The sequence below is a fragment of the Sanguibacter suarezii NBRC 16159 genome (genome assembly GCF_001552735.1).
Lineage (GTDB): Bacteria > Actinomycetota > Actinomycetes > Actinomycetales > Cellulomonadaceae > Sanguibacter > Sanguibacter suarezii.
This window is the reverse complement of record NZ_BCRT01000008.1, coordinates 1-188,360: the sequence shown is the minus strand read 5'-3', so window position 1 is coordinate 188,360 and position 188,360 is coordinate 1. Positions and strand designations below refer to the sequence as shown.

At 71.0% G+C, this 188,360-nt stretch carries 147 protein-coding genes and 1 riboswitch; of the genes, 53 read left to right on the top strand and 94 right to left on the bottom strand.

Annotated features, from left to right (window positions below; genetic code table 11):
• Positions 1-64 precede the first annotated feature (64 nt).
• The 9 genes from SS2_RS04335 to SS2_RS04295 all read right to left on the bottom strand — a co-directional run bounded on the left by SS2_RS04335 (position 65) and on the right by SS2_RS04295 (position 8,408).
• On the bottom strand, positions 65-817 hold the full coding sequence (locus tag SS2_RS04335) for a glucose 1-dehydrogenase (RefSeq protein WP_066461390.1): 753 nt from the start codon (positions 815-817) through the stop codon (positions 65-67).
• Positions 814-1,896 carry a zinc-dependent alcohol dehydrogenase gene (locus SS2_RS04330; RefSeq protein ID WP_066461389.1) on the bottom strand — a complete coding sequence of 361 codons (1,083 nt, stop codon included), beginning with the start codon at positions 1,894-1,896 and terminating at the stop codon, positions 814-816. The genes SS2_RS04335 and SS2_RS04330 overlap by 4 nt, the downstream gene beginning before the upstream one ends.
• 1 nt (position 1,897) lies before the next feature.
• Positions 1,898-2,905 carry a C-terminal binding protein gene (locus tag SS2_RS04325; protein WP_066461388.1) on the bottom strand — a complete coding sequence of 336 codons (1,008 nt, stop codon included), beginning with the start codon at positions 2,903-2,905 and terminating at the stop codon, positions 1,898-1,900.
• 38 nt (positions 2,906-2,943) lie between these two features.
• Positions 2,944-3,732 carry an SDR family oxidoreductase gene (locus SS2_RS04320; RefSeq protein WP_066461387.1) on the bottom strand — a complete coding sequence of 263 codons (789 nt, stop codon included), beginning with the start codon at positions 3,730-3,732 and terminating at the stop codon, positions 2,944-2,946.
• Between the two features lie 49 nt (positions 3,733-3,781).
• Positions 3,782-4,570: an IclR family transcriptional regulator gene (locus SS2_RS04315; RefSeq protein ID WP_066461448.1), complete on the bottom strand. Its 789-nt coding sequence runs from the start codon at positions 4,568-4,570 to the stop codon at positions 3,782-3,784.
• Positions 4,571-4,604: 34 nt separating this feature from the next.
• Positions 4,605-5,444, bottom strand: a complete 840-nt coding sequence (gene kduI, locus SS2_RS04310; protein ID WP_066461384.1) for a 5-dehydro-4-deoxy-D-glucuronate isomerase — start codon at positions 5,442-5,444, stop codon at positions 4,605-4,607.
• A gap of 93 nt (positions 5,445-5,537) precedes the next feature.
• Complete coding sequence (locus SS2_RS04305) at positions 5,538-6,842, bottom strand: TRAP transporter large permease (protein ID WP_066461382.1); 1,305 nt, start codon at positions 6,840-6,842, stop codon at positions 5,538-5,540.
• A 14-nt stretch (positions 6,843-6,856) separates the two neighbouring features.
• Positions 6,857-7,360 (bottom strand): TRAP transporter small permease, encoded by a 504-nt coding sequence (locus SS2_RS04300; protein ID WP_066461380.1) that lies wholly within the window; start codon positions 7,358-7,360, stop codon positions 6,857-6,859.
• Between the two features lie 28 nt (positions 7,361-7,388).
• Positions 7,389-8,408: a TRAP transporter substrate-binding protein gene (locus SS2_RS04295; RefSeq protein WP_066461378.1), complete on the bottom strand. Its 1,020-nt coding sequence runs from the start codon at positions 8,406-8,408 to the stop codon at positions 7,389-7,391.
• A 299-nt stretch (positions 8,409-8,707) separates the two neighbouring features.
• On the opposite strand from SS2_RS04295, the gene SS2_RS04290 reads away from it, so the two are divergent.
• From SS2_RS04290 to SS2_RS04275, 4 genes are all read left to right on the top strand, one after another.
• On the top strand, positions 8,708-9,607 hold the full coding sequence (locus SS2_RS04290; RefSeq protein WP_245643350.1) for an NAD(P)-dependent oxidoreductase: 900 nt from the start codon (positions 8,708-8,710) through the stop codon (positions 9,605-9,607).
• Positions 9,608-9,751: 144 nt separating this feature from the next.
• On the top strand, positions 9,752-11,005 hold the full coding sequence (nhaA, locus tag SS2_RS04285; protein ID WP_245643349.1) for a Na+/H+ antiporter NhaA: 1,254 nt from the start codon (positions 9,752-9,754) through the stop codon (positions 11,003-11,005).
• Between the two features lie 113 nt (positions 11,006-11,118).
• Positions 11,119-12,165 (top strand): LacI family DNA-binding transcriptional regulator, encoded by a 1,047-nt coding sequence (locus SS2_RS04280; protein WP_245643348.1) that lies wholly within the window; start codon positions 11,119-11,121, stop codon positions 12,163-12,165.
• A 51-nt stretch (positions 12,166-12,216) separates the two neighbouring features.
• On the top strand, positions 12,217-14,292 hold the full coding sequence (locus tag SS2_RS04275) for a beta-galactosidase (RefSeq protein WP_083941737.1): 2,076 nt from the start codon (positions 12,217-12,219) through the stop codon (positions 14,290-14,292).
• A gap of 136 nt (positions 14,293-14,428) precedes the next feature.
• On the opposite strand, the gene SS2_RS04270 is transcribed toward SS2_RS04275, so the two are convergent.
• Entirely contained in the window at positions 14,429-15,688 is a 1,260-nt protein-coding gene (locus tag SS2_RS04270) for a multidrug effflux MFS transporter (RefSeq protein ID WP_083941735.1), read from the bottom strand.
• Between the two features lie 85 nt (positions 15,689-15,773).
• On the opposite strand from SS2_RS04270, the gene SS2_RS04265 reads away from it, so the two are divergent.
• Positions 15,774-16,241 carry a MarR family winged helix-turn-helix transcriptional regulator gene (locus tag SS2_RS04265; RefSeq protein ID WP_245643347.1) on the top strand — a complete coding sequence of 156 codons (468 nt, stop codon included), beginning with the start codon at positions 15,774-15,776 and terminating at the stop codon, positions 16,239-16,241.
• A 30-nt stretch (positions 16,242-16,271) separates the two neighbouring features.
• Here SS2_RS04265 and SS2_RS04260 read toward each other — a convergent pair whose 3' ends face one another.
• The 3 genes from SS2_RS04260 to SS2_RS04250 are packed head-to-tail and all read right to left on the bottom strand — an operon-like array spanning position 16,272 to position 19,587.
• Positions 16,272-17,063, bottom strand: coding sequence for a glycosyltransferase family 2 protein (locus SS2_RS04260; RefSeq protein WP_066461372.1), 792 nt, complete (start codon positions 17,061-17,063; stop codon positions 16,272-16,274).
• Positions 17,060-18,445, bottom strand: coding sequence for a PIG-L family deacetylase (locus SS2_RS04255; protein ID WP_066461371.1), 1,386 nt, complete (start codon positions 18,443-18,445; stop codon positions 17,060-17,062). Before SS2_RS04255 ends, SS2_RS04260 begins: the two co-directional genes overlap by 4 nt.
• Complete coding sequence (locus SS2_RS04250; RefSeq protein WP_066461369.1) at positions 18,439-19,587, bottom strand: acyl-CoA dehydrogenase family protein; 1,149 nt, start codon at positions 19,585-19,587, stop codon at positions 18,439-18,441. Before SS2_RS04250 ends, SS2_RS04255 begins: the two co-directional genes overlap by 7 nt.
• A gap of 282 nt (positions 19,588-19,869) precedes the next feature.
• Here SS2_RS04250 and SS2_RS04245 point away from each other — a divergent pair, with 282 nt between their 5' ends.
• Positions 19,870-20,169 carry a hypothetical protein gene (locus tag SS2_RS04245; protein WP_066461365.1) on the top strand — a complete coding sequence of 100 codons (300 nt, stop codon included), beginning with the start codon at positions 19,870-19,872 and terminating at the stop codon, positions 20,167-20,169.
• A gap of 240 nt (positions 20,170-20,409) precedes the next feature.
• Here SS2_RS04245 and SS2_RS04240 read toward each other — a convergent pair whose 3' ends face one another.
• The 3 genes from SS2_RS04240 to SS2_RS04230 all read right to left on the bottom strand — a co-directional run bounded on the left by SS2_RS04240 (position 20,410) and on the right by SS2_RS04230 (position 22,046).
• A complete protein-coding gene (locus SS2_RS04240) occupies positions 20,410-21,102 on the bottom strand; it encodes a DUF6766 family protein (RefSeq protein ID WP_066461364.1) in 693 nt (230 codons plus the stop codon).
• Positions 21,103-21,183: 81 nt separating this feature from the next.
• Positions 21,184-21,633 (bottom strand): hypothetical protein, encoded by a 450-nt coding sequence (locus tag SS2_RS04235; protein ID WP_157607185.1) that lies wholly within the window; start codon positions 21,631-21,633, stop codon positions 21,184-21,186.
• An 80-nt stretch (positions 21,634-21,713) separates the two neighbouring features.
• Entirely contained in the window at positions 21,714-22,046 is a 333-nt protein-coding gene (locus SS2_RS04230) for a cupin domain-containing protein (RefSeq protein ID WP_066461358.1), read from the bottom strand.
• A gap of 181 nt (positions 22,047-22,227) precedes the next feature.
• Between SS2_RS04230 and SS2_RS04225 the strand changes: the two genes are divergently transcribed.
• On the top strand, positions 22,228-23,391 hold the full coding sequence (locus SS2_RS04225; RefSeq protein WP_066461357.1) for a Gfo/Idh/MocA family protein: 1,164 nt from the start codon (positions 22,228-22,230) through the stop codon (positions 23,389-23,391).
• Positions 23,392-23,490: 99 nt separating this feature from the next.
• On the opposite strand, the gene SS2_RS04220 is transcribed toward SS2_RS04225, so the two are convergent.
• From SS2_RS04220 to SS2_RS04200, 5 genes are all read right to left on the bottom strand, one after another.
• A complete protein-coding gene (locus SS2_RS04220; RefSeq protein WP_066461355.1) occupies positions 23,491-23,874 on the bottom strand; it encodes a hypothetical protein in 384 nt (127 codons plus the stop codon).
• Positions 23,875-23,975: 101 nt separating this feature from the next.
• Positions 23,976-24,485 carry a GNAT family N-acetyltransferase gene (locus tag SS2_RS04215; protein ID WP_066461353.1) on the bottom strand — a complete coding sequence of 170 codons (510 nt, stop codon included), beginning with the start codon at positions 24,483-24,485 and terminating at the stop codon, positions 23,976-23,978.
• A gap of 67 nt (positions 24,486-24,552) precedes the next feature.
• Entirely contained in the window at positions 24,553-25,326 is a 774-nt protein-coding gene (locus SS2_RS04210; protein ID WP_066461351.1) for an SDR family oxidoreductase, read from the bottom strand.
• Between the two features lie 91 nt (positions 25,327-25,417).
• Entirely contained in the window at positions 25,418-26,308 is an 891-nt protein-coding gene (locus tag SS2_RS04205) for an aldo/keto reductase (RefSeq protein WP_066461350.1), read from the bottom strand.
• 41 nt (positions 26,309-26,349) lie between these two features.
• Positions 26,350-27,273 (bottom strand): helix-turn-helix transcriptional regulator, encoded by a 924-nt coding sequence (locus tag SS2_RS04200; RefSeq protein WP_083941731.1) that lies wholly within the window; start codon positions 27,271-27,273, stop codon positions 26,350-26,352.
• 118 nt (positions 27,274-27,391) lie between these two features.
• On the opposite strand from SS2_RS04200, the gene SS2_RS04195 reads away from it, so the two are divergent.
• Positions 27,392-28,273: an aldo/keto reductase gene (locus SS2_RS04195; RefSeq protein WP_066461349.1), complete on the top strand. Its 882-nt coding sequence runs from the start codon at positions 27,392-27,394 to the stop codon at positions 28,271-28,273.
• Between the two features lie 143 nt (positions 28,274-28,416).
• Complete coding sequence (locus tag SS2_RS04190) at positions 28,417-28,875, top strand: GNAT family N-acetyltransferase (protein ID WP_066461345.1); 459 nt, start codon at positions 28,417-28,419, stop codon at positions 28,873-28,875.
• Between the two features lie 55 nt (positions 28,876-28,930).
• Here the strand turns inward: SS2_RS04190 and SS2_RS04185 are convergent, their stop codons facing one another.
• From SS2_RS04185 to SS2_RS04160, 6 genes are all read right to left on the bottom strand, one after another.
• The gene (locus SS2_RS04185; protein ID WP_439646288.1) at positions 28,931-29,788 is read right to left on the bottom strand and encodes an ABC transporter ATP-binding protein; all 858 of its coding nucleotides are present in this window, start codon (positions 29,786-29,788) and stop codon (positions 28,931-28,933) included.
• Positions 29,785-30,891, bottom strand: coding sequence for a FecCD family ABC transporter permease (locus tag SS2_RS04180; RefSeq protein WP_157607184.1), 1,107 nt, complete (start codon positions 30,889-30,891; stop codon positions 29,785-29,787). Before SS2_RS04180 ends, SS2_RS04185 begins: the two co-directional genes overlap by 4 nt.
• Entirely contained in the window at positions 30,888-31,928 is a 1,041-nt protein-coding gene (locus SS2_RS04175) for a FecCD family ABC transporter permease (RefSeq protein WP_066461343.1), read from the bottom strand. Before SS2_RS04175 ends, SS2_RS04180 begins: the two co-directional genes overlap by 4 nt.
• Positions 31,928-32,995 (bottom strand): iron-siderophore ABC transporter substrate-binding protein, encoded by a 1,068-nt coding sequence (locus tag SS2_RS04170; protein ID WP_083941727.1) that lies wholly within the window; start codon positions 32,993-32,995, stop codon positions 31,928-31,930. Before SS2_RS04170 ends, SS2_RS04175 begins: the two co-directional genes overlap by 1 nt.
• 296 nt (positions 32,996-33,291) lie before the next feature.
• On the bottom strand, positions 33,292-35,511 hold the full coding sequence (locus tag SS2_RS04165; RefSeq protein WP_083941725.1) for an FAD-binding protein: 2,220 nt from the start codon (positions 35,509-35,511) through the stop codon (positions 33,292-33,294).
• A 93-nt stretch (positions 35,512-35,604) separates the two neighbouring features.
• On the bottom strand, positions 35,605-36,405 hold the full coding sequence (locus SS2_RS04160) for a 3-ketoacyl-ACP reductase (protein WP_066461432.1): 801 nt from the start codon (positions 36,403-36,405) through the stop codon (positions 35,605-35,607).
• Positions 36,406-36,622: 217 nt separating this feature from the next.
• Between SS2_RS04160 and SS2_RS04155 the strand changes: the two genes are divergently transcribed.
• Positions 36,623-37,528 (top strand): sugar phosphate isomerase/epimerase family protein, encoded by a 906-nt coding sequence (locus SS2_RS04155; RefSeq protein WP_066461342.1) that lies wholly within the window; start codon positions 36,623-36,625, stop codon positions 37,526-37,528.
• A 276-nt stretch (positions 37,529-37,804) separates the two neighbouring features.
• On the opposite strand, the gene SS2_RS04150 is transcribed toward SS2_RS04155, so the two are convergent.
• The 8 genes from SS2_RS04150 to SS2_RS04115 all read right to left on the bottom strand — a co-directional run bounded on the left by SS2_RS04150 (position 37,805) and on the right by SS2_RS04115 (position 50,109).
• A complete protein-coding gene (locus tag SS2_RS04150; protein WP_066461341.1) occupies positions 37,805-41,329 on the bottom strand; it encodes a hypothetical protein in 3,525 nt (1,174 codons plus the stop codon).
• Between the two features lie 124 nt (positions 41,330-41,453).
• Positions 41,454-42,623, bottom strand: a complete 1,170-nt coding sequence (locus SS2_RS04145) for a glycoside hydrolase family 1 protein (RefSeq protein ID WP_066461337.1) — start codon at positions 42,621-42,623, stop codon at positions 41,454-41,456.
• Between the two features lie 68 nt (positions 42,624-42,691).
• Entirely contained in the window at positions 42,692-44,410 is a 1,719-nt protein-coding gene (locus SS2_RS04140; protein WP_066461334.1) for an ABC transporter ATP-binding protein, read from the bottom strand.
• A complete protein-coding gene (locus tag SS2_RS04135) occupies positions 44,407-45,360 on the bottom strand; it encodes an ABC transporter permease (protein WP_157607183.1) in 954 nt (317 codons plus the stop codon). The genes SS2_RS04140 and SS2_RS04135 overlap by 4 nt, the downstream gene beginning before the upstream one ends.
• Positions 45,357-46,337 (bottom strand): ABC transporter permease, encoded by a 981-nt coding sequence (locus tag SS2_RS04130; protein ID WP_066461328.1) that lies wholly within the window; start codon positions 46,335-46,337, stop codon positions 45,357-45,359. The genes SS2_RS04135 and SS2_RS04130 overlap by 4 nt, the downstream gene beginning before the upstream one ends.
• Before the next feature lie 104 nt (positions 46,338-46,441).
• Positions 46,442-48,103 carry an ABC transporter substrate-binding protein gene (locus SS2_RS04125; RefSeq protein ID WP_066461326.1) on the bottom strand — a complete coding sequence of 554 codons (1,662 nt, stop codon included), beginning with the start codon at positions 48,101-48,103 and terminating at the stop codon, positions 46,442-46,444.
• Positions 48,104-48,267: 164 nt separating this feature from the next.
• Positions 48,268-49,359 carry a LacI family DNA-binding transcriptional regulator gene (locus SS2_RS04120; protein WP_066461324.1) on the bottom strand — a complete coding sequence of 364 codons (1,092 nt, stop codon included), beginning with the start codon at positions 49,357-49,359 and terminating at the stop codon, positions 48,268-48,270.
• 93 nt (positions 49,360-49,452) lie between these two features.
• The gene (locus tag SS2_RS04115; RefSeq protein WP_066461319.1) at positions 49,453-50,109 is read right to left on the bottom strand and encodes an SGNH/GDSL hydrolase family protein; all 657 of its coding nucleotides are present in this window, start codon (positions 50,107-50,109) and stop codon (positions 49,453-49,455) included.
• A gap of 142 nt (positions 50,110-50,251) precedes the next feature.
• Between SS2_RS04115 and SS2_RS04110 the strand changes: the two genes are divergently transcribed.
• From SS2_RS04110 to SS2_RS04085, 6 genes are all read left to right on the top strand, one after another.
• Positions 50,252-50,704: a MarR family winged helix-turn-helix transcriptional regulator gene (locus tag SS2_RS04110; RefSeq protein ID WP_066461318.1), complete on the top strand. Its 453-nt coding sequence runs from the start codon at positions 50,252-50,254 to the stop codon at positions 50,702-50,704.
• A gap of 25 nt (positions 50,705-50,729) precedes the next feature.
• Complete coding sequence (locus SS2_RS04105; RefSeq protein ID WP_066461317.1) at positions 50,730-51,152, top strand: organic hydroperoxide resistance protein; 423 nt, start codon at positions 50,730-50,732, stop codon at positions 51,150-51,152.
• 230 nt (positions 51,153-51,382) lie between these two features.
• Entirely contained in the window at positions 51,383-52,342 is a 960-nt protein-coding gene (locus tag SS2_RS04100) for an ABC transporter ATP-binding protein (protein ID WP_066461315.1), read from the top strand.
• A complete protein-coding gene (locus tag SS2_RS04095; protein WP_066461313.1) occupies positions 52,339-53,181 on the top strand; it encodes an ABC transporter permease in 843 nt (280 codons plus the stop codon). The genes SS2_RS04100 and SS2_RS04095 overlap by 4 nt, the downstream gene beginning before the upstream one ends.
• 14 nt (positions 53,182-53,195) lie before the next feature.
• Entirely contained in the window at positions 53,196-54,656 is a 1,461-nt protein-coding gene (locus tag SS2_RS04090) for a sensor histidine kinase (RefSeq protein ID WP_066461312.1), read from the top strand.
• Positions 54,653-55,330, top strand: a complete 678-nt coding sequence (locus SS2_RS04085) for a response regulator transcription factor (protein WP_066461310.1) — start codon at positions 54,653-54,655, stop codon at positions 55,328-55,330. The genes SS2_RS04090 and SS2_RS04085 overlap by 4 nt, the downstream gene beginning before the upstream one ends.
• 21 nt (positions 55,331-55,351) lie before the next feature.
• On the opposite strand, the gene SS2_RS04080 is transcribed toward SS2_RS04085, so the two are convergent.
• A complete protein-coding gene (locus SS2_RS04080) occupies positions 55,352-57,421 on the bottom strand; it encodes a DUF2264 domain-containing protein (protein WP_083941723.1) in 2,070 nt (689 codons plus the stop codon).
• On the bottom strand, positions 57,418-58,509 hold the full coding sequence (locus SS2_RS04075; protein ID WP_245643345.1) for a hydroxyacid dehydrogenase: 1,092 nt from the start codon (positions 58,507-58,509) through the stop codon (positions 57,418-57,420). The genes SS2_RS04080 and SS2_RS04075 overlap by 4 nt, the downstream gene beginning before the upstream one ends.
• A 203-nt stretch (positions 58,510-58,712) precedes the next feature.
• Here SS2_RS04075 and SS2_RS04070 point away from each other — a divergent pair, with 203 nt between their 5' ends.
• Complete coding sequence (locus SS2_RS04070; RefSeq protein WP_066461308.1) at positions 58,713-60,656, top strand: heparinase II/III domain-containing protein; 1,944 nt, start codon at positions 58,713-58,715, stop codon at positions 60,654-60,656.
• A gap of 41 nt (positions 60,657-60,697) precedes the next feature.
• On the top strand, positions 60,698-61,810 hold the full coding sequence (locus SS2_RS04065; protein WP_245643344.1) for a substrate-binding domain-containing protein: 1,113 nt from the start codon (positions 60,698-60,700) through the stop codon (positions 61,808-61,810).
• A gap of 70 nt (positions 61,811-61,880) precedes the next feature.
• Here the strand turns inward: SS2_RS04065 and SS2_RS04060 are convergent, their stop codons facing one another.
• The 4 genes from SS2_RS04060 to SS2_RS04050 are packed head-to-tail and all read right to left on the bottom strand — an operon-like array spanning position 61,881 to position 66,367.
• Complete coding sequence (locus SS2_RS04060) at positions 61,881-62,621, bottom strand: ThuA domain-containing protein (protein ID WP_245643343.1); 741 nt, start codon at positions 62,619-62,621, stop codon at positions 61,881-61,883.
• Positions 62,622-62,628: 7 nt separating this feature from the next.
• A complete protein-coding gene (locus SS2_RS17745) occupies positions 62,629-63,567 on the bottom strand; it encodes a family 43 glycosylhydrolase (RefSeq protein WP_217995565.1) in 939 nt (312 codons plus the stop codon).
• A gap of 2 nt (positions 63,568-63,569) precedes the next feature.
• Entirely contained in the window at positions 63,570-64,616 is a 1,047-nt protein-coding gene (locus SS2_RS17740; protein WP_217995564.1) for a glycoside hydrolase family 43 protein, read from the bottom strand.
• Positions 64,613-66,367, bottom strand: coding sequence for a glycoside hydrolase family 35 protein (locus SS2_RS04050; protein WP_066461302.1), 1,755 nt, complete (start codon positions 66,365-66,367; stop codon positions 64,613-64,615). Before SS2_RS04050 ends, SS2_RS17740 begins: the two co-directional genes overlap by 4 nt.
• 162 nt (positions 66,368-66,529) lie before the next feature.
• On the opposite strand from SS2_RS04050, the gene SS2_RS04045 reads away from it, so the two are divergent.
• Complete coding sequence (locus SS2_RS04045; protein WP_066461300.1) at positions 66,530-69,505, top strand: glycoside hydrolase family 2 TIM barrel-domain containing protein; 2,976 nt, start codon at positions 66,530-66,532, stop codon at positions 69,503-69,505.
• A 26-nt stretch (positions 69,506-69,531) separates the two neighbouring features.
• Here the strand turns inward: SS2_RS04045 and SS2_RS04040 are convergent, their stop codons facing one another.
• Genes SS2_RS04040 through SS2_RS04020 form a run of 5 tightly spaced genes read right to left on the bottom strand, consistent with a single transcriptional unit; the run spans position 69,532 to position 76,499 of the window.
• Entirely contained in the window at positions 69,532-70,770 is a 1,239-nt protein-coding gene (locus SS2_RS04040) for an ROK family transcriptional regulator (protein ID WP_066461299.1), read from the bottom strand.
• A gap of 2 nt (positions 70,771-70,772) precedes the next feature.
• Positions 70,773-73,355: a beta-galactosidase gene (locus tag SS2_RS04035; RefSeq protein ID WP_066461297.1), complete on the bottom strand. Its 2,583-nt coding sequence runs from the start codon at positions 73,353-73,355 to the stop codon at positions 70,773-70,775.
• Complete coding sequence (locus tag SS2_RS04030; protein WP_083941721.1) at positions 73,352-74,284, bottom strand: carbohydrate ABC transporter permease; 933 nt, start codon at positions 74,282-74,284, stop codon at positions 73,352-73,354. The genes SS2_RS04035 and SS2_RS04030 overlap by 4 nt, the downstream gene beginning before the upstream one ends.
• The gene (locus tag SS2_RS04025; protein WP_083941719.1) at positions 74,284-75,258 is read right to left on the bottom strand and encodes a carbohydrate ABC transporter permease; all 975 of its coding nucleotides are present in this window, start codon (positions 75,256-75,258) and stop codon (positions 74,284-74,286) included. Before SS2_RS04025 ends, SS2_RS04030 begins: the two co-directional genes overlap by 1 nt.
• Complete coding sequence (locus SS2_RS04020) at positions 75,255-76,499, bottom strand: ABC transporter substrate-binding protein (protein ID WP_245643339.1); 1,245 nt, start codon at positions 76,497-76,499, stop codon at positions 75,255-75,257. The genes SS2_RS04025 and SS2_RS04020 overlap by 4 nt, the downstream gene beginning before the upstream one ends.
• 325 nt (positions 76,500-76,824) lie before the next feature.
• Between SS2_RS04020 and SS2_RS04015 the strand changes: the two genes are divergently transcribed.
• Entirely contained in the window at positions 76,825-78,594 is a 1,770-nt protein-coding gene (locus tag SS2_RS04015) for an ABC transporter ATP-binding protein (protein ID WP_066461293.1), read from the top strand.
• Positions 78,595-78,683: 89 nt separating this feature from the next.
• Here SS2_RS04015 and SS2_RS04010 read toward each other — a convergent pair whose 3' ends face one another.
• Both SS2_RS04010 and xylA read right to left on the bottom strand, forming a co-directional pair.
• Positions 78,684-80,273, bottom strand: a complete 1,590-nt coding sequence (locus tag SS2_RS04010; protein ID WP_083941717.1) for a xylulokinase — start codon at positions 80,271-80,273, stop codon at positions 78,684-78,686.
• A complete protein-coding gene (gene xylA, locus SS2_RS04005) occupies positions 80,273-81,457 on the bottom strand; it encodes a xylose isomerase (protein ID WP_066461292.1) in 1,185 nt (394 codons plus the stop codon). The genes SS2_RS04010 and xylA overlap by 1 nt, the downstream gene beginning before the upstream one ends.
• A 104-nt stretch (positions 81,458-81,561) precedes the next feature.
• Here xylA and SS2_RS04000 point away from each other — a divergent pair, with 104 nt between their 5' ends.
• From SS2_RS04000 to SS2_RS03990, 3 genes are all read left to right on the top strand, one after another.
• Positions 81,562-82,773: an ROK family transcriptional regulator gene (locus SS2_RS04000; protein WP_066461289.1), complete on the top strand. Its 1,212-nt coding sequence runs from the start codon at positions 81,562-81,564 to the stop codon at positions 82,771-82,773.
• A 95-nt stretch (positions 82,774-82,868) separates the two neighbouring features.
• Positions 82,869-83,378: an RNA polymerase sigma factor gene (locus SS2_RS03995; protein ID WP_066461287.1), complete on the top strand. Its 510-nt coding sequence runs from the start codon at positions 82,869-82,871 to the stop codon at positions 83,376-83,378.
• Positions 83,375-84,478, top strand: coding sequence for a hypothetical protein (locus tag SS2_RS03990; RefSeq protein ID WP_066461285.1), 1,104 nt, complete (start codon positions 83,375-83,377; stop codon positions 84,476-84,478). The genes SS2_RS03995 and SS2_RS03990 overlap by 4 nt, the downstream gene beginning before the upstream one ends.
• A 95-nt stretch (positions 84,479-84,573) precedes the next feature.
• Here the strand turns inward: SS2_RS03990 and SS2_RS03985 are convergent, their stop codons facing one another.
• A complete protein-coding gene (locus SS2_RS03985; RefSeq protein WP_157607181.1) occupies positions 84,574-84,924 on the bottom strand; it encodes an STAS domain-containing protein in 351 nt (116 codons plus the stop codon).
• A gap of 208 nt (positions 84,925-85,132) precedes the next feature.
• Between SS2_RS03985 and SS2_RS03980 the strand changes: the two genes are divergently transcribed.
• On the top strand, positions 85,133-85,603 hold the full coding sequence (locus SS2_RS03980; RefSeq protein ID WP_066461281.1) for an ATP-binding protein: 471 nt from the start codon (positions 85,133-85,135) through the stop codon (positions 85,601-85,603).
• Positions 85,604-85,627: 24 nt separating this feature from the next.
• On the opposite strand, the gene SS2_RS03975 is transcribed toward SS2_RS03980, so the two are convergent.
• Both SS2_RS03975 and SS2_RS03970 read right to left on the bottom strand, forming a co-directional pair.
• Complete coding sequence (locus tag SS2_RS03975) at positions 85,628-86,641, bottom strand: aldo/keto reductase (RefSeq protein WP_066461279.1); 1,014 nt, start codon at positions 86,639-86,641, stop codon at positions 85,628-85,630.
• 226 nt (positions 86,642-86,867) lie between these two features.
• Positions 86,868-87,533 carry a class II aldolase/adducin family protein gene (locus SS2_RS03970; protein WP_066461415.1) on the bottom strand — a complete coding sequence of 222 codons (666 nt, stop codon included), beginning with the start codon at positions 87,531-87,533 and terminating at the stop codon, positions 86,868-86,870.
• Positions 87,534-87,844: 311 nt separating this feature from the next.
• On the opposite strand from SS2_RS03970, the gene SS2_RS03965 reads away from it, so the two are divergent.
• From SS2_RS03965 to SS2_RS03950, 4 genes are all read left to right on the top strand, one after another.
• Positions 87,845-89,446, top strand: coding sequence for a peptide chain release factor 3 (locus tag SS2_RS03965; protein WP_066461413.1), 1,602 nt, complete (start codon positions 87,845-87,847; stop codon positions 89,444-89,446).
• A gap of 96 nt (positions 89,447-89,542) precedes the next feature.
• Positions 89,543-91,219 carry a ribonuclease J gene (locus SS2_RS03960; protein ID WP_066461411.1) on the top strand — a complete coding sequence of 559 codons (1,677 nt, stop codon included), beginning with the start codon at positions 89,543-89,545 and terminating at the stop codon, positions 91,217-91,219.
• A 443-nt stretch (positions 91,220-91,662) separates the two neighbouring features.
• Entirely contained in the window at positions 91,663-92,412 is a 750-nt protein-coding gene (locus tag SS2_RS03955; RefSeq protein ID WP_083941715.1) for an AzlC family ABC transporter permease, read from the top strand.
• Positions 92,405-92,743, top strand: coding sequence for a branched-chain amino acid transporter permease (locus SS2_RS03950; RefSeq protein ID WP_066461278.1), 339 nt, complete (start codon positions 92,405-92,407; stop codon positions 92,741-92,743). Before SS2_RS03955 ends, SS2_RS03950 begins: the two co-directional genes overlap by 8 nt.
• A 69-nt stretch (positions 92,744-92,812) precedes the next feature.
• Here SS2_RS03950 and SS2_RS03945 read toward each other — a convergent pair whose 3' ends face one another.
• The 6 genes from SS2_RS03945 to SS2_RS03920 form a co-directional block, all read right to left on the bottom strand.
• A complete protein-coding gene (locus SS2_RS03945; RefSeq protein ID WP_066461275.1) occupies positions 92,813-93,313 on the bottom strand; it encodes a GNAT family N-acetyltransferase in 501 nt (166 codons plus the stop codon).
• A 194-nt stretch (positions 93,314-93,507) separates the two neighbouring features.
• Positions 93,508-95,061, bottom strand: a complete 1,554-nt coding sequence (locus tag SS2_RS18105) for a GAF domain-containing protein (protein ID WP_066461273.1) — start codon at positions 95,059-95,061, stop codon at positions 93,508-93,510.
• Between the two features lie 127 nt (positions 95,062-95,188).
• The gene (locus SS2_RS03935; RefSeq protein WP_066461271.1) at positions 95,189-96,745 is read right to left on the bottom strand and encodes a rhamnulokinase; all 1,557 of its coding nucleotides are present in this window, start codon (positions 96,743-96,745) and stop codon (positions 95,189-95,191) included.
• Between the two features lie 210 nt (positions 96,746-96,955).
• Complete coding sequence (locus tag SS2_RS03930) at positions 96,956-99,019, bottom strand: bifunctional rhamnulose-1-phosphate aldolase/short-chain dehydrogenase (protein ID WP_066461270.1); 2,064 nt, start codon at positions 99,017-99,019, stop codon at positions 96,956-96,958.
• Position 99,020: 1 nt separating this feature from the next.
• Entirely contained in the window at positions 99,021-100,196 is a 1,176-nt protein-coding gene (rhaI, locus tag SS2_RS03925; RefSeq protein ID WP_066461269.1) for an L-rhamnose isomerase, read from the bottom strand.
• 63 nt (positions 100,197-100,259) lie between these two features.
• Positions 100,260-100,616 carry an L-rhamnose mutarotase gene (locus SS2_RS03920; protein WP_066461265.1) on the bottom strand — a complete coding sequence of 119 codons (357 nt, stop codon included), beginning with the start codon at positions 100,614-100,616 and terminating at the stop codon, positions 100,260-100,262.
• A gap of 161 nt (positions 100,617-100,777) precedes the next feature.
• On the opposite strand from SS2_RS03920, the gene SS2_RS03915 reads away from it, so the two are divergent.
• The 3 genes from SS2_RS03915 (at position 100,778) to SS2_RS03905 (ending at position 104,255) form a co-directional block, all read left to right on the top strand.
• The gene (locus tag SS2_RS03915; protein ID WP_066461263.1) at positions 100,778-101,881 is read left to right on the top strand and encodes a LacI family DNA-binding transcriptional regulator; all 1,104 of its coding nucleotides are present in this window, start codon (positions 100,778-100,780) and stop codon (positions 101,879-101,881) included.
• A 134-nt stretch (positions 101,882-102,015) separates the two neighbouring features.
• Positions 102,016-103,236, top strand: coding sequence for a Gfo/Idh/MocA family protein (locus tag SS2_RS03910; RefSeq protein ID WP_066461260.1), 1,221 nt, complete (start codon positions 102,016-102,018; stop codon positions 103,234-103,236).
• The gene (locus tag SS2_RS03905; RefSeq protein WP_066461258.1) at positions 103,233-104,255 is read left to right on the top strand and encodes a glycoside hydrolase family protein; all 1,023 of its coding nucleotides are present in this window, start codon (positions 103,233-103,235) and stop codon (positions 104,253-104,255) included. Before SS2_RS03910 ends, SS2_RS03905 begins: the two co-directional genes overlap by 4 nt.
• On the opposite strand, the gene SS2_RS03900 is transcribed toward SS2_RS03905, so the two are convergent.
• The 9 genes from SS2_RS03900 to SS2_RS03860 form a co-directional block, all read right to left on the bottom strand.
• Complete coding sequence (locus SS2_RS03900) at positions 104,252-106,711, bottom strand: transglutaminase TgpA family protein (RefSeq protein WP_066461256.1); 2,460 nt, start codon at positions 106,709-106,711, stop codon at positions 104,252-104,254. The two genes, SS2_RS03905 and SS2_RS03900, sit on opposite strands and share 4 nt — an antisense overlap.
• Positions 106,708-107,940 carry a DUF58 domain-containing protein gene (locus SS2_RS03895; RefSeq protein WP_083941713.1) on the bottom strand — a complete coding sequence of 411 codons (1,233 nt, stop codon included), beginning with the start codon at positions 107,938-107,940 and terminating at the stop codon, positions 106,708-106,710. Before SS2_RS03895 ends, SS2_RS03900 begins: the two co-directional genes overlap by 4 nt.
• Position 107,941: 1 nt before the next feature.
• On the bottom strand, positions 107,942-108,937 hold the full coding sequence (locus SS2_RS03890) for an AAA family ATPase (RefSeq protein ID WP_066461255.1): 996 nt from the start codon (positions 108,935-108,937) through the stop codon (positions 107,942-107,944).
• A gap of 61 nt (positions 108,938-108,998) precedes the next feature.
• Positions 108,999-115,130 carry an Ig-like domain-containing protein gene (locus SS2_RS03885; protein ID WP_083941745.1) on the bottom strand — a complete coding sequence of 2,044 codons (6,132 nt, stop codon included), beginning with the start codon at positions 115,128-115,130 and terminating at the stop codon, positions 108,999-109,001.
• The gene (locus SS2_RS17735) at positions 115,127-117,136 is read right to left on the bottom strand and encodes a serine/threonine-protein kinase (protein ID WP_066461252.1); all 2,010 of its coding nucleotides are present in this window, start codon (positions 117,134-117,136) and stop codon (positions 115,127-115,129) included. The genes SS2_RS03885 and SS2_RS17735 overlap by 4 nt, the downstream gene beginning before the upstream one ends.
• Complete coding sequence (locus SS2_RS03875) at positions 117,133-118,395, bottom strand: FHA domain-containing protein (RefSeq protein WP_157607180.1); 1,263 nt, start codon at positions 118,393-118,395, stop codon at positions 117,133-117,135. The genes SS2_RS17735 and SS2_RS03875 overlap by 4 nt, the downstream gene beginning before the upstream one ends.
• Positions 118,392-119,276, bottom strand: coding sequence for a PP2C family protein-serine/threonine phosphatase (locus tag SS2_RS03870; protein ID WP_066461247.1), 885 nt, complete (start codon positions 119,274-119,276; stop codon positions 118,392-118,394). Before SS2_RS03870 ends, SS2_RS03875 begins: the two co-directional genes overlap by 4 nt.
• Positions 119,277-119,278: 2 nt before the next feature.
• Positions 119,279-119,668, bottom strand: a complete 390-nt coding sequence (locus tag SS2_RS03865) for an FHA domain-containing protein (protein WP_066461245.1) — start codon at positions 119,666-119,668, stop codon at positions 119,279-119,281.
• A 176-nt stretch (positions 119,669-119,844) separates the two neighbouring features.
• On the bottom strand, positions 119,845-120,855 hold the full coding sequence (locus SS2_RS03860; RefSeq protein WP_066461243.1) for an acetylxylan esterase: 1,011 nt from the start codon (positions 120,853-120,855) through the stop codon (positions 119,845-119,847).
• Positions 120,856-121,059: 204 nt separating this feature from the next.
• Between SS2_RS03860 and SS2_RS03855 the strand changes: the two genes are divergently transcribed.
• Positions 121,060-121,227: a hypothetical protein gene (locus SS2_RS03855; RefSeq protein WP_157607179.1), complete on the top strand. Its 168-nt coding sequence runs from the start codon at positions 121,060-121,062 to the stop codon at positions 121,225-121,227.
• 29 nt (positions 121,228-121,256) lie between these two features.
• Here the strand turns inward: SS2_RS03855 and SS2_RS03850 are convergent, their stop codons facing one another.
• From SS2_RS03850 to SS2_RS03835, 4 genes are read right to left on the bottom strand one after another with little or no spacing between them, the layout of a single operon-like run.
• Positions 121,257-122,054, bottom strand: coding sequence for a cupin domain-containing protein (locus SS2_RS03850; RefSeq protein ID WP_066461240.1), 798 nt, complete (start codon positions 122,052-122,054; stop codon positions 121,257-121,259).
• Entirely contained in the window at positions 122,051-123,106 is a 1,056-nt protein-coding gene (locus tag SS2_RS03845) for a DUF6807 domain-containing protein (RefSeq protein ID WP_083941711.1), read from the bottom strand. Before SS2_RS03845 ends, SS2_RS03850 begins: the two co-directional genes overlap by 4 nt.
• Entirely contained in the window at positions 123,103-124,425 is a 1,323-nt protein-coding gene (locus SS2_RS03840) for a Gfo/Idh/MocA family protein (RefSeq protein WP_083941709.1), read from the bottom strand. Before SS2_RS03840 ends, SS2_RS03845 begins: the two co-directional genes overlap by 4 nt.
• Positions 124,422-125,894, bottom strand: a complete 1,473-nt coding sequence (locus tag SS2_RS03835) for a Gfo/Idh/MocA family protein (protein ID WP_066461238.1) — start codon at positions 125,892-125,894, stop codon at positions 124,422-124,424. The genes SS2_RS03840 and SS2_RS03835 overlap by 4 nt, the downstream gene beginning before the upstream one ends.
• Positions 125,895-126,376: 482 nt before the next feature.
• Here SS2_RS03835 and arfA point away from each other — a divergent pair, with 482 nt between their 5' ends.
• Entirely contained in the window at positions 126,377-127,954 is a 1,578-nt protein-coding gene (arfA, locus tag SS2_RS03830) for an arabinosylfuranosidase ArfA (protein WP_066461236.1), read from the top strand.
• A 258-nt stretch (positions 127,955-128,212) separates the two neighbouring features.
• On the opposite strand, the gene SS2_RS03825 is transcribed toward arfA, so the two are convergent.
• The 5 genes from SS2_RS03825 to SS2_RS03805 form a co-directional block, all read right to left on the bottom strand.
• Positions 128,213-129,145 (bottom strand): putative endonuclease domain-containing protein, encoded by a 933-nt coding sequence (locus SS2_RS03825; RefSeq protein WP_066461233.1) that lies wholly within the window; start codon positions 129,143-129,145, stop codon positions 128,213-128,215.
• Positions 129,146-129,730: 585 nt separating this feature from the next.
• Positions 129,731-130,450: a hypothetical protein gene (locus SS2_RS03820; protein ID WP_169796255.1), complete on the bottom strand. Its 720-nt coding sequence runs from the start codon at positions 130,448-130,450 to the stop codon at positions 129,731-129,733.
• A gap of 24 nt (positions 130,451-130,474) precedes the next feature.
• Positions 130,475-131,413, bottom strand: a complete 939-nt coding sequence (locus tag SS2_RS03815) for a carbohydrate ABC transporter permease (protein ID WP_083941707.1) — start codon at positions 131,411-131,413, stop codon at positions 130,475-130,477.
• A complete protein-coding gene (locus SS2_RS03810; RefSeq protein WP_245643351.1) occupies positions 131,410-132,372 on the bottom strand; it encodes a carbohydrate ABC transporter permease in 963 nt (320 codons plus the stop codon). Before SS2_RS03810 ends, SS2_RS03815 begins: the two co-directional genes overlap by 4 nt.
• A gap of 154 nt (positions 132,373-132,526) precedes the next feature.
• Entirely contained in the window at positions 132,527-133,855 is a 1,329-nt protein-coding gene (locus tag SS2_RS03805; protein WP_066461230.1) for an ABC transporter substrate-binding protein, read from the bottom strand.
• Between the two features lie 263 nt (positions 133,856-134,118).
• Between SS2_RS03805 and SS2_RS03800 the strand changes: the two genes are divergently transcribed.
• Complete coding sequence (locus SS2_RS03800) at positions 134,119-135,381, top strand: MFS transporter (protein ID WP_083941703.1); 1,263 nt, start codon at positions 134,119-134,121, stop codon at positions 135,379-135,381.
• Between the two features lie 48 nt (positions 135,382-135,429).
• A complete protein-coding gene (locus SS2_RS03795; RefSeq protein WP_066461229.1) occupies positions 135,430-136,122 on the top strand; it encodes a FadR/GntR family transcriptional regulator in 693 nt (230 codons plus the stop codon).
• Positions 136,123-136,126: 4 nt separating this feature from the next.
• Here SS2_RS03795 and SS2_RS03790 read toward each other — a convergent pair whose 3' ends face one another.
• Positions 136,127-138,733 carry a glycoside hydrolase family 95 protein gene (locus SS2_RS03790; protein WP_066461228.1) on the bottom strand — a complete coding sequence of 869 codons (2,607 nt, stop codon included), beginning with the start codon at positions 138,731-138,733 and terminating at the stop codon, positions 136,127-136,129.
• A 326-nt stretch (positions 138,734-139,059) separates the two neighbouring features.
• Here SS2_RS03790 and SS2_RS03785 point away from each other — a divergent pair, with 326 nt between their 5' ends.
• Positions 139,060-141,819, top strand: coding sequence for a helix-turn-helix domain-containing protein (locus SS2_RS03785; protein WP_066461227.1), 2,760 nt, complete (start codon positions 139,060-139,062; stop codon positions 141,817-141,819).
• A 253-nt stretch (positions 141,820-142,072) separates the two neighbouring features.
• Positions 142,073-144,040, top strand: coding sequence for a glycosyl hydrolase family 18 protein (locus tag SS2_RS03780; RefSeq protein WP_169796254.1), 1,968 nt, complete (start codon positions 142,073-142,075; stop codon positions 144,038-144,040).
• 63 nt (positions 144,041-144,103) lie between these two features.
• Here SS2_RS03780 and SS2_RS03775 read toward each other — a convergent pair whose 3' ends face one another.
• The 6 genes from SS2_RS03775 to SS2_RS03750 form a co-directional block, all read right to left on the bottom strand.
• Positions 144,104-145,090 carry an aldo/keto reductase gene (locus tag SS2_RS03775; protein ID WP_083941701.1) on the bottom strand — a complete coding sequence of 329 codons (987 nt, stop codon included), beginning with the start codon at positions 145,088-145,090 and terminating at the stop codon, positions 144,104-144,106.
• Between the two features lie 129 nt (positions 145,091-145,219).
• Positions 145,220-151,123 carry a rhamnogalacturonan lyase family protein gene (locus SS2_RS03770; protein ID WP_245643338.1) on the bottom strand — a complete coding sequence of 1,968 codons (5,904 nt, stop codon included), beginning with the start codon at positions 151,121-151,123 and terminating at the stop codon, positions 145,220-145,222.
• Positions 151,124-151,526: 403 nt separating this feature from the next.
• The gene (locus tag SS2_RS03765; RefSeq protein WP_083941699.1) at positions 151,527-151,955 is read right to left on the bottom strand and encodes an ArsR/SmtB family transcription factor; all 429 of its coding nucleotides are present in this window, start codon (positions 151,953-151,955) and stop codon (positions 151,527-151,529) included.
• A complete protein-coding gene (locus SS2_RS03760) occupies positions 151,943-153,334 on the bottom strand; it encodes an MFS transporter (protein WP_066461223.1) in 1,392 nt (463 codons plus the stop codon). The genes SS2_RS03765 and SS2_RS03760 overlap by 13 nt, the downstream gene beginning before the upstream one ends.
• A 98-nt stretch (positions 153,335-153,432) precedes the next feature.
• Positions 153,433-155,166 (bottom strand): cation:proton antiporter, encoded by a 1,734-nt coding sequence (locus SS2_RS03755; RefSeq protein WP_066461221.1) that lies wholly within the window; start codon positions 155,164-155,166, stop codon positions 153,433-153,435.
• Between the two features lie 75 nt (positions 155,167-155,241).
• Positions 155,242-156,195: a 5'-3' exonuclease gene (locus tag SS2_RS03750; RefSeq protein ID WP_066461219.1), complete on the bottom strand. Its 954-nt coding sequence runs from the start codon at positions 156,193-156,195 to the stop codon at positions 155,242-155,244.
• Positions 156,196-156,311: 116 nt separating this feature from the next.
• Between SS2_RS03750 and SS2_RS03745 the strand changes: the two genes are divergently transcribed.
• Positions 156,312-156,878, top strand: a complete 567-nt coding sequence (locus SS2_RS03745) for a sugar O-acetyltransferase (protein ID WP_066461217.1) — start codon at positions 156,312-156,314, stop codon at positions 156,876-156,878.
• Between the two features lie 36 nt (positions 156,879-156,914).
• Here SS2_RS03745 and SS2_RS03740 read toward each other — a convergent pair whose 3' ends face one another.
• From SS2_RS03740 to SS2_RS03715, 6 genes are all read right to left on the bottom strand, one after another.
• A complete protein-coding gene (locus SS2_RS03740) occupies positions 156,915-158,516 on the bottom strand; it encodes a mannitol dehydrogenase family protein (RefSeq protein ID WP_083941697.1) in 1,602 nt (533 codons plus the stop codon).
• Position 158,517: 1 nt separating this feature from the next.
• On the bottom strand, positions 158,518-159,456 hold the full coding sequence (locus SS2_RS03735; RefSeq protein ID WP_083941695.1) for an ABC transporter permease: 939 nt from the start codon (positions 159,454-159,456) through the stop codon (positions 158,518-158,520).
• Positions 159,456-160,424, bottom strand: a complete 969-nt coding sequence (locus tag SS2_RS03730; protein ID WP_066461215.1) for an ABC transporter permease — start codon at positions 160,422-160,424, stop codon at positions 159,456-159,458. Before SS2_RS03730 ends, SS2_RS03735 begins: the two co-directional genes overlap by 1 nt.
• Complete coding sequence (locus SS2_RS03725) at positions 160,421-161,557, bottom strand: ABC transporter ATP-binding protein (protein ID WP_066461214.1); 1,137 nt, start codon at positions 161,555-161,557, stop codon at positions 160,421-160,423. Before SS2_RS03725 ends, SS2_RS03730 begins: the two co-directional genes overlap by 4 nt.
• 12 nt (positions 161,558-161,569) lie before the next feature.
• Entirely contained in the window at positions 161,570-162,802 is a 1,233-nt protein-coding gene (locus tag SS2_RS03720; RefSeq protein ID WP_066461213.1) for an extracellular solute-binding protein, read from the bottom strand.
• Between the two features lie 89 nt (positions 162,803-162,891).
• A complete protein-coding gene (locus SS2_RS03715; RefSeq protein ID WP_066461212.1) occupies positions 162,892-163,908 on the bottom strand; it encodes a LacI family DNA-binding transcriptional regulator in 1,017 nt (338 codons plus the stop codon).
• Positions 163,909-164,245: 337 nt separating this feature from the next.
• Here SS2_RS03715 and uxaC point away from each other — a divergent pair, with 337 nt between their 5' ends.
• The 3 genes from uxaC to SS2_RS03700 all read left to right on the top strand — a co-directional run bounded on the left by uxaC (position 164,246) and on the right by SS2_RS03700 (position 167,441).
• Complete coding sequence (uxaC, locus tag SS2_RS03710; RefSeq protein WP_066461392.1) at positions 164,246-165,712, top strand: glucuronate isomerase; 1,467 nt, start codon at positions 164,246-164,248, stop codon at positions 165,710-165,712.
• Positions 165,713-165,740: 28 nt separating this feature from the next.
• A complete protein-coding gene (manD, locus tag SS2_RS03705) occupies positions 165,741-166,982 on the top strand; it encodes a D-mannonate dehydratase ManD (RefSeq protein ID WP_066461211.1) in 1,242 nt (413 codons plus the stop codon).
• A 75-nt stretch (positions 166,983-167,057) separates the two neighbouring features.
• Positions 167,058-167,441 carry a TraR/DksA family transcriptional regulator gene (locus SS2_RS03700; RefSeq protein WP_066461208.1) on the top strand — a complete coding sequence of 128 codons (384 nt, stop codon included), beginning with the start codon at positions 167,058-167,060 and terminating at the stop codon, positions 167,439-167,441.
• A gap of 62 nt (positions 167,442-167,503) precedes the next feature.
• On the opposite strand, the gene SS2_RS03695 is transcribed toward SS2_RS03700, so the two are convergent.
• Positions 167,504-169,021, bottom strand: a complete 1,518-nt coding sequence (locus SS2_RS03695) for a UxaA family hydrolase (protein ID WP_066461206.1) — start codon at positions 169,019-169,021, stop codon at positions 167,504-167,506.
• Between the two features lie 170 nt (positions 169,022-169,191).
• On the opposite strand from SS2_RS03695, the gene SS2_RS03690 reads away from it, so the two are divergent.
• From SS2_RS03690 to SS2_RS03680, 3 genes are all read left to right on the top strand, one after another.
• On the top strand, positions 169,192-170,223 hold the full coding sequence (locus SS2_RS03690; protein WP_066461204.1) for a LacI family DNA-binding transcriptional regulator: 1,032 nt from the start codon (positions 169,192-169,194) through the stop codon (positions 170,221-170,223).
• A 9-nt stretch (positions 170,224-170,232) separates the two neighbouring features.
• The gene (locus SS2_RS03685) at positions 170,233-170,718 is read left to right on the top strand and encodes a cupredoxin domain-containing protein (RefSeq protein ID WP_066461202.1); all 486 of its coding nucleotides are present in this window, start codon (positions 170,233-170,235) and stop codon (positions 170,716-170,718) included.
• Positions 170,719-170,825: 107 nt separating this feature from the next.
• Positions 170,826-170,888: riboswitch (guanidine-III (ykkC-III) riboswitch) on the top strand.
• 10 nt (positions 170,889-170,898) lie between these two features.
• On the top strand, positions 170,899-171,213 hold the full coding sequence (locus SS2_RS03680; protein WP_066461200.1) for a DMT family transporter: 315 nt from the start codon (positions 170,899-170,901) through the stop codon (positions 171,211-171,213).
• A gap of 229 nt (positions 171,214-171,442) precedes the next feature.
• On the opposite strand, the gene SS2_RS03675 is transcribed toward SS2_RS03680, so the two are convergent.
• A complete protein-coding gene (locus tag SS2_RS03675) occupies positions 171,443-172,162 on the bottom strand; it encodes a FadR/GntR family transcriptional regulator (protein ID WP_066461198.1) in 720 nt (239 codons plus the stop codon).
• 184 nt (positions 172,163-172,346) lie between these two features.
• Here SS2_RS03675 and SS2_RS03670 point away from each other — a divergent pair, with 184 nt between their 5' ends.
• From SS2_RS03670 to SS2_RS03640, 7 genes are all read left to right on the top strand, one after another.
• Positions 172,347-173,123: an ATP-binding cassette domain-containing protein gene (locus SS2_RS03670; protein WP_066461197.1), complete on the top strand. Its 777-nt coding sequence runs from the start codon at positions 172,347-172,349 to the stop codon at positions 173,121-173,123.
• A gap of 256 nt (positions 173,124-173,379) precedes the next feature.
• Positions 173,380-174,201: a (Fe-S)-binding protein gene (locus tag SS2_RS03665; protein WP_066461194.1), complete on the top strand. Its 822-nt coding sequence runs from the start codon at positions 173,380-173,382 to the stop codon at positions 174,199-174,201.
• Positions 174,198-175,778: a LutB/LldF family L-lactate oxidation iron-sulfur protein gene (locus tag SS2_RS03660; RefSeq protein ID WP_083941691.1), complete on the top strand. Its 1,581-nt coding sequence runs from the start codon at positions 174,198-174,200 to the stop codon at positions 175,776-175,778. Before SS2_RS03665 ends, SS2_RS03660 begins: the two co-directional genes overlap by 4 nt.
• Positions 175,775-176,467, top strand: coding sequence for a LutC/YkgG family protein (locus SS2_RS03655; protein ID WP_066461192.1), 693 nt, complete (start codon positions 175,775-175,777; stop codon positions 176,465-176,467). The genes SS2_RS03660 and SS2_RS03655 overlap by 4 nt, the downstream gene beginning before the upstream one ends.
• 141 nt (positions 176,468-176,608) lie before the next feature.
• The gene (locus SS2_RS03650; protein ID WP_066461190.1) at positions 176,609-177,424 is read left to right on the top strand and encodes a TspO-related membrane protein; all 816 of its coding nucleotides are present in this window, start codon (positions 176,609-176,611) and stop codon (positions 177,422-177,424) included.
• 80 nt (positions 177,425-177,504) lie between these two features.
• The gene (locus SS2_RS03645) at positions 177,505-178,062 is read left to right on the top strand and encodes a GNAT family N-acetyltransferase (protein ID WP_083941739.1); all 558 of its coding nucleotides are present in this window, start codon (positions 177,505-177,507) and stop codon (positions 178,060-178,062) included.
• A gap of 109 nt (positions 178,063-178,171) precedes the next feature.
• Positions 178,172-178,903: a uridine kinase family protein gene (locus tag SS2_RS03640; protein WP_083941690.1), complete on the top strand. Its 732-nt coding sequence runs from the start codon at positions 178,172-178,174 to the stop codon at positions 178,901-178,903.
• Here SS2_RS03640 and SS2_RS03635 read toward each other — a convergent pair.
• The gene (locus SS2_RS03635; protein ID WP_245643336.1) at positions 178,819-180,120 is read right to left on the bottom strand and encodes an alpha/beta hydrolase; all 1,302 of its coding nucleotides are present in this window, start codon (positions 180,118-180,120) and stop codon (positions 178,819-178,821) included. The two genes, SS2_RS03640 and SS2_RS03635, sit on opposite strands and share 85 nt — an antisense overlap.
• 171 nt (positions 180,121-180,291) lie before the next feature.
• On the opposite strand from SS2_RS03635, the gene fucO reads away from it, so the two are divergent.
• Complete coding sequence (gene fucO, locus SS2_RS03630) at positions 180,292-181,443, top strand: lactaldehyde reductase (RefSeq protein ID WP_066461179.1); 1,152 nt, start codon at positions 180,292-180,294, stop codon at positions 181,441-181,443.
• 286 nt (positions 181,444-181,729) lie between these two features.
• On the opposite strand, the gene SS2_RS03625 is transcribed toward fucO, so the two are convergent.
• Positions 181,730-184,300 carry an ATP-dependent Clp protease ATP-binding subunit gene (locus tag SS2_RS03625; protein ID WP_066461177.1) on the bottom strand — a complete coding sequence of 857 codons (2,571 nt, stop codon included), beginning with the start codon at positions 184,298-184,300 and terminating at the stop codon, positions 181,730-181,732.
• A gap of 249 nt (positions 184,301-184,549) precedes the next feature.
• Between SS2_RS03625 and SS2_RS03620 the strand changes: the two genes are divergently transcribed.
• Entirely contained in the window at positions 184,550-184,792 is a 243-nt protein-coding gene (locus SS2_RS03620; RefSeq protein ID WP_066461175.1) for a hypothetical protein, read from the top strand.
• 28 nt (positions 184,793-184,820) lie between these two features.
• Here the strand turns inward: SS2_RS03620 and SS2_RS03615 are convergent, their stop codons facing one another.
• Positions 184,821-185,696, bottom strand: a complete 876-nt coding sequence (locus SS2_RS03615; protein ID WP_066461174.1) for a YwiC-like family protein — start codon at positions 185,694-185,696, stop codon at positions 184,821-184,823.
• Positions 185,697-185,810: 114 nt separating this feature from the next.
• The gene (locus tag SS2_RS03610; protein WP_245643335.1) at positions 185,811-188,204 is read right to left on the bottom strand and encodes a glycoside hydrolase family 3 N-terminal domain-containing protein; all 2,394 of its coding nucleotides are present in this window, start codon (positions 188,202-188,204) and stop codon (positions 185,811-185,813) included.
• Positions 188,205-188,360: the final 156 nt, after the last annotated feature.

Sequence of the window (188,360 nt, the reverse complement as noted above, 5' to 3'; positions counted from 1 at the left end):
GGCGGGGCGGGGCTGTCAGGTGGAGCCGCGAGGCGGGTCAATGGAACAGGTCAGCGCGGACAGGTCAGCGGGCCAGCCACCCACCGTCGACCGCGAGGACCTGCCCGTGGACGTAGGCCGCAGCGTCGGAGGCCAGGAAGACCACCACGTTGCCGATGTCCTCGGGGTTGCCCCAGCGCCCGGCGGGGATCCGCACGGAGAGCTGGGCGAGGCGGTCCGGGTCTGCCAGCAGCGCGGAGTTCATGTCCGTGGCCATGTACCCCGGTGCGACCGCGTTGACGTTGACGCCCTGCCCGGCCCACTCGTTGCACAGCGCCTTGGTGACCTGCGCGACGGCGCCCTTGCTCGCTGCGTAGGCGGGCACGGTGAAGCCGCCCTGGAAGCTCAGCAGCGAGGCGAGGTTGACGATCTTGCCCGCCCCGCGCTCGAGCATCGGCCGGCCGAAGAGCTGGCACAGCTGGAACACCGAGCGGAGGTTGACGTTGATCACCTCGTCCCAGGCCTCGAGCGGGAAGTCGACCGCGGGGTAGCGGTCCTGGGTCCCGGCGTTGTTGACGAGGATGTCGACGCGGTGGGCGGCGAGCACCTCCCCGGAGACGGCCTCCACCTGGGCCGGGTCGGACAGGTCCATCGCGAAGAAGTGCACCTGCCGCCCCAGGGCCGCGGCATGGTCGGTGAGCTCGGCTGGGACCCCGCTTCGCCCGAAGACGACGACGTCGGCGCCGGCGTCGAGCAGCGCCCGGGTGATCCCCGAGCCGAGCCCGCGCCCGCCGCCGGTGACGGCGGCGACCTGACCGGTGAGGTCGAAGGCGCTCACAGTGCCGCCTCCTCGATGACGGCGCCGGCAGCCGCAGCGGCGACGGCGTCGTCGGACGCACCGGGGAGCGGGGTCACGAGCACCTTGAGGCAGTCCTGCCCGGTGGTCGCGGCGTCGAAGGCGGCTGCGGAGTCGGCCAGGGCGAAGGCCCGGGTGGGGAAACCCTCGAGGCCGAGGGCGCCGGAGGCGATGAGCTCGATCGCCCGGGTCATGTCCGCGGTGGTGTACACGCGCACCCCCACCATCGACTGCTCCTTGAAGCAGATGGCCTGCAGGTCCAGCGCGGTGGGCTGCTTGTACACACCGACCACGACGATCCGCCCGAGCACCCGCGTCGCCGCGGTCACCTCGGCCGCCACGCAGGGGTGGGCGGCGGAGTCGAAGGTCGTGTCCGCCCCTTCCCCGCCGGTGAGCTCAGCCACGACCGACGTCATGGTCGCGTCCTCGGGCACCACGGTCAGGCCGAGGTCGTGGGCCACCGAGCGCCGCCACGGGCTGGGCTCGGTGATGACCACCTGACCGGCTCCCTCGTGCCGGGCGACGAGGGCGACGAGCACGCCGATGGGCCCCGCCCCGAAGACCGCGACCGTGTCGCCTGCCTCCATACCGGACCGGGCGACCGCGTGCACCGCGACGGCCAGCGGCTCGGCGAGGGCGGCGGTGCGCGGGTCGACCGAGTCCGGGACGGCGTGCAGCACGTGCGGGGGCAGTGCGACGAGGTCGGCCATCGCGCCCGGGGCGTCGATGCCGTAGAGCCCGAGCCTGCTGCACACGTGGGCGTTGCCGCCGCGGCAGGACAGGCACTCACCGCAGGAGATGAGCGGCTCGACGACGACGAGGGTGCCGACCGCGAGCCCACTGTCCCCCGGCTCCTCGATCCACCCGGACATCTCGTGACCGGGGATGAGCCCGTGCACCGCGCGCGGGTGCTTGCCGTGCACGATCGACAGGTCCGTCCCGCAGATCCCGTTGTAGGCGACCTTGACCAGGGCCCAGCCCTGCGGCACTGTCGGTCGAGGCACCTCGGTGACCTCGACCTCGTCGGTGGCCGTCCAACGGGCCGCGTGCATGGTGTTCATCTCAGGCTCCAGTGGTGAGAAGGGGAAACTGGGCGTTGCGTCCCGCGGTCCCCAGGACCTGCGGGTTGAGGATGTTGCGCGGCATCCGCCCGGCGCACACCTCGACGACGTTCTCGATGGTGCGTCGCTTGAGCTCGACGTAGGACTCCTCGGAGTACCAGGCCAGGTGCGGGGTGAGCACCACGTTGTCGAAGTCCATCAGCGGGTGACCGGCCGGCAGCGGCTCGGTCTCGTGGACGTCGATCCCTGCCCCGGCGATGCTCCCGGCGCGCAGCGCGTCCACGAGCGCGGCGGTGCTGATGACCCCGCCGCGGCTGGTGTTGACGATGATCGCGTCGGTGCGCATCCGGTCGAGCTCGGCCGCGCCGACGAGGTTGCGCGTCTCGTCGGTGAGGGGGGTGTGCATGGAGACCACCTGCGAGCGCTCGAGCAGCTCGTCGAGGCTCACCGCGGGGAAGCCGTGGAAGGTCGCGGCTCCCGGCTCGGCGCGCACGTCGTAGCCGATCACCTCGTAGCCCAGGCCGGCGGCCTTGCGCGCGGTGGCCGTGCCGATCAACCCCATCCCGATGATCCCGAAGACGCGGGCGGCGGTCTGGTACAGCGGGCGCACCACCGCGAGGTCGAAGCTGCCGGCCCGCATCCCGCGGTCCAGCCGCGGGATGCCCCGGCCCACCGCCAGCGCCAGGCCGATCGCGTGGTCGGAGACCGCCTCGGTGCCGTAGTCGGGCACGTTGCACACCGCGATCCCGCGCGCCGTGGCGGCCGCGACATCGACCGAGTCGACGCCGACGCCGTAGCGGCCGATGACCTTGAGCCCTGGCAGGGCGTCCATGATCTCGGCGGTGATGGAGGCGTACTGCACGAGGATCGCGTCGGCGTCGGCGCAGGCGTCCACGAGGGAGGCGGCGTCGGTGGACTGCGCGACGACGAGCTCAGCCCCCGCGGCGGCGGCGACCGTGTTCTCCGCGTCGAAGGAGTCGTGGTCGCACTCGGTGATGGTGATGCGCATCGTCTGGTCCTTTCAGGGCCGGCAGGGTGCAGTGCGGGTCAGCGGGCGAGCCAGCCGCCGTCGACGGGCAGCACCGCACCGTTGACGTAGTCGGCCGCACGTGAGGAGAGGAACAGGACGGCGCCGGCGATGTCCTCGGGCACGGCCCACCGCCCGGCCGGGATGCGGGCGAGGATGGACTCGCTGCGCTCGGCGTCCTCGCGGAGCTGGTGGGTGTTGGCGGTCGCCACGTATCCGGGGGCCACGGCGTTGACGTTGATCCCCTTGCTCGCCCACTCGTTGGCCAGCGCGCGGGTGAGCCCGGCGATCGCCGACTTCGAGGAGGTGTAGCCCGGGACGTTGATGCCGCCCTGGAAGCTGAGCATGGAGGCGGTGTTGACGATCTTGCCGTGACCGCGGGCGATCATCGTGGCGCCGACCTCGCGGGAGAGCACCCAGGCGCTGCGCAGGTTGACGTCGAGCACGGCGTCGAAGTCCTCGTCGGAGTGCTCCACAGCCGGTGCCCGGCGGATCGTGCCGCCGTTGTTGACGAGGATGTCGACCGGGCGGGCGGCCAGGTCCGCGGCGAGCGCGGCGACAGCGGCCCGGTCGGTGAAGTCGGCGCTCAGCGGGATGAAGGTGCGTCCGGCGGCCTCGACCGCGGTGCGGGCCGCGCTCTCGCCGTCGGGCATCGTGGTGGACACGCCGATGACGTCGGCGCCGGCTGCGGCGAGGGTGCTCGCGATGGCCAGGCCGATTCCCTGGCTGGCGCCGGTGACGACGGCCAGCTGGCCGTCCAGGCTGAACAGGCGCTCGGTGATCTGGGGGGACGTGCTGGAGTGGGACATGACGGTGCTCTTCTCTGATGGGGCCTGGCCGGCGCCCGTCAGGGCACCGTCAGTGCGGGGTGTAGCCCAACGCCTCCGAGATGGCGTTCGCGGTGGCGATCGCCTCGGGGGACATTGCTTCGATCTGGTCTTCGGTGTGCTGCAGGGTGATGGTGGAGATGGACACGCCGTACTTCACTGTTCCGGTGTGGTCGTAGACGGGGGCCGCCACGCAGATGACACCCGGGACGTTCTCCTCGCGGTCGAGGGCGTACCCCACCTGCCGCACCTGGGTGATCTCCCGCTCGAGGTCGGGGAGCGTGGTCAGGGTGCGGTGCGTGCGGCGTTCCAGGCCGGCCCGGGCGACGAATCGCTCGAGCGCGTCGTCGGAGTAGCTGGCGAGGATGACCTTGCCGATCCCCGAGGAGTGCATCGGGATGGAGTGCCCCACCCGGGACGGCATGCGGTACGGCGTGTCCGAGTCCGTGCGGACCAGGTACAGCACCTCGTCGCCGTTACCGGCTCCGAGGTGGACCGTGCAGTGCACCCGCTCCACGAGGGCGTCGATGTGCGGCTGCGCGATCGCCGAGATGTCGATCCGTTCCAGGGCCCGCCCGGCCAAGGACAAGATCTTCGGCCCGGGCAGGTAGCCGCCGTCCTTGTTCACGGTGACGAACTGACGGTCCAGCAGCGTGGCGAGGATGCGGTGGGTGGTGGCCTTGGGCAGACCCGTGGCCTCGACGATGTCGGTGAACCGTGAGTAGGAGAACGCTGCCTCGAGGACCAGCAGCGTCTTCTCGCTCGCATTGGTGGTCGTCAGTGCCGTTCCATGCGCTGCTGCGGAGGCTTCGGTGTCCATCTCGTCCATCCCTGTCGGGCAAAGGCGCCATTGGTCAGCGCATGTCCGCGATGGCGAATCCGTCCATGTCGTCGAAGGACTGGTTCTCCCCCGCCATGGCCCAGACGAAGCTGTAGCTCTCCGAGCCGACGCCGGAGTGGACCGACCAGCTCGGGGAGATGATGGCTTCCTTGTTCCCTACGACCAGGTGCCGGGTCTCGGTCGGCTCACCCATGATGTGGATGACCCGTGCCTGGACCGGCAGATCGAAGTAGAGGTAGGCCTCCATCCGGCGATCATGCGTGTGAGCAGGCATTGTATTCCACATGCTGCCTGGGTGAAGGGTTGTGACACCCATGACGATCTGGCAGCTCTGCACGCCGTTCTCGTGGATGTACTGGTTGAGGGTGCGGCGGTTGGAGGTGAGCGGGTCGCCGAGCTCACGCACCGTGCCCTGCCCAGGCTCCACGAGGGTGGTGGGGTAGGCGGTGTGCGCCGGGGCGGAGACGAGGTAGAAGGCCGCGGCGCCGTCTGCGGCGTCGGGCTCGGTGGAGGCGAAGACGATGTCCTGGGCCCCGCGACCGATGTACAGGCACGCGCCCTTGGCCAGGGTGTACGTGGTGCCGTCGACCGTGACTGTGCCGGCGCCGCCGACGTTGACGATGCCGCCCTCGCGGTGGGCGAAGAAGAAGTCCGAGCGGATCTCGGGGTAGGTGCCCAGCGTGAGCGGGCCGGTGACCGGGCTGATGCCCACGAGCACCACGCGGTCGTGGTGGGTGTAGACGGCGTTGATCTCGTCGGCAGCGAAGAGGTCCTGCACGAGGTAGCGACTGCGCAGCTCTGCCGTGTCCATCCCCGGCACGTGCTCGGGGCTTGTTGCGTACCGCTGTTCCATGACGATCCTCACCTATATATACAGAGACGGTTGATGCGGGGGGCGGACCGTCCCGCCCGGGTCGGTCGGGACGGTCCGCGGGGTGTCGCCGGGCTATGTCAGGTCGAGGACACTGGGGAGCCACAGCGAGAGCTGCGGGATGAACATCACCACGAGGAGCATGACCACCAGGGCGATGAAGAACGGCACGAGCCTGCGGATGACGTCTTCGATGCGCAGGTTGGCCACCTTGGCCCCGACGAACAGGACCGGTCCCACCGGCGGCGTGATCGTGCCGATGCAGAGGTTGAAGATCATCACGATGCCGAAGTGGATCGGGTCCACCCCGAAGCTCATGACGATCGGCAGGAAGATCGGCGCGAAGATCAGCACGGCCGGCGTCGGGTCCATGAAGCAGCCGACGACGAGCATGACCACCGCGATGAGGAGCAGCAGCACCGTGGGGTTGTCGCTGATCGAGAACATCGCGTCGGCGACCATCGCCGGGATCTTGGCGAAGGACATGACCCAGCCCATGATCGAGGAGACACCCACGAGGAACATGACGATGGCCGTGGTGCGGGTGGAGTCCAGGAGGATCGGCTTGAGGTCACGGACCTTGACCGACCGGTAGATGAAGGACAGCGCGAGGGAGTAGACCACCGCGATGCACGAGGCCTCGGTCGGGGTGAAGTACCCGAGCAGGATTCCGCCGATGACGACGACGATGAGCGCCAGCGACGGGAGGGCGTCGACGATCGTCTTGGCCCGCACGGACAGGCTGATCTTCTCGGTGACCTTGAGCTCAGGCCGCTTGCGGGCGTAGAGGTAGACGATGACCATGCAGGTCACAGCCCACAGGATGCCGGGGATGTAGCCAGCCACGAAGAGCGCCGCGATCGACGTGCTCGAGACGAGGGAGTACACGATCATGAGGTTGCTCGGCGGGATGAGCATGCCGGCGGGAGCCGAGGCGATGTTGGTCGCCGCCGCGAAGTTCTTGTCGTACCCCTCCTTGGCCTGCAGCGGTCCCATGGTGGAACCGACCGCGGCGACGGCCGCGACGGCCGAGCCGGACACCGCTCCGAAGAGCGCGTTGGCGGCGACGTTCGTCTGGGCCAGGGACCCGGGCATGCGGCCCACGAGGACCTTGGCGGCGTTGATCAGCCGTAAGGCTATGCCGCCGTTGTTCATGATCACGCCCGCGAGGACGAAGAACGGGATGGCCAGGAGCGAGAAGTTGTTGATCCCTCGGAACATCTGCTGAGCCGAGGTGAGCATGCCGTTCTCGAAGCCGAGGGCGGAGACCATGGCCAGCGCGGAGGACAGACCGACCGCGACGGAGATGGGAGCTCCCAGGAGCAGGAACCCGAAGACTCCGACGACCAGGATGAGTGCTGCTAGAGCTGCGACGTCCATGAGTGTGCCCCTCCCTAAAGGACGTCCGGCTCGGCGTCTTCGACCGCACTCTCGGTGCGGCGGAGGATCCCAACCAGGTGGTAGACGGTGTAGAAGACGATGAGCACGCCGGAGATGGGCAGCGCCAGGTAGAGCGGTCCGACGGCGATCGGGAGGCCCGCGAGCTTCTGGTCCCAGGCCAGCTCGGTGACCTGCCAGCCGCCGTAGATGAGGACGAGCGTGGCGAAGGCCAGGATCGCGACCTGCATGAGCAGCCCGACGACGTACTGGACCTTGGCGGGGAGCTTCTTGACGGCGAAGTCGACGTAGATGTGACCGCGCTCGCCGAACACCAGGGCTGACCCGAAGAGGCCGAGCCAGATGAAGACGTACTTGGCGAGCTCCTCGGACCACCCGCTCGGGGAGTTGAGGACCTGGCGGGTGAACACCTGCCAGGAGACGTCGACGACCAGGACGGCGAACAGCACGACGCAGAACCAGCTCAGCGCGCTGTCGAGCCCCTTCTTGACTGTTTTCATGAGGAGACCTCTTCGGGTAGCCGGGTGATTACTCGGCCGCCGCGCGGACATTGTCGTAGAGGTCCTTGCTGGTCTGCGTGGCCAGCTTCTCCTCGATGAGCGGGGCGAGAGCGGTGCGGAAGGCGTCGGCGTCGACCTCGTTGAACTTCGCTCCGGCTGCCTCGGCGGCGGCCTTGCTCGAGGAGACCTCCTCGGCCCACAGGCCGGCCTCGTCCTCGATGGCCACGGCGAGCTCCTCGGCGAAGACCTTCTGGTCCTCGGCGGACATCTTGTCCATCGTCTTGGGGTTGACGATGAGGTAGTCGGGGAACATCAGGTGACGGGTGTAGGAGTAGTACGGCGCGATCTCGGCGTGCTTGAGGTTGGAGAAGATCGACTCGTTGTTCTCGGCGCCGGTGAGCACGCCGGACTGGATCGCGGTGTAGACCTCGCCCTGGCCCATCGGGGTCCCGGACCCGCCCATGAGCTCCATCATGCGCAGGTTGGTGTCGGACTCGATGACGCGGATCTTCATGCCGGCGAGGTCGGCGGGGGTGTTGATCGGCTTCTCGGAGTTGTACACGTTGCGGATGCCGCCGTGGAAGCCGGCCTGGACCGAGATGCCCTTGTCCTCGATCGAGGCGAAGAGGTCGCCGGTGACCGCGGGGTCGTTGACGACCGCCCGCTGGTGGTCCTGGCTGTCGAAGACGTAGGGCAGGTTGAACACGACGAAGTCAGGGTTGAAGTTCTCCAGGAGGGACCCGGAGACCATGGAGAAGTCGATCGAGCCGGCCTGCACCAGCTCGATGGTGTCCTTCTGGCTGCCCAGCGTCTCGTTCGGGAAGACCTCGATGTCGTAGCGTCCGTCGGTGCGCTCGCTGAGCCGGTCACCGAGGGCCTCGAGCACCTTGAACTGGGGGTGGGACTCGGTCTGGTTGAAGGCAACCTTGAAGACCGTGGTGTCACCGCCACCGTCCGCGCTGCCGTCCGAGCTGCAGGCAGCCAACGAGAGGGCGAGCGCCGAGACGCCAGCCATGGCGACGATCGAAACAACCTTGTTCCGCATCATGTGTAACTCCTTAGTGGGCTCACCGGGGGATGAGCAGACCGAGTACTGTCCTGGACCACCGGCGCCGTCGCCGAGGTGAATCCGACAACCGCGTCGGCATCACGTCCATGGAACTAAGTTCCGGTGGGTGGAACCAGTAGACCGGGGAACTTCGGTTCCGTCAACCCGCTGGGCGTGTCTGGCCTGGGTCGAGACCAGACTGAGACCTTCGCTACGGTGACCCCATGACAGCCCGCACCGACCTCGCCACGCCCCCCATCCTCCCCGATTCGGATATCGGTTTCATAGGACTGGGGGTCATGGGCGCACCGATGGCAGCCCACCTCCTCGCTGCCCGTCCCGCCGGTGCGAAGCTGCACGTCACCGCCCGGCGCCCGGCCTCGGCCCAGGCGCTCGTGGAGGCGGGCGCGCGCTGGCACCCCACCGCGCGAGAGCTCGGCGCCGCCTGCCGCGGACCGCGGCCCACGCTGGTCCTCATGGTCCCGGACCTGCCCGACGTGACAGCCGTGCTCGACGGCGCGGACGGTCTGCTCGCCGGGCTCACCGGCCCCGCGCTCATCGTCGTCTGCTCGACGGTCTCCCCCGCCGGGCTGCGCGCGTTGGACGAAGACGTCCGCTCCCGCACCGACGGACGAGTTCGGGTGATCGACGCCCCGGTGAGCGGCGGCGAGGAGGGCGCGCGCGCCGGCACGCTGTCCGTCATGGTCGGCGGCCACGACGACGACGCCGCCCAGGCCTGCGCCGTGCTGCGCCCCACCGGCACCCCGGTCCACCTGGGCCCGCTGGGCGCGGGACAGATCGCCAAGGCCTGCAACCAGATGATCGTCGCCGCCACGGTGCTCGCCCTGGGCGAGGCCTCCGTCCTCGCCGAACGAGCCGGGCTCGACGTCGGCGCCCTCTTCGACCTGCTCGGCGGCGGCTACGCCGGATCACGGATGCTCGAGGTCAAGAAGCGCCGCTTCGCCGAGCACGACCACAGCCCCTCGGGCGCCGCGAAGTTCCTCATCAAGGACCTCGGCTTCGCAACCGACGAGGCCGTGCGGACCGGCACCGCGACCCCTCAGCTCGACGTGCTGCGCTCGGTGTTCACCGACCTCACCGCAGCCGGCCTCGGCGACCAGGACACGTCCGTGGTGCAGGCCTTCGTGGGCAGCCTGGCGCGGATCGCACCGGCCGAGGCGCTGGGCCGTCACAGCTGACAACCCGCGCGTGATACCACCTCCGGAGCCCTCGCAACCATGCCAGAAGGCCCGGATCCAGGCCCCGCGAGGTGGGCTATCGTGACGACCGGCGAGCCCCTCGACGACGAGCGGGCAGACGCCGATCACACCTCAAGGACGATGATGAGCACTCCTCCGAAGACCCTCCTGGGGACGATGACCCCCGGCGGGCGGCGCAACTTCGCCGACACCCTGCGCGCCGAGAACACCGGCGCGATCCTGCTGCTCTCAGGCGCGGTCATCGCGCTGATCTGGGCCAACTCGCCCTTCGGCGAGAGCTACCGCGCCCTGAGCAGCCTCACCTTCGGGCCCTCAGCCCTGCATCTGGACCTCACGGTCGCCCAGTGGGCCACGGACGGCCTGCTGGCGATCTTCTTCTTCGTCGTCGGGATCGAGCTCAAGCGCGAGATCGTCGACGGCGAGCTGCGCCGCCCGGCGACGGCGATCGTGCCGATCCTGGCCGCGGTCGGCGGCATGGCCGTCCCTGCGGTCGTCTACTCGGTGATCAACACCCTGAGCTCGGCCGGGGACCCCAACGGCTGGGCCGTGCCGGTCGCCACAGACATCGCCTTCGCGGTGGCCGTGCTCACCATCTTCGGCAAGGGCCTGCCGACGGCTCTGCGTGCCTTCCTGCTCACCCTCGCGGTGGTGGACGACCTGCTCGGGATCATCGTCATCGCCGTCTTCTACGCCAACGGTCTGAGCTTCGTGTGGATGCTCGCGGCCTTCGTGGCGATCGGCCTGTTCGCCGTGCTGGTGCGCCGCCGCGGTGGCGCCTCCCCGTGGCTGCTCATCCCGCTCGGGGTGCTGGCGTGGGCGTTCATGCACGCCTCCGGGGTCCACGCGACGATCGCCGGCGTCGCCCTCGGGCTCACGGTGCCTGCCCTCGCCCGCGGCGGGGAGGCCACGTCGCTGGCCGAGCGCTACGAGCACGCCTGGCGCCCGCTCTCGGCCGGCTTCGCGGTGCCGGTCTTCGCCCTCTTCGCGGCCGGCGTCGCGATGACCCCCTCCGCGCTGGCCGACGCCGCCTCCAACCCGGCCGCGCAGGGCGTGTTCTTTGGCCTGGTGCTCGGCAAGCCGGTCGGCATCGTGCTGGCCACCTGGCTGCTGGTGACCTTCACCGGCGCAGCCCTGGACGCCTCGCTGCGCTGGCTCGACGTCGTCGCGGTGGCCTGCGTGGGCGGTGTCGGGTTCACGGTCTCGCTGCTCATCGGCGAGCTGTCCTTCGACCCGGGCACCGTGACCAGCGAGGCGGTCAAGGCCGCGGTGCTCCTCGGGTCCCTCACCTCCGCGGCGGCGGGCGGTGCGCTGCTCAGCTGGCGCAGCGCCGTACGGGCCCGCGAGCAGCGCTCCGGGGAGGTGCCGACCACCGCGTGAACGCCGCGTGACCACCGCACGGCCGCGGTGCAGACCTCGCCCGCTCCGCCGCTCGGCGGGCTGCGCACCGGCGGCGGAGCGGGTCCCCAGGTGACGGCCCTAAGATGTCCCGTATGACCGTCACCCTGAGCGATGTCGCACGCGAGGCCGGCGTGTCCCTGGCGACTGCCAGCCGAGCGATCAACGGCAGCGCGAACCGCACCGTGCGTCCCGAGCTGCGCGAGAAGGTGCTCGCTGCCGCGCAGCGGCTCAAGTACTCCCCCGACGCCAACGCTCAGGCCATGGCGCGCGGACGGACGACGGCCCTCGGCCTCATCGTCCACGACATCGCCGACCCGTACTTCTCGACCATCGCGTCGGGGGTGACCGCCGCCGCCGAGCGTGCCGGGCTGGTGGTCACCCTGGCCAGCACCGATCGTGACCCCGAGCGCGAGCTCGCCTTCGTCGACCTCATGCAGCGTCAGCGCGCCCGCGCGATCATCGTCGCCGGTGGGCGCTCCGACGACGCCGAGGCCAACGCCGCACTCACCGAGGCCCTCGCCGAGTACCGCTCGCGCGGAGGTGGCGCCGCGGTGATCGGCCAGGCGCTGCTCGGGGTGGACACCGTGACCATCGAGAACGAGGCGAGCACGAGCGAGCTCGCGAGCCGCCTGCACGCGCTCGGCTACCGGCGCTTCGCGATCCTCGCCGGCCCCGAGGGGCACCTCACCGCCCGCGCGCGCCTGACCGGGTTCCGGGACGGGCTCGCCGCCCACGGCGTGAGCATCGCCGACGAGGACGTGGTGCACTGCGCCTTCACCCGCGACGGCGGCTTCGAGGGCATGCAAGAGCTCCTGTCGCGCGGCCGGGTGCGCCCCGGCGGAGCCCGTGACGGCCACGTCGACGCGGTGTTCGCGGTCAACGACGTCATGGCTGTCGGCGCCATGGCCGCCGCCAGGACCGCGGGCGTGACCGTGCCCGACGACGTCGGGATCGCGGGCTTCGACGACATCATCACCCTGCGAGACATCACCCCGTCGCTGACCACCATCCGGCTGCCGCTCGCGGACATCGGCTCCTTGGTCACCGAGCTGGCGCTGTCTCCGGCCAAGCCCGAGCCGCGCGTCGTGCCGGTGGACGGCGAGGTCATCGTCCGCGACTCCACGCCCCGGCGGGACTGAGCCACCAGCGGTCGCTTGGGTTTCCCACAGGGCTGGAATACGCTTGCCGGCATGGCTCTCACTGATGCGAACCCCTCTGCCACCCCTGTGTCCAGCACCCCCCTCGGCGGCGTCGCCGGGTGGCCCACCGGCCTGACCGGCCTGGGCTACGGCGGCGACTACAACCCCGAGCAGTGGCCCCAGGCCACCCGTCTCGAGGACGTCGAGATGATGATCGAGGCCGGGGTGAACATCGTCTCGGTGGCGATCTTCGCCTGGGCCACCCTCGAGCCCGACGAGGGCCAGTACGAGTTCGGCTGGCTCGACGAGATGATGGACCGGCTGCACGCCGCAGGCATCCGCGTGGCCCTGGCCACCGCGACCGCGAGCCCGCCGCCGTGGCTCACCGCGCGCCACCCCGAGATCCTGCCCCAGCTCGCCGACGGGACCGTGCTGGGCCAGGGCGGACGACAGTCCTACGCGGTGACCCACCCGGTGTTCCGCCAGTACGCGCTGACCATGGCCACCGTCATGGCCGAGCGCTACAAGGACCACCCGGCCCTCGCGCTGTGGCACGTGGACAACGAGATCGGCTGCCACGTCCCGCGCGACTACTCCGACGCCGCCGCCTCCGCCTTCCGCTCCTGGCTCGCCGAGCGCTACGGCTCGATCGACGCCCTCAACGAGGCCTGGGGCACGGCGTTCTGGTCCCAGCGGTACAGCGCCTTCGAGGACATCCTCCCCCCGCGCACCGCCCCCACCTACGCCAACCCCACCCAGCAGCTGGACTTCGACCGGTTCAGCTCGCGCGCTCTGCTCGGCTACTACCAGGACCTGCGTGACACGCTGCGCGCCATCACCCCGGACGTGCCGATCACGACGAACTTCATGGCGTCCACCGGCACCAAGGGCATGGACTACTTCGACTGGGCCGCCGAGCTCGACGTCATCTCCAACGACCACTACACCGGCGCGGACAACGACGACCGCCACATCGAGCTGGCCTTCTCGGCTGACCTCACCCGCGGCATCGGCGGCGGGCGACCGTGGATCCTCATGGAGCACTCCACGTCCGCGGTCAACTGGCAGCCGCGCAACCGCACCAAGGCACCCGGTGAGATGCTGCGCAACTCCCTCGCGCACGTGGCTCGCGGGGCGGACTCGGTGATGTTCTTCCAGTGGCGCCAGTCCGCGGCCGGTGCGGAGAAGTTCCACTCCGCGATGGTCCCGCACGCCGGGCGCGACTCGGACGTGTGGGCCAACACCGTCGCTCTAGGTCAGGCGCTGCGCGACCTCGCCCCGGTCCAGGGCTCCACGGTGCGCTCACGCGTGGCGATGGTCTTCGACTACGAGGCGTGGTGGGCGAGCGAGCTCGACTCCCACCCCACCCAGGAGCTGCGCTACCTCGACCAGGCCCAGGCGCTGTACAAGCAGCTGTGGCTGCGCGGGGTGAGCACCGACGTCGTGCACCCGGGGGCGGACCTCAGCGGCTACGACCTTGTCATCGTGCCCACGTTGTACCTGGTCAGCGATGCAGACGCGGCCAACGTCGCGGCTGTGGCCGAGCGCGGGGGGACGGTGCTCGTCACGTACTTCTCCGGGATCGTCACCCCCGAGGACCACGTGCGCCTGGGCGGCTACCCGGGGGCCTTCCGCGACCTGCTGGGCGTGCGCACCGAGGAGTTCTACACCCTGCAGGCGACCGAGACCGTGACGGTCTCGGGCGGCGGCCCGCTGGCCGGCACCTACAGCGCGGACCTGTGGACGGAGAAGACACACCTGACCGGCGCACAGGCCGTCGCGGTGCACGACGACGGCGCCCTCGCCGGGCTGCCGGCTGTCACCCGCAACGCCGTCGGCTCCGGTTCCGCCTGGTACTCCGCGACCCGCTTCGAGGAGGCCGGCACCGCCGCGCTCGTGGAGGCCGTGCTGGCCGACGCCGGGGTGACCGGTGAGATCGAGGCGCCCGCCGGCGTCGAGGTGGTGCGCCGCCACGGCGCCGACGGTGCGAGCTTCCTCTTCGTCCTCAACCACACCGACGCCGAGGCGAGCGTCAAGGCCTCCGGCCTCGACCTGCTCACCGGCTCCACCGCGACCGGCGACCTCACCATCGCCCCCGGCGCCGTAGCAGTCATCCAGGAAAGCTGACCCGCCGACCCGCCGACCCGCGACCCTGATCCGGCCCTCCGGCCCTCGGCGCCCGGCGCCCGGCCCCACCCCCGCCTAGCTACCGTCCGCCGAACTCGTGAGCCACGCCCGTCTCGTCACCTCAGACGGCTGTGGCTCACGAGTTCGGCGGGAGGGGTGGGGCTGGGTGGGGGCTGGTCTTGGGGGCGGCGTAGCGGAAGGCGCCTAGGGCCAGGACTGCGGCGACGCACATGATGACGGCCATCGGCAGCGCCGAGTCCTCGCCGTTGAGGCCGACGAGCGGCGCCAGCACGGCGGCGAGCACGAACTGGGTGGCGCCCAGGAAGGCCGAGCCGGTCCCGGCGTGGTGACCGGCGGCCTCAAGGGCGAGCCCCGTGGCGTTGCCGAAGACGAAGCCGAGGGCCGCCTGCAGCAGCGCGAAGAAGCCGAGGGTCGCGGCCAGCGGCACCCCGGACAGCGCGCACACCAGGAGCCCGACGGCGGAGACAAGGATGCCCAGCAGGCCCACCCGCACCATGCCGCGGGCAGACCAGCGGTTGGCGCAGGCAGCCGCGACGCCGCTGGTGATCATGATGACGGCGGCGTTGAGCGCGAAGATGATCGAGTAGGTCCCCGTGGAGAAGCCCAGGATGTTCTGCAGCACGAAGGGCGAGGCAGAGATGTAGGCGAACATCGCGCAGAAGGCGAGGCAGAAGGTCAGCATGTTGCCGGTGTAGGCCCGGCGGGCCAGGACCACCCGTGCCGCTGCGACGGTCGCGCTCAGGCCGCCGGAGGTGCGGTCAGACTCCGGGCGCGTCTCCCGCGCCCACACCAGAGCGCCCACGAACATGAGGGCAACCAGCCCAGCCACGAACCAGAAGACCGCACGCCAGCCGAAGCCGGTGATGATCGCGCCGCCCAGCAGCGGACCGACGATGGGCGCGACGGCGCCGATGATCATGAGCACCCCGAGGATGCGCGTGGCCGCGGCGCCGCGGGAGGTGTCGGTGACGATGGCCCGCGCCAGGACGATGCCGGCCGCACCGCCCACCCCCTGCAGGAACCGCGCCGCCGTGAGCACCTCGACGCTCGGGGCGAGAGCGCACACGACGCTCGCGAGGAAGCACAGGACCGTGCCCGCCAGCAGCGGACGACGGCGACCGACGCCGTCGGACAGCGGACCGATGACGAGCTGGCCGACTGCCAGGCCCACCAGGAGCGCGGTCATGGTCAGCTGCACCCCGCTCGCGCTCGTGCCGAGGTCGGCTGCGATCTGGGGGAAGGCCGGCAGGTACATGTCGATGGCCAGCGGGGCGACGGCGGTGAGCAGCCCGAGCAGGACGATGAGCACCACCGGCAGCCGTGGGTCGGCGGTGGCGGTGGGTGGCACGGGGCGAGCGGGCGTGGAGACAGACATGACGACCTCAGGTCGGGGGTGGGGAACGGGCCGACTTTACGTATGGCAACATACATATGTCAACATATGCAGTACGATGGTGAGCGTGCCCACCGCAGACGCGCCACGTCCCGACCGCGACGTCACCACCGTCCTGCGCGACCTCGCCTGGACGATCCATCGCCGCGTGCCCGAGGTCGCCGGCCTGGACCCTCTGCCGTCGACCGAGCTGGCCATCCTCAAGCACGTCATCGACTCCCCGGGCGCAACCGTCACCGCCCTCGCCCGCCACCTCGCCCTGCGCCAGAGCAACACCAGCGCCGCGCTGCGCACGCTGGTCGCACGCGGCCTGGTGCACCGCGAGGTGAGCACCACCGACCGCCGGGTCACCCTCGTCTTCCCCACCGAGCTCGCCCTCGCGGACAGCACCATGATCTCGGCAGCCTGGTCCGGTGAGATGCGCGAGGTCCTGGACCGCCTCGACGCCGCCGACGTCGCCGCCATCGAGGCCGCGGCCGGCGCGCTCGAACGGCTCGACGCCGCCCTGCACGAGCAGACCCCGCCGCGGGGCTAGACGGCCGACGTCAAGGCTGGGCCGGGGCGATCACGTCTGTCCGGGGGCGCCGCTGGAGACCAGGTCCTCCCGCAGGTAGCGGGCGTAGCCTCCGGGGGTGCGCCCGACCGGTCGGCCCGAGGTCAGCACCCAGCACACGTCGCTCGCCACCACCCGCGCCCCGGCCCGGCGAGCGCTCTCGACGAGCAGCACGTCCTCGTGCTCGGGGGCTGGGGCATACCCGCCGGCGGCACGGTAGACGCTCCCCCGGATGCCGAGGTTCGCCCCATGAACGTGACCGTTGGCGATGCCGGGGGTGTGCGTGGCCGTCCACGCGGCACGTTGGGCCGGGGTGAGGTCGCGGGGATCAGGACGGACCGTGCCGATCATGAGGTCGGCGCCCTGCCCCGCCAGGCGGACCTGCTCCACCAGCCAGTTCTCCGGGACTGCGGAGTCGGCGTCGGTGCTCGCGACCCACACCCGGTCCAGGCCAGCGACCACCGGGCGCACCAGCTCCAACGCTTCCTCGACCCCCGCCGCCCGGGCCGCGCCGACGCACGCGTGCTCGGTCCGCAGCAGCGTCACCGGATGGCCGCGGACCACCCGCTCGGAGGCATCGCTGCACGCGTCGAGCACGACGACGACGGCCACCGCCGGAGCAGGCTGCACGTCGCGGGCGAGCGCCCGGCGCGCCGCGTCGAGGGCCTCCAGACAGCGCGGGAGCAGCTCCTCCTCGTCATGCACCGGCACGACGACGACGACCGCATCGACCGCCCCGGCACCGGCGCTCGATCCGTGGCCAGCACCTGCACCCCTCTGCGCCTGCGCACCGCAGGTGGTCATCTCAGCCCCGTCTCGGTCGCGACCGACCGGCCCGGCGGGCGGGTGAACACCTCGAGCAGGAAGTCCTCCTCCTCGTGGCGCACGGTCCGGGCAAGCTCGGGACGGGCCGCGATGATGGCGTGGACCACGTCCCCGCCGAGCGGGTACTCCGCGACCGGGTGACGCCAGTGGCAGGCGAGCAGGACGCCGTCGGGGGTGAGGGAGCCGATGGCCTGGGTGATCATGAGATCCAGGTCCTGCGCCGAGCAGTAGTAGCCCACCTCGGAGAGCACGACGAGGTCGAAGCTCCCCGCGGGCCAGCGCGCGGGTGTGGCCATCTGCTCGAAGGTCACCGAGCGCGGAGCTCGGGCGCGGGCCGCCTCGAGCGGGGCGGCGGCGATGTCGATCCCGAGCAGCCGGTCGCACCGCTCGGCCAGCTCGGCGGTCAGGACGCCGGTCGAGCAGCCGACCTCGAGGCCCGCCGCGAACCGGGCACGGGGCAGCGCCGCCAGCGTGATCGCACGCTTGCGCTCCTCGTACCAGCGGGTTTGGAAGCCCCACGGGTCGGCGCGTCCGTCGTAGAAGTCGTCGAAGAACGCCTCCCCCAACGACGCGGCGCCCTCGCCCTCGCCCACGGGGGCCGGAGCTGGGGCGGGAGTGACGACGAAGGTCTCCCAGTCGCGCTGGAAGTGGGCGAGCATCTGCGGGCTGAGCATCGCCTCGTCCCCGTCAGCCGCGGAGAGCGGGGCGGTCTGGGTCGTGTGGGCAGCGAGGGCGCGTGCCTTCATCTGCTGCTCCTGGTCGGTCAGGCGGAGCTGTCGCGCCCGCCCCCAAGGAAGCTCGTCGCCGTCGAGGCGCCCCCAGTGCCAGAACCAGACGGGATACTCCACGAGGTCGAGCCCTAGTCGCTCGGCGACATCCCGGGCGCACTGGCCCGCGATGCGGTGATCACGGTGTCCGTCCCCGCTCCACGGCGCGGCGATCGTCGGGTGCAGAGAGGTGTCGATCATGCGCTCGATCTCTCGCCGCACGACGTCGGCCTGCTCACGCAGCCCACCGTCGGTCAGGCCGAGGAAGCGAACTCCCGCGCGTGGGGCCACCTCGCCGACCGCCGTCACCAGCTCGGCCCGGCGCACGGTCGCCAGGGCGGTCGAGCTCCAGGTCGGGGAGTCCGGGTGCGAGCCCTCACCATCGGTGAGGACGAGCACCGAGACGGGGATCCCGCGTGCCGCGCAGCGCGCGACCAGCCCCGCGGCCCCGAGCGACTCGTCGTCAGGGTGGGCTGCCACGACGAGCAGCGCGTCGATCGCCTGGTCGTCGAGCAGCGGCAGGTTGCCCGTGACGTCGGACTGGCGCCAGACGTCTTCGCTGGTGCCGGCGTCGAGGTGGTTGAAGGTCACCATGACGGACCACCGACCGGGAGCAGGTCCGCCGAGCGCAGCAATGCCGGCACGCCCAGGGTTCCCACGAAGGGAGAACGCGTCTCGACGTCGTCGATCCCCGCGTCCACCTCGCCGAGGCGCTCCGCGCGGGCCAGCAGGTCGCGGCCGAGGGAGGCGTCGTCCCGCTCGGCGTGGTGCTGACGGACGTAGAGAGCGAGGTCGGCTGTCCTGCGCGCGTGGGTCTCGTCGAGGGCGAGCGGCGCCGGTCCGCGGGCGTGCGCGGACCTCTCGAGCACCTCCTCGACGCAGCGCGCCGCGACCTGGCGGCAGCGCCGGGCGAGGATCGAGGGGGCGAGCCACGACGGCGGGTCGTCGACGAGCGCGGCCGCCTCGCGCAAGACCGCTCGAGCCGACCACAGGGCGGCGTCGACCGCACCGAGGTGCGCCAACCCGATCTGGTCGTTCTCCCGCTCGCGGGCGGCAGCGAGCATCTCCCGCCCCACCCCGAGCGCCCCGCCCCACCAGCACGCCGCCACGCCGATCCCGCCCCAGGCGAAGCCCGGGCGGGTGAGGTACCAGCCGGTCGGACCCACGGGCACGGCGGTCACGTCCTCGAACTGCACCGGAGCACTGATCACCTGACGCAGGCCCCGCGCAACCCACGGGCCGGGCTCCGGCTGAACTCCGTCCGCGCGCAGGTCGACGGCGAACAGACGACGGCCGTCCGGGGTCCAGGCCGTCACCAGGGCGTGGCTGAGCTGCTGGGCGAGGGAGCACCACGGTTTGGTGCCGTCGAGGCGCCACCGGCCGGCTTCCTCACGTGCGGACAGCCGCACGCCGGGGCCTTCGGCGGCGAAGACTCCCCATGTGCTGTCTGCGCCCGCGCCCACTGCGCCCAGGTCCACGCCGTCGGGCACCTGGGCGAGGATGGCGAGAGCATCCAGGTGAGGCTCTAGTACCCGCGCGGTCGTGACGTCCTGGGCGGCGGTGCCTGCCAGCAGGTCCCACAGCGCCTCGGTCTGGCCGCTGCCCGCCACCGGCGCCACCCGCCCCACCCCGACCATCCACTCGAGCACCCGGTCCAGGTTCTCCTCGCTCGCTGGCGGCGGGGGGAGCCGGTCGAGCAGGGTGCTGTGCTGGAACTCGTCGTACACGGATGTCACACGTCCTCCTTCAAGGCCCTGACCTGCATCGCCGCTGGGCGATCGCTGCTGATCGCCGACCCTAAGGGACGGCGTGAGCCATCGCCCGTCGACAACGGACCTGTCGGCGCAACCCGGGTCAGACGGGTTGGACCACGACACTTGACTCGATACACCCAGTCCCTGTGCGGGCTGCGGACGCACGTCCGGGCACGTACGCTCAAAGGCATCGGAGCGCCGGCCGCGCAGGCCTGACCTGCGCGGCAGCCCCCGACCTCCCGTGACCACGACCTAGGAGCGCACATGAAGTCGAAGGCAGCATTCGTCGTCGGAGCCGGCATCGGTTACGTCTTGGGCACTCGCGCCGGACGGCGCCAGTTCGAGTCGATCAAGTCCCACGCGGCTGGCGTGTGGAACAGCCCGTCCGTGCAGTCGACGGTCTCCACGGTCCAGGACAAGGCCGCTGAGGTCGCCAAGGAGCAGGGCAGTGCGATCAAGGAGAAGGTCACCGAGGCCGTGCGCTCGGCCACGTCGCGTGACTCCGGGGACTCCGGCGAGAGCTCCGCGCGACCTGCTCCCAACGCCGGGACGCACGAGATCTGATACCCCTGCCGCCCCTGCGATTGACCGAACTTGTCGTTTCAACGCGCGGGCTTGACCAGCAGGTGGTAGAACTGTTGCATGCCGCGGTGCTCCTAGGAGCACCGGCAGCCTGAGGTCCGATGCGTTCAGCTTGACGAGAGTCGAGCACCCTTCGGGGTCGGTGGGCACCACGCTTCGTGCGAGCGAGGCGCCCACCGGCGCTCGGCCCAGGCTCCGCCCCCGCCGCTCATCCCTCCCTGCTCACCCCTCGCTGGCCGTGGTCGTGTGCGGGTCCCCGACAGGCTTGGACTCGGGAGACCCCCGTTCGCGCAGGTAGATCGCGAGCACCACCATGCTGGCCACAGCGAGGAACTCCGACTGCCAGTTCTGCAGCGTCCGGTTCCAGAAGTCGGGCGAGACGGCGTAGTCCGCCCAACCGAGCGGGGCCTGGAGCTGTTGGAGCCGCTCGGTGTTGAGCGCAGCCCTGCCGGCGACCAGCTGAGCCGTCCATGACAGCAGGAAGATCAGCCCCATCGTCAGCCCGAGCGAGCGGGCGTAGACCGCCAGGCGCCAACCGCCCGCCCGCGCCCACGCGGGCGAGTCAGGCTGTGCGTACTCCCCGACCTTCTGCTGCTCGTCTGACTCTCGACCGGCACGCCCCAGCTCCTTGGACTCCGGGGAACCCACCTGGATGAGCCACACGGTGAGGACGATGAAGAGGAAGAACTGCAGGTACTCCGACTGCCAGTTCTCCGCGACGTCCACCGCGAACTGGGAAGACGTCACGTACTGGCCAAAGCTCAGGGACGGCATCTGCTCGGCGGCGGCCTCCTCGTTGTAGCGCAGCATGCCCGTGATCGCCTGGCCCAGCAGCGCTGCGCCGAAGAGCCCGAGGAAGACCAGCCCCAGCCCATTGCGGGCGAGGGCCCTCCTGACCGCACTGGCGGCGCTCATCGGTGCATCACCCCGATGAGGATGCAGAAGGTCAGCCCCGCAGCGATGACCACCAGCACGACGGCGAACATGAACCGCATGTCATCCTCCCTCGACGACGCAGTCGTAGGGCTGCTCCACCCGGGGCACGCAGCCCGCCGCGACCACCAACCACCCGTCCCCGTCGAAGCGCGCCAGGAACAGCGTGTCCTGGGCGGTCTCCACCATGGCATGCGTGCCGAAGACCTCCACGCTCTGGATCTGCCCCGGGGCGCCAGTCTCAAGATCAGCCAGCTCAGCGGGGCACGTCCCGCTCGTCTCCAGCTCCATGAGCGTGCCGGGGGCGAGCATCATGCAGGCCTCATGGGGTTGGGTCGCCAGCGCCCCCTCAAAGGCTTGCACCGCCTGCTCGACCGCGGCGGTCTCGGCCGACCCCTGCCCCGAGCAGCCCACCGAGACGCCGAGCACCACGACCGCGAGCAGCGGCCATCGGCCGGTCGCGCAGGACGCCGCGAGACCGGAAGATCCCGGACACCAGCGTCGGTTCTCCACACTCTGGACGATATCTCCGGTCGTGTCCGGGCGCTCCCGCACGGAGTGCCTGGAGAGCGGGGGCCCACGCGGGCCGGTCGTCAGGGCAGCTTGGCGACCGTGAGCAGGACGACGGAGTCCTCGAGGGCCTCCAGGGCATGGCGCATCTGCGGCACGATGAGAAGAGTCCCAGGCGCCCCTTCCCAGGAGTTCTCCTCCGTGGTGAGCAGGACGCGTCCGAGGGTGACCTGGATGGTCGCCTCACCCGGGTTCTCGTGGTCGGCGAGGCGCGCTCCCTCGGTCATGGCGATGACGGTCTGGCGCAGCACGTGCTCGTGCCCGCCGTAGACGGTCTGCGCGCTACGACCGCTCGGCGCGGCCCGGGCGGCCTCGAGTGCGTTCCGGCCAAGGGCAGTGAGTGAGAACTTCTCCATCGGACCACTGTGGCAGAGATCGGCGTCGGCGCCCGTCAGAGGTCTTTCGCCCGGTCATGCCCTGCGGCGCTCTTGACTCCGCCACACCGGTTCCCTATTCTGGAAAGCGCATTCCAAAGGTGTTGTGTCGCCGGAGTGCGCCCGCTCTCGCCGCACTGGAATCGACCCACGGAGACCTTCGATGACCACCCGCACCCTGCGCATCGCCATGAACGGCATCACCGGCCGCATGGGCTACCGCCAGCACCTCGTCCGCTCCATCCTGCCCATCCGCGACGCAGGCGGATTCACCCTCGACGACGGCACCACGGTCCAGGTCGAGCCGATCCTCATCGGCCGCAACGAAGCGAAGATCAAAGAGCTGGCCGAGCTGCACGGCGTCGAGCACTGGACGACCGACCTGGACGGCGCGATCAACGACCCGAGCGTGGACATCGTCTTCGACGCCTCGATGACCAGCCTGCGCGCCGCGACGCTGAAGAAGGCCATGGCAGCCGGCAAGCACATCTTCACCGAGAAGCCCACCGCCGAGACCCTCGCCGAGGCGATCGAGCTGGCGCAGATCGCCCAGGAGACCGGCGTGACCGCCGGCGTCGTGCACGACAAGCTCTACCTGCCGGGCCTGGTCAAGCTGCGCCGCCTCGTCGACGAGGGCTTCTTCGGGCGGATCCTGTCCATCCGCGGTGAGTTCGGCTACTGGGTCTTCGAGGGTGACGTCCAGGAGGCCCAGCGCCCCTCGTGGAACTACCGCGCGGAGGACGGCGGCGGCATGACCACCGACATGTTCTGCCACTGGAACTACGTCCTCGAAGGCATCATCGGCACAGTCAAGTCCGTCAACGCCACCACCGTCACCCACATCCCGGTCCGCTGGGACGAGAACGGCGACGAGTACAAGGCCACCGCCGACGACGCCGCCTACGGCATCTTCGAGCTGGAGACCCCCGGCGGCGACCAGGTGGTCGGCCAGATCAACTCCTCCTGGGCAGTGCGCGTCTACCGCGACGAGCTGGTCGAGTTCCAGATCGACGGCACCCACGGCTCCGCCGTCGCCGGTCTGCGCAAGTGCGTCGCCCAGCAGCGCGCCCACACCCCCAAGCCGGTGTGGAACCCGGACCTGCCGGTCACCGAGCCGTTCCGCGAGCAGTGGCTCGAGGTCCCCGCCAACGCCGACCTCGACAACGGCTTCAAGGCCCAGTGGGAAGAGTTCCTGCGCGACGTCGTCGCCGGGCGCGAGCACCGCTTCGGTCTGCTCTCGGCCGCCCGCGGGGTCCAGCTCGCCGAGCTCGGCCTGCAGTCCTCGGCCGAGCGTCGCACGATCGACATCCCGGCGATCACGCTCTGACCTGACGCTCAGCCCGCAGGTCAGCACGAGGTCCCCCGGCCGTACTCGGCCGGGGGACCTCGTGCGTCGCGGGCCGCAGGGCGCACCGGCGGCGCGGCGTCAGCCGGCCAGCAGCCGCTCGGAACCGGCGACGGGATCGACGAAGGCGACCGGCGCCTGGGCGCGCTCCAGGCAGGACCGCGTCGCCTGGTCGGCCCCCACGCAGAGCAGGCAGCCGTCGCGCGCGTCGAGCAGCGCCGCCGCCTGCCCGACGACGTTCGCCACCCGGGCGCTCTCGATCCGCGCGACCTGCAGGTCCAGCACCACGACCGACGACGCGCTGGCGAGCGCGTCGAGCAGTGCGGCGAGCCGGTCGGCGTCGCAGCGGCAGATCATGCCCACCGGGCGGATGGTCGCGGTCAGCCAGGCTCCACCGGCTTCGGCGCCTCCCGGAGTGCATCCGGTGGTCGCTGACAGGGTGCGTTCGGCGATGGCAGTGCTCATGATCGTTCCTCCTCCTCGACCCGGTCGGGGCGATGAGTCCAGGGAACGCGCCGCGCCTGTGACAGGTCTGAGGGAATCGTCCTGAGCGGCTGTGACTGTCCTCAGCCCTCGCCCGCCGCCCCGGTCGCCGCCGGCCCGGACCGGCGGTAGATCCGGCTGGGGCCGTCGTCGGCCTCGACCTGGTCGACGAGGACGAATCCGCAGCGCCCCTCGTAGAAGAGGTGGTTGCTCACCTCGGCTTCGGGGGTGTCCAAGGTCCAGGACAGCGCCTCCGGGAACCGGTCGTAGACCTGGTCCCAGATCCTGCCGCCGTAGCCGCGGCGCTGGGCGGCCGGGTCGACGAAGATCCTCCCGAGGTAGTGGTGACCGTCCTCGCCGGGGAAGGCGAACACGGCCCCCACGACCTGGTCGCCGTCGACCGCCTTCCAGGCGTAGGGCTTGCCGACCGCCCACTCGCGGAAGAACTCCTCGGTGTCGTATCCCGGCGGGCCGCCTCGCTCGCGGCCGGTGTTGCGGCGCGTGGAATCGTCGAAGGACGCGGTCATCATGGCCGTGAGGCCAGCCACGTCGGATGCGTCGATGCTGGTCAGGACAAGCGGGACGTCAGACATCCTGCGATGCTAGCGCGCACGTCTCCCGCGGGGACAGGCCTGCGCGGGCCGCCGGCGCGCCCCGCGGTCACCCCTCGGCGGACGCGGCCGCCTCGATCGTCACGAGGTCCCGCAGGACGCGCTCGGGTTCGTCGTCCAACGGCATGTTGTCCGTGTCGAGGACCCCGTCGAGCGTCCCAGGAGGGTCCGCCTGGAGCGCGGCGAAGAGCGGGTCCAGGTCCTGCGGGGCGGGCCCGCGCTCGGCCACCAGCTCGAAGGTCTTGCGGGTGGCGGCCGCGGAGGTGAGGCTGGCGACCAGCACCTGGGCCAGCTGGCGGCGGGAGATGACGCCGTCGCTCGGATCGCTCGCCCAGCGGCGGTCGCCCTGCAGCATGACCAGCGCCAGCTCGTCGGTCGCGTTGTAGTCGAACCATCCCGGACGCACGATCGTGTAGGGCAGGCCCGAGGCCCGGACGAGGCGTTCCCCGCGGCGCTTCCAGTCGTGCCCCGGGGTGTGCTTCGTGACGCCGATCGCCGTCATGAGCACGATCCGCGCAGGCCTGTCGCCGAGTGCCGCCAGCACGTTGCGGACAGCGCCGTAGTCGACGGCCTCCGCCTCCTGGGCGCCGCCGTGGGACCCGTGGGTGAAGACGACGGCGGTGATCCCGTCGACGGCGTCGGCGAGGGCGTCAGCCCTGGTCAGGTCGCCGATCGTCTGGTCGGCGCCGTCTGCGAGGTCGGGACTGGGTCTCCGCACGAGGGCGCGTGTGCGGTGTCCTTGTGCGAGGGCCTCCTCGACGACGAGGCGGCCGATGCTGCCGGTCGCTCCGACGACGAGGACGTGCTGGGGTGCGGTGGTCATGGGTGTTTCTCCACGGGGATCGGGGGCTGAGTCGGCGGGAGCCGGTGGCGGGGCGGACGCCGGCTGCGGCGGCGCCGGTCGGCGAAGGAGCTCAGGCCTCCGGGATCTTCATGCCGAAGTTCTCAAGCGTGATGTCCGCCGGATCCGGCCCGCGGCGCACGCGCTCGTCGAGGCCGTCGATCGCGGCCAGCTGGTCCTCGGAGAGGACGAAGTCGGCCACGTCGAAGTTCTCCGCGATCCGGGCAGGCTTGGTGGACTTGGGGATCGCGGACCTGCCCTCCTGCAGGTGCCAGCGCAGCATCACCTGGGCCGCGCTCTTCCCGAAGGACTCGGCGATCGCCAGGATCGTGGGGTCGTCGAAGGTCCGTGCCCCGTTCTCGCGGTAGGAGGTGATGCCACCGATCGGGGACCAGGCCTGGGTGTGGATGCCCTGCTCGGTGTGGAAGGTCTGGAGGTCGCGCTGCTGGAAGTACGGGTGGACCTCGATCTGGTTGACCGCGGGGATCACGGCGGTCGCGTCCAGGAGGCGGCGCAGGTGCTCGACCGTGAAGTTGCTGACGCCGATGGCGCGGACCTTCCCGTCTGCGAGCAGGGTCTCCAGCGCGCGGTAGGCATCGAGGGTGAGCTTGAACTCGCTCGGCAGCGGCTGGTGCAGGATGAGCAGGTCGATCTGGTCGACCCCCAGCTTCCGCGCCGACTTCAAGAAGGCGTGCAGCGTGGAGTCGTAGCCGTAGTCGCTGATCCAGATCTTGGTCTCGATGAACACGTCCGCGCGGTCGACCTGGGAGTCGGCGATCGCCAGACCCACTTCGCGCTCGTTGCCGTAGGCGGCCGCGGTGTCGATGAGCCGGTACCCGGCCTCCAGCGCGACGAGGACCGAGGCGACCGTCTCCTCGGGCGGGGTCTGGAAGACGCCGAACCCGAGAGACGGCATCGTGACGTCGTTGTTGAGGGTGACGGGGATGGGCGACGGGGTGCTCATGGTGGTCTCCTGGTGGTGTCGGCGGGACAGCGGCGCTGTCTTCAGTACACCTGAGGCAGTCCCGGCCCGCTCGGCGGGGGCCCGGTTCCCGAGGCCTGCGTCCCTGCGCCGGACGACGCCTGGGTCGCGACCCAGGTCCGCAGCAGGTCGAGGGCGTCGGCCGACGGTGTGCCGGGCTGGGGCAGGTACGTCACGAGCTGCACCTGGGGGGCCGAGGCGAAGCTCAGGCTGTCGTAGCCGACGGTCAGCTCGCCCACGACCGGGTGGCGCAGGGTCTTGTCCCCGGTGGCGTGGATGCGCACGGTGTGACCGGCCCACCAGGCGCGGAACTCCGGGCTGTGGGTGGCGAGCTCGCCGACGAGCGCGGTGAGGGCGCGGTCGGCAGGGTCGTGCCCGGCGAGCAGCCGCAGCCCGGAGACGACCTCCCGCGCGCTGCGCTCCCAGTCGACGTAGAACTCGCGCGAGCGGTCGTCGAGGAAGAGGTACCGGGTGTGGTTGAGCGGCGGCGCGCCCTCGGGGAAGAGGTCCGGGAACAGGGCCCGGCCGAGGGCGTTGGACCCGAGCGGGTCGCCCAGGCGCCCGAGGGCGATCGCGGGTACGTCGGACATGGTGTCGAGCAGCTGGGCGGCGCGGGCCGGGAGCAGGGGGCGCCCGCGGGTGCGCGACGTCGCCGTCCGCCCGGCCGAGGAGGCCCGGGCGAGGTCGAAGAGGTGCTGCGTCTCGGCGTCGTCCATGTGCAGCGCCCGGGCGAGAGCGCGCAGGACGCTCTCGGAGACTCCGCGCAGGTCGCCGCGTTCCATCCGTGTGTAGTACGCGGTGCTCACCCCGGCCAGCTGGGCGACCTCCTCGTGGCGCAGCCCGGGGACCCTGCGCTCGCCGCCGAACAGCGCGACGCCGGCCTGCTCGGGGGTGAGCCGTGCGCGCATACCGGTGAGGAACTGCTGGATGTCGTCACGAAGGTCCATAGCATCTGACGCTAGCCCCGACGGGTACGGCGTGGCAGTCACTGGTGGTATCTCCCTGGGTCTGGGTGATACCAGCAGGGACTCTCACCTGCACCGGTCCCGCTCATATCGTCGAGGCATGACCACGAACACCATCACCCTCAACAACACTGTCCACATGCCAGCACTGGGTCTCGGGGTCTTCCAGACCGCGCCGCAGGAGACCAGCGCTGCCGTCGCCGAGGCCCTGCGCGTGGGCTACCGCCACGTCGACACGGCCGCGGCCTACGGCAACGAGCGCCAGGTCGGTGACGGGATCGCCGCGTCGGGCGTCGCCCGCGAGGAGGTCTTCATCGAGAGCAAGGTGTGGATCAGCGACTACGGCTACGACTCCACGCTGCACGCCTTCGACAAGTCCGCGGCCAAGCTCGGCGTCGAGCAGATCGACCTGTTCATCCTGCACCAGCCGCTGCCGTCCCGCTTCGACCTGACCCTGGACGCCTACCGCGCGCTCGAGCAGCTGCTCGCCGACGGCAAGGTCCGCGCGATCGGCGTCAGCAACTTCATGGTCGACGACCTCACCCGACTGCTCGAGGAGACGACGGTGGTGCCCGCCGTCAACCAGATCGAGGTCCACCCGTACTTCCAGCAGCCCGAGCTGCAGCGTCTGCACGCCCAGCACGGCATCCTCACCCAGGCCTGGTCCCCGCTCGGCGGCATCACCTCCTACGGCGGCGCCGCACGCAGCACCTTCGACGACCCGACGCTGACCGAGATCGCCTCCGCCCACGGCAAGACCGTCGCCCAGGTCATGCTGGCCTGGCACCTGCAGCAGGGCCGCTCGGTCATCCCCAAGTCCGTCAAGGCCGCGCGCATCGCCGAGAACTTCGACGTCGTCGACATCGAGCTCACCCCGAGCCAGCTCGCGGCCATCGACGCCCTGGACACCGGGGTGCGCGGCGGTCCCGAGCCGTCAGGCATCACGCTGGAGAACTACGGCATGCCCATCCCCGAGGCCTGAGCCGCCGACTCCGTAGCACCGCGGCCACCCGCGTTCCCGCAGCCGGGTCGGTCGTCCACGGACGACTGGCCCGGCTGCGGCACGTTCTGGGCCGGCGTGGTCGGGCGACCATCACGATCGGCCGGCGACCGTACAGTGGTCCGGTGCCTCCCACGATCCATCACGCGCCGCTGTCCGACGTCTCCCCCGCCACGCTCTACGCCATCCTCAAGCTCCGGGTCGACGTCTTTGTCGTCGAGCAGAACTGCCCTTACCCCGATCTGGACGGTGCGGACACCGCCCCCGGCGCTCTGCTGGTGTGGGCCGCCGACGACGCCGGGCAGGTGCTGGCCACCTCCCGCATCCTGGACACCGCGGACGGCGGCCGCCGCATCGGCCGGGTCTGCGCCGCGACGGAGGCCCGCCGGGGCGGGACGGCGTCGGCCATGATGGCTGCGGCCGTCGAGCTGTGCGGTCCGGTGAGCATCGTGCTGGACGCGCAGTCGCACCTGGAGGGCTGGTACGAGCGCTTCGGCTTCGTCCGCGAGGGCGCGGACTTCCTCGAGGACGACATCCCCCACGTCCCCATGCGCCGCCTGCCCGACGCCGCAGCTCGCCCCTGACCTGCGGCTCACGGTGGCGCGCAGCGCCGCAGGCGCGCCCGTCAGCAGCGGCTGATCAGCGCCGCGCCACGCTCCCGGCCCGCGGGACCACCAGCGGGGTCCCGGTCTCCGGGTCGTTGATGATGCGGCAGCGCAGGCCGAAGATCTCCTCGACGTTCTCGGCCGTCATCACCTCGTGCGGGGTCCCGCTCTCCACGATCGCACCGTCGCGCATGGCGATCATGTGGGTCGCGTAGCGGGCGGCGAAGTTGAGGTCGTGCAGCACCGCGACGAGGGTCCGGCCGGCCTCGTGCAAGCGGGCGCACAGCTCGAGGACGTCGACCTGGTGGGCGATGTCGAGGAAGGTCGTCGGCTCGTCGAGCAGCAGTAGGTCGGTGTCCTGGGCCAGCACCATCGCGATCCACACCCGCTGCCGCTGCCCGCCGGAGAGCTCGGCGACGCGTCGGTCGGCCAGGTCCGTGGTCCCGGTCGCCTCCATCGCCTCGCGCACAGCCGCGCCGTCGCTGGCCGACCACTGGCGCAGCAGCGTCTGGTACGGGTAGCGCCCCCGGCCCACGAGGTCGCGCACGGTGATCGCCTCGGGGGCGATCGGCGACTGCGGCAGCAGCGCCAGCCGCCGGGCGACCTCCTTGTTGTGCATCGCCGTGATCGCCCGGCCGTAGAGCTCGACCGTGCCGGCCTTAGGGGTCAGCGTCCGACCCAGCGCACGCAGCAGGGTCGACTTGCCGCAGCCGTTGGGACCGACGATGACGGTGAACGACCCCGCCGGGATGTCCACGTCGAGGCCGTCGACGACGACCCGCTGGTCGTAGGCCAGCCGCAGGCCGCGGGCCCGGACCGGAGGTACCGGCCCGGGTGAGGCGTCCTGCCCGGCCGGTGGCACGGCGTCGGGCGGGGTGAGGGATGCGGTCACAGGTTTCCCCGTCTCCATTCATGGGTGAGCAGGGCGGCGAGGTAGATCCCGCCGATCCCGGCGGTCAGCACCCCGACCGGGAGGGTGGCCGACCACGGCTGGTACTGGGCCACGAGGTCGGCGACGATCATGACGAGGGCGCCGAGCACCGCGGCGGCGACCATCCCCGGCCCCGCGGAGCCGGTCATCCGGCGGGCGATCTGCGGGGCGACGAGTGCCACGAAGGCGATCGGTCCGCACACCACGACCGCCGCGGCGGCGAGCACGACGCCGACGGCCACCGCCGCCAGCCGCACCCGCTGCGCGCCGACCCCCAGGGCGAGGGCGGTCTCGTCGCCCATCTCCACGAGCTGCAGGCCCCGGGTCAGGGCCAGCGCGGCCGCGCCGAAGACAAGGACCGCCACGGTGATCGTCCACACGTCGTCCCAGCCCCGGGCGCTGAGCGAGCCGTTGAGCCACGCGGCCATCTGCTGGGCCTGCTCGCGCTGGGTGCGGGTCACCGCGAACTGCACGAAGGCCAGCGCCATCGCCCCGACGCCGATGCCGATCACCACCATCCGGTGCGGGGCATGGAAGCCGCTGCCCGCGCCGAGCAGCACGAGGGTCACCGCGATCGCGCCGCCGAGCAGCGCGCCGACCGGGGCCGGCAGCACCCCCGGCCACACCAGGGTGACCGCGGCCGCTCCGGCCGCCGCCCCGCCGTTGAGACCGATGATGTCCGGGCTGCCCAGCGGGTTGCGGGTGACGGACTGGAAGATGGCACCGGAGATACCCAGGGCCGCACCGGCGCCGACGGCGACCAGCGCCCGGGGCAGGCGGTTGCTGAACACGACCCAGTGCTGAGTCTTGGAGCCGTCACCGGACAGCACGGCCGGCAGGTCGCCCAGAGCGATGCCGAGCTTGCCCAGGGTCAGGGAGGCTACGACGCAGACGAGGACCACGAGGGACGCGGCGACGACCACGGTCACCGCGCGGGCATTCCAGGGCAGGACGAGGCCGAGGAACCAGCGGTGGTCACCGGCTCCCGGGTCTCCCGGGCGGGGGGCACACGCCGGTCCCGGCGACGGGGTGGGCAGCGTGGCTGCGGCGTCGGCGGCGGTCACATCCCGCTCCCGGACCGGCGGACGGCGACGTAGAGGAAGGGCGCTCCGACGAAGGCCGTGACCACGCCGACCATGAGCTCACCGGGCCGGGCCACGATGCGCCCGACGACGTCGGCTCCCAGGAGCAGCACCGGGCCGAGGGCGACGCTGTAGGCCATGAGCCAGCGGTAGTCCGAGCCGGTGAAGGTGCGCACGATGTGCGGGACGGCGAGGCCGACGAAGGCGATGGGCCCGACGGCCGCGGTGCACGCCCCGGCCAGCGCGGTCGCCACGAGGGCGCCGATCAACCGGGTGCGACCGGCGTTGCCGCCGAGGGCGCGGGCAGTCTCGTCGCCCAGAGCCAGGGTGTTGAGCGGGCGGCCCAGCGCCAGCGCGGCCACCAGACCGACCGCCACGACGGGCCAGATCATGTCGACCACCGAGCTGGGGCGGCCCGCGAGGGAGCCCACCACCCAGAAGCGGTAGGAGTCGAAGACGGTGGGGTTGGTCAGGGTGATCGCCTGGATGCCGGCCATGAGCGCGGCGGTGATCGCGGCTCCGGCCAGGACCAGGCGCACCGGCGTCGGCCCGCTGCGACCTGAGCCGATCGCATAGACGACGGCCGCGGCGAGGAAGGCGCCGGGGATGGCGAGCAGCACGGCGCGCTGGCCGAGGGAGCCGAGCACCACCGTGCCCAGGACTACGGCGGCCGAGGCGCCGGCGTTGACACCGAGCAGCCCTGGGTCGGCCAGAGGGTTGCGGGTGATGCCCTGCATGAGGGCGCCGGCCGCGGCCAGACCGGCCCCCACCAGGAGGCCGAGCACGGTGCGTGGGATCCGCGAGGACACGACGGTCGAGGCGAAGGAGTCGTCCGGGGAGACCAGCCCCTGCCACACGGTGCTCAGCGGCAGCTGGTTGGATCCCACGGCCAGGCTGAGCCCAGCGACCAGCGCGGCAGCCGCGAGCGCGAGGACCAGACCGACGCTCAACCCCCAACGCCGCGCAGGGCCGGACGTGAGCGTCCGGCCCTGCACAGGTACGTCGAGTGCTGCGGTCATCACCCGACCTTAGCGACAGCCTCAGCGATCATCGGCACGTAGCGGTCGATGGCCCACGGCACGCTCAGCGGGGTGCCGACCGTGACGGCCATGCCGAGCTGGCGGTCGACCATGGGCACGTACGCGCCCGAGGCGAAGGCCGGGATGGACGCGAAGAGCGGCTGCGCCTCGGTGGCGGCCTGCTCGTCGGTGTCGTTGAACCACGTGAACAGGACGTCGACGTCGCTCAGCTTGTCGGAGTTCTCCAGGCCGAAGGGCGCGGTGAACAGCCCCGTCGGGGCCTCGAGATCAGCGACCGACGGGGCGAGGGTGAAGCCGAGGCCGAGGATCGTGTCGATGCGCGGGTCACCCGGCACGTAGACCTCGAGGGTGCCCAGCTCCTGCGCGGCGACGTAGGCGACGGTCTTGCCTGCGAACTCCGGGTGCTCGGCGGCGGCCTCGGCCAGCGTCGTGTCGATCCCGTCGATGAGCTCCTGTGCCTGCTCCTCGCTCTTGCCCAGCGCGGTCGCGGCGATGGTGATCTGCTCGTCGAGCGGGGTGATCCACGGGCCCTCGGGGTAGGCGACGACGTCGGTGAACTCCGACAGCTGGTCGAAGGTCGCCTGGTCGATCCCGGACTGCGGGGCGAGGATGAGGTCCGGCTCGAGTGCCACGATCGCCTCGACGTCGAGCTCGGGGTACATGGTGATGGTCTCGGGGAGCTCAGCGCCCTCCGCTTCCACGGCCTCGCGGAACCACGGCTGGTAGCCCTCATCGTCACCAGCCCAGTCGTCGACCTCGACGCCGACCGGCACGACGCCGAGGGACAGGGCAATGTCGCTGGCTCCCCAGCCGAGGGTGACGACCCGCTCGGGCGCTTCCTCGATGACCGTCTCCCCGAGGGCGCCGGTGATGGTCACCGGGAAGGCGCCGGCGGTCTCGCTGGCACCGGCGGAGCCGCTCGGGCTGGCGTCGGTGTCGGTGTCGTCAGAGGAGCCGCAGGCGGCGAGCGTCAAGGCCAGCGCGGCGGTGGTCGCCGCAACGAGGGTGCGACGGGCGCGAGCGAAGGGCAGGGATGAGGCAGCCACGGGGAGAGCCTTCCGGTATGAGGTTCGGGGCACAGAGCCCACTAACGTGCTTTGGTAAGCCTAACCTCATGGCCCCACAGCCGAATAGGCCTTGAGTCCGCCCACCCGTGTGACGTGGCCAACACCACCCCCCCTCCCGGACCAGCGCCCCCACCCCATCTGGAGGTATGGGGCGTGCTCTTGACGACAGAACGTGCCTTCAACAGCACGTTCTGCCGTCACAAGCACGCCCCGTACGACCTCGACTGCGCAGCAGGCGGCTGGTGGTCAGGCGTGGCCCAGCAGGTGCTGGTGGCTCAGAAGATGTTCTGCGTCTCGCGGTAGGCTCGCCAGACGTTCTCGAAGAAGTCGTCGTCCTCGGGGATGGGGCGCACGGGGCGCCAGACGAAGGAGCACTCCCCCGCGCCGGCGCCGGCGCCGGCGTCGGCGGGGGCGTCAGGGGTGGCAGCGTCGTCGAGGCTGCCAGCAGCACCCTGCCCGCTGCCTTCGGCGCCCGACCACGCAGCCTCCTGCACGACGTCGTCCAGCGCGCCGCCGTCCAGGGCGAAGCGGAAGATCTCCGGCAGGTCGAGCTCGGTCTGCGGCGCATCGCCGAAGCCGACCTGGGGCAGGTGGCCGGAGGCGTCGGTGTAGAGCACCGACCCGCGGCTGCGCCCGCCGTGCGCGACGTAGTCGGCCATCGCCGATAGGTAGACGTACTGGGTGGTGATGATGTCGCGGACGAGGAAGGTGCGGTTGACCGAGCGGCGGCTGCTCGGGTCGGCGACCACCAGCGAGTCGTAGGCGGCCAACCACTGGGTGACCTGCGCGAGGGCCTGCTTGATGGACTCCGCCGAGCGCACCGGGCCGGCCTTCTCGCTCATGAGCGAGCTGGCCGCACGCAGAAGCTCACCGGTGTTGTCCGCCTCTCCGGCGGCCACCCGGGCGGCGGCGCCGGCCACCAGGGCGACGGCGGCCTCCACGACCGGAGCAGCGACGTCGGCGAAGGGGGCGAGGTCGAGCGGGGCGTGCGTGCGGCGGGCGGCGATGAGCTGGGAGGCGCGGGTCGCCCCGACCTGCCCGGAGTTGAGGGCCGCGCCGCCGGGACGGTAGATCCCGTGCGCGCCGCCGGCCTCCCCGACGGGGAAGAACCCGGTGACGTTGGACTCCCACCACATGTCCACGACGAGCCCGCCGTTGTTGTGCTGGGCGCACACGTCCACCTCGAGCCAGTCGGTGGCGAGGTCCACGTAGGGGTTCTTGCCGAGGTAGAGCTCGTAGGAGGGCATGTTCATGTGCTTGAGCCGCTCGATCGGCGTGCCGAAGAGCGCACCACCCTTGGCCAGGTAGGCGTAGGCCTCGGGCGAGATCTTCGAGGCGTCGAGCTCGGCCTGCATGGGGTTGCGCGTGAAGTCGAGGTAGACCTTGCGCCCACGCAGCACCGTCTCCTGGTAGACGAGCAGGTCGATGAGCGAGGAGCCGTCGAGGGCCTTGCGGATGTCGAAGGGCCACTGGTAGCCCTTGAGGAAGATCATCGACAGCTGGCGGCCGTAGTCGGGGATGGTCTCGGTGAGGAACTCCCGCTCATCCCCGCCGTCCGCATCGGTCGACACGAAGCGCGGCATGACCTGCATGTACGTCCCCGACACGTTCCACCGCGGCTTGGTCGAGGCCAACCCGAACTGCCACTCGGTGAGGTTCTTGCCGTGCACCCCGGCGCGGTAGGCGGCCCCCGAGGCGCCCCACTGCCCGTTGGGGAACACCGAGGTCGCATACATCCCGGCCGGCCCGCCGGTCGCGTAGACGAGGTTGGTGGCGCGGAAGAGCACGTAGGGGCTCTGCGCGCCGTCGTGCACGACGTCGGTGCGCAGGCAGAGCAGGCCCACCACCTCGCGCTGGGCCTCGCCGGGCGCGCCGTCGGCGGCGGCCGGGACCTCGCGGGTGAGGACGTCGACGACGCGGCACTGGTCGTAGATGCGGGTGCCGTTGCGGTGCACCTTCTTCTCGAGCTGCTCGACCATCGACCGCGAGGTGTACGGACCCACCGAGGTGGCTCGGCGGCGCGGGTCGTGGTCGGTCTTGTAACCGATGAACTCCCCGAAGCGGTTCTGCGGGAAGGGCACACCGAGCTCGCACAGGCGCAGGAACCCGCGGGCGGACAGCGCCGCCTCGCACAGGGCGTTGTCGCCGTCCATCGCCCCGCCGGAGAAGAGGGTCTGGGCCATCTCCCGGACGGAGTCGCCATCCCCGCCGGACAGCGTCATCTTGTAGTACGTCTGCTTGTCCGAGCCGGCGTTGCGCGAGGACCCGGCGTTGACCTTGTCCGCCACCATGACGATGTCTTCCTGGCCGAACTCCCACAGCCGGTCCGCGGCGCAGAACCCGGCCGATCCGGTCCCCACGATGACCGTGTTCGCCGACACCACGGGCACGTCGTACCCGGCGATGCGGACGGTCTCCACGTCGTAGCTCGCGTTGACCGAGTGGTCACCGGCGGGCTGGGCGGCGGGCGAGGACGAGGCGGGCTGGGCGGGCATGAGGTTCTCCAGAGACGGGGCGGCGGGCGAAGGGGCGGGCGGCGGGCGGGGCGGCGGGCGGGGCGGCGGGCAGGACGGAGGCGGACGACGGCGCTACAGGCGCGGGATGTGCATGCCGCCGTCGACGTGGAAGACCTCGCCGGTCGAGTACGGCGTCTGGCCGGAGGCGAGGATCGCGACGGCGCCGGCGACGTCGGAGGGGCGCCCCCACCGGGGGTTGGGGGCGAGGCCGTCGGCGAGCAGCTTGTCGTACTTCTCGGTGACGCCGGCGGTCATGTCGGTCGCGATGACGCCGGGGCGCACCTCGTAGACGACGATGCCCTCGGGGGCCAGGCGCGCGGCGAAGAGCTGGGTGCCCATGGAGACCCCGGCCTTGGAGACGCAGTACTCGCCGCGGTTGGTCGAGACCGTGGTGGCCGAGATCGAGGAGACGTTGACGATCGTGCCGACGGGGCTCTCGTTCGCGGACAGGTCCTCCCCGCTGGCGTCGCGCTGGGCGATCATGGCGTTGGCCACGCGCTGGGTGAGGAAGTACGGCCCGCGCAGGTTGATGCCCAGCACCCGGTCGAAGCTCTCCGCGCCGGCCTCCAGGAGGTCCGCCCGGACCGACGGCGCGACGCCGGCGTTGTTGACCAGCAGGTCGATGCGACCCCAGGCCTCCAGCGCCGCGGTGACGTAACGGTCGTGGTCGGCGAGCTCGGCGACGGATCCCTGGACGTAGAGGACCTGCGCCGGGGCGCCGTCGGGCCCGGCGCCGCGCAGCTCGTCGAGGAGCTCGGTGGGCTCGTCACGGGTGGCGAGGATGGCGACGGCGTAGCCGTCGGTCAGCAGCCGGCGGGTGATCCCCAGCCCGATTCCGCGGTTTCCACCGGTGACGAGTGCGACCTTGGGCATCATTGCCATCCTTCTGGGGTTCGTCCGCCGAGGCGGGCTGTCGTGCGGCGCAGGCGCGCCGTGTGCTGCCCGCCATCGTTCCAGAGTCGCGACGTTTGGGCAAGCGCTTTCCAGGATGGTTGACGGCGTGTCGCGGGAGTCCTATGCTCGCTGGAAAACGCCTTCCGACGTGCGTTCCCACGGGCGGGCGGCGCCCCACCACCGAACGGACTCGACGATGACCTCCGGCGCACCTGACCTGTCCCGCCTGTCCCTGAACACGGCGACGACCAAGCTCCTCACCCTCGCCGAGGCCGTCGACGGCGCCGCGCGCGCCGGCTACGGCGGCGTCGGGCTGTGGCGGGACCGGGTCCAGGAGGTCGGCGCGGACAAGGCCGCCAAGATCGTGGCCGACGCCGGGCTGCGTGTGTCCTCCCTGTGCCGCGGCGGCTTCCTCACCGCCTCCGACGACGCCGGGATCGCCTCGGCCCTGGCAGACAACAAGGCTGCGATCGTCGAGGCCGCGACCGTGGGGACCTCCGAGCTGGTCTTCGTCGTCGGCGGGCTGGACGCGAACCCCGGACCGGGCCTGCCGGCCCGCAGCTACTCGGCCGAGGCCGAGCGCGACGCGGCCAAGGACCTCGTGGCCACCCGCCAGCGGGTGGCCGACCGCATCGCCGACCTCGCACCCTTCGCCGCCGAGCACGGCGTGCGCATCGTGCTCGAGCCGCTGCACCCGATCTTCGCCGCGGACCGCGCGGTGATCTCCACCCTCGGCCAGGCCCTCGACCTCGCTGCACCGCACCCGGCCGACGTCGTCGGCGTCGTCGTCGACACCTATCACGTGTGGTGGGACCCGGCTCTGGAGGGGCTCATCGCCCGGGCCGGGGCGGAGGGGCGCCTGGCCTCCTACCAGGTGTGCGACTGGATCCTGCCGCTGGCCGCGGACCCCCTGCTCTCCCGCGGGTACATGGGCGACGGGTACATCGACTTCCCGACCATCACCCGCTGGGTCGCGGCGACCGGCTACGCCGGCGACATCGAGGTGGAGATCTTCAACCAGCAGATCTGGGACTCCGAGGCGGACTCGGTGATCGCAACGGTGGCTGACCGCTACACCCAGCTGGTCGCCCCCCACCTCTGACAGCGGTTCACCCCGGCCGCCCGACGGCCCGGTCCTCGCCAGCCACCTCCCCGCCAGCCACCTCCCCGCCGGCCAAGTCCCCGCCGGCCAAGTTCCCGCCGCCCGCTGACCGCCCGGTCCTCTTCCGTCAAGTGCGTGCTCTTGGTGCGAGGGCGTGCGTTTGAGAGCACGCCCTCGCACCAAGAGCACGCACTCGCGGGGCGATGCTCGGGCGCGGGCGGCGGTCCGCCCGCCTCAGGGCGGGCGGACCTCAGACTGTGGGGGCAGACGCCGCCCTCAGACCTCGAGGGTGCTGCGGTCGACGCCGACGTGGACGTCGAGCACGCACGCGCCGGCGAGGTCGGCTGCCGCGAGGGACAGGCCGCCACGGCGGTAGTGGGCCGCCGTCTCGACGCCGTCCAGCGCCACGCCGTCCGCCAGGACACGGACACCTGCGCCGCCCGGCTCGACGTGGAACCGCACGGTGCGGTGCGCCCCGGCCAGGTCGATGCCGATGGTCAGTCCGTCGTCCTCCAGGGCGAGGACCGGGTCCACGACCACGGCCCCGGCCCGCTCGACGATCCCGAGCGCACCCTGGACCAGCTGGCGCAGGTAGATGCCCGGGCCGCTCGAGTAGACGCGCCAGCCGCCCTTGACCCCGACCGTCCCCTCGCGCAGGCGGTCGAAGTTCGCGGCGGCGTCGTAGCGGTCGGTGAAGGCCGCGTCGGAGGAGGAGTAGTAGCAGTTGCGCTGGCGCGGCAGGCTCGTGCTCAGCCGCTCGAACTGGCCAACCGGGCTGATCCGCAGCAGCTCGGTGACGAGCCGCTCGCGGCCCAGGGTCGCCAGCGCCTGGGTGTAGCGGATGTGGGCGTGGGTGTACATCAGGCCCACCTCGCGGCCGAAGTTCGCCGCCTGCTCCCCGCGCCGGAAGAACCGCGTCTGACCGTCGTGGAAGGGCGCCGGGCGGTCCATGAGACGCACGCCGTCGGGGAAGTGCAGGTGCTCCTCGACGAGACTCTCGTGGCGCAGCACCTGCTCCGGGGTGAACAGCCCAGCGATGATCGACCGGGTCATCGGGATGAGCCGGTAGGACAACCCGGTCCGGTCGTCGCTGGGGTGCAGCACCGGCCAGGGGCCCTCCGGGGCGAAGACGACGTAGCCGGCGAGCACGTCGTCGAGCACGAGACGGTCGGTGAACTCCGCGGTGATCGTCGCCGCCTCGGCTGCGAGCTCGGCGGCGAGGGAGTCGTGCGCGGTCCCGCGGAGCAGGGCGTCGAGGGGGCTCGCCGCCTGGAACAGGAGGGCCACGGTCCAGGCGGAGGCCATCTCCTCGCGCATCGAGGCCTGGGCGGGCTGGAGAGTGTCGTCCCAGTCGCCCTCACCGTAGGAGAGCAGCTCGGTGCCGGGGGCACGGTGGCTGCGGATGTAGTCGAGGGAGGCCCGGACGTGCTCGGCGATGGGGGCGCTCACCGTGCTCGGGCGGCGCAGCGCGCCGTCCCAGAACGGGACCTCGACATCGAGGATCGCGGTGTCTCCGGTCGCGGAGAGGTACTCCCCCAGTGCCATGAGGGGCCAGACGACGACGTCGCCGTGGGCCTCGTCGGAGTACCGCTCGCGGTAGGCGTCGAACATGAACCACTGCGGCAGGGTGCCGTCGGGCAGCTGGTGGGAGAACACCCGGCGCACGATGTCCCCGGCCGCCTCGAAGTGCCCGAAGGCCAGGTTGAGCTCGAGCGGACCCTGGCAGACGTCGCGGGTCCCCCATGCGGCCCCGGAGTACTGCTCGAGGCCGTGCGGCACGAGGAAGTGCACGAGGGCGTTCTGCGTGAACCACGGCAGCAGCAGGTTGACCTCGGCGAGGCGCCCCTCCCCCTCGACGCGCAGGTTCCGCGTGTAGTCGGCGATGTAGCCGCGGTGCCCGGCGAGCTCGGCCCCGACGTCGAGCGGCTCGGTGAGCACGGCCGCCGCGGCGGCGAGCGCCCCGTCCGCGCTGTCGAGGTCACCGGTGAGCACGAGCGAGGCCGACGTGGTCGCGCCGAAGGCGATCGTCGTCAGGCTGGTGCCTCGCGAGGTGCCGTCCGCGAAGAGCGCTGCGTCGTCGCCGAGCAGGCCGCTCTGGCTGGCGAGCACGTAGGTGAGCTCGGGGCAGTGCTCTGCCACGTCGGTCCCGGCGTCGGCGGTGAAGACGAGGGCCCGGCCGTCGAGGGCCCGGGTGGCCGTCCACGACTGGTCGCCGAGCTCGATGTCAGCGGTGAGGATGACCTCGAGCGGGTGGTCGGAGTCCAGGCGGACCTCGATGGCACGCCCGTCGTGGCTCGCGGTGGTGCGGACCTCGATGCGTCCATGCTCGGTCGCGTAGACCCAGCGGATGCCGCCGAGGTCGAGGACGAGGGCCGAGGGGAGGCCCAGCAGCTGCCACTGCTCGCCGGTGCCTGTGCCGGTGCGCACCAGGGCGCGCACCCCGGAGGAGCGCAGCAGGTTGAGGTGGTTGCGCTGGACGGAGACGAAGCGGTTGGCGGTCGTGTTCCCGACCACCACGTGCGAGGCGAAGACCCCGTAGGCGTAGGCGGTCGCGGAGAGGATGTTGTCCGCCGGCGCGACGTCGGAGCCCGCCTTGAGCACGTGCCCGTGCGGCCGCTCGACCGCGAGCTCCTTGGCCCGGCTCACCACGTGGGAGGCCTCGGGGGTGAAGTAGGACAGCAGGCGACCGGCGGCGTCGCGCTCGGGCTGGAGCACCCGGGTCGACGGCGTCGAGTGCGCCCCTGTGCCGCCGAGGGCGATCAGCTCGTCGTCGGTGAGGTCGCGGCCGGCGAGGAGCGGGGCAGAGACCAGGAGCGAGCTCGATGCCGTGGGGTTGGCGCTCTCCTGGGGCGCCGGGGCGTCAGCGCCCGGCGCCTGCGCGGCGAGGGAGACAGCGCGGTCGAACAGGCCCGGCACCGCCTCGAGGGCGTCCCCCAGCTCGCCGCGGTAGTCCGCGACGAGGGCGGTCACCGCGTGCAGGGTCCGCGGGGCGGCGAGGTCGAGCTCGGGTCCGAGCAGGACGGGGAGGGCCATCTCGTACTGGTAGACGAGGGAGTCCCAGTCCGGGAGGTCGAGCCCGTGGGCGCGGCCGTCCGCCTTGGACTCGAGCCCGTAGAAGGAGAAGCCGTCGGTGAGGTACGCACGGGCCCCTTCGACGAGGGCGGTCACTGCGAGCGGGAGGACGGGCGCGGTCGCCATGGTCTGCCGGCTCGCGACGACGGAGCCGGCGCGGGCGTCGTCGAGCACGTGGTGCACGATGTACTGGCTCACGTAGGGCTCGTTGTTGACGGCCGTCGAGATCGGCGCCAGCGCCAGGTCCTGAGCGACGACGACGTCGTAGCTGGCCCCTGCCGTCTCCTCGCCCGCTGCCTCCAGGTCGATCCGCCACACCCACACGTCACCAGCCGGGTCGAGGGTGAGGGTCACCGCGTAGCGGGCCCCGAGGGCCTCACCGGTCCACCGGGCACCTGAGGAACCCGCAGCGCAGACGCTCGCAGAGCGGCCGCCGACGAGGGGCACCCCCTGGACTGTGCGGCCACCCGCTGCGTCGACGCCGTGACGACGCAGGAAGACTCCGCCGATCATGGCGTCGTGCTCGCTCGGCACGTACTGGTTGACCAGCATCGACCCACCGTGGGTGATGGTGCGCACGTCACCGGCCTCGGACAGCTCGATGCGGGTGGCGCCCGCCTCGAGCACCGCCGCGGCTGGCGCGGGCCGCTGAGGGCTGCGCGGGGCAGGCAGGTCAGCGACTGCCACGGCAGGGTCGGTGGCGGACGGGTGGGCAGCACGGATGGTCATCGTGAGATTCCTCAGTTCAGGCAGGGGCGGACGGGCAGGTGCCCGTCCGCCGTGGGCGGCGCAGCTCGGACTGCGCGGGTCAGCACAGTCCGAGCCAGCGCCGAGCGGGCTCAGTCAGCGCAGGTCAGACGGCGAGGGCGTTCGCCGTCGCCACCTCACCCAGCCAGCGGGCGCTGGGCTTGACGGTCCGCTCGAAGGTCGAGCGGTCCACGCTCACGAGGCCGAAGGTCGGTCCGTAGGAGCCCCACTCGTAGTTGTCCAGCAGGCTCCAGTAGAGGAACCCGACAACCTCGATCCCGTCGGTGATCGCGCGGTGCATGCCTTCCAGTGCGCCCTGCATGTAGGCCACGCGGCGGGTGTCGTCGTCGGTCGCGATGCCGTTCTCGGTGACGAAGACGGGCACTCCCGGAGCCATCTCGTGGGACAGCCGGATGCCGTCCTCGAGGGCACGCGGGTAGAACTCCCAGCCGGTCAGGGTGCGCTCAGCGCCCTCGGCGATCGGCAGCGGGCCGTCGGTGCCGATCTTCGTGCGGGTGTAGGCCTGCACACCGACCCAGTCGTCTCCGGCGGCCTTCTCCAGGTACCAGGCGTCACGGTGGTAGCCGTACTCGCGGGCGATCTCCTCGCAGCCCGGCTCGGGCTGGAAGTCCTGGGTGGCCACGGTCCAGCCGGTGCGGAAGTCCCCGGCCTCGGCGAGCACCGCCCGGCAGGCTCGGTGCGCCTCGAAGAGGGTCTGGCCGACGTTGACGTCCGGACCGGGCTGGCCGAAGGCCTGCAGCGTGGTGCCCTGGCCATCCCCGCCGGCCATCATCGCGACCATGTTCGGCTCGTTGATGGTGCACACCCACTCCACGCCCTCCAGGACGGGGAGCACAGCCCGGGTGTAGAAGGCGAAGCGCTCGACGGCGTCGGGCGCACGCCACCCGCCCTCGTCCTCGAACCACTGCGGGATGGTGAAGTGGTGCAGCGTGACCATGGGCTCCAGGCCCATCTCACGGGCGGTCGTGACCATCCGGCGGTAGTGGGCGAGCTCGGCCTGGGAGATGAATCCCTTGACGGGCTCGATGCGCGCCCACTCGATGGAGAACCGGTACATGCTCAGACCTGCGTCGACGAGGACCTGCATGTCCTCACGGAAGCGGTGGTAGCTGTCGCAGGCGTCGAGGCTCGGCTCGGCGATCGTGGTGCCGGCGAGGTTCTCGCGGCGCCACCAGTCGGACAGGACGTTGTTGCCCTCGATCTGGTGGGCGGCGGTCGCGGATCCCCAGCGGAATCCTTCGGGGAAGTGCAGCATGTAGGCCTCGCTAGATAGTCAGGGGTGGTGCAGTCAGGACGGGAGAGGGCTGGCGCAGGACGGGAGGGTCATCGTCCGGTGCCCGCGCGCTGGGGCTGCGGGATGGCCTCGAGAAGCTCCATCGTGTACGGGTCCTCGGGGAACCGGAGGACCTGCGCGGTCTCCCCCGACTCCACGACGCGGCCCTGGTTGAGGACCATGATCTGGTCGGTGACCAGGCGTGCGGAGAGCAGGTCGTGGGTGATGTAGAGCATCGAGACGCCGAAGGTGACGCGCAGGTCGTCCAGCAGGGCGAGCACCCCGGCACGCAGGGACACGTCGAGCATGGAGACGGGCTCGTCCGCGATGATCACCTGCGGGTCGCAGGCCAGCGCCCGGGCGATGACGACGCGTTGACGCTGCCCGCCCGAGAGCTGGTGCGGGAGCTTCGCCGCGAACTGCTCGACCGGGTTCAGACCCACGGTGTCGAGGAGCTCCAGGACACGGGTGCGCGCGGCGACCCCGCGCAGCCCGGTGTAGTTGAGGACAGGCCGCATGAGCGCGTACTCGACCGTGTGCAGCGGGTTGAGCGCCGAGTACGGGTCCTGGAAGACCATCTGCACCTCGCGGCGCAGCTCGCGCAGCCCCTTGCGGCGCAGCGTGTCGACGCGGGCGTCACCGAAGTGGATCGCGCCCGTCGTCGGGCGCTCGACGCCGGTGATGAGCTTGGCGAGGGTCGACTTCCCGGAGCCGCTCGCCCCCACCAGGGCCATGGACTGGCCCTGGGCGAGGGTGAAGGACACGTGGTCGACGGCGGTGACCTTGGGCTGGCCGCGGCGCGGGGCCGGGTAGACCTTGGTCACGTCGTCGACGACGATCGCCGTCGCCTCGGGGCGCCCTGCCCGACGCCGCGCGGGCGCCGCGGCGCCTGCGAGAGCCGTCGGTGCGGCGTCGGCCACGGTGCTCTGGCCGGTGGTCTCGATGGTTGAGCCGCGCACCACGAGCCCGGGGACCTCGACGACCTCAGCGCGCGGGTCGGCGTAGTGGCTGAGGAGCATCTGGGTGTACTCGTGGCGAGGGGCCTGCAGGATCTGCTGGGAGGTCCCGTCCTCGACGATGACCCCCTCGCTCATGACCATGACCCGTGAGGTGGACTCCAGGACGATGCCGAGGTCGTGGCTGATGAGCAGCGCCGTGAAGTTCTCAGACTTCTGCAGGTCACGGATGGTGCCCATGACAGCGTGCTGGACGAGGACGTCCAGGGCCGTGGTGGGCTCGTCGAAGACCATGAGCTGCGGCTCGAGGGCGAGGGCGAGGGCGATCGAGACGCGCTGGCGCATGCCGCCGGACAGCTCGCCTGGGAAGCGGTCGAGGACCGTGCGCGGCAGCTCGACCTTCTCGACGAGCTCGTAGGCCCGGGCGACCCGCTTGGCCTTGGGGACGTGGCCGTGCGCGGCGAAGATGTCGCCGAAGTGCTTGCGGATCGAGCGCACCGGGTTGAGGGCGTTCATCCCCGACTGCAGCACCATCGCGAAGCCGCCCTGGCGCTGGGTGCGCAGCTCCTCTTCCTTCATGCTCGCGATGTCGCGGCCGTCGAAGAGGATCGTGCCGTTGGAGATGCGGGCAGGGGCCTTGGCCAGGCGGGTGACCGCGAAGCCGAGGGTGGACTTCCCGGAGCCGGACTCCCCCACGAGGCCGACGAACTCGCCGCGCTCGAGGGAGAAGGAGGCGTTCTTGACCGCGTAGGTCGGCTCAGCGCCGCGCGGTTCGTAGACGACCGACAGGTCGCGGACCTCAAGGAGGCTCATCGCCCGGATCCTTCCCGTAGGCGGGGGTTGGACAGTCCGTCCACCCCGAAGTTGATGAGGGTGAGCGACGTGGCGAGCAGCGCGATGCACAGACCCGGCGCGAAGAGCAGCACCCACTGGCCGGTGAGCAGGGCGTTCGAGTTCGAGGCCCAGAAGAGCATCGAACCCCAGCTCACCGTCGTCGTGTCGCCGATCCCGAGGAAGGACAGACCCGACTCGGCGAGGATCGCCGACGTCGCCGCACCGAAGAAGCTGCCGGTGATGAGCGAGGTCATGTTCGGCAGGATCTCGCGGAAGACGATGCGGGCTGCGCCGTCCCCGGAGAACTGGGCTGCGGTGATGAAGTCACGCCCGCGGATGGACTGCGTCTGGGACCGGAGCACGCGGGCCCCGTAAGCCCACCCGGTGAGCACGACGACGAAGATGATCATCGTCATGCCGCCGTTCTGCAGGTAGGCCGCGATGACGATCATGAGCGGCAGGCCCGGGATGACGAGGACGAGGTTGACGATGAAGTTGATGACGTCAGCCAGCGGTCCGCGGATGTAGCCCCAGGAGAGCCCGACCACCACGGCGATGAGCGTGGAGAGGAACCCGGCGATGAAGCCGACGAGGACGGAGATCCTCGCACCGAAGACCACCTGGGAGAAGACGTCCTCACCGGCGGCGGTGGTTCCGAACCAGTGTGCCGAGGACGGACCCTGGTTCCGGCCGAAGCCGTTCTCGCTCGCCCCGTAGGGGGCGATGAGCGGGGCGAAGATGGCCATGAGGATGAAGATCGAGAGCAGGACGACGCCGATGCGCGCCTTCTTGTTGCTCCAGATCGTCGAGGCCACGCGGGCGAGCACCCGCAGCGGTGATGCCGGACCAGCAGGGGCGGTCGCGCCGGCCCCGGGGACGGAGGCGGACGGGGAGCCTGTGGGCTCCGTGAGCTTCGCGGGGAGAGTCATCGGCGGGTCCTCGGATCCAAGAGTCCGTACAAGATGTCGACTAGGAAGTTCGCCAGGAGCACGCTGATCGTGATCATGAGGAACAGGGCCTGCATGAGCGGGAAGTCCTGGTTGGTCACCGCGTTGAAGAGCAGGTACCCGACGCCGGGGTAGTTGAAGACCTGCTCCACGAGCAGGGACCCGCCCACGACGCCGCCGAGGGCCAGGCCGAAGCCGGTGAGGTTGGGCAGGATCGCGTTGCGGGCTGCGTACTTCACGGCCACGGTGCGGCTGTGCAGGCCGTTCGCCTCGGCGAAGGTCACGTAGTCGTCACCGAGGGTGTTGATCATGTTGTTGCGCATGCCGAGGATCCACCCACCGAGGGAGGTGATGAGGATGGTGATGGCCGGCAGCCAGGCGTGGCCGATCGCGTCGGAGATGAAGGCGAGCGACATCGTCGGGGTGGACTCGCGGCCGTAGGCCCCGGAGGTCGGGAACCACTTGAGCTCGTACCCGAGGAAGAAGACGAGCAGCAGCGCGGTCCAGAAGTAGGGGAAGGCGGAGGTGAAGGTCCCACCGAGGGTGGGCGGGGTGTCCAGCCAGGTCCCGCGCTTCCAGGCGGCGAGCACGCCGAGCAGCGTCCCGAGGATGAAGGCCACGATCGTCACCAGACCGACCATGACGAGGGTCCACGGGAGGGCGTTCATGATGAGGGAGGAGACGCTCTGCGGGAAGAACGTGTACGACACCCCGAAGTCGAGGTGGAGCACGTTGCCGAGGTACTGGACGTACTGGGACCAGGCGTCGCCGGTCGGGACGCCGAGCTGAGCCTCGATGGCCGCGCGGGTCGCCGGGTCGACGGGGCCGTTCTGCGCGAGCTTGGCGATGGCCGCGTCAGCCGGGGTGCCGGGCATGAGCCGCGGCAGCAGGAAGTTCAGCGTGATGGCGGCCCACGCCGTCAGGAGCAGCAAGCCAAGCTTGCGCAGGAGGTACCACACGGGGTGCTCGCCTTCGTCAGGGAGGAGGGGCGGAGGACAGGGTGGGGGCGCGCGGTGCGGACGCCCCCACCCGGTCGAGGGTCGAACCGGTCAGAGCGGACCGGTCAGCTGTCCACCTTGGTGATGGTGGTCAGGACGACGAGCGCGCTGGAGGTGTACGGCGTCGGCGTCATGTAGGGGTCCTCCGCGGAGGGCCATCCGGTGAAGCTCTTGTTGGAGACGAGGCCCCACAGGCCTGCGTAGTACACCGAGATGATCGGGACCTCGTTGTACATGACCTCCTGGAGCTCGCCGGCGATCTCCTTCTGGCGGTTCTCGTCGACGCTCATGCGGAACTCGGTGAGCAGCGCGTCGACCTCCGGGTTGGAGTACCGCTGGTAGTTCGACGGAGCCGACTCCCCGATCGGGTGGAAGAAGTCCGAGCTCAGCAGGTTGTAGTACCCCTGGTAGACCGAGCCGTTGCCACCGAAGGACGTCATCGCGACGTCGAAGTCACCGTTCTGGACAGCCTGGAAGTAGGCGGCCGGCTGCGGCTGGTTGACCTTCACGTCGATGCCCATGGCGGTGTACTGCTTCTGGATCTCCTGGACGGCGCGCAGCCAGTCGGTCCAACCGTTGGGCGTGGTGATCGTCATCGTGGCCTGGGTGCCGTTGGCGTCGACGAGCTTGCCGCCGGAGAGGGTGTAGCCCGCCTCGGCGAAGGCTGCCTCGGCCGCGGCGGTGTCCTGGGTGACCATGCCCTCGTCGGGGATGGCGTCCGTGAGCCACTCGGACTGCGTGGGGAGCAGCAGACCCTGCTGGCCGGCGGCGTCCACGGTGCCCTCGGAGGCGTTCTCGGCGATGGCGTCACGCTCGAGGGCGAGAGACATGCCCTTGCGGAAGTTGGGGTCGTTGTACGGGGCCTTGGTGAGGTTGGGCGCGATGCCCACCGTGCCGCCGGCGGGGAACCAGTACTCGTTGCCCTCGTCGGCCGCGACCCAGGTGTTCTCGACGTCAGACATGAAGGAGTAGGCCCAGTCGTAGCCGTTGTTGACCACGTCCAGCTGGGAGTTCGCGGCGGGGAGCACGAGCTCCTCCGCGGCGACCTTGTCCGCCTGCCAGTACGTCTCGTTCTTGGTCATCGTGTACTGGTTGGCGTTGAAGTCGCCCAGGACGTACGGGCCGGTGCCGATCGGGTTCTCGTTGGTGAACGTGACCGGGTCAGCCTGCTCGGCCCAGATGTGCTCGGGGACGATCGGCACGGCCAGCACGGAGATGGGAGCGGAGGAGTCCTCGGCCTTGAGGGTGAAGGTGACGTCCTGACCCTCCGCCGTGACGGACTCCAGACGGGACCAGACGCCCGTGGTGTCCAGGGCGGGGAACTCCTGGAGCAGGGCGTAGGTGAACAGGACGTCGTCGGGGGTGAACTCTTCCCCGTCGCTCCAGGTCACGCCTTCACGGATGGTGGAGACGATGGTCTTCGCGTCGGGCTGCGTGAAGTCCGACTGGAGGAAGTTGGTCGACTTGCCGTCGAGGGCGTTCACGACCATGAGGGGTTCGTTGATGATCAGCGACATGTTGCGCTTCTCGATGACGAACGGGTTGAAGTTGCGCGTAAATGTCGGTGAGCCGTTGTCAGCGGCGAGCATGAGCGAGCTGCTCCCGCCGGCGGAGCTCGCGGAGCCGCTCTCAGGTGCTGCGCAGGCGCCGAGGGCGAGGGCCGTCACAAGGCCAAGCCCGAGCGCGGAGGTCAGGCGCTTGCGCGTCCGACGGGTGCCATCGATCATGGCGGGTTCTCCTTCGTGTCTTCTTCGTCACGGCGAACGAGCGGGATGCATCCGCGCAAACCACGTCGGTCAGTCATGCTGTCCTGAGCAATGTATGCGCATACATCGCTTCGCGCAACTGCCTCCGACAGGCGACGGTGAGCGTGTGTCGGCGGGCGGCAGACTCAGGCGAGGCAACCGCAGCTCTCGCGCAGCAGGACGGTGACGGGCAGGGTCCGCGTCTGAGGGGGCAGCAGCGGATCACGCAGGCGGCACAGCAGGGCGTCCACGGCCGCGCGTCCCAGCTCCCGCATGGGCTGACGCACGGTGGTGATCCGGGGTCGCGACATCTCCGTGGCGTCGATCCCGTCGAATCCGGTGAGGATCACGTCCTCCGGGACACGCAGCCCGGCCCCGAGCAAGGCGTCGAGGACACCGAGGGCGGTCTGGTCGTTCGAGCACACGAGCGCCCGCGGGACAGTGCCGGACTCGATGAGCCGGCGCCCGAGGACACGTCCCTGACCGCGCGTGAAGTCGCCGCGCAGCAAGGGCTCCGCCGGCGGGACGATCCCCGCGGCGGCCAACCCCGCCCGGAAGCCCGTGAAGCGGTCGTGGTCGTCGGGAGAGTCTGGGGGGCCGCCGAGGAAGGCCACGTCACGGACGCCGTGGACATCGACGACGTGCTCGGTCATGGCCCGCATCCCTGCGACGTTGTCGGTGCCGATGTGGTCGTACTCGTCCCCCGCCCGGGGGCCGGCGATGACCACGACGGGGATCCGCCGGGAGATGTGGGCCAGCAGGCGCTCGGGCACCGTCCGAGAGAGGGTGACCATGCCGTCGACGCGCCCGGCGAGGTTGTCGAAGATCTCCGAGCCACGCTCACCCCGGGCGACGGCGATGGTCACCGCCATGCCGTGCCGCCATGCCTCGATCTCCGTGCCGAGCATGACCTCGCTGATGTACAGGTCACCGCTGGGCTCGACGCCCTCCGGCGGGTCGAGCTGGGCCGTGACGGGGCCCTCGGCGTAGGCGACCGGAGCCGGCCCTCCGTCGATGCCGTCGAAGTCGGGGAAGCACAGACCGATCGCGCCGGCCCGGCGCGCCGCGAGGCTGCGAGCGCTCCCGCTCGGGACGTAACCGAGGTCCAGGACGGCTGCGTGCACGCGATCCTGGGTGGACTGGGAGACCTCGTGGGGCTTGCGGAACACTCGGGACACAGTCGCGATAGACACACCGGCGAGCTTCGCGACGTCATAGACCGTGGGGGCCTTCTGCATCAGATCTGCCCTCTCGTCACGGCATCGATACTACGACACGCCGCTCCGCCTACCTCCGGGAACGCCAGCGTCCTACCTCCGGGAACGCCAGCGTCAGACCGCCTCCGTGCGCGCCAACCAGGCGGCGGCGAGCTCGGCGTTGCCCTCGTCGGTGAGGTGGACGCCGTCGTCGGCGTAGCGGGCGAAGCCGCGGGCCTCGCCGTCGGTGTTGCCGCCGGCGTTCACCGCGAGCGCGGTGAGCAGGCCGTCCGCGGCCACGAGCGTCGCGCCGGTCTCGGCGGCGAGACGGCGCACGACGGCGATGCGCGCGTCGAGGTCCTCGCGCCACTGCCACTGGTCGGGACGCACCGGGAGCACGAAGGGCTCGATGAGCAGCACCTGGGCCGAGGTCTCGGCGGCCAGGCGCCCGAGGACGAACCGCAGGTCGGCCTCGTAGGAGGCGGTGGTCGTCGTCTCGCCGATGTCGAAGCGGCGCCAGGTGTCGTTGATGCCGACCATGATCGTCACGACGTCCGGGCCCACGTCGATGGCGTCACGGGTCCAGCGGTTGCGCAGGTCGATCACGCGGTTGCCGCCGATCCCCTTGTTGACCACGGTGATCGGGTGCTCGGGGTGTGCTGCGGCCCAGCCGTCCGCCGCCATCCGCACGAAGCCGTGCCCGATGGACCCGGTCGTGTCGTCGCGCCCCCACTCGGTGATGGAGTCTCCGATGAACAGCACGGTCGAGCCGGCCTTGATAGACAGCGTCATGTCACATCCTTGTGCACTGGTCCGGGGCGAGCCGCGGCGTCGCGGCTGGCAGGGTGCCCAGGATATCGGCGCGCGCGGGCAGATCCCCGCGCGCCACGCGCTTTAGGTTGTGTGCAACTTAGTTGTGCACTACCGTCGAAGCATGAGCCTCGACGACCCGGCGACCGACCTGCAGCTGGACGCCCAGCTGTGCTTCCGCCTCTACCGCGGCGAACGCTCACTGCTCGGCACCTACCGCGAGCTGCTCGACGACCTGGGCCTGACCTACCCGCAGTACCTCGTCATGCTGGTGCTGTGGGAGGAGGACGACCTCCCCGTCTCCCAGATCGGCAACCGGCTCTCCCTGGACAGCGGCACGCTCTCGCCGCTGCTGCGCCGGATGGAGACCGCCGGGTGGCTGAGCCGCACCCGCGACCCCGCCGACGAGCGCGTGGTCCGGGTGGCCCTGACCACCGAGGGCGCCGCCCTCAAGCAGCGTGCCGCAGGCGTGCCCCGCACCCTCGCGGAACGCACCGGGCTCGACGCCGAGGAGGCAGCCACCCTGTCCGGCCTGCTCGACAAGCTCTGCACCAACCTCACCGGTGACCCCCGGTGACCCGTCCGACGATCGGAGATCGCCCATGAACACCCTCTACACCGCCGAAGCCCTCGCGACCGGAGGCGGCCGCAACGGTCACGTCACCACGTCCGACGCCCGGCTCGACCTCGACCTCGCCGTCCCCACCGAGATGGGCGGCTCGGGCCAGGGCGCCAACCCCGAGCAGCTCTTCGCCGCCGGGTACGCGGCCTGCTTCCACTCCGCGCTGCAGAGCGTCGCCCGCGAGGCCAAGGTCTCGATCTCGGACTCGAGCGTCGGCGCCCGGGTGGGCATCGGCGCGCTCGACGCCGGCGGCTTCGGCCTCGAGGTCACCCTCGAGGTCGTGCTCCCCGGTCTGCCCGCCGACCAGGCGCAGGAGCTCGCTGACAAGGCGCACATGGTGTGCCCGTACTCCAACGCCACCCGCGGCAACATCGACGTCACCATCAACGTCGTCGAGGACTGACCTCCCCCGAACCGCACAGCAGACGGCCGCCGGCTCACCCGCACAGGTGGGCCGGCGGCCGTCTGCGTCCTCGCTGACCTCGGGTGACGCCACCGGTGGCGCTCACCCTCGGGGATGACGACGTCATTCGAGCGGCGTACCACCCCGGTCGCACAGTTGGTTCCCCAGGTGCTCCCGCGAGCACCGGGCCCGCTCCTACGTTGGATGAACACACCGACCGAGGAGCGACCATGATCGAGGCAATCGGCCTGACCAAGAGGTACGGCGACAAGACCGTCGTCAACAACCTCTCCTTCACCGTCCGTCCAGGTTCCGTCACAGGGTTCCTCGGACCCAACGGCGCGGGGAAGTCCACCACGATGCGGATGATCGTCGGTCTCGACCGACCCACCGCAGGAGGCGTCACCGTCAACGGCGCCCGCTACGCCCAGCACCGCGCCCCGCTCGGCGAGGTCGGCGCACTGCTCGACGCCCGCGCCGTGCACACCGGCCGGTCCGCCCGCGCCCACCTGCTCGCCCAGGCGACCACCCACGGCATCGGGCGTCGCCGCGTCGAGGAGGTCATCGCCATGACCGGGCTCGACTCCGTGGCAGGCAAGCGCGCCGGAAAGTTCTCCCTCGGCATGGGCCAGCGCCTGGGCATCGCCGCCGCACTGCTCGGCGACCCGCAGACCCTCATCCTCGACGAGCCCGTCAACGGCCTCGACCCCGAGGGCGTCCTGTGGGTGCGTACCCTGCTGCGCGGGCTCGCCGCGGAGGGCCGCACCGTCTTCCTCTCCTCGCACCTCATGAGCGAGATGGCTCTCACCGCCGACCACCTCATCGTCATCGGACGTGGTCGTCTCGTCGCCGACGCCCCCATGAGCGAGATCCTCACTCGCGCCCAGGCATCCACCGTCCGCGTCCGGACCCCCATGGGAGCCGAGCTGGCCGCCGCGCTGCGCGGGCGCCCCGGCATCGAGCTGACGCACGTGGACGGCACCGCCTACGAGGTCACCGGCAGCACCGCCGAAGAGATCGCCGAGGCCGCCGCGGCCGCACGCGTCGTGGTCCACGAGCTCACGCCCGTGCAGACCTCCCTCGAAGAGGCCTACATGCGCCTGACCGCGGACGACGTCGAGTACCGCACCACCACCCCCGAACGCACCTCCGACCGCACCCCCGCACGCACGACAGGAGCCCACTCATGAGCATCTTCGCCCCCGTCGCCCCCACCACCGGGCGCGTCACCGTGCACCCTGCCTCCTTCAGGCGGCTCGTCGCCGCCGAGTGGGTCAAGCTCCGGTCCCTGCGCTCGACGTGGTGGACCCTGGCGGTCGGCATGCTGTTCCTGCCCGCCTTCGCGGTGTCCCGCGTGGCGAGCATCGCGCAGGTGCCCGAGGCCGTCGGCTCAGACACCTTGGTGGGCGCCGTCTACGTCACCTCTGGCGTGGCGCTCACCCAGCTGGCCTTCTGCACGCTCGGGGTCCTCGTGGTCTCCGGCGAGTACGGCACCGGGCAGATCCGGTCGACCTTCCTGGCCTCCCCCGGCCGGCTGTCGGTCCTGGCCGCCAAGCTCGTCGTCACGACCGTGACCGTCGCCGTCGCCTCGCTCGTGGGAGTCGTCCTCGCCTGGGTGGTGGCCGCGCCGTTCTTCGACCAGACCGGGATGTCGATCGACCTGACGCGGGCCGAGGACACCCGCATCCTGCTCGGCGTGCCGCTGTACCTGGCGACCGCGACGGCGCTCGCCTTCGCCATCGGGGCGATCGTGCGCAGCTCTGCTGCGGGCGTCGCGACGGTGCTCGGCGTCCTGCTCGTGGTGGAGAACGGCCTCGCCGCCATCCCGTGGGGCCCCGTGCAGACCCTGGCCGCCCACCTGCCCGCGAGCGCCGGTTCCCGGCTCCTGCAGTCGGACGCCGTCGGGTCGGTGATCACCGTCTCGAGCACCACGACGTTCACCCCGTGGCAGGGGTACGGGATCATGGTCGCGTGGGTGGTCGGGGTGCTCGTGGTGGCGGGGGTGCTCCTGCGACGCAGGGACGCCTGAACAGGACAGGGGACATGAACGAGACACAGGTCTTCACGGAGTTCTCGGCGCGCCGGCTCGGGCCGGTGCGCCGGTTCTTCGTGCAGCACCCCCGGGCGATGGACGCGCTGCTCATGGTGCTCTTCGCCGGGTGGGCGCTGCTCATGGGGCTCAGCGCGGACTCGACCTACGTGCTCTACCTCTTCCTGGGCAGTGACCAGGTCCTGCGGATGCAGGTCGCGTCGGTGGTCCTGACGGCCCTGGGCACCACGGCGCTCGTGTGGCGCCGGAGCCACCCGGTGCACGTCGCGGTGGCCATGGGCGCCCTCGGCGTGCTGGCCCTCGCCACCACCGGGATGACCGCCGGCTTCGAGGTCGGTGCGGCCCTCGCGCTGTACGCGGTTGCTACCTCCCGCCGCCCGACCGTCGCGTGGCTGACCACGGCCGGCGTCGTGGCGGCCCTGCTCGCCGCAGCCCTCACCTTCCCGCTCCCCACGACGGTGGGGGCGATCATGACCGGCACCGCCGTGACGGACCCTGCCGAGCTCGCCGCGGTCACCGAGAGCCTGCGTGGCTCCGGGCTCCTGACGAGCCCCGTCTGGTACCAGACGGGCGTCCCGGTGCTCGTGCTCGCTCTCTTCGCGGTCGCGGCCGGGACGAGCACACGCAGCAAGCGCCTGCACGTGACGGCATTCGTGGACGCCGCCAACGCGCTGGCCCGCGACCAGGAGCAGCGAGCACGCCTGGCACAGGCGGCCGAGCGGGCGCGCATCGCGCGGGAGATGCACGACATCGTCGCGCACTCCATCTCCGTGATGGTTGCCCTCGGCGGCGGCGCCGCGGCCGCGATGGACTGGGCACCCGAGCGGTCACGAGCCGCCCTCGACGAGCTCGTCTCGACCGGACGGTCCGCCCTCGGCGACATGCGCCGCGTCCTGGGGGTCCTTCACGACGACGCCCCTGAGGGTGATGTGAGGGCTGGCGCCGGGGGTGCCGACGGCGCAGCGGCTGGCGGCGTTGCCCCTGACAGCGCCTCCCGAGGCGGCGCAGACGCGAGCGGCGCAGACCCAGACGACGCAGCACCCCTGGAGCCTCAGCCGGGCGGCGTCGACCTCGCCGCGCTCATCACGAGGTTCCGTGCGACCGGGCTGAGCGTGCGGCACGTCGGCGTCGGCACGGACGTGCTGGAGCGGTTGGACGCGAGCCTGCAGCTCGCCGTCTACCGCATCATCCAGGAAGCCCTCACCAACGCCCTGCGCCACGCCCCGGGCACCCCCGTCGTCGAGGTGGCGGTGCGCGAGAGGGGCGACCAGGTCGAGGCGATCGTCACCGACCGTGGTGCCGTGCTCACGGTCCCACCCAGCCCGGGGTCCGGCCGCGGCCTCGTCGGCATGCGCGAGCGTGCGGCGGTGTTCGGCGGGACGGTCGACGCCGGCCCGTACGGTGAGGGGTGGCGCGTCCGCGCCCTGCTGCCCCGGAGGGAGACACAGACATGACGACGGTGCTGCTGGTCGACGACCAGGCGCTGGTCCGCGTGGGATTCCGGCTGCTCCTCGAGAGCAACCCGGACATCGAGGTGGTGGGCGAGGCGTCCGACGGGCGTACCGCCTTCGAGCAGGTCGCGGCGCTGCGCCCCCAGGTCGTGGTGATGGATGTGCGCATGCCAGGGGTCAACGGCATCGACGCGACCCGGAACATCGTCGCGGCCTTCCCTGACGTGCGGGTCCTCGTCCTGACCACCTTCGACCTCGACGAGTACGCCTTCGCGGCGCTGCGCGCCGGGGCGAGCGGCTTCCTCCTCAAGGACTCCGGCCCGGCCGAGCTCGCCGCTGCGGTCCGCACCATCGCGGCGGGAGACGCCGTCGTGTCCGCGCGCGTGACTCAGCGGATGCTCGAGCTGTTCGCCGAGCGGTTCCCCGGGACCGGGCAGGCACCGGACCCGGACGCTGTCCACCCGCGCCTGGCGAGCCTGACGCCCCGCGAGCTCGAGGTGCTGCGGTGCCTCACCGAGGGCGGGTCGAACGCGGAGATCGCCGCGCAGCTGGGCCTGTCCGAGCCCACCGTCAAGACGCACGTAGGTCGCCTGCTGGGCAAGCTCGAGGTCCGTGACCGCGTCCAGGCCGTGGTGCTCGCCTACGAGACGGGCCTGGTGCGCGCGGGCAGCTCGTGAGCGCGGCGCGACTCGTGAGCCTCATCCAGGAGCATCCACGCCCCCTGGGCGCCGCGCCGTCGCCTCGCCGGGGACGCGCACTGCCGTACGCACACCGTCCGGCCATCTCACCTGGACGTGGGTGACGTCATCACCGAGCGGATCGACGTGAGGATCATGAGCATCCTGCGGGCTCACGACGTCGACCGAGCACGCACCGGCCTGCTCATCGCCGAGGAGACCTGCACCGACCACCCACCAACGGTTGCTCTGGACCGGACCGGCGAGCCACGGCGTGACGGCCACCGCGCCGAGCGGAGAGGCATCCTCTGACGTCGTGCTGCCCGCGGTCACCGGCCCCGGCGCACCGGCGGGCTGGAGGCCCACGAGCACCGACCGGACCGAGTCACCCGAGACGCGCACGGACGGTCGTCCCGGGTCGAGGACCGCACGAGGCGGGGTGTCTCCCGCGACGGGCCAGCCCGAGACCCGGAGGGTCACGGCCGCTGGGTCGGCATCGTCCACCCGAACCAGTCGGACCTCCCACGCACCGCGCACCAGGGAGACCGTCGTGACGGTCCCGGCTGGCGTCGCGACGCCGCGCAGACCGGATCCGTGACGCTGCTGATCAGGAGCGGGGGCGAGCCAGCGCACCTGCGCGCGCGACGCGGCGACAGCGACCTGCGCCTGGTCGAGGGGGTCACCCTCGACGACGAGACCAAGCACCGTCATCCCGGTGCGATGGCTCGCCCGTCCGTCAGCATCAAGGAGGACGACCGCCTGGTCGAGCGGGTCCCGCCACGCCGCGTCGTCGAGCACCGGGGACGTCGCGGTCGAGTAGCCGAGGCGGGCGTAGAGGGGTGAGTCTCCGCCCTGCGCGCCCTCGGTGGCGTGATCGGTGCCGTGGTTGACCACGCGGACGATCCCGTCCGCCCGGGTCCCGGAGACGATCCATCCCGCAGCGCGCACGACGCGCAGGCGGTCGGCCGTCTCGAGCGGGAGCGGCTCTTCGGTGGCGGTCCACACGGGGTGCTCGGGCGGGAGGGCGAGACCCAGCATGCCCTTGCTGGCCCAGTAGGGAGAGCCAGGTCCCGAGTATGACTGCGACAGACGTGGCCACATATGGTGCCAGCCCTGGGTGAGAAGACCGTCAGCGTCGGGGGCACCGTGGTCGACGAAGTGCCCCACGACGCCCGAGGCCGCCCGGCGCAGGACACCCGGGGAGATCGACGGCACGCCGGCGACGGCACCGACCCAGTACGGCGCAGCAGCGGCGAAGCGATAGATGAGGCTCCGCCCTTGGACGAGCGGCGACCCGTCAGCACCCACGAGCTCCACGGCATCTTGCAGGAAGCGGTCCAGGCGCAGGAGGTCTGTGTCCTTGCGTGCGGCGGCGAGGTCAGACGCGCCTGCCATCCGCGCCCAGAGCGTCGGGTAGAGATGCAGCGCCCAGCCGGCGTAATGGTCGAAGGAGCGCTCCGCGCCGTCGGCCAACCAGCCGTCCGCACGGACGAAGGTGTCGTGCGTGGCAAGGTCTTGCGCCATCTCGTCGAGGGAGTGCGGGCCCGCGACGGATCGTAGGAAGGTCTGGACGACGAGGCGGAACCACACCCAGTTGATCCGCGGGTACGTGTCGTCGCCGACGGCGGCAGCGAGGTAGTCGACGACGCGTTCCTGCACCTGTGGGGCAAGCCGGTCCCACAGCCACGGGCGTGTGAGGTCGAGGATGAGCGCCAGGGACGCGGCCTCGACCTTGGCCTGGCCGTGCTCCTCGAGCCGTACCCACCGGTCCGGGCTCGACGGGTCTGTGCCCGCAGCGATCCCGGCCGCGAACCACTCCGCCAGGTTGTCTGGATCCCGCCCGCCCTCCCCCGCCAGACGGAAGCCCGCGAGCAGGAAGGTCCGGGCGAAGCCCTCGAGACCGTCCACCGCAGAGCCGTACCCGCCTGGCCTGCCCGGAAGCAGCACCTGCGCGTGACCTGGGGAGGCGAAGGGACGGACCGCTGCCAGCATGGTGTCGGCCAGGCCGGCCCATCGATCACGTGACCAGCCGGTGATCGGAGCGAGGTCCGCGCCCGGCGCGCGGTCGGCGTGGCGCGCGAGCGGGTTCATGCGCTCACCGTCAGGCCCGCGGGGGTGACGGGGGTGGCGAGCGCCCGACCATCGAGAAGACGCTCGAGCTCGTCGATCGCGTGGCTGCTCATCCGGCGCGTCTCGGAGCCGAGGGAGCCGGCGATGTGCGGAGTGATCATGACGTTGGTGAGCTCGTAGAGCGGCGACCCGTGGGGCAGCGGCTCCGGATCGGTGACGTCGAGGATCGCGTCTAGCCGACCGGAGGAGCACTCGACGAGAAGGGCATCATGATCGACCAGTGCGCCCCGCGCCGTGTTGACGAGGGTCGCTCCGTCCGGCAGGAGGGCGAGCTCGCGCGCGGCAATCATGTGATGGGTCGCGGGGAGCGCCGGCGCGTGGAGGGAGACGATCTCGCTGCGGCGCAGGAGATCGTCGATCGGCACGAGGACAGCGCCCGCGGCGGCGACCTCGGACGCATCCGCACAGGGATCACTCACCAGCACCTCTGCGGTGTCGAGCAGTGCCAGCAGCTCGACCACACGCCGCCCGATGCGAGAGAACCCGACGACCCCGACGGTGCGTCCGCGGTTGGACAGCACTCCGCGGCCCGCGGACTGCGACCACCCGTCGCGGTCGAGGCGAGCGGTCGCCGCGAGAAAAGGAGCCTTCTTGCCCGCCATGATGATCGCGGCGAGGGTGTACTCGGCGACCGGGACCGCGTTGGCCTCGGCGGCGCTGCTGACCACGATCCCGCGATCCCATGTCTCGGGGCCGACGAGGCCGCGGACGCTGCCCGCGCAGTGCAGGACGGCGCGCAGCCGAGGGGCCGCGTCGAGCCGAGCGACGTCGAGCGCCGGGGCGCCCCACGAGGTGAGCAGCACCTCGGCACCGGCAAGGCGGTCGAGCGCCTCGGGGGTGTCGAGCTCGTGCAGCACGACCGGGTCGCCGAGGTCGACGAGGGCGTGCAGCCGGTCGAGCTCGTCGCGGTCGAACTGCAGGGCGAAGGTGTCGCGATCCATCACGAGCAGCGCGGTCGGGCGGTCGCTGAGCGCAGCCCGATCGGTGGCGGGGGCCTGGCCGGCGGTGGGGGCTGCAGTGTGTGGTGCGGCGGTGTGTGGTGCGGTCACGCGCACTCCTTCGTCGTCGAAGGCATCCAGGCATCAGTGCACGGGATGCGGTCGCTGGGCTGAGCATCTCTGATCGTCTCCGAGCGACGCCGCCATACAACCGACGAAAGATGATCATGTCAACCTCAGACCCCCCTGTTACGATCACAAACGATCATCCGATGTGCATGGATGGTCACCGCGACGGATCTCGACGAGGAGACATGTCCCCCACTTCACCGCCGTTCACCGGCCCTCTCGCCGCAGCGTGGGGTGACGCCGCGACGGCGTCCGGCCTGCGCACCCTCCTTCTTCCCGCGTCCCGTGCCTTGCCCACACCGCCGGCTACGGACCGCGCGGGATGGGACCTTGCTGACCGCCCGACCGTCATCGATCTGGTCGGGCGCGCCGACGCCGAGATGGCCACCCCGTGGCCCCACCCGACGGCCCGCCAGTACTCGCGCTACTTCCGCGACGGCGACCGCGAGGAGTACCAGGGCCACGTCTTCGCCCGTCAGCACAGGCTCAGCCGGGCGGTCGTCGCCGCTGCCGCGACACCCTCGACGGAGCGCATCGACGAGGCAGCGGACGGGATCATCGCCTTGTGCGAGCAGAGCTCGTGGTGCTGGCCTGCGCACGACGACACGTTCACGGTCCACGGCGCCGTCGTCCCCACGGTCACCGATCCGTACCTCGACCTCGGCGCCGGCGAGGTCGCCGGCCAGCTCGCGTGGGCGGACCACGTCCTCGGGGACCTGCTCGACGCCCAGCTGCCCGGGGTCCGGAGCCGGGTCCGTCACGAGGTTCGCACCCGTGTCCTCGAGCCGTTCGTCCGCCGCCGCGACTGGCACTGGCTCGGCCTCGACGGGAGCGCCCACAACTGGAACCCCTGGATCCACGGAAACGTGCTCGCCGCCGCGCTGCGCCTCCTCGACGAGCCCGTCGAGCGCAGCGAGATCGTCGCGCTCGTGATCGAGGGTATCGACCGATACGTCGCGACCCTGCCTGCAGACGGGGCCATCGACGAGGGCTACGCGTACTGGTGGAACGGCGCCTGCCGCGCTCTCGAGGCGCTCGACCTGGTCCGCCACGCCACGGGCGGAGCGCTCGACGCCTCCCAGGTACCCGCCCTGCGGGAGACCGTCGCCTTCCCGCACCGCATGCACCTCGGCGGCGACTGGTACCTCAACGTCGCCGACGGCCAAGCCCGTCCGCCCCGTGACCAGCCGTGGCACGCCCTGCATCGCTGGTCGCTGATCACCGGCGACGACGCCGCTCGTCGGCACGCCACGTCGTACCGGCGGCCAGGTGCGCCGGTCGCGAGCGAGGAGGACGGGCTGGGTCGCCTCCTGCTCGCCCTCGCCGACCGGCGGTGGACCGACGCCCGCCCGGAGTCACCACCACTCGTCCGGGACGTCTGGCTGCCCTCGACCCAGGTGCTCGTCGCCCGAGCCGCCGAGGGCAGCGACCACGGGCTGGCACTGGCCGCGAAGGGCGGGCACAACGGCGAGCACCACAACCACAACGACGTCGGCACCGTCGTCGTCGCGGTCGACGGGGTCCCCGTCCTCGTCGACGCCGGGCGCCCGACCTACACGGCGCAGACCTTCGGCGCTGAGCGTTATCGTCTGTGGCCCATGCAGAGCGCCTGGCACAACGTGCCCGAGATCCGCGGGACCGGGCAGGACGAGGGGGCTGACCGGGCGGCGCGGGACGTCGTGGCTGTCATCGAGGACGCACGCACGCAGCTCACCATGGATCTGGCCGGGGCGTACCCCCGTGCGGACGTCCCGCGGTGGACGCGCACGGCCGTCCTCGACCGAGAGGCCGGCACCGTCGAGATCACCGATGACTGGGAGCTGGACGAGGCGCCCGGTCCGGGCCGCTCCGCCCTCCCGATCCCCGTGCGCCTGCGCTACCTCCTCGCAGGCCAGGTCAGCGTCCTCGGTCCCGGGCTCGTCCAGGTCCGCCCGACGGAGGGTGACAGCACTATGCTCCTGACGTGGAACCCGGCCGACGCACGCCCGACCCTCGAGGTACGCCCCTTGGACGACCCGATGCTCACACAGGTGTGGGGCGCTCAGCTCACCCGGCTGACCTTGGAGATCGACGACGCCGGACAGGCGACGACGGGGACGCTTCTCGTGCGGATGGAGACACGGCGGTGACCGAAGAGACCCGCACGACGCCTGTTCGTGGTGCGCTCCCTGTGACACGACGGGCGCAGCTGCTCGATGCTCTCCACGCCCGGGGCACCGTCCGGGTCTCCGAGCTCGTCGAACTCCTCGGCGTCACGGCCGTCACCGTGCGACGGGACATCGCTCAGCTCGCCAAGGAGGGACTCGTGCGCCGCGTCCACGGCGGCGCGAGGCTCGTCGAGCCGGGCACCGAGACCACCGCGGACGACGCCGTCCCGCCCCTGCCGGAGACCGCGCCCGACCACCCGGTGCCCTCACGATCAGCGGCGTCACGGTCGACGTCCACGATCGGCATGCTCGTACCGTCCCTCGACTACTACTGGCCGGGCGTCGTCCGCGGTGCCGAGCAGGAGGCGCGCTCGCGCGGGATGCGGGTCATCCTGCGCGGGTCCTCCTACGACAGCGTCGACGACCTTCCCCGGCTCGAGCGCCTCCGCGAGTCGAGCCGCGTCGACGGCCTTCTCGTGGCCCCGAACATGAGCTCACCGCGCTCAGCAGAGCTCGTCGCGTGGCTCGCGTCGATCGACTGCCCAACCGTGCTCGTGGAGCGCACCGCGACCGTCGCGCCGTACCACGAGGCGATGGAGTCGGTGGTGACCGACCACGCGCTCGGGGCAGCCATCACGGTCCGCCACCTCGCAGGCCTCGGACACGAACGGATCGGCCTCGTGGTCAACACCCGCAGCCCCACGGCCCGGCACCTGCGCGCGGGGTACCTGCAGGCCACGGAGGACGGTGGGCTGTCGCGGACCGGTGTCGTCGACGAGGACTACGCGTCGGACGCGCCGGACGCCCGCATCGACGCGATCATCGACGCGTGCCTGTCCTCGGGAACCACAGCGCTGCTCATCCACTCCGACCCGGAGGCCATGGCCTTCGTCCAGCGCTGCGACGAACGAGGCCTGTCCGTCCCCGGCGACCTCTCGGTCGTCGCGTACGACGACGAGGTGGCCAGCCTCTTCTCCCCCGCGCTCACCGCTGTGCGTCCGCCACGCCTGTCGGTGGGGCGCGCCGCGGTCTCCCTCCTGGCCGACCGCCTGCGCGACCCGGGGCGCCCGCACCACAGGGTCGTCATCAGCCCGAGCCTGCGTGTGCGAGAGTCCTCCGGTCCCCCGAAGACCTGACGCAGACGCCGCGGGTCGCGCGTCGCCAGCAGGCCCGAGCCGTCCCTCCTGCTGGCGAGCCAGCGCGTGGTCAGCCCAGCAGCCACCTCACCTCGGCGAGGAGCAGGTCGCGCCGTGACCGTGACTGGTACGAGCGTGTGTCGTGCCCCAGGGCGTCATAGACCACACGCCGACCGCCTGTCGCGTTGACCCACACGACCGGGTGGTCCACGCCGTCGTGCTGCTGGGTGGCGATGACCTGCACGCCGTCCGCCACCCGTAGCCAGGAGTACCGCTCGTCGAAGGCCACGACCCTCCTCCTGCCCAGCCCGGCGGCGATCGGGTGGGTGAGGTCCCCGTCCACGACCTCGACCGTCGCGTCACCGATCTCGGGGTGCATCGACGTACCGTCGACCCATCTGCCGCCGAGGATCTGCTCCCAGTGCGGGCTGTCAGCGAAGCTGTTGGCGGCCTGGTGCACGGCGAGGACCGGCTTGCCAGCCTCTGCCCAGGACCGGACGGACTCGTGGAAGGCAACCCACCGTGAGTCGTCGCCGTCATGGCGAGGGTCGGGGCGCCCTGACCCGGTGTTGACCACGAGCAGGTCCATGTCGGCGAGGTCGTCCGCTGCGTCGGGGAAGGCCCCCCGCACGACCACGTCGTCGTGCGGTCGGCCCTCGCTGAGCACCGTGGCGATCGTGTGCGACGTCGCGGCCATGTCGTGCCACGGGTCCTCGTAGCGACCGCGGCCGGACAGGACGAGGATGCGGCTCTTCCTCGGGGCGCTCGCGGCGTCACCAGGAGGCGGCATGGACAGCGAAGAGCGGCTCACCGATCGATCATTTCACGCGCTGGTCTGCGGACGGAGTCGGGCTCACGTCGTCTCTGCCGCCCGGCTGCCCTGCACCTGCGTGCGGCAGGGGATCGACACCCTCCAGCGTGGGGACCACCTTGCGCAGCCCGCCGTCCTCGGTGAAGAACAGGCGGTCGATGGTGGTCTCCCTGTGGGTCCCGTCCCCGTCGGGGACTGCGTGCCGGTGGTAGGCGATGTACCAGTCGCCGGTGTGAGCCTGGACGATCGAGTGGTGGCCAGTCCCCACGATGCCTGAGGCGGGGTCCTTCTCCAGGAGCAGGCCCCGCTGCGTCCACGGCCCGTACGGGCTCGGGCCCGTGGCGTACCCCACGCGATAGTCAGCGCTACGCGTGTCGTCGATCGACCAGCTGAGGTAGTAGGTGTCGCCGCGGCGGACGACGAAGGGTGCCTCTCGGAAACCCTCCAGCCCCTCGAGCACCTGGATCTCAGCAGGGTCGTAGCCGGTCATCGCGGCGTCGAGCGGTACGACGCGGGCTGTCATGTTGCCCCAGTAGAGGTACGCCGTGCCATCCTCGTCGACGAAGACCGCAGGGTCGATCTGCTGGTCGTCGTAGTCCCGGCGGTCTACGAGCGGACGCCCGAGGGCATCGGAGAACGGGCCGGTGGGCGAGTCCGATACCGCCACGCCGATGTTCTGGTCGGCGGTGAAGTAGAAGTAGTACCTGCCGTCTCTCGTGGCGGCCGCCGGCGCCCAGGCGCCACCCTGGGCCCAGGAGACGTCCGTCAGCAGGTCGAGGACGACGCCGTGGTTGGTCCAGTCCACGAGGTTCGTCGAGGACCATGCCTCGAAGGACGTGGAGCCCCATCCGGGGATGCCGTCGGTGGTGACGTAGAGAAAGTAGGTGTCGCCGAAACGCACGATGTTGGGGTCGGCATAGAAGCCGGGCAGAACGGGACTGGGCACGTCTACGCCTCTCGGAGGTCGTCGGCAGGGTCGTCGGACAGGTCGGACAGAGAGTCAGCACACCCGGCGTCGCCCGGCCCCCAGGCTTGGAGCAGCGCAGCGTGCTCGGCCCGCGTGACAGGCAGCACCGAGCCGTGGCGTGCGCCCGTGGGCATCCGGGCGTCATGAGCCATCGTCCACTGGGAGGCATCGAGGTCCGCGGACTCGAAGGGGACATACCCGCGGCCACCGAACTCGTCGATGAAGAGGTACCACCGGTCCCCCGCGTTCGACCGGACCACCACGGGGCCCTCGCCCTGCTCGATCCCAGGACCGTGCGCACCCGCGCGGCCCACACCGTCGGTGACCGGCTCGTAGGAGTCAGAACGTAGGTCGCGCGACCGCTCGACGGTGATGAACTTCGACGTCGGCGTGGACGAGGACGGCTCCCGCTCGTCCTTGGTGAACCGGTACCACCAGCCGTCGTGAGCGACCACGGTCGAGTCGATGACCGAGTGCCCCGGGTCGCTCCATACCCGCGCCTCGCTGAAGGACACGAAGTCGCGGGTGGTGGCACAGAGCATGCGGTGGTAGCTCGGGCGCTCGTGAGCTGGGTCGTCTGCGTCGTAGAGCGTCGAGGCCCAGAACACGAAGAACTCGTCGTGCTCCTCGTCCCAGCACGCCTCCGGAGCCCACGCGTCCCCGGCGTTCGACGGGGCGACCTGCACCGAGCGCGGCGGCGTCCAGTCGACGAGGTCGTCGGACTCCCATACGACGATGGACCGGCTACCGGTGCGCTGAGCGGCGTCCCAGTCGCCGGTGCCGTAGATCTTGAGGTCCGTGGCGATCATGAAGAACCGACCGTCCCGGGGTGAACGGACCACGAAGGGATCCCGGATCCCGCCCCGGCCCGCTGACCACGTGAGCACCGGCTCGTTGCCGGCGAGGTCCACGTAGCTCAGCGGGTCGTCGCCCCGGCTGAGCGCGAAGCGGACCTGCTCGCCGTCCGGGGTGTCTTCTCCGGCGAAGGAGACGAAGAGGTAGCCGGCGTACGGCTGGCTCGCCGTCATTGCTCGGTGTGCCCCAGCTCGAGGTCCGCGACGAACCGCGCCTGGGCGCCTGCGGAGTCGAGCACGAGCACGAGGAGCTCGTTGCCCTCGGCGCGCAGCACCGGTGCGGGCACGTAGAGCGTGCTCTGCGGGCCGCGCGACCAGAACCGGCCCAGGCAGAAACCGTTCACCCACGCGACGCCCTTGCCCCAGGCGGACGTGTCGAGGAAGTGGTCTGCCTCATGGTCGGGGGTGTCGAAGCTGGCGACGGCGAAGGACGGACCAGGGACCACCCCGTCTGCCAGCGGCTCCCCGTCCCGAGCCCGCGCGGCCACGCCCGACACGTCGCCCAGGTCGAGCGGGCGCACGGCCCAGCGTCCCAGGTCGGCACCGTCGAGCGACGCCGGTCCGACGAGCCCCTTGGGCTCGCCGATCCGCGTGCCGTAGTTCACGCGCCCCAGGTCCTCCACGAGGATCTCCAGCGCACCGGAGCGGGGCAGGACGACCCGGCGCTCGCCATGGTCGCGGCTGAGGACGCCGACCCCTTCACGGTCGATGAAGACCTGCGCACGGTCACGCACCTCGCCGAGCTCGAGGACGCCATGTGCGGAAGGGTCGAGCGACCGGTACATCGTGAAGCCGTCGTAGTGCCCGAGGTCGTCGGCCGTCGGCAGGTGGTCGAGCTCCTGCTCGGCCCCGAGGAGGTCGAGCACGTCCCAGAGAGGGACAGCCGAGGTGAGCGGCAGCGTGAACGTCGGGGCAGGTGCGTGCTCGTCGCGTGCCGCCGGGGGGACGACCGCGTACTTGGCGATGACGTCGCGGAAGGCCCAGTACTTCTCGGTGGGGCGCCCTGCCTCGTCGAGCGGGGCGTCGTAGTCGTAGCTCGTACTGATCGGGACGTAGACGCCCTTGTCGTTGGCACCGTTGGTCAGCCCGAAGTTGGTGCCGCCGCAGAGCATGTAGAGGTTGACCGACGCCCCGGCCGCGAGCAGGGCGTCGAGCTCACGTGCGGAGTCCTGGGCGCTCGTCGTGTGGTGGTGCTGACCCCAGGAGTCGAACCAGCCGTCCCAGAACTCGGCGCACATGAGCGGCCCCGTCGGCTGGTGCTCACGCAACGTGGCGAGGCGTTCGAGCGACCGGGAGCCGAAGGAGGCGGTCTTGTGCAGACCGGGCAGGCTCCCGTTCTCCAGCATGTGCGGTTCCGGCTGGTCGATCGTGGTCAGCGGGGTGGTGATCCCGACCTCCCGCAGGAGGTCCACGAGGGTGCGCAGGTACTCCTTGTCGCTGCCGTAGGCGCCGTACTCGTTCTCGACCTGGACGAGGATGACGGGGCCGTCGCGATCGACCTGGCGGGGTGCGACGATCTCCGCGACCGCCTCGTAGTACTCCCGGATCGCGGCGAGGTACGTCGGCTCTGCGCGTCGCACGCCTGCCCCTGCGGAGAAGAGCCACCCGGGGAGGCCGCCCCCCGTCCACTCCGCGCAGATGTAGGGCCCGGGCCGGACGATCGCCCACATCCCCTGTGCCGCGACCTCGTCGAGGAAGCGTCCGAGGTCGAGGATGCCTTCGGTGCTGAACTCACCGCGTCGGGGCGAGTGGGCATTCCAGGGGACATAGGTCTCGATCGTGTTGAGGCCGAGCTCGCGCGCTGCGCGGATGCGGTCCGCCCACTGGTCGGGGTGCACCCGGAAGTAGTGCAGTGCACCTGAGATCACCCGTACGGGGTCGCCGTCGAGGAGGAAGTCCTCTTCTCCGATACTGAAACGGCTCATCGCAAGCCACACCTCTCGTCGTCGTTGACCGGTCGATCATGCGACTGCGTGCGTCCTGCGACTGTGCAGGCGTGCAGATGGCTTGTCCCGTGATCACCGTTGCCTTATTCTGACGGTCAGCAGAACCCTTCGTCAAACCGATCCACCCCCAGGAGTGAGCACATGGTCGTGCGCCCGTCCCACGAGTCCGTCGTCGTCCCGAACGGCGTGCTCCCGGCACGTTTCCGTCCGCGAGCAGGAGGGACGGATCGCCCCGCACTGAGTCTGGACGGTGAGTGGCGGTTCCGACTCTTCCCCGAAGCGTCCACGGGGGTCGACCCGGCTGACCGCGGCGAGGGGTGGGACACGATCGAGGTCCCCGGCCACTGGCAGCTGGCTCAGGCCCCCGACGCGTGGCCCTACGGCAGGCCGGCCTACACCAACGTGCTCTTCCCGATCCCGGTCGACCCGCCCCGCGTCCCTCGTGAGAACCCGACGGGCGAGTACCGCCGCACCGTCACCGTCCCGCCGTCCTGGCAGGAGGACGGACGCGTCGTGCTCCGCTTCGAGGGCGTCGACTCGTGGTTCGAGGTGGCCGTCAACGGCCAGATCCTCGCGCAGTCGCACGGGTCCCGCCTGCCGACCGAGATCGACGTGACCGACGCTCTCGTCGACGGAGCGAACCTGGTGGCCGTGCGGGTCACGCAGTGGTCTGCGCCCACCTACCTCGAGGACCAGGACCAGTGGTGGCTCTCTGGCATCTTCCGCAGCGTCAGCATGGAGCACCGCCCCGCTGGCGGCGTCGACCACGCGACGGTGGTCGCGGAGTACGACCACACCACGGGAGAAGGGGAGCTGCGCGTCGACGTCGAGCACGACGCCGGGCACCAGGCGCGCATCACGGTCCCCGAGCTCGGCATCAACGTGGCGGCGGGCGAGACGGTCCGCCATCCGGTCCAGCCGTGGAGCGCGGAACATCCTCGGCTCTACGACGTGGTGGTGAGCACGGCCGCAGAGCAGGTCACCCTCCGCGTCGGCTTCCGCACCGTCTCCACCGTCGACGGTGTCTTCCGGGTGAACGGAGCACCGGTGAAGCTCTATGGCGTCAACCGGCACGAGTTCGAGCCCGCTCGCGGACGCGCCGTGACACCCGAGACGATGCTGGAGGACGTGCTGCTCATGAAGCAGCATCACGTCAACGCGGTGCGCACGAGCCACTACCCGCCGCACCCGCACTTCCTCGACCTGTGCGACGAGCACGGGCTCTATGTCATCGACGAGAACGACCTCGAGACCCACGGCTTCGAGCCGCTCGGGTGGCGTGGCAACCCGACAGACGACCCGCAGTGGACCCCGGTCCTGGTCGACCGAGTCACTCGGATGGTCCGCCGCGACGCCCATCACCCCAGCATCATCATGTGGTCCCTGGGCAACGAGTCGGGCGAAGGCTGCAACGTCGAGGCGATGGCGTCCGCGATCCGGGTCCTCGACGGCTCACGACCGCTCCACTACGAAGGTGACTGGTCGAGCGAGCACGTCGACGTCTACTCCCGGATGTATCCCACCAGCGAGGAGGTCGCGCTCATCGGCCGGGGCGAGGAGGCCCCGCTGGCCGACGGCTCCCTCGACAGCCGCCGGCGCACCCTGCCCTTCGTCCTGTGCGAGTACGCCCATGCCATGGGCAACGGACCGGGTGGCCTCACCGACTACCTGGACCTCGTGGACGAGCACCCCCGGCTCATGGGCGGCTTCGTCTGGGAGTGGATGGACCACGGCATCGCGACTCGCGCCGCCGACGGGACACCGTTCCACGGCTACGGCGGAGACTTCGGCGAGGAGCTGCACGACGGCGCCTTCATCGCCGACGGCCTGCTCCTGGCGGACAGGACCCCGTCTCCTGGACTCGTCGAGCTCGCGGCGGCGTATGCGCCGGTCCAGGTCGTGCCTGATCTGCACCGTCCCCAGACGTTCCGTCTCCGGAACCGGTACGCCTTCACCTCCACCGAGCACATCCGTCTCGAGTGGGCTCTGGTCGCCGGCGGCGACGTCGTCGCGACCGGTGACTACGCTGCGGAGCTCTCCCTGGCTCCCGGCGAGACTCGCATCCTGACCGTCTCCGAGCTCACCGGCCAGGCGGTCCAGGACGTCCGCGCGTCGTCCGAGGCGGTGTGGTGCACCCTGCGCGCGGTACCGCGAGAGGCGCCCGCGTGGGCGCCTGACGGCTTCCACCTGGGCGCGGGCCAGGTGCTCGTGCGCCCCGCCGCCCCGCTCCCTCCGGCCTCAGGCGTGCCTACGCGCACCGCGGAGGGCAACCACCACGTCGGTCCTGTCGTGCTCGACGCCGTGGGGCGCATCCTGAGCATCGGCGGTGTCCCCGTCCGCCTGTCCCGGGTGGATGCCTGGCGCGCTCCCACCGACAACGACGGAAGTCGCTCCTGGTACGACGCTGTCGGCGACGACGAGGCCTGGACGAAGGCCGGGCTGACACGGCTGCACGAACGCGTCGAAGGGCTCGTCCGCGAGGGCGACACCCTCGTGGTCACCGCCCGGTGTGCCGGGGCCGCCACCGACTGCGGCTTCGCGGTGCGCTACGAGTGGCGCACGGTGGACCACTCGACCGCCGACCTGGTGATCACCATCCGCCCGGAAGGGCAGTGGCCAGGCAGCGTCGCACGTCTGGGGTTGCTGCTGGCCCTCGAGCAGGCTGACGCCGGCGCTGTCACGGTCGACTGGACGGGGATGGGGCCGGGCGAGTCCTACGCGGACTCGACGCTCGCCGCGCTCACCGGGCGGTGGCAGCACACCGTCGACGAGCTCGGTACGCGGTACACCCGCCCGCAGGAGAACGGGGCCCGCCGTGGTGTCACCCGCGCGACCTTCGGCCTCGCCACCGGGCCGCTCACGCTGACTGCCGGCGAGGTCCTCGTCGGCGACCAGCAGGTCCACGGGATCGAGCTCACCGCGCGACCGTGGTCGGACGCCGCGCTGCACGCGGCCGACCACCCCCACGAGCTCGTCCCCGACGGCTCGCTCTGGGTGCACGTCGACGCCGCCGGGCACGGTCTCGGCTCCGCCGCGTGCGGTCCAGGGGTCCTCGCCTCTGCGATGCTCCGCCCGGCCCCCGTCACCATGCAGGTACGGTTCAGCGCCGGTCAGTGAGGCTGTGCCCGCGGGCGTCCGTCGCGTCAGAGCGCGATGGACGCCCGCGTGGTCACCAGGCCGACGTCGCCGAGGAAGCGCTCAAAAGCGAGCGTCGCCATCCCGATCGCCACGGAGTTGCCTCTGACCGTCGAGACGCCGAGGGTGAGATCGGCTGCCGCGCCCTCCGGCGCCTCAGCCGTCAGCTGCGCTGCCGTGCCGGGAAGAAGGTGGTCCCCCAGCGCCCAGGCGGTCCAACCGGTCAGCAGCACCAGCTCGGGGTTGATGATGGCGACGAGGTCAGCGAGCGCTGACCCGAGGTAGCGAGCAGTACGGTCGAGGGTCTCTCGGACTGCGACGTCCGGGGTCTGCTCACGCATCGCCGCGGCCAGCGCGGCGATGAAGTCGCGCTGGCTGTCGGTGACGACCAGCGGATGGTGCGGGTCGACCTCGCGCAGCGTCTCCTGGATCCCCGGGGCTCCGACATACGCCTCGACGCAGCCGCGCCTGCCGCAACGGCATCCGCGCCCCTCGTAGACGAGCAGCGAGTGACCCCACTCGCCCGCGGAGTTGGTGGCGCCCCGCAGGACGCGCCCCTCGAGCACGATGCCCGCTCCGACGCCGGTCCCGAGGTTCACCGTCACCATGCTCGACGCCCCGCGCACGCGACCGAGCCACAGCTCCGCCGTAGCGATCGCCTTGAGCGGGTTCTCCACGACCAGCGGCACGGCGATCCGCTCGCGCAGGAGCTCGAGCAGCTCGATGTTGCTCCACGAGTGGTGCGGGGCGAGGACGGCGGTGACGCCGGCCTTGCCCTGCACCAGTCCTGGGAGGGCGACGCCGACCCCGAGCAGGCTGTCGAGCTCGATGCCCACCTCGTCCGTCGCCGCCTTGAGCGACCGGATGATGCCCTCGACCACATACTCGGGCGAGGTCAGGTGCTCGTCGAGCGCCACGTCGGCCGAGCTCACCTGCGCCAGCGCAGCGTCGAAGAGGTGGGTGCTGACATAGGTCTCCGCGACATCGATACCAGCGATCCGTCCACGCGCACGGTTGATCCGCAACGTCGTCGTCGGTCGGCCGGTGCCGCCGAGGGCGAGGCCCGCTTCCTCGACCAGGCCCTCCGCGATGAGCTCGGAGACCACTGTCGCCACGGTCGCAGGGCTCAGCCCTGTGGTCCGGGCCAGCTCGTTCCGGTTCGACTCCCCGAGCGACAGCAGTGCGTGGAGCACGTCCAGTCGCGACTCGCTGCGGATGTCGCGAGAGGACCTCCTCCGCACCGCCATCTCTACTCCTGACTCTGCGTCGCCAGCACACTGACCAGCACTGAGGCGTCTGGCCCCGCAGTCGCGTGCAGCAGAAGCCGAATTCTGCCATTATTCCAGGCAGCCGGCAGCCAGACTCGGCCGTCGTCTCCGCCGGTGAATCGCGGACGTGCTGGGTCGTCGAGCCACACACGACCGAGCAGCTCTCCGTGCGCAAAGGCACTGACCCTCAGCTGCGTGCCCTCGAAGCGCAGAGAACAGCCTCCTGGAGGCGTCTCGACATCGAGCCAGAGCTCCTCGCCGGCCTCCAGCACGAGCGGGAGGTCGGTCGCGACCGCCTCCCCCGGACTGTCGGCGAGGGCGAGGATCTCACGGTCGGGCTGTGCCTGGACCTGCCAGTCGCGGACCGGCTCGAGCCGTCGCAACCACGCCGTGCCGAGGCTTCCCGCACCGTGCGGCGAGGTGACCGTGATCTCGGCCCCCGTACCCGGGGCCAGGTGCACCCACGGATCCTGGGGGGTGAGAAGCTGCTCGGTCCCGTCGACGTGCACATGGACGGCGTGCGACAGACCGTCGAGCTGCAGCGCGTGATGGCAGCCGGGATCGAGCGTCAAGGTCCGGCGGTAGGTGATCGGCCGTCCGATGCGCGTGCTGCTCCAGCCGCCCAGCGATCGCAGCGGAGCCGGGTCACCGGCCCACTGCTCTCCACCGTCGACCGTCCACAGCGCAGAGACGTCCTGTCGCTGCGTCACCGACCATGCCGTGCCGAGCCCGCGCAGCGACCCGATCTGCAGTCCGGGCATGCGGACGTCGTCGAAGTTCGCATGCCCCCAGGTCTCGACCGTGGCGTCCAGCAGGGATGCGCCGGAGACGGGTACGACCTGGGTCGCCCCGAAGCGGGCGATGGTGGGCAGCGCTCGACCGTCCAGGCTGATGTCCACGATGTCACCGGCGCCCTCGAGCACAAGCTCGTCGACACCTGACACGTCGGCCGCGTAGTGCGTCCGGCCACGGTGCACGCCGACCGCCTCAGAGGCTGGCGGCACCTCGTGCCGTGACGTGGGCCCGCTGCGGGTCGGCAGGTCCACGCGCCCGACGCGCTCGACCCGGACGGGCGCCGCAGCCGGACCAGCAGGCTGCGTACCCGGGGCGGAGTCCTCGGGGTGCCCGACGATGACCACCCACGAGACCTCGCCTGCGGTCACGACTCGGCGGACCGGCATCCCCGGGGCCGGCGCAGGCAGCTCGACGACCTCGATCGCGCCACCGTCCGGCGCGCCGAGCGCGACCGTCGTCGCCCCCGCCGCGACGAACCGGAGACCCTCGCCGTCCAGGCCCGCGACGTCGCCGGTGGCGAGGAGCAGCGTGCCCGGCAGCCCGAACCCACCCAGAGGAAGGTCCTGCAGCACCAGGGTGCATGAGTGCGGGGGCAGCACCGCCGTGATCTCGGGAACTGCTCCTGACGCGGGGATCGTCGCCTGGGACCACTCGTCGCCGAGGTTGGTCACGCCGAGCAACGAGCCCCCGCCCGCCAGGTCGAGCCGCGACGGCGAGGCGCTCGTCGGCGCATCGGTCCGGTAGGCCCCCTCCGCCGGTCGTGCGACCGACCCCGCCAAGCAGGAGCCGAGCGTACGAACGACCCCTGCGAGAGATCGCGCCTGGGCCATCTCTGGACGTGGCTCGCCGATCGGGGACAGGTAGCCCCCGAAGTCGTAGTCGTGGCTCATGAAGCCGCCGGGATCGCCCCAGTTCCCGGTCGACGGGTAGTACCCGAAGTTGTATCCGGACGCCTGGAGGTACGGCGCCAGCAGCCGGGCGCCGCTGACCAGGAGACGCCGGAGCGTCACGTGGGCCCGGTTCGTCTCGGTCACCAGCAGCGGCACCCCCTGCGCGCCGAGCATCTCGGCGTAACGACGCACCTCGGGCTCGATCGCAGGAGATCTGTCGTCGGGGTAGAAGTTGAACGCCGGCACGACACCGGGGACCGCGCCGGTGGCTCCGACGAGGTCTCCCTGACCTGCACATGCGATCAACGGCACCGTGATGCCGTGCTCGAGCGCCATGTCGCGCAGCGCCGTCATGTAGCCCGTTCGATCCTCGGTGTCGAAGAAGTCGAGCTCGTTCTCGAGCTGGACGGCGACGACGCTGCCACCGCGGCCGTGCTGCCGCTCCGCGATCAGCGGCAGCACCCGGTCGAACCACCGCCCTACCTGGGCCAGATACTGCGGCTCAGCCTGGCGGACCCGCAGGCCCTCGGTCAGCGTGAGCCAGGCAGGAAGCGCGCCACCGTCCCACTCCGAGCAGATGTACGGTCCGGGGCGGGCGATCACCTTGAGCCCGGCCTCGTGGGCCAGGTCGAGGAAGGCGGCGACGTCCCGCCTGCCTGTGAAGTCCCACTCCTCAGGAGACATCTCATGGAAGTTCCACGGGAGGTACACGTCGATGACCTGGTACCCGGAGTCCCGTACCTGTGCGAGCCGTCCGGCCCACAGCTCGCGCGGGATCCGGAAGTAGAAGAGCGATGCGCACAGCAGCACCTGCTCGTCACCATCGAGCACGAACCCCGAAGGGCTCACTCCTACCTGGTGGGCGATCTCGGTCGTCACTTCACACCTGCGCTTCCGCCAGAGACGTTCATCTCGTAGAGGTACTTCTGGCCTAGGTAGTAGATACAGATCATCGGGACCGTCAGCAGGATCGACCCGACCATGACGAGGTTCCACGGTGGTAGCTGCATGGCGTTGCTCGTCGAGGTCATGTACTGCAGACCGAGGGCCAACGGCATCATCTCCTCCTTGTTCAGGTAGATGAGCGGACCCATGAAGTCGCCCCAGCTCGCGGTGAGCGTGAAGATCGCGATCGCGGTGAGGATGGGCCACATCATCGGCAGGATGATCCGGCGGTAGATGCCGAAGTAGCCGAGCCCGTCAACCTGCGCCGCCTCGTCGAGCTCCCCCGAGATCCGCGAGACGAACTGCCTCACGAGGAAGACGTTGAACGCGTTCGTGAAGAAGTTCGGGATGATGAGCGGCAGGAAGGTATTCACCCAGCCGAGCTCCTTGAACAGCAGGAACTGGGGGATCATCGTGATCTGCGAGGGGATCATCATCGTGGCGAGCACGACCATGAACATGAAGCTCTTCCCGGGCGCCCGCAGCCGTGCGAAGGCATATCCGACGAGCGAGGAGGAGATGACCTGCCCGACAGCGGACACGGTCGCGATGATCACCGAGTTGAGGATGAACCGGCCTACAGGGAGCCCGGTAGCACTGAACACGTGCGAGAAGTTCGACCACTCGAACTCGCTCGGGATGATCGTGAAGAGGTTCTTCGCGCTCGTCGCGTCGCTCGAGAGAGCGATCGAGAACATGAGGATGAACGGCACGAAGAACACCGTCGACACGAGAATGAGGACCGCGTAGCTGTACGGGGACGCGCGGAAGGCCTTGAGCGTCCGCGCTGACCCGGTGGTCTTCGAAGAGCGCGGCCCGTCGGCCTGGGTGGCCACGGGCGGGACCTGGATTTCTACGGCCATCACCGCACCTCCGTCTCGTAGAAGACCCAGCTGCGCGACGTCCGGAACGCGATCGCAGTGAATCCGATGATGACGATGAACAAGAGCCACGCGATCGCCGACGCGTACCCGAAGTGGTAGAAGGAGAACGCCTCACGGAACAGGAGCGGCACGATCGTCATGCTCGCGTTGTCGGGACCACCTGCCGTGAGGATGTAGACCTGGCTGAATATCTGGAACGCTCCGATGAGCCCCATGATGAGGTTGAAGAAGATGATCGGAGTGATCTGCGGGAATGTGATCGCCCAGAACTGGCGCATCGGACCCGCGCCGTCGATCTCCGCAGCCTCGTAGAACTCTCGCGGGATGCCGTTCATCGCTGACAGCAGGAGCACCGTGGCTCCGCCGGCTCCCCACGCGGAGAGCACGACGAGGGCGGGCTTGACCCAGTTCGGGTCGAGCAGCCAGGACGGCCCCTCGACACCGAAGATGCCGAGCAGGTCGTTGAGCGGGCCGGACGGCGCGAGCACCATCTTGAAGACCATCGCGGTGGCCACGAGCGGCACCAGCGTGGGCAGATAGATCATGGTGCGGAAGAACTTGCGGCCGCGGATCTTCTTGTTGAGGAGGTTGGCCAGCCAGACTCCGATGACCAGTCCCAGGGGCACCGAGACGAGCGCGTAGTAGAAGGTGTTCCCGAGCGCCTTCCAGAAGACCGGGTCATCGGTGAGGGCCCTGGTGTAGTTGTCGAGACCGACAAACTCTGCTGGCGTGAAGGAGTCCCACTCGGTCAACGAGATGTAGACCGACGCGATCATGGGTCCGAGCAGGAAGCCGACGAACCCGATGAGCCACGGTGAGATGAACAACCAGAACGCGAGGGCCTCGCTGCGGCCTCGCTTGGTCAGCCTGGGACGAGCACCGCCCCGCCGCCCGGCACGGCGGGGAGCCTGCGCCCCCGCCGTGCCAGGTGCCGCTATGTCGACAGCAGTCATCGGCTCGACGACCCGAGGACCGACTCGAGCTTGCCCTGGATCAGGGTCAGCTGCTCCGCTGCGTCACCACCCTGGTTCCAGAACGTGCCCAGGTTGTCGGCGAACGCGGCCTGCATCTCGTTCCACTCAGGGATGAGCGGGGAACGGAAGACGAAGGCGGACGACTCCCCGAAGGCCGCCATGTTGACCTCTCGGGTTGCCCACTCCGGCTTGAGGAACGCCTCGGAGCTCTGCACAGCGAGGTTGGCGGGCACGTCCTGCGCCTTGTCGATGATCACGGTCTGGGCTTCGGCGTCCGTGAGGAAGTCGATCGCCTGGAAGGCCTGTTCCGACTTCTTGCTGTCGCGAGAGATCGCCAGACCCGAGCCGAAGGCGGCGACAGCCTGCTCCTCGTCGTGCCACATCGGCGCGATGTCCCAGTTGAAGTCGGCCTCGAGGAGCGTGTTGATCGCCCAGAACCCGGTGGTGTTCATGGCGACCTTCTGCGCTGCGAACGCCGGGTCACCACCCATGTCAGGACCCATGTCCGCATAGTCGGAGGTGGACGGCACCACCTTGTGCACGTGGACGAGGTCGTTGGCCCACTGCAGTGCATCGACGACCTCTGGGGAGTTGGCCGCGGGGCGACCCTCGTCGTCGATGATCGCGCCACCGTTCTGGTAGGCGAAGCTCCACCACTGCGGCCACCAGCCTGCTCCGCCGAAGCCCCACTGCTGGCCGGGGATGGTGAGCTTCTCCATCGCAGCCTGCGCGTCCTCGGTCGTCCACTCGGCGGTCGGGTACTCCACGCCGGCGGCGTCGAAGAGGTCCTTGTTGTAGTACACGATCATGGCGCCAGAGCGGTCGGGGATCGCGTAGACGCTGTCCTCGTAGGAGTAGAGGCTGCCGACCGGGCCGAACCGCTCCTCGAGGTCGAGACCGGCGTCCGCGATCAGCTCGTCGAGCGGGATGATCTGGTTCTTCGAGGAATAGACGTTGACACCCTCGGCGACCTGCATGATGTCCGGGCCGTCGCCACCGGCGATCATGGTCTGGACCTTCTGCTCGTACTTGTCGCCCGGGATGAGCTGCAGCTTGATCTTGATCTCGTCCTGAGAGGCCTCGAACAGGTCGATGCGCTCCTGATACGCGGCCTTGTCGACGTCGCCGCCCCACACGACCATGGACAAGGTCGACCCGTCCGAGCCGCCGTCACCATCCGAGCTGCACGCTGCGAGCGAGATCATGCTGAGCACTGCCACGCCTGCGATCCAGGCCGACTTGCCTCGTCTTCCGGTCGAACTCATCTTCTTCCGCCTCTCTGCGGTGTGTGTGCTGGCGCCACTCCATCGTCGGCGCCACCTGAAGCCCGTACGGGAGTAACACTAACCCTTAGACAATCCCCTGGCGAAGTGAGCAAGATCACGAAGAGGTCACGGTTCTGGGTCAGTGTGCCGTGATATGCCCGGACGGCAGCACACAATTCTCTCAACGGTTAGAGTTACCGTCGCGCAACCGGCGCCCACGCCTCTGGGTGGCGTGTACCACCGCCGGTCACTCGCGTACCTCCACCGCAGAGAGGCGGTCATGAGACTTCCCCGTGAGCAGCAACCCATCCCCGAGATCGACGCGAACCACCCCCTGCGCGCAGTGCTCGGCCTCGTGCGCCGTCACCGCTCCCGGGTGATCGGGGCAGTGCTGGTCTTCCCTCTCAAGGACTCCCCCCAGTGGCTCATGCCCGTGGTGACCGCCCACGTCATCGACATCGTCGTCGTGGGCGGTCCACCGAGAGACCTGGCCCTGTGGGCTGCCGTGGCCTTCGTCGCGCTCCTGCAGAACTACCCGACCCATGTCCTGTACACCAAGCTCTTCATGGGAGCCGTGCGCCAGATCGGCGCGGACCTTCGCAACGCCCTGACCGAACGGCTGCAGAGCCTCTCGATCGGCTTCCACCACCGGACCTCGGCATCCCTGGTCCAGACGAAGGTCGTACGAGACGTCGAGAACATCGAGCTCATGCTGCAGCAGGTGACGCACCCGATCCTGGCGCAGACGACCGTCGTCATGGGTGCGCTCATCATGACCGCGTTGTCCGTGCCACAGTTCCTGCCCGTCTACGCGCTGACGATCCCGATCGCCGTCGTCATCCGGTCGGCCATCGCGCGCCGGTCCCGGGAACGCAACGAGGCCTTCCGTCTCGACGTCGAGGCGTTCTCCTCTCGGGTCGGTGAGATGGCCACGCTGCTCCCCATCACCCGGGCGCACGGACTCGAGGCGACGGCGCAAGCCAGGATCGCGGAGGGCGCCGAGGGCGTACGCACGTCCGGGTACCGTCTGGATCTGCTCAACGGGCGGTTCCAGTCGCTCTCGTGGGTCGTCCTGCAGATGCTGAGTGTCGGGTGCTTGATGCTCGGCGCGCTGGCTGCGGTGACAGGTCGGGTCGAGATCACGGCCGGCGAGGTGGTCCAGCTGTCTGCCTACTTCGGACTGATCACCGGCGGCGTCACCCAGGTGCTCATGGTCCTGCCGATCGCCTACAAGGGGCTTGAGTCCGTGCGCTCCATCGCCGAGGTGCTCACGGAGCCCGACCTCGAGGAGAACGCAGGCAAGCGGGCGGTGACCTCGGTCACGGGCGACCTGCGGTTCGACCGGGTGGGGTTCCGGTACCCGGACGCCCACGGGCACGCGCTGACAGACGTCACCCTGGACATCAGATCAGGAGAGACGGTCGCCTTCGTAGGCCGCTCCGGCTCGGGGAAGTCGACGATGCTCAACCTCACCCTCGGCTTCGTGCGTCCCACGAGCGGACGGCTCCTCATCGACGGTGTGGACGCCGCGACGCTGGACCTGCGGACCTTCCGGCGGCACGTATCCGTGGTTCCTCAGGAGTCGGTCCTCTTCGAGGGCTCCATCCGGGACAACATCACGTACGGCCTCGCCGAGGTGCCGGACCATCTCGTCCGCCAGGCTCTCGAGGACGCGAACGCCGCGGAGATCGTCGACGCGCTCCCCGACGGCTGGGGCACCTTCGTGGGCGAGCGCGGCGCGCGGCTCTCCGGTGGGCAGCGGCAACGGATCGCGATCGCTCGGGCTCTCGTCCGCGACCCCCGCATCCTCTTGCTGGACGAGGCGACCTCCGCGCTCGACTCGGAGTCCGAGGCCCTGGTCCAGGACGCCCTCGATCGTCTGATGCATGGCCGGACCACCCTCGTCGTGGCGCACCGGCTCTCCACCATCCGCGGCGCGGACCGGATCGTCGTGCTCGACGCAGGACACATCGTCGAGATCGGCAGCCACGAGGAGCTCATGGAGATGAACGGCCGGTACGCCCGGCTCCAGGAGCGCCAGCGCCGCTGACAGGCACCATCACCGGCATGCGCGACGGCCGCCGTCCCCCTGGCAGGGGCCGGCGGCCGTCGGTGTGCTCAGCGTCGGTCAGGCCACGCTCAGACGAGGTCGCGGACCGCGGCGTACTGCGCCCGGATGATCGGCTCAGCCGTCGCCGAGTGCACCGTCGTGCCCGACGCCGCAGGCCAGGCCGGGGCCTGCTCCCCGCCGGCCAGCACCCACGCCGCCTGGCGCGCTGCGCCGTCGGCCACGTACTCGCCGACGGGCGGGACCTCGACCGGGAGGCCGAAGACCTGCGGGGCGATCTCGCGAACCGCCTCGGACTTCGCGCCGCCGCCGATCAGCAGCAGCCGCGAGACCTCGGCGCCCTGGGCGACCAGCGCGTCGAGGCCGTCGGCCAGGCCGCACAGCATGCCCTCGACCGCTGCCCGGGCCAGGTGCGCGGACGTCATGTTCGCCAGCCGCATCCCGTGCAGGGTGCCGGTGGCGTCGGGACGGTTGGGGGTGCGCTCGCCCTCCAGGTAGGGGACGAGGACCAGCCCGTCCGCGCCGGGGGGTGCGGAGAGCGCGAGCGCGGACAGCTCGGCGTGGTCGATGCCGAGCATCCGCGCCGTGGCGTCGAGCACCCGGCTGGCGTTGAGCGTGCAGGCCAGCGGCAGGTACGCACCGGTCGCGTCGGAGAATCCGGCGACCAGGCCGGAGCCGTCCGCGGACGGTACGGGCGAGATCGCCGAGACGACTCCGGACGTGCCGATCGAGACGGCCACGTCGCCCGTTGCCATGCCGAGGCCGAGCGCTGCGGCGGCGTTGTCCCCGGCGCCCGCGCCCAGCACGATCTGTCCCGCCGTCGCCGAGGCCGGGTTGCCGGCCTCCTGCTGGTCAGGAGCGACCGCCTCCGGCGCGGGGGTGCCGAGAGCCTCGGCGAGCACCGCGACGTCGACCGACCCGCCTGACTCGGCCGGACCGAGCACCCGCGGCAGGGTGATCCCTGCCGAGGCGCCCTCCCCCAGGGCGAGGTCGAGCAGGTCGAAGCGGTAGGCGCCCGTGGCGGCGGAGTAGTACCCGGTACCCGAGGCGTCAGACCGGTCGGTGGTCAGCGCGCTGAGGTCCCGGGCGGCGCCCGGTACCCCGCCCGCACCGGAGATCTGCCAGGTCAGCCAGTCGTGCGGCAGGCACACGGCGGCGATCCGAGCGGCGTTCTCGGGCTCGTGCTCGGCGACCCAGCGCAGCTTGGTCACGGTGAGGGAGGCCACCGGGACGGTGCCGACCGCATCGGCCCAGGCCTGCTCCCCCGAGCCGCCGGTGAGCGCGCCGAGGTCACGGATGAGGTCGGCGGCGGAGCCGGCGGAGCGGTTGTCGTTCCACAGCAGCGCCGGACGGATGACCTCCCCGTCGGCGTCGAGCAGCACCATGCCGTGCTGCTGCCCGCCCACGGCGAGGGCAGCGACGTCGTGCAGGCCGCCGGCGGCGGCCACGGCGGCACCCAGGGCTGTCCACCATGCGGCGGGGTCCACCTCGGTGCCGTCGGGGTGCGACGCGGAGCCGGAGCGAAGGAGCGCTCCGGTCTCCGCGTCACGGATGACGACCTTGCACGACTGGGTCGAGGAGTCGACCCCGGCGACGAGCGCGCCGGCAGGAGCGGTGGAGGGTTCAGCTGCGCCGCCCACAGACGGCAAGGTCGCGGTCATCAGGACCCGATCAGGTGGCGCAGAGCCAGCTGGTTGAGGCGGACGAAGCCGAAGTCGCGCTGAGCGGCGGCCTCAGGGTCGAAGTCCTCGAAGGCCGACCGGTCGGCGAGCAGGTCCGTGACGGTCTCGCCCGGGTTGAGCGTCGGCGTGGCGAGCTCGAAGATGCCGGCCGTCTCGAAGGCCTCCTGCACCTCGGGGTCCGCACGGTACTCGGCCGACTTCTTGGCGAGCATCTCGTACATCTCCATGTTGGCGGAGGCGGAGTCCCAGACTCCACGCTCGACCTCGGTGCGCGAGGGCTTGTAGTCGAAGTGGCGCGGGCCCGTGTAGCGGGGACCGTCCGGCGTGCCCGGGAAGCCGTTCTCGACGAGGTCGACCGTGAAGAAGGCCGAGAGCAGGTCGCCGTGACCGAAGACGAGGTCCTGGTCGAACTTGATGGAGCGCTGACCGTTGAGGTCGATGTGGAAGAGCTTGCCCGACCACAGCGCCTGGGCGAGCCCGTGCGTGTAGTTCAGGCCTGCCATCTGCTCGTGGCCGGTCTCGGGGTTGAGGCCGACGATGTCGCCGTGCTCGAGCTCGGCGATGAAGCCGAGGGCGTGGCCGATCGTGGGGAGGAAGATGTCGCCGCGGGGCTCGTTGGGCTTGGGCTCGAGGGCGATCTTGATGTCGTAGCCCTGTTCCTTGATGTACCCGGCGACGAGGTCGATGCCCTCGCGGTAGCGCTCGAGCGCGGCATGCAGGTCCTTGGCGCCGTCGTACTCAGCGCCCTCGCGCCCGCCCCACATGACGAAGGTCTTGGCGCCGAGCTCGGCCGTGAGGTCGATGTTGCGGAGCACCTTGCGCAGCGCGAAGCGACGCACGGAACGGTCGTTCGACGTGAAGCCGCCGTCCTTGAAGACGGGGTGGCTGAACAGGTTCGTGGTGACCATCTCGATGGTCATGTTGCTCTCGTCGGCGGCCGTCTTCAGCTTGCCGAGGATGCGGTCACGCGTGGCGTCGTCCGAGCCGAAGGGGACGACGTCGTCGTCGTGGAACGTGAAACCCCACGCGCCGAGCTCGGCGAGCTTGCGCACGGAGTCGGCCGGGTCGAGGGCGGGACGGGTGGCAGAACCGAACTGGTCCTGTGCGTTCCACCCCACGGTCCACAGGCCGAAGGAGTAGTTGATTCCAGATGCGTTCGTCACGTGAGTTCTCCTCGTCGAGAGCTGGTCCGCCGAGGGGGATCGTTCCCACCCGAGGGATTAGTTGTATGGATGAACTTATCCCTGGAAACCGGTAAGGTCAACACATGGCCGCCTCCCCCGCCCTCGGGCAGCACTCGCTGCGCGAGCAGAACATCGCGCTCGTCGCCCGCGAGATCTTCGGCGCGCCCACCCCAGTCTCCCGAGCCGATGTCGCCGCCGCGACCGGTCTGACGCGCGCCACCGTGTCCGCTCTCGTGGACCGGCTCATCGAGGCACGGATCGTCGTCGAGCTCGCCCCCGCCCCCGCCCGCCGAGCCGGGCGCCCGGCGGTCCCCCTCGCCCCGGCTCCCAGGACGATCATCTCCCTCGGCCTCGAGGTCAACGTCGGCTACCTCGCCGGCACCGTGCTCGACCTCACCGGCGCCACCCTGGCCACCGCCACCGTCCCCGGTGACTTCCACGCGAGCGACCCCGCCGCCGTGCTCGCCCGCCTCGGCGCGCTCACCGCCGAGCTGCTGGCCGCCGCCCGCGCGGTGGCCGACGGCGCACGGCTGGCTGGCGTCCGCGTCGCCCTGCCCGGCCTGGTGGACTCCGCGACGTCGACCCTGCGCGTCGCCCCCAACCTCGGCTGGGCCGAGCTGTCCCCCGTGGACACGTCCGCGATCGCCGCGCACACCGGGTCCGCGCCGATCACCATCGCCAACGAGGCCAAGCTCGCCGCCCTCGCCCAGGTGCCCGCGCTGGGCGCCGAGGCCCAGACCGCCAGCTCCTTCCTCTACGTCTCCGCCGACGTCGGCATCGGCGCGGCGATCGTGCTCGACCGCGAGCTCTTCCTCGGCGGGCGCGGATGGAGCGGAGAGCTGGGGCACGTCGTCGTCGACCCGGCCGGGCCGCTGTGCCAGTGCGGGGCGACCGGCTGCCTCGAGCAGTACGCCGGAACCGACGCGGTGCTGCGCGCCGCGCGGCTGCCCCGGGGGTCCTCGGTGGCCGACCTCCTGCGCGCCGTCGCCGACGGCGACGGCCCCGCGAGCGCCGCCCTCGACCGCGCCGGCCACGCCCTGGGTGCGGCGCTGGCCGACTTCGTCAACCTCATCGACGTGCCGACCGTGCTGCTCGGCGGCGCCTACTCCGAGCTCGCCGACCTCCTGGAACCGGTCATCCTGGCCGAGCTCGAGACCCGGGTGCTCTCGGCGCCGTGGTCGTCCTTCATGGTGGACCGCGCGCCCGTGGGCGTCGGCGCGGCGACGATCGGCGGCGCCCGGGCGAGCCTCGCGGACGTGCTCGACGACCCGACGCCGTGGCTCGTGGGGGCCTGAGCCTCCATGGTCAGAGGACCGTCTGATCAGGCAGAGACCACGCACGATCTAGAACTCGTACTAAACATTTCACCGCGCTCAAGACTTGTACGGGTATGACAACCACCTCAGATCCACCCGAGGAGCTCGTCTTCGCGGACTGGTACCAGCGGGAGTTCCCGCGGGTTGCCCGCGCCCTCGCGCTCGCCAGCGGAGACCCGCTCCTTGGAGAAGAAGCGGCGGCCGAAGCCTTCGCCCGCGCGTTGGCCATCTGGCCCAAGGTCCACGCGATGGAGTCACCCGGGGGCTGGGTGTACAGCGTCGCGCTGAGCGAGCTGCGCCGCACGTGGCGCCGGCGCCGCCTGGAACGCCGGTCGCTGGACCGCCTGCACCTCGAGCACGTCCCCGCGCCGACAGCGCCCGACGACGCGTTGTGGCAGGCGGTCGCTCAGCTCGCCCCCCGCGCACGCACCGCCATAGCTCTGCGCTATGTAGCGGACCTCACGGAGGCGGACATCGCCGACGTCATGAACATCGCTCGCGGCACCGTCGCCGCCACTCTCTTTGCCGCCCGTAAACAGCTCGCCACGGCGCTGGCCCCTCACCTGACTGGAGACCGCTCATGAACGAGAAGATGCTCGCGACCCTCGCCCACGTCGATGTGCCCCAGACGGCTCCCGCACTGTCCAGCATCGAAGGCCGCGCCAGGGCGATCCGCCGCGGTCGGCACGGTCGCCGGTTCACGGTCATCGGCGCTGGCGCAGCGGTGCTGTTCGCCGGCGGGATCTTCTGGCCCACCACCACGACCCCGCACGGGACCGTCGCGATGGGTGGCCCGCTCGCCTTCGGGGCAGCGCCCGCCGCAGCTTCACAAGACGCCAGCTGCTCGGGCGGATTCGGTTCGTGGGTCAGCCGGGACCACTGGGCGAGCAGTCCCGAGATCGCCGCGTCCACCAGCCTGATCACCGATACGTCGTTGCCGGTGGCCAGCGTTGGTGTCCACCAAGACGACATGAACTGCGCACCCATCATGCCGGCGGCGGTCTTCTACGCAACCGACCCGGTCCGAGGCATCTCCGTGTGGGCGGATGTCGCCGATCCGTTCGTGGACCTGACCGACCTGACAGCACAGACCGTCCGCGGCGTAGCAGGACAGGTACGGACCTACGAAGACCACAGCCTGCAGATGAGCTGGGTCGATCCTGACGGTATCCGCTGGCTCGCCTTGGGCTCCGCAGTCGCGCAGGCTGACATGGTCGCCATCCTCGACAGCCTGGTCTTCTCCGGGCCTGACGGCCAGACCCTCGACCCGGCGTCAGCACCGGCGGGCTTCGTCAACGACCCGGTGGACCCCGGGCCGCAGAGCACCACCACGCGCAGCTGGCAGGTGAACTACGGAGACGAAACCTTCGTCGAAGGCACCGTCCCGGGCAAGTTCCTCGGCCTCCGGGCAACGACCACACCGTCTGAGCCGATCACGGTCAAGGCGTCCATGTATGCCGTCGGGACTACATTCACCGAGGTCAACGGTGAGCTGGCGATGTTCGTGAAGAACGGCCCAGCTGACGCCGTCTCCGGGTGGCTCCTGTGGGAGAGGGACGGCGTGACCTACCGGCTCATCTCCGACGGCACCATGACTGAAGCGGTCGCGCTGGCCAACTCCGTGGTGACAGTGCCGGTGACCGACCCCCGAGTGGTCAACGCACCCGAGTACCCCCTCGACTGACAGGAACAGCATCAGGGCACCCGTGCGGCCGGGGGGAAGTCCGACCGTCCGGGTGCCCTGGGCTCAGCAGTTGTACGACCGTCGTCTGAGACCGCTCAGGACTCGGGGACGGTCTCCGCGAACTCGAAGAGGGCTGTGAGACCTGTCACGTCGATGACCCAGCGCACACGCTCGGGCACGTTGGTCAACAAGGGCATCTCGCCCACCGGAGAAGCGGTGCGGGCGTCGTAGAGGATGCGCAGCCCGCTGGAGTCGATGAAGGTCACCGCGGCCATGTCCACCTCGACACGCGCGCCCGCCCGGCGGTGCGGCGGCCAGATCTCGCGGAACTTCTCGTGCACCGAGATGTCGACCTCACCGCCGAGGATCCAACGGTTCTCCCTCTCTGGGTCGAGCGTGATGGCGCCGAGTTCTGCGTCGTCCATGATCTCCGTCAGGTCGCTCATGATCCCCTTCAAACTGTCGTTCCTGCTCAACAGCCCAGTATCTCAGAATCCACCGGGTGAAATCGACCCCCGGGGCAACCGCGATCCGTGCAACTCCAGACAACTCACCCATGATCGAAATCCTCATGCGACACCCCGCGCCGGTCGATGGCATAGTTCAAGCCCTATCCCACGGCCCGAGAAGACGACCTGTACGAGAGGTTCCCGCGTGAGCGACGTGAAAGCAGCCCGACCACCCGTCAACTTCACGACGAAGCGGACATGGGTGCTGGACTCGACCGAGGGTCTCGGTCAGCTGAGAGGATCGCTCTTCGAAGAGCTCACCGGTCGGGTGTTCCTCACCAGCTCCACCCTGGACGACGTCCCCGAGAAGATGGTCCTCGTGGTGAGCGAGCTCGCCACGAACGCCTTGCGCCACGGCAAGCCCCCGACGATCGTCACGCTCATGGCCAACGACGACGAACAGCTCCTGGACGTCGCCGACCACGACGTGGCATCGGCTCCGCAGATCGCCGAGGACCGCGAGATCGGCGAGGGCGGGTTCGGCCTGGTCCTCGCCCACCGCCTGGCCCTCGACGTCGGCTGGTACGTGGACGACCTCACCAAGCACATCTGGGCCCGCTTCCCGATCTGCACGCCCGAGGTGGCCGGGGTCCCGGTCGGGCACGCCGCCACCTGAGGCGGCAGCGGCCCGACCGCGGGCTCAGCGGTTGGTGCCGTCGACCGCGAAGGGCTCGATCGCGGCGATCTCCTCGGCCGTCAGCGGCGCCGCGTGGGCGGCCTTGACGTTGTCCTCGAGCTGGGCCACGCTGCTCGCGCCGATGAGCGCGGAGGTGACGCGCGAGTCGCGCAGCAACCAGGTCAGCGCCAGCTGGGCCAGTGTCTGCCCGCGATCGCGGGCGATCGCGTCCAGCCCGCGTGCCCGCTCCAGGTACGTCTCGCTCAGCGCCGTCTCCGCCGTGAGGAAGTGCCCGACGGCGGCCCGCGAGTCCGCAGGTACCTCACCGGCGAGGTACCGGTCGGTCAGCATGCCCTGGGCGAGCGGCGAGAAGACGATCATGCCGATGCCGAGCTCGTCGACGGTCTCGAGCAACGACTGACCGGTCGCGGCCGGGTCGTCGGTGCGGCCGGCGTCGGGCATCTCGACGTGGCGGTTGAACATGGAGTAGCTGGGCTGGTGGATGAGCAGCGGGGTGCCGAGGTCGGCGAGGACCTGCTGGGCTGCGCGGGTCTGGGCGGGGCTGTAGTTGGAGATCCCCGCATAGAGGGCCTTGCCGCTGGTCACAGCGGTGTGCAGGGCGCCCATGGTCTCTTCGATCGGGACCGTGGGGTCGGGCCGGTGGGAGTAGAAGATGTCGACGTAGTCGAGGCCCATCCGGGTCAGGGACTGGTCCAACGAGCTGAGCAGGTACTTGCGCGACCCGCCGTCGCCGTAGGGGCCAGGCCACATGTCGTAGCCGGCCTTGCTCGAGATGACGAGCTCGTCGCGGTACGGGCGGAAGTCCTGGGCCATGTGCCGCCCGAAGTTCTCCTCGGCCGAGCCGTAGGGCGGGCCGTAGTTGTTCGCGAGGTCGAAGTGCGTGATCCCCAGGTCGAAGGCCCGGCGCAGCACCGCGCGCTGGGTCTCGAAGGGGGTCGTGTCGCCGAAGTTGTGCCACAGGCCCAGCGACAGTGCGGGGAGGTCGAGGCCGCTGCGCCCACTGCGGCGGTACGGCATGGATGAGTAGCGGTCATCAGCTGCGAGGTATCGAGTCACGTCGTGAGTCTTGCAGAAGCCCCCGACACACGGAAGCACCCACCAGCACAAACCCGCCCCCGCCCACCGATCCCCCACCCATCACCCGTCACCCGTCACCCGCGCATGGGGCGTGCTCTTGACGACGGAGCGTGCCTCTGAGAGCACGTCCCGTCGTCAAGAGCACGCCCCGTCGGCAGGGCGCCGGTTATGGCAGGCGGGCGCCGACCGGGATGTCGATGTCTTCGTAGACGAGGACGTTGGGGGTCCCGGCGGCGCTCGCGCGGTGCAGCACCTCGGCGTTCTCCTCGACCGCGACCGCGACCTTGAAGGCCAGCTTGAGCGAGACGCCCACCGCGAGCAGCCCGTGGTTGCCCCACACGACCGCGTTGACGTCGTCGCCCATGAGCTCGGCGCTGCGCCGTCCGAAGTCGCCGTTCGTGGAGAACTCGAAGGGCATGATCTCGACCGGGCCCTTGGCGTAGAGCACCATGTTGAGCAGCACGGGGTCGATGCGGCGCCCGAGCGCCCCGAGCACGTTGACGAAAGTCGACTCGGTGTGGACGATCGCCTGCACGTCCGGGCGCCGGCGGTAGTGGGCCAGGTGCACCGGCAGCTCGGTCGAGGGGCACAGGTCCCCCTCGAGCACCGTCCCGTCCAGCCCGACGACGACCATGTCCTCCGGGCGCATCGCGTCGTAGCGCACGTCCGAGGGGGTGATGACGATCGCGTCCTGGCCGTCGTGCGCTCCGGGGAGGCGGACGCTGATGTTGCCCTGGGTGTTGAAGTTGAGCCCTGTGCGAACAGACTCCAGGCAGTAGTAGAGGATCTCGTCGCGGGTCTGACGGGTCGCCCGGCTGGCGGCTGTATGCATGGTTCCCACCCCTTCGTGTCGGCCACTCTCACAGCGAGTGAATCGTTTCAATACCCTCATCCTCCCAAGCCCGGCACGCCATTCCGAGGGACGTAGGTCCCCGCTGGAGCGCCTCGGACCAGCCCGATGTCACCGCGCCGAGATTTTCGCGAGATAATGGACCGCTGGGCGCGTACCTTCGTACGCCCCGACCCGTCAGCAAAGGTTCGACGAGCCGCCCGCAGCACCGTCCCAGGGACGGCCGCTCGAACCGCCGTCCGAACCGTCAACGTGCAGGATGTTCAGTGCCTCAGGCAGCTCAAGACAGTACGATCACCGCTGGTGAGACCTCCCCGTCGCGGGATGGCGTCGTCGTCCTCACCGAAGCCGCACGGCGGCGCTCCTTCGCCGTGATCAGCCACCCTGACGCCGGGAAGTCCACCCTCACCGAGGCCCTCGCCCTCCACGCGAAGGCGATCCGCGAGGCCGGCCGCGCCGACGGCAAGGCCGGCAAGCGCACCGTCTCTGACTGGATGGACATGGAGCAGGCGCGAGGGATCTCCATCACCTCCGCCGCCCTGGAGTTCACCTACCGCGACGCCGTCATCAACCTCGTCGACACCCCCGGCCACGCCGACTTCTCCGAGGACACCTACCGGGTGCTCTCCGCGGTCGACGCCGCCGTCATGCTCGTCGACGCAGCCAAGGGCCTCGAGGTCCAGACGATGAAGCTGTTCGCCGTCTGCAAGCACCGCGGCATCCCGCTCATCACCGTCATCAACAAGTGGGACCGTCCGGGCAAGGACGCCCTCGAGCTCATGGACGAGATCCAGGAGCGCACCGGGCTCACGCCCACCCCGCTCACCTGGCCCGTGGGCATCGGCGGCGACTTCCGCGGCGTGCTCGACCGCCGCACCGGGGAGTACACCCGCTTCACCCGCACCGCCGGCGGCACGACCATCGCTCCCGAGGAGCACATGGGCCCCGAGGCCGCGCTCGAGCGTGAGGGCGAGGCGTGGGCGACCGCCGTCGAGGAATCCGAGCTGCTCGAGGCCTCCGGCGCCGACCACGACGACGAGACCTTCCGCTCCGGCATGACCACGCCGGTGCTCTTCGGCTCGGCCGTGCAGAACTTCGGTGTGCACGCCCTGCTCGACGTCCTCGTCGACATCGCCCCGTCGCCCACCCCCCGGGTGACCGTCACCGGTGACACCCGCGCGATCGACGCACCGTTCAGCGCCTTCGTCTTCAAGATGCAGGCCGGCATGGACACCGCGCACCGCGACCGCCTGGCCTTCGCCCGGATCTGCTCGGGCGTCTTCGACCGCGGGATGGTCGTGACCTCCGCGCGCACCGGTCGCCCCTTCGCGACCAAGTACGCCCAGCAGGTCTTCGGCCGGGAACGGTCGATCGTCGACACCGCCTACCCCGGCGACGTCATCGGCCTGGTCAACGCGGCCAACCTGCGCGTGGGCGACACCCTCTACCTCGACAAGCTCGTCGAGTTCCCCCCGCTGCCGACCTTCGCGCCCGAGCACTTCGCCGTCATGCGCGCCAAGGACGTCTCCAAGTACAAGCAGTTCCAGCGTGGGGTCATGCAGCTCGGCGCCGAGGGCGTCGTCCAGGTGCTGCGCTCCGACCTGCGCGGAGACCAGGCCCCGGTGCTGGCCGCCGTCGGGCCCATGCAGTTCGAGGTGGCCGAGCACCGGATGGGGACCGAGTTCAACTCCCCCGTCACCCTCGACCGCCTGCAGTACGAGATCGCCCTGCGCACCACCCCGGAGTGGGTCGCCGACCTCAACGCCCAGCTCGGCGTCGAGGTCCTCCAGCGTGAGGACGGCGAGTACCTCGCCCTCTTCCCCGACCGCTGGCGCGTCACCTCCGTGCGCAACCGCCTGCCCGACGCCGTCCTCGAACCCCTCGTGGCCACCTGACGTTCTCCAGACCCGGCCACACACAGACCTCTGTTTTGACCGACCGGCCCTTCCCGGGCCATCAGTAGTTTGAAGGTAGAAAACTTGCTCAACTCCATGAAGCTCACCCTCGGCGCCCCGCCCGCGCTGCCTCGCGGCGCCATGCGCATCGTCCCCCTCGGCGGCCTCAACGAGGTCGGCCGCAACATGACCGTCTACGAGTTCGAGGGCAAGCTCCTCATCGTCGACTGCGGCGTCCTCTTCCCCGAGGAGCACCAGCCGGGCATCGACGTCATCCTCCCCGACTTCACGTCGATCCGGGACCGTCTCAAGGACGTCGTCGCCATCGTGCTCACGCACGGCCACGAAGACCACATCGGTGGTGTGCCGTACCTGCTCAAGGAGCGCGCGGACATCCCCATCATCGGTTCCAAGCTCACCCTGGCCTTCATCACGGCCAAGCTCAAGGAGCACCGCATCCGTCCTCGCACGATCGAGGTCGAGGCCGGCGGGCACTCCAAGCAGGGGCCCTTCGACCTCGAGTTCGTCGCGGTCAACCACTCCATCCCCGACGCCCTGGCTGTCGCGATCCGCACCCGTGCGGGCCTCGTGCTCAACACCGGTGACTTCAAGATGGACCAGTTCCCCCTGGACGCCCGGATCACTGACCTCAACCACTTCGCCAAGCTCGGCGAAGAGGGTGTCGACCTGTTCATGACGGACTCGACCAACGCCGAGGTCCCCGGCTTCACGATGTCCGAGCAGGACCTCATCCCGGCGATCGACAAGGTCTTCCGCACGGCCCCGCGCCGCGTGATCGTCTCGAGCTTCGCCAGCCACGTGCACCGCATCCAGCAGGTCCTCAACGCCGCGCACGAGTCCGGCCGCAAGGTCGCCTTCGTGGGCCGCTCGATGGTCCGCAACATGGGGATCGCCGAGGAGCTCGGCTACCTCAAGATCCCGCAGGGGCTCGTCGTCGACCTCAAGAAGCTCGAGTCGATGCCGCCGAACAAGATCTGCCTGGTGTGCACCGGGTCCCAGGGCGAGCCGATGGCCGCGCTGTCCCGCATGGCCAAGGGCGACCACGTCATCAAGGTCGACGAGGGTGACACCGTGCTGCTCGCCAGCTCGCTCATCCCGGGCAACGAGAACGCGATCTACCGCGTCATCAACTCCCTGATCGACCTGGGCGCGAACATCGTCCACAAGGGCAACGCCAAGGTGCACGTCTCCGGCCACGCCAGCGCCGGCGAGCTCGTGTACTGCTACAACATCGTCAAGCCGAAGAACGTCATGCCGATCCACGGTGAGTCTCGCCACCTGCGCGCCAACGGCGAGCTCGCGGTCAAGACCGGCGTGCCGGAGAACAACGTCGTCATCGCCCAGGACGGGACGGTCGTCGACCTGTTCAAGGGCAAGGTCTCCATCACCGGCAAGGTCCCGGCCGGCTACGTCTACGTCGACGGCCAGACCGTGGGCACCGCGACCGAGGACACCCTCGCCGAGCGCCGCGCGCTCGGGTCAAAGGGCATCGTCACCGTCCTCGCGCTCGTGGACCTCGACCTCGGCGTCCTCGCCGAGACCCCGGAGTTCATCACCCGCGGGTTCGTCCACGACGGGCACACCTTCGACGACGCCGTCATCGAGATCGAGAAGGCGCTCGCCCAGATCCCGAAGAAGGACGTCGGGGACATCGACCGCCTCGAGGCGACCATCGCCCGCGCCGTCTCGCGCTGGCTGCAGCGCAAGTACCGCCGCGAGCCGTTGGTCAACGCGATCGTCGTCGACGCCTGACCTGCACCACCTCCTCCGCGTGAGCTGAGCTCACGCGGAGCCCCGAGGCGCTGGGCGGACCCTCCGGTCCCCCAGCGCCTCTGTCGTCCCCGCCCAAACCTCCGCCGTCCCCGCCGAGCTCGCCCCGATGCCCGGCAGCCGACCTCCCCCGCGCGCCTGCCCGACGTCGGCTCCCGCCCCGCGCCTGCCCGACGTCGGCTCCCGCCTCCCAGCTCCCACCTCCCGTTTCCGCCTCAGCCCCCTCGCCGCCAGCTCGCCGAGTGCGTGAGTTTGGTGGCTGTGCGCGCCTTCAAAGGCACGCACAGCCACCAAACTCACGCCCTCGAGGGGAGGGAGGGCGGGCGGGCGGGTCGGGTGGCGGGTGAGCGGGGCGAGTGGGTCGGATGGTGGACGGATGGTGGTACGGGGGCGGGGTGGGGGGTGGGCGCGGGTAGCGTGGGGGGATGCCGTCGACTCGACCGTTCCTGCGCGCCCTGAGGGACACCGCCGGAGTCGGTGTGGCCCTCGTGCCGCTGGGCATCGCCTTCGGGCTGCTCGTGGTCCAGGCCGGGCTCGCCTGGTGGTGGGCGCCGCTGTTCTCGATCTTCATCTACGCCGGGTCGCTCGAGTTCCTCGCGATCGGGCTCATCGTGGCGATGACTCCGCTGGCGCAGATCGCCCTGGCGACCGTGCTGGTGAACTTCCGGCACGTGTTCTACGCCCTGTCCTTCCCGCTCCAGGCCGTCCGCGGCCGGGCGGCGAAGACGTACAGCATGTACGCGCTGACCGACGAGGCCTACGCCCTCGCCCACCACGTCCCCGCAGCCGAGCGCAGCACGGCCCGGATCCTGTGGATGCAGCTGCAGTGCCAGGGCTACTGGGTGCTCGGCGGGATCCTCGGGGCACTCCTGGGGACCGCGCTCCCCACGATCCCGCGGGGCATGGACTTCGCCCTGACCGCCCTGTTCACGGTCCTCACCATCGACGCCTTCCGGGTCACCCGGGACGTCCCCTCACCGATCCTCGCCCTGCTCTCGGCGCTCATCGCGCTCGTGGTGGCCCCGGACCAGATGCTCGTCGTGGCCATGGGCCTCTTCGTCGTGGCGTTGACCGCGCGGTTCCTGCTCGGCCGCCGAGCCGGCCGCCGAGCCGGCCGCCGACCGGGCGGGGTATCCGCAGCCGGCACGGCCGTGGAGGAGGGCACCCGTGCCTAGCGCCGGTTACGTCCTCGCCGCGCTGACGACGATCTTCGTCATCACCTTCGCCCTGCGCGCACTGCCCTTCGCGGTGCTCGAGCCGCTGCGCGCCTCGCCGTACATCGCCTTCCTCAGCCGGTACATGCCGGTCGGGATCATGCTGATCCTCGTCGTGTACACCCTGCGCACCGTGCCGCTGACGTCGGGCTGGCACGGCCTGCCGGAGGCTGTCGCCCTCGCCGTGACCATCGGTCTGCACCTGTGGCGGCGCAACGCGCTGGTGAGCATCCTCGTCGGGACCGGCACCTACGTCGTCCTGGTCAACACCGTCATGGCGACGGCGGCGTAGGCCGACGGCCCGACAGTCCGACGGCGAGGCCGCAGGGTAGGCCGACGGCGCACCCGCCCCACCCGACGCTCAGGACAGCCGGAGCAGGTACTCCTCGACCATGATGCCGCGGGCGTTGGCGAAGTCCTTGTTCTCGCCGACGATCTCGAAGCCCTGGCGGCTGAGCACCGCGAGCGACCCGGCGTTGTCCTTGGCGGTCCGGGCGTTCACCGGACGGTCGGTGACCTCGGCCAGGAAGAGGGTCAGCGCCGTGCTCGCCACCCCGGCCCCCCAGTACTCCCGGGCGATCCAGTAGGTGATCTCGGTCTCGCCGTCCTCGATGTAGGTCATGACGGACCCGGCGATGAGCCCGTCGACGCAGATGGTGCGAGCGGTGACCTGCGGGTCGTCGAGCAGCAGGGCCCAGCGCGCGTCGAAGAGCACGCGGTCGGAGGGGTCCTTGGCGGTGAACGCGGCCATCCAGCAGGCCTCGGGGTCTCGTTCCATCTGGAAGAAGGCCTCGAGGTCGGTCCCTCGGACGCGACGCAGAGTGACTTCAGGGCGCGAGTCAGCCACAGGTTGCGTTGTCATGGCTTCACGGTAAACGAGCGATGCCCAATCACCCAGCCTGGACCGTTCCACGTCCTGACGTTTACGTCTGGCAGTCCTGCCCCACACCTCCTCGCGCTCCGCACACAGGGATTGGTCGAGCAAGCACCAGAGAATCCCAGGGCCCGGCCAGCATCAGGTCATGCGGATCAGACAGATCGGCCAGCCCAGCCTGGTCAGGCGACGATGGCGCGGGTCACCTCAGCCTGCTCGGCCAGCACCTCACCGATCGCCGCCTGGGTGTCGGAGATCTGCGAGACCGCAGCCCCGATCCCGGCGAGCGAGCGGACGACGTCGGCCACGAGGTCCTGGATGGTGGCCACCCGGTGCCTGACGTCGGTGGTCGCCCGGGCGGTCTCGTCGGCGAGGTCCTTGACCTCCTTCGCCACGACGGCGAAGCCGCGCCCTGACTCCCCCGCCCGGGCCGCCTCGATGGCCGCGTTGAGCGCGAGCAGGTTGGTCTGCGCGGCGATCCGGCTGATGACGTCCACGACGTCACCGATCTCGCCGGAGTACTCGCCCAGCCGGGCGACCTCGACATTCGCGGCCTCGGTGAGCCCCTGCCCGCTCGTGGCCACGGCAGTGGCGGCGGTGATGTTGGTGGAGACCTTCTCGATCGAGGTCACCAGCTCGCGCCCGGCGGCGGTCAGGCGCACCGCGGCGTCGATCCGTTCCAGGGCCTGTCCCACGAGGAGCGCGGTGCTGCGCAGCGCCTCGACGCGCCCGGGTGACAGGGTGAGGGTGGAGGTGACGAAGAAGTCCATCGTCCCCACCACCGCGCCGTGCACGAGGATCGGCAGGCACACCCCTGAGCGCACACCGGCGCGCCCCGCCACGGGGGCGCGGACGCAGTCGGTCACCTCGGCGAGGTCGGCGACGAACACCAGGTCCCGTGAGCTCCAGGCCCGCCCCGCGAGCCCGACCCCTTCCTGGAAGGTCGCCGAGCGCGTCACGGCGCGGAAGTCCTCGCCGACGTCGCCGGACTCCTCCGCGAAGCGCAGGACGTCATCGCCGTCCTCGATGATCCAGCAGGACCCGTAGTCCCACCCGAAGTCGGCCCGGATGGTGTCCAGCGCGCGGCGCAGCGCCTGCGAGCGCGACGTCGCGGAGGAGACCACCCGCACGACGTCGCCCACCGCGGCCAGGTCCTGGCTGTCGCGTCTCTGCCCCTCGGCGACGACGGCGCGCTCGAGGGCCTGGGAGACCAGGGTGCCGATGCTGCGCAGGGTCTCTTCCCGCTGCTCGGACAGCACCAGGTGGTCGGTGGTGAAGAAGTCCATCGTCCCGGTGACCTGGCCGTCCTCGACGAGCGGGAAGCAGATGCCCCCACGCACCCCGCTGCGCCGGGCAGCCGGGGCCCGGACGCAGTCGACGAGCTCGGCCAGGTCTGCGACGACGACGAGGTCGCGGGCGGCCCAGGCCCGCCCGGACAGCCCCACTCCTTCGCGGAAGGACGCCGTCCGGGTGACCTCGCGGAACTCGTCCCCGGCGTCCCCGGACTCCTGGGCGAAGACGAGCTCGCGCCGGTCCCCGGCGATCCGCCAGCAGGAGCCGTAGGTCCAGCCGAACCGCTCCCGGACCACCTCGAGCACGCGTTGGATCGCGTCGTGGGAGGAGCCCGCGGTGGAGACCGCCTCGACGACGGCGAGCACCGCGGCGTTGTCGGCGCGCGCCTGGTCGAGGTCGCGGGTGAGGTCTGTGACAGCTGTGCTCGTGCGTCGCCCGAACATGGTGGTCCTCCGGTGTCTCTGGCGCTGCCAGCACAGCTGCCCAGAGCGATCTCTACGGCAGAACGGCCCTCAGAGTACTGGTTGAGCGATCAACCAGCGGGAGCGACGCTCAGGGCGTCGTTCCTGATCACGGCGTCCGCACCGGGCCGTGCAGGCGACGCGCTGCGGCCTCCCAGTGCTCGTCGGCCACCGGCGCCGTCCCGCCGCCGGGGACGTAGCGCCGCAGCTCGACTCCGCGGGCCCCCACCGCGCGCAGCGCCGCGAGGTCTCCGGTGAGCGCACCGACCGCCCGGGCCTGGACCAGGACGTTGCCCAGCGCCGCTCCCTCGACCGGTCCGGCGACCACCGACAGCCCGGTCGCGTCTGCGGTGAGCTGGCACAGCAGCTCGTTGCGCACCCCGCCGCCCACCACGTGCACGACGTCGACCGCTCGCCCGGACAGTTCGCTCGCCTGGCGCACGGCACGGCGGTAGGCCAGCGCGAGGGAGTCGAGGATGCAGCGGACCGTCTCGGCCTGAGACTGCGGCGGGGTCTGCCCGGTGCGCTCGGCAGCCGCGGCGATCCGTGCGGGCATGTCCCCGGGGGCGAGGAACTCCGGGGCGTCGACGTCGACCACCGTGGTCAACGGTGGGACCTGCGCCGCGGCGGCGAGGAGGTCGGGCAGGTCCGCGGGCAGGCCGGCGGCGTTCCATGTGCGGATCGACTCTTGCAGCAACCACAGGCCCATGACGTTGCGCAGGTAGCGCACGGTGCCGTCCACACCGAGCTCGTTGGTGAAGTTCGCTGCGCGGCTGGCCGCGCTGAGCACGGGCTCGGCCAGCTCCAGCCCGACGAGCGACCAGGTGCCGCAGGAGATGTACGCGAAGCTCTCGCTCGTGGCCGGGACCGCGACGACCGCAGAGGCGGTGTCGTGGGAGCCGACGGCGATCACCGGCACCTGCCCGTGGATCCCCGCGGCCTGCGCGACGGCGGGGAGCAGCGTCCCGATGATCTCCCCGGCCTCCACCACGGGAGGCAGCAGCTCGGCGAAGGTGGCCCCGGCGCCGCCGAACGCCCCCTCGAGGCGGTCGAGCAGGGCCGCGGACCAGTCGCGGGCGCGCACGTCGAGCAGGCCGGTGGTCGAGGCGTTGGTCACCTCGGCGACCTGCTCCCCGGTGAGCCAGTACCCGAGCAGGTCCGGGATGAGCAGGAGGGACGCCGCGGCAGCCTTCTGGGCGGATCGGGCTGCCGCGACGAGCTGGAACTCCGTGTTGAACGGCTGGGTCTGCAGGCCGTTGACGGAGTAGTGGTCGGCCGCGTCGATCTGGGCGAAGACGCGGTCAGGGACTCCGGCGGTGCGGGAGTCGCGGTAGTGCACGGGGTTGGCCAGCAGCGTGCCGTCGGCGTCGAGCAGGCCATAGTCCACGGCCCAGGAGTCGATGCCCACCCCGGCCAGGACGTCGCCGCGGGCGTGGATCTCGCGGACGGCGGCGCGCAGGCCGTCGGTGATGCCCTGGTACAGGCGCAGCACGTCCCAGTGCAGCGTCCCGCCCACCTCGACCGGCCCGTTGGGGAACCGGTTGACCTCGTGCAGCTCGACGCGCTGGTCCCCCGGCGCGCCCAGCACGCGACCGACGATCACCCGTCCGCTCGACGCCCCGAGGTCTACGGCCACGAAGGCCGCGCCTGCATCCTGCTCGCTCACTGTCGTCCGTCCTTGGGCGTCGCCGCCCGGTGCGCCGCGCCAGGCGGTGACGGTGGCTTGCGCACCCGGCACCGCCTGAGGCGGCTGGCCTGTCGTTCCCTCACTCGCCTGGTGGCGATCCCCCGTTCAGCAGCGACAGGCTGCGTCTCCCGGCGCCGTCCTCGGTGCCGGGCTGTGACGGCCGGGCGCAGGGCCCGACCAGTGCATGGGCTACCGCAGGAAGGCGGCAGCGACCCCCGAGTCCACCGGGATGTGCAGGCCGGTGGTCTGGGAGAGGTCCGGCCCGGTGAGGGCGAAGACCGCGGCGGCGACGTGCTCAGGGAGCACCTCCCGCTTGAGCAGGGTCCGCTGGGCGTAGTACGCGCCCAGGTCCTGCTCGTCGACGCCGTACACCGCGGCGCGCTTGGCGCCCCAGCCGCCGGCGAAGATCCCCGACCCGCGCACCACGCCGTCGGGGTTGACCCCGTTGACGCGGATGCCGTGCTCACCGAGCTCGGCCGCGAGGAGCCGGACCTGGTGGGCCTGGTCCGCCTTGGTCGCCGAGTAGGCGATGTTGTTGGGACCGGCGAACAGGGAGTTCTTCGAGGCGATGTAGACGATGTCCCCGCCCATCTTCTGGGCGATCATCGCGCGGGCCGCCTCGCGGGCCACGAGGAAGGACCCCTTGGCCATGACGTCGTGCTGCAGGTCCCAGTCCTGGGAGGTGGTCTCCAGCAGCGGCTTGGAGATGGACAGCCCGGCGTTGTTGACCACGAGGTCCACCCCGCCGAAGGCCAGCGCCGCGGCGTCGACCAGGGCGGCGACGTCGTCCTCGTTCGTCACGTCGGCGCGGACGGCGATGGCCACGTCCGGCCCGCCGAGCTCGTCGGCCACGGCCTGCGCGCCCTCGATGTTGAGGTCGGCGATGACCACGCACGCGCCCTCGGCGGCCAGCCGCTCGGCGATCGCCTTCCCGATCCCAGACCCGGCCCCGGTCACCAGCGCGACCCGGGTGGCCAGCGGCTTGGGCGCGGGCATCCGGGCGAGCTTGGCCTCTTCGAGCGCCCAGTACTCGATGCGGAACTTCTCCGCCTCGTCGATCGGGGCGTAGGTGCTGATCGCCTCGGCGCCGCGCATGACGTTGATCGCGTTGACGTAGAACTCCCCCGCCACCCGCGCGGTCTGCTTGGTCTTGCCGAAGGAGAACATCCCGACGCCGGGCACCAGCACGATCGCCGGGTCACCCCCGCGCATGGCCGGGGAGCCGGGGACGGCGTTGCGCTCGTAGTACCCGGCGTAGTCGGCGCGGTAGGCCTCGTGGAGCTCAGCCAGGCGCGCGGTGATCTCGTCGACGCTGGCGGTGGCCGGCAGGTCGACGACGAGGGGCTTGACCTTGGTCCGCAGGAAGTGGTCCGGGCAGCTCGTGCCGAGCTCGGCGAGCGGGGCGAGACGCTCGCGGTACAGGAAGTCCAGCACCACGTCGTCGTCGCAGAAGTGGCCCACCTGGGGTGCGTCGGTCGAGGCGAGCCCGCGGATCACGGGTGCGAGGCGTGCCGCCTTGGCACGGCGGACGTCGTCGGGCAGGGGGGCGTTCTCGGGGACCAGGGCGCCGAAGGGGTGCTGGCCCGCCTCGGCCAGGCGCGCGGTGCGCTCGGCGATGAAGGTCTCGGCGGTGGTGATGATGGCGAGGCTGCGGGCCTCGGCCTCCTCGCTCGTGGTTCCCCAGGCGGTGATCCCGTGTCCACCCAGGATGCACCCGATGGCCTGCGGGTTCGCGGCCTTGATGGCGGCGATGTCCAGGCCGAGCTGGAAGCCGGGCCGGCGCCAGGGCACCCACACCACGGCGTCGCCGAAGCACTGCGCGGTGAGCTCCTCGCCGTCGGCGGCGGTGGCCAGGGCGATCCCGGAGTCGGGGTGCAGGTGGTCCACGTGCGCGGCGTCGACCAGGGCGTGCATCGCCGTGTCGATGGACGGGGCGGCGCCGCCCTTGCCGTGCAGGCAGTAGTCGAAGGCGGCGACCATCTCGTCCTCGCGGTCCACCCCGGGGTAGACGGCGGTGAGGGCGCGCAGGCGGTCCAGGCGCAGCACCGCGAGGTTCTTCTCGGTGAGCGTGCCCAGGTCACCGCCTGAGCCCTTGACCCAGAGCAGGTCGACCGGCTCGCCGGTCACGGGGTCCGTCTCGCTGCCCTTGGCGGAGGTGTTGCCGCCGGCGTAGTTGGTGTTGCGCGGGTCAGCGCCCAGGCGGTTGGAGCGGGCGATGAGGTCCGCGGCCGGCGTGGTTGTGGTCTCGGTCATGTCAGGCTCCCCATCCGGCCTGCGCGCCACCGACGCGCTCGGCCACGATCGTCTCGGTGTAGCCCGAGGCCGCGAAGGCGGCCAGGGGGTCCGGGTGCAGTCCCTGCTCCTCGCGCAGGTCAGCGAGCAGGGCGCGCACGTCGGTGTTGTAGGCGTCCATGAGCGCGCCGTTGGCGGCGAGCACGTCGCCGGAGGTCTGTGCGGCCTCGAGGGCGACGGTGTCCACGAGCAGAGCCTTGGCGGTCGCCTCCTGGATGTTCATCACCGACCGGATCTGGGCGGGGATCTTCGGCTCGATGTTGTGGCACTGGTCGAGCATGAAGTTCACCCCCGAGTCCGGGGCGAGGGCACCGGCCGAGACGATCTCGTGCATGATCCGGAACAGCTGGAACGGGTCCGCCGCCCCGACCATGAGGTCGTCGTCGGCGTAGAAGCGGGAGTTGAAGTCGAAGGCGCCCAAGCGCCCCTGGCGCAGCAGCTGGGCGACGATGAACTCGATGTTGGTGCCCGGGGCGTGGTGCCCGGTGTCCAGCACGACGACGGCCTGCTCGCCCAGGGCGAGGCAGTGCAGCAGCGCGGTGCCCCAGTCCGGGATGTCCATGGAGTAGAAGGCCGGCTCGAAGAACTTGTACTCGATGACGAGGCGGTGCTCGGGGTCGAGGGCGGCGTAGATCTCGGCGAGGGACTCCGCGAGGCGGTCCTGGCGGCCGCGCAGGCTGTCCTGGCCGGGGTAGTTCAGGCCGTCGGGCAGCCAGAGCTTGAGGTCGGTGGAGCCGGTGGCGCGCATGACGTCCAGGCACTGCAGGTGGTGGTCCACGGCCTTCTTGCGCACCACGGCGTCGGGGTGGGTGAGCGAGCCGAGCATGTACTGGTCGTCCTGGAAGAGGTTGGAGTTGATCGCCCCGATGGTCACTCCGTTGTCGCGGGCGTGCGCGGCGAGGGCCTCGTAGTCGTCGACCAGGTCCCACGGGATGTGGAGGGAGACTCGCGGAGCGGCCTGGGTGTATCGATTCACCTGTGCGGCGTCGGAGATCTTCTCAAAGGGGTCACGAGGGACGCCAGCCTGGGCGAAGACCTTGAACCGGGTGCCGGAGTTCCCAAAAGCCCAGGAGGGCAGCTCGATCGTCTGGGACAGAAGGGCTGCGTGCGCCTGCGGGCTCAGCTCGTGTGCTGACATGTGTGCTCTCCACCTCGTTGTGAATCGTTTCAAGAGAACTCTACGGAGCCATCCGCGCCTGGGTCAAGCGCGCTCGGTCGCCAAGCCGGCCGCCGCGAGCTGCCCTTCCAGGTGGAACACCTCGTCCAGGAGCATCATCCCCTCGTCCGGGCGGGCATCGTCAGCGACGAAGAACTCCCCCATCTCGGCCTGCCAGCGGGCGTTGACCTCGGTCAGCGCCATCGCGGCCTGCGCGTCCGCGTAGTCATCGGTCTCCACGAAGCCCACGAGCAGCCCCGTCGGAGACAAGAACAGGCGGTAGTCCGACCATCCGGTGTCTCGCAACGCCTCAAGCATCTCCGGCCAGACGGCGGCATGACGTTCCCGGTACTCGTCCAGACGGTCGGGGCGGACCTGGGAGACAAAACACACGCGGGACATGGGTCCTCCTGGGGGTGGGCTAGCATCTGAGATACTGAGTGAATCGGTTCATTGCGGTTCTGGGACGGTACGGTCACCGCCCCTGACGGGTCAAGCCCCGATAGGATCAGCCCGCGCGGCTCAATGGCGAGTCCGCGCACCTTCCCAGCGAAAGGCCCGACGTGTCCACGACCACCCCTCGCAGACGCAGCTCCATCAGTGACGTCGCTCGCAAGGCCGGAGTCTCCGTCGGAACAGTCTCCAACGTGCTCAACCGCCCCGACCGCGTCTCCCCCACCACCCGCGAACGCGTCGAGGACGCCATCTCCGAGCTCCAGTTCGTGCCCAACGGCTCAGCCCGTCAGCTGCGGGCCGGGACCATCACCACCGTGGGCGCGATCGTCCTGGACATCGGCAACCCCTTCTTCACCGAGGTGGCCCGCGGGATCGAGGACCGCCTCGCCGAGGACGACTACACCCTCATGCTCGCGAGCTCGGATGAGGACCCCGACCGCGAGGCCCGCTACCTCAAGCTCTTCGAGGAGCACGGCGTGCAAGGCGTGCTCGTGGTCCCCTCCGGCGACGACATCGAGCCGCTGCTCGAGCTGCGCGCCCGCGGCGTCAACGTCGTCCTGCTCGACGCGACCTCCCCTGTCCCCGACATCTCCTCCGCCGCGGTCAACGACGTTGTCGGCGGGCAGCTGGCCGGCAGCCACCTCATCGCCGAGGGCCACACCCGCATCGCGTTCATCAACGGTGTGCACACCATCCGCCAGTGCGGGGACCGGTACGCCGGGATGCTGCGCGCCTTCGACTCCGCGGGCCTGGACGCCTCCACCGACCTCGTCGAGGTCACCGCCGCCTCCCTCAACGCCGACGGCGGCGAGGCAGCGATGACGCACCTGCTGGCCACCACGACCGCCGGCGTCGACCGGCCCACCGCGGTGTTCTGCGTGAACGACCTCGTCGCCCTGGGCGTGCAGCGCACGCTGCGCCGAGCCGGGATCGACATGCCGGGCGAGATGGCCGTCGTCGGCTACGACGACGTCAACTTTGCCGGGGAGCTCGCGATCCCGCTCACCTCCGTGCGCCAGCCCACCCACCAGCTCGGCTACCGCGCCGCCGACCTGCTGCTCACCGAGCACCAGCAGGGCGAGCGCTTCCGCCCCGAGCAGGTGCAGTTCCAGCCCGAGCTGGTGGTCCGCGCCTCCAGCAGCGCCTCGGCCGGCTCGTCCGGCAGCTCGTCCGGCAACCCGTCCGGCAGCTCGCCCACCAGCGCGGGCTGAGCGGCGACGGCCGCTCACCGGTCCGCCCGCCGGTCCCCTGTCCAACCAGGCGATATTGAATCGTTCCATCAAGACCTCAAGCCTCTTCATCCCCGCCGACCACCCACCCGTCCTACAGACCGGAGCACACGACGATGTCTGACTCTGCACGTCCCGCACTGCCCTTCGACCCGTACGCCCAGGCTCCCGCGGACGCACCGACCGTCCGCGCCCCCTGGCCGGCCATCGGCCACGACCGCCCCGTCCGCGCGGCGATCATCGGCACCGGCGCTGTCGCCCACCTGCACGCCCAGGCGATCGCCCTCGACCCGCTCGCGGTGACCGTCGCCTGCTCCAACCGCAACGCCGAGCGCCGCACCGCCTTCGCCGACACCTACGACATCCCCGGCCGCTACGAGACCCTCGCCGAGCTCCTCGCCGCCGAGGACGTCGACGTGGTGCACCTGTGCACCCCGCCCGACCTGCACCGCGAGCAGACCCTCCAGGCCGTCGCCGCGGGGGTGCACGTGGTGTGCGAGAAGCCCCCGGCCCTGTCCCTCGCCGAGCTCGACGACATGCAGCAGGCCTGCGACGACGCCGGGCTGGCCTTCGGCATCATCTTCCAGCAGCGCACCGGCACCGGTGCCGCGCACGTGCGCGCCCTCCTCACCTCCGGCGCGCTGGGCCGCCCGCTCCTCGCCCAGTGCGAGACGCTCTGGTACCGCGGGACCGACTACTACGCCGTCGACTGGCGCGGGAGGTGGGCCACCGAGGGCGGGGGCACCACCCTGGGGCACGGCATCCACCAGATGGACCTGCTCGCCCACCTGCTCGGCGACTGGGCTGAGATCAGCGCCCAGACCTGGCGCCTGGACCGCGCGACGGACATGGAGGACGCCTCGACCGCGACCATCCTCTTCGCCAACGGCGTGGTGGCCACGGCCACCTCCTCCACGCTGTGCCCGCGCGAGACGAGCCACGTGCGCATCGACTGCGAGAAGGCGACCATCGAGGTCGAGCACCTCTACGGACACGCCGTCCCGAACTGGCGGATCACCCCTGCCCCGATCGTCGACGCCGCCGAGGCCGCCACCTGGGCCTTCCCCGACCACGACGAGCCGAGCGGGCACATCCCCCTCATCCGCGAGACCTTCCGGGCCCTGCGCGAGGGCACCGTCCTGCCCGACGTCGCCGGATCGGCCCGCCGGCCCCTGGAGATCGTCACCGCCATCTACGCCTCGGCCGACGCCGGCGGTCGCCGGATCAGCGCGGGCGAGCTGCGCGCCGAGGGCCTGCTGGCCACGTCCTTGGAGAGCGCGGTCCGCGACCCGCGGGCCGAGCTCGGGCTGGGTGTCGGCGTCCCGGCCTCCGCATGACGGCAGACCGCGCCCCCGCTGCCGCGCCGCTGTTCCGCGACCCGGTCTTCGACGGCGCGACCGACCCGGTGGTCGTCTTCAACCGTGAGCTCGGCCAGTGGTGGATGTTCTACACCCAGCGCCGCGCCACCGCGCAGGGCCCCGGCGTCGCCTGGGTCCACGGGACGGCCATCGGGGTGGCGGTCAGCGAGGACGGCGGGGGGACCTGGCTCTACCGGGGCACGCTGGACGGGCTGGACGTCGAGTGGGGCACCAACACCTTCTGGGCGCCCGAGGTGGTCTGGGCCCGTGGGGAGTACCACATGTACGTCTCCTACATCCGCGGCGTGCCCACCGAGTGGCCCGGTCACGACCGGGACATCGAGCACTACACCAGCCCGGACCTGGTGACGTGGACCCACGTCAGCCGCCTCGACCTGGGCTCACGCCGGGTGATCGACGCGTGCGTGTTCCCCCTCGCCGCGTCCCTGGGTCCCCGCGCCCCGGCCGGCACCGCGGCCTACCGCATGTGGTTCAAGAACGAGGCGGCCGACTCCCACACCTACGCCGCCGACAGCGACGACCTGGTCACCTGGACGCCGATCGGCCCGGTCCTGACCGGGCGCCCGCACGAAGGGCCCAACGTCTTCGCCCTCGGTGGGTCCTTCTGGATGATCGTCGACGAGTGGCGAGGGCAGCGGGTCTACCGCTCCGACGACCTCACCACCTGGCAGGCCCAAGAAGGTGACGGCCTCATCCTCGACCTCCCCGGAACCCGGGCGCAGGACACGTCGATAGGCCTGCACGCGGACGTCGTGGTTCCTGGGGCGGTGAGCCTGGACACCGTGCCGGTCGATGCTGACCACGCCTACGTCTTCTACTTCACCCACCCCGTCCCCCCACCGGGCGCGCCCCAGACGCCCTTCGGGGAGACCACCTCCGCCGAGCGCCGCTCGTCGGTGCAGGTCGCCGTGCTGCGGGTGGTCGACGGCGTCCTGGTGTGCGACCGCGAGAACGTCCCGGCTCCCCAGCTCGACTAGGAGCGGCGGGAGCCTCGTCCACGACGAGCCCGCCGCGCCCTGCTGGCCGCACGGCTGTTGCTGACGGCACGGTCGTTGCTGGCGGCACGGTCGTTGCTGGCGGCACGGTCGTTGCGGGCCACGCGCAGCGAGGCCACGGCGTACTGCCCGCGCAGGCGAGCCCACAGCGAGCCGTCGGAGGTGATGACCGCGACCGACTCGTCGACCGTCTGCCAGTACCCGGACACCACGGCCTCGCTCGGCACCGTGCCGGAGAACACCGCGGCGTCAGCGTGCTCGGCCAGCGCGGTCGCGGGGATCCGCGGGTAGGCGGCTGCCAGCGTCCGGGCCGTCTCACGACGGGTGGCGTCGTGCGGCGGAGGCGTGCCGTGGTCCCGGGCGGTGTCGAGCACCTCGTCCCAGCCGCCGCTGATCCGGCGGACCGGGTCGGCGGCGTGCTGGCGACGCCGGCGACGGCGCCGCTTGGCCATCCCCACCAGCATCAGCGGCACCAGCACCAGCAGGAGCGGCAGCGAGACGGCGGCCGTGATCGCCACGATCCGGCCCATGTCCGTGCCCGTCTGGGTCTCCTCCTCGTTCGCCTCGACGTTGGGCTCTTCGATGTCGTCCTTCGGCGGCACGACCGGGTCGGCCGGCGGCGGCGGGGGCTGGACCACCTGCGGCTGCGGGTCCTTCTCGACCGGGTCCTCGTTGTCCTGCGGGGTCTGGTTGGTGGGCGGCGTCGGGTAGTAGGGCACCCAGCCGACTCCGGCGTAGTTGACCTCGACCCAGGCCAGGACGTCGTCGCCGGTGAAGGTGATGGACTCCGCGCCCTGGTCCTCCTCGGCGGGGACGAAGCCGATGACCACCCGGGCCGGCAGGCCCTGCTGGCCGGCCATGAGCGCCATCGCCGAGGCGTACTGCTCGGCGTCGCCGACCATGATCTCCCCACCGAGCAGCTCGGTGATGCGGCTCGCGCCGTGCCCGGACAAGGAGGGATAGTCCCCCGACGCCTCGATGCCGTGGCTGAAGAAGCCGGTCTCGTGCAGATAGGTCTCCAGGGCGCGGGCCACCAGCGCGGCGCTCGTGGCGGAGGCCGTGACCTCGGAGGACCGGGTCGCCGCGATGTCTGGCACGCCTCGGGGTGCGGGGACCACGACGTCGCCGGGCCTGGCCGAGCCGATCTCCTCGTCCGAGGGCACGACCGGCACGATCCCCTCCAGGGTGTACCGCTGCCCTTCGTCCAGCCCGGTGCTCAGCACCGCCGTGCCGGTCGAGTCGTTGAAGCGGAAGGCCGTGCGTGCGCTGTTGCGGTCGTCGCCGTCGAAGGTGATCTCGGTGGTCTGGCCCACCGTGGGCAGCCACACCCCGTCCAGGGCGTGCACCTCGACGTCGATGCTCACCGGGCGCCCGTCGAGCGAGGTGGGGATGGTGTCGCCCACGGTGCGGAAGGAGCCGGACGCAGCCGGCTCGCCGTCGCCCAGGACGTTCCACACGACGCCGTCGAAGCTGTCCATTGTCGCCAGGCGCACCACGTCGCCCTCCGCCAGCCCGCGCACCGTGAGCAGGTCGGTGTCCTTGGTCTCCTTGATGAAGGCCCGGTAAGCCGCGAGCGGGCTCGGGTGCTCACGCGGGTCGAAGGGCGGCACGACGACGCTGCGCAGCACGAACCGCGGCACGTCCCCGGCCACGACCGGCGCCACCAGGACACCGCCGCCGACCGCCAGGATGGCGAGCACGGCGAGCGAGGCGACCCGCCGCGGCTTCCACTGCCCGCGCCGCCATGCTGCCCACACCAGGAGCAGGACGGTCATCGACGCACCGATCACGGTGGCGAGCATGCGCTCGACGGTGCCGAAGAGGATCGACAGCACGAGCACCGTGGCCGGGATGGCCGGGGCGACCAGCAGCCGCACCGCGCGGGGCCCCGCAGCGGCGGCCGCCCGCGTCCCACGGGAACGCCGGCCCGCCTGGGCGACCGGCCCGGCCGCCACCAGCGCGGCGCAGACCACCGCGACGAGCCCCAGCACGTACGGCATGACGAGAGAGTTTCCCGTGGAACCGAGCGGCGGCTCGAGGGTGAGCACCTGCTTCCAGGACGTCACCACCCCTCGCGCCAGCCCCACCAGCGAGTCGAGGCTGGGCAGCACCCCGCCCACGGTGGTGGTCGGTACCGCGAGCGGACCTCCACCGACGAGGAAGGCGACCATGGTCGCGGCGATCGTGGTGAGCACCGGCCAGCGCCGCAGCACGGCCAGGGCAGCCACGACCGCACCGAGGAGCACCCCGCCGACGATCGCCGGGATCGCGGCGGCGGGTGAGAAGACCGGGATGAGCGGCAGGAGAGCCAGGAGCACTGCGACCGCCATGACGGCGACGTCGACGAGCTGGCTCGCGCGGGCGCGGCGCCCGTCCGGCGCGGTGAGCGTCCGGGGGGTCGTCGGCACGGCGCTCGTGCGGGTGCGGGTGCCGGTCACGGTGCCACCAGCCGTCGCAACAGCCGGGGCAGGTCACCGAGCTCGCCGAGGGTCGCCACCGACAGCGAGCCCTGGGTCCGCAGGCCGATCTCGGACCCCGGGTCGCACTGGATGAACACCGTGCGCACCCCGGCCGGGATGGCGGAGGCGGACCGGCGCAGGGCGGCCGCGCTCGGCACCGACCCGGTGACGAGGATGGCCATGGAGGCGCTGGGCACGGCGCGCGCCACGCGCTGGGCGAGGTCGACGCCGTCGGGCACGACCGTGGTCTCGATGGCGGAGCAGTCGTCGAGCAGCAGCCGGGGGCTGCGGGTGCGCAGCTCGGAGGTCGAGGTCAGCGCCGTGAGCTCGAGGTCGTCCCGGATGAGCTGCAGGCCGATCGAGGCGAAGGCGCTCACCGCCAGCTCGAGCTCGGGGTCGCTCGCGAAGTCGCGGGTCTCGTTCGAGACCGTCAGCGCGGTGTGCGTGCGCCGGGTGTCCTCGAACTGACGCACCATCAGCGTGCCGGTGCGGGCGCTGGTGCGCCAGTGGATGTTGCGGCGGTCGTCGCCGGGGATGTACTCGCGCAGCGCGTGGAAGGACATGTCGTTGTCGGAGATGGTGCGGGTGGCCTGGCCCTCCAGGTCACGCAGCAGCCCCGCCCGGGTGCCTTCGAGGGAGACCGTGGCGGGGTGGACGTACAGTTCGACCGGGTCGGTCCAGCGCATGGCGCGGCGGGCCACCCCGAGCGGGTCGGCGCGCACCGAGCGCACCGGGCCGACGATGACCACAGCCCGCTGGGCGGTCGGGATGGCGTAGATCTCCTCGTGCACCGCGGAGGCGGCCATGCTCGGCAGCGCGAAGCTCGCGGACCCGACGCCGACGGGCAGCTCGATGTGCGCGGGCAGCAGCCGGCGTCGGCCGACGTTGCGCACCTCGATGCGCCCCATGGCGCGCTGACCGACCGTGACGAAGTGGTCGGCCAGGTCCACGTCGACGGCGTAGCTGGACCGTCCGACGGTCATGGCCACGGACACGAGAAAGGTGATGAGCAGGACGCAGCCGGCCACCACGAGCTCGGCCCAGCCGTAGTGCCGGCCCACCAGGAGCGCAGCGGCTCCGGTCAGCAGCACGGCCCAGCCCAGCCCGGAGAGCCCACCCGTGCGGGCACGGGCGGTCTGCGCGACGGCGCGCGCACGGGTCACCGCCCAGGCTCTCCGGTCGAGCGGGGCGTCGGCTGCAGCAGTCATCTCAGGCGACCCGCTCCGAGGGCGGCGGCGTCACGGACATGATCCGCTCGATGATCTCCTCCTGGGTCACCCCGGAGAACTCCGCCTCGACGTCGAGGACGAGGCGGTGGGAGAGCACGGCGACCGCGAGGTCCTTGACGTCGTCGGGGATGACGTAGGCGCGGCCCTGGGCGGCGGCCCAGACCTTGGCGCAGCGCACGAGGGCGAGGCAGCCGCGCACGCTCACACCGAGGCGGGTCTCGGCGTCGGTGCGGGTCGCCTCGGCGAGGCGGGAGATGTACTCGTTGATCGACCCGTCGACGTAGACCGTCGCGGCGATGTCTGCCATGTCCGCGATGGCGGCCGAGGTGATGATGTGCGCGAGGTTCGCGGTGCGGTCGCGGTCGGCCGCACCGGCGAGGATCTGCACGGTCGAGGCGTGGTCGGGGTACCCCAGGGAGGTCTTGATGAGGAAGCGGTCGAGCTGGGCCTCGGGCAGCTTGTACGTGCCGGCCTGCTCGATCGGGTTCTGGGTGGCGATCACCATGAACGGGCGGCCCACCGGGTGCGTGACCCCGTCCACGGTCACCCGGGACTCCTCCATGACCTCCAGCAGCGCGGACTGCGTCTTGGGCGAGGCGCGGTTGATCTCGTCGGCGAGGACGACCGAGGCGAAGATCGGGCCCTTGTGGAACTCGAAGGCCGTGGTCTTCTGGTCGTAGATGGTCACGCCGGTGACGTCGGAGGGCAGCAGGTCCGGGGTGAACTGGATGCGGTTGTGCGTCCCGTCGACCGTCGCGGCGAGGGCCTTGGCCAGCATCGTCTTGCCGGTGCCCGGGGCGTCCTCCAGGAGGATGTGCCCCTCAGCGAGCATCGCGGTGAGCGCCAGGCGCACCACGTGCGTCTTGCCCAGGACGGCCTGTCCGACGTTCTCGACGAGGGTGGCGAAGGTCTGGGCGAACCAGACCGACTGCTCCGGGGTCATGGTCGCCTGGGCGGTCACGGGCTGCTGTGTCATCGGGTGGGCTGCTTTCTGTGGAGGCTGTGGGAGTCGGGGTGGCTGGGCGTCGAGGTGGTGGTCAGCCACCGCCGGGACCTGCCGGGTCCGGGGTGGGTGTGGGTGTGGGCACCGCAGGCGCGTAGGCCGCCGAGGTCTCTCCGACCGCTCCGGCCCCCACGCTGTTGACCGCCCTGACCTGGACTCGGTACGTGCCCGCCGCAGTCACGGTGACGGTCGTCCGCCGGGTGTTGACCTCGTTGGGTGCCGCCGCCGTCCAGGCCGGGTCCGCCCCGGGCAGGAACACGCGGAACTCATAGCCGGTGATCGAGGTCCCCGGGCTGGCCGGGGCGTTCCAGGTGAACGAGACCACGCCGTCGCCGGACACGCCCTCGACCGTGACCGCGGGCGCCTCGGGTGCTTGAGGCTGGAAGGGCGACCCTGACGCCGCACCCTCCGTGCTCCACCCGACGGCGTTGCGCGCCTGGACCTCGACGGTCACCCCGGTCAGCGGGGAGTCGACGTCCGCGGACGTGGCGTTGGTCTCCTGCCACGCACCGCCGTTCACGCGGAAGCGGTACCTGTTGAGGTCGGCGCCTCCGGTATCCGCGACGCTCCACGACACCGCGACCCGGGAGTAGTTCCCGGCGATCCGGTTGATCGCGACCACCGGTGCGATCGGCACGGTCCGCGGGGTCGCGCTGGACAGGGTGGTCGTCTCGCCGCAGTCTCCGCGGGTGTTGCAGGCACGCACCGTCGGCGCAGCGCTCATCTGGCCGCCAGGCAGGTTGCCGACGGTCACCGTCGTCACGTTCCCGACGTTGACGCCACCCAGCTCGTAGTGGCTGATCCCCACGCCCTGCCCGCCGGTCTCGGCCGGGGCGGACCACGAGTAGGTCACCGACCCGTTGTTGAAGGTCGCGCCGTCCTGGGCCGTCGTGGGACGGGCCCCGGGTGCACCGGGCGGGGAGAAGGACGCCGCGGTGACCTCACCGGCGGGTCCCCATCCGGTGCCGCCACCGGCGCCGTTGAACGCCGAGACACGGAAGGTGTAGTCGACGCCCTTGGTGACGTTGGACAGGCTCCATGCGAGCTGGTCGGCGCCGACCGTCTGCTCCGAGACGAGGGACGCACCGGCGTAGGCGGCGACCCTGTAGCTCTTGATGGGCGCGCCGTTCGGCGGCGCGGCGGTCCAGCGGATGTTGATGTACGTCCCCAGCGCCGAGGAGGAGGTGCCGTCCACGGACACGGTCGGAGCCCCGGGCAGCCCTGCGGGGACGGCGGTGTCGGACGGGCGGCTCCACGGTCCTCCTTCGGGCGGGGTCGCACCGTTGTGCGCGCGGACCTGCGCGGTGTAGGCCGTCCCGTTGTCCAGCCCGGTGAAGGCCGCCGTCGTGGCGTTGACCACCCTCGTCTGCCCGTTCGACAGCATGACGGTGTACTGCGTGATGGGCGTGCCCTGGTTCGCCGGGGCGGCCCAGCTCACGGTGACCTGACGGTCGCCGGCGACCAGCGTCGGCGCGCCGGGTACGTCGGGGACGGCGTCGGGCGTGGCCTTGGCGCTCGGGGCGGACTCCGCGGACCAGCCCACGGCGTTCTGGGCGGACACGGTGAAGGTGTAGTCGGTGCCGTTGGTCAGGCCCGTCACGGTGCAGGTGGTCGTCGCGCACAGGGTGGTCTGGCCACCGTTGCGGGTGAGCCGGTAGCCGGTGATCGGGGCACCGTTGTTGACCGGCGCGTCCCAGGACAGCACGACCGTCTGGCTCGTCACGTCACCCACCCGCGGGGCGGTCGGCGCAGCGGGCTTGTCCCGCACGTTGACGGTGATGAGGCCTTCGACCTCACGCAGCGGGTCGTTGGTCGCGTCCCGCAGCCGGTAGCGGACCGTCAGCGCGCCGACGAAGCCCTCCGCAGGCCGGACCACGACCGAGGACCCGGACACCGCGGCGGTCCCGGTGCCCGCGGTGACCTGGGCTCCCGTGACCGTGAGCGGCTGTCCGGGGAAGGGGTTGGAGGAGCCGGTGAGCACGTCGACCCGGGTCTCGTCGCCCGCGCTGCCCAGGATGGTGAACGGGCTGGCCGTGGCCAGCACCCGGCCGCTGGCGGTGACCCGGAAGGGCACCTCGACCTGCATGGACCCTGAGCGGCCGTAACCGAGGATGAGCGGCATGGACCCGACGGTCCCGCGGGGGGTGTCCGCAGCCACCGACACGCTGAGCCTGGTGCCGTCGAGGGAGACGGAGAAGCCCGCCGTCGCGGAACCGCCCGCCCGGAAGGTGTAGGTCTGCTCGGCGTCGGCGCCCTGGGGGCCCTTGGTGTAGGCGAGCAGGTTGACCGTGGTGGCTGCGTCTCCCTGACCCACGTCCAGGGTGGTGGGGGTGAAGGTGGGCGGGTAGTCGTCCTCGGTGAAGACGGTGATCGGCAGGGTGAGGGTGGCGCGGCGGCCGCTGGAGTCGTCGCGGGAGGCGCCGTCGGTCACCTGGAAGGTGATCGAGGCAGGCCCGGCGTACCCGGGGGCCGAGACGTAGCGCAGCGTGACGTCGTCGACGATGAGATCGCTGCCGTCCGAGCGGGTCGCGCTGACCTGCCCGGCGGCCCCGATCCGGGCGGTCTTGCCCGTCCCGACCTGGACGAACTCGGCGATGGGGATGGTCAGCTCGGCCCCCGAGGCCACGCGGAGCTCGCGGGTCTTGGGGCGCAGCACCGGCGGGAAGTCGCCCAGCGCCGGGACGGAGATGAAGGCGTAGGCCTTGACGCCGCCAGCCTCGGGCCGGGTGTTGGTCAGCAGGTAGGGGATGGTCTGGGCGCGGTCGGTCAGCGTCACCAGGACACCGCCGGAGGCGGTGACCGAGGCGACCGAGGCGTGCGAGGACGGCACCGACACCGCGAGGTCGCTCAACGGCCCGGAGGGGTTCTCCGCCACCGCGAGCACGTTGACCTCGACCGTCGACTTGTCCACGACCTCGAGCGGGGCGACCGTCACGTCGCGGGCGACGGGCGCGGAGATCACCGCGTTCTCCACGATGTAGAGGGTCAGCACAGCCGAGGCGCGCCCTCCCCGGGAGTTGGTCACCGTGTAGACGATGCTGATCGGGTCGGTGACGGTGTCCGGGCTCTCCACGACGATGCGCCGCCCGTCCACCCGGGCCACGATGCCCGCAGGCACCTCGAGGTCCGGGGAGAGGGTGAGCTCCTCCCCCGACGGGTCCACGTCGTTGCGCAGCACCCGCACCTCCACGCGCTGGCCGGGCTGCACGGTGACCTCGTCGTTGCGCGCCACGATGGGCATGGCGTCGCCCGGGCGAGCGGCGATGCCCACCCGGATGGTCGCCAGGGACCGCTGCCCCACCCAGTCCTCGACGGCGTAGGTGAAGGTGTCCGTGCCCGCCTCGCCGGGGAAGGCCTCGTACTCGATCCAGTCCGCGCCGACCGCGACCACGCGGCCCTTGGTCGGTGCGGTGTCCCCCTGGCCGAGCAGCGTCACGCCGTCGCCGTCGGGATCGATGCCGGTCAGCGGCACCGGGATGCGCACGGTCTCCCCGGAGAAGGTCCGGGCCGTGAGGTCCTTGGGGCGCGGAGGTGCCTTGCTCTCCGGCGCGGAGGAGTGCACGGAGATGGTCACCGAGCCGGAGCCGATGTTGCCGAAGCTGTCCTGCACGCTGAACACGGCGCGCACGGTCATGGGCGACGAGGGCGCCTGGTAGCGCAGGGTGTCACCGGAGACGAAGAGCAGACCCTCGCCGTCGGCGAGAGGTTCGGGCAGCTCCGGCACCATGGTCATGGTGTCGCCGTCCGCGTCGAAGGCCGCGGCGAGCGCCGGGATGGTCACCACGCCGCCGGTGCGCACCGAGACGTCGAGGTCGTGGACGACGGGTGCGCGCTGCTGGGCGGAGGGCTGCACGGGCACCACGAGGATCTCTCCGCGGGCCTCGGCCACGCCGTTGGAGATCACGTAGCTGACCGTCTCGGGGGCGGTCAGCGTGAGCCGCGAGGTGATGCGGACCAGACGGTGCTCGAGCACCGCGACCTGCAGCGAGGAGCCGTCCTGGGGGGTCAAGGAGGTGAGCACGAGCACCCCGCCGCCCGGGTCGACGTCGTTGACCAGCGGGTCGATCGTCACCTCGCCGCCCGAGGGCAGCAGGGCGATGTCTCGCACGGCGACCGGCGGGAGGGGTTCGCTGGGCCGCTCGCGCACGTCGATGCGCGCCAGGCCGGTCGTCTGCTGCGGTGCGGCCACCACGGAGAAGCTCACGTAGTACGTGCCCGGGTTGGTGGCCAGGAAGACGAACCGGCCGTCGTCGAGGTGCGGGGTGATGGTCGTGCCGGCGACCTCCTCGACCGAGGCCAGGCGCGCGGGCTCGCGGGAGGCGCTGTGCACCGAGGCCAGGACGTCGACCTCGACCGGGGAGCCCACGTAGGTCACCGCGTGCACCGGGTCGATGGTCGGCGGCAGCGAGCCGGCGGCGCGCACGTCCACCGTCATGGTCCCGGCCACCTGCGCGGTGCCGTCGCTCACCACGAGCTGGAGGGTCTGGCGGCCGAGCTGGTCGCCCTCGGCGATGAAGGTGACGACGCCGTCCTGGCGGGCACGGGCCGTCCCGGTCCCGTCCGTGGTCGCCGAGACGAGGACGAGGTCGTCCCCGTCCGGGTCCATGAAGTTGGCCAGCGCGTCGTACTCGAGGGAGGCGCCCTGCTCCACCTCGGCGGCGCCGGTGCGCACCTGGACCGGGTCGTTGTTCTCGGAGGCGTCGCGGGCGGTCAGGGTCACCGTCGCGGTGGACGGCGGGTTCTGGCCTCGGCCGTCGGTGATCGTGTAGGTGAAGGTCGCGGTGCCCTGGGCGTCGGGGGCCACGACGATCTGCAGCGCACGCCCGCCGTAGATGGACTCGATGCTGCCGAACTCGGGCGGGATCGCGTCGAACTCGGAGATCGCGATGATGCCGCACTCCCCCGCGGTGTCGTTGCCCAGCACGTCAAGGATGGCTGTGCGCCCCGGGCGCACGCCGATCTCGTCGTCGGAGGCGCCGGGGGGCAGCGACTGGTCGGTGCACTGGGACAGCAGCTGCTGGGTGGTGTCGAGCTGGTCGGACTCGTCCTGACGGTCCTCGGGCTCTTCCTGCTGCTGGATGTCGTCCCAGTTGGGGTTCTGCACCTGGGGCAGGTCGTCGGGCAGCCACATGCGCCCGGTCGCGGTGTCGTTGAGGACGATGACCGAGCGGTTCACCCGGAACACCAGGGTCGTCGACGCGGTCAGCTCCGCCAGGTCGTCGATCTCGGGCTGGCCGTCGGTGCACTCGCGGACGTAGTTCCTCGTCGGCGACGCCCAGGCGCCGTAGATGCAGGCCCCGAGCGCGACGGGGCGGGCCGGCGCACCGTTGCCGGTGGTCTCGATGGCCGACGAGCTGCCCTTGCGCAGGTCGACCTTGAGCAGCCGGGTGGTGGTCGCAGCGAGCACGACGCCGCTGTCCGGTCCGGTCTGCTGCAGCACCAGGGATCCCCCCTGGTCAGCGAGGTCGCGGGTCCAGTCCTCGCCGTAGAGCCGGGAGCCGGCACGCATGACAAGGGTGTCGCCGACGGCGGTGACCTCGTCGGGCACGACCCCAACGGCGTCCTTGAGCACGCCGGCCTCGGTGGTCTGCACGCCGTCCGCGGTGGTCTCCACCCGGTGCACGGCGCCGTCGGCGGGGTCCACGGCGAGCACCGCACCGTCGGTGGTGACCACGGCGCGCGCGCCGCCGCCGAGATCGAGGTCCGGGTCGGTCGCGGCGTCGATGGACTCCAGGGCTGCGACCTCACGGACCCACACCTTCCCGTCCGGGGCGACCACCGCGACGACGCCGTCGCGCATGGAGACCTGGGACTGGGCGGGGATCTCCGCCTGGGTCGTGAGCGTCACCGAGGCAGGGTCGACGACGGAGAGCTTGGTGGGTTCGCTGAGCAGCACCGTCTGGGCGTCCTGCAGCACGTCGAAGCCGGGGTCGGTCGCGATGAGGCCAGCGTTGAGCTCTTGGACCTTCGCGTTGTAGCGGCCGAGCTTGAGTCCTTGCGCGTTGGTGACCCACACCGCGCCGTCGTTGAGGTCGACCTCGGCGATCTTCACCCCGGGGTTGATGATCGCCAGGACCGCGAGCACGGCGGGCACGGTGATGCCGGCCACCACGGCCGACGCCGAGCGGACCTTGTCCCTGCGGGTCTCCCCCGTGAAGAACCTCATCGGCTGCAGCCCTGCACCGGTGTGGTCGAGGCGCGTCCGTCCGAGCGGACCAGGGAGACCTCGATGCACACCTCGTCGTCCTCGGGCGGGAGGTCGACCACGACCGAGGTGGCGTCCACCTTCTCCGCCCGGGAGGTCTGACCGGCCGCCACGACCTTCCACAGGTAGCTGTCGCCCTCGACGGGGTCGGAGTTGGTCCACGTGAAACGCGCGGTGCCGTCACCCAGGTTGGTGCCGGTCAGCTGGGCGGGGGCCGGGACCGTGGTCCCTCCCACGAGGGTGGGTGCCGCCGTCGCGGTGGTGGTCGGCGTCGTCTCGGCGTCCTCCGCCCCGGCGCCCAGCGCCAGGTAGCCCACCCATCCCAGGGCCGCGACCACGACGACGGCGCTGGCCACCGTGGCGAGGGTGCGCCGGGTGGAGCGCGACGCCGGTTCGGCGGTCTCGGTGTCCGCGGGCTGGGGGTAGTGACGGGCGTGGCGCTCGCTCTGCGAGGGCGAGAACGCCTGCGCAGCCGGCTGGCCCGGGTAGGACTGGGCAGGGAAGGCCTGCGCCGGGTACCCGTGCTGGGGCAACCCAGAAGGCTGGCCGTAGCCGCCGGGTGCGGTGGGCTGAGCGTGACCGGGCTGGGCAGAGCCCGGGTGTGCGGAGCCAGGCTGCCCGGGACCAGGCTGGGCGGCGCCCGGGTGGCCGGGAGCCTGGGGGTAGCCCTGGGCGTAGCCCTGCGGCTCGCTGCCGCCCGGGTACCCCGGGGCGGGCTGGGGAGCGGGGCCGGCAGGGCCCGTGGTGGCTGCCCCGTCGGTGCCGGCGGGAGCGCCGACCACCGCCGCGGCGTGGCCGGCGCCGTCGTGCCCGGAGGCGTGGCGCCCGGAACCGGCACCGGTCGCAGCCGGGGCAACCTGGGCGTTGATCGTGGTGATCGGGCGCAGGCGGGTGGCGTTGTCGTCCACCTCGGCCGCGTGCTGGGCGGCTGCGGCGCTGGCCGCGGCGGCACCGAGCGGGTCGATGCTCACGACCGGACGCAACCGGGTCGCCTGGTCGGCCGGGTGCGCGCTGTCAGACCAGCTGCCCGAGCCGGACGCCGCCCCGCCCGGGCCGGGCACGAGGTCGGGCCGCGGCACGACGACCTCGGGCAAGGAGTCCTGGGACAGGTCGATGCTCGTGACCGGCAGCTGCATGCTGCGCTCGACGGTCTGCAGCGCGTGCGCAAAGGCCAGCGCGCTGAGGAAACGGCGCTCGGGATCCTTGGACATCGCCCGGGCGAGCACCGCGGCCAGGCCTGCGGGGACGTCCTCACGATCGATCGGCGGCAGCGGGGCCCGCTCGATCCGGGAGAGCAGGTCAGCGGGGGTGTTGGGCTTGCCGGGGATCTCGAAGGGAGACCGTCCGGCCAGCAGCGAGTACACCGTCGCGCCGAGGGAGTACACGTCGCCGCGGGCGTCGCCCGTCGGGTGCTCGCTGAGCAGCTCCGGGGCCGACCACGGGATGGACATGCCGGTGGCCGCCATCGACGAGCCGAGGGTGGCGGCGATCCCGAAGTCGGTCAGGGCCGGCCAGCCGAAGTCCGTGGCGAGGATGTTCGCCGGCTTGATGTCGCGGTGCAAGATCCCCAGGTGGTGCGCCGCCTCGACGGCCGAGGCGACCCGGATCCCGGTGCGCAGCACCTCCGCGACGGTGAACCGCTCCATCCGGTACCGGGTGCCGAACCCCGGCCGCGAGCAGTACTCCATGACGAGGTAGGGGCGGCCGTCCGCGGCGATGTCAGCGTGATAGACGGTGACGATGGAGGGGTGGTGGGAGAGCTGGGCCATGACGTTGGCCTCGGCGAAGAACGCCTCCCGGGCTTCCTGCTCGATGGATCCGCTGAGCAGCACCTTGACCGCCACGGAGCGGCGCGGGAGCTCCTGGCGGTACTCGAAGACGTCGGCGAAGCCGCCCATGCCGAGCAGCCGGACGTACTCGAAGCCGGGGATCCGGGGCGGGAGGGAGGGCTGGCGGCGGGTGCTCACGCGTCACTCTCCAGGGCGAAGGTCACGCCGTCTCCGAGGTCGACGACGGCGTGCGGGCCGAGCGGGGTCGGCTCGCCCGAGCGCAGGCGCCGCGGGGGCATGCCGGGTTCCACGAGGAACATCCCGTTGGTCGAGTTGAGGTCGGTGACCAGCACGTCTTCTCCGTCCACGCGCACCTGGGCGTGGGTGCGGGAGATGTCCTGGTTGGGGCTGACCACCGTGACCAGGCGCGGCAGGTCCCGGGCGGCCACGCGGGAGACCACCGGGGCGCGCCCGATGAGCACCGCACGGTCGAGCGGGACCGAGAGTCCGGAGGACATGCGGATCCGGGGCACCCGAGCCGGGACCGGGGGCACGGCGAAGGGGCCCGGGATCTCGTCCTGGGGCCAGCTCGGCATCTGCCGGCGGATCTCCACCAGGCTGGTGCTGAGCACGGTGCTGCCGTACGGGTCGTCGTCGTCATCGCTGCGGTCGCTGCCACCGTCGCTGCCGTCGATGCCGACGCTGCTGGCGGCGTCCGGGGCGGGCGGCGGTGGCGGCGGTCCCGGGGACGCGACGGGCACCGCGGCGGCCATCGCCGGGACAGGAGACGGTGCCGGGGACGGAGCCGGAGTTGGAGTTGGAGTTGGTGCCGGTGCCGGTGCCGGCGCCGGAGTCGGCTCCACCGGGACCGGGGGGATCATCCGGGCCGGCTCGGGCGGCAGCGCCCGGCGCGCGACCGGGGCCCGCATCGGCGCCGCGAAGGCGGACGCCCGGCCTGCGGCCGCACCAGACACCTCACGCTGACCTGACGGCGTCGGCGCGGCGACCTCGCCGTCGCGCAGCCGCACCTCCACGCTGGAGGCCTGCACGACGGCGGCCAGCGCCGGCATCCGCACGGTGCGCCCGGTCGGGACGAGAGGCGCGGGCACCGCGACGGTGAGCGCGGCGGCGTCGGGCACGTTGATCTCTGCCCACGTGGCCACGTGGGTCGCGGTGTGCTCCTGGGTGCCCTGGTCGTCGGTGATGAGCAGGCGCACGTCGCCGCGCAGGAACCCGCGCACGTGCCCGTGCACCACGGAGACCAGCGCGAAGGGCGGCAGCCCGACGAGACCGCCGCGGGCCAGCGCGGTGAGGGAGTGCGTGAGGTCGTCGCTCTCGCGGAGCGCGTCCCAGACTTGGGCCAGCTTGGACTCCGAGATCGTGGGCGGCAGCAGCGCGACGGCGCCGTCGGTCACCACGGCGTACCAGTCACCGGAGACGTACATGGGGATGATCATGCGATCGCCCCCCGCACCCGCGGCTGGGTGATCCCGTGCGTCTGCTCGTCCCACTCCGTCGCCAGCCCGTCCAGGCCGCGCTGGTCACCGTCTGCACCATCAGTGCCGTCAGTGCCGTCGGTGCCGTCGGCGCCGCCGTGGCTCTGGGTCCGGTCCCCGATGAGCTCGTGCCAGACGATCGCGACGTCCACGACCACGACGCTCACGTTGTCCCGGCCGCCGGCCTCCAGGGCCGCCGCGACAAGAGCCTCCGCGGCCTCCTGGGCGTCGGTCTCGGTGCGCAGGATCTCCTGGATCTGGGCGTCGGACAGCTCGTCGGTGAGACCGTCGGAGCAGATGAGCAGCCGGTCGTCACGGGTGGCCGGGATCATCCAGTAGTCCGGCTCGGAGGCAGAGTCGGTGGCCAGCGCGCGGGTGACCACGTGACGGTCCGCGTGCACGGAGGCCTCGTCGGCGCTCAGCGTGCCGGCCTCGAGGAGCTCCTGGACCACCGAGTGGTCGACCGTCACCTGGACGAGGTCGCCGTCGACCATCCGGTACACCCGGGAGTCGCCCATGTTGAAGACCAGCCAGTACGCGGCGTCGTCGTGCCTGGCGATCGCGGCGCCGGCCACGGTCGCGCCGGCGCTGCGCCCGGCGAGCACCTCGCGCATGCGCGCGGCCGCGCGCTGGAAGCAGCCCTGCAGGTCCTCGATCGTCACGGAGGGGCGGCCCACCAGGACCGAGCACTCCTCCACCACGAGCCTGCTGGCGACGTCACCGGCGTCGTGCCCACCCATGCCGTCGGCGACGAGGAAGATCGGGGCCAGGGCCACCAGGGCGTCCTCGTTGAGGGTGCGCACCCTCCCGGTGTCTGTGGCCGAGCCCCATGCCGCGTACATGTTCAGCCGTTCTGATGGAAGTCGGGGATGAAGCTGAAGTCACCGAAGGAGACCGTCGCCCCGGGGGGCACGCGGATCGTCTGGCCCGGGGCGCACAGGATCTGCTGGCCGTCGCCCAGGGTGACGATGGTGCCGTTGGTCGAGTGCCTATCTTGGACGAACAAGCTGCGGGCGTCCATCCCTACGAGCAGGTGCGTCTTGGACACCGTGCGGCGCGGGTCGTCGAGGGCGATGAGGTCGGTGATGATCTCGTCGCCGGTGGGCTGGGGGTGGCGGCCCAGCAGGGTCATGCCCCGCAACGGCAGGCTGCGTCCGTCGGAGAGGCGCAGCACCACGTGAGGGCCGCCGGCCGGTCGCACCGCTCGGGTGGCGCTGCTGCGCAGCTCGCTCATTCCGGCCTCTCTCTCGTCGACCCGCACGGGGTTCCAGGTCAGACCCGAACAAGGGCATGGACCTCAGTAGGATACCCCGGGCGCGCCGAGCAAATCGCCCAGATGCGCAGGTACCGCCGCTGTTTCACCCGCTCGACGACGGCCTGTCACGCCGGGCCCAGCCCTCTCCCGCCGGCTCAGGACAGCAGCCGCGCGCCGCCCAGGTGCGCGGCGGCGAAACGCAGGTGCTGCGCGTCCTGGAACGGTCCGCCGTTCTCGTGGCCGTTGTAGGGGTAGACGACCATCTCCTTGCTCCCGGCGTAGTGGTTGTACGCCGCGTAGACCGTGGACGGCGGACAGATCTGGTCCATCAGCCCCACCGAGAACAGCCCCGGGATGGTGACCCGCGCGGCGAGGTTCATCGCGTCGAAATAGCTCAGCGTGCCAAAGGCCTGCTCGATGCGGTCGCGGTGGGTGTGGAAGTACTGGACCAGCTCGGCGTAGGGGAAGGCGTCGGTCAGCACCGAGGCGCGGCGCACGTGCGACAGGAAGGGCACGTCCACGATCGCGGCCCGCAGCGGCGGGTGCCCGACGCCGTCGCGCAGCTCCGTGAGCGCCGCCGCGGCCAGGCTGAGCGCCCCGCCCTGGGACCCGCCGGAGACCATGACGTCGGCCGTGTCCACGTTCGCGTGGCTGCGGGCCACCCGGACGGCGCGCTCGGCGTCGACGTAGATGCGCCGGTAGAAGTAGGTGTCCGGTGAGTCGATCCCGGAGGTGAGGAACCCGGCGGCGTGCGCGCCGGTCTCCCCGGCGTCGCCGGTGTCCCCGATCTGGTGGCCGCTGCCCTGGCCGCGGTTGTCCATGACCAGGTGCGCGCGGCCGGCGACGGCGTGCAGCACGTGCTCGTGGCTGAGCCCGCGCCCGCCGCCGTAGCCGATGTACGTGACCACCGTGGGCAGGGGGCCGCTCGCGTGGGCCGGTCGGTGCAGCCACGCCTTGATCGGCTGCCCGCCGAATCCGGTGTACGTCACGTCCTCGGTGATCACCTCGGTCAGGCCGGTGTCCACCCGCTCGAAGGTCGCCTCCAGGGGGTGGGCGGCGTCCTGCTCGGCCAGGGTCCGCAACCAGAACGCGTCGAAGTCGGCAGGTTCCTCACGGTCAGGCCGGTAGGCCTCGAGCTCGGGCAGCGGCAGGTCGAACTGAGGCATGGCGGGGGCCTTTCGTGGGTGGGGCGGGGTGGGGGAACAGCGAGGAGAGCGGGGGTCTACGTCAGAGCCGGACGCCACCGATCAGACCTACCGGTCATACCGGGACGGTCCGGTACGCTGTGGCATCGGTCCGCTCCTGAGCGCTCTCGCCCGGGGAGGGCCACCCTTCACGTGGACGGAGAAGACCTGGTGATCAGTCTCGGGATGGCGAATGCCGCCTACGACTACCTGTGGCTCGCCATGGTTCTGGCGGTGGTCGCGCTGCTGTGCCTCGCCTTCCGGATGTGGAAGGGTCGGGCCCGTGACACCCAGCGGCCGTCCTCCCTGTCCCCGCGGCCCAGCGACGAAGGGCCTGCGGACCCGTCCGTGTGATCGGGACAGCGACGGGTCAACGCAGTCGTTCACGTCTGCTCGACCGAGCCGACATGCCTGACATCCGGCCGCTGGGGGGCGGACGAGCGCCAGGTGGTCAGGCGTCCGCACATGCCGTAGCGCAGACCCGGGTCGGCGTTCGTCGCTGAGATCTGGGCGCGGGCCAGGTGCGGGCCGGTGCCCTGGGCGAGGTCGGACAAGGCCTGGTCGGTGGCGTGGGCCGACGCGACGACCGTCGCCTGCCAGGTGGTGTGCCACCCGGGCACGCGGTGGCGGACCAGGCGCGCGGCGGCGTCGTACAGCTCCTGCATGGGCTGGGCGGGACCCTCGGCCAGGACGCGGTCGCGCAGGGTGGTGAAGCCGTCGACGGCGAGGTCGCGGCGCGCGCGGGCGGCCGCGGCGATCTCCGCGTCCCGCCCGGGCGGCCCCTCGGGCAGCGTCGCCGCCGCCCGGTACCGCTCGGCGTCGGCGAGCACGTGCGGGGGGAAGGTCATGATCGCGTCCCCCGCCTCGGGCAGACCGGCGTTGGACATGACGACGAGGATCTCCAGGTCGCCGTCGTTGACCAGCCGGTGCACGACACCGGGCTGGAACCACAGCATCGACCCCTCCCTGAGCCTGTGCTCGGCATAGCCGTGCGGGCCCAGCGTCTGGACGGCGCCCGCTCCGCGGAGCACGACGTACCCCTCGTCGGAGGCGGTGTGCAGGTGCGGGGTGCCGCCGCCCACCACGCCGACGCCGTCCGACGTCGGCCAGTCGTAGACGCGCAGGTGGGAGACGCTGGTGCCGCCCGGGAACGGGTGCACCGGGGGCGGCGGAGCGGTCATCGAGCAGGTGTGCTCGCGGCGAGCGGGTCGTCGGCGCCGTGCGTGCGCGCTGCCTGCGGGTCCTCGGTCCCGAGCACGCCGCGGCCCAGCGCGGCGAGGTGCTCACCGCGCGCGGGGTCCGCGCCGCCGTCGGCCACGACGACCGCGTAGCGGAAAGTGAGGGAGTCCTGGGGTGCGAAGGGGATCTCCTCGCTGAAGAACGGCGTCGCGCAGACGCAGGCGAACCACTCGTTGCGCGCGAACCACTCGGGGTCCTGGCCCGGGGAGGCGGGGCCGCGAGGGTTGCCGCGGTCGTCGACCATGACGAGGGTCGACTGGCGGGCGCTCTCGTCGTGGGTGCCGGTGAAGCCCATCCACGGTGCGCGCTGGCCGCGGATCTCTTCGCCGCCGGCGAAGTCCGGGGCGAGGATGGTGCCGCCGGTGAAGGACCGCGGGCCGCGCCAGAACAGGCCGCCGTAGCCGGCGTTCTCCCGGCCGTTGGTGGTCGGGCTGCCGATGGGCAGGTCCCCTCCGGAGACGTTGGTCATCGTGGAGGAGAAGGTGAGGACCCATGCTGCGGGGTCGGTGGGGTCTGCGACGGCGTCGGGGGCGTCGGTGGGGTCGGCGACGGTCACGGAGAAGGAGCGCACCTCCTTGACCACGCGCTCGCCCGCCTGGGTGAACCAGGCGAGGGACTCGGTGACGAAGACGCCGTCGTCGTCGACCCGCTCGGCGGTGAAGCCTTCGTGGACCATCGAGCCGTCGTTGTCGAGCTGGACGTAGCCCTCGCCCTTGACGAAGGTCGGTCCGCCCCAGAAGTTGTGCGGGCCCACGTTCGGCAGCGACCAGGCGATGCCCTTGTGCCAGACGTGGTCGTGCGGGCGGAACAGGGAGACGAGGTCTCCCCCGGCCGTGCGGATCGGGTGGAAGTAGGGGCGCGGGGACTCGAGCTGGACGTCGGTGGGACGGTAGACGTACCGGATGAGCTCGGTGGGTGCGCCGAGGGCGCCAGGGGCGGGGGCGAGGTGGACCGCGAGAGCCGTGCCGTCGTCGGTCAGGGTGAGGCGGGTCATCGGGTCTCCTCGGTGATAGGGGTCGGTGCTGCGGTGAGCCCGGCTGCTGCGGGCACGACGATGTGCGCGGCCGGTGACGGGGGTGTCTCCGCAGACGGCGGCACGGTCGCGGAGATGATCGCGGCCTCCACGGTCGGCACCGGCGCGGTGACCGCGGGAGGTTCTGCGGCGTCGGGCTCGGTCCCCGGTGCGGCGGCCGGACGCGCCCAGGGCGCGCCGCTGCCGTCCATCGCCGCAGCGAAGGGATGCCCAGGCCCGATCTCGCCGCGGCGCACCGGGCGGCCGGTGAAGGCCGAGGCGTAGAGGGCGGCGACGAGCTCGATGGTCTCGCGCGCGTCGGTGGCAGGCACCGGCAGCGGCAGCCCGGCATCGAGGGCGTCGAGGATCGCCAGCACCTGGGAGGAGTGGCTCGACGTCGCGGCGTCCGGGTCGCTGGTCCACAGCTCCTTGAGGTCCTCGCGCCCGGGCGCCGGGGTGAAGGTCCAGTCAGCGTCGGTGTAGCCGTAGAGGTGCTCGAGCTCGATCGTGGCGTGCTCGGTGTCGAAGCGCAGCGCCGAGGTCTGGCGCGGTGAGACGACGGAGTTGACCACCGAGGCCAGCGCACCGTTGGCGAAGCGCACCACGGCCATCGACACGTCCTCGGTGTCGGTCTCGCGCGCCTGGCGCCCGGCCATCGCGGTGACCTCCGACCACGGCCCGAGCACCGCGAGCAGCAGGTCGAGCTGATGGATGCCGTGACCCATCGTCGGCCCGCCGCCCTCGGTGTCCCACCGACCGCGCCACGGCGCGGCGAAGTACTCCGCGTCGCGGTACCAGAGGGTGTTGCACAGCGCGACGAGCGGGCGGCCGAGCGGCGACGGCGCAGCGTCGAGCATCGCCCGCAACCGCTGCGCACCCGCCCCGAAACGGTGCTGGAAGACGACGCCCACGTGCGCGCCGGTCTCCTGCTCGAGGGCGATGAGCTGGTCGAGCTCGGCCAGGGAGAGTGTCGGCGGCTTCTCCAGCAGCACGTCGACGCCGGCGGCGAGCACCTGCGCAGCGAGGGCGAAGTGCGACTGCGGCGGGGTGCACACGTGCACGAGGTCGAGCGGCTCGCCCGCCTCGCGGGTGCGTGCCAGGACGTCGGCGAGGTCGGTCGAGGCGATCACCGGGGCCGCGCCCGGGACCGACCAACGGTCGGCGAACTCCGACGCCCGCTCCTGGTCGACGTCGACCGCGTGGGTCAGGCGCACCCGCCCGGGCGCGGCGGCGAGGGCCTCGGCGTGGGCGTTGGCGATCCCGCCGGTGCCGACGATCGCGGCGCGGTACGCGCGGGTCATGCGGTCACCTGCTCGGGTGCGCGGGCGGCGTCGGGCAGGGAACCCGGGCGCGGGACGGTGATGTCGATGCCCAGGTTGAGCTCGTCGACGATCACCGGCAGGCCGCTGACCAGCGAGGAGTTGCCGGAGATGCCGACCGCGACGGCGCGCACGCCGTCGACGTAGCCGGCCGGACGCCCGAGCGGGTCGGGCCGCGGGCCGTCGACCGGTGCGCGGAAGACGTCCTGCAGCAAGATCGCGTCGCCGCCGCCGTGCCCGCCGATCCCGGCGGGGATCTCCACCCGGCGCGCCCGTTCCCAGTGCTTCTGCACGGTGAGGGTGTCGCCGAAGGGGCGCACGTCGTCGCCCTCCCACGCGTCGGGGGTGGCGGAGGGGTCGAGGATGGAGCGGCCGCGCTCGTCGAACTCGATCGAACCACGCTCGACGACCTCGAGCTCGGCACGGCCCTTGGTGCCGTTGACCGTGACCCGGTAGCCCTCCCAGGGGCCGTGGGCGTTGAGGGAGTAGGTGAGGGTCGCGCCGCGGCGGTAGTCGACGAGGAGGGCGAGGTTGTCCTCGATGGTGATGCCCGGGCTGAAGACATCCTGGTCACGGATGTATCCGTCGTGGTGCTCTGCCTCGAGGTAGAGCTCGGCCAGACGCTCGTCGGCGCGCAGGTCGAGGGACCACTTGTCCCCGGTGCGCCCTTCCCAGCCGCGCGTGCCGTCCGCGCTTCCGGTCCCGCGCGCGGGGCGCGGGGGCAGGCCGGCTGCGGCGTCGGCGTCGGCCATCTCGCGGGCGACGACGGAGGTGTCGCCGTAGACCTTGAGCCCGCCGCGGGCGTAGACGCGCTCGGGGGCGTCGGCGATCCACCAGTTGACGAGGTCGAAGTGGTGGCTGGACTTGTGGATGAGCAGGCCGCCGGAGCTGTCCTTGTCGCGGTGCCAGCGGCGGAAGTAGTCCGCGCCGTGCACGGTGTCCAGCACCCACTCGAAGTGCACCGAGGTGACCTCGCCGATCTCACCAGAGGCAATGACGCGCTTGAGCTCGCTGTTGCGCGGGGCGTAGCGGTAGTTGAAGGTCATGACGACGCCGCGGCCGGTCTCGGCCACGGCCGTGGTGATGGTCTGGCACCCCTCGGCCGAGATGGTGAGCGGCTTCTCCACGACGACGTCGGCCCCTGCGCGCAGCGCGCGGTCCACGAGCCGGGCGTGGGTGTGGTCGGGGGTGGTGATGATGACGGTGTCCACGCGCTGCTCGCGGATCATCTGCTCGAGGGCGTCCGGGGTGTAGCCGGGGACGGTCACCCCCGCCTGCGCGGCAATGGCGGTGTAAGCGGCCAGGCGGGTGGGGTTCGGCTCGCAGAAGGCGACGAGCTCGGCGACGTCGGCGTGCTCACCGAGGATCGCGGTCACGTACATCGCGCTGCGGTGGCCGAGGCCGGTGACGGCGTAGCGACGACGGATGGGTGTGGTGTTCTCGGAGGTCACGGACTCTCACTGCTCCAGGCGCGTTTCGACGGTGAACTGCGGTTCGGTGCGGAGGAGTCAACGTCGACCCCTCGTTTGAATCGTTACAACCATAACCTGCCAGGACCGATCTGAATAGCACCGCACGGAGCACTCGCGGCCCGGTCGCCAGCCCGCCACCACCATCCCCGCCCGTGGCGCCACCCCGCCTCAGCGCCTCCGCCGTCACCCCGCCGCCGCGCCGCCGCCGAACTCGTGAACCATTAGTCGAACTCGTGAACCCTCCGCCGAACTCGTGAATCCCCTGTCGAACTCGTGCACCAGGGGCGTTTTCTCGGCGGGAAAGACCGTCGCTCACGAGTTCAGCGGGGGCTGGGGCGAGTCCCGGGGACGAGCTGATCGAAAAAAGTCCGCTCGGATCGTTTCGGATCGGGGGCGGATCGGGTACGGTCGTTGCCAAGCCACTCCTTCATGGAGATTCTCGCTACGGAGGCATTACAACGATGGAATACGCCGCAGGCAACGGCGCCGACGACGGCACCGCTCAGCCCACCCCGGTCACCGCGACGATCTCGCTCCACCCCGACTTCCAGGTCGGCGCGATCGACCGCCGCCTGTTCGGCTCCTTCGTCGAGCACCTGGGACGCGCCGTCTACACCGGCATCTACGAGCCCGGTCACGCCACGGCCGACGAGCACGGCTTCCGCCGCGACGTCGCCGACCTGACCAAGGAGCTCGGCGTCTCGATGGTCCGCTACCCCGGCGGCAACTTCGTCTCCAACTACGTGTGGGAAGAGGCGGTCGGCCCGGTCGAGAACCGCAAGCCCTTCATCGACCTCGCGTGGCGCACCGTCGAGCCCAACATCGTCGGCACCGACGAGTTCCTGCAGTGGGCCGAGCGTGAGGGCATCGAGCCGATGATGGCCGTCAACCTCGGTACGCGCGGCGTCGCCGCCGCCGTCGGGCTGCTGGAGTACTGCAATGGCGTCGCCGGCAGCAAGTGGGCCGACATGCGCATCGCCAACGGCCGCGAAGAGCCGTACAACGTCAAGCTCTGGTGCCTGGGCAACGAGATGGACGGCCCGTGGCAGATCGGCCACAAGGACGCCCACGAGTACGGCAAGCTCGCCGCCGAGGCTGGCAAGGCCATGAAGCTCACCGACCCGAGCATCGAGCTCGTGGCCTGCGGCTCCTCGTCGATGTACATGGACACCTTCGGGGAGTGGGAGCGCACCGTGCTCTCCTACACCTACGACATCGTCGACCACATCTCCATGCACGCCTACTACGAGGAGAAGGACGGCGACCGCGCCAGCTTCCTCGGGTCAGCCACCGCGATGGACCGCTTCATCCAGCGGGTCGTCGCCTCAGCCGACTCGATCGCCGCCCAGAAGCGCTCGGACAAGAAGATCACGATCTCCTTCGACGAGTGGAACGTCTGGTACCTCGAGACCCGCTTCCCGGGCGAGAAGAACCTCCCCCTGCAGCGCGACGCCCCGCGGATCATCGAGGACATCTACTCCGCCCTCGACGCCGTCGTCGTCGGCGACCTCATGATCACCCTGCTCAACCACGCCGACCGGGTGCCCGTCGCGGCCCTCGCCCAGCTGGTCAACGTCATCGCCCCGATCATGACCGAGCCCGGCGGCGACGCCTGGCGCCAGACGACGTTCCACCCCTTCGCCAACACCGCGCGCCTGGCCCAGGGCACCGTCCTGGACCTGCGGGTCAACGCTCCCCTGGTGACGACCAAGGCCCACGGCGACGTGCCGCTGGTCACCGCCGCCGCCACCTGGGACGAGAGCGGCGAGGCCGGCACCGCCGGAGCGCTCTCGCTGTTCCTGGTCAACCGCTCGAGCGAGCCCGCCACCGTCACGATCGGCTACTCGGGCCTGGAGATCACCCTCGACGGCGGCCTCGAGCTCCTCGCCGACCACGTCGGCATGCGCGAGGGCAAGGAGGCGGCCGAGCAGGTCTCCACCTCCCCGCGCACCGCCCCCGCCTCGGAGAACGGCACGGTCACCCTCACCCTGGCACCGGAGTCCTGGTCCGCCTGGCACGGAACCGCCAAGCGCGCCTGACCCCGCACCACCGCCGCCGCCGCCGTCCCACCCAGGGCCGGCGGCGGCCCCGTCTCCCCACCCAGCCCCACCAACCCCAGCCCCCTTCTCCCCCGACCCCGGCCCCGGTCCGGCCCGGCCCCAGTCCGGCCCGGTCCGGCCCCCGCCCCACGAACGCCGATCTCCTCCCCGTCGAGTGCGTGACTTTCGTTGAAGTGCGTGCCTTCAAAGTCACGCATCCCCACGAAAGTCACGCACTCGGCGAGGCGGACCGGGTGGCTACCGACGTGAGCTCGGGAGCAGGAGCTCCGGGATGGGCGTGAGGTGCACCGATGGCGGCAGGCGCTTTATCACTCTCGCCACCAGCTGACCGGGATTCTGAAGGTCGAACTTCGTCACTCTCAGGACGCGGAACCCCTCCTCCTCCATCGCTTCTTGACGACGCTTCTCCTTCACGACGACGTCCGACGGCGCCCCGCCAGCGAGGCTCCCGTACTTGACGAGTCCGTCGTACTCGATGAGCACGCCCCATCGGCGCCAGCCCAGGTCTGCCCAGAACGTCCCGAGCCGGGTGTCCACACGCACTTGCAGCTCCGGCCGCGGGAAGCCGTAGGCCCAGAGCAGATATCGCAGTGCGGTCTCGCCCGCTGACTCCGCCGCCCCGTCGGCCTCTGCCAGGATCATCCTCGCTCGCCGAACCCCGCGCCGATGCCCCCGCGCTGTGAGAGCGAGAGCTGCGGAATCAGGGTCGATGCCCTGCGACAGCAGCGAGTCGGCGACAACCAGGGCCGACAGCGGCGGAAGGGTCATCATGCAGTCGACGAGCGTCCGCACCCCAGAGGTCACGAGCACTCCCGACCGGATCTCGACGTCGTCGGCCATGAGAATGGCCTTGTGCCGCGCGATGTCCGCCCCACGACGGCCCGACGCCGAGCTCCTCTGGGTCACGTGCACGCACTGCGGCACCCTCCACACCTGCGCGCCGCGCACGAGCGCCGCCGACTCGTGACTGAAGGCGGGTGAAGCAGACGACTGGGATGCGATGGCCGCGATCCGCGCGAGGTGCATCTGCCGACGATCGACGAACTCGCCCGAGGATGCAGGGGCGTCCGCAACGGGAAGGTAGGCGCCGCGGCGCACACGCACCCACCTCATAGCGCGTACCTCCCGCGCCACGAAGTCGCTCGGAAAGTCCCGTGAACGGAGCACCATGGACGGTACGAGCCTGACGTCGGTCGGCGGTCTAGGTCGTCGGCGCTCCTCGGATGGGACTGCGGCGCCATCAGACCGCACAGCTCGGATGTCAGCCATCGCCGAAGGCAACCCCGGAGCACTTCCGGGCGCTTCCTCGGGCGTAGGAGGCGGATGGACGCGGGCCGGATCGGCCAAGTCGTCGGGTGTGGTCATAGAGGACCGCGACAGGTCCGCGGGAGGTGGTCTCATCCCCTGATCTCAGGCTGACCTCGGCAGCTGAGCAACCACCGTCCGCCATCCTGTGGACTCACGCCGCTTGACCCCACCGGTGCACCACCTCATCCCCCGGGCGGCCAGCAGACACTGCCAGCGAGTGCGTGCTCTTCGTTGTGGTGCGCGCGTTGAAGGTCACGCACGACAACGGAAGGCACGCACTCGGCGGAGGGCCGCTGGGCGGGCGGGCTGCTGGGCGGGCGGGCTGCTGGGCGGGCGGGCTGCTGGGCGGGAGGGCTCCTGGCGGACGGGCAGCTGGGCGGGCATATGACGCACAGAAGGTCCCGGACGAGCCGGTGGCTCGTGCGGGACCTCCTGAACGGCTCCGGGCTAGCCCTCGGTGCGGCCGGGGCGGTTGGTGCGGAAGTCCACGCCCACCACGGCGAAGGCCAGCATCCCGCCGACGATGATGACCAGCGGCGTGAGCATCCACACCAGCACCGCGCACATCACCACCGCGGCGAAGAGCATCGCCGACCCGGCCGGGTCGACGCTGATCCCGCGCACGCCGCGCCGCAGAAGCTCGAACCACGACTGGTCCGGCTCCCACAGGCTGGCCGCCCGCAAGAGTCCCACGCTCAGCGCGACGCCGAGCCCCGCACTCACCACCGCGACGACAGCCCCGCCCGGCAGTGCCCCGGTGCTCGCCGCCCACAGGTTCAGCCCCACCAGCAGGAACGCCACGAGCGATCCGGCGGCCACCACCCACACCCCCGTGCAGGCGCTGCGGAAGTCCTCCCACACCTCGGCCATGCCGTCGCGCTCACCGCGCAGGTGGCGCCGCAGGTGCCCGACGCCGGCCGTCACCGCCGGCAGAGCCGTCACCACGGGCAGGCTGAGCACCGTGACGTAGACCCCGGTGAGCAGCACCTCGGCGAAGAGGGAGAACCGACCGAAGGTCCCCGGGACGGCCTGCGCCGACCGCGCGCGCCGGTCCGCCTTCCGGGCAGCCCGTGCATCCCCGGCGTCCCGAGCAGCCCGCGCACCCCGGGCGTCCCGAGCCCCCCGGGCACCGTGCGGGTCTCTGGCGTCTGCGCTGGCTGGGTCCATGGTGACGACTCTGGCGGACATCGGTCAGCCCTTCAAACCCTGGGTCGCCACACCGTCGACGATGAAGCGCTGGAAGATGATGAAGAACACCAGCACCGGGAGCAGCGCGAGCACGGCCATGGCCATCTGTGCCCCGTAGTCCGAGACCGAGGTCTGGTCGACGTAGAGGCGCAGCGCGATGGGCAGGGAGTAGAGGTCGGGCTTCTTCAGGTAGAGCAACGGACCGAAGAAGTCGTTCCAGCTCCAGATGAAGGCGAAGATCGACGCGGTCATGATCGGCGGCTTCATGAGCGGCAGCATGATCGACCGGAAGATCCGGATGTGACCGGCGCCGTCGATGCGCGCTGCCTCGTCGAGCTCACGCGGCAGGTTGCGCATGAACTGGACCATGAGGAAGACGAAGAACGCCTCGGCCGCGAGGAACTTGCCGATCAGCAGCGGCACGAAGGTGTTCACCATGCCGAGCTGGTTGAACATGATGTACTGCGGGATGATCACCACGTGGAACGGCAGCAGCAGCGTCGCGATCATGAGGGTGAAGAAGATGCCACGTCCCGGGAAGTCGATCCGGGCGAAGGCGTAGGACGTGATCGTCGAGGACAACGTGATGCCGATGACGGACATCACCGCCAGGAACAGCGAGTTGCCGAAGAACGTCCAGAAGGACACCCCGCCGATCCCGCTGAGCGCCTTGGCGAAGTTGTCGAAGGACGCGTCGGTGGGGATGAGGCTGATGTTGCCGATGATGTCGCTCGTCGGCTTGAGCGAGGACATGAGCATCCACACAGCCGGGTAGAGGATGACCACGGTCACCGCGAGGACGAAGACGTGGAAGAAGACCGACTTGACCCGGCCCCGGCGCTTGGCCGCCTTGCGCAGCTGCGCGCTGGCCTCGAGGTCGTCGGGACCCTGTCCGCCCAGGACCGGGTCGCGCGTGGTCTGGTGTGCCGTCGTGGCGGTCATTTTGTCTCCCCCGAGTAGTGCACCCACTGCTTCGACGTCTTGAAGAAGATGAAGGTGATGAGGCCGACCACGACCACGAGCACCCAGGCCATCGCTGAGGCGTAGCCCATGCGGAAGTCGGCGAAGCCGCGCAGGTAGAGGTAGAGGGTGTAGAACATCGTCGACCCGGCCGGTCCACCGGTCCCGTTGGAGATGATGAAGGCGGAGCCGAAGATCTGGAACGAGTGGATCGTCTCGAGCAGCAGGTTGAAGAAGAGCACCGGGGAGAGCATCGGCAGGGTGATCTTGAGGAACTTGCGGACCGACCCGGCCCCGTCCATCTCAGCGGCCTCGTACAGCTCGGTCGGGATCTGCTTGAGCCCGGCGAGGAAGATGACCATCGGCGCACCGAACTGCCAGACGGTCAGCAGGATCATCATCGGCATGGTCATGCTCGGGTTGCCGACCCATCCACCGGCGTCGCGTCCGAAGAACTGACCGATCTGGTCGACGACCCCGTTGTCGATGAACATGGCCTTCCACACGATCGCGATCGACACGCTCGCTCCGATGAGGGAGGGGGCGTAGAAGATGGACCGGTAGGCGCCCTGGCCGCGGCGCTTGGTGTTGAGGAGCATGGCCACCGCGAGGGCGGAGGCGAGCTTGATCGGGGTCCCGACCAGCACGTAGATGCCCGTCACCTTGACCGACTGGATGTAGCGAGGGTCGTTGAAGAGCTGGACGAAGTTGTCCAGGCCGACCCACTGGGGGGCGGCGAACATGTTGTAGTTCGTGAATGCCAGGTACAAGGACGCCAGCATCGGACCCGCAGTGAGCAGGAAGAAACCGATCAACCAGGGGGCAAGGAACGCGTAACCAGCGCGGGCCTCGGCAGCTCTCCGGGAGCGTCGCGCGGGCGAGCTCGTCGGGGAGGCGGTCCGAGTCCCGGTCGCCTCGTCAGTGAGGGACACGATGGGGATCCGATCAGTCGTGTGGTGGTGGTGCTGCTGCGTGCGGGGTGGCGCACCGGCGTCGAGCATCGTGCCCGACGCCGGTGCGAGCGTTCACCCTCGGCGACCGTCGGTCACCGGGTCACCCGCGCACGCGGGGTGGCCGAGGCGGTGAGGCCTCAGGTCACTTGTTGACGGTCATCTCAGCTTCGGCGAACCACTGCTCGACGAACTGCTCGACGGTGATCTGGCGGTAGGCGAACTCTTCGCCCAGACGCTTGAACTCAGCCTCGATGGAGCCGAAGCCCATGACGGGGAGCGGTGCCGAGGCGGTGATGTGCTCGGTGACGGACTCCTCGTAGGCCATGACGCGCTCGTCGATCGAGCCGGCCTCGATGTCCATCGCGTCACGCTGCGCGGCGACGGCGGGGACGCCCTTGGACGTACCGAAGATCTTCCCGACCTCAGGGTCGTTGATGAGGAAGTTGATCAGGGTCGCGGCGGCGGCCGGCTCCTCGGAGTTCGCCGAGGCGGACAGGAGCATCGACGGCTTGAAGAACATGTGCTTCTTGCCGTCGTCGCCGGACGGGATCGGGAGCATCTCGATGTTGTCGGTGCCCGAGTCAGCGGAGTAGCCGGCGAGGAAGTTGTCCCAGCTGAACTCCGACGCGGACTCGTTGACCGTGAAGCCGCCCAGGGGCTCGAGCTGCTTGCCGCGAGCGATCGGGTAGGTCGCGTCCACCGGGGTGCGGGCGGGCTCGGCCATGTTCAGCCACTCGGTCATGTGCTCGGGCGTGAAGTTGAGCTCGCCCTCATCGGTGAAGGGCTCGATGCCCTGCTGGATGAGCCACTGCACGAAGAACCAGAAGGTCGTCGTGTAGTCGGCGCCGCCGTAGAGGACGGGGTCAGCCGTGGCGCCCGCAGCCGAGACCGCGGTCATGAAGGCGTTGTACTCGTCCCACGTGTAGTCAGCGGTGAGGGGCTCGATGCCGAGCTGCTCGAGCAGGTTGGGGTTGTAGAACAGCGCGAGCGTGTTCGTCGACGTCGGGATGCCGTACTGGGAGCCGGCGAGCTGGCCGGAGCCGAGCAGCGCCTCGTCCAGGCCGGAGACGTCGAGGGCCTTGCCCTCACCCACCTGGCCGTCGAGGTTGAGCAGCTGGTTGGTCGAGCCGTACTGACGCAGGTAGGACAGGTCCATCTGGAAGACGTCGGGGAGCGAGCCGCCCGCAGCCTCGGTGCTGCGTGCGGTCCAGTAGTCCGGGAAGGCCGCGAAGCTGGTCTGGACCGTGATGTTCGGGTACTTGGCCTCGAACAGGTCGATGGATTCCTCGTACTTGGCCGCACGGTCGTCGTTGCCCCACCAGGCGAAGCTGATGGTGACGTCCTTGGCCTCATCGAGGGTCGCCGTGGGAGCTGGTTCCGATGCGGAACCGCCACCTGAACACGCGGAAAGTGCGAGTGCCGTAAACGCTGCGGCGGCGATACCCTTGAGGGCTGATCGCTTGATCGACATCTGAGCCTCCTTGCTCATCGTGAAATGTAAGCGCATTCCCGAGGTTAACCGCGCCGCCCTGCGCGTTCAACGATGGAAGTGAATCGTTACAATACCGTTGCTGGCCAAAAAATCCAAGGGCGAACGTCGTCGTTCGCCAACGAATCGCCCGAAACTGCGGGAGATCGCGGATCACGGGCAGTCGATCCGCCCCTGAGCCGCCCGTCAAAACCCGCCGATCCAGCCCCACGTGGTTGAATCCATTCACCCCGAGGTGCTCACCCATGCCCGACTCGCACGGTCACCCACCCGCCCGCTCGATCCTGCGCAACCACAACTACCGCCTCTTCCTGGCCGCCCAGTTCTTCGGCGGGACGGGCATGTGGATGCTCCGCCTGTCCCAGGACTGGCTCGTGCTCAAGCTCACCGGCAGCCCTGCCGCCGTCGGGATCATCGTCGCGCTGCAGTTCCTGCCGCTGCTGACCTTCGGCCCGCTCGGCGGGGTGATCGCCGACCGCCACAACAAGCGCCACCTCGTCATGGCGGCGCAGTCCGCAGCCGCGGTGCTCGCCGCGACGCTGGCGGCGCTGACCATCGGCGGCCTGGTCACCGTCCCCCTGCTCTACGCCTTCGCCCTCGTCTCAGGCTGCGTGGCGGTCTTCGACCAGCCAGCGCGCCAGGTCCTCGTCAACGAGCTCGTCGGCGACGCCCAGCTCCGCTCGGCGATCAGCACCAACAACGCCCTCAACCAGCTCAGCGGCCTCGTGGGACCGGCAGTGGCGGGGGCGCTCATCAACCAGGTCGGGCAGGGGTGGGCCTTCGCCGCGAACGCCGTGCTGTGCGCCGTCGTCGTCGCGCTGGTGGCGGCCATGCGGGTCCGTGAGCTCCATCGCGTGCCGACCGTCTCCCGGGCCCGCGGCCAGCTCAAGGAAGGGTTGCGCTACATCCTGGACCGGCCCCAGCTCCTGTGGGTCGTGGGGCTGGCCGGCTTCATGGGCGCCTTCGGGATGAACGGCCCGGTGGTGCTCGCCGCCTTCGCGGACTTCGAGTGGGACACCGGCTCGGGCGGATTCGGCCTGTACAACTCGATCGGCGCCGTCGGCGGGCTGGTCGGGGCGATCCTGGCCGCGCGGATGGTCACCCTGCGCGCCCGGACCGTCGTGCTGGGCGCCGGGGCCTTCGGGGTCGCCGAGATCCTCGCGGCGCTCTCCCCCACGCACCCGACCTTCCTCATCATGCTCGCCGTCGTCGGCATGGCGACGATGTTCTTCCTCACCAGCGCCGGGACCTACGTGCAGCTCACCGCCGCCCCCTCGGTGCGCGGCCGGGTGATGGCCTTCTACATGCCGCTGCTGCTCGGCGGCCACGCCGCCGGCGGCCTGCTGCAGGGGTGGTTCACCGAGCACCTCGGTGTGCGCGGCGGCCTGGTCCTCACCGGCGGTCTCGCCCTGGTGGCCACCCTCGGCGTCGGCCTCGTGCTGCTGCGCCTGCGCGGTCGCCCGGCGCCCGCCAGCCAGGAGGCCCCGCGGCGAGCCCCAGCCCGGTGACGCGTGCGCACCAGGAGCTTGGCCGCGACCTGCGCCATACTCTGACCTATGTCACGTACAGATCAGGTCGTCGACGGCATCAAGTCGATGCTCCTGGACGGCCGCCTCGCTCCCGGTGACCGGCTGCCCGTCGAGAAGGACCTCGCCGCCGACCTCGGCGTCTCGCGCGGGTCCTTGCGGGAGGGGCTGCGGGCGCTGGCGACCCTCGGGATCGTCGACAGCCGCCAGGGCGACGGCACGTACATCACGAGCCTGGACCCGGAGCTGCTCCTCGCACCGCTGTCCTTCGTCGTGGACCTGCAGGGTCACAGCGACGCGACCGACTTCCACGAGGTCCGCCGAGTCCTGGAGACCGAGTCGGCGGGCCTGGCCGCCCTGCGCATGGACGACGCCGCCCTCGCCCGGGCCCGCCAGACCCTCGACGACGCTGCCGAGATCCTCGGCGGCACCGAGGTCGACCACGACGCCCTGCTCGACACGGACATCGCCTTCCACCAGGTGATCGCGGTCAGCTCGGGGAACCCGGTGCTCGCCGCGCTCGTCGAGGCGCTCGCCAGCCGCACCGCCCGGGCCCGGCTCTGGCGCGGCATGACGCAGGAGGGCGTGGAGCACCGCACGCACAGCGAGCACGAGGCGATCTACGCCGCGCTGGTCGCAGGCGACCCGGACCGTGCGCGGCTGCGGATGGCCAACCACCTGCTCGAGGTCGAGGACTTCGTCCACACCACCCCCACGCCCTGAGCGCCTAGTCCCGCGCCGCCGCAGGACCCGCAGGACCCGCAGGACCCGCCGCCACCGTCAGCACCGCGGCGACCACGTCCACCGGCTCCCCTGCCGCCAGCTGCACCGTGGCGCTCACCGGACCGCCGTCGCCGGGCAGGTGGACCGTCACCGTCCGGTCGCAGTCAGCAGTCAGCACCGCCTCCTGCACGACGCCGCCCGCCCAGCGCAGGTCCACCGTCACCGCACCGCGCGCCCGCAGACCGCGCACCTGGCCCTCGGCCCACTCCGCAGGCAGAGCGGGCAACAGGGTGAGCACCGTCTCCTGCGCCGTGCTGGTGTGGGACTGGAGCAGCATCTCGCAGACCCCGGCGGTGAAGCCGAAGTTCCCGTCGATCTGGAACGGCGGGTGCGCGCAGAACAGGTTCCGATAGACCCCCGCCCCCTGCGTTCCAGGCACTGCGCCGCTGACCGGGGTGAGGAAGGCACGCAAGGCGGCGACGGCGCCGCCGGTGTCACGCAGCCGCGCCCGCAGCGCGAGCCGCCAGGCGAGGGACCACCCCGTGGAGTCGGGCCCGCGCGCGTCCAGGGTGGCCAGCGCTGCGGCAGCCAGCTCCGGGGTCTGTCCCTGGTCGACGCCGCTGCCCGGGTAGGCCCCGAACAGGTGGCTCTGGTGGCGGTGGGCAGGCTCGGCGTCGGCGACGTCGGCGGACCACTCGGCGAGCCGGCCGTCGGGCAGCACCCGCTCACCGGGCAGGCGCACGAGCGCCGCCTGGGCACGCTCGCGCCACCGGGCGCGCTCCGCCCGGTCGCCCCCACTGGCAGCACTGTCAGTGCTGCCAGTGCTGTCAGTGCTGTCAGCACGGTCAGCACGGTCAGCGTCGAGCGCATCCACCACGTCGAGGCACCGCTCGAGCAGGTCGCGGATCATTACCAGGTCCGAGGTGGTCGACGTCGTCACGGCGGCCGACAGCCCGTCCGCTGCGACGTAGCGGTTCTCCGGCGAGGTGGCCGGGGCGGTGCCGAGCGCGCCGTCGGGCAGGGCGACGAGCCAGCCGAGGGCGAAGTCGGCCGCCCCGCGCAGCAGCGGCCAGGCGTGCTCGCGCAGGAAGCCGGCGTCGCGGGTGTAGTCATAGTGGTCCCACAGGTGCCGGGCCAGCCAGACGCCGCCCAGCGGCCAGGCCGTCCAGCAGGGGTCGCTGTCGCCGTCACCGGCGGGCAGGGCGAAGGCCCAGGCGTCGGAGTTGTGGTGCACTGCCCACCCCGGCAGACCGTAGAGGGCACCGGCCACGGCCCTCCCCGTGGCGCTCAGGTGCTCGAGGAAGCCGAGCAACGGTTGATGGCACTCGCTGAGGTTCGCCGGCTCGGCGGGCCAGTAGTTCATCTCGACGTTGATGTTGGTCGTGTAGTTGCTGCTCCACGGCGGGCGCACCGCGTCGTTCCAGATCCCCTGCAGGGTCATCGGCAAGGTCCCCGGGCGTGATCCCGCGATCATGAGATAGCGGCCGTACTGGAACATCAGGGCGGCCAGGTCCGCGTCCGGCGCACCGGCGGCGAAGCGGTCGAGACGGACATCGGTGGGCACGTCCAGCGCAGCGCCCGCCCCGTGCTCGCGGTCGCCCAGCTCCAGCTCCACCCGCTCGAACAGCCCCTGGTGGTCTGCGGTGTGCCGAGAGAGCGGCCCCTCGCAGACCTGCGCACCCGCCGCGAGCGCAGCCGACAGCTCCGAGGCCAGCACGTCCATGCGTCGCCCGGTCTCCTCCTGGACGGCGCGGGCATCACCGTGCGGGGCGGTCACGGGGTCGACGTAGTCGGTCCCGGTCCCCAGCACCACCACCAGCTGCCCGGCGCCGGTGACCTCCAGCGCAACGCCGCCGTCGGCCCGGCGCACGGCACGGACCGTCCCGTCGGTGACCACCCGGAGCTGCACGGTCGCGGTCACCGCAGCGCCGGGCGCCGGGTCGTAGGTCACCGGCTCGGGCGAGGACTCGTGGCTGGGGAAGACCTGGGACGGCATCCGGACCTCGGCCAGCAGACCGGCCGACGCCGCGACGGCGTCCACCGTGGCCGTCGGGTGCACCGACGTGAGGGAGACGCGCAGCGGCGGCAGGACCCCCGCCTCCGCCCGGCGGTGCACCACGAGCGCCTGGTCCGGGGCGCTCACCCAGGCGCGGGTGGTCGTGCGAGCCGCCTCAGGGGAGGCGTGCTGCCAGCCGTGCTCGACGACGGCGGTCCGCAGGTCGAGGCTGCGGTGATAACCGGTGACAGTGGTGGGGGCCACCTCGTCGAGCCAGAGGTCGACCAGCGGCTGGTAGGCCTGGGAGTGACCGTGCTGCAGGAGCTGCACGAGGCGTTCGGCCTCGCGGACGTCGCCGTCGCGCAGGGCTGCCCGTGCGGCGTCGACCACGCCCGGCCCGGCGCCGTCGGGGATCAGCGGCGTGCCGGCGGAGGTGGCCGGGGACCCGGACCAGCAGGTGTCGTCGTTGACCTGGAAGCGGTCGCTGCCGACGCCGCCGAAGCACATCACCCCGATCCGGCCGTTGCCGAGCGGGAGCGCGTCCGTCCACTCCTGGGCCGGGCTCCGGTAGGTCAGCAGGAGGGGTCGGGCGGGCGGGGAGGTCGAGGCGCGCACAGAATCACCTTTGATCGTCGTGTCGGTCCGAGCCCACGGTAACCGACCACCTGGCCCCTCCTCACGCCGGACCTGGGACGAGGGCGCCGCGTCACCCCGGCCTGCGCTTCCCGAGCAGCCCGCATGCGTCAGAGGCCAAACTTACGCCGGTTTGTTAACATACCCACTGTCGCACTGGCCACCGCAGTCCCGGACGACACGAGGGGGTTGACCTGTCTATCCACCAGTCGACTCTCCACGCCCTCGAACGTCCCTGGCCCGAGACCACGGGCACCCCCTCGGGCCGGCGCGGTGGCCCGCTGCTCCTGCCGTCCCGGGCTCATGAGGTGGCGCTCGCAGTCGATGCCGTAGCGCGCGCCCACGGCGGGTACATCTGGACCGCCCCGGTCGGGACCGGCAAGAGCGCCCTGCTCGAGCTCACCCTGGACGAGCTCGCGACCCGTGCAGCACTCGTCCCGCACGTCGTCGTGCACCTGACGGCACGCTCCCCCGCGGCGGCGCACCACCGGCCCGGCGTCGAGCCGGCCTGGGCGACCGGCACCGTCGACCTGAGCAGGTCTCCCCACTCCGTCGCCCCCACAGCGAGCGCCGCCGGGGACCTGGGCGCGGCCACGGATGCCCTCGTCGGACAGCTCGAGCGCAGCTCCGGGGTCCCTGCCCCGGGCTACCTGCGGCGGTTCACGGCCGGGACGGACGACGCGCACGCGGGACCCGAGGCCACCTGCACAGCCCTCGCGCGGTACGTCCGTGAGGCGCTCCCCGGGACCACGCTCGTCCTGATCGTCGACGACATCGACGACCTCGACGACGCCACCCGCACCCTGGCCCTCGACCTCGTGGCCCACCACCAGATCCGCGCGGTACTGCTCGGGGCTGCCGCCCACGCCGGCTGGGACGCGCCGTTGCCCTATCCGATCGCCGTCCGCAAGCTCCCCCCGCTCTCGGCACAGGAGACCCTGCACCTGCTCACCCACGAGCACCGTAGGGAGTCTGGCAGCCGCACCCCGACGGGCACCGCGGTGGTCGGTGTGTCCCCGGTCGTCGCGGGGGCGCTCACCCAGCAGCTCGGCGGGAACACCGCATGCATCCTCCAGACCGCCGCCGAGCTCACCCCTGCCCAGCTCGCCGGCACGTCGATCCTGCCCAACCCGCTGCCGGCCGTGCCCGCGCTGGCCGAGCTGCACGGCCCGGCCCTCGCCTGTCTGAGCACCAGGGACCGTCGCTCCCTGCTCATCGCGTCGGTCACCGTCACCGATCGGCTCGACGTGCTGCTGGCCGCGGCCGCGACCACGATGGACGAGGTCGTGACAACCCCGCTCGCCGACCTCCTGCACTTCGTCGGCGGACGCTTCTCCTTCGTCCACCCCGGGGTGCGTGCCCTGGTCCACGCCGAGGCGAGCGTCGCCGACCGCACCGAGGCGCACGGCGCTCTCGCCCAGCCGCTGCTCGGCGCCGGGATGCAGGACGCCGCCGCCTGGCACCGGGCCCTCGCCTCCCTGGCGGGGGACCCGCTCGTCTGCTCAGATCTCAGCCTCATCGCCGAGCGGCTCATCGATCGCGGGGACGTGGTGCACGCCCACGAGGTAGCCCGGGAAGCCGCCTGCCAGGGCGCCGGCCGCGACCGCGCCGTCGCAGAGCGCCTCGCGGGGATCGCGGCGCTGCGCTCAGGGCACGTGGGCGACGCCGTCGACTGGTTGCGCGCCGCCATGCGGTCGGGTGACCAGACGCTCGCAGCGTGCGCCCTGCCCTCCTACGTGGTGGCCGTCGCCGCCCTCCACGGCCAGGTGCCCGACGACGACATCACCCAGCTCATCGAGGACTACGAAGCCGCTCTGAGCGACCCCGTCGTCTCGGACGGGATCGTGCGAGCCCTCGCCATCAGCGGCAGGTTGCATGCTGAGCGAGGGGAGAGCGACCTCGCCGCCATCGCCCTGGAGGCGGCCCGCTCGCTCGCCCTCGCGTGCGCCACGACCTCGGACTCGACGACCGACGTGGTGGCGGTCGAGCTGAGCTGGGCCTCGATGTTCACCGCCTTCACCCTCGACGAGCGCGCACCGACGACCTCCCCGCGCAGCCCTGACCGCCAGACCTACGTGAGCACCGGGCGCGCCCTCCAGCTCGCACTGTCCGGCGACCTCGACGGCGCAGCGCGGCTGCTCACGCACGCCGTCGCCAGCCTGTCCCCGCTGCACGACGGCGAGGTGTGGTGGGCGGTGTCCGAGCGCGCCGCCTCCCCCTTCGCAGAGGCGCACCTGAGGGTCGCCAAGGCCCTGGTCGACATGTGGAACGAGGACTTCCGCCGAGCCGCGCACGAACTGCACTCGGCCGCCTTCAGGCTGCCGGTCACCCTTCCCTTCGCCGGTCTGGGCGTGGCGGCCGCGCGTCGCCTCAGCGTGCTGCGCACCGGCGCCCTCGATGATGTCGCCACCGCGCTCGACGCCGTCAGCACCGCTTCCCCCGCCCTCCCGGTGCGCATCGAGGCCAGCATCGATCAGGCGATGCTGACTGCTCTGGAGCAGTGGCCGGACGATCCCGCGCACCGCGCGCCGTCGACCGAGGGCGGCGCGCCCTTGCTGCCTCGCCAGCACCCCACCCGCTTCCCTGCCCTGCCCGGCCTCCCGGACGTCGGCCGTCCCCTCGCCCCGGCCGCGCCCTCCACGTACCTGCGCGCCCACGACGAGCTGGCGGCGGGCCGGACCCTCGCACGGGCCGGCGCGCACGAGCGCGCCCTGGACCACCTCCGGTCGAGCTGCGACCTGTTCTCCCTGACGGGCGCGCAGGCGTGGAGCCAGCGAGCGGCGAGCGAGGCCGTCCGGCTCGCTGCGGCGACAGCCACAACCACAACCGCGGCCACGGCCACATCCACGCCCGAGACCCTGGATCTGCATGAGCGCTGGGGTGCGTTGCTCACCCGACGCGAGCTCGACGTCGCGCTGCTCGTGGTCCAGGGGGCGTCCAACCGCGACGTCGCCCAGGCCCTGCACCTGTCGGTCCGCACGGTCGAGGTGCACCTGAGCCGAGTGTTCCGCAAGACCGGCACCCGCTCGCGGGTCGCCCTGACCGTGCTGGCACACGCAGCCGACTGACGCTGTACGTAGTTCCACGTAGCCCGCACGCCGAGCCGTTATCAAACGTGTGGGAACACCTGATGTTTCGCCCGGGTGAAAAACATACGGTGAGTCCGTCCCGATCACGGACACCTTGAGTACAGAGCGTGGGCACAGCGACGACGCGCAACGTTGCGCGGCAGTCCTGACGGAGCACCTTCCCTGCCTCCCCTGTCGGCGCGGGCGACGCCCACGCCATGCACGTCATGTCCGACCTAAAGTGAGGATCCCGATGAAGCTTCGTGCAGCACTTCTCGCCGTCGTCCTCGGATCGGCAGCGATCATCCCGATCGCTTCCGCCCCGAGCGCGGAGGCCCATGGCTGGGTCACGTCCCCAGCCAGCCGTCAGGACAACTGCGCCACCGGCGCGACGTCCTTCGACTGTGGTCAGGTCAAGTACGAGCCGCAGAGCGTCGAGGCGCCCAAGGGATCGCTGCAGTGCAGCGGAGGCAACGCCGCCTTCTCGATCCTCGACGACGCGTCCAAGCCCTGGCCCGTCACGAACGTGGGCTCGAGCATCGAGCTCAAGTGGAAGCTCACCGCCGCGCACAACACGAGCCTGTGGGAGTACTTCCTCGACGGGAAGCTCTACAAGACCTTCGACCAGGGCGGCGCGCAGCCGTCGAGCACCATCTCGCACTCCCTGACCAACCTCCCCAACGGCAAGCACACGATCCTCGCGCGCTGGAACGTCTCCAACACCGCGATGGCGTTCTACTCCTGCGTCGACATCAACGTCACCAACGGGACGGTGCAGCCCACCCCTGAGCCGACCCCGGAGCCGACTCCCGGGCCGACCACCCCCACCAACCCCCAGCCGGGCACCTGCGTCGCGCCGGCCTGGGTTGCCGGGACCGCCTACACCAGCGGCAAGGAGGTCACCTCCGAGGGCCACACCTGGAAGGCCAAGTGGTGGACCCAGAACGAGAAGCCCGGCGCGAGCGCCTGGGGACCGTGGACCGACCTGGGGACCTGCGCCCCGGTCACCCCTCCCACCACTCCCCCCACCACCCCGCCGACCACTCCTCCCACCACGCCCCCGGTGACCCCGCCCACCACGCCGCCGGTCACCACCCCGGGTGACCCCAACGCCCGCGTCGTGGGCTACTTCACCAACTGGGGCGTCTACGGTCGCAACTACCACGTCAAGGACATCGAGACGTCCGGCTCAGCCGACAAGCTCACGCACATCCTCTACGCCTTCGGCAACGTCAAGAACGGTCAGTGCACCATCGGTGACGCCTACGCCGACTACGAGAAGACCTACACCGCGGCCCAGAGCGTCGACGGTGTGGCCGACGCGTGGGACTCCCCGCTCGCCGGGAACTTCAACCAGCTGCGCAAGCTCAAGGCGCTCCACCCTGACCTCAAGGTGATCTGGTCCTTCGGCGGCTGGACCTGGTCCGGTGGGTTCACCCAGGCGGCGGCCAACCCGACGGCCTTCGCCAAGTCCTGCCGGAACCTCGTCGAGGATCCGCGCTGGGCTGATGTCTTCGACGGCATCGACGTCGACTGGGAGTACCCCAACGCCTGCGGTCTGACCTGCGACACGAGCGGTTTCTCCTCCTACAAGAACGTCATGTCCGCGCTGCGCACAGAGTTCGGCACGGATCTGGTCACCTCGGCGATCGGTGCCGACGCGACCGCGGGCGGCAAGATCGACGCGGCGGACTACGCCGGAGGCGCGCAGTACGCCGACTGGATCATGCCGATGACCTATGACTACTTCGGAGCATGGGAGAAGAACGGCCCGACGGCGCCGCACTCGCCCCTGACCTCGTACGCGGGGATGCCGAAGGCTGGCTTCGACTCCGCCACGACGATCACCAAGCTCACGGGCATGGGGATCCCCTCGAACAAGCTGCTGCTCGGCATCGGCTTCTACGGCCGAGGGTGGACCGGGGTCACCCAGTCAGCCCCGGGTGGCTCGGCCACCGGTCCCGCGGCAGGCAAGTACGAGGCCGGCATCGAGGACTACAAGGAGCTCAAGGTCACCTGCCCGCCCACCGGAACCGTCGGTGGCACGGCCTACGCCTTCTGCAACGGGAACTGGTGGAGCTATGACACCCCCGCCACCATCACCACGAAGATGGCCTACGCCAAGCAGCAGAAGCTGGGCGGCGCCTTCTTCTGGGAGCTGTCCGGTGACACCAGCAACGGTGAGCTCATCACCGCCATCCAGTCAGGTCTGAAGAAGTAACCGGATCCGACACACCAGACGCCCGTCAGGACTCCGGTCCTGGCGGGCGTCTGTCGTGACCGGCTAGAGCTGGATGTCAGGCAGCATCGTCTGCGGGACCGGCGCCATCGGGTCGATGAGCCACGCGCTGCGCAGCTCCTCCCACACCTCGACGGGCACCGGCGTGCGCGAGTGCGCCAGGACGGACTCGACCTGCTCCGCGCCGCGCGCACCGACCACCGTGGACACCACCGCCGGGTGCGCCCGGACGAAGGCCAGGGCGACGTCGGGCAGGGTGACGCCGTGGCGTTCGCAGATGTCGGCGATCTGGTTGGTCTTGGCGAGCAGCTCGGCGGGGGCCGGGGCGTAGTCGTAGTGGGCGTCCTCGGGAGGACGGGGACGAGCCAGCAGCCCGGAGTTGAACACTCCGGCGATGACCACGCCGACGTTGCGCTCCACGGCGGCCGGCATGAGGTCGGCGAGGGCGCCCTGCTCGAGCAGGGTGTACCGCCCGGCGCACATGACGAGGTCGATGTCGGTCTCGCGGACGAAGCGGGTGAGCATCGGCGTCTGGTTCATGCCGACGCCGACGGCGCGCACGACGCCTTCCTCGCGCAGCTCGACCAGCGCCGGGACGGCCTGCGAGGAGGCCTCGTACCAGTGCTCGTCGGGATCGTGCAGGTAGGCCACGTCGATGTGGTCCAGGCCGAGGCGGGCCAGAGACTCCTCGATGCTGCGGCGCACGCCGTCACGGCTGAAGTCCCAGACGCGGCGGTGGGTAGCCGGGACCACGAAGTCCTCGTCCTGCTCGTCGGCCGTCTCCGGAGAGTCCGCGAGCAGCCGGCCGACCTTGGTCGAGACGACGTACTCCTCACGCGGGTACTGGGCGAGGAGGGCACCCAGGCGCCGCTCGGACAGACCGAGCCCGTAGTGCGGGGCGGTGTCGAAGTACCGGATGCCACCGTCCCAGGCCGCCCGGACGGCGCCGGCGGCCTCGTCCTCCGTCGTGACGCGGTACAGGTTGCCCAGCTGCGCGGCCCCCAGGCCGAGCGGGCTCAGATTGACGCTCATCTGCTCACAGTGGCAGGTCATGGGCGTGTCTGCACGTCGGAGCGGTGGTCGGGGACGGGCGTGCACCCGGCGGACAGGGCCGTGGGGCCCGCGGACGGTTGCTGCCGTCCACGGACCCCACGGGCAGGGCTACCGGACCGTCACCAGGAGGGTCCGGGTCTGGGTGATGCCCGCGGCGTTCTCGAGCTCGGCGCGGTACTCGTAGACGCCCGGTGCCCGCCCGGTCACCTGGGTGGCTGCCTTCTGGGCGGCCGGGGTGGAGGCGGCCAGCGTCTGGGTGTCCAGCAGCGCGCCGTTCTCGTACAGGCGGTAGGTGGCTGCGTTCGAGCCCCACCACATGTTCATCGACACGGTGTAGCTGCCGTCCCCGTCCCAGTTGTCGTGGGACAGGGTCCCGGTCGCCGGGCTGGCGTCGCGCACCACGACGGTGTGCTCGCCGCAAGAGCCCTGCGGGCCTCCGACCGTGCCACCGGCCGTGCTCAGCTCACAGGTGTAGACGTAGGTGCCGTTCGCCTTCCCGGTGATCGGGACGGAGGCCTTCTGAGCCGACGGGGTGGCGTCGGTCAGGGGCACCGTCGCCACGGCCCGGCCGTCCTCGAAGAGCGTGAAGCTCGTCGCGTTCTGGCCCCACCACAGGTTCATGGTGACCGTGTAGTCGCCGTCGAGCAGGCCCGTGTCCCAGCCGTTGTCGTCGCTCAGCGTGCCCCGGGCCGGCAGGGGGCCGGTGGGTGGGGCGACGGGGACGTTGACGTAGCTGATCGACGGAGCCGGCGGCGTCGTCATGCCCTCGCCGAGGAAGTAGCTCGTGTGCGGGGGCTGGTTGTAGGAGACGTTCTGCCATGCCACGCCCAGGCGGTAGACCGGGTCGTGCATGAGGGTGCGGAGCTTGTGCTCGGTGACGTCGGTCGTGGTGAAGATCCGCAGGGCGGTCGAGTCGTCCGTGCGGTAGACGAGCTCCTCGCGCCAGTCGCCGAAGAGGTCCGCCTGGATCGCAGGGTTGCCCTTCGTGTCGTTGTTCGTCCGGGTGCCGGTGAAGGTCTCCAGGCGGACGGAGGCGCTGGCGTCCCAGTCCCACTTGGACACCGAGGGCACGCCCACGCGGGTCACGGCGTCGAAGTCGTGGTCGGTGATCTCCCGCAGGAGGTCTCCGTCCCACCACGTGAGGAAGTTCGCTGCCGGGATGGCCGTGCTGATCTGCTCCCCGGAGGAGTTCCGCAGCGACCCGGTGGAGGAGTTCCACGCGTAGTCCCCGCCGATGGCCCAGGCTTCGGCGCCCGGGTGCCGGGGGTCGATGTCGCCGGCGGCTCCGCGACCGGTGTCACGGGTCCCGGGGATGTCCCAGATGATCTCCCCGGTCGCCGCGTCGCGCATGGTCGCCGCGCGTCCTCCGGAGTCCCCGATGCTCTCGTGGACCGCGAAGACCTCCAGGCCCGGACGGTCCGGGATGAGGTCGGACAGGTGCATGGCGTCGCCGTGCCCGAGCTCGGTGGAGTAGAGGCCGGTGCCGTCGTCGTCGATGGTCATCGAGCCGAAGACGATCTCGTCCTTCTGATCACCGTCCACGTCGGCCACGGAGAGGTTGTGGTTGCCCTGGTGCGCCCACTGGTCACCGGCGTCGTCGGAGTCGAAGACCCAGCGCTGGTGCAGGCTCGTCCCGTCGAAGTCGTAGGCGGCCAGCACGGTGCGGGTGTAGTACCCGCGGCTGAAGATCGCGCTCGGGTGCTCCCCGTCGAGGTAGGCCACCCCGGCGAGGAAGCGGTCCACCCGGTTACCGTAGGTGTCCCCCCACGCCCCGACGTCCCCGCGCGGCGGGGTGTAGTCGATCGTGTCGATCGCCGCGCCGGTGAGGCCGTCGAAGACGGTGAGGAACTCCGGTCCGGTGAGCACGTAGCCACCGGAGTTGCGGTAGTCGGCGGATGCGTCACCGATCACGGTGCCCACGCCGTCCACGGTGCCGTCGGCGGTCTTGACGATGACCTCGGCCCGGCCGTCGGAGTTGAAGTCGTAGACCATCATCTGCGTGTAGTGCGCACCGGCCCGGATGTTGTGGCCCATGTCGATGCGCCAGAGCTTGGTGCCCTCCAGCGTGTAGGCGTCGAGGTAGACGGTCCCGGTGTAGCCGGACTGGGAGTTGTCCTTGCTGTTGCTCGGAGACCACATGACGACGTACTCGTACTGCCCGTCGCCGTCGAGGTCGGCCACCGAGGTGTCGCCCGCGTAGTAGCTGTAGGGCTGACCGTCCTTGGTGTAGGCGTCGGCCGGCTTGTCGAGCGGGATGTCCAGTGACCCGCCCGACCACACACCGAACTCCGCCGTCGCCGCGGACTGCGTCCCGGCGTCGACGGGGTGGACGGTGTAGACGGAGTCCGTGGTGCCGTCCGCGTCGACGTAGTTCGTCGACCCGGTGACCGGGGTCTCGGTGATCTTGGTGCCGTCCCGGAAGATGTCGAAGGCGATGCCCTCGGGGTCCAGGCCGAGCATCCGCCAGCCGAGGTACACCCCGGCGTCGGTGGAGACGGCGACCGGTGCCCGGTCGAGGTACTCCATCGCCCGGACCAGCGTGGTGTCCGCGGTGGACTCCAGGCGGGCCGAGCGAGCCGACTCACCACCGGCGTTGACGGCGGTGACCTCGTAGAAGTACGGCACGGTCGTCAGCACCGTGGTGTCGGTGAAGGTGGCCGACGGGGTGCTGGCGACAAAGGTCGCCGGCCCGCCCGCGGTCGTGGCCCGGTAGACGGAGTAGAACAGCGCGCCGTCGTCGGCCTCCCAGGAGAAGGTGACGTCGTTCTTGCCGACCTCGCCCAGGGTGAGCCCGGTGGGCGCAGCGAGCACCGCGACGTCCGGATCGATCGTGGTCACCTCGAGCGGGTTGGACGCGACGGACTCCATGCCCGTGGCGTCCACCGCGGTCACCGTGTACGTGTAGGCCTGCCCGACGGCGGCCCCCGAGTCCACGAGGGAGGTCCCGTCCTGCTCGGCGACGAGCACCGGGGCGTCGGCCGTGGCGGCCTTGCGGTAGACCCGGTAGGAGCTGGCGGCGTCGACCCCCTGCCAGGACAGCGCGACCGCGACCTCCTGGCCGGTGATGGTCAGGTCGTCGAGGGCGAGCTGGCCGGGAGCCAGCAGCAGCGGGGTGACCTCGACGCCGTTGAGCCGGGCGCCGGTGCCGGAGATGGCCAGGTTGAGCTGGCCGTCGGTGACCAGCACCGGGGAGCTCATCTTCTCCGAGACCGATGCGGTCCCGGCGTTGGAGGCGCCGTAGTCCTTGCCCTCGAGGGTGATGTTCGTGCGGCTCGAGCCGATCCAGTCACCGTTGTAGGTCTTGACCGCGTACGTGCCGTTGGGCACGTCGAGGGCGAAGACCTGGGTGGGGCTGGGCAGCAGGAAGTCTCGCTGCAGGGCGTTCGGCGGCGGCGTGTAGCCGGCGCCGCGGTCGCGTCCGGTCAGGCCGGTGATGTCGAGGAAGCCGTAGCCGATCGCCTTGGTGTACCTGGACTTCTCGTTCACCTCGGTGTACCCGGGCATGAGCGGGTTGCCGGCGAGCTGCATGTCGAACTTGTACAGCGCGTTGGTCGTGGTGACCCGCACGGGCGCGGAGGGCGCGGAGTCCCCGCGTCCGTTGACCGCCACGACGCGGAGGTCGTAGGACGCGCCCTCGGCCAGGCCACCGACGGCGAGCTGGGCGAGGGTGGACGTCCCCACGAGGGCGTAGGCGTCGTCGGTCGCGGTGGCGTCCTTGCGGAACACCTTGTAGATGTCCGCACCCTCGACGGCGGCCCACTTGATGAGGGCGCCGGCGTTGGAGACGTCGCCGGCGACCACCGAGACGGGGGCAGCCGGGACGGCGTCGGGCAGGTCGACCTCGTCGACGAGGCCGGACAGCGGGATGCCCAGGCCCTGGACCTCCGCCGCGATGAGGCGAGCCAGCTGGATGGCGCCGTACTCCTGGAAGTGGGTGTCGTCGGCGGTGCCGGCCGGGCGGCCTGGGTAGACACCCGCCGGGACGTGCAGGAACACCGACTTGGCGGCCTCGAAGCCGATCGTGTCGAGGTACTCCCGGCTGGACCGGGACAGGTCCACCAGCGGCACGCCCTTCTCGGTCGCGAGGGCCGTCGCGGCGGCCACGTACTCCGGGAAGGAGACGGTGAACGTGCCCGCGGCATCGACGCTTCGACGCGAGACCGGCGTGACGACGACCGGGGTCGCCCCGCGCTGGATCGCGCCGTCGACGAAGGTCCGCAGGTAGTTCTCGTAGTCGGCCGGGCCGGCGTAGCGGTCGTCGACCCCGTAGGAGTTGTCGTTGTGCCCGAACTGGACGAAGAGGTAGTCCCCCGGCTTGATCTGGCGCAGCACCTCGTCGAGGCGGCCCTGGGAGATGAAGTTCTTGGTCGAGCGGCCACCGATGGCGTGGTTCTTGAAGGCGACGCTGTCGGTGAAGAAGCGGTCGATCATCTGGCCCCAGCCGGCCTGGGGCGCGTACTCGGGGGTGTAGGTCTGGACCGTGGAGTCACCGGTAATGTACGCCGTCGGGGTGGCGGCCGCGGTGCGATCGGCCTTCTTGGTGATGGTCAGGGCGTTGAGGTTGGCGGCGTCGCCTGCCATCTCGAGGTTGAGCTGACCGTCCACGAGGGCCACGTCGAAGGACATCTCGAGGTGCTCCCCGGCGACCTTGGTCGTGGACTGGACCTTGGCCATCGTCTCGGCGGTGACGGCGATGGTCGTGGGACCGGCAGGGTCGCCGGCGACGAGTGAGACGGTGTAGTCGCCGTCAGGCAGGTCCACGACGAGCTCGGTGTCCCCCACGGTCACGAAGTCCGTGCGCACCGGGTCGCTCGTGCCGCGGTCGGTCGAGGTGACCTTGCCCGGCTCGACGAAGCCGATCCGGGTCTCGCTCGTGTAGGCGGCGTCCGGGCCCAGGGCGGTGTAGCCGGGGGCCACTGCGCCCGAGCCGAAGTCGAGGCGCAGCACGCCGTCCTCGGGCAGGGGCGCGGGGGTGACGATCGGGCTGGCGGTGACGGCCGAGTGCGGGGACCGGCCCGCCGAGGTGGTCGCGGCGACACGGTAGAAGCTCACCACGGAGGTGTCGGCTGCCGTGTCCTCGAGCGTGAAGATCCGCTCGCCCGTGCGGCCGACCTCGGTGAAGGTCCCGTCCGGGGCGTCCGAGCGGCTGAGCACGTAGCCGGTCGCGCCGGCCACCTGATCCCAGCGCACGGTGACGGCCTCGGAGGTGACCTGGGCCATGCGCCCCCAGGCCGGGGCCTTGAGCGCGGGGTCGAGCGGGTCCGCCGGGTCGCCCGGGTCCGTGGTGGGCTCGGTGGTCGGCTCGGTCGTGGGCTCGGTGGTCGGTTCGGTGGTGGGCTCGGTGCCCGGGTCGGTGGTCGGCTCGGTGCCCGGGTCGGTGGCCACCGGGGTGAGGGTCACGGAGTTCACGTACGCCCCGACCCCTGCCCCGGTGAAGGACACCTCGACCTGGCCGTCGGAGACCACGGCGCGCCAGGTCTCGCTGACCACGGCCTGCCGGGCCTGGAGCGTCCCGGCCGCCGCGCCCTCGATGGACACGCTGGTCTTGGTGGTGCTCGTGCCGGCGAGGGTGTCGCCCGAGGTCACGGTCACGTCGTAGGTGCCGTTGGGGACGTCGACGAGGAAGGACCACGCGGTGCCGATGACAAAGTCACGGTCGGCGTCGCTCTGGGCGGCCCCGCGGTCGCGGGAGGCGAGCGTCACGCCGTCGGCCGGCACGACGCCGAAGCCGCGGTCGGGTGTGTAGGTGAGGGTCTCGTGCACCCGGTCGGCGCCGGAGGCGACCGGGCTGGTCGCGGTGCCGAAGTCGAAGACCCGGGTGAGGGGCGCGGGGTCTGCGTCGTCGGCGAGGGCGGGGACGGCGGCGAAGCCGGTCAGCGCGGTCGAGACGGCGGCGACGCCGGCGACCGTGCGCATGAGGGTGCGGCGCGGCAGAGCCAGCGCATGTGCGCGGGCGGATCCCGCGCGTGGTGCCCCGGGGCTGTGCGCCCCGGGTGGTGTGGTGCGATCCATGAAGGTCTCCTGCTCGTGGAAGCTCGATCGGGGAGTTCCGACGCAGGCGGCGTGCCTGCGACATGGGCGCACGTCGCGCCGGGTCCTGGGACCGGGTCGCGGGCAGGTGACCGGGGCGCTGTTGCCACGGTCGTCGGCGGACGTGGTCGTGCGGTGTCGTGGGATGTCGTGCGGTCGTGGGTGGTGCGGGGCCTGCGGTGTCGTGCGTGGTGCTGTGCGGTGATCCACCTCGAGCCGCTCCCCGGGTGCTTCTGCGCACCCGCGTGAATCGATTCAATCCCGCATGCAGACTCGTCCCTGAGCTCACGTGCGGGGATCACCTCATCCGGGAAGCGCTTCCCGGTGTGCATCGACCCTGACAGACAGGACATTCGATGTCAACAGCCCGAGAAGGTCACGTACCTCATCGGTGGTGCGGCGGGACGGCGTAGACCACGTGCTCGCTGTGCTGGATGACGTTGGTGACCAGCGCTTCCACATGCTCGCTGCTCAAGGCGTAGTAGACGGTCGTCCCGTCGCGCCGCGCGGTGACGAGATGGCCGCCACGCAGCTTGGCCAGGTGCTGGGAGACGCCTGGCACAGGACGCCCGACGGCGGCCGCGATCGCCCCGACCGCTCGTTCACCCTCGCTGAGCAGCACGAGGATCTCCAGCCGGGTCCGGTCGGCGAGCAGGCGCAGGATGTCGACGGCCTCGTTGAGGCCGCCGTCCGCGGACCCGTCGACATCCGACGCCGAGCCGGCAGTCAGCGCGCCAGCGGCCGCGGGCCCTGGCTCACCAGCCGTGCCCCGCGTCCCCGCACCCTCACGCAGCCCTGTGCTCACCTCAGCCATGCTGTCACGGAGTCAGGGTCCACGCCTCGGGCAGCGCGCCCAGCTGCGTCAGCACCGAGGGCGTCGCCGGGCGCAGCGTTCACCCCCGCGCTCGCGGGCAGCCGGCGCGGCTGAGCGGGCCGAGTCGGCGGACCCGCAGGCCACAGCGCCGCCGCCCCGCACACGGCGACCAGCCCGAGCGCCGCGAGCGCCCAGGGCGCCGTCGTCACGGCCAACCACCCCGCGAGCGGGTAGGTCATCAACCAGCAGACATGAGACAGGGAGAACTGGGCGGCGAAGGCCGCCGGCAGGTCGCGCGGAGCGATCTCGGCCTGGATGAGCCGTCCGACCGGGGTCTCCGCGGCGGCCCATCCGGCCCCGACCATGGCCCACACGGCGCACAGCAGCACGAGGCCGGCCTCGCCCCGGACCGTCAGCACGGCGGGGACCAGCGCCGTCGCCGCGACGGTCAGGGCTGCGCCGGCGAGCATAACCGCGCGCTCTGACCGGGCAGCCAGCACCCGGGGCAGCGCTGCGGCGGCCATGATCGAGCCGAGGCCGTTGGCCGCGAGGGCGACCGGCAGCGCCCACGCCCCCAGCCCGAAGACCTCCCGGACGATGACGACCGTCTGGACGAGCACCAGCGCCCCCGCTGCGGCGACGGCGAGGCCGAGCAGCAGCGCACCGCGCAGCGGGGCGGAGCCCAGGAGCAGCACTCCCCCGCCCCGCAGCCGCTGGCCGAAGGACTCTGCGCCGCGCGCAGACCGTGCGCCGCGTGCGGTGCGCGGCGCATCCGGCGCCAGGGACCGCAGCGGCGGTGGCAGCACGACGGAGAGCACGAGCAGGGCCGAGGCGACGAAGCCGGCCGCGGTGCCGACGAAGAGCGTCGGCGCCGCGACGACCAGCAGCAGACCGCCGGCCAGCACCGGGGACAGCACCGTCTCGAGGTCCTCGGCCATCCGGGCCAGGGACAGCGCTGCGGTGTACTCCCCGCGGTCGGTGAGCACCCGCGGGACGACGGCCTGGAAGGTCGGGGTGAAGGTCGCCGAGGCGGCCTGGAGGAGAGCGACGAGGAGGTAGACCTGCCACACCTGGTCGACGAAGGGCAGCATGATCGCGGCGCCGGCCCGCACCGCGTCCGCGGCGACCAGGACCGAGCGGGCGGGCAGCCGGGTCAGGGCGGCGGAGGCGAGCGGCGCGACCGTGACGTAGGCGACCATCTTGATCGCGAAGGCGGTCCCCAGGATCTGCCCCGCCGAGCTGCCGGACCCGCCCGACCCGCTGGCGAGGTCGAAGGCCACGAGGCTCAGCGCCACCGTCGCCAGCCCTGTCCCCACGAGCGAGACCACCTGCGCGGCGAAGAGCCGGCGGTAGACGGGACGCTCCAGCGGATGAGTCATCCATCCAGTTTTCGCCTTGTTGCGCAAGCACGCAAGCATCCGGGTCGACGCGCTGGTCACGGCCCTGGGTGCGGGACCGGCCGGTGCTCAGGTCACGGTCAGTGCTGGTCGTGCTCCCCGTCGAGCTGCATGAGGCGGGACTCCTCCAGGTCGAGCATGCGCTGGGCTCGATCGAGGATCCGCGAGCTGTAGCTGCCCGTCGCCCGTGCGTCGAGGAAGGCGGCCCGTTCGGCCTGCAGCACCCGCAGCCGCAGCTCGCGGCGCTGCTCGTGCGGACGGCGTCGGTCGTCGTCGGCGCTGCGCTCGATGACGGCCTCGCCCATCATCACGCTGTCCTCACGCACCCGCTCCACCACCTCGGGGTCGAAGAGCTCCCCGTCCTCGCGGCGCAGCTCGGGGTTGTCCAGCGCAGCCAGCCCCACCGTGGCGATCTCCTGGTAGAGGTTCGCCAGCTCCGCACGGTCCGCCGCGCGGTCCGACCCGACCACGCCGAGCTTGCGGATGACCCACGGCAGGGTGAGCCCCTGACCGAGCAGCGTGACGATCGCGACGGTGAAGGCGACGAGGATGAGCTCGGAGCGGTAGGGGATGTCGCTCGGCAGCGACTGCGCAGCGGCGAGGGTCACCACACCGCGCATCCCCGACCACGCCAGGACCACCCCACCGCGCCACCCCAGACCTTCGGAGGTGAGGAACTCCGCATCGGCCCGTTTGCGGGACAGGAAGCGGCGAGCCCGCGTCGATCGGTCGCTCGCACTGTCCTCACGCTCGTCGATGACGTCGAGGCGTTCCAGGGCGCTGTCCAGGTAGGGGGTGACCTGCTCGGCGCGGCGCTGGTCCCGGCGCAGCATGGCGATGAGCGGCACCACGAAGGCGCCACGAACCAGCACGAGCAGCACCGTCGCGAGCAGCCCCACCCAGACCGCGTGCCACACCCCGAGGTTCGCCTCCTGCACCTCCTGCACGAGAGCCTTGAGCTCGATGCCCATGAGCAGGAAGACGCCGTTCTCCAGCACGAACTGCGCGGTGCGCCAGTTGGTGCGCTCGCTGATCCGGTCCTGGGCGGAGAACATCACTGCGCTGCGGTGCCCGGTGTAGAGCCCGGCCACCACGACGGCGAGCACCCCCGAGGCGCGGACCTCCTCCGCGGGGATGAAGGCCACGAAGGGCACCGCGAAGGAGATGGTCGTGGTGAGCACCGCGTCGTTGAGCCGCGAGCGCGCCCAGACCGTCACGTACCCGACGACCAGCCCGATGGCGATCGCCGCGACCACCGCGTAGGCGAAGTCCGCAGCCACCTCCCACAGTCGGAACTCGGTCGTCGCGGCAGCGACCGCGACCGCTGAGCGCAGCAGCACCAGGGCGGAGGCGTCGTTGACCAGCCCCTCCCCCTCGAGCAACGTCACCAGCCGCGGCGGCAGGCCCAGGCGCTTGCCGATCGACGTCGCCGCCACGGCGTCGGGCGGGCTGATGACCGCGCCCAGCGCGATCGCGGCGGGCAGCGACAGGTCAGGGAGCAGCCAGTACAGCAGCGCACCGCTGGCCAGGGCGGAGATGAGCACCAGCACGACCGACAACCCGGTGATCGCCTTGAGGTTGCGGCGGAAGTCCACGAGCGGCACGGTGACCGCGTTGGAGTACAGGATCGGCGGGAGCACGGCGGCCAGGATGAGCTCGGGCGGGAACTCGAAGTCCGGGACGCCCGGGACAAAGCTGGCGACGATCCCGACCACCACGAGGATCAACGGGGCTGCGACAGCGAGCCGCGAGGCAAAGGCCGAGACTGCGACGACGACGAGGATGCCGACCACACCGAGGACCGCGTACTCCATCCGCTCACCCTAGACCTCACCGGCCGCGCTGCCACCGGCTCGGCGCAGCGGACGGGCGTTGCCCTGCCTGACCCGTCAGTCGCGCTCCAGGGCCGCCAGCACCCGGCGCACGCTCGAGGCCAGCCCCCATCGCTCGGCGAGCGCACCGAGCGCCTCAGGGTCGGCCGGTGCGGCGGGCAGCGCGTCGTGGACGTCCCCGACGGGTGCGTCCGGGGCCACCCGCACGACGGCGGGGGCGACGTCGAGGTAGGCCGCCGCCTCGAGCAGACGCGTGCGCTGGCCGGCGGTCATCCCCGTGTCGCCGGAGTCGCGCGCGGCCAGGACGCCCGCGAGGTCGCCGTAGCGGGCGATGAGCGCCGCGGCGGTCTTCTCCCCGATCCCGGGCACACCCGGGAGCCCGTCGCTGGCGTCGCCGCGCAGCACAGCCATGTCTGCGTAGGCCTGCCCCGAGGCGACCGCGTACTTCTCGGCAAGGCGCGCCTGGTCGACCACCTCAAGGTTCGCGATGCCGCGCTGGGTGTAGAGCACGCGGACCTGTGCGGCGTCGTCGACGAGCTGGAACATGTCGCGGTCACCGGTGACGACGTCGATGGGCGAGCGGTCCGTCTCGGCCCGGGCGCGCTCCCGGGCGACGAGGGTGCCGATGACGTCGTCGGCCTCGTAGCCGGGCGCGCCGACGCGGGCGACGCCGAGGGCGGCGAGCACGTCGGCGATGATCGGGACCTGCGGGGAGAGCAGGTCGGGGACCTCTTCGACCTGCTCACCGTCCGGGCGCACCTCGGCGACCCGGTGGGCCTTGTACGTGGGGATGGCCTCGACCCGGAAGGTCGGGCGCCAGTCGTCGTCCCAGCAGGCCACCAGGCGCGCGGGCCGGCGGTCGGTGACGAGGCGGGCGATCATGTCCAGCAGCCCGCGGACCGCATTGACGGGGTTGCCGTCGGGGGCGGTGACCGTGCTCGGCACACCGTAGAAGGCGCGGAAGTAGAGCGAGGCGGTGTCCAGCAGGAGGAGAGGGGCCCGGTCCGTCATGACGTCACCGTAGGGCAGCGGTCCGTGCGGGGCACCTGGCGGCGGCGACCAGCCTGCCGTCGAGGGTGTCTGGGAGGATGGCCGGGACCCACATCCCAGCGAGAGCGAGCCCCTTCATGACCCTCGACGACCTCCTCGCCGACCTCGACGCCGGCACCACGATCACCGCGGCCTCCCCGCTGCACGCCGTCATGCACGAGGTCAGCCAGCAGGCGCTGCGGACCTGCGCCGAGCTCAACGGGAGCTACCACGAGCCCGCCCGGGTGCGCGAGCTGCTGGCAGAGCTCACCGGTCGCCCGGTCGAGGACTCCGTGACGGTCTTCCCGCCGTTCCAGGCCGACTTCGGCAAGAACATCAGGATCGGCGAGCGCGTCTTCATCAACTCGGGGTGCCGCTTCCAGGACCAGGGCGGCATCGTCATCGGCGACGACTGCCTCATCGGGCACAACGTCGTCCTGGCCACGCTCAACCACGCTCTCGACCCGGCGCACCGGGGCGACATGCACCCCGCTCCCGTCGTCATCGGCTCCAACGTCTGGCTCGGCGCGAACGTCACTGTCCTGCCGGGGGTGACCATCGGTGACGACGCCGTCGTCGGTGCGGCGTCGGTGGTCACCAAGGACGTGCCGGCCGGCGCGGTCGTGGTCGGCTCGCCGGCGCGGGTGGTCCGCTCCGCGGTCTGACCGCACCGCGCTGACCGCACCGCGCCGGCCCGGGGCTCACACGCGAGCGCCCACCCGGTCGAAGCGCCCCAGCAGGTCCGTGACGTGCCGCTCGGTCGCGGCCCGGAACCCCGCGTGCTGGGCGACCGTCTCGGGGAACACCTGCCGGAGGGTGAGCATCCGCGCGACGAGCCCGTCCTCGGGACCGGTCGCGGCCTGGCGCAGCTCGGTGGCGAGCGGGTCGTCCAGCACCAGCGGCGCACCGTCGAAGGTCTGGCCACGGGCGACGAACACCATCCACGCGGCGACAGCCCGCGCGGCCCCCTCGGGGACGGCGCCCGCCGCGAGCCGGTCGGCGACCGTCCCCAGGAGCCGGAAGGGCAGCTTCTTCGACCCGTCCATGGCGACCTGGATGGTCGTGTGCCCGGTCGCGGGGTTCGCGAACCGCTCGATGAGCGACTCCGCGTACTCCGCCAGGTCCACACCTGACGGCGCGACGAGGGTGGGGATGACGTCGTCGAAGAGCAGCTCGCGGGCGGCAGCCTCGAGCTCGGGGTCGAGCGTCGCGTCGGCGATGAGCCGGTGCCCGGTGAGGGCGCCGAGGTAGGCGAGCAGCGAGTGGGTCCCGTTGAGCATCCGCAGCTTGGCCTGCTCGTACGGCGCGACGTCGTCGGTCAGCGTCGCACCGACGCGCTCCCAGGCGGGGCGCGGACCGGCGAAGGAGTCCTCGATGACCCACTGCGTGAACGGCTCCGCCACGACGAGCCCGTCGTCGCGCAGCCCGGTCAGGGCCGTCGCCTCGGCGCGGTCGGCCTCGGTCGTGGCCGGGACGATCCGGTCGACCATGGTGCAGGGGAAGGTGACCGACGCGGCGAGCCAGGTGCGCAGCTCGGCCCACCGCTCCTCCCACGGCTCCTCGCCCTCGTCGGGCGCCTCCCCCTGGGCGCTGAGCGCCGCGCCGGCCTCGACGAACTGGTGCACCAGCGCACGCACCACGCGCCCGTTGTCCACCATGTTGTCGCAGGTCATGACCGTGATCGGGGTGCCGCCGCCGAGCTGGCGCAGGGCCAGTCCGCGCACCAGCAGACCGATCGGCGAGCGTGCCGGGTCCACCCCGCCCGCCAGCACCGCGGCCACGTCGCCCGCGGCGACCGCGCCGGACCAGCCCATCTGCGCGACGAGAGCCGCCAGGTCGGCGCGGACGTCGTCGTCGGACAGGTCGAGGGCGCCGTCCGCGCCGGCCCGGTACCCCTTCTCGGTCACGGTCAGGGTGACCACGTGGGTGCTCGGTGCCGCGAGCGCCGCCAGGACCTGGGGGGTGTCCGTCCCCGGGTAGGCGACGCCGCGCAGCGACCCGATGATCCGCAGCGAGGCGGAGTCGGCGGCCTTGGTGAGCACCCCGTAGAGCCCGTCCTGCGGGGCGAGCTGGTCGACCACCGCGGCCGAGCGCTGGGTCACCCCGAGGATCCCCCAGCCGGTCTCCCCCGTGGCCGCCGCGGCGTCCTCGGTGAAGACCGCCTGGTGGGCCCGATGGAAGGCGCCGATCCCCAGGTGCACGATCCCCACGCTCACAGCGGTGGGATCGACGGCCGGCCCGCGGACCGCGGGCCGGGAGGTCGCCTCGTCGAGGGTGGCCAGGCTCAGGCGTGCGGTAGTCACATCAGTCCTCTCGGGAGTCTTTGACGCGAGCGACGAGCTGCGTCGGGTTCACGAAGCGCAGAGCCACGATGAGGATGACCATCATCGTCGTGGTGTACATGACGGCCATGGCCGAGACGAGCTGGCGGGCCTCGCCGCCACCTGCGCTGGTCATGGCGCGGTAGATCGCCACCACGAGGGTGTCCGACGTCGGGCCGGAGACCAGGAAGGTCAGCTCGAACATGCCCACCGTGCGGACCAGCACGAGGATCGCGGCCGCGAGGATGCCAGGGACCAGCAGCGGCGCGAGGACCTTGGTGAAGACCTGGCGCATGCTCGCCCCGCACATCCGGGCGGCGTTCTCGATCGAGGGGTTGATCTGCTCGATGAACGGCGTCATCGTCATGATGACGAAGGGCACCGACGGCACGAGGTTGACGAGGATGACCGCCCACAGCGTCCGCCCCAGGCCCACGTTGTACATGACCGTGGCCAGCGGGATGCCGAAGGTGATCGGCGGCATGAGGATCGGCAGCAGGAACAGCAGGCTGAGCAGCTTCTTGCCGGGGAAGTCCCGCCGGGCGAGGAGGTAGGCCGCCGGCACCCCGATGAGCACGGAGAGCACGACGACGGACACCGCCACCACGAGGGTCACGCCGATGACGTGGGTGAGGTCGAACCGTTCCCAGGACTTGGAGTACCACTCGGTGGTGAAGCTCTCCGGCAGCCACGAGGCGAACCAGGACTTGCCGAAGGAGTCCACGATCACCGAGCTGAGGATCCCCAGCAGGAAGACGAGGAAGGCAGCCATGCCGGCCCACACGAACCACGTGCTGGGCGCAGCGACCAGGGCCTTGTCCCCCGGTGCCCGGCTGGTGCCGGCGGCGCGTCTGCGCACCCGGCCGGTCTGGGGTGCGGAGGCGTCCGCGGACGGGTCCTGCACGATCAGGTCGGTAGCCATCAGCCCTTGCCTCCAGTCGATCCCTTGTAGAGGAAGGACCTCCACAGCAGCACAAGAGCGATCACGGCGAGCTCGACGACGCCCATCATGATCGCGATGGTCGAGGCCATCGGGTAGTCGTTCTGCTCTCCGAAGGCTCGGAAGGCCATGAGCGACATGACTCGGGTGGACCCCATCGCGTCACCGACGAGCCGGGCAGACGGGAAGACCGAGAACGCCAGCACGAAGGTGAGGATGAACGTCGTCGCCAGCCCCGGCGCCAGCAGCGGCAGGATGATGCGGCGGAACCGCTGCTTCCAGTCCGCCCCGAGAGTCCTGGCGGCGGCCTCCAGCGACGGGTCGATCCCCGACAGGTAGGAGGAGATGAGCAGGAAGGCGAAGGGGAACCCGGTGATGATCAGCGAGAACAGCACGCCGATGTAGTTGTTGACGAGCTGGAGCGGCTCGTCGATGATCCCGGCGCCCATGAGGAAGCGGTTGAGCCACCCCTGGCGGCCGGCGAAGATCAGCAGGCCCTGCGCGGTGAGCACGGTGCCCAGGGTGATCGGCAGGACGAGCAGCGTCGTCATGAAGCGCTTGCCCCGGAACTTCCCCCGCAGCTTGAAGGCCACCGGGATCGAGACCAGCACATTGAACAGCGCGGCCGGCAGCGCCAGACGCATGGTCAGCCAGATGGAGTCGAAGATGAAGGGGTCCTTGAAGAACGCCACGTAGTTGGCGAAGATCCCCCCGCCCCACTTCTCCTGCTGGAGCACCGACGGCTGGAAGGTCAGGCCGATGCCGTAGGTGAAGGGGTAGACGAACAGGGCGATGAGGAACACCGCGGCCGGCACGAGCATGAGCAGGCCGGTGTCGATGCCTCGTTCGGCGAGCCGGTGACGCAGGCTCGCCGAGCTCTTGCGCTGCGCGCCGCGCGGCGACCCTGCCGGGTCACCCGTGGGGCGCCGGGAGTCCACCGCGGTGCTCATGCTCGCACCGCGGCGAGCTCGGGCACCGACCCGCTCGCGTCCTCGTCGAGGTTCGAGCGGTACACCAGCGCCCGGGAGGCCGACGCCGTGAGCGTCACCTGGTCCCCGATCTGGGGAGCGTGCGCGGAGCGGACGTGGAGGGTCTGCCCGCCGGCGGTCTGGACGCCGACGGCGAACTCCCGCCCCTGGTACTCCACGACAGCGACGGTGGCGTCGATGGTGTTGCCGTCCCGCACCGCCCCGCCCGGCTCGACGACCGTGAGGTCCTCGGGGCGGATGGCCAGGCGCACGGCCTCGCCCTGGCTCACCGGCTGGGCGGCCAGGCCGTTGAGGGAGAACCCGGCCCCGCTGATCCGCACGTCCTGGCCCGTGACCGTCTCGACGGTGAGGTCGATGAGGTTGCGGTAGCCCATGAAGTCGGCGACGTGCCAGTTGGCGGGCTTGTCGTGCAGCTCGGCGGGGGTGCCGATCTGCTGGACCCTGCCCTCGCGCAGCACCACGAGGCGGTCGGCGAGCGAGAGCGCCTCCTCCTGGTCGTGGGTGACGTAGAAGGTGGTCAGCCCGAGCGACTGGTGCAGGCGCCGGATCTCGGTGCGCATGTCCAGGCGGAGCTTGGCGTCGAGGTTGGACAGCGGCTCGTCCATGAGGACCAGCCGGGGCTGCAGCACCACCGCACGGGCGATGGCCACACGCTGCTGCTGTCCGCCGGAGAGCTGCCCGGGCAGCTTCTTGGCGTGCTGCTCCAGCTTGACCAGGGCAATCGCCTCGGCGACGCGAGACTTCATCTCCGCCTTGGGGGTGCCCTGCATCTGCAGCCCGAAGGCCACGTTCTTCTCCACGCTCAGGTGCGGGAAGAGCGCGTAGTTCTGGAACACCATGCCGAATCCGCGCTTCTCCGAGGGCAGGGTGTCCACCCGCTTGCCGTCGATGCTGATCGTCCCGTGAGTGAGCGGGAGCAGCCCGGCGAGGCAGTTCAGCGCTGTGGACTTCCCGCAGCCCGACGGCCCGAGCAGAGCGATGAACTCCCCTGCTCGGATCGTCAGGTTGAGGCCGACGAGCGCGTCATGCCCTCCGAAGCTGCGTCCGACGTCTGTCAGTTCGAGGGACTCGAACGCGCTAGCCGTGATTGCCATCAGATGTGCCTCTCAGTACTTTCCAGCGCCGATTTCGCGGTCCCAGGTGTCGAAGGCGATGACGAGCTGCTCCGCGGTGAGCGGGGTCGCCTTCGGCTTCTCCTCGATGAGTGCGTCGTACCAGTCACGACCGAACTCGGCGATGACGTCCTGGCTGGCCTGCGGAGCGAGGTCCAGGGTCGCGCCCTCGATGGCCGGGCCGGGGTAGAAGTAGCCGTGGTCGTAGGCCATCGCGTTGACCTCGGGGGTGAGCATGTACTGCAGGAGCAGCAGGATCGCCGCGGTCTTGTCGTCCGACTGCCCCTTGGGGATCGCGGCGTAGTGCGCGTCGGTGACCCAGGTGAAGTCGTCGAAGGCCGCGGCCTCCAGGGTGTTGGGGGCGCGTCCGTCCGCGCGCGGCTCGATCTCCCAGCCGGTCGTCGTCGGGATCATGCTCCACGTGCCGTCAGAGATGTTCGTGATGACCTGACCGGTGCCGGTCGGGTACGTGTCGACGTACTCGTTGAGCTCCTTGAGGTAGGCCCAGGTCTTGTCCCAGCCGTCGACCGGGTCGCTCGGGTCGGTGTCGCCGAGCATGTACGGCAGGCCCTGCAGGAAGGTGCGGCCGGGTCCGGAGTTGGCCGGACGGGCGTAGCCGAACTTGCCGGGGTTGGCCTTGGCCCAGGCGAGCAGCTCCTCGGGGCTGGTCGGGACGTCGGTCACGGCCTCCGGGTTGTACTGCAGCAGCGGACCGGAGGGGTAGTACGTCACGACGGCGCCGAAGCCCTCGGCGAGCTCCTGCATCTTCGCGGCGGGCTCCATGTAGTTCGCCTGGTTGTCGATCCGGTCGCCGAACTCGTCGACGAGCGGGATCCACAGGTCCTGCCCGATGCCGGCGGAGAGCCCGTCGGTCCCGGTCAGGACGAGGTCGATCTGCAGGTTGCCGCTGTCGACCTGGGGCTTGATGGTGCCCACGAGGTCCGGGGCGCCACCGCTCTCCCACGTGACCGCGGAGATGACGTCGGGGTGGTCAGCGACGAAGGCCTCGATCATCCCGGCGGTGAGCTTCTGGTTGCCAGCCACGTCGAGGATGTTCAGCGTGACGGGCGCGGACGGCTTCTCCGGGACGCCCGCCGGGGCGGCCGAGGAGCCGGGGGCCGTGGTGGTGGGGTTGCCCGAGCTGGTGCTGGGCGCCGAGCACGCGGAGACCACGAGCCCGAGGGTGAGGACGCCTGCGGCGAGCTTGAGTCGCTGGGGATAGCGCATCTGCACATACCTTTCTCTTCCTGGGGACACCGATGTCCTCAGGCGTGGTGGTGAGCGGCGTCGTTGCCACGCACCGAAGGTGACTGCGGTTACTGCGGGTGGGCTGGTGCGCCTGCGGCGGGGACCGCAGCAGGCACGGAGGAGGAGTTCCTGATGATGAGCTCGACAGGAACCTCGGATCGGGTGGTCACGTCGACCGCCCCCTCCAGGCGCTCGACCAGGAGGTCGACGCCTCGACGGCCCATGCCCGCGAGCGGGATCTGGACCGTGGTGAGGGCGGGTGAGACGAGGGAGGCGACAGGGACGTCGTCGAATCCCACGACGGACATGTCGCCCGGGACGGAGACGCCGCGCTGGCGCAGGCGGTCGATGATGCCCAGCGCCATCACGTCGTTGTAGGCGATGACGGCGGTGGCCCCGCTCGCCACGGCGATGTCGGCGGCCGGGTAGCCGCCGGAGAAGTAGGGACGGAAGTGACCGAGCTCGACGACCGTGAGGTCGGGGAACTCCTCGGCGGCCGCGGCCATCCCGCGCCGGCGCTCCTCACCGGACCAGGAGTGGACCGGGCCGCTCGCGTAGGCGATGGTCCGGTGCCCCAGGGCCCGCAGGTGGGTGACCGCCTGCAGGATCCCGTCGGCGTTGTCGATGGTCAGGGACGGGATGTCGCCGATCTCTCGGTTGAGCATGACGACGGTCTTGCCCGCGACGGCCTCGAGGATGTCGGGGCTCGGAGCGCGGGGGGAGGCGAGGATGATGCCGTCGACCTGGGTGGCGAGGTTCGCGATGAGCTCGATCTCCTGCGCCGGGTCCTCGTCGGAGTCTGCGACGAAGACGGCGTAGCCGGCCGCGCGAGCACGGCTCTGCACGCCCTTGGTCACCGACGCGAAGAACGGGTTCTCCAGGTCGGGGATGAGCAGACCGAGGTTGTTCGTCCGTCCCACCCGCAGGCCGCGGGCGGCCGGGTTGGGGCGGTAGTCCAGCTCCCGGGCCGCGTCGACCACTCGTTGCCGGGTGACCTCGTTGACGAGGTCGGGGGCTGACAGGGCTCGCGAGACGGTGGAGATCGAGACTCCTGCCATCGCTGCGACATCACGCACTGTTGCCACGGGTCCACCTCCTCGTCCGGTTTTGCGGTTCGCGTCCAGGACGCGGCGTCGACGCCTCCGAGGGGCTGGGCCTCCGGGATCGCCGGGGGTGAACCACGCCACGCTGCGTCGTCATCGATCAGTCTGCAAACGATTGTGGCATTCCGTCAAGTCGTCGATGCAGATTCGTTATAGACGACCTCGCCGGGCCGGCTCCCCCGCGAATTTTGAGGCTTGCGCTCCCGAGCGGAGCCGGGCACGATGGGGACTGCAAACGATCGCAGTCTGTTTCAACGAGGAGGCGGACTTGACTGCACAGCACGTCGCAGGACTCCCCACAGCGGGCCCTGCACAGACCATCACCGACACCACGACCCCGAGCGGCGACCCGGAGCACTGGACGCTGCACCCGGACCGGGCACTGCCCGCCGATCCGGTCACCAGACCGATCGCGCGGGAGATCTACGCCGCGACGACGGACCTGCCGATCGTCTCGATGCACGGCCACGTCGACGCCCAGCTGCTCGACGAGAACCCGCTCTTCGGCGACCCGACCGAGCTGCTCATCATCCCCGACCACTACCTCGTGCGGATGATCGTCTCCCAGGGCACGAGCCCCGACGGCGTCGCGCACATGGGAGTCGCCCCCGTCGACCCCGCGAGCGGGGTCAGCCCGCGCACCGACCACCGGGCGATCTGGCGCACCTTCTGCGAGAACTGGCACCTGTTCCGCGGCACACCCACCCGGTACTGGATGGAGCACGAGCTCGTCGAGGTGTTCGGGGTGCGTCAGCGTCCCAGCGCCGAGACCGCCGACGCGATCTACGACCACCTGGCCGGCGTGCTGACCACCGACGCCTTCCGGCCGCGAGCGCTCTTCGACCGCTTCAACATCGAGATCCTCGCCACGACCGACCCGGCCAGCAGCGACCTCGCCCACCACGCGAGCCTCGCCGCCCAGGGCTGGGGCGACAAGGTCGTCCCGACCTTCCGGCCCGACCCGCTGCTCCACCTGGACCGCGCCGGCTGGGCCTCGGACATCGCGGCGCTCAGCGCGGCGTCGGGCATCGACGTCGTGTCCTACGCGAGCTTCCTCGCTGCGCTGCGCCAGCGCCGCCAGGCCTTCATCGCAGCCGGCGCGCGGGCCACCGACCACGGCCACCTGCTCGCCGACACCACCCCGCTGCCCGACGTCGAGGCGAACCGGATCTTCGACCTCGCCCTGAGCGGGGGGCCGGTGGACCCGGTCGCCGCGCAGGCCTTCAGCGGGCACATGCTCTTCCAGATGGCCGCGATGTCCGCCGAGGACGGCCTGGTCATGCAGCTGCACCCGGGAGTGCTGCGCAACCACGACGAGGCCGCCCTGGCGACCTTCGGGCCGGACAAGGGCTACGACATCCCCATCGCGGTGGAGTACACCCGGGCGCTGCGCCCGCTGCTCGAGGCCTTCGGTCACCACCCCGGTTTCCGGATCATCGTCTTCACCATCGACGAGACGGTCTACTCCCGCGAGCTCGCCCCGATGGCCGGGGTGTACCCGGCGATGAAGCTCGGGGCTCCGTGGTGGTTCCTCGACTCCCCCGACGGCATGCGCCGCTTCCGGGACACCGCGACCGAGACCGCCGGCTTCTACAACACCACCGGCTTCGTCGACGACACCCGGGCCTTCGCCTCCATCCCCGCGCGCCACGACCTGTCGCGCCGGATCGACGCGGGCTACCTGGCCCGTCTGGTCGCCGAGCACCGCCTCGACCTCGACGAAGCCGTGGAGACCGCGGTCGACCTCGCCTACAACCTGCCGCTCGCGGCCTACCCAGCGCCCTGAGCGCACCCACTCCTGGATCGGAAGTCTCATGTTGATCAGTGATGTCAGCGTCGTCATCACCAGCCCCGGACGGAACTTCGTCACCCTGAAGATCACCACCTCCGACGGCGTCGTCGGGCTCGGTGACGCGACCGTCAACGGGCGCGAGATCGCCGTCGCCAGCTACCTCACCGACCACGTCGCCCCGCTGCTCATCGGCCGCGAGGCGCACACCATCGAAGACACCTGGCAGTACCTGTACCGCGGGGCGTACTGGCGCCGCGGACCGATCACCATGGCCGCGATCGCCGCCGTCGACATGGCACTGTGGGACATCAAGGCCAAGGTCGCCGGGCTGCCGCTGTACCAGCTGCTCGGCGGCGCGTCGCGGACCGGGGCACTGGCCTACGGCCATGCCTCCGGCTCGGACATCCCCGCGCTGTTCGACTCCATCCGCAACCACCTCGAGCTCGGCTACCAGGCCATCCGCATCCAGACCGGTGTGCCGGGCCTGGGGCAGGTCTACGGGGTGGCCTCGGACCAGAAGCCGGGCGCGCGCTACGACTACGAGCCGGCCAAGCGCAACGTCGTGGACGGGCGGCCGCTGCCGGTCGAGGAGGCCTGGGACACCCGCGCCTACCTGCGCCACGTGCCGACGGTCTTCGAGGCCGTGCGCAACGAGTTTGGTCCTGAGCTGCCGCTGCTGCACGACGGCCACCACCGCATGACCCCCATCCAGGCCGCCAAGCTCGGCAAGTCCCTCGAGCCCTACGACCTGTTCTGGCTCGAGGACTGCACCCCGGGCGAGGACCAGGCCGCGCTGCGCCTGGTGCGTCAGCACACCACGACGCCCATCGCGATCGGCGAGGTGTTCAACTCCGTCCACGACTACCAGACGCTCATCACCGAGCGCCTCATCGACTACGTGCGCTCCGCCGTCACGCACACCGGCGGTGTGACGGGGATGAAGAAGCTGCTGGACTTCGCCGCGATCTACGGCATCAAGTCCGGCATGCACGGGCCCACCGATATTTCCCCCGTCGGCATGGCCGCCGCGCTGCACATCGACCTGGCCATCCACAACTTCGGCATCCAGGAGTACATGCAGCACTCGGCCGAGACCCTCGACGTGTTCCGCACCAGCTACACCTTCACGAACGGGTTGCTGCACCCGGGCGAGAACCCCGGCCTGGGCGTGGACCTCGACGAGGAGATGGCCGCGAAGTTCGAGTACACGCCGGCGTACCTGCCGGTCAACCGGTTGCGGGACGGGACCGTGCACGACTGGTAGGCAGGATCGGTGGTCGTGCCTCATCCCCACGAAGCCTGCTCACGCGAGAGCTGGGCACGCGTGTGACGATGAGGCATGACCACCTCCCCCACCGCCGGGTCTGACCCCGAGCTCACCGCCGCGCTCCTCGAACGCCAGCGCGTGCTCACCCACGACCTCGAGCAGGTGCTCGAGGACCTGCGCACCGTCCGCGACTCCCGCGGCACCCAGTCCGACGACGACGAGCACGACCCCGAGGGCGCGACCCTGTCCTCCCAGTGGTCGCACAGCACAGGGGTGCGCTCAGAGCTCGAGGCACGGCTGGTCGAGGTGGACCGCGCGCTGCTGCGGATGGAACAGGGCACCTACGGCACCTGCCTGCAGTGCGGCACACCCATCCCCCGCGAGCGCCTGCTCGCTCGCCCGGCCGCGGACCGCTGTCTCGCCTGTGCCCAGGACGGGCCCGCGGTGCTCGGCTGAGCGACCCGGTCCCGGTCCGCTCAGCCCCTGCCGTTCAGGTCCTGCCGCTCAGGTCCTGCCGCTCAGGTCACCGTCCCGAGCTGCCACGGGATGAACTCGTCCTGACCGAGGTCCAGGTCCTCCGAGACCGTCACCTTCCCCGAGGCCACCGCGAGGATCTCGGCGAAGATCTCCCGGCCGACCTCCTCCACGGTCGCCGTGCCGTCCACGATCCGCCCGCAGTTGATGTCGATGTCCTCGGCCTGGCGGGCGTAGAGCTCGGAGTTGGTGGCGAGCTTGATCGACGGCGTGGGCTTGGCGCCGAGCACCGAGCCGCGGCCGGTGGTGAAGCAGATGATCGTCGAGCCGCCGGCGATGAGCCCCGTCACCGACACCGGGTCGTAGCCAGGGGTGTCCATGAAGGAGAAGCCCTTGGCGAGGATCGGCTCGGCGTACTCGTAGACCGCGACGAGGTCGGCCTGGCCGCCCTTGGCGACGGCGCCGAGGGACTTCTCCAGGATGGTCGTCAGCCCGCCGGCCTTGTTCCCGGGCGAGGGGTTGTTGTCGAGGGAGCCGCCGCCGTCGGCCGCGTACTTCTGCCACCAGTCGATGCGGCGCAAGAGCTTGCGCCCGACCTCCTCGGTCACCGCGCGGCGGGTGAGCAGGTGCTCGGCGCCGAACACCTCGGGGGTCTCCGCGAGCACGGACGCGCCGCCGTAGGAGACGAGCAAGTCAGAGGCGAAGCCGAGGGCGGGGTTGGCCGTGATGCCGGAGTACCCGTCGGACCCTCCACAGTTGAGGCCGAGCACCAGCTCGCTCACGTCGCAGGTCTCCCGGCGGTGGTTGTTCACCTCGGGCAACATCTCCCGGATCGCGGCGACGCCTTGGCGCACTGTGGCGCGAATGCCCCCCGACTCCTGGATGGTCAGGTGCTTCAGCACGGTGTCCGGGGACAGCTCGAGGCTGTCGATGAGCGAGCCGACTGCGATCATCTCGCAGCCCAGCCCCACCACGAGGATCCCGGCGAAGTTGGGGTGCTCGGCGTAGCCCTTGAGCGTGCGCACGAGCATCTGCGCGCCCTCGCTCACCGGGACGAGCCCGCAGCCGGAGGAGTGGGTGAGCGCCATCACGCCGTCGACGTCGTCGAAGGCGTCCAGGACCGGGCCGCGGAACTGGTCGGCGATCATCTTCGCGGTGCTCGCCGAGCAGTTCACCGAGGTGAGGATGCCGATGTAGTTGCGGGTGCCGACGCGGCCGTTCGCGCGGCGGTAGCCCTGGAAGGTGGGGCGGGGGCCGTCGGGGGTGGTGAGCTCGTGGTGCACGGTCGCGAACTCGTGCTCGCGCTCGGCGAGGTCCATCCCGAGGTTGTGGGAGTGCACGTGCTCGCCCGCGGCGATGTCGCGGGTCGCGACGCCGATCGACTGGCCGTACTTGCGCACCTGCGTGCCGGCGGGCAGGTCCCGCGTGGCGACCTTGTGACCGCGGGGGATGCCGGGCAGGTCGCGGATGGTCACCACGACGTCGTCGTCGGGGCGCAGCAGGAGGGCGGCTCCGGCGGGGACGCCGGGGGCGAGATCCGTGGGGGCGAGCTCGGTGGACATGGGTCCTCGATCATCGGCGGAAGCGTGCGGAAACGTTTACATGCTAGCGTTTCCGGGAGACGGAGACCAGCCCCACCGGCTCCACAGACCCCCAGCAGCGCCAGCCCCCGCGACCCCACCCTGCCGCGGCCGACGCACAGCACCCCCACCGACCAGGAATCGAGCACGTGATGGCCTCCCAGCCCGGACCGCCGTCGTCCCCCGCGTCCAAGGCCGCCACCATCAAGGACGTCGCAGCCGCCGCAGGCGTGTCCATCGCGACCGTCTCGCGCGCGCTCAACAGCGGTGAGCGGGTGCTCCCCGAGACCGTCGCCCGGGTCCGCGAGGTCGCCCGCGAGCTCGGGTACACCCCCTCGCGAACCGCCCGCGGCCTGGTCACCGGCCGCTCGGCGAACTTCGGCGTCATCCTCCCCGACGTCACCAACCCCTTCTTCGCCCCGCTGCTCGCAGCGGTCGAGTCCGCCGCCCAGACCCACGACCTCGGCGTGCTCATCGGCGACTCCCGCGAGGACCCCGCCGCCGAGCTGCGCATCGCTCAGCGCATGACCAGCCAGGCCGACGGGCTCGTCCTGGTCTCCTCCCGCCTGCCCGACTCCGAGATCCTCGCCCTCGCCGCCCGCGTCCCGGTGGTCCTGGCCAACCGGCGCCTGGACGGGCTGGACAGCGCCGTCATCGACGTCGCCCCCGGCTTCACCGGGGCCGTGGAGCACCTCGCTGCCCTCGGGCACACCCGCGTGCTCTACCTCGCCGGCCCGGCCGGCTCCTGGTCCGGCCAGGCCAAGGAGCGCGCCCTGCACGACGCCGCCCGCACCCACGCCGTCCAGCTCACCACCTGGGGCCCTCACCGCCCCACCTTCGACGGTGGCCGCCAGGTGGCTGACGAGGTCCTGGCCTCCGGCCACGGTGCCGTCATCTGCTACGACGACCTCATGGCCCTGGGCCTGCAGTCACGCTGCGCCGAGCGGGGGGTGGACGTGCCCGGGGAGCTGAGCGTCGTCGGCTGCGACGACGCCCTGCCCGAGGGGATGGCCCGGCCTGCCCTGACCACGATCGAAGGCCGCTCCGACGAGCTCGGACGGCTCGCCGCCCAGCTCCTCCTCGCCCGCATGAGCGACCCGGAGGCGGAGCCGCGGACCGAGACTGTGCCCTCGCGTCTGGTGCCCCGTGCCTCGACCGGGCCCGCCACCCGGCCCCGGCCGTAGAGTAGGGGTGTGTTTCACCGTGATATCCGTCAGTGCAGCGACCTCAACCCCGCCAACCGGCTGTGCCAGATCGGGCGGCCACGCCGCCTGAGGCCCGTCCCCACCCGCCACGCCACGACCCGCGGACGCCTCGCCGTCTGCGTCGGCGTCTTCGCCGCCCTGGGCGCGTGCAGCGGCCCGGTCGACGAACCGGGCACGGCCGAGACAGCCTCGGACGGCACCGTGACCGTGACCGTGCTCATGAAGGACATGCGCTTCGAGCCCTCGGTCATCGAGGTCGAGCCCGGCACCCACGTGATCATCGAGGCCAAGAACGCCGACTCCATGCCCCACGACCTCGTCTTCGAGAACGACCTGGCCACCGAGCTGCTCCCGCGCGACAAGTCCGCCGTCCTCGACCTCGGCGTCGTCGACGAGAGCCTCGACGGCTGGTGCAGCGTCAGCGGGCACCGCGCCGCCGGGATGACGCTGACCATCGAGGTCACGGACGCCTGAGGTCCTGAGCGCGTGAGCTGCTGACCTGCTGACCTGCCAGCGCGACACCCGATGGGGTACCGTGGAGGTGGATCAGACGCACCGGCTCGCCGGTTTCCTGCTCCGAACCCAAGCCACCTGGCACCCCGGACGAGGTGCGCCGTACCCGGTCAGCGACAAGACGGCGCGTGGAGGGTTGTCATGTCCTGGATCATTCTTGTCATCTCTGGCGTCTTCGAAGCCGTCTGGGCCACCGCGCTCGGCCGCAGCGAAGGCCTGAGCAAGCTCGCACCGACCGTCGTGTTCGGCGCCGCGCTGCTGGTCTCCATGGCCGGCCTCGCCTACGCCATGCGCGACCTGCCCACCGGGACGGCCTACGCCGTCTGGGTGGGGATCGGCGCGGTCGGCACCGTCACCTACGCGATGGCCACCGGCGCCGAGCCCGCCTCGCTCGTGCGCATCCTGCTGCTGCTGGGGATCGTCGCCTGCGTCGTCGGCCTCAAGGTCATCGACTGACCCACCCCCGTCCCCGTCCCTCTCCCCGCCGAACTCGTGACCCGCTCCCCGAGCTCGTGACCCATTCGCCGAGCTCGTGAACCATTCGCCGAGCTCGTGCGCCAGGCCCCGGCACGGGCGACCCACCCGCCCTGGCGCACGAGTTCGCGGGCTCACGCACGAGTTCGCGGGTTTGCGCACGAGTGCGTGGGCCCGCTCGCGGGGCGGCGCACCAGCATCGGAGTGCGTGTCAAAGCCCTGCTTCCTGGGCGAAGCCGGCGATGTGGCGTTCGACCGCCGCCTGCGCACCGGCGGAATCCCCCGCAGCGACCGCCGCGAGGATCGTGCGATGCTCGCTGCGCAGACGGGCAGCGGTCGCCGGCCAGTCCGGCATCGTCGCCGTGGCAGCGAGCACGTAGCTCTCGATCGCGCCGCGCAGGCCGAGCATCACCGCCTCGACGAGCAGGTTCCCCGACAGCCCAGCCAGCGCGACGTGAAAGGCGGAGTCGAGCTCCTGGAACGCCTGCGGCGTGAGCTCCTCGTCGTCCATCTGGTCGAGCAGCACCTCCGCGGCGTCCAGTGCCCGCCCGCCGGCCTGCGCCTCGTCCTCACCGCCCCGCTCACCGACCCGTTCCCCGATCCGGCCCACCGCCCACGTCTCGAGCAGCACCCGCAGCTCGACGACGTCGCGCACCGGCAAGGTGCCCACGGCGAGGTGCAGGCGCATGGCCGAGCCCAGCCCGGCCGCCGGCCGGTTGATGACGCTCGCCCCGGCGTCGGGCCCTGAGCCGACGGCGGTGCGCACGATGCCCATGGCCTCCAGGACGCGGATGGCCTCGCGGACCGAGGGGCGCGAGACGCCGAGCTCTTCGGCGAAGGCACGCTCGGCCGGGAGCCGCTCTCCGATGGCCCACCGCCCGGCGGCGAGGTCCGCCTCGATGCGGGCGAGAACAGCTTCATGGGTGCGCATCCGGCCAGCGTATCGCCGCGTTAGCGCCGTCAGCCGGAGATCTCTAGGACCGATGGCACATGACGGTGCCATCCTCGGCATATCGTGGGAGCGTAGAAGCGTCCTCGATCGTTGAACGTCATGACAGCTGTGACGGCTGCCGAGCGAGGACCGATCAAGGGGCAACGCCCCGAACAGGAGAATGATGAGCGCCAAGACGTCCAGCCTGTCCGCACACGGGCTCGTGGCAGGCTACGGAAGCACGCCGTCGATCAACGGGGTGGACCTCCTGGTCTCCCCCAGCACCGGCGCCATCGGGATCATCGGCCGCTCAGGGGTCGGCAAGACGACGCTGATCAAGGCGATGACCGGCGAGCTCAAGGTCCGCGGCGGGCGGGTCAACTTCGACGGCGCGACCGTGGGCCGGCTGGGCATCCGGGACAAGAAGCGCTTCGGTGTCGCGGTCCGGTCCGTCGCCCAGAACGGGTTCAGCGGCCTTGACTCGCGCCAGACGGTCCAGAAGGCGATCGAGGGCGAGCTGACCAAGGCACGCAAGGCCGGCCGGGCGACCGGCGCGAGCGCGGCGGACGTCATCGCCGTCATGTTCCTCGAGCCGCGCTTCCTCCCGCGCACCATCTCCTCCCTCTCCGGCGGCGAGCGTCAGCGTCTCGCCCTGGCCGCAGCGCTGGCCACCCGGCCTGACATCCTGCTGCTCGACGAGCCGACCACCGCCCTGGACCAGTCCCTCAAGGACGCGGTCAGCCGGCGCCTGGCCGAGATCGTCGAGGAGGACAACATCGGGCTGCTCGTGGCCTCCCACGACCTCGAGCTCATCAACCGCCTGTGCCCCACCGTCCACGTGCTCGACCACGGGACCTTCGTGGAGACCGGCAGCCTGCAGGACCTGCTGACCTCGCCCAAGCACGAGGCGACCCGCGACCTGGCGACCGCATTCCCCGAGGCGACAGGCGCCTTCGCCTAACCCCCTCCGCCGGCCGGCGGACGCCGGCGAGCGCCGCCGAGCGCCGGAACCCGGCCGCCAGGCGCCGGCCGCCAGGCGCCGGTCGCCGGACCGTGAGGTCGTCTATCAGGTGCGAGGTCGTCTATCTGAACAGACGACCTCGCACCTGATAGACGACCTCACCGAACTCGAGCCTTTGGGAAAGCGCTATCCTGTGGTCAGGCCACATGCGTTATCGTGGAGTTCTGTCAGCAACCCGCCTCCCCCAAGGACCACCGTGCGCATCGCTCTCGCGGCGACCTGTCTCGCCGACGCCATGTTCCCCCAGGCCCCGCAGGCCACGGTGCGCCTGCTCGAGCGCCTCGGCCACGAGGTGGTGTTCCCGCCCACCCAGACCTGCTGCGGGCAGATGCACGTCAACACCGGGTACTTCGCCGACGCGATGCCCATCATCACGAACCACGTCGAGGCCTTCTCCCCGGTCCTGGACGACGAGTGGGACGCGATCGTCGTCCCCTCCGGCTCGTGCACCGGGTCCATCCGCCACCAGCAGGCGATGGTGTGCCGCACCCAGGGCAACGAGAAGCTCGCCGTCACGGCCGAGGCCGTCGCCGCCAAGACCTACGAGCTCTCCGAGCTCCTCGTCGACGTGCTCGGCGTGACCGACGTCGGCGCGCACTTCCCCCACCGCGTCACCTACCACCCCACCTGCCACTCCCTGCGGATGCTGCACGTGGGCGACCGCCCGCTCCAGCTGCTGCGCGCCGTCGACGGCATCGACCTCGTCGAGCTGCCCGACGCCGAGTCCTGCTGCGGGTTCGGCGGCACCTTCGCGCTGAAGAACTCCGAGACGTCGGTGGCCATGCTCGGGGACAAGATGACGAACGTGCGGTCCACCGGCGCCGAGGTCCTCACCGCCGGGGACTACTCCTGCCTCATGCACATCGGCGGCGGCCTCAGCCGCACCCGCTCGGGGGTGCGCACCATGCACCTCGCCGAGATCCTCGCCAGCACCCGCACCGAGCCCGCCCAGCCCCCGACCGTGGGCGACCCGGGCACCGACCGCTCGGCCACGAGCATCGAGGTGAGCACCCGATGAGCACCTTCCTGGGCATGCCGTCCCTCGCCGCCCCCGGCGCCTCCCGCCGCGGCCCCGCAGCCGACCAGACCGGCGCCGACCGCACCCGGGTGGGCGACGACGTCCCCCACCCCGACGCGCCGCTGCGCTGGGGCGAGACCTTCCCCGACGCCGCCCGCGCGGCCCTGAACAACTCCCAGCTGCGTCGCAACCTCGCCCATGCGACGTCGACCATCCGCGCCAAGCGCGCCGCGGTGGTCGGCGAGGTGCCTGACTGGGAAGAGCTGCGCACCGCGGGCTCGGACCTCAAGGTCCGCGTCATGGCTGACCTGCCGGCGTTGCTGGAGGAGTTCGAGAAGAACTTCACCGCCCGCGGCGGCATCATCCACTGGGCCCGGGACGCCGCCGAGGCCAATCGCATCGTCGCCGACCTCGTCAAGGCCACCGGGGAGACCGAGGTGGTCAAGGTCAAGTCCATGGCCACCCAGGAGATCGGCCTCAACGAGGCACTCGCCGCCGAGGGCATCGCCGCCTTCGAGACCGACCTCGCCGAGCTCATCGTCCAGCTCGCCGACGACATGCCCTCCCACATCCTCGTCCCGGCCATCCACCGCAACCGCTCGGAGATCCGCGAGATCTTCCTCGAACGGATGGAGCACACCCCCGAGGGGATGACCGACGCACCGCGTGAGCTGGCGATGGCCGCCCGGGCGCACCTGCGCCGCAAGTTCCTCGCCGCCAAGGTCGCCATCAGCGGCGCGAACTTCGCCGTGGCGAGCACCGGGACGCTGACCGTCGTGGAGTCCGAGGGCAACGGGCGGATGTGCCTGACCCTCCCCGAGACCCTCATCACCGTCATGGGCATCGAGAAGCTCGTGCCGACCTTCGAAGACCTCGAGGTCTTCATGCAGCTGCTGCCGCGGTCCTCGACCGGGGAGCGGATGAACCCCTACACGAGCCTGTGGACCGGGGTCACCCCCGGCGACGGCCCGCAGAACGTCCACCTGGTGCTCCTGGACAACGGCCGCACCAACGCCCTGGCCGACGACGTAGGCCGGGCCGCGCTCAAGTGCATCCGCTGCTCGGCGTGCCTCAACGTGTGCCCCGTCTACGAGCGGGTCGGCGGGCACGCCTACGGCTCGGTCTACCCCGGCCCCATCGGCGCGATCCTCACCCCCCAGCTCACCGGGTCCACCGGCCACTCCGACCCCAACAACACCCTGCCCTTCGCCTCGACCCTGTGCGGCGCCTGCTACGAGGTGTGCCCGGTCAAGATCGACATCCCCTCCCTGCTGGTGCACCTGCGCGCCCGCACGGTCGAGGAGGACAAGGCCCGCCACCGGCCCACGGCCTGGGGCGCGGCGATGAAGGCGGCGTCCTTCGTCATGGCCGACTCCACGCGCTTCGCCACCGCCGAGAAGGGCACCGCCGCGCTGCGCCTGCTGGCCGGGAAGAAGAAACGGGTCACCTCCCTGCCCTACCCCGGCTCCCTGTGGACCGGCGCCCGGGACATCCCCGCCCCGCCCAAGGAGACCTTCCGGCAGTGGTGGGCCAGTACTCACGACGACTCTCCGACCACTCCCGAGGACGCCTCATGAGCGCACGCAGCGAGATCCTGCACCGTGTCCGCGCCGCGCTCGACGGCGTCACGGGCCACCAGGGAACCCTTCCCCCGGTAGCCCGGGAGTACCGCCGGACGGGCGAGCACGCGCCCGGCTCCCCCGGCGCGATCGACCTGCTGGTCGACCGCCTCGAGGACTACAAGGCCCACGTGCACCGGGTCGAGACCGACGAGGCCGTGACGGCCCTCGTCGGCGAGGTCCTCGCCTCCCACTTCGCCACCCTCGATGCCGAGACGGGCGACGCGGCGCGCTCCGTCGTCGTGCCCGCGGGGCTCGCCACGCACTGGGTGGACGGGCTGCCGTCCGGGACCACGGTGCTCACCGACTCCCGCGAGGCGCCGATGACCGCCCTGGAGCTCGACGAGGTCGACGCCGTGGTCACCGCCGCCCGGGTGGCGATCGCGGACACCGGGACGATCGTGCTGGACGGCGCCGAGGACCAGGGCCGCCGCGCCATCACCCTCGTGCCCGACGTCCACGTCTGCGTCGTGCGCACCGACCAAGTGGTGGACTCCGTCCCCGAGGGTGTGGCCATCCTCGCTGAGCACCCCGACCGCCCCCAGACCTGGATCTCCGGCCCGAGCGCGACCAGCGACATCGAGCTCTCCCGCGTGGAGGGCGTGCACGGGCCGCGGACCTTGCACGTGATCATCGTCCAGGCGTAGCCGGCACGGCGGTACCCGACCCAGCAGCAGTGAGCAGCACGCCGACCGGCGCAGGTCCCCGCGCCCCGTCATGGCTGTTCAGAGACCTGCCGGCGACCGTGTCGAGATGCTGACGGTGACGCGATGTGCCAGTGTCGTGCGATGACGAAGAACCGGGATCTCATCCGACAGATCAGTGTCGTTGTCCTCGGCGTGCTCGCCATCGTCGGAGCGGCCTACGGCTCCGGTGCCTTCGGCGGGACACCGACCTCCGAGGCTGCCGGAGGAGCGCTGTCCGCGAGCGCCACACCGGTCGCTCCCGCCTCCACGGCCTTCGCCATCTGGTCGGTGATCTACCTCGGACTCATCGGGTACGCCGTCTGGCAGGCGCTGCCTGCCCAGCGGGAGTCGACCCGCCAGCGCGCGATGGGGTGGCTAGCGGCTGCCTCGCTCGTGCTCAACGCAGCGTGGCTGCTCGTGGTCCAGGCCGGGTGGGTCTGGGTGAGCGTGGTGGTGATGGCCGCCCTGCTCGTGGTGCTCGTGCTCATCCTGGAGCGGATGCGCGCCACGGCGTCGTCCTCGTGGGTGGAGACGGTGCTCGTGGACGGGACCTTCGGGCTCTACCTCGGCTGGGTGACCGTCGCTGCGATCGCCAACGTCGCCGCCGCAGCGGCCTCCTCCGAGCCGGGCGACCTGGGGCTCGGCGCGACCGGGTGGTCCGTCGTGCTGCTCGTCGCCGCCGCGGTGATCGGCATCGCCTTCGCGATCCACACCGGTGGCCGCCTCACCATCAACCTGGCGATGGCCTGGGGCCTGGCGTGGATCGCGGTCGGACGCTGGGACGGGCCGCTCGAGGACGCCACCGTCGCTCCGGTGGCCGCCGCAGCCGCCGCGGTGGTGCTGCTCGCAGCGCTCGTCGTCCGGGTGCGCCGACGCTCCCCGACGGCTCGTCCCGCGACCGTGCCCGGGGCGCGCTGAGCGCACCGCGACCGATGAACAAGGCGAAGTAGAGCGCCTCGTTCTCGAGACCTGCTCGAGCTCGCGAGAGGATGGAGAACATGTCTCACTTCATCCCCGCGACCATGACGCCACGATTGACGCTCTCCCGCCCGACCGAGCGGGATCTGCTGGAGCTCTACGACCTCCACGCTGACCCTGAGGTGTGGAAGCACTTGCCCTCTGCACGTCACACCAAGCCCTCAGAGACTCGCGAGCTGATCGACCGCTACGTCGCGGGGTGGGAGATGAATGGGCTCGACGTGTGGGTGGCACGCGACACCGAGACGGATGCCTTGGTGGGTATCGGCGGTCCCAGCCTTCGCGAAGGCCTCGCCTGGAACCTCTACTACCGCCTAGCTCCCGCTGCCTGGGGGCAGGGCTATGCGCAGGAGATCATCACGGCAGCCCGCGCTGCGACAGCGGAGGCAGGATCTGACCTGCCCGTGGTTGCGTTCCTCCTCGAGCACAACGAAGGATCTCGTCGGGCCGCTGAGCGCGCCGGTCTGAAGGTCGTCTGGCGCGGTCATGACGCAGGCAACCCGGATCCGGACGCCGTGCGTCTCGTGTTCGCCGATCGTGCACTCAGTGAGGACGTTCTTCGCGTGTTCCTCTCCTGACGCTTGGTACGCACGAGTGACGTGGTCGCCATCGAGCTCTGCGCGACTCAACGGCCAGCCCTGCTGGCGAACGATCTCGCGGACCTCCACAGTCTGGAAAGATGTTCTGGTGACTGCACAGGACTCCGACGGCCTCTTCGACCTCCCTCCTGGGACCCGGCAGCCGTCGGCCCGCGTGGTGCTCCTCACCGGTCCGTCCGGGTCGGGGAAGTCGAGCCTGGTCCGGCGGCTGGGGCTGGCCTCGGTCGCCCTCGACGACTTCTATCACGACCACGACCACCCGGGGATGCCGCGCCGCTTCGGCATCGCCGACTGGGACTCTCCCGACAGCTGGGACGGCGCCGGCGCGCTCGCCGCCCTCGTCGAGCTGTGCACGACCGGCCACGCTGAGCTCCCGCTCTACGACATCCCCACGTCACGCCGGACCGGCACCACCCACGCGGACCTGACCGGGGAGCCGATCATCATCGCCGAGGGCATCTTCGCCTCCGAGCTGGTCGCCGCGTGCCGCAGCGAGGGGATCCTCGCCGACGCGATCTGTGTGACGCGCCCCCGTCTGGTGACGTTCTGGTTCCGTCTGCTGCGTGACCTGGGTGAGTCCCGCAAGCCGCCGCTCACCCTGATCCGCCGGGGATGGGGGCTGCTGCGCGACGAGCCAGCGCTCATCCGCCACTGGGTCTCCCAGGGGTGCCGGGCCGTGCGCGTGGCTCAGGCCGAGCGTGACATCCGCGCCTTGCACGCCGCAGCTGTCGCGGCTCAGCCCTCCCGGCCGGCTGCTGAGCCCACCGGTGCGTCCGGGCCTGCCGGGCCTGCCGAGTCAGCTGCGCCGACGGGCACGTAGGCCCGCAGCCACGCCGCGATCTGCTGGTAGGCGACGGCGCGGACCTCCGGGGCTGACAGCACCACGTCGTGCAGGGCGCCGTCGATCCGGGCAATCGTGCAGGTCGCACCGAGGTCGGTGGCCCGGCGCGCGATCCCCACGACGTCGAGCGCGGTGTCGGTGTGCATCATCTCCGGGGTCCACCGGGGCAGCAGGGTGCTGCGGGTGGACAGCAGCGTGAGGATCGGGACAGAGATCTTCAGCCCGTGGGCCACCTGAGCGTGCCCGGCGAGGACGGCACCCAGCCATCCTGGGCGCACCTCGAAGCCGTGCACCGGGCGCCAGATGTAGCTGTAGCTCCACTCGCCGTCGAAGTCCGCCGAGACCGCCCGGGTGTAAAAGCCCAGGTCGACCGTGGGCAAGGGCGCCCGCGGGTCGAGCCGGGCCCCGAGGGTGACGAGCGGAGCCAGCGCGACCCGGCCGACCTGCCGCGTCTGGAACTCCAGCCACGGGCTGTTGAGCACCAGGGCGCTGACCCGGTCCTGGTTCCGCGCGACCCAGAGGCTCATCGTCAGCCCACCGGTGGAGTGCCCCATGATCACCAGCCGCCGCGGGGTGACCGGCGGCTCAGCGGGGGCCCGCTGGGCAGCTCGCCCCGCTCGGGCAGCGGCCTCGGGGATGGGCGCGGCCATCGCCGCGAGGGCCGCGTCGATGTCTTCGTCGTAGGTCTGCAGGTCGGAGACGAAGCCTGGGGTCTGCCAGGCCCGCAGGCTGCGGCCGTACTTGCGCAGGTCGAGGGCGAAGAACCGCGCGCCGCGGGCCGCCCAGAAGTCGGCGAGCTCGGTCTGGAAGAAGTAGTCCGACCAGCCGTGGACGTAGAGCACGTCGAAGCCCGCGTCCGGTACGACGTCCGAGCCCTCCTCCGGGACCCGTCGCACCAGCGTCGCCATGACCGGGCCCTCGTCGTCGGCGGCCAGCGGGAGCGTCAGTCGCTCGTAGCCCTCACCGAGCACGTCGGGCAGCCAGAGATGGGTCACCGGGTCGCCCGGCGCTGCGGGTGCAGGCGTGGGCGGCGCAGCAGGCGCGCCGGGACGGGAGAACGGACGCGTCCGGCTGGGCGCTGGCGCGGGCAGGGCGTCGGGGATGACCTCGCCCGCCACCATGGTCATCGTCGCTGAGGCGGTGTCTGTGACGGCGGCCGGGAGAGTTCCGGCGGCCGGTCCACGGGGTGCAGCCATCTTCCGAGCCTAGAGCCGATGCCTCGCCCCGGCCCGTCCCCGGCTCAGAAGATCGGGACGTTCGGCCCGTGGATAGCGCTTCCCATCGCGCTACGTTCAACAGGAGGGCGGGGCGCCCGCAGTGTGGCGACGCCCCGTCATCCACCGCACAAGCCGCACCTAGGAGTCACCATGGTCCAGCGCATGATCCTCAACCAGACCGCCTACTTCGGCCGCGGCGCCATCTCGGAGATCCCGGGGGCGCTCCTCGCACAGGGAGCCACCAAGGCTCTGGTCGTCACCGACCAGGTGCTCCTGGACACCGGCGTCGCCACCAAGGTCACCGCCCTGCTCGACGCCGCCGGATTCCCCTACGAGGTGTTCAGCGACGTCGAACCCAACCCGCCGATCGAGAACGTCCGCGCCGGCGTCGAGCACTTCCTCGCCTCGGGCGCCGACGTCCTGCTCGCCATCGGCGGCGGCTCTCCGCAGGACACCTGCAAGGCCATCGGGATCGTCGCGGCCAACCCCGAGTTCGCCGACGTGCGCAGCCTGGAGGGCGTCGCCGCCACCGCCAACCCGAGCGTGCCGATCATCGCGGTACCCACCACGGCCGGGACCGCCGCCGAGGTGACGATCAACTACGTCATCACCGACACCCAGAACGCCCGCAAGTTCGTCTGCGTGGACCCGCACGCGATCCCGGTGCTCGCCGTCGTCGACGCGGACATGATGGACGGCATGCCGGCCGGCCTCAAGGTCGCCACCGGGCTGGATGCCCTCACCCACGCCATCGAGGGATACACCACCCTCGGCGCCTGGGAGCTCACCGACACCTTGCACCTCAAGGCCATCGAGATCATCGCGCAGTCGCTGCCCGGCGCCGCGGCCGGCGACCCGGACGCCGTCGAGCGCATGGCGCTGGGCCAGTACATGGCCGGGATGGGCTTCTCCAACGTGGGCCTCGGCCTGGTGCACGCCATGGCCCACCCCCTCGGCGCCCAGTTCGGCACCCCGCACGGGGTCGCCAACGGCATCCTGCTCGCGACGGTGATGGAGTTCAATGCCGAGCACACCGGGGAGAAGCTGCGCCACGTGGCAGCGGCCCTCGGCGTCGAGGGCGCGGCAGACCTGCCGCTCGACGTCGCTCGCAAGGCCGCCGTCGACGCTGTCCGCGACCTGGCCCGCAGCCTCGGCAACCCGTCCAGCCTCCGTCAGGTCGGCGTCACCGCCGAGGGCCTGGACGCCCTGACCGACGCTGCCCTGGCCGACGTCTGCGCCGGCGGGAACCCCCGCCCGGCCACCCGCGAGGAGGTCCGCGCGCTCTACCGCTCGGTCTTCTGACCCCCGCGGGCCCGCCCCCTCCGCGAGTGCGTGCCTCTAGTTGCGGTGCGCGACTTCGAAGTCACGCACCACAACGGAAAGCACGCACTCACCATTGAGCGACCGGGGCCGGACCGGGGGCCGGAGACGGTTGGAGGCGGGCGCAGTGGCCCAGCGGCCCAGCGGCGCAGCGGCCCAGCGGCGCAGCGGCCCAGCGGCCCAGCGGCCCAGCGGCCCAGCGGCATGACGAAGGGCCCCGGACCATCAGGTCCGGGGCCCTTCGTCATACCGTCTCAGGCGGGAGTGGTCACTCCGCGCCGGCGGTGGCGCTCAGGCCACCGGTCGGGGGCAGCTTGGTGATGTCCACCGGGCCGTCGCCGATCACGAGCGCCGCGGCTGCGGCGACCGGTCCACGCTTGTGGTCTTCCTTGGGGACACCGCGGAAGGTGAACTCCCCGAGGATGCCTTCGCCCTCGGCGTCGACCAGGATGACCTCGCCGGCCTTGATGTCGCCGAAGAGGATCTTCTCGGAGAGGACGTCCTCGATCTCGCGCTGGATCGCACGACGCAGCGGTCGGGCGCCGAGCACGGGGTCGTAGCCCTTCTCCGCGAGCAGACGCTTGGCCGCGGGCGTGAGCTCGATGCCCATGTCCTTGTCCTGCAGACGACCGTCGAGCTTGGCGATCATCAGGTCGACGATCTGGACGATCTCGTCCTGGGTCAGCTGCGGGAAGACGATCGTGTCGTCCACGCGGTTGAGGAACTCGGGGCGGAAGTGCTGCTTGAGCTCCTCGTTGACCTTGGCCTTCATGCGCTCGTAGGTCGTGCCCAGGTCGCCACCGGCGTTGAAGCCGGTCTGCATGCCCTTGGCGATGTCCCGGGTCCCCAGGTTCGTGGTCATGATGATCACGGTGTTCTTGAAGTCCACGACACGGCCCTGAGAGTCGGTCAGGCGACCGTCCTCGAGGATCTGCAGCAGCGAGTTGAAGATGTCCGGGTGTGCCTTCTCGACCTCGTCGAAGAGCACGACGGAGAACGGACGACGGCGAACCTTCTCGGTGAGCTGACCGCCCTCGTCGTAGCCGACGTAGCCGGGAGGGGAACCGAAGAGACGGGAGACCGTGTGCTTCTCGGAGAACTCCGACATGTCGAGCTGGATGAGCGCGTCCTCGTCGCCGAAGAGGAACTCGGCGAGCGCCTTGGCGAGCTCGGTCTTACCCACACCGGTGGGACCGGCGAAGATGAACGAACCACCCGGACGCTTGGGGTCCTTGAGCCCGGCACGCGTACGACGGATCGCCTGCGCCAGACCCTTGATCGCGATGTCCTGCCCGACGACGCGCTTGTGCAGCTCGTCCTCCATCTTCAGCAGGCGCGAGGACTCTTCCTCGGTCAGCTTGAACACGGGGATACCGGTGGACATGGCCAGCACCTCGGCGATGAGATCCTCATCCACCTCGGCGACGGTGTCCAGGTCTCCGGACTTCCAGGCCTTCTCGCGATCCGCGCGCTTCTGCGTGAGCTGCTTCTCCACGTCACGCAGCCCGGCGGCCTTCTCGAAGTCCTGCTCGTCGATCGCCGACTCCTTGTTGCGGCGTGCCTCGGCGATCTCGTCGTCGAGCTCACGCAGCTCCGGCGGAGCGGTCATGCGGCGGATGCGCAGACGCGCACCGGCCTCGTCGACCAGGTCGATCGCCTTGTCCGGCAGGAACCGGTCGTTGACGTAACGGTCGGCCAGGGTTGCCGCGGCGACGAGTGCGCCGTCGGTGATGGAGACGCGGTGGTGCGCCTCGTAGCGGTCACGCAGACCCTTGAGGATCTCGATCGCGTGGGGCAGGGACGGCTCAGCGACCTGCACCGGCTGGAAACGACGCTCGAGGGCGGCGTCCTTCTCGATGTGCTTGCGGTACTCGTCCAGGGTGGTCGCTCCGATGGTCTGGAGCTCCCCACGGGCCAGCATCGGCTTGAGGATCGAGGCGGCGTCGATCGCGCCCTCGGCTGCACCGGCTCCGACGAGGGTGTGGATCTCGTCGATGAACAGGATGATGTCGCCGCGGGTGCGGATCTCCTTGAGGACCTTCTTCAGGCGCTCTTCGAAGTCACCGCGGTAGCGGGACCCGGCGACCAGCGACCCGAGGTCGAGGGTGTAGAGCTGCTTGTCCTTGAGGGTCTCGGGGACGTCGCCGGAGACGATGTCCTGGGCGAGGCCTTCCACGACAGCGGTCTTACCGACACCAGGTTCACCGATGAGCACCGGGTTGTTCTTGGTGCGTCGGCTGAGGACCTGCATGACACGTTCGATCTCTTTGCTGCGACCGATGACCGGGTCGAGCTTGCCCTCGCGGGCAGCCTGGGTCAGGTTGCGACCGAACTGGTCGAGCACGGCCGAACCGGCCGGGGTGCCCTCGGAGGGGGCGCCCGAGGCGACCTGTTCCTTGCCCTGGTAGCCGGAGAGCAGCTGGATGACCTGCTGGCGGACCCGGTTGAGGTCAGCACCCAGCTTCGTCAGGACCTGGGCGGCGACGCCCTCGCCCTCGCGGATGAGGCCGAGCAGGATGTGCTCGGTCCCGATGTAGTTGTGGCCGAGCTGCAGCGCCTCGCGCAGGGACAGCTCGAGAACCTTCTTCGCGCGGGGCGTGAAGGGGATGTGGCCGGAGGGAGCCTGCTGGCCCTCGCCGATGATCTCGGTGACCTGTGAGCGCACCGCATCGAGGGAGATGCCCAAGGACTCAAGTGCCTTGGCTGCTACACCCTCACCCTCGTGGATGAGGCCGAGCAGGATGTGTTCGGTCCCGATGTAGTTGTGGTTGAGCATCCGTGCCTCTTCTTGGGCAAGGACGACCACCCGACGGGCTCGGTCGGTAAATCTCTCGAACATGTGCGCTCCTCACAGGTGCGGGCCGGAACTGGAAGGCTCCCAGGCCTGACCGCATCGACTCTAGTAGGCAGCAACGGGTCAGTCCCTCTCGATATGCCCTTGTTCGCCGCAGGCGTGAAGACTCGTCGTCCCGTGAGACGGTCGAGGCCCGTGACGCACCATGGATCCGGGCACGTCACGGTCAAGTTTGGTAAGTATGGGACATCAGCCCGACCACCTCCCGGCCGGACTCGTCCCCGGAGGCGCGCCATGTCCGATCCGACCACATCGACGAACGCCTTCGGCGAGTTCCTCAAGCAGCGCTGGCTGACGATCGTCATCGTCGCGGCTGTCCTGGTCTTCGTCCTGCAGAACACCGGAGACTCCACCGTCCACCTGCTCTGGATGACCCTGACGACGCCGACGTGGCTGCTGCTGGCCATCCTCTTCTTCCTCGGTGTGGTCGCCGGTTCCTTCCGCGCCCGCCGCAAGCGCCGCACCTCGAGGAAGTAGCCCGGGGGCACGACGACGGCAGGACCGCTCAGCCGACGACGCCCAGCACTCCGAGCGCGACGAGTCCCACGACGACCGAGGCCGCGAACTCGCCCAGGCCGAACTGCAGGGGCTTCGCCGCCGTCCGCGGAACCCACCACGCCCGAACCGTGAGCAGCGCGAACACGATCGCGGCCACCCACCACCACGGTCCGGCGTCGGCGCCACGCGTCGCGGCCGCCACCACGAGCACGATCACCGTGACGAGGGCGTGGTAGCCCACGGAGGCAGCGAGGAAGCGCCGGTCCCCGCGCTGGCGGATGAGGGACTTCACGTAGAGCACGGTCCCGAGGAAGTACGCCAGCACGAGGCCGGTCGCCGCCCAGACCGCGGGCCAGCCGACCGGACCGGGCTGGCCGAGCCAGCCCGCGACGTCGGGCAGGGGGGTGTGCGGGAGGCCTGCGGAGTAGGCGACCGGGAGCATGAGGCAGGCGGCCAGGACCGTCACGCCGTCGTTGAGCAGCGACCGGTCCCGGCGCTGGTAGGAGCACCACAGGCTGATCGCGATGAGCGGGGCGAAGGGGAGGGACCACACGACCAGCGCCGGCTGGAGCAGCAGGACCGCCACGGCGGGGACGATCAGCGCGATCACGTAGGCGCGCACCGGAGGGAAGTACTTCTTCTTCAGCCGCGACTTCAGCCACAGCCCGACGGCGTAGAAGGCGAAGTAGCCCAGCACCCACACGACGGCCAGCGGGAGGTGGACCCACGTCGGTCCTGAGGCCACGACGCCGAGCAGCAGCGGGATGACGAGCATCGCCCAGGCTCCGTGCTGGTCGGGTACCCAGCCTGGGGACCGACGCCGACGGCGGGTCGCCGCGGCGCGGCGCTCTCCGGCGGCGGCTGATCCGTTCGAGGTGGGCACTGTGCCATGGTGCCACGGCGCGCGACAGTCACCGTGGGACCGTTGGCCGCGGGATCTCGGCCGCGAACCCGGGCGGCCCGGCGTGCCGGCCCGGCGTGCCGGCCCGGCCGCCGGTCAGCCGGTGATCGCCCCCGAATAGCTCAGGCCGAAGCCGAAGGCGTAGGCGTTGCCGGCTGAGTCGACGTAGGGCTCGGTGTCCCCGCCGACGTCCTCGAGCTGCGCCTCGACCGCGTCCATCGAGGCGGGGAAGCCGATGGGCAGGCGTCCCTGCGGCTCGGACAGGCCGAGCGCCACCTCGATGAGCGCCTGGTCGCTGATCCCGAAGCCGACGAGGATCGCGTCCGACCGTGCCTCGAACTCCGCCGGGACCACCGGGTTGGTGGCCTTGAGGACCGTGATCACCGGGATGTCCCTGCCGCTGGCCTCGACGGCGGCCACCGCGCGCTCGAAGGCGTCGAGGTCTGACTCGTTCTCGATCCGCGACGTCGCGCCGAAGTAGGACCGGTTCTCCTGGGACCCGTCGGCAAGGATGTCGCCGGAGATGGAGACCCGGCGCACGTGCTCCCCGTCCGCGGTGTACGGGCGGTACTGCAAGGACAACGGGTACCACCCCCCGGTGTCGCTGTCGCGCCCGACCGAGCTGAAGTGGGTGCCGTTGGCCGGGCTGCTCATGCCGACCAGCACGACGTCGACGCCGCTGAGGTCAGGGGCCGAGTAGCTGATGACCGTGCCGTCGGCGTCCAGGACCGCCTCGTCGGTGACGACCTTGCCGACGTAGGCCTGCGCGGCCTCGACGTCGAGCCCCGGAGCCTCCGTGTACACCTCGGGCCCGAAGGCGCCGCTGCTGTCCGCGGGCCGGGTCGTGGCGTAGGAGCGAGGGATGTAGACGGTCGCCTCGGACCAGTCCGCCGCGTCAGTGGGGGCGATGGTCTGCGCGTCGTTCTTGAGCATCACGGCGGAGTCCAGCTGGGCCTGGAAACCGGCGGCGACCTTGTCCGGTGACCCGGCGGCCGCCCGGGACCGGTCGAGGTCGAGGTAGGCGTTCTCGTAGAGCCCCGGCTGGAACATCAGGGTGAGGATGCGCGCGGCCGACTCCCGGAACCGTGTGTCGGCGTCGACGTCGATCGCTCCGGCGTCGTAGTCCGCCTGCCACAGGTCGAAGGCGGCCAGCACCGGCCCGACGTCGTTGTTGCCGCCGAACATGTCGTGCCCGGTCCGCAGGACGGCGTAGTGGCGCTCGTCGACCGTGAGGTCCTCCGCGCCCCAGGCGGTGCCGCCGCTCGAGTCCGGGTCGGAGGTCGACCGGGTGACGTTCCAGTCGGTGACGACGACGCCGTCGTAGCTCTCGCGCAGGAGCGCGATCCGCCCGGTGTCGTAGGCCGCGCCCGTGCGGTCGGCGAAGAGGGGGTCACCGTTCGCGTTGAGCAGGATCGAGTAGGAGGTCATGACGGAGGCCGAGTCCAGCGCACCGAGGAAGGCCTGCGTGTGCGTGTCGAAGTTGCCCCCGGGGTACACGCTGTACGTGCCGGCGACGGTGTGCGGCTCCCGGCCGCCCTCCCCCGGGCCCTCGCCAGCCCAGTGCTTGATCATGGCGTTGATCGACTCCGGCCCCCAGCCGTCCACGCCCGTCGAGCTCTGGAAGCCGTCGACGTTGACCTTCGCCAGCGTGCTGGTGAGCTCGGCGTCCTCGCCGAAGGTCCCTTCGGTGCGCAACCAGCGCGGATCCGTCGCCAGGTCGATCTGGGGGGTGATGGCCGAGGCGATGCCCATGGCCCGGTACTCGGCTGAGACCATCGTGGAGAAGGCCTCGACCGTCGCTACGGCGAAGGTCGCGGCCATGCCCAGGTTGGACGGCCAGCGTGAGAGGTCCGTGCCGGAGGCGTTGTAGCTGGCGGTCCCCGCGGTCGAGCGCGGGTCGGAGGCGAGGTTGACCGGGATGTACGGCTCCTGCGCGCTGGCGAGGGACTCCGCGTAGGCCTGCATCTCGTTGGACCACGTGGCGGTCGCCTCGACGTCGTTGGGGCCGGCGTAGTTGACGTTGCGCACCCGCGATTGCGACAGGTAGGTCTCCTGGACGGCGGTGAGCCCGTCGGCCGGTGAGTACTCCTGGGTGCCGAACAGCATGAGACCGGCGATCTGCTCGATCGACACCTCCTGGGCCAGCGCTGCGGCCCGGTCCTGGGGCGAGCGCCGCCAGTCCTCCCAGGCGTCGAGCGTGCCGTTGGCGTTCATGTCCTTGAAGGCGACCGTCACGCCGTCGACCTCGTCGGTGAGCAGCTTGATCCCGCTGTCCACGCCGAAGGACAGGACCGGCCCGGCTCCCGGGTTGGTGACGACGGTGAAGGTCGTGGTGCCGTCGGTGACCTCGCGGACGGCGTAGGAGCCCGGCGCGTCCTCGCCGTCCTGGGCGATGGAGCACCCGGTGAGTGCGAGCAGAACCACGGCGGTGAGCGTCGCCATCCCGGCGCGTGGTGTCGTCGGGAGGCCTCGCCCTGGTGCTGTCGTCATCGACATTCCTTCTTCCTGGCTGCGTACGCGCACGTCGAAGGCTCATCGCAGCATGGCCGCGGGCGCCCGCCGGGCCCCCGTGCACAACTTGTCGACGGGCACGCACACCCTGTCGCCGGATCCCCGACGACGACGGCCCGCCGCCCCGGGGAGGGG

Bases quoted from the DNA above. Each gene is read 5' to 3' on its own strand.
- SS2_RS04330 (WP_066461389.1), bottom strand. From the start codon at position 1,896: ATGAACACCATGCACGCGGCCCGTTGGACGGCCACCGACGAGGTCGAG.
- SS2_RS04325 (WP_066461388.1), bottom strand. From the start codon at position 2,905: ATGCGCATCACCATCACCGAGTGCGACCACGACTCCTTCGACGCGGAG.
- SS2_RS04320 (WP_066461387.1), bottom strand. From the start codon at position 3,732: ATGTCCCACTCCAGCACGTCCCCCCAGATCACCGAGCGCCTGTTCAGC.
- SS2_RS04315 (WP_066461448.1), bottom strand. From the start codon at position 4,570: ATGGACACCGAAGCCTCCGCAGCAGCGCATGGAACGGCACTGACGACC.
- kduI (WP_066461384.1), bottom strand. From the start codon at position 5,444: ATGGAACAGCGGTACGCAACAAGCCCCGAGCACGTGCCGGGGATGGAC.
- SS2_RS04305 (WP_066461382.1), bottom strand. From the start codon at position 6,842: ATGGACGTCGCAGCTCTAGCAGCACTCATCCTGGTCGTCGGAGTCTTC.
- SS2_RS04300 (WP_066461380.1), bottom strand. From the start codon at position 7,360: ATGAAAACAGTCAAGAAGGGGCTCGACAGCGCGCTGAGCTGGTTCTGC.
- SS2_RS04295 (WP_066461378.1), bottom strand. From the start codon at position 8,408: ATGATGCGGAACAAGGTTGTTTCGATCGTCGCCATGGCTGGCGTCTCG.
- SS2_RS04290 (WP_245643350.1), top strand. From the start codon at position 8,708: ATGGGCGCACCGATGGCAGCCCACCTCCTCGCTGCCCGTCCCGCCGGT.
- nhaA (WP_245643349.1), top strand. From the start codon at position 9,752: ATGAGCACTCCTCCGAAGACCCTCCTGGGGACGATGACCCCCGGCGGG.
- SS2_RS04280 (WP_245643348.1), top strand. From the start codon at position 11,119: ATGACCGTCACCCTGAGCGATGTCGCACGCGAGGCCGGCGTGTCCCTG.
- SS2_RS04275 (WP_083941737.1), top strand. From the start codon at position 12,217: ATGGCTCTCACTGATGCGAACCCCTCTGCCACCCCTGTGTCCAGCACC.
- SS2_RS04270 (WP_083941735.1), bottom strand. From the start codon at position 15,688: ATGTCTGTCTCCACGCCCGCTCGCCCCGTGCCACCCACCGCCACCGCC.
- SS2_RS04260 (WP_066461372.1), bottom strand. From the start codon at position 17,063: ATGACCACCTGCGGTGCGCAGGCGCAGAGGGGTGCAGGTGCTGGCCAC.
- SS2_RS04255 (WP_066461371.1), bottom strand. From the start codon at position 18,445: ATGGTGACCTTCAACCACCTCGACGCCGGCACCAGCGAAGACGTCTGG.
- SS2_RS04245 (WP_066461365.1), top strand. From the start codon at position 19,870: ATGAAGTCGAAGGCAGCATTCGTCGTCGGAGCCGGCATCGGTTACGTC.
- SS2_RS04240 (WP_066461364.1), bottom strand. From the start codon at position 21,102: ATGAGCGCCGCCAGTGCGGTCAGGAGGGCCCTCGCCCGCAATGGGCTG.
- SS2_RS04230 (WP_066461358.1), bottom strand. From the start codon at position 22,046: ATGGAGAAGTTCTCACTCACTGCCCTTGGCCGGAACGCACTCGAGGCC.
- SS2_RS04225 (WP_066461357.1), top strand. From the start codon at position 22,228: ATGACCACCCGCACCCTGCGCATCGCCATGAACGGCATCACCGGCCGC.
- SS2_RS04220 (WP_066461355.1), bottom strand. From the start codon at position 23,874: ATGAGCACTGCCATCGCCGAACGCACCCTGTCAGCGACCACCGGATGC.
- SS2_RS04215 (WP_066461353.1), bottom strand. From the start codon at position 24,485: ATGTCTGACGTCCCGCTTGTCCTGACCAGCATCGACGCATCCGACGTG.
- SS2_RS04210 (WP_066461351.1), bottom strand. From the start codon at position 25,326: ATGACCACCGCACCCCAGCACGTCCTCGTCGTCGGAGCGACCGGCAGC.
- SS2_RS04205 (WP_066461350.1), bottom strand. From the start codon at position 26,308: ATGAGCACCCCGTCGCCCATCCCCGTCACCCTCAACAACGACGTCACG.
- SS2_RS04200 (WP_083941731.1), bottom strand. From the start codon at position 27,273: ATGGACCTTCGTGACGACATCCAGCAGTTCCTCACCGGTATGCGCGCA.
- SS2_RS04195 (WP_066461349.1), top strand. From the start codon at position 27,392: ATGACCACGAACACCATCACCCTCAACAACACTGTCCACATGCCAGCA.
- SS2_RS04175 (WP_066461343.1), bottom strand. From the start codon at position 31,928: ATGACCGCAGCACTCGACGTACCTGTGCAGGGCCGGACGCTCACGTCC.
- SS2_RS04165 (WP_083941725.1), bottom strand. From the start codon at position 35,511: ATGCCCGCCCAGCCCGCCTCGTCCTCGCCCGCCGCCCAGCCCGCCGGT.
- SS2_RS04160 (WP_066461432.1), bottom strand. From the start codon at position 36,405: ATGCCCAAGGTCGCACTCGTCACCGGTGGAAACCGCGGAATCGGGCTG.
- SS2_RS04155 (WP_066461342.1), top strand. From the start codon at position 36,623: ATGACCTCCGGCGCACCTGACCTGTCCCGCCTGTCCCTGAACACGGCG.
- SS2_RS04150 (WP_066461341.1), bottom strand. From the start codon at position 41,329: ATGACCATCCGTGCTGCCCACCCGTCCGCCACCGACCCTGCCGTGGCA.
- SS2_RS04145 (WP_066461337.1), bottom strand. From the start codon at position 42,623: ATGCTGCACTTCCCCGAAGGATTCCGCTGGGGATCCGCGACCGCCGCC.
- SS2_RS04140 (WP_066461334.1), bottom strand. From the start codon at position 44,410: ATGAGCCTCCTTGAGGTCCGCGACCTGTCGGTCGTCTACGAACCGCGC.
- SS2_RS04135 (WP_157607183.1), bottom strand. From the start codon at position 45,360: ATGACTCTCCCCGCGAAGCTCACGGAGCCCACAGGCTCCCCGTCCGCC.
- SS2_RS04125 (WP_066461326.1), bottom strand. From the start codon at position 48,103: ATGATCGATGGCACCCGTCGGACGCGCAAGCGCCTGACCTCCGCGCTC.
- SS2_RS04120 (WP_066461324.1), bottom strand. From the start codon at position 49,359: ATGCAGAAGGCCCCCACGGTCTATGACGTCGCGAAGCTCGCCGGTGTG.
- SS2_RS04115 (WP_066461319.1), bottom strand. From the start codon at position 50,109: ATGACGCTGTCTATCAAGGCCGGCTCGACCGTGCTGTTCATCGGAGAC.
- SS2_RS04110 (WP_066461318.1), top strand. From the start codon at position 50,252: ATGAGCCTCGACGACCCGGCGACCGACCTGCAGCTGGACGCCCAGCTG.
- SS2_RS04105 (WP_066461317.1), top strand. From the start codon at position 50,730: ATGAACACCCTCTACACCGCCGAAGCCCTCGCGACCGGAGGCGGCCGC.
- SS2_RS04100 (WP_066461315.1), top strand. From the start codon at position 51,383: ATGATCGAGGCAATCGGCCTGACCAAGAGGTACGGCGACAAGACCGTC.
- SS2_RS04095 (WP_066461313.1), top strand. From the start codon at position 52,339: ATGAGCATCTTCGCCCCCGTCGCCCCCACCACCGGGCGCGTCACCGTG.
- SS2_RS04090 (WP_066461312.1), top strand. From the start codon at position 53,196: ATGAACGAGACACAGGTCTTCACGGAGTTCTCGGCGCGCCGGCTCGGG.
- SS2_RS04085 (WP_066461310.1), top strand. From the start codon at position 54,653: ATGACGACGGTGCTGCTGGTCGACGACCAGGCGCTGGTCCGCGTGGGA.
- SS2_RS04080 (WP_083941723.1), bottom strand. From the start codon at position 57,421: ATGAACCCGCTCGCGCGCCACGCCGACCGCGCGCCGGGCGCGGACCTC.
- SS2_RS04070 (WP_066461308.1), top strand. From the start codon at position 58,713: ATGTCCCCCACTTCACCGCCGTTCACCGGCCCTCTCGCCGCAGCGTGG.
- SS2_RS17740 (WP_217995564.1), bottom strand. From the start codon at position 64,616: ATGACGGCGAGCCAGCCGTACGCCGGCTACCTCTTCGTCTCCTTCGCC.
- SS2_RS04050 (WP_066461302.1), bottom strand. From the start codon at position 66,367: ATGAGCCGTTTCAGTATCGGAGAAGAGGACTTCCTCCTCGACGGCGAC.
- SS2_RS04045 (WP_066461300.1), top strand. From the start codon at position 66,530: ATGGTCGTGCGCCCGTCCCACGAGTCCGTCGTCGTCCCGAACGGCGTG.
- SS2_RS04040 (WP_066461299.1), bottom strand. From the start codon at position 70,770: ATGGCGGTGCGGAGGAGGTCCTCTCGCGACATCCGCAGCGAGTCGCGA.
- SS2_RS04030 (WP_083941721.1), bottom strand. From the start codon at position 74,284: ATGGCCGTAGAAATCCAGGTCCCGCCCGTGGCCACCCAGGCCGACGGG.
- SS2_RS04025 (WP_083941719.1), bottom strand. From the start codon at position 75,258: ATGACTGCTGTCGACATAGCGGCACCTGGCACGGCGGGGGCGCAGGCT.
- SS2_RS04015 (WP_066461293.1), top strand. From the start codon at position 76,825: ATGAGACTTCCCCGTGAGCAGCAACCCATCCCCGAGATCGACGCGAAC.
- SS2_RS04010 (WP_083941717.1), bottom strand. From the start codon at position 80,273: ATGACCGCGACCTTGCCGTCTGTGGGCGGCGCAGCTGAACCCTCCACC.
- SS2_RS04000 (WP_066461289.1), top strand. From the start codon at position 81,562: ATGGCCGCCTCCCCCGCCCTCGGGCAGCACTCGCTGCGCGAGCAGAAC.
- SS2_RS03995 (WP_066461287.1), top strand. From the start codon at position 82,869: ATGACAACCACCTCAGATCCACCCGAGGAGCTCGTCTTCGCGGACTGG.
- SS2_RS03990 (WP_066461285.1), top strand. From the start codon at position 83,375: ATGAACGAGAAGATGCTCGCGACCCTCGCCCACGTCGATGTGCCCCAG.
- SS2_RS03985 (WP_157607181.1), bottom strand. From the start codon at position 84,924: ATGAGCGACCTGACGGAGATCATGGACGACGCAGAACTCGGCGCCATC.
- SS2_RS03975 (WP_066461279.1), bottom strand. From the start codon at position 86,641: ATGCCGTACCGCCGCAGTGGGCGCAGCGGCCTCGACCTCCCCGCACTG.
- SS2_RS03970 (WP_066461415.1), bottom strand. From the start codon at position 87,533: ATGCATACAGCCGCCAGCCGGGCGACCCGTCAGACCCGCGACGAGATC.
- SS2_RS03960 (WP_066461411.1), top strand. From the start codon at position 89,543: ATGAAGCTCACCCTCGGCGCCCCGCCCGCGCTGCCTCGCGGCGCCATG.
- SS2_RS03955 (WP_083941715.1), top strand. From the start codon at position 91,663: ATGCCGTCGACTCGACCGTTCCTGCGCGCCCTGAGGGACACCGCCGGA.
- SS2_RS03945 (WP_066461275.1), bottom strand. From the start codon at position 93,313: ATGACAACGCAACCTGTGGCTGACTCGCGCCCTGAAGTCACTCTGCGT.
- SS2_RS18105 (WP_066461273.1), bottom strand. From the start codon at position 95,061: ATGTTCGGGCGACGCACGAGCACAGCTGTCACAGACCTCACCCGCGAC.
- SS2_RS03930 (WP_066461270.1), bottom strand. From the start codon at position 99,019: ATGACCGAGACCACAACCACGCCGGCCGCGGACCTCATCGCCCGCTCC.
- rhaI (WP_066461269.1), bottom strand. From the start codon at position 100,196: ATGTCAGCACACGAGCTGAGCCCGCAGGCGCACGCAGCCCTTCTGTCC.
- SS2_RS03920 (WP_066461265.1), bottom strand. From the start codon at position 100,616: ATGTCCCGCGTGTGTTTTGTCTCCCAGGTCCGCCCCGACCGTCTGGAC.
- SS2_RS03910 (WP_066461260.1), top strand. From the start codon at position 102,016: ATGTCTGACTCTGCACGTCCCGCACTGCCCTTCGACCCGTACGCCCAG.
- SS2_RS03905 (WP_066461258.1), top strand. From the start codon at position 103,233: ATGACGGCAGACCGCGCCCCCGCTGCCGCGCCGCTGTTCCGCGACCCG.
- SS2_RS03895 (WP_083941713.1), bottom strand. From the start codon at position 107,940: ATGACTGCTGCAGCCGACGCCCCGCTCGACCGGAGAGCCTGGGCGGTG.
- SS2_RS03890 (WP_066461255.1), bottom strand. From the start codon at position 108,937: ATGACACAGCAGCCCGTGACCGCCCAGGCGACCATGACCCCGGAGCAG.
- SS2_RS03885 (WP_083941745.1), bottom strand. From the start codon at position 115,130: ATGAGGTTCTTCACGGGGGAGACCCGCAGGGACAAGGTCCGCTCGGCG.
- SS2_RS03875 (WP_157607180.1), bottom strand. From the start codon at position 118,395: ATGATCATCCCCATGTACGTCTCCGGTGACTGGTACGCCGTGGTGACC.
- SS2_RS03870 (WP_066461247.1), bottom strand. From the start codon at position 119,276: ATGTACGCGGCATGGGGCTCGGCCACAGACACCGGGAGGGTGCGCACC.
- SS2_RS03865 (WP_066461245.1), bottom strand. From the start codon at position 119,668: ATGAGCGAGCTGCGCAGCAGCGCCACCCGAGCGGTGCGACCGGCCGGC.
- SS2_RS03860 (WP_066461243.1), bottom strand. From the start codon at position 120,855: ATGCCTCAGTTCGACCTGCCGCTGCCCGAGCTCGAGGCCTACCGGCCT.
- SS2_RS03855 (WP_157607179.1), top strand. From the start codon at position 121,060: ATGGCGAATGCCGCCTACGACTACCTGTGGCTCGCCATGGTTCTGGCG.
- SS2_RS03850 (WP_066461240.1), bottom strand. From the start codon at position 122,054: ATGACCGCTCCGCCGCCCCCGGTGCACCCGTTCCCGGGCGGCACCAGC.
- SS2_RS03845 (WP_083941711.1), bottom strand. From the start codon at position 123,106: ATGACCCGCCTCACCCTGACCGACGACGGCACGGCTCTCGCGGTCCAC.
- SS2_RS03840 (WP_083941709.1), bottom strand. From the start codon at position 124,425: ATGACCCGCGCGTACCGCGCCGCGATCGTCGGCACCGGCGGGATCGCC.
- arfA (WP_066461236.1), top strand. From the start codon at position 126,377: ATGGAATACGCCGCAGGCAACGGCGCCGACGACGGCACCGCTCAGCCC.
- SS2_RS03825 (WP_066461233.1), bottom strand. From the start codon at position 129,145: ATGGTGCTCCGTTCACGGGACTTTCCGAGCGACTTCGTGGCGCGGGAG.
- SS2_RS03820 (WP_169796255.1), bottom strand. From the start codon at position 130,450: ATGGACCCAGCCAGCGCAGACGCCAGAGACCCGCACGGTGCCCGGGGG.
- SS2_RS03815 (WP_083941707.1), bottom strand. From the start codon at position 131,413: ATGACCGCCACGACGGCACACCAGACCACGCGCGACCCGGTCCTGGGC.
- SS2_RS03805 (WP_066461230.1), bottom strand. From the start codon at position 133,855: ATGTCGATCAAGCGATCAGCCCTCAAGGGTATCGCCGCCGCAGCGTTT.
- SS2_RS03800 (WP_083941703.1), top strand. From the start codon at position 134,119: ATGCCCGACTCGCACGGTCACCCACCCGCCCGCTCGATCCTGCGCAAC.
- SS2_RS03795 (WP_066461229.1), top strand. From the start codon at position 135,430: ATGTCACGTACAGATCAGGTCGTCGACGGCATCAAGTCGATGCTCCTG.
- SS2_RS03780 (WP_169796254.1), top strand. From the start codon at position 142,073: ATGAAGCTTCGTGCAGCACTTCTCGCCGTCGTCCTCGGATCGGCAGCG.
- SS2_RS03775 (WP_083941701.1), bottom strand. From the start codon at position 145,090: ATGAGCGTCAATCTGAGCCCGCTCGGCCTGGGGGCCGCGCAGCTGGGC.
- SS2_RS03770 (WP_245643338.1), bottom strand. From the start codon at position 151,123: ATGGATCGCACCACACCACCCGGGGCGCACAGCCCCGGGGCACCACGC.
- SS2_RS03765 (WP_083941699.1), bottom strand. From the start codon at position 151,955: ATGGCTGAGGTGAGCACAGGGCTGCGTGAGGGTGCGGGGACGCGGGGC.
- SS2_RS03760 (WP_066461223.1), bottom strand. From the start codon at position 153,334: ATGACTCATCCGCTGGAGCGTCCCGTCTACCGCCGGCTCTTCGCCGCG.
- SS2_RS03755 (WP_066461221.1), bottom strand. From the start codon at position 155,166: ATGGAGTACGCGGTCCTCGGTGTGGTCGGCATCCTCGTCGTCGTCGCA.
- SS2_RS03750 (WP_066461219.1), bottom strand. From the start codon at position 156,195: ATGACGGACCGGGCCCCTCTCCTCCTGCTGGACACCGCCTCGCTCTAC.
- SS2_RS03745 (WP_066461217.1), top strand. From the start codon at position 156,312: ATGACCCTCGACGACCTCCTCGCCGACCTCGACGCCGGCACCACGATC.
- SS2_RS03735 (WP_083941695.1), bottom strand. From the start codon at position 159,456: ATGGCTACCGACCTGATCGTGCAGGACCCGTCCGCGGACGCCTCCGCA.
- SS2_RS03730 (WP_066461215.1), bottom strand. From the start codon at position 160,424: ATGAGCACCGCGGTGGACTCCCGGCGCCCCACGGGTGACCCGGCAGGG.
- SS2_RS03725 (WP_066461214.1), bottom strand. From the start codon at position 161,557: ATGGCAATCACGGCTAGCGCGTTCGAGTCCCTCGAACTGACAGACGTC.
- SS2_RS03720 (WP_066461213.1), bottom strand. From the start codon at position 162,802: ATGCGCTATCCCCAGCGACTCAAGCTCGCCGCAGGCGTCCTCACCCTC.
- manD (WP_066461211.1), top strand. From the start codon at position 165,741: ATGTTGATCAGTGATGTCAGCGTCGTCATCACCAGCCCCGGACGGAAC.
- SS2_RS03700 (WP_066461208.1), top strand. From the start codon at position 167,058: ATGACCACCTCCCCCACCGCCGGGTCTGACCCCGAGCTCACCGCCGCG.
- SS2_RS03695 (WP_066461206.1), bottom strand. From the start codon at position 169,021: ATGTCCACCGAGCTCGCCCCCACGGATCTCGCCCCCGGCGTCCCCGCC.
- SS2_RS03690 (WP_066461204.1), top strand. From the start codon at position 169,192: ATGGCCTCCCAGCCCGGACCGCCGTCGTCCCCCGCGTCCAAGGCCGCC.
- SS2_RS03680 (WP_066461200.1), top strand. From the start codon at position 170,899: ATGTCCTGGATCATTCTTGTCATCTCTGGCGTCTTCGAAGCCGTCTGG.
- SS2_RS03675 (WP_066461198.1), bottom strand. From the start codon at position 172,162: ATGCGCACCCATGAAGCTGTTCTCGCCCGCATCGAGGCGGACCTCGCC.
- SS2_RS03670 (WP_066461197.1), top strand. From the start codon at position 172,347: ATGAGCGCCAAGACGTCCAGCCTGTCCGCACACGGGCTCGTGGCAGGC.
- SS2_RS03660 (WP_083941691.1), top strand. From the start codon at position 174,198: ATGAGCACCTTCCTGGGCATGCCGTCCCTCGCCGCCCCCGGCGCCTCC.
- SS2_RS03655 (WP_066461192.1), top strand. From the start codon at position 175,775: ATGAGCGCACGCAGCGAGATCCTGCACCGTGTCCGCGCCGCGCTCGAC.
- SS2_RS03650 (WP_066461190.1), top strand. From the start codon at position 176,609: ATGACGAAGAACCGGGATCTCATCCGACAGATCAGTGTCGTTGTCCTC.
- SS2_RS03645 (WP_083941739.1), top strand. From the start codon at position 177,505: ATGTCTCACTTCATCCCCGCGACCATGACGCCACGATTGACGCTCTCC.
- SS2_RS03635 (WP_245643336.1), bottom strand. From the start codon at position 180,120: ATGGCTGCACCCCGTGGACCGGCCGCCGGAACTCTCCCGGCCGCCGTC.
- fucO (WP_066461179.1), top strand. From the start codon at position 180,292: ATGGTCCAGCGCATGATCCTCAACCAGACCGCCTACTTCGGCCGCGGC.
- SS2_RS03625 (WP_066461177.1), bottom strand. From the start codon at position 184,300: ATGTTCGAGAGATTTACCGACCGAGCCCGTCGGGTGGTCGTCCTTGCC.
- SS2_RS03620 (WP_066461175.1), top strand. From the start codon at position 184,550: ATGTCCGATCCGACCACATCGACGAACGCCTTCGGCGAGTTCCTCAAG.
- SS2_RS03610 (WP_245643335.1), bottom strand. From the start codon at position 188,204: ATGACGACAGCACCAGGGCGAGGCCTCCCGACGACACCACGCGCCGGG.